The 228,236-nt window shown below is 70.6% G+C and carries 211 protein-coding genes (2 of these 211 cut by a window edge); 76 read left to right on the top strand and 135 right to left on the bottom strand.

Annotated elements, in window-relative coordinates; translation table 11 throughout:
• Positions 1-888 carry the 3' portion of a phospholipase D-like domain-containing protein gene (locus P5P86_RS10165; protein ID WP_280607320.1) on the top strand. The gene continues 366 nt to the left of window position 1, outside the view, so the window shows 888 of its 1,254 coding nt (coding positions 367-1,254); its start codon lies off the left edge, out of view; the stop codon is at positions 886-888.
• A gap of 13 nt (positions 889-901) precedes the next feature.
• Here the strand turns inward: P5P86_RS10165 and P5P86_RS10160 are convergent, their stop codons facing one another.
• Positions 902-1,813, bottom strand: coding sequence for a DNA-3-methyladenine glycosylase family protein (locus tag P5P86_RS10160; RefSeq protein WP_280607319.1), 912 nt, complete (start codon positions 1,811-1,813; stop codon positions 902-904).
• A 56-nt stretch (positions 1,814-1,869) separates the two neighbouring features.
• Between P5P86_RS10160 and P5P86_RS10155 the strand changes: the two genes are divergently transcribed.
• On the top strand, positions 1,870-3,372 hold the full coding sequence (locus P5P86_RS10155) for an ATP-dependent DNA ligase (protein WP_280607318.1): 1,503 nt from the start codon (positions 1,870-1,872) through the stop codon (positions 3,370-3,372).
• Between the two features lie 47 nt (positions 3,373-3,419).
• Positions 3,420-4,163, top strand: a complete 744-nt coding sequence (locus tag P5P86_RS10150; protein WP_280607317.1) for a TetR/AcrR family transcriptional regulator — start codon at positions 3,420-3,422, stop codon at positions 4,161-4,163.
• Between the two features lie 27 nt (positions 4,164-4,190).
• On the opposite strand, the gene P5P86_RS10145 is transcribed toward P5P86_RS10150, so the two are convergent.
• The 3 genes from P5P86_RS10145 to P5P86_RS10135 all read right to left on the bottom strand — a co-directional run bounded on the left by P5P86_RS10145 (position 4,191) and on the right by P5P86_RS10135 (position 7,204).
• Positions 4,191-4,385, bottom strand: a complete 195-nt coding sequence (locus P5P86_RS10145; protein ID WP_280607316.1) for a hypothetical protein — start codon at positions 4,383-4,385, stop codon at positions 4,191-4,193.
• Positions 4,386-4,467: 82 nt separating this feature from the next.
• On the bottom strand, positions 4,468-5,850 hold the full coding sequence (locus P5P86_RS10140; protein ID WP_280611245.1) for a serine/threonine-protein kinase: 1,383 nt from the start codon (positions 5,848-5,850) through the stop codon (positions 4,468-4,470).
• Between the two features lie 70 nt (positions 5,851-5,920).
• The gene (locus P5P86_RS10135) at positions 5,921-7,204 is read right to left on the bottom strand and encodes an acetyl-CoA C-acetyltransferase (RefSeq protein WP_280607315.1); all 1,284 of its coding nucleotides are present in this window, start codon (positions 7,202-7,204) and stop codon (positions 5,921-5,923) included.
• Positions 7,205-7,333: 129 nt separating this feature from the next.
• On the opposite strand from P5P86_RS10135, the gene P5P86_RS10130 reads away from it, so the two are divergent.
• Together P5P86_RS10130 and P5P86_RS10125 are read left to right on the top strand one after the other, a co-directional pair.
• Positions 7,334-8,668: a 3-oxoacyl-ACP reductase gene (locus P5P86_RS10130; RefSeq protein WP_280607314.1), complete on the top strand. Its 1,335-nt coding sequence runs from the start codon at positions 7,334-7,336 to the stop codon at positions 8,666-8,668.
• Positions 8,661-9,551, top strand: coding sequence for a MaoC/PaaZ C-terminal domain-containing protein (locus tag P5P86_RS10125; protein WP_280607313.1), 891 nt, complete (start codon positions 8,661-8,663; stop codon positions 9,549-9,551). Before P5P86_RS10130 ends, P5P86_RS10125 begins: the two co-directional genes overlap by 8 nt.
• Positions 9,552-9,577: 26 nt before the next feature.
• Here P5P86_RS10125 and P5P86_RS10120 read toward each other — a convergent pair whose 3' ends face one another.
• The 5 genes from P5P86_RS10120 to P5P86_RS10100 form a co-directional block, all read right to left on the bottom strand.
• Complete coding sequence (locus tag P5P86_RS10120; protein WP_348537897.1) at positions 9,578-10,516, bottom strand: acyl-CoA thioesterase; 939 nt, start codon at positions 10,514-10,516, stop codon at positions 9,578-9,580.
• On the bottom strand, positions 10,513-11,448 hold the full coding sequence (locus P5P86_RS10115; RefSeq protein ID WP_280607312.1) for a PAC2 family protein: 936 nt from the start codon (positions 11,446-11,448) through the stop codon (positions 10,513-10,515). Before P5P86_RS10115 ends, P5P86_RS10120 begins: the two co-directional genes overlap by 4 nt.
• Positions 11,449-11,593: 145 nt before the next feature.
• Positions 11,594-13,489 carry a 1-deoxy-D-xylulose-5-phosphate synthase gene (dxs, locus tag P5P86_RS10110; RefSeq protein ID WP_280607311.1) on the bottom strand — a complete coding sequence of 632 codons (1,896 nt, stop codon included), beginning with the start codon at positions 13,487-13,489 and terminating at the stop codon, positions 11,594-11,596.
• Positions 13,490-13,512: 23 nt separating this feature from the next.
• Complete coding sequence (locus tag P5P86_RS10105) at positions 13,513-14,445, bottom strand: SMP-30/gluconolactonase/LRE family protein (protein WP_280607310.1); 933 nt, start codon at positions 14,443-14,445, stop codon at positions 13,513-13,515.
• Positions 14,442-14,870 (bottom strand): NUDIX domain-containing protein, encoded by a 429-nt coding sequence (locus P5P86_RS10100; RefSeq protein ID WP_280607309.1) that lies wholly within the window; start codon positions 14,868-14,870, stop codon positions 14,442-14,444. The genes P5P86_RS10105 and P5P86_RS10100 overlap by 4 nt, the downstream gene beginning before the upstream one ends.
• Positions 14,871-14,923: 53 nt before the next feature.
• Here P5P86_RS10100 and P5P86_RS10095 point away from each other — a divergent pair, with 53 nt between their 5' ends.
• Positions 14,924-15,157 (top strand): hypothetical protein, encoded by a 234-nt coding sequence (locus P5P86_RS10095; RefSeq protein WP_280607308.1) that lies wholly within the window; start codon positions 14,924-14,926, stop codon positions 15,155-15,157.
• Here P5P86_RS10095 and P5P86_RS10090 read toward each other — a convergent pair.
• From P5P86_RS10090 to P5P86_RS10055, 8 genes are all read right to left on the bottom strand, one after another.
• Positions 15,141-15,542, bottom strand: a complete 402-nt coding sequence (locus P5P86_RS10090; protein WP_280607307.1) for a YjbQ family protein — start codon at positions 15,540-15,542, stop codon at positions 15,141-15,143. The genes P5P86_RS10095 and P5P86_RS10090 overlap by 17 nt on opposite strands.
• 100 nt (positions 15,543-15,642) lie before the next feature.
• Entirely contained in the window at positions 15,643-16,140 is a 498-nt protein-coding gene (locus tag P5P86_RS10085; protein WP_280607306.1) for a Calx-beta domain-containing protein, read from the bottom strand.
• 38 nt (positions 16,141-16,178) lie between these two features.
• Positions 16,179-16,490 carry a thiamine-binding protein gene (locus P5P86_RS10080; RefSeq protein ID WP_280607305.1) on the bottom strand — a complete coding sequence of 104 codons (312 nt, stop codon included), beginning with the start codon at positions 16,488-16,490 and terminating at the stop codon, positions 16,179-16,181.
• A 74-nt stretch (positions 16,491-16,564) separates the two neighbouring features.
• Positions 16,565-19,399: an aconitate hydratase gene (locus tag P5P86_RS10075; RefSeq protein ID WP_280611202.1), complete on the bottom strand. Its 2,835-nt coding sequence runs from the start codon at positions 19,397-19,399 to the stop codon at positions 16,565-16,567.
• 186 nt (positions 19,400-19,585) lie between these two features.
• Positions 19,586-20,455, bottom strand: coding sequence for an LLM class flavin-dependent oxidoreductase (locus tag P5P86_RS10070; RefSeq protein WP_280611201.1), 870 nt, complete (start codon positions 20,453-20,455; stop codon positions 19,586-19,588).
• Between the two features lie 107 nt (positions 20,456-20,562).
• Positions 20,563-21,648, bottom strand: coding sequence for an NAD(P)-dependent alcohol dehydrogenase (locus P5P86_RS10065; RefSeq protein ID WP_280611199.1), 1,086 nt, complete (start codon positions 21,646-21,648; stop codon positions 20,563-20,565).
• A gap of 36 nt (positions 21,649-21,684) precedes the next feature.
• Positions 21,685-22,485 (bottom strand): alpha/beta fold hydrolase, encoded by an 801-nt coding sequence (locus P5P86_RS10060; protein WP_280611198.1) that lies wholly within the window; start codon positions 22,483-22,485, stop codon positions 21,685-21,687.
• Positions 22,486-22,571: 86 nt separating this feature from the next.
• The gene (locus P5P86_RS10055; RefSeq protein WP_280611197.1) at positions 22,572-23,756 is read right to left on the bottom strand and encodes a cytochrome P450; all 1,185 of its coding nucleotides are present in this window, start codon (positions 23,754-23,756) and stop codon (positions 22,572-22,574) included.
• 152 nt (positions 23,757-23,908) lie between these two features.
• On the opposite strand from P5P86_RS10055, the gene P5P86_RS10050 reads away from it, so the two are divergent.
• Positions 23,909-25,072 carry an NAD(P)/FAD-dependent oxidoreductase gene (locus P5P86_RS10050; RefSeq protein ID WP_280611196.1) on the top strand — a complete coding sequence of 388 codons (1,164 nt, stop codon included), beginning with the start codon at positions 23,909-23,911 and terminating at the stop codon, positions 25,070-25,072.
• A 68-nt stretch (positions 25,073-25,140) separates the two neighbouring features.
• On the opposite strand, the gene P5P86_RS10045 is transcribed toward P5P86_RS10050, so the two are convergent.
• From P5P86_RS10045 to P5P86_RS10030, 4 genes are all read right to left on the bottom strand, one after another.
• Complete coding sequence (locus P5P86_RS10045) at positions 25,141-25,983, bottom strand: mycofactocin-coupled SDR family oxidoreductase (protein ID WP_280611195.1); 843 nt, start codon at positions 25,981-25,983, stop codon at positions 25,141-25,143.
• Positions 25,980-27,023: an ABC transporter permease gene (locus tag P5P86_RS10040; protein ID WP_280611194.1), complete on the bottom strand. Its 1,044-nt coding sequence runs from the start codon at positions 27,021-27,023 to the stop codon at positions 25,980-25,982. Before P5P86_RS10040 ends, P5P86_RS10045 begins: the two co-directional genes overlap by 4 nt.
• A complete protein-coding gene (locus P5P86_RS10035) occupies positions 27,020-28,603 on the bottom strand; it encodes a sugar ABC transporter ATP-binding protein (RefSeq protein ID WP_280611193.1) in 1,584 nt (527 codons plus the stop codon). The genes P5P86_RS10040 and P5P86_RS10035 overlap by 4 nt, the downstream gene beginning before the upstream one ends.
• A gap of 156 nt (positions 28,604-28,759) precedes the next feature.
• A complete protein-coding gene (locus tag P5P86_RS10030) occupies positions 28,760-29,911 on the bottom strand; it encodes a sugar ABC transporter substrate-binding protein (protein ID WP_280611192.1) in 1,152 nt (383 codons plus the stop codon).
• 300 nt (positions 29,912-30,211) lie between these two features.
• Here P5P86_RS10030 and P5P86_RS10025 point away from each other — a divergent pair, with 300 nt between their 5' ends.
• The 5 genes from P5P86_RS10025 to P5P86_RS10005 all read left to right on the top strand — a co-directional run bounded on the left by P5P86_RS10025 (position 30,212) and on the right by P5P86_RS10005 (position 34,855).
• Entirely contained in the window at positions 30,212-30,415 is a 204-nt protein-coding gene (locus tag P5P86_RS10025; RefSeq protein WP_280611191.1) for a ferredoxin, read from the top strand.
• A 4-nt stretch (positions 30,416-30,419) separates the two neighbouring features.
• Positions 30,420-31,922, top strand: coding sequence for a class I adenylate-forming enzyme family protein (locus tag P5P86_RS10020; protein WP_280611190.1), 1,503 nt, complete (start codon positions 30,420-30,422; stop codon positions 31,920-31,922).
• Position 31,923: 1 nt separating this feature from the next.
• Entirely contained in the window at positions 31,924-32,247 is a 324-nt protein-coding gene (locus P5P86_RS10015; protein ID WP_280611189.1) for a hypothetical protein, read from the top strand.
• A gap of 16 nt (positions 32,248-32,263) precedes the next feature.
• On the top strand, positions 32,264-33,004 hold the full coding sequence (fabG, locus tag P5P86_RS10010) for a 3-oxoacyl-ACP reductase FabG (protein WP_280611188.1): 741 nt from the start codon (positions 32,264-32,266) through the stop codon (positions 33,002-33,004).
• Between the two features lie 138 nt (positions 33,005-33,142).
• Positions 33,143-34,855, top strand: coding sequence for a 4Fe-4S binding protein (locus P5P86_RS10005; RefSeq protein WP_280611187.1), 1,713 nt, complete (start codon positions 33,143-33,145; stop codon positions 34,853-34,855).
• A 104-nt stretch (positions 34,856-34,959) separates the two neighbouring features.
• Here P5P86_RS10005 and P5P86_RS10000 read toward each other — a convergent pair whose 3' ends face one another.
• The 26 genes from P5P86_RS10000 to mftA form a co-directional block, all read right to left on the bottom strand.
• Entirely contained in the window at positions 34,960-35,526 is a 567-nt protein-coding gene (locus P5P86_RS10000; RefSeq protein ID WP_280611186.1) for a flavin reductase family protein, read from the bottom strand.
• A 33-nt stretch (positions 35,527-35,559) separates the two neighbouring features.
• Entirely contained in the window at positions 35,560-37,026 is a 1,467-nt protein-coding gene (locus P5P86_RS09995; RefSeq protein WP_280611185.1) for an aldehyde dehydrogenase family protein, read from the bottom strand.
• A gap of 2 nt (positions 37,027-37,028) precedes the next feature.
• Positions 37,029-37,478: an ankyrin repeat domain-containing protein gene (locus tag P5P86_RS09990; RefSeq protein ID WP_280611184.1), complete on the bottom strand. Its 450-nt coding sequence runs from the start codon at positions 37,476-37,478 to the stop codon at positions 37,029-37,031.
• Between the two features lie 2 nt (positions 37,479-37,480).
• The gene (locus P5P86_RS09985) at positions 37,481-38,419 is read right to left on the bottom strand and encodes a phytanoyl-CoA dioxygenase family protein (RefSeq protein ID WP_280611183.1); all 939 of its coding nucleotides are present in this window, start codon (positions 38,417-38,419) and stop codon (positions 37,481-37,483) included.
• 100 nt (positions 38,420-38,519) lie between these two features.
• Complete coding sequence (locus P5P86_RS09980) at positions 38,520-41,420, bottom strand: winged helix-turn-helix domain-containing protein (RefSeq protein WP_280611182.1); 2,901 nt, start codon at positions 41,418-41,420, stop codon at positions 38,520-38,522.
• A gap of 77 nt (positions 41,421-41,497) precedes the next feature.
• Complete coding sequence (locus tag P5P86_RS09975; protein ID WP_280611181.1) at positions 41,498-44,371, bottom strand: AfsR/SARP family transcriptional regulator; 2,874 nt, start codon at positions 44,369-44,371, stop codon at positions 41,498-41,500.
• A 21-nt stretch (positions 44,372-44,392) separates the two neighbouring features.
• Positions 44,393-45,649 (bottom strand): acyl-CoA dehydrogenase family protein, encoded by a 1,257-nt coding sequence (locus P5P86_RS09970; RefSeq protein ID WP_280611180.1) that lies wholly within the window; start codon positions 45,647-45,649, stop codon positions 44,393-44,395.
• 5 nt (positions 45,650-45,654) lie between these two features.
• Positions 45,655-46,848, bottom strand: a complete 1,194-nt coding sequence (locus P5P86_RS09965; protein WP_280611179.1) for an acyl-CoA dehydrogenase family protein — start codon at positions 46,846-46,848, stop codon at positions 45,655-45,657.
• Positions 46,764-47,696, bottom strand: coding sequence for an enoyl-CoA hydratase (locus tag P5P86_RS09960; RefSeq protein WP_280611177.1), 933 nt, complete (start codon positions 47,694-47,696; stop codon positions 46,764-46,766). The genes P5P86_RS09965 and P5P86_RS09960 overlap by 85 nt, the downstream gene beginning before the upstream one ends.
• 38 nt (positions 47,697-47,734) lie before the next feature.
• Entirely contained in the window at positions 47,735-48,964 is a 1,230-nt protein-coding gene (locus P5P86_RS09955; RefSeq protein ID WP_280611176.1) for a CaiB/BaiF CoA transferase family protein, read from the bottom strand.
• A complete protein-coding gene (locus P5P86_RS09950; protein ID WP_280611175.1) occupies positions 48,964-50,493 on the bottom strand; it encodes an AMP-binding protein in 1,530 nt (509 codons plus the stop codon). Before P5P86_RS09950 ends, P5P86_RS09955 begins: the two co-directional genes overlap by 1 nt.
• Positions 50,494-50,566: 73 nt before the next feature.
• Positions 50,567-51,772 (bottom strand): CaiB/BaiF CoA transferase family protein, encoded by a 1,206-nt coding sequence (locus tag P5P86_RS09945; RefSeq protein WP_280611174.1) that lies wholly within the window; start codon positions 51,770-51,772, stop codon positions 50,567-50,569.
• Positions 51,773-51,860: 88 nt separating this feature from the next.
• On the bottom strand, positions 51,861-52,328 hold the full coding sequence (locus tag P5P86_RS09940; RefSeq protein WP_280611173.1) for a Zn-ribbon domain-containing OB-fold protein: 468 nt from the start codon (positions 52,326-52,328) through the stop codon (positions 51,861-51,863).
• Positions 52,325-53,527, bottom strand: coding sequence for a thiolase C-terminal domain-containing protein (locus P5P86_RS09935; RefSeq protein WP_280611172.1), 1,203 nt, complete (start codon positions 53,525-53,527; stop codon positions 52,325-52,327). The genes P5P86_RS09940 and P5P86_RS09935 overlap by 4 nt, the downstream gene beginning before the upstream one ends.
• Position 53,528: 1 nt before the next feature.
• Positions 53,529-54,716, bottom strand: a complete 1,188-nt coding sequence (locus P5P86_RS09930; RefSeq protein WP_280611171.1) for an acyl-CoA dehydrogenase family protein — start codon at positions 54,714-54,716, stop codon at positions 53,529-53,531.
• 137 nt (positions 54,717-54,853) lie between these two features.
• Positions 54,854-55,633, bottom strand: a complete 780-nt coding sequence (locus P5P86_RS09925; protein ID WP_280611170.1) for an enoyl-CoA hydratase/isomerase family protein — start codon at positions 55,631-55,633, stop codon at positions 54,854-54,856.
• On the bottom strand, positions 55,626-56,771 hold the full coding sequence (locus P5P86_RS09920) for a hydroxymethylglutaryl-CoA lyase-like TIM-barrel protein (RefSeq protein ID WP_280611169.1): 1,146 nt from the start codon (positions 56,769-56,771) through the stop codon (positions 55,626-55,628). The genes P5P86_RS09925 and P5P86_RS09920 overlap by 8 nt, the downstream gene beginning before the upstream one ends.
• Positions 56,768-57,904, bottom strand: coding sequence for an NDMA-dependent alcohol dehydrogenase (locus tag P5P86_RS09915; RefSeq protein WP_280611168.1), 1,137 nt, complete (start codon positions 57,902-57,904; stop codon positions 56,768-56,770). Before P5P86_RS09915 ends, P5P86_RS09920 begins: the two co-directional genes overlap by 4 nt.
• Positions 57,905-57,947: 43 nt before the next feature.
• Entirely contained in the window at positions 57,948-59,405 is a 1,458-nt protein-coding gene (locus tag P5P86_RS09910) for an aldehyde dehydrogenase (RefSeq protein ID WP_280611166.1), read from the bottom strand.
• Positions 59,406-59,475: 70 nt separating this feature from the next.
• Complete coding sequence (gene mftF, locus P5P86_RS09905) at positions 59,476-61,011, bottom strand: mycofactocin biosynthesis glycosyltransferase MftF (protein WP_280611165.1); 1,536 nt, start codon at positions 61,009-61,011, stop codon at positions 59,476-59,478.
• Positions 61,008-61,844 carry a mycofactocin-coupled SDR family oxidoreductase gene (locus P5P86_RS09900; RefSeq protein WP_280611164.1) on the bottom strand — a complete coding sequence of 279 codons (837 nt, stop codon included), beginning with the start codon at positions 61,842-61,844 and terminating at the stop codon, positions 61,008-61,010. Before P5P86_RS09900 ends, mftF begins: the two co-directional genes overlap by 4 nt.
• Positions 61,844-62,542: a mycofactocin biosynthesis peptidyl-dipeptidase MftE gene (mftE, locus tag P5P86_RS09895; protein ID WP_280611163.1), complete on the bottom strand. Its 699-nt coding sequence runs from the start codon at positions 62,540-62,542 to the stop codon at positions 61,844-61,846. Before mftE ends, P5P86_RS09900 begins: the two co-directional genes overlap by 1 nt.
• The gene (mftD, locus tag P5P86_RS09890) at positions 62,539-63,804 is read right to left on the bottom strand and encodes a pre-mycofactocin synthase MftD (protein ID WP_280611162.1); all 1,266 of its coding nucleotides are present in this window, start codon (positions 63,802-63,804) and stop codon (positions 62,539-62,541) included. The genes mftE and mftD overlap by 4 nt, the downstream gene beginning before the upstream one ends.
• 35 nt (positions 63,805-63,839) lie before the next feature.
• A complete protein-coding gene (gene mftC / locus P5P86_RS09885) occupies positions 63,840-65,123 on the bottom strand; it encodes a mycofactocin radical SAM maturase (protein WP_280611161.1) in 1,284 nt (427 codons plus the stop codon).
• A complete protein-coding gene (mftB, locus tag P5P86_RS09880; protein WP_280611160.1) occupies positions 65,120-65,401 on the bottom strand; it encodes a mycofactocin biosynthesis chaperone MftB in 282 nt (93 codons plus the stop codon). The genes mftC and mftB overlap by 4 nt, the downstream gene beginning before the upstream one ends.
• A complete protein-coding gene (gene mftA, locus P5P86_RS09875) occupies positions 65,401-65,505 on the bottom strand; it encodes a mycofactocin precursor MftA (protein ID WP_280611159.1) in 105 nt (34 codons plus the stop codon). The genes mftB and mftA overlap by 1 nt, the downstream gene beginning before the upstream one ends.
• Before the next feature lie 119 nt (positions 65,506-65,624).
• Between mftA and P5P86_RS09870 the strand changes: the two genes are divergently transcribed.
• The 6 genes from P5P86_RS09870 to P5P86_RS09845 all read left to right on the top strand — a co-directional run bounded on the left by P5P86_RS09870 (position 65,625) and on the right by P5P86_RS09845 (position 70,833).
• Positions 65,625-66,230: an acyl-CoA-like ligand-binding transcription factor gene (locus P5P86_RS09870; RefSeq protein WP_280611158.1), complete on the top strand. Its 606-nt coding sequence runs from the start codon at positions 65,625-65,627 to the stop codon at positions 66,228-66,230.
• Between the two features lie 221 nt (positions 66,231-66,451).
• Positions 66,452-67,048, top strand: coding sequence for a TetR/AcrR family transcriptional regulator (locus P5P86_RS09865; protein ID WP_280611157.1), 597 nt, complete (start codon positions 66,452-66,454; stop codon positions 67,046-67,048).
• 30 nt (positions 67,049-67,078) lie between these two features.
• Entirely contained in the window at positions 67,079-67,909 is an 831-nt protein-coding gene (locus tag P5P86_RS09860) for a mycofactocin-coupled SDR family oxidoreductase (protein ID WP_280611156.1), read from the top strand.
• Positions 67,910-67,950: 41 nt separating this feature from the next.
• Complete coding sequence (locus P5P86_RS09855; protein ID WP_280611155.1) at positions 67,951-68,769, top strand: SDR family NAD(P)-dependent oxidoreductase; 819 nt, start codon at positions 67,951-67,953, stop codon at positions 68,767-68,769.
• Between the two features lie 277 nt (positions 68,770-69,046).
• Complete coding sequence (locus tag P5P86_RS09850; protein ID WP_280611154.1) at positions 69,047-69,811, top strand: enoyl-CoA hydratase; 765 nt, start codon at positions 69,047-69,049, stop codon at positions 69,809-69,811.
• The gene (locus tag P5P86_RS09845; RefSeq protein ID WP_280611153.1) at positions 69,808-70,833 is read left to right on the top strand and encodes an LLM class F420-dependent oxidoreductase; all 1,026 of its coding nucleotides are present in this window, start codon (positions 69,808-69,810) and stop codon (positions 70,831-70,833) included. Before P5P86_RS09850 ends, P5P86_RS09845 begins: the two co-directional genes overlap by 4 nt.
• A gap of 193 nt (positions 70,834-71,026) precedes the next feature.
• Here the strand turns inward: P5P86_RS09845 and P5P86_RS09840 are convergent, their stop codons facing one another.
• From P5P86_RS09840 to P5P86_RS09820, 5 genes are all read right to left on the bottom strand, one after another.
• Positions 71,027-72,541: an acyl-CoA synthetase gene (locus tag P5P86_RS09840; protein WP_280611152.1), complete on the bottom strand. Its 1,515-nt coding sequence runs from the start codon at positions 72,539-72,541 to the stop codon at positions 71,027-71,029.
• Complete coding sequence (locus P5P86_RS09835) at positions 72,541-73,686, bottom strand: CaiB/BaiF CoA transferase family protein (protein WP_280611151.1); 1,146 nt, start codon at positions 73,684-73,686, stop codon at positions 72,541-72,543. Before P5P86_RS09835 ends, P5P86_RS09840 begins: the two co-directional genes overlap by 1 nt.
• Positions 73,683-74,816 carry an NDMA-dependent alcohol dehydrogenase gene (locus P5P86_RS09830; RefSeq protein ID WP_280611150.1) on the bottom strand — a complete coding sequence of 378 codons (1,134 nt, stop codon included), beginning with the start codon at positions 74,814-74,816 and terminating at the stop codon, positions 73,683-73,685. The genes P5P86_RS09835 and P5P86_RS09830 overlap by 4 nt, the downstream gene beginning before the upstream one ends.
• Positions 74,817-74,830: 14 nt before the next feature.
• Positions 74,831-76,261 carry an aldehyde dehydrogenase gene (locus P5P86_RS09825; protein WP_280611149.1) on the bottom strand — a complete coding sequence of 477 codons (1,431 nt, stop codon included), beginning with the start codon at positions 76,259-76,261 and terminating at the stop codon, positions 74,831-74,833.
• 76 nt (positions 76,262-76,337) lie between these two features.
• The gene (locus P5P86_RS09820) at positions 76,338-77,378 is read right to left on the bottom strand and encodes a TIGR03857 family LLM class F420-dependent oxidoreductase (RefSeq protein WP_280611148.1); all 1,041 of its coding nucleotides are present in this window, start codon (positions 77,376-77,378) and stop codon (positions 76,338-76,340) included.
• A gap of 77 nt (positions 77,379-77,455) precedes the next feature.
• Between P5P86_RS09820 and P5P86_RS09815 the strand changes: the two genes are divergently transcribed.
• From P5P86_RS09815 to P5P86_RS09795, 5 genes are all read left to right on the top strand, one after another.
• Positions 77,456-78,577 carry a phosphotransferase family protein gene (locus P5P86_RS09815; protein WP_280611147.1) on the top strand — a complete coding sequence of 374 codons (1,122 nt, stop codon included), beginning with the start codon at positions 77,456-77,458 and terminating at the stop codon, positions 78,575-78,577.
• The gene (locus P5P86_RS09810) at positions 78,574-79,023 is read left to right on the top strand and encodes an FAS1-like dehydratase domain-containing protein (protein ID WP_280611145.1); all 450 of its coding nucleotides are present in this window, start codon (positions 78,574-78,576) and stop codon (positions 79,021-79,023) included. The genes P5P86_RS09815 and P5P86_RS09810 overlap by 4 nt, the downstream gene beginning before the upstream one ends.
• Positions 79,020-79,454 carry a MaoC/PaaZ C-terminal domain-containing protein gene (locus P5P86_RS09805; RefSeq protein WP_280611144.1) on the top strand — a complete coding sequence of 145 codons (435 nt, stop codon included), beginning with the start codon at positions 79,020-79,022 and terminating at the stop codon, positions 79,452-79,454. Before P5P86_RS09810 ends, P5P86_RS09805 begins: the two co-directional genes overlap by 4 nt.
• A 58-nt stretch (positions 79,455-79,512) precedes the next feature.
• A complete protein-coding gene (locus tag P5P86_RS09800) occupies positions 79,513-80,841 on the top strand; it encodes a TetR/AcrR family transcriptional regulator (RefSeq protein ID WP_280611143.1) in 1,329 nt (442 codons plus the stop codon).
• A 143-nt stretch (positions 80,842-80,984) separates the two neighbouring features.
• Positions 80,985-81,755, top strand: a complete 771-nt coding sequence (locus P5P86_RS09795; protein ID WP_280611142.1) for an SDR family NAD(P)-dependent oxidoreductase — start codon at positions 80,985-80,987, stop codon at positions 81,753-81,755.
• Positions 81,756-81,770: 15 nt separating this feature from the next.
• On the opposite strand, the gene P5P86_RS09790 is transcribed toward P5P86_RS09795, so the two are convergent.
• The 3 genes from P5P86_RS09790 to P5P86_RS09780 form a co-directional block, all read right to left on the bottom strand.
• A complete protein-coding gene (locus P5P86_RS09790) occupies positions 81,771-83,018 on the bottom strand; it encodes a CaiB/BaiF CoA transferase family protein (protein ID WP_280611141.1) in 1,248 nt (415 codons plus the stop codon).
• Positions 83,015-85,168, bottom strand: coding sequence for an acyl-CoA dehydrogenase family protein (locus P5P86_RS09785; protein WP_280611140.1), 2,154 nt, complete (start codon positions 85,166-85,168; stop codon positions 83,015-83,017). Before P5P86_RS09785 ends, P5P86_RS09790 begins: the two co-directional genes overlap by 4 nt.
• A gap of 66 nt (positions 85,169-85,234) precedes the next feature.
• Positions 85,235-86,083: an HpcH/HpaI aldolase/citrate lyase family protein gene (locus tag P5P86_RS09780; protein WP_280611139.1), complete on the bottom strand. Its 849-nt coding sequence runs from the start codon at positions 86,081-86,083 to the stop codon at positions 85,235-85,237.
• 214 nt (positions 86,084-86,297) lie between these two features.
• Between P5P86_RS09780 and P5P86_RS09775 the strand changes: the two genes are divergently transcribed.
• Genes P5P86_RS09775 through P5P86_RS09765 form a run of 3 tightly spaced genes read left to right on the top strand, consistent with a single transcriptional unit; the run spans position 86,298 to position 88,944 of the window.
• The gene (locus P5P86_RS09775; RefSeq protein WP_280611138.1) at positions 86,298-87,800 is read left to right on the top strand and encodes a class I adenylate-forming enzyme family protein; all 1,503 of its coding nucleotides are present in this window, start codon (positions 86,298-86,300) and stop codon (positions 87,798-87,800) included.
• 20 nt (positions 87,801-87,820) lie between these two features.
• Positions 87,821-88,126 carry a hypothetical protein gene (locus P5P86_RS09770; RefSeq protein ID WP_280611137.1) on the top strand — a complete coding sequence of 102 codons (306 nt, stop codon included), beginning with the start codon at positions 87,821-87,823 and terminating at the stop codon, positions 88,124-88,126.
• Between the two features lie 8 nt (positions 88,127-88,134).
• Entirely contained in the window at positions 88,135-88,944 is an 810-nt protein-coding gene (locus P5P86_RS09765) for a crotonase/enoyl-CoA hydratase family protein (protein ID WP_280611136.1), read from the top strand.
• A gap of 3 nt (positions 88,945-88,947) precedes the next feature.
• Here the strand turns inward: P5P86_RS09765 and P5P86_RS09760 are convergent, their stop codons facing one another.
• The gene (locus tag P5P86_RS09760) at positions 88,948-89,619 is read right to left on the bottom strand and encodes a nitroreductase family protein (RefSeq protein ID WP_280611135.1); all 672 of its coding nucleotides are present in this window, start codon (positions 89,617-89,619) and stop codon (positions 88,948-88,950) included.
• Positions 89,620-89,667: 48 nt separating this feature from the next.
• On the opposite strand from P5P86_RS09760, the gene P5P86_RS09755 reads away from it, so the two are divergent.
• Positions 89,668-90,300 (top strand): PaaI family thioesterase, encoded by a 633-nt coding sequence (locus tag P5P86_RS09755; protein WP_280611134.1) that lies wholly within the window; start codon positions 89,668-89,670, stop codon positions 90,298-90,300.
• Between the two features lie 12 nt (positions 90,301-90,312).
• Here the strand turns inward: P5P86_RS09755 and P5P86_RS09750 are convergent, their stop codons facing one another.
• On the bottom strand, positions 90,313-91,464 hold the full coding sequence (locus tag P5P86_RS09750) for an acyl-CoA dehydrogenase family protein (protein WP_280611133.1): 1,152 nt from the start codon (positions 91,462-91,464) through the stop codon (positions 90,313-90,315).
• 133 nt (positions 91,465-91,597) lie between these two features.
• Between P5P86_RS09750 and P5P86_RS09745 the strand changes: the two genes are divergently transcribed.
• From P5P86_RS09745 to P5P86_RS09730, 4 genes are all read left to right on the top strand, one after another.
• Positions 91,598-92,596, top strand: a complete 999-nt coding sequence (locus P5P86_RS09745) for a MaoC family dehydratase (RefSeq protein WP_280611132.1) — start codon at positions 91,598-91,600, stop codon at positions 92,594-92,596.
• 241 nt (positions 92,597-92,837) lie between these two features.
• Positions 92,838-94,136, top strand: coding sequence for an ABC transporter substrate-binding protein (locus P5P86_RS09740; RefSeq protein ID WP_280611131.1), 1,299 nt, complete (start codon positions 92,838-92,840; stop codon positions 94,134-94,136).
• Positions 94,137-94,328: 192 nt separating this feature from the next.
• The gene (locus P5P86_RS09735; RefSeq protein WP_280611130.1) at positions 94,329-95,216 is read left to right on the top strand and encodes a 3-carboxyethylcatechol 2,3-dioxygenase; all 888 of its coding nucleotides are present in this window, start codon (positions 94,329-94,331) and stop codon (positions 95,214-95,216) included.
• Between the two features lie 41 nt (positions 95,217-95,257).
• A complete protein-coding gene (locus P5P86_RS09730) occupies positions 95,258-96,793 on the top strand; it encodes an FAD-dependent oxidoreductase (protein ID WP_280611129.1) in 1,536 nt (511 codons plus the stop codon).
• 68 nt (positions 96,794-96,861) lie between these two features.
• On the opposite strand, the gene P5P86_RS09725 is transcribed toward P5P86_RS09730, so the two are convergent.
• From P5P86_RS09725 to P5P86_RS09650, 16 genes are all read right to left on the bottom strand, one after another.
• Positions 96,862-97,617 carry an SDR family NAD(P)-dependent oxidoreductase gene (locus P5P86_RS09725; RefSeq protein WP_280611128.1) on the bottom strand — a complete coding sequence of 252 codons (756 nt, stop codon included), beginning with the start codon at positions 97,615-97,617 and terminating at the stop codon, positions 96,862-96,864.
• Between the two features lie 7 nt (positions 97,618-97,624).
• The gene (locus P5P86_RS09720) at positions 97,625-98,374 is read right to left on the bottom strand and encodes an ABC transporter ATP-binding protein (protein ID WP_280611127.1); all 750 of its coding nucleotides are present in this window, start codon (positions 98,372-98,374) and stop codon (positions 97,625-97,627) included.
• Entirely contained in the window at positions 98,371-101,133 is a 2,763-nt protein-coding gene (locus P5P86_RS09715; protein ID WP_280611126.1) for an ABC transporter permease subunit, read from the bottom strand. Before P5P86_RS09715 ends, P5P86_RS09720 begins: the two co-directional genes overlap by 4 nt.
• Before the next feature lie 208 nt (positions 101,134-101,341).
• On the bottom strand, positions 101,342-102,250 hold the full coding sequence (locus tag P5P86_RS09710) for an LLM class F420-dependent oxidoreductase (RefSeq protein WP_280611125.1): 909 nt from the start codon (positions 102,248-102,250) through the stop codon (positions 101,342-101,344).
• A 48-nt stretch (positions 102,251-102,298) separates the two neighbouring features.
• Positions 102,299-103,474, bottom strand: a complete 1,176-nt coding sequence (locus P5P86_RS09705; protein ID WP_280611124.1) for an acyl-CoA dehydrogenase family protein — start codon at positions 103,472-103,474, stop codon at positions 102,299-102,301.
• Positions 103,474-104,058 carry a flavin reductase family protein gene (locus P5P86_RS09700; protein ID WP_280611123.1) on the bottom strand — a complete coding sequence of 195 codons (585 nt, stop codon included), beginning with the start codon at positions 104,056-104,058 and terminating at the stop codon, positions 103,474-103,476. Before P5P86_RS09700 ends, P5P86_RS09705 begins: the two co-directional genes overlap by 1 nt.
• A complete protein-coding gene (locus P5P86_RS09695) occupies positions 104,055-105,002 on the bottom strand; it encodes an alpha/beta fold hydrolase (protein WP_280611122.1) in 948 nt (315 codons plus the stop codon). Before P5P86_RS09695 ends, P5P86_RS09700 begins: the two co-directional genes overlap by 4 nt.
• A gap of 7 nt (positions 105,003-105,009) precedes the next feature.
• The gene (locus tag P5P86_RS09690; protein ID WP_280611121.1) at positions 105,010-106,215 is read right to left on the bottom strand and encodes a thiolase family protein; all 1,206 of its coding nucleotides are present in this window, start codon (positions 106,213-106,215) and stop codon (positions 105,010-105,012) included.
• 24 nt (positions 106,216-106,239) lie between these two features.
• A complete protein-coding gene (locus P5P86_RS09685; RefSeq protein ID WP_280611120.1) occupies positions 106,240-107,727 on the bottom strand; it encodes an aldehyde dehydrogenase in 1,488 nt (495 codons plus the stop codon).
• Between the two features lie 27 nt (positions 107,728-107,754).
• Positions 107,755-110,151: an AMP-binding protein gene (locus P5P86_RS09680; RefSeq protein ID WP_280611119.1), complete on the bottom strand. Its 2,397-nt coding sequence runs from the start codon at positions 110,149-110,151 to the stop codon at positions 107,755-107,757.
• Positions 110,152-110,153: 2 nt separating this feature from the next.
• A complete protein-coding gene (locus P5P86_RS09675; RefSeq protein ID WP_280611118.1) occupies positions 110,154-111,698 on the bottom strand; it encodes a class I adenylate-forming enzyme family protein in 1,545 nt (514 codons plus the stop codon).
• 60 nt (positions 111,699-111,758) lie between these two features.
• Complete coding sequence (locus P5P86_RS09670; protein ID WP_280611117.1) at positions 111,759-112,298, bottom strand: aromatic-ring-hydroxylating dioxygenase subunit beta; 540 nt, start codon at positions 112,296-112,298, stop codon at positions 111,759-111,761.
• Entirely contained in the window at positions 112,295-113,605 is a 1,311-nt protein-coding gene (locus P5P86_RS09665; RefSeq protein ID WP_280611116.1) for an aromatic ring-hydroxylating oxygenase subunit alpha, read from the bottom strand. Before P5P86_RS09665 ends, P5P86_RS09670 begins: the two co-directional genes overlap by 4 nt.
• Positions 113,602-114,066, bottom strand: a complete 465-nt coding sequence (locus tag P5P86_RS09660) for a Zn-ribbon domain-containing OB-fold protein (RefSeq protein WP_280611115.1) — start codon at positions 114,064-114,066, stop codon at positions 113,602-113,604. The genes P5P86_RS09665 and P5P86_RS09660 overlap by 4 nt, the downstream gene beginning before the upstream one ends.
• Positions 114,063-115,217 carry a thiolase family protein gene (locus tag P5P86_RS09655; protein WP_280611114.1) on the bottom strand — a complete coding sequence of 385 codons (1,155 nt, stop codon included), beginning with the start codon at positions 115,215-115,217 and terminating at the stop codon, positions 114,063-114,065. The genes P5P86_RS09660 and P5P86_RS09655 overlap by 4 nt, the downstream gene beginning before the upstream one ends.
• Positions 115,214-115,474 carry a hypothetical protein gene (locus P5P86_RS09650; RefSeq protein ID WP_280611113.1) on the bottom strand — a complete coding sequence of 87 codons (261 nt, stop codon included), beginning with the start codon at positions 115,472-115,474 and terminating at the stop codon, positions 115,214-115,216. Before P5P86_RS09650 ends, P5P86_RS09655 begins: the two co-directional genes overlap by 4 nt.
• Before the next feature lie 276 nt (positions 115,475-115,750).
• Here P5P86_RS09650 and P5P86_RS09645 point away from each other — a divergent pair, with 276 nt between their 5' ends.
• The 9 genes from P5P86_RS09645 to P5P86_RS09605 all read left to right on the top strand — a co-directional run bounded on the left by P5P86_RS09645 (position 115,751) and on the right by P5P86_RS09605 (position 124,395).
• Positions 115,751-116,665, top strand: a complete 915-nt coding sequence (locus P5P86_RS09645) for an alpha/beta fold hydrolase (RefSeq protein WP_280611112.1) — start codon at positions 115,751-115,753, stop codon at positions 116,663-116,665.
• Between the two features lie 6 nt (positions 116,666-116,671).
• On the top strand, positions 116,672-117,487 hold the full coding sequence (gene hpaH / locus P5P86_RS09640; protein ID WP_280611111.1) for a 2-oxo-hept-4-ene-1,7-dioate hydratase: 816 nt from the start codon (positions 116,672-116,674) through the stop codon (positions 117,485-117,487).
• A 41-nt stretch (positions 117,488-117,528) separates the two neighbouring features.
• Positions 117,529-118,269 carry an aldolase/citrate lyase family protein gene (locus P5P86_RS09635; RefSeq protein WP_280611243.1) on the top strand — a complete coding sequence of 247 codons (741 nt, stop codon included), beginning with the start codon at positions 117,529-117,531 and terminating at the stop codon, positions 118,267-118,269.
• Between the two features lie 96 nt (positions 118,270-118,365).
• A complete protein-coding gene (locus tag P5P86_RS09630) occupies positions 118,366-119,511 on the top strand; it encodes an acyl-CoA dehydrogenase family protein (RefSeq protein ID WP_280611110.1) in 1,146 nt (381 codons plus the stop codon).
• 24 nt (positions 119,512-119,535) lie between these two features.
• Positions 119,536-120,564, top strand: coding sequence for an acyl-CoA dehydrogenase family protein (locus tag P5P86_RS09625; RefSeq protein ID WP_280611109.1), 1,029 nt, complete (start codon positions 119,536-119,538; stop codon positions 120,562-120,564).
• On the top strand, positions 120,561-121,712 hold the full coding sequence (locus tag P5P86_RS09620) for an acetyl-CoA acetyltransferase (protein WP_280611108.1): 1,152 nt from the start codon (positions 120,561-120,563) through the stop codon (positions 121,710-121,712). The genes P5P86_RS09625 and P5P86_RS09620 overlap by 4 nt, the downstream gene beginning before the upstream one ends.
• Positions 121,709-123,268 (top strand): class I adenylate-forming enzyme family protein, encoded by a 1,560-nt coding sequence (locus P5P86_RS09615; RefSeq protein WP_280611107.1) that lies wholly within the window; start codon positions 121,709-121,711, stop codon positions 123,266-123,268. Before P5P86_RS09620 ends, P5P86_RS09615 begins: the two co-directional genes overlap by 4 nt.
• A gap of 42 nt (positions 123,269-123,310) precedes the next feature.
• Positions 123,311-123,505 carry a ferredoxin gene (locus P5P86_RS09610; protein WP_280611241.1) on the top strand — a complete coding sequence of 65 codons (195 nt, stop codon included), beginning with the start codon at positions 123,311-123,313 and terminating at the stop codon, positions 123,503-123,505.
• A complete protein-coding gene (locus P5P86_RS09605) occupies positions 123,505-124,395 on the top strand; it encodes an LLM class flavin-dependent oxidoreductase (protein WP_280611106.1) in 891 nt (296 codons plus the stop codon). Before P5P86_RS09610 ends, P5P86_RS09605 begins: the two co-directional genes overlap by 1 nt.
• A 76-nt stretch (positions 124,396-124,471) precedes the next feature.
• Here P5P86_RS09605 and P5P86_RS09600 read toward each other — a convergent pair whose 3' ends face one another.
• Genes P5P86_RS09600 through P5P86_RS09585 form a run of 4 tightly spaced genes read right to left on the bottom strand, consistent with a single transcriptional unit; the run spans position 124,472 to position 127,942 of the window.
• Positions 124,472-125,395 (bottom strand): SDR family NAD(P)-dependent oxidoreductase, encoded by a 924-nt coding sequence (locus tag P5P86_RS09600; RefSeq protein ID WP_280611105.1) that lies wholly within the window; start codon positions 125,393-125,395, stop codon positions 124,472-124,474.
• A 36-nt stretch (positions 125,396-125,431) separates the two neighbouring features.
• On the bottom strand, positions 125,432-125,860 hold the full coding sequence (locus P5P86_RS09595) for a Zn-ribbon domain-containing OB-fold protein (RefSeq protein WP_280611104.1): 429 nt from the start codon (positions 125,858-125,860) through the stop codon (positions 125,432-125,434).
• Positions 125,861-125,870: 10 nt separating this feature from the next.
• Entirely contained in the window at positions 125,871-126,689 is an 819-nt protein-coding gene (locus tag P5P86_RS09590) for an enoyl-CoA hydratase/isomerase family protein (protein ID WP_280611103.1), read from the bottom strand.
• 8 nt (positions 126,690-126,697) lie between these two features.
• Positions 126,698-127,942, bottom strand: a complete 1,245-nt coding sequence (locus P5P86_RS09585) for a cytochrome P450 (RefSeq protein ID WP_280611102.1) — start codon at positions 127,940-127,942, stop codon at positions 126,698-126,700.
• A 160-nt stretch (positions 127,943-128,102) separates the two neighbouring features.
• On the opposite strand from P5P86_RS09585, the gene P5P86_RS09580 reads away from it, so the two are divergent.
• Positions 128,103-128,723 (top strand): cysteine hydrolase family protein, encoded by a 621-nt coding sequence (locus P5P86_RS09580; RefSeq protein ID WP_280611101.1) that lies wholly within the window; start codon positions 128,103-128,105, stop codon positions 128,721-128,723.
• Here P5P86_RS09580 and P5P86_RS09575 read toward each other — a convergent pair.
• The 6 genes from P5P86_RS09575 to P5P86_RS09550 form a co-directional block, all read right to left on the bottom strand.
• On the bottom strand, positions 128,699-130,357 hold the full coding sequence (locus tag P5P86_RS09575; protein WP_280611100.1) for a bifunctional 3-(3-hydroxy-phenyl)propionate/3-hydroxycinnamic acid hydroxylase: 1,659 nt from the start codon (positions 130,355-130,357) through the stop codon (positions 128,699-128,701). The two genes, P5P86_RS09580 and P5P86_RS09575, sit on opposite strands and share 25 nt — an antisense overlap.
• 5 nt (positions 130,358-130,362) lie before the next feature.
• Complete coding sequence (locus tag P5P86_RS09570; protein ID WP_280611099.1) at positions 130,363-131,145, bottom strand: SDR family NAD(P)-dependent oxidoreductase; 783 nt, start codon at positions 131,143-131,145, stop codon at positions 130,363-130,365.
• A gap of 20 nt (positions 131,146-131,165) precedes the next feature.
• The gene (locus P5P86_RS09565) at positions 131,166-131,396 is read right to left on the bottom strand and encodes a hypothetical protein (protein WP_280611098.1); all 231 of its coding nucleotides are present in this window, start codon (positions 131,394-131,396) and stop codon (positions 131,166-131,168) included.
• 11 nt (positions 131,397-131,407) lie between these two features.
• Complete coding sequence (locus P5P86_RS09560) at positions 131,408-132,631, bottom strand: amidohydrolase family protein (protein WP_280611097.1); 1,224 nt, start codon at positions 132,629-132,631, stop codon at positions 131,408-131,410.
• A gap of 194 nt (positions 132,632-132,825) precedes the next feature.
• On the bottom strand, positions 132,826-133,629 hold the full coding sequence (locus P5P86_RS09555) for an SDR family NAD(P)-dependent oxidoreductase (protein ID WP_280611096.1): 804 nt from the start codon (positions 133,627-133,629) through the stop codon (positions 132,826-132,828).
• On the bottom strand, positions 133,626-134,246 hold the full coding sequence (locus P5P86_RS09550; RefSeq protein ID WP_280611095.1) for a TetR/AcrR family transcriptional regulator: 621 nt from the start codon (positions 134,244-134,246) through the stop codon (positions 133,626-133,628). Before P5P86_RS09550 ends, P5P86_RS09555 begins: the two co-directional genes overlap by 4 nt.
• Before the next feature lie 66 nt (positions 134,247-134,312).
• On the opposite strand from P5P86_RS09550, the gene P5P86_RS09545 reads away from it, so the two are divergent.
• Positions 134,313-135,122 carry an SDR family NAD(P)-dependent oxidoreductase gene (locus tag P5P86_RS09545; protein WP_280611094.1) on the top strand — a complete coding sequence of 270 codons (810 nt, stop codon included), beginning with the start codon at positions 134,313-134,315 and terminating at the stop codon, positions 135,120-135,122.
• A gap of 62 nt (positions 135,123-135,184) precedes the next feature.
• On the opposite strand, the gene P5P86_RS09540 is transcribed toward P5P86_RS09545, so the two are convergent.
• Genes P5P86_RS09540 through P5P86_RS09530 form a run of 3 tightly spaced genes read right to left on the bottom strand, consistent with a single transcriptional unit; the run spans position 135,185 to position 138,272 of the window.
• Complete coding sequence (locus P5P86_RS09540) at positions 135,185-135,955, bottom strand: SDR family NAD(P)-dependent oxidoreductase (RefSeq protein ID WP_280611093.1); 771 nt, start codon at positions 135,953-135,955, stop codon at positions 135,185-135,187.
• Positions 135,952-137,229: an acyl-CoA dehydrogenase family protein gene (locus tag P5P86_RS09535; RefSeq protein ID WP_280611092.1), complete on the bottom strand. Its 1,278-nt coding sequence runs from the start codon at positions 137,227-137,229 to the stop codon at positions 135,952-135,954. The genes P5P86_RS09540 and P5P86_RS09535 overlap by 4 nt, the downstream gene beginning before the upstream one ends.
• Positions 137,230-137,258: 29 nt before the next feature.
• Positions 137,259-138,272, bottom strand: coding sequence for a phosphotransferase family protein (locus P5P86_RS09530; RefSeq protein WP_280611090.1), 1,014 nt, complete (start codon positions 138,270-138,272; stop codon positions 137,259-137,261).
• A 62-nt stretch (positions 138,273-138,334) separates the two neighbouring features.
• On the opposite strand from P5P86_RS09530, the gene P5P86_RS09525 reads away from it, so the two are divergent.
• The gene (locus tag P5P86_RS09525) at positions 138,335-139,363 is read left to right on the top strand and encodes an NADPH:quinone oxidoreductase family protein (RefSeq protein ID WP_280611088.1); all 1,029 of its coding nucleotides are present in this window, start codon (positions 138,335-138,337) and stop codon (positions 139,361-139,363) included.
• 8 nt (positions 139,364-139,371) lie between these two features.
• Here the strand turns inward: P5P86_RS09525 and P5P86_RS09520 are convergent, their stop codons facing one another.
• Together P5P86_RS09520 and P5P86_RS09515 are read right to left on the bottom strand one after the other, a co-directional pair.
• Positions 139,372-140,556 (bottom strand): thiolase family protein, encoded by a 1,185-nt coding sequence (locus P5P86_RS09520; protein ID WP_280611087.1) that lies wholly within the window; start codon positions 140,554-140,556, stop codon positions 139,372-139,374.
• Positions 140,553-140,966: a Zn-ribbon domain-containing OB-fold protein gene (locus P5P86_RS09515; RefSeq protein ID WP_280611086.1), complete on the bottom strand. Its 414-nt coding sequence runs from the start codon at positions 140,964-140,966 to the stop codon at positions 140,553-140,555. Before P5P86_RS09515 ends, P5P86_RS09520 begins: the two co-directional genes overlap by 4 nt.
• Positions 140,967-141,198: 232 nt before the next feature.
• On the opposite strand from P5P86_RS09515, the gene P5P86_RS09510 reads away from it, so the two are divergent.
• Together P5P86_RS09510 and P5P86_RS09505 are read left to right on the top strand one after the other, a co-directional pair.
• Entirely contained in the window at positions 141,199-142,422 is a 1,224-nt protein-coding gene (locus P5P86_RS09510; protein ID WP_280611085.1) for a CaiB/BaiF CoA transferase family protein, read from the top strand.
• The gene (locus tag P5P86_RS09505) at positions 142,422-142,907 is read left to right on the top strand and encodes a DoxX family protein (RefSeq protein ID WP_280611084.1); all 486 of its coding nucleotides are present in this window, start codon (positions 142,422-142,424) and stop codon (positions 142,905-142,907) included. The genes P5P86_RS09510 and P5P86_RS09505 overlap by 1 nt, the downstream gene beginning before the upstream one ends.
• 59 nt (positions 142,908-142,966) lie before the next feature.
• On the opposite strand, the gene P5P86_RS09500 is transcribed toward P5P86_RS09505, so the two are convergent.
• Positions 142,967-143,608, bottom strand: coding sequence for a TetR/AcrR family transcriptional regulator (locus P5P86_RS09500; RefSeq protein WP_280611083.1), 642 nt, complete (start codon positions 143,606-143,608; stop codon positions 142,967-142,969).
• Between the two features lie 29 nt (positions 143,609-143,637).
• Positions 143,638-145,071, bottom strand: coding sequence for an MFS transporter (locus tag P5P86_RS09495; protein WP_280611082.1), 1,434 nt, complete (start codon positions 145,069-145,071; stop codon positions 143,638-143,640).
• Positions 145,072-145,346: 275 nt separating this feature from the next.
• On the opposite strand from P5P86_RS09495, the gene P5P86_RS09490 reads away from it, so the two are divergent.
• The 3 genes from P5P86_RS09490 to P5P86_RS09480 all read left to right on the top strand — a co-directional run bounded on the left by P5P86_RS09490 (position 145,347) and on the right by P5P86_RS09480 (position 150,208).
• Positions 145,347-146,618, top strand: a complete 1,272-nt coding sequence (locus P5P86_RS09490) for an ABC transporter substrate-binding protein (protein ID WP_280611081.1) — start codon at positions 145,347-145,349, stop codon at positions 146,616-146,618.
• An 87-nt stretch (positions 146,619-146,705) separates the two neighbouring features.
• Entirely contained in the window at positions 146,706-149,501 is a 2,796-nt protein-coding gene (locus tag P5P86_RS09485) for an ABC transporter permease subunit (RefSeq protein WP_280611080.1), read from the top strand.
• Positions 149,498-150,208, top strand: a complete 711-nt coding sequence (locus tag P5P86_RS09480) for an ABC transporter ATP-binding protein (RefSeq protein WP_280611079.1) — start codon at positions 149,498-149,500, stop codon at positions 150,206-150,208. Before P5P86_RS09485 ends, P5P86_RS09480 begins: the two co-directional genes overlap by 4 nt.
• A gap of 69 nt (positions 150,209-150,277) precedes the next feature.
• Here the strand turns inward: P5P86_RS09480 and P5P86_RS09475 are convergent, their stop codons facing one another.
• Positions 150,278-151,051 (bottom strand): enoyl-CoA hydratase/isomerase family protein, encoded by a 774-nt coding sequence (locus tag P5P86_RS09475; protein ID WP_280611078.1) that lies wholly within the window; start codon positions 151,049-151,051, stop codon positions 150,278-150,280.
• Entirely contained in the window at positions 151,048-152,037 is a 990-nt protein-coding gene (locus tag P5P86_RS09470) for an LLM class flavin-dependent oxidoreductase (protein WP_280611077.1), read from the bottom strand. Before P5P86_RS09470 ends, P5P86_RS09475 begins: the two co-directional genes overlap by 4 nt.
• Before the next feature lie 89 nt (positions 152,038-152,126).
• Here P5P86_RS09470 and P5P86_RS09465 point away from each other — a divergent pair, with 89 nt between their 5' ends.
• Together P5P86_RS09465 and P5P86_RS09460 are read left to right on the top strand one after the other, a co-directional pair.
• Positions 152,127-153,371, top strand: a complete 1,245-nt coding sequence (locus P5P86_RS09465) for an FAS1-like dehydratase domain-containing protein (protein WP_280611076.1) — start codon at positions 152,127-152,129, stop codon at positions 153,369-153,371.
• Entirely contained in the window at positions 153,368-154,168 is an 801-nt protein-coding gene (locus P5P86_RS09460) for an enoyl-CoA hydratase/isomerase family protein (protein ID WP_280611075.1), read from the top strand. The genes P5P86_RS09465 and P5P86_RS09460 overlap by 4 nt, the downstream gene beginning before the upstream one ends.
• Positions 154,169-154,241: 73 nt before the next feature.
• Here the strand turns inward: P5P86_RS09460 and P5P86_RS09455 are convergent, their stop codons facing one another.
• From P5P86_RS09455 to P5P86_RS09445, 3 genes are read right to left on the bottom strand one after another with little or no spacing between them, the layout of a single operon-like run.
• On the bottom strand, positions 154,242-155,297 hold the full coding sequence (locus tag P5P86_RS09455; protein WP_280611074.1) for an LLM class F420-dependent oxidoreductase: 1,056 nt from the start codon (positions 155,295-155,297) through the stop codon (positions 154,242-154,244).
• A gap of 24 nt (positions 155,298-155,321) precedes the next feature.
• The gene (locus P5P86_RS09450) at positions 155,322-156,095 is read right to left on the bottom strand and encodes an enoyl-CoA hydratase/isomerase family protein (protein WP_280611073.1); all 774 of its coding nucleotides are present in this window, start codon (positions 156,093-156,095) and stop codon (positions 155,322-155,324) included.
• Positions 156,092-157,252, bottom strand: a complete 1,161-nt coding sequence (locus tag P5P86_RS09445) for an acyl-CoA dehydrogenase family protein (RefSeq protein WP_280611072.1) — start codon at positions 157,250-157,252, stop codon at positions 156,092-156,094. The genes P5P86_RS09450 and P5P86_RS09445 overlap by 4 nt, the downstream gene beginning before the upstream one ends.
• Before the next feature lie 95 nt (positions 157,253-157,347).
• Between P5P86_RS09445 and P5P86_RS09440 the strand changes: the two genes are divergently transcribed.
• Entirely contained in the window at positions 157,348-158,331 is a 984-nt protein-coding gene (locus P5P86_RS09440) for an acyl-CoA dehydrogenase family protein (protein WP_280611071.1), read from the top strand.
• Between the two features lie 32 nt (positions 158,332-158,363).
• Positions 158,364-159,023 carry a tyrosine-protein phosphatase gene (locus tag P5P86_RS09435; RefSeq protein ID WP_280611070.1) on the top strand — a complete coding sequence of 220 codons (660 nt, stop codon included), beginning with the start codon at positions 158,364-158,366 and terminating at the stop codon, positions 159,021-159,023.
• A gap of 5 nt (positions 159,024-159,028) precedes the next feature.
• On the opposite strand, the gene P5P86_RS09430 is transcribed toward P5P86_RS09435, so the two are convergent.
• Positions 159,029-160,222 carry an acyl-CoA dehydrogenase family protein gene (locus P5P86_RS09430; RefSeq protein ID WP_280611069.1) on the bottom strand — a complete coding sequence of 398 codons (1,194 nt, stop codon included), beginning with the start codon at positions 160,220-160,222 and terminating at the stop codon, positions 159,029-159,031.
• 18 nt (positions 160,223-160,240) lie between these two features.
• Positions 160,241-161,350: an acyl-CoA dehydrogenase family protein gene (locus tag P5P86_RS09425; RefSeq protein WP_280611068.1), complete on the bottom strand. Its 1,110-nt coding sequence runs from the start codon at positions 161,348-161,350 to the stop codon at positions 160,241-160,243.
• Positions 161,351-161,427: 77 nt separating this feature from the next.
• On the opposite strand from P5P86_RS09425, the gene P5P86_RS09420 reads away from it, so the two are divergent.
• From P5P86_RS09420 to P5P86_RS09405, 4 genes are read left to right on the top strand one after another with little or no spacing between them, the layout of a single operon-like run.
• On the top strand, positions 161,428-162,438 hold the full coding sequence (locus P5P86_RS09420) for an enoyl-CoA hydratase/isomerase family protein (protein WP_280611067.1): 1,011 nt from the start codon (positions 161,428-161,430) through the stop codon (positions 162,436-162,438).
• Positions 162,425-163,564, top strand: coding sequence for a CoA transferase (locus P5P86_RS09415; RefSeq protein WP_280611066.1), 1,140 nt, complete (start codon positions 162,425-162,427; stop codon positions 163,562-163,564). The genes P5P86_RS09420 and P5P86_RS09415 overlap by 14 nt, the downstream gene beginning before the upstream one ends.
• Positions 163,561-164,835 carry an amidohydrolase family protein gene (locus tag P5P86_RS09410; RefSeq protein WP_280611065.1) on the top strand — a complete coding sequence of 425 codons (1,275 nt, stop codon included), beginning with the start codon at positions 163,561-163,563 and terminating at the stop codon, positions 164,833-164,835. The genes P5P86_RS09415 and P5P86_RS09410 overlap by 4 nt, the downstream gene beginning before the upstream one ends.
• Before the next feature lie 26 nt (positions 164,836-164,861).
• Entirely contained in the window at positions 164,862-165,617 is a 756-nt protein-coding gene (locus tag P5P86_RS09405) for an SDR family NAD(P)-dependent oxidoreductase (protein ID WP_280611064.1), read from the top strand.
• A gap of 35 nt (positions 165,618-165,652) precedes the next feature.
• On the opposite strand, the gene P5P86_RS09400 is transcribed toward P5P86_RS09405, so the two are convergent.
• The 4 genes from P5P86_RS09400 to P5P86_RS09385 form a co-directional block, all read right to left on the bottom strand.
• Positions 165,653-166,678 (bottom strand): aldo/keto reductase, encoded by a 1,026-nt coding sequence (locus tag P5P86_RS09400; RefSeq protein ID WP_280611063.1) that lies wholly within the window; start codon positions 166,676-166,678, stop codon positions 165,653-165,655.
• Positions 166,678-169,113, bottom strand: a complete 2,436-nt coding sequence (locus tag P5P86_RS09395) for a CaiB/BaiF CoA transferase family protein (protein WP_280611062.1) — start codon at positions 169,111-169,113, stop codon at positions 166,678-166,680. The genes P5P86_RS09400 and P5P86_RS09395 overlap by 1 nt, the downstream gene beginning before the upstream one ends.
• Positions 169,114-169,206: 93 nt before the next feature.
• Positions 169,207-170,697 carry an acyl-CoA synthetase gene (locus P5P86_RS09390; protein ID WP_280611061.1) on the bottom strand — a complete coding sequence of 497 codons (1,491 nt, stop codon included), beginning with the start codon at positions 170,695-170,697 and terminating at the stop codon, positions 169,207-169,209.
• Positions 170,698-170,699: 2 nt separating this feature from the next.
• Complete coding sequence (locus P5P86_RS09385) at positions 170,700-172,193, bottom strand: class I adenylate-forming enzyme family protein (RefSeq protein WP_280611060.1); 1,494 nt, start codon at positions 172,191-172,193, stop codon at positions 170,700-170,702.
• 121 nt (positions 172,194-172,314) lie between these two features.
• Here P5P86_RS09385 and P5P86_RS09380 point away from each other — a divergent pair, with 121 nt between their 5' ends.
• A complete protein-coding gene (locus P5P86_RS09380) occupies positions 172,315-173,073 on the top strand; it encodes an enoyl-CoA hydratase (protein WP_280611059.1) in 759 nt (252 codons plus the stop codon).
• A complete protein-coding gene (locus P5P86_RS09375) occupies positions 173,070-173,867 on the top strand; it encodes an acyl-CoA thioesterase (protein WP_280611058.1) in 798 nt (265 codons plus the stop codon). The genes P5P86_RS09380 and P5P86_RS09375 overlap by 4 nt, the downstream gene beginning before the upstream one ends.
• Positions 173,868-173,945: 78 nt before the next feature.
• Here the strand turns inward: P5P86_RS09375 and P5P86_RS09370 are convergent, their stop codons facing one another.
• Positions 173,946-174,764: a mycofactocin-coupled SDR family oxidoreductase gene (locus P5P86_RS09370; RefSeq protein WP_280611057.1), complete on the bottom strand. Its 819-nt coding sequence runs from the start codon at positions 174,762-174,764 to the stop codon at positions 173,946-173,948.
• Positions 174,765-174,809: 45 nt separating this feature from the next.
• Complete coding sequence (locus P5P86_RS09365) at positions 174,810-176,261, bottom strand: aldehyde dehydrogenase family protein (protein WP_280611056.1); 1,452 nt, start codon at positions 176,259-176,261, stop codon at positions 174,810-174,812.
• Positions 176,262-176,400: 139 nt separating this feature from the next.
• On the opposite strand from P5P86_RS09365, the gene P5P86_RS09360 reads away from it, so the two are divergent.
• On the top strand, positions 176,401-177,042 hold the full coding sequence (locus P5P86_RS09360; RefSeq protein ID WP_280611055.1) for a TetR/AcrR family transcriptional regulator: 642 nt from the start codon (positions 176,401-176,403) through the stop codon (positions 177,040-177,042).
• A 40-nt stretch (positions 177,043-177,082) separates the two neighbouring features.
• Here the strand turns inward: P5P86_RS09360 and P5P86_RS09355 are convergent, their stop codons facing one another.
• The 5 genes from P5P86_RS09355 to P5P86_RS09335 form a co-directional block, all read right to left on the bottom strand.
• Complete coding sequence (locus P5P86_RS09355; protein WP_280611054.1) at positions 177,083-177,553, bottom strand: nuclear transport factor 2 family protein; 471 nt, start codon at positions 177,551-177,553, stop codon at positions 177,083-177,085.
• Between the two features lie 2 nt (positions 177,554-177,555).
• Positions 177,556-177,861 (bottom strand): hypothetical protein, encoded by a 306-nt coding sequence (locus tag P5P86_RS09350; protein ID WP_280611053.1) that lies wholly within the window; start codon positions 177,859-177,861, stop codon positions 177,556-177,558.
• A gap of 70 nt (positions 177,862-177,931) precedes the next feature.
• A complete protein-coding gene (locus tag P5P86_RS09345) occupies positions 177,932-179,431 on the bottom strand; it encodes a class I adenylate-forming enzyme family protein (RefSeq protein ID WP_280611052.1) in 1,500 nt (499 codons plus the stop codon).
• 1 nt (position 179,432) lies between these two features.
• On the bottom strand, positions 179,433-180,203 hold the full coding sequence (locus P5P86_RS09340; protein ID WP_280611051.1) for a crotonase/enoyl-CoA hydratase family protein: 771 nt from the start codon (positions 180,201-180,203) through the stop codon (positions 179,433-179,435).
• A 30-nt stretch (positions 180,204-180,233) separates the two neighbouring features.
• Positions 180,234-181,382, bottom strand: coding sequence for a CaiB/BaiF CoA transferase family protein (locus P5P86_RS09335; RefSeq protein WP_280611050.1), 1,149 nt, complete (start codon positions 181,380-181,382; stop codon positions 180,234-180,236).
• Between the two features lie 85 nt (positions 181,383-181,467).
• Here P5P86_RS09335 and P5P86_RS09330 point away from each other — a divergent pair, with 85 nt between their 5' ends.
• Both P5P86_RS09330 and P5P86_RS09325 read left to right on the top strand, forming a co-directional pair.
• Entirely contained in the window at positions 181,468-182,610 is a 1,143-nt protein-coding gene (locus P5P86_RS09330) for an acyl-CoA dehydrogenase family protein (protein WP_280611049.1), read from the top strand.
• A 44-nt stretch (positions 182,611-182,654) separates the two neighbouring features.
• Entirely contained in the window at positions 182,655-183,416 is a 762-nt protein-coding gene (locus tag P5P86_RS09325; protein ID WP_280611048.1) for an SDR family NAD(P)-dependent oxidoreductase, read from the top strand.
• A gap of 97 nt (positions 183,417-183,513) precedes the next feature.
• Here P5P86_RS09325 and P5P86_RS09320 read toward each other — a convergent pair whose 3' ends face one another.
• Genes P5P86_RS09320 through P5P86_RS09310 form a run of 3 tightly spaced genes read right to left on the bottom strand, consistent with a single transcriptional unit; the run spans position 183,514 to position 190,117 of the window.
• Positions 183,514-185,880, bottom strand: a complete 2,367-nt coding sequence (locus tag P5P86_RS09320; RefSeq protein WP_280611047.1) for an acetyl-CoA acetyltransferase — start codon at positions 185,878-185,880, stop codon at positions 183,514-183,516.
• A complete protein-coding gene (locus P5P86_RS09315) occupies positions 185,877-188,015 on the bottom strand; it encodes an acetate--CoA ligase family protein (RefSeq protein WP_280611046.1) in 2,139 nt (712 codons plus the stop codon). The genes P5P86_RS09320 and P5P86_RS09315 overlap by 4 nt, the downstream gene beginning before the upstream one ends.
• Before the next feature lie 20 nt (positions 188,016-188,035).
• Complete coding sequence (locus tag P5P86_RS09310) at positions 188,036-190,117, bottom strand: acyl-CoA dehydrogenase family protein (protein ID WP_280611045.1); 2,082 nt, start codon at positions 190,115-190,117, stop codon at positions 188,036-188,038.
• A 104-nt stretch (positions 190,118-190,221) separates the two neighbouring features.
• Here P5P86_RS09310 and P5P86_RS09305 point away from each other — a divergent pair, with 104 nt between their 5' ends.
• Positions 190,222-190,857 carry a TetR/AcrR family transcriptional regulator gene (locus P5P86_RS09305; protein ID WP_280611044.1) on the top strand — a complete coding sequence of 212 codons (636 nt, stop codon included), beginning with the start codon at positions 190,222-190,224 and terminating at the stop codon, positions 190,855-190,857.
• On the opposite strand, the gene P5P86_RS09300 is transcribed toward P5P86_RS09305, so the two are convergent.
• Positions 190,823-191,830 carry a phosphotransferase family protein gene (locus P5P86_RS09300; protein WP_280611043.1) on the bottom strand — a complete coding sequence of 336 codons (1,008 nt, stop codon included), beginning with the start codon at positions 191,828-191,830 and terminating at the stop codon, positions 190,823-190,825. The two genes, P5P86_RS09305 and P5P86_RS09300, sit on opposite strands and share 35 nt — an antisense overlap.
• 76 nt (positions 191,831-191,906) lie before the next feature.
• On the opposite strand from P5P86_RS09300, the gene P5P86_RS09295 reads away from it, so the two are divergent.
• The 3 genes from P5P86_RS09295 to P5P86_RS09285 are packed head-to-tail and all read left to right on the top strand — an operon-like array spanning position 191,907 to position 194,841.
• A complete protein-coding gene (locus tag P5P86_RS09295) occupies positions 191,907-193,196 on the top strand; it encodes an acyl-CoA dehydrogenase family protein (protein WP_280611042.1) in 1,290 nt (429 codons plus the stop codon).
• On the top strand, positions 193,193-193,942 hold the full coding sequence (locus tag P5P86_RS09290) for an SDR family NAD(P)-dependent oxidoreductase (protein WP_280611041.1): 750 nt from the start codon (positions 193,193-193,195) through the stop codon (positions 193,940-193,942). Before P5P86_RS09295 ends, P5P86_RS09290 begins: the two co-directional genes overlap by 4 nt.
• A gap of 29 nt (positions 193,943-193,971) precedes the next feature.
• A complete protein-coding gene (locus P5P86_RS09285) occupies positions 193,972-194,841 on the top strand; it encodes an acyl-CoA thioesterase (protein WP_280611040.1) in 870 nt (289 codons plus the stop codon).
• A gap of 23 nt (positions 194,842-194,864) precedes the next feature.
• Here the strand turns inward: P5P86_RS09285 and P5P86_RS09280 are convergent, their stop codons facing one another.
• Both P5P86_RS09280 and P5P86_RS09275 read right to left on the bottom strand, forming a co-directional pair.
• Complete coding sequence (locus P5P86_RS09280) at positions 194,865-196,019, bottom strand: acyl-CoA dehydrogenase family protein (protein ID WP_280611039.1); 1,155 nt, start codon at positions 196,017-196,019, stop codon at positions 194,865-194,867.
• A 77-nt stretch (positions 196,020-196,096) separates the two neighbouring features.
• Positions 196,097-197,143, bottom strand: a complete 1,047-nt coding sequence (locus P5P86_RS09275) for a phosphotransferase family protein (RefSeq protein ID WP_280611038.1) — start codon at positions 197,141-197,143, stop codon at positions 196,097-196,099.
• A gap of 57 nt (positions 197,144-197,200) precedes the next feature.
• Between P5P86_RS09275 and P5P86_RS09270 the strand changes: the two genes are divergently transcribed.
• Positions 197,201-198,793: a class I adenylate-forming enzyme family protein gene (locus P5P86_RS09270; protein WP_280611036.1), complete on the top strand. Its 1,593-nt coding sequence runs from the start codon at positions 197,201-197,203 to the stop codon at positions 198,791-198,793.
• On the opposite strand, the gene P5P86_RS09265 is transcribed toward P5P86_RS09270, so the two are convergent.
• The 8 genes from P5P86_RS09265 to P5P86_RS09230 are packed head-to-tail and all read right to left on the bottom strand — an operon-like array spanning position 198,783 to position 205,424.
• On the bottom strand, positions 198,783-200,012 hold the full coding sequence (locus tag P5P86_RS09265; protein ID WP_280611035.1) for an acyl-CoA dehydrogenase family protein: 1,230 nt from the start codon (positions 200,010-200,012) through the stop codon (positions 198,783-198,785). The two genes, P5P86_RS09270 and P5P86_RS09265, sit on opposite strands and share 11 nt — an antisense overlap.
• Positions 200,012-200,719 carry an NADPH-dependent F420 reductase gene (gene npdG / locus P5P86_RS09260; RefSeq protein WP_280611034.1) on the bottom strand — a complete coding sequence of 236 codons (708 nt, stop codon included), beginning with the start codon at positions 200,717-200,719 and terminating at the stop codon, positions 200,012-200,014. The genes P5P86_RS09265 and npdG overlap by 1 nt, the downstream gene beginning before the upstream one ends.
• Entirely contained in the window at positions 200,716-201,768 is a 1,053-nt protein-coding gene (locus P5P86_RS09255) for an LLM class F420-dependent oxidoreductase (protein ID WP_280611033.1), read from the bottom strand. The genes npdG and P5P86_RS09255 overlap by 4 nt, the downstream gene beginning before the upstream one ends.
• Before the next feature lie 32 nt (positions 201,769-201,800).
• On the bottom strand, positions 201,801-202,427 hold the full coding sequence (locus P5P86_RS09250; RefSeq protein WP_280611032.1) for a PaaI family thioesterase: 627 nt from the start codon (positions 202,425-202,427) through the stop codon (positions 201,801-201,803).
• On the bottom strand, positions 202,424-202,642 hold the full coding sequence (locus tag P5P86_RS09245) for a hypothetical protein (RefSeq protein WP_280611031.1): 219 nt from the start codon (positions 202,640-202,642) through the stop codon (positions 202,424-202,426). The genes P5P86_RS09250 and P5P86_RS09245 overlap by 4 nt, the downstream gene beginning before the upstream one ends.
• A gap of 15 nt (positions 202,643-202,657) precedes the next feature.
• Entirely contained in the window at positions 202,658-203,080 is a 423-nt protein-coding gene (locus P5P86_RS09240) for a Zn-ribbon domain-containing OB-fold protein (RefSeq protein WP_280611030.1), read from the bottom strand.
• On the bottom strand, positions 203,080-204,291 hold the full coding sequence (locus tag P5P86_RS09235; RefSeq protein ID WP_280611028.1) for a thiolase C-terminal domain-containing protein: 1,212 nt from the start codon (positions 204,289-204,291) through the stop codon (positions 203,080-203,082). Before P5P86_RS09235 ends, P5P86_RS09240 begins: the two co-directional genes overlap by 1 nt.
• Entirely contained in the window at positions 204,288-205,424 is a 1,137-nt protein-coding gene (locus tag P5P86_RS09230; RefSeq protein ID WP_280611027.1) for an amidohydrolase family protein, read from the bottom strand. Before P5P86_RS09230 ends, P5P86_RS09235 begins: the two co-directional genes overlap by 4 nt.
• 137 nt (positions 205,425-205,561) lie before the next feature.
• On the opposite strand from P5P86_RS09230, the gene P5P86_RS09225 reads away from it, so the two are divergent.
• Positions 205,562-206,254 carry a TetR family transcriptional regulator gene (locus P5P86_RS09225; RefSeq protein ID WP_280611026.1) on the top strand — a complete coding sequence of 231 codons (693 nt, stop codon included), beginning with the start codon at positions 205,562-205,564 and terminating at the stop codon, positions 206,252-206,254.
• Between the two features lie 6 nt (positions 206,255-206,260).
• Here the strand turns inward: P5P86_RS09225 and P5P86_RS09220 are convergent, their stop codons facing one another.
• Genes P5P86_RS09220 through P5P86_RS09210 form a run of 3 tightly spaced genes read right to left on the bottom strand, consistent with a single transcriptional unit; the run spans position 206,261 to position 208,952 of the window.
• A complete protein-coding gene (locus P5P86_RS09220; RefSeq protein WP_280611025.1) occupies positions 206,261-207,430 on the bottom strand; it encodes a thiolase family protein in 1,170 nt (389 codons plus the stop codon).
• An 8-nt stretch (positions 207,431-207,438) separates the two neighbouring features.
• Positions 207,439-208,455, bottom strand: coding sequence for a DUF2889 domain-containing protein (locus tag P5P86_RS09215; RefSeq protein ID WP_280611024.1), 1,017 nt, complete (start codon positions 208,453-208,455; stop codon positions 207,439-207,441).
• Complete coding sequence (locus P5P86_RS09210; protein WP_280611023.1) at positions 208,452-208,952, bottom strand: DoxX family protein; 501 nt, start codon at positions 208,950-208,952, stop codon at positions 208,452-208,454. Before P5P86_RS09210 ends, P5P86_RS09215 begins: the two co-directional genes overlap by 4 nt.
• A 136-nt stretch (positions 208,953-209,088) precedes the next feature.
• On the opposite strand from P5P86_RS09210, the gene P5P86_RS09205 reads away from it, so the two are divergent.
• On the top strand, positions 209,089-209,901 hold the full coding sequence (locus P5P86_RS09205; RefSeq protein ID WP_280611022.1) for a FadR/GntR family transcriptional regulator: 813 nt from the start codon (positions 209,089-209,091) through the stop codon (positions 209,899-209,901).
• 27 nt (positions 209,902-209,928) lie between these two features.
• On the opposite strand, the gene P5P86_RS09200 is transcribed toward P5P86_RS09205, so the two are convergent.
• Genes P5P86_RS09200 through P5P86_RS09185 form a run of 4 tightly spaced genes read right to left on the bottom strand, consistent with a single transcriptional unit; the run spans position 209,929 to position 213,474 of the window.
• Positions 209,929-210,837, bottom strand: coding sequence for a TIGR03619 family F420-dependent LLM class oxidoreductase (locus tag P5P86_RS09200; RefSeq protein ID WP_280611021.1), 909 nt, complete (start codon positions 210,835-210,837; stop codon positions 209,929-209,931).
• Positions 210,834-211,499 (bottom strand): cysteine hydrolase family protein, encoded by a 666-nt coding sequence (locus tag P5P86_RS09195; RefSeq protein ID WP_280611020.1) that lies wholly within the window; start codon positions 211,497-211,499, stop codon positions 210,834-210,836. Before P5P86_RS09195 ends, P5P86_RS09200 begins: the two co-directional genes overlap by 4 nt.
• A complete protein-coding gene (locus P5P86_RS09190; protein ID WP_280611019.1) occupies positions 211,499-212,266 on the bottom strand; it encodes a 3-hydroxyacyl-CoA dehydrogenase in 768 nt (255 codons plus the stop codon). Before P5P86_RS09190 ends, P5P86_RS09195 begins: the two co-directional genes overlap by 1 nt.
• A gap of 29 nt (positions 212,267-212,295) precedes the next feature.
• Positions 212,296-213,474 carry a thiolase family protein gene (locus tag P5P86_RS09185; protein ID WP_280611018.1) on the bottom strand — a complete coding sequence of 393 codons (1,179 nt, stop codon included), beginning with the start codon at positions 213,472-213,474 and terminating at the stop codon, positions 212,296-212,298.
• Between the two features lie 83 nt (positions 213,475-213,557).
• On the opposite strand from P5P86_RS09185, the gene P5P86_RS09180 reads away from it, so the two are divergent.
• On the top strand, positions 213,558-214,712 hold the full coding sequence (locus P5P86_RS09180; RefSeq protein WP_280611017.1) for an acyl-CoA dehydrogenase family protein: 1,155 nt from the start codon (positions 213,558-213,560) through the stop codon (positions 214,710-214,712).
• 2 nt (positions 214,713-214,714) lie between these two features.
• Here the strand turns inward: P5P86_RS09180 and P5P86_RS09175 are convergent, their stop codons facing one another.
• The 4 genes from P5P86_RS09175 to P5P86_RS09160 form a co-directional block, all read right to left on the bottom strand.
• Positions 214,715-215,542, bottom strand: a complete 828-nt coding sequence (locus P5P86_RS09175; RefSeq protein WP_280611016.1) for an ABC transporter permease — start codon at positions 215,540-215,542, stop codon at positions 214,715-214,717.
• The gene (locus P5P86_RS09170) at positions 215,539-216,462 is read right to left on the bottom strand and encodes an ABC transporter ATP-binding protein (protein WP_280611014.1); all 924 of its coding nucleotides are present in this window, start codon (positions 216,460-216,462) and stop codon (positions 215,539-215,541) included. The genes P5P86_RS09175 and P5P86_RS09170 overlap by 4 nt, the downstream gene beginning before the upstream one ends.
• A 46-nt stretch (positions 216,463-216,508) precedes the next feature.
• Positions 216,509-217,477, bottom strand: a complete 969-nt coding sequence (locus P5P86_RS09165) for an alkaline phosphatase family protein (RefSeq protein ID WP_280611013.1) — start codon at positions 217,475-217,477, stop codon at positions 216,509-216,511.
• Between the two features lie 77 nt (positions 217,478-217,554).
• Entirely contained in the window at positions 217,555-218,505 is a 951-nt protein-coding gene (locus P5P86_RS09160) for a LysR family transcriptional regulator (protein WP_280611011.1), read from the bottom strand.
• Positions 218,506-218,708: 203 nt separating this feature from the next.
• On the opposite strand from P5P86_RS09160, the gene P5P86_RS09155 reads away from it, so the two are divergent.
• Genes P5P86_RS09155 through mgrA form a run of 7 tightly spaced genes read left to right on the top strand, consistent with a single transcriptional unit; the run spans position 218,709 to position 226,025 of the window.
• A complete protein-coding gene (locus P5P86_RS09155; protein WP_280611009.1) occupies positions 218,709-219,794 on the top strand; it encodes an ABC transporter substrate-binding protein in 1,086 nt (361 codons plus the stop codon).
• Positions 219,791-220,570 carry an ABC transporter ATP-binding protein gene (locus tag P5P86_RS09150; protein ID WP_280611008.1) on the top strand — a complete coding sequence of 260 codons (780 nt, stop codon included), beginning with the start codon at positions 219,791-219,793 and terminating at the stop codon, positions 220,568-220,570. Before P5P86_RS09155 ends, P5P86_RS09150 begins: the two co-directional genes overlap by 4 nt.
• On the top strand, positions 220,567-222,096 hold the full coding sequence (locus P5P86_RS09145) for an ABC transporter permease (RefSeq protein WP_280611007.1): 1,530 nt from the start codon (positions 220,567-220,569) through the stop codon (positions 222,094-222,096). Before P5P86_RS09150 ends, P5P86_RS09145 begins: the two co-directional genes overlap by 4 nt.
• Complete coding sequence (locus P5P86_RS09140) at positions 222,087-223,112, top strand: adenosine deaminase family protein (RefSeq protein WP_280611006.1); 1,026 nt, start codon at positions 222,087-222,089, stop codon at positions 223,110-223,112. The genes P5P86_RS09145 and P5P86_RS09140 overlap by 10 nt, the downstream gene beginning before the upstream one ends.
• Positions 223,109-224,470, top strand: a complete 1,362-nt coding sequence (locus P5P86_RS09135; protein ID WP_280611004.1) for an NtaA/DmoA family FMN-dependent monooxygenase — start codon at positions 223,109-223,111, stop codon at positions 224,468-224,470. The genes P5P86_RS09140 and P5P86_RS09135 overlap by 4 nt, the downstream gene beginning before the upstream one ends.
• Positions 224,467-225,000, top strand: coding sequence for a flavin reductase family protein (locus P5P86_RS09130; protein WP_280611003.1), 534 nt, complete (start codon positions 224,467-224,469; stop codon positions 224,998-225,000). The genes P5P86_RS09135 and P5P86_RS09130 overlap by 4 nt, the downstream gene beginning before the upstream one ends.
• Complete coding sequence (mgrA, locus tag P5P86_RS09125) at positions 224,997-226,025, top strand: L-glyceraldehyde 3-phosphate reductase (protein ID WP_280611002.1); 1,029 nt, start codon at positions 224,997-224,999, stop codon at positions 226,023-226,025. Before P5P86_RS09130 ends, mgrA begins: the two co-directional genes overlap by 4 nt.
• A gap of 141 nt (positions 226,026-226,166) precedes the next feature.
• On the opposite strand, the gene P5P86_RS09120 is transcribed toward mgrA, so the two are convergent.
• Together P5P86_RS09120 and P5P86_RS09115 are read right to left on the bottom strand one after the other, a co-directional pair.
• A complete protein-coding gene (locus P5P86_RS09120) occupies positions 226,167-227,408 on the bottom strand; it encodes a class I SAM-dependent RNA methyltransferase (protein WP_446724930.1) in 1,242 nt (413 codons plus the stop codon).
• A protein-coding gene (locus P5P86_RS09115; protein ID WP_280611239.1) for an APC family permease crosses the window boundary here: on the bottom strand, positions 227,405-228,236 show its final stretch. 1,199 nt of this gene lie beyond the right edge of the window; only the last 832 of its 2,031 coding nucleotides appear in the window; the start codon falls outside the window, past its right edge; the stop codon is at positions 227,405-227,407. Before P5P86_RS09115 ends, P5P86_RS09120 begins: the two co-directional genes overlap by 4 nt.

Genomic DNA, 228,236 nt, shown 5'->3' with positions numbered 1-228,236 from the left:
TTCGCCAACCTCGTCGTGCCGGCGCGGTTCAAGCGGATGCCGGCCGGGATCAAGGTGCTGCGCTACCCGATCTATCCCGCCGGCTGGCGGTTCTTCGACTTCCGGCGCTACGGCCGCGACCACCGCAAGATCCTCGTGGTCGACGAGGAGGCCGCCTTCATCGGCGGCTACAACGTCGGCACTGCCTACGCGACCGAGTGGCGCGACACGCACCTGCGCATCACCGGGCCGGGCGTCGTCGACCTCAAGCGCGCCTTCGCCGACTTCTGGAACCTCAACCGGCGCAAGCGGCTGGGCGCCTCGCAGCCACCGCTGCTGATCGAGGCGCCGAGCGCCTGGGAGGCGACGGTGCGGTTCCACCGGAACGTGCCGCGGCTGATGATGTTCCCGATCCGCGCGATGTACCTCGAGGCGATCAACAAGGCCTCCACCAACATCTGGCTGACCACTGCCTACTTCCTGCCCGACCAGGACTTCGTGGACGCCATCAAGATCGCCGCCCAGCGCGGCGTCGACGTTCGCATCCTGGTGCCGCTGAAGTCGAACCACGTCGTCACCGACTGGATCAGTCGCGGCTACTTCGCCCAGCTCCTCGAGGCCGGCGTACGGATCTTCCGGTTCCGCGACGCGATGATCCACGCCAAGACGGCGACGGTCGACGGCAGCTGGACGACCGTCGGTACGGCGAACATCGACCGGCTCAGCCTCTCGGGCAACTACGAGATCAACGTCGAGGTGATCGACCACGCCCTCGCCGAGTCGATGGAGGAGATCTTCACCACCGACTGCACCAACAGCCTCGAGCTGACCATGGCCGAGTGGCAGGCGCGCGACGTGCACCGCAAGTTCACCGAGTTCGTGCTCGCGCCGCTGCGGCCGTTCCTGTGAGGGCGCCGGGCGGTCACGGAAGGTGCGTCCGCGGCGCCATCCGGGGCCCGCGACGCGGGCGGCCGCCGCGCGCCCGGTAGAGCAGCCGCACCACGCGGCCACGATGCGGCCGGTACGGCGCCAGGAACGCGCGGAGCTGGTCGTCGTCCCACGGCTCGCCCGTCACCGCCCAGCCCATGTCCTTGGCGACGTGGTAGTCGCCGAAGCTGACGGCGTCCGGGTCGCCGTGCGCCCGCTGTCGCACCTCGGCGGCCGTCCACTCGCCGATGCCGGGCAGGCTGGTCAGGCGGCGCTCGACCTCCTCGCCGGGGAGACCGAGCGTGCGCTCCAGGCTCTCGGCGACCCGGACCGCCGTCACCAGGGCCCGGGAGCGCGCCGGGTCGACGTGCATCCGCAGCCACGACCAGCTGGGCACCTGGCGGATCACCGCCGCGCTCGGCTGGAGGCGTAGGCCGATCCCGGCGGCCGCGGGTCCCGGTGCCGGCTCGCCGTAGGTGGTGACCAGGCGGCGGTAGCCGGCGAACGCCTCCTGCCCGGTGACCTTCTGCTCCAGGATCGCCGGCACCAGGGCCTCCAGCACGAGACCGGTGCGCCCGATCCGGGGCACGCCGACGTGGCGGACCGCTGCTCGCAGCAGGTCGTCCTCCGGCTCGAAGCCGGCGGCGTCGTCCTCGCCGCCGAGCAGGCCGGGGAGGCTGTCGAGCGCCCACATGGCGCCCTCCCCCCAGGCGGTCGCCTCGACCTCCCCGCCACGCGCGCCGCGCGCCCGGACCGCCAGCGTCGCCGGCCCCTCGGGCGTGCGGATGCCACGCCAGTGCACGCCGTCGAGCAGGCGGTACGTCGGGTCGCCCGGCCCCCGCCGGTGGATCAGCAGGGCACCGAGGCCCACGTCGTACGGCGGGACCCACACCCGGGTCTGGCTCATGATCGACCACCCTACGCAGGCGTGGAATTGTCGGTGCTCTCGGCTTATATGGGTCCATGCGGCTCGCCACGCTCGTCGACACCTCCGCCGCCGTCGCGGCCACCCGGTCCCGCAAGGCGAAGGTCGCCGCGCTGGCCGATTGTCTGGCCCAGGCCGAGGGCGACGAGCTGCCGATCGTGGTGTCCTACCTGGGCGGCGCGCTGCTCCAGCGGCGGACCGGCCTGGGCTGGCGCTCGCTGGCGACGCTGCCCGATCCGGCACCCACACCGACGCTCGGGGTCCGGGAGGTGCACGAGTCGTTCGGCCGGATGGCCCTGCTGGCCGGAGCGGGATCCGGCGCGGCGCGATCGGCGGCGGTGGCCGACCTGTTCGGTCGCGCGACCGCCGCGGAACAGGCGTGGTTGCGCGGGGTCGTCACCGGGGAGGTGCGCCAGGGCGCCCTCGACTCGCTGGTCCAGGAGGCGCTCGCCGTGGCCGCCGGCGTTCCGCTCACAGCGGTGCGGCGGGCGGCGATGCTGGCCGGGTCGACCGTCGCCATCGCCGTGCTCGCGTTCGAGGGCGAGGGTGCCCTGGACGGCGTCGGCCTCGTCGTCGGTCGCCCGGTGCTGCCGATGCTCGCCGCCAGCGCTCCGTCAGTGGCCGAGGCGATGGCGAAGATCGCCGGGCCGGTCGCCGTCGACGCCAAGCTCGACGGCATCAGGATCCAGGTGCACCGCGACGGTGACGACGTCCTGATCGCGACCCGCACGCTCGACGACATCACGGCGCGGCTTCCCGAGGTGGTCGAGGTGGCCCGGTCGCTGCCGGTGCGGCGCTGCGTCCTGGACGGCGAGGCGATGACGCTCGACGACGCGGGCCGGCCGCGGCCGTTCCAGGAGACCGCCTCCCGTACCGCCACCCGGGGCGCGGCGAGCGCCCGGGTCGCGCCGTACTTCTTCGACGTGATGCATGTCGACGGCCGCGACCTGCTCGACCTGCCGTTGCGCGAGCGGCTCGAGGTGCTGGACGCGATCGTGCCCGTCGAGCACCGGGTGGAGCGGTTGACCACCGACGACGCCGAGGCCGCCGAGACGTTCGCCGCCGCGACGCTGCGGGCCGGCCACGAGGGCGTGGTGATCAAGTCCCTGGAGGCCGCCTGGGAGGCCGGCCGGCGTGGGTCCGGCTGGATCAAGGTCAAGCCGGTGCACACCCTCGACCTGGTGGTCGTCGCCGTCGAGTGGGGCTCGGGGCGGCGCCACGGCTGGCTCTCCAACATCCACCTGGCCGCGCGCGACCCGGACACCGACGGCTGGGTGATGCTGGGTAAGACCTTCAAGGGGATGACCGACCAGATGCTGGCCTGGCAGACCGAGCGCTTCCTCGCCCTGGAGACCCACCGCGAGGGACACGTCGTCCACGTCCGGCCCGAGCAGGTCGTCGAGATAGCCTTCGACGGCCTGCAGCGCTCCACCCGCTATCCCGGCGGTCTCGCGCTCCGGTTCGCGCGGGTGGTGCGCTATCGCGACGACAAGCGGCCCGAGGAGGCCGATCCGATCGATGCTGTGCGCGCTCTGGCCTGAGCCGGCACTGGTGCAACTCCGGGTTGCACAGCCCGTACAGTGGACCCATGCCCCCCCAGACCGATCCGGCGGATCCCACCGAGGCGTCGGCCCAGGCACCTGTGCAGGGTGTCGCCGGCGAGACGGCGCCGGACGGCCGCCGGTCGGCCGCCGCGGCCAGGCGCCGGGCGCGCGAGGCCGAGATCATCCGGGCGACCCGTGACCTCTTCGACCAGCGCGGGGTGCGCGACGCGCAGATCGAGGACATCGCGCGCGCGGTGGGCATCAATCGGGCGATCGTCTACCGGCACTTCACCGGCAAGGAGGAGATCTTCGCCCTCACGTTGGTCGACTACCTCGAGGAGCTCCGCGCCGCTCTGGTCGCCGCCGACCCGACCCAGGCCGACGCCACCGAGCGGCTGCGGGCCGTCGTGAGCGCCTTCGTCGCGTACGGCGTGCGCCACCCCGCCTTCGTCGACTGCGCCCACGCGCTGATGCGCCGGCGCGGGCCGGAGCTGTTCGACGAGATCTCCGAGAGTGCGATGTTCCGACTCGGGCGAGCGATGGCGGGCGCCATGGGACCGGTGCGCCAACTCCTGGAGGACGGCACCGCCGCCGGCGCGTTCGCGGTGGAGGACTCCACCCTGCTCGCCAACATGCTCTACGGCATCGGGCTCGGCGCGCTGCAGCTGGCCCATGTCGGGGTGCTGGTAGCGGAGACCTCCCCCGGCGTACCGACCGTCGGAACCGTCTCTCCCGACCAGGTCCGCGACCACCTCGTCACCGCCGCACTCGCTCTCGCCAAGGGCTGAGGGCCCACCTCCGGATCGGGCAGCGGGTCACATGCCCGGGTGGTGCACAGCGGCGGGCGCTGTCGGCGTCGCCTGCTCGTCGGCCTTCTGCACCAGCAGCACGGCGGCGACCAGGGCCAGCAGCAGCGCCAGCATGGCGGCGATCACGTGCCGGCGCCGGACGGAACGCACCTGGCGCTCTCCCCCGGGCACGTCGGCACCGATCTCTCGCAACGACTGCATGCGCCGGAGGTAACCTCGGGCCCCAGAAGGATGCACCCGACCTCGCCAACGGTCCCCACTGGTCTGGACCGGTCTCGGTCGGTCAGCGGGTGCGCTTGCCCTTCGGCGGGTGCGGCGCCTTCGCCTTGCCCTTCGCCTTGCCCTTCGCTTTGCCCTTCGCCGGGTGGTGCGCCTTCTTCGCCTCGGCCTTCGCCGGGTGCGACGCCTTCGTGGACCGGCCCGAGCTCTTCGCGTGCGGCTTGGGGGCCACCTGGACCGGATGGTGCACGACCACCTTGGTGGAGCGTGGTGTCGCGTCCGCGACCGCTCGCGCCGTGGATCCCGACGCCACCGTCGTCGGAACCGACGCGGTGGACGACGTCGCGCCGGCCGTGGCTGGTGTCGGGGCGCCGGCTCCCACCGCACCTGCGACACCTGCTGCCGCCGGTGCACCGGACTCGCCGGCCTCGCCGAACACGACGAACGCACCGGTACCGACGAGCACTGCCGCACCCGCGATCAGGAGCGCCGGCCGCCGACCCCGCCGACCCCGCCAACCCTGCCGACGACCTTCGGCGCGGCCAGGCTCGACCGGAGAGTCGGGCGCGCGGCGACCCGGCACTGCGACGACCCGAGTGGCCGACTCCTCGCGCAGCAGGGCGCGCGCACGCGCGGCGACCGTCGCGGCACTCGGCCGGACGGACGGGTCGAGCGCGACCATCGCCTCGACGAGCTCACGCACCGCGGCGGGCACTGTCGGGGGCAGCGGAGGCACGGGGGCGACGGCGTGCGCCATCAGGGTGGACACCTGGGTGTCGCGACTCAGCGGCAGCACCCCCGTGAGGCACTCGTAGGCCACCGTCCCCAGGGCGTAGAGATCGGAGGCACCGGTGGCCGAGGCGCCGGACGCCTGCTCGGGACTGATGTAGTCGACGGTGCCGATGATGGTCCCGGTCAGGGTCAGCGGCTCGCCATCGTGGTGGCGGGCGATGCCGAAGTCCAGCAGCACCGTCCGGCCGGACGGCGCCAGCATGATGTTGCCCGGCTTGAGATCGCGGTGCACGATGCCGGCCGCATGGACGACGGCGAGCGCCTCACCGAGCTGGGCCAGCATGCTCAGCACCCGCTCGACGCCCAGCCGCTCGCCCGACTTGACCAGGTCCCGCAGCGTGCGACCCTCGACGTACTCCATCACCAGGTAGGGGATCTCGCCGTCGACCCCTCGACTCTCGCCGATGTCGAGCAGCCGAGCGATCCCCGGATGGGTCAGCGCGGCGGCGATGCGGGCCTCGGCCCGCAGTCGGGCCCGGGCGACCTCGTCGCGGGCGGAGCGCAGCAGCTTGATCGCGACGTCGCGGCACAGCACGGTGTCGCGCGCGAGGTAGACCGCGCCGGACCCGCCCGTCCCGAGCAGCCGGCCGAGCTCGTAGCGCCCTGCGAACAGCTGCCGACCGGTCACGTCGGCGCTCGGCTCACCCCACGGCATCACGGACGGGAGGTACCCCCGCCCGTGATGCCGGATGCCTCCCCCCTCGACCGAGTCGAGGAGGATCTCCTCAGGGCCGCTCGATGATGGCCGTCACGCCCTGACCGCCGGCGGCGCACACCGAGATGACGCCGCGTCCCGAGCCCTTCTCGTCGAGCAGCTTGGCCAGGTTGTTGATGATCCGACCGCCGGTCGCCGCGAACGGGTGTCCCGCGGCCAGCGAGGATCCGTTGACGTTGAGCTTCTCCCGCGGCACCGAGCCGAGCGGGGCGTCCAGACCGAGCCGCTCCTTGCAGAAGATCGGGTCCTCCCACGCCTTCAGCGTGGCCAGCACCTGGGAGGCGAAGGCCTCGTGGATCTCGAAGAAGTCGAAGTCGTCGAAGGTCAGCCCGTTGCGGGCCAGCATCCGCGGCATCGCGTACGCCGGCGCCATCAGCAGCCCCTCGCCCCCGTGCACGTAGTCGACGGCGGCGACCTCCGCGTCGACGAAGTAGGCCAGGATCGGCAGGCCGCGCTCCTGCGCCCACTCCTCCGAGGCGAGCAGCACGGTCGAGGCACCGTCGGTCAGCGGCGTGGAGTTGCCGGCCGTCATGGTGGCGGCCTCGCCCCGGCCGAAGACCGGCTTGAGCTTGGCCAGCTTCTCCGCGGTCGAGTCGGCACGCAGGTTGTTGTCACGCTCCAGCCCACGGAACGGTGTGATCTGGTCGTCGAACCAGCCCCGCTCGTACGCCGCGGCCAGCTTCTGGTGCGAGGCGGCCGCCAACGCGTCCTGGTCCTCCCGGGTGATCTGCCACTCCAGCGCGGTCAGCGCCGCGTGCTCACCCATCGAGAGCCGGGTGCGCGGCTCCACGTTGGCCGGGATGTTCGGCACGATGTCGCCCGGACGGATCCTCAGCAGGGCCTTGAGCCGCGCCGAGGTCGTCTTGGCACGGTTGGCCTCCAGCAGGATCTTGCGGAGGTTCTCACCGAGCGCGATCGGGGCGTCGGAGGTGGTGTCGGTGCCGCCCGCGATGCCCGACTCGAGCTGTCCGAGCGCGATCTTGTTGGCGATGTACGTCGCCGCCTGCAGGCCGGTCCCGCACGCCTGCTGGAGGTCGACGGCTGCGGTCTCGGGCGCGAGCTTCGAGCCGAGCACCGACTCGCGCGTCAGGTTGAAGTCGCGGCTGTGCTTCAGCACGGCGCCCGCTGCCACCTCGCCGATGCGCTCGCCGGCCAGGCCGAACCGGTCCACCAGGCCGTCGATGGCCGCGGTGAGCATCTCCTGGTTGGACGCGGTGGCATAGGCGCCGTTGGAGCGGGCGAACGGGATGCGGTTGCCGCCGATGATCGCGACGCGGCGGGTGGTCTTGGTCATGGGTACATCCTTGCCTCGAGGTCTCTTGCAGAGAAGGGTATGAGAGCGACACCACGAAATGTGGACACTGAGTTACACCTCTAGTTACATCTGTACCGTCCAACGCGTCCGCCACCAAGGAAGCCGAGCATGAGCGACAAGTACCAGGCCTTCACCCAGACCCCGATCGGCAAGCTGCTGGTCAAGAACCTCGGCCTGCCCCAGCCGACGAAGCTCGAGCGGTACACCGCCGGCGACCCGTTGGTCCGGGGCACGATCCTGGTCGGCGGCAGCGGCCGGCTGGCCGACGAGCTGCCGGGGCTCCTCGACGTCCTGGGCGTGACCACGACGACCGAGCAGACGGCGGGCCAGAAGTACAAGGGGCTCGTCTTCGATGCCACCGGGCTCACCTCGATCGAGGAGCTCGTGGCGCTCCAGGAGTTCTTCACGCCGGTGCTGCGCAGCCTGCAGACCTGCCCTCGTGTCGTCGTGATCGGGACCCCGCCCGAGCTCCTCGAGGGTGGCGAGCGGGTGGCTCAGCGCGCTCTGGAGGGCTTCACCCGCAGCCTCGGCAAGGAGATCGGCCGGGGCGGGACGGTCCAGCTCGTCTACGTCGCCGAGGGCTACGAGGACTCCCTGCTCAGCACGATCGGCTTCCTGCTCAGCCCGAAGTCGGCGTACGTGTCGGGCCAGGTGGTGCGGATCGGCGCCCACGGCGAGCAGAAGGCCGCCGAGGTCGCCGACTGGACCCGGCCGCTGGAGGGCAAGGTCGCGTTCGTGACCGGCGCCGGCCGCGGCATCGGCGAGGAGATCGCCCGGGTGCTGCACCGCGACGGCGCCACCATCGTCGGCCTCGACGTGCCCGCATCGGCCAGCGAGCTCCAGCACCTGATGAAGGAGCTCGACGGCGACTGGCTGACGCTCGACATCACCGCCAAGGACGCCCCGCAGCGCATCGCCCAGCAGCTCCAGGAGAAGCACGGCGGCGTGGACATCGTGGTGCACAACGCGGGCATCACCCTGGACAAGAAGCTCGCCAACCAGACCCCCGAGCGCTTCGGCAAGGTGCTCGCGGTCAACATCGAGGCGCCCGAGCGGATCACTGCCGAGCTGTTGAAGCAGGGCGTGATCAACCCGAACGGGCGCATCATCGGGGTGGCCTCGATCGCCGGCATCGCCGGCAACCTGGGCCAGACCAGCTACGCCGCCTCCAAGGCCGGCGTGATCGGCTTCGTCGACGCGCTGACCCGCGAGCTGGCCGACGGCATCACCATCAACGCCGTCGCACCCGGCTTCATCGTCACCCAGATGACCGCCGCCGTACCGTTCGCGACGCGCGAGGTCGGCCAGCGGCTCAACGCGATGGCGCAGGGCGGCCTCCCGGTCGACGTCGCCGAGACGATCGCGTGGTACGCCTCGCCCGCCTCCACCGGCGTCAACGGCAACGTGGTCCGGGTCTGCGGCCAGATGATGCTCGGTGCCTGAGGTGGCGACGCAGAGCGAGGCCACCCTGGTCTCCGGCGAGGGCGGACCGGCGGCGCTGCTGCGCGCCGCGCTGCCGGCGCTGCCCCTGGTGGGGCAGCTGCCGGGCATCAGGAAGGACCGGGACGCCACCGCCGGCTTCGCTGTGACGCGGCCGCCGGTGACGGTGGAGCGCGCCCCGGTCGAGAGGTACGCGGCGCTCTGCGGCTTCCCGATCAAGGACACCGTGCCGCTGACCTATCCCCACATGCTCGCGCAGCCGCTGCACCTGGCGATCCTCACCGACCCTCGGTTCCCGGTCCCCGCCATGGGCCTGGTGCACGTGGAGAACTCGATCTCCCAGCACCGGCGGATCCCGATCGGCGAGAGGCTCACGGTGCGAGTCGAGGTGGGCAGCCCGATCCCGCATCCGGTCGGTACCGCCTGGCAGCTCACCAGCACTGTCGCCGCCGACGGCGAGACGGCCTGGGAATCGGTGTCGACGTACCTGCGCCGCGGACGACGCAACCCGGATGCGGCGTGGCCCGACGAGCTCCTCGACGTACCTCCGAGCGGACCCGTCTTCCCGCTCAAGGCGGACCTCGGCCGCCGGTACGCCGCTGTCTCGGGCGACTACAACCCGATCCACCTGACCGCTCTGACGGCCAAGGCGCTCGGCTTCCCCCGGCAGATCGCGCACGGCATGTGGACCAAGGCCCGCTGCGTGGCGATGCTGGAGAACCGGCTGCCCGATGCGGTGCGCGTCGACGTCGCCTTCAAGAAGCCGGTCTTCCTGCCGAGCTCGGTCGCCTACGGCAGCCGGCCGACCGAGGGCGGCCATGCGTTCTCACTGCACAAGCGCGGCAGCGACACCCTGCACCTGCTGGGACGCACGTCCGCACTCTGAGCGGCCGGGTCCGCGCCCGCCGACGGTCACGTCCGTGGCGGCCGGATGATCCCCTGCTGGGCCACCGTCGCGACCAGTCGCCCGTCGGCCGAGAAGACCCGACCCAGGGAGAGCCCGCGGCCGTTCTCGGCCGACGGCGACTCCTGGTCGTAGAGCCACCACTCATCGGCGCGGAACGGACGGTGGAACCAGATGGTGTGGTCGAGCGAGGCCATCTGCACCCGCGAGGTGTCCAGCGTGTGCGCCGCCAGGGACGCACTGAGCAGGCTGATGTCGGAGGCCCAGGTGAAGGCGCCGAGGTGCACGGTGGGGTCCGCGGGCAGCTCCGCGGCGATCTTGAACCACATCCGCTGCTGCGAGGGTCGCGCCGGATCCGGCTCCAGACCCATCATCGAGTTGCCCACGATCCGCGCATCCACGGCCGCCCACTCGCGCGCCAGTGCCTCGCCCTCCCGGTTGCGTCCCTTGCTCATCAGGGCGCGCATGTCGATGCCCTCCTCGGCCGGCAGCGCGGCAGGCATCGCGTCCTGGTGCTCGAAGCCCTCCTCGTGCAGCTGGAAGTTCGCCGTGAGATAGAAGATCTCGCGCCCGTGCTGCCGGGCGGCGACGCGCCGCGTCTGGAACGACCGCCCGTCGCGGATGCGCTGCACGTCGTAGACGATCGGTTCCATCGGGTCGCCGGGGAGCAGGAAGTAGGAGTGCATCGAGTGCACCGTGAAACCCTCGCCGGCGGTCCGGATCGCCGCCATCAGCGTCTGGGCCGCCACGTGTCCGCCGAAGGCCCGGCCGCGGTCGTTGGGCGCCGGTGCCCCGCGGAAGAGGTCGTCGTCGATCGTCTCCAGCTCCAGGACCGCGAGCAGGTCGGCCACCGCCTCGGCCGGGCTGCGGTCCGCGATCACCGAGTGACCGGGAGAGGCGGCGTCGGCGACCTCGGTCGCCGCCGTCACATCGGTCACCTCGGTCACTTCTCCCCCTCGCCCTTGTCCGGGTCCTCGAGGTCGGCGAGGAACCGCTCGAACTCCCGGCCCAACTCGTCCCCAGTCGGCAGCGGCTGGTTCTCCGCGAGCAGCGAGGAACCGCGCTCCTCGGCACGGGCGAACGCGTCGTACTGCTGCTCCAGGGCGCGCACGACCTGGGCCGTCTCCTCGTTCTCGGCGAGGTAGCGGGCGATCTCCTCGGCCCGCGCCTCGGCCTCGAGCCGCAGCTCGGTCAGATCGATGGTCAGCCGGCCTGCGAGCTCGGCCTTCTCCACCAGCTCCGCCGCCGCCTGCGGGTAGTCCAGCTGGGCGACGTAGTGCGGGATGTGCACCACGAACCCCTGGGCGTCGTGACCCCACTCGCCGAGCCGGACCTCCACCAGCGCCTGGGCGCTGGAGGGGACCCGGATCTCCCCGGTCCAGTGGCTCTCCTCGGGCACCAGGTCGGGGTTGTTCGCGTGGTGGGTGACCGTCAGCGGCCGCGTGTGCGGCACCGCCATCGGCACCGAGCCGAGCGAGATCACGTTGTCCACCTCGAAGCGCTCGACCACCTCGCGGACCGCCCTGGCGAAGGCCTCCCAGCGGTTGTCCGGCTCCGGACCGCTCAGCAGCAGGTACGGCGTACCGCCCGCGTCGTGCAGGAGCCGCACCACCAGGCGTGGGGCGTCATAGGACTCGTAGTGGTCGCGCACGAACGAGATCGCCGGCCGGCGGGCGCGGTAGTCGTGGAAGGCGTCGACGTCGAACGTCGCCACCACCGGCGCGGCGTCGGAGACCTCGACGAGATGCCGCACCGCCCGAGCGGCCGCGTTGCCCGCGTCCAGGAAGCCGTCCAGCACCTGGATCATGGTCAGCGGACCCTCGAACTCCTCGAGCTCCGCTACCTCGTCGACGATATGCACGAGCTTGGATCTCGACACGGCCTGCTCCTGGGACTTCCGGTTGACACTGTTCCGCTTCCACATGGCGTCGGGGCCAGCGTCGGCGCGTCCCACGATATTCCCAGACCGGAGACCGGCAGCGGGGACCCGTCCGCGTGAGGACCCCCACAGCGCTCCCGGGCGGCTAGGAGAGCGACGGCGCCGTGTCGGAGTCCACCAGCGCGCTGAGCCGGGTGATCGTGTCGAGGGCGACGGCCTGCGGAGTCAGGCCGATCCGCTCCAGGATGGCCGCCCGCTTGGCGTGGTCGAGGAACTCCTGCGGGATGCCGTGCAGTCGCACCGGCGTGCCGACACCAGCCTCGGCCAGCGTCTGCAGCAGCACCGAGCCGACGCCACCGACGACACCGTTGTCCTCGATGCTCACGACCAGCCGGTGGGCGGCCGCCAGCTCGACCAGGGCCGGGTCGACCGGCTTGACCCAGCGCGGATCGACGACGGTCACGCCGATCCCCTGAGCGACCAGCCGCTCCCCCACCTCCACGGCGGTGGCGGCCATGGCGCCCACGCCGACGACCAGGACGTCCTTGGTCCCGTCGCGGAGCAGGACGTCGCAGCCGCCCGCCGTACCCACCGCCGGGATCTCCTGAGGCGGAGCACCCTTGGGGAAGCGCAGCACTGTCGGCGCGTCGTCGACGTCGACCGCCTCGTTGAGCAGCTCGCGCAACCGCGCCGTGTCGCGCGGCGCCGCCAGCCGCAGGCCCGGCACGACCTGCAGGATCGACATGTCCCACATGCCGTTGTGCGAGGCTCCGTCGTCGCCTGTCACGCCTGCTCGGTCGAGCACGAACGTGACGCCCGTGCGATGCAGCGCGCAGTCCATCAGGACCTGGTCGAAGGCGCGGTTGAGGAACGTCGCGTACACCGCCACCACCGGGTGGAGGCCGCCGAGTGCGAGCCCGGCCGCCGAGGTGGCGGCGTGCTGCTCGGCGATGCCGACGTCGAAGGTGCGCTCGGGGAAGCGCGCCTGGAAGCCGTGCAGGCCCACCGGGTGCATCATGGCCGCCGTGATGGCCACGACGTCACGCCGGCGCTCGCCGATCGCGACGATCTCATCGGCGAACGCGTCGGTCCAGATGCTGCCCTTGGGTGTCTCGGCACCGGTGGCGACGTCGAACGGGCCGGGGCTGTGGAACTGGTCGGCCTCGTGCTTCTCGGCGGCGTCGTAGCCGAAGCCCTTGCGCGTCATCGCATGCACGATCACCGGGCCACCGAAGCCCTTGGCGTGCCGCAGCGCCTGCTCCATCGCCTCGCGGTCGTGGCCGTCGACGGGGCCGACGTACTTCAGACCCAGGTCCTCGAACAGACCCTGGGGGGCGAGCGCGTCCTTGAGACCCTTCTTCATCGCGTGCAGCACGTCGTAGGCGGTGCCGCCGACGCCCGGGACCGCGTTGAGCCGACGCTTGACCAGGTCGAGCACCTTCTCGTAGCGCGGGTTGGTCCGCAACGACGTGAGGGCAGTGGTCAGGCCACCGACCGTCGGGGTGTAGCTGCGCCCGTTGTCGTTGACCACGATGACCAGCCGGCTGTCCTTGGCCACGGCGATGTTGTTGAGCGCCTCCCAGGCCATCCCGCCGGTGAGCGCCCCGTCGCCGATGACGGCGACGGTGTGCCGGGCATCGCCGCGGATGCGGTAGGCCTTGGCCAGTCCGTCCGCATAGGAGAGCGCCGTGGAGGCGTGCGAGTTCTCCACGATGTCGTGCTCGGACTCGGTCCGGCTCGGATAGCCCGAGAGGCCGCCCTCCTGCCGTAGGCCGCCGAAGTCACCGGCGCGGCCGGTGAGCATCTTGTGCACGTAGGCCTGGTGACCGGTGTCGAAGACGATCCGGTCCACCGGCGAGTCGAAGACGCGGTGGATCGCCATCGTCAGCTCGACCACCCCGAGGTTGGGACCGAGATGACCGCCGATCTTCGCGCAGGTCTCGACGAGCAGGTCGCGGATCTCGCTGGCGAGAAGGGCCAGCTCGTCGTCGGAGAGCTCGTGCAGATCGCGGGGCGAGGACAACGACGCGAGGACACCCATGCCCGGCAGTCTACGACGACGCCTCAGGAGAGGCCGACGACCCGGGCCACGGCCGGCTGCTCCAGGCTTCCGAGCCACACCGTCCCGTCGTGCTCACGCACCCCGGTCACCATCGCGTAGCGGTCAGCCGGCAGCCGGAGGTCGTGCACCACGCGACCGGTCACGTCGTACGCCTGGACGCGGCAGCTCGGCTCGACCTTGGGCTGGAGCCACTCCGGCACCCGGGTGGCTCCGCGCTGGAGCCAGGACGGCGCTCGCTGCAGCCGGGCGAGGGCGGCGTTGACCGGGCTGGCGATCGTCACCCAGATCAATCCGTCCGACCCGGTGGCGATGTTGTCCGGATGCCCCGGCAGGTCGGCGACGAGCAGGTCGCGGGTGCCGGCCCGCTCCCCGGTGAGCCACTGCCGTACGACGGTGCACGCGCCCGTCTCGGCCACTGCCACGAACGAGCCGTCCGGCGCCAGCGCGACGCCGTTGGCGAAGGCGAGGCCGTCGAGCACGACCCGGACGTCCCCGGACGGCTCCAGCCGCAGCAGCCGGCCGGTGCGGGTGTTCTGCACGAGGTCGTCCTTCCACTGCGACTGGCCGAACCGGGTGGAGGAGTCGGAGAACCACACCGTGCCGTCGGCGGCGACGGCGGCGTTGTTGCAGAACCGCATCGGCCGACCGTCGACCTCGGCGAGGCGTCGCTCCACCGCCCCGCTGCGCGGGTCGATCAGGAGCACGCCGAGGGAGGAGTCGCAGACCAGCAGCCGGCCGTCGGGATGCAGCTCGATGCCGAGCGGGCGACCGCCCGTCTCGGCGATCCGGTCGACGCGGCCGCCGTCGTACCGGATCCGCCACACGGCGCCGTCGGCGGTGCCGGTGTAGACGCAGCCCTCGTCGGGGCCGGACGTCGCGACGACGACGTCCTCGCAGCCGTGGGCGGGCACGGGCACCACCTCGAGGCCGGTCATGACCGCAGCGTGGCATAGAGCTCGGAGGCGAGGAACCCCGGCAGGACCGCGCGGGCGGAGTCGCTCAACGGCAGGTCCAGGATCTGTTCGGGGTCGACGAAGACGATCCTGCGGCCCTCACCGAGCACGATGTCCGCATCCGTCGCCGTGGTGGAGGCCGCGTACAGCGCCATCCGATCGTCGCTGGCACGCTCCACATGGTGGATGTCGTACACGCCGACCAGCTGCAGCTCCTCGGGGGCGAGGACCAGGCCGGTCTCCTCGTGCAGCTCGCGCACCGCCGCCTCCAGGAACGACTCCCCCGGCTCGACGTGGCCCCCACTGGCCGCCCAACGCTCGGGCGCGATCGGCGCGTGCTCGTCGCGCTCCTGCAGCAGCACCCAGCCACGGCTGTCGACGAGCAGGACACAGGCGAAGTCCGTCATGCCGCAACGGTAGCCAGGCAACCCTCGCTGGCTCGGGGTGGCAGACTCGCGCCATGGCTCTCGACAGCACCCAGAAGGCCCGTCTCACCGTCGCCGCCGTTGCGGTCCAGGCAGCCGTGGCGGCGGTCACCCTGCGCGACATCAACCGTCGCCCCAAGGCCGGCGTCCGCGGCCCGAAGGCGATTTGGCGCCTGCTCGGCAGCGTCAACACCCTGGGCTCGATCGCCTACTGGGTCCTCGGCCGCAAGCGCACCGCGCCGGCGGTGCTGGTCAGCCGAGAAAGCTGAACCGCACCTCGCGCACGTCGTTGTCGACGTTGAGGTCGACCAGGCAGATGCTCTGCCAGGTGCCGAGCGTCAGTCGGCCACCGAGCACCGGCACGGTCGCGTACGGCGGGATCAGCGCCGGCATCACGTGCGAGCGGCCGTGCCCCCGGGAGCCGTGGCGATGCTGCCAGCGGTCGTCGCGCGGCAGCAGGTCATCCAGCGCCGCCAACAGGTCGTCGTCACTTCCGGCCCCCGTCTCGAGGATGGCGATGCCGGCCGTGGCGTGCGGCACGAACAGGTGCAGCAGCCCGTCACCGCGAGCAGCGGCGTACTCCCGGGCATCGGCGGTGATGTCGAGCACCACCTCGCTGTCGCCGGTGCGGTAGGACCTGGTCTCGGACTCCATGGCCCCAGCCTAGGAGTGTGCCCGGTCGGACCGGAACGACCGGCCCCGGAGGAGTCCGGGGCCGGTCGGGGCGGTCGAGGGTCGGGGTTCGGGTCGAAGGTCAGGGCACCTGGGGCGCCGGGCTGAGGGTGGTGGTCACCGTGCCCGTCGGCGAGGCGCTCGCCGAGCCGCTGACCGACGTACTGTCGTTGTCGGTGATGGAGACCATCACCCGCTTCTTGTCGAGCTTGATGCCCTTGCCGGAGAACTTCACCCAGAAGGACTCCGTGGACTCCACCTTGGTGTCGTCGCGCGTCTTCACTGCCACGGTCGCGGCGATCTGCCCCCGCGAGAACACCAGGTGGGCGGCCTTGACCTTCTTGAAGTCCTTGCCGGTCGCGGTCCCGTTGACGGTCTTCCAGGTCAGTCTGAGCGTCTTGGTGGCCGGCTTGCGCAGGGTGACGGTGACGGTGGCCCAGCCACCCTCCGTGACCGTCACCCCGGTGGAGGTGCTGCCCTTGGGCGCGGCGTCGGACGAGGTCTGGATGACCGCGACGGTCCCGCCGGCGAGGAGCGCTGTCGTTGCCGTGATGGCTGCTGCCCGAGTCAATGTGGTCATAGATCCCCGTTGCACAGCCCGCCGGGCGGCAAACCTTCTCAGGCCGGATTTTGCTCGCCGAGGATCCGGTCCACGCGCTCGACCTTCGCCCGGAGCTGACCGGTGAACCCCGGCCGGATGTCGGCCTTGATCACCAACGAGACCCGGGGGGCGACGGCTACCACCGCCTCGGTGGCGCGCCGCACCACCTCGAAGCACTCCTCCCACTCCCCCTCGATGGTGGTGAACATCGAGGTGGTCTCGTGCGGGAGTCCCGACGCGCGCACCACCCGTACGGCGGCGGCGACGGCCTCGGCGACACCCCCACTCTCGTCACCGGTGGTGGGCGCGACACTGAAGGCGAGGAGCATGGCGCCACCCTAGACCGCAGCGGCCCGCCCCCGGAGTCCGGGAGCGGGCCGCGCGGGCGATCAGCCGATCACCTTCAGTTGCTGGTGACCAGGTTGCGCAGCACGTACTGCAGGATGCCGCCGTTGCGGTAGTAGTTCGCCTCGCCGGGGGTGTCGATCCGGACCACCGCGTCGAACTCCACACCCTCCCCGCCGTCAGGCGCCGTGGCGGTCACCTTGACGGTCTTCGGCGTCGTGCCCTCGTTGAGGGCGGTGATGCCGGAGATGGAGAAGGTCTCCTCGCCGCTCAGACCGAGCGACTCGGCGTTCTGACCGGCCGGGAACTGCAGCGGGATGACACCCATGCCGATCAGGTTCGAGCGGTGGATGCGCTCGTAGCTCTCGGCGATGACGGCCTTGACCCCGAGCAGCGAGGTGCCCTTCGCAGCCCAGTCGCGGGACGAGCCCGAGCCGTACTCCTTGCCCGCCAGGACGACCAGCGGGACACCGGCGGCCTGGTAGTTCACCGAGGCGTCGTACACGGCGACGACGGGCGCGTCGGACTGGGTGAAGTCGCGGGTGACGCCACCCTCGGTCCCCGGGGCGAGCTGGTTCTTGATCCGGATGTTGGCGAACGTGCCCCGGATCATCACCTCGTGGTTGCCGCGGCGCGAGCCGTAGGAGTTGAAGTCGCGCTGCGCCACGCCGTGCTCGGCGAGGTAGCGGCCGGCCGGCGAGTCGGACTTGATGTTGCCGGCAGGGCTGATGTGGTCGGTGGTGACCGAGTCGCCGAGCTTGAGCAGGACGCGGGCGCCCTCGATGTCGGTGACCGGCGAGGCGGTCAGGGACATGCCGTCGAAGTACGGCGCCTTGCGGACGTAGGTCGAGTCCTCGGCCCAGGTGAACGTGTCACCGGTGGGCGTCGGCAGGTTCTGCCAGGTCTCGTCGCCGGCGAAGACGTCGGCGTAGTCCTTGGTGAACATCTCCGAGGTGATCGAGGAGGCGATGACGTCCTCGACCTCGGTCGGCGTGGGCCAGATGTCCTTGAGGAAGACGTCGTTGCCGTCCGTGTCCTGCCCGATGGCGTCGTGGAACAGGTCGATGTCCATCGTCCCGGCGATCGCGTAGGCGATGACCAGCGGCGGGGACGCGAGGTAGTTCATCTTCACGTCCGGGTTGATCCGGCCCTCGAAGTTGCGGTTGCCGGACAGGACGGAGACGACGGCCAGGTCGTTCTCCTGCACAGCGGCCGAGACCTCGGGGATGAGCGGACCCGAGTTGCCGATGCAGGTCACGCAGCCGTAGCCCACCAGGTTGAAGCCGAGCTTCTCCAGGTACGGCGTCAGGCCGGACTTGTCGTAGTAGTCCGAGACGACCTTCGAGCCCGGGGCCAGCGTGGTCTTGACCCACGGCTTGCGGACCAGGCCCTTCTCGACCGCCTTCTTGGCCAGCAGGGCGGCGCCCAGCATGACCGAGGGGTTGGAGGTGTTCGTGCACGACGTGATCGAGGCGATCGTGACAGCGCCGTGGTCGAGCACGAACCTCGAGCCGTCCTCCAGGGTGACCTCGACCGGGTTGCTCGCGCGGCCACCGTCCTTCGGTGCGGCCGAGAGGTGGTTGTCGGGCGCCGGGGAACGGCCGTTGCCGGCGCTGTAGGACGGCGCGTCCGAGCCGGGGAAGGTCTCCTCGACCGCCTCGTCGTACCCCTTGGTGTCCTGCACGTCGCCGGCGTAGTCGACCAGCGCCCCACGGAAGGAGGTCTTGGCGTCGGTCAGCTGGACGCGGTCCTGCGGCCGCTTGGGGCCGGCGATCGAGGGGACGACCGTCGACAGGTCCAGCTCGAGCTTCTCGGAGAAGCGCGGCTCGGCGGCGGGGTCCAGCCAGAGGCCCTGCTCCTTGGCGTAGGCCTCGACCAGCTTGAGCTGCTCCTCGCTGCGGCCGGTGAGCTTGAGGTAGTTGATGGTCTCCTCGTCGACCGGGAAGATGGCGATGGTCGAGCCGAACTCCGGCGACATGTTGCCGATGGTGGCGCGGTTGGCCAGCGGCAGCGCGGACACGCCGGCGCCGTAGAACTCGACGAACTTGCCGACCACGCCGTGCTTGCGGAGCATCTCGGTGATGGTGAGCACCAGGTCGGTCGCGGTGGAGCCCTCCGGCAGGTCACCGGTGAGCTTGAAGCCGACGACTCGCGGGATCAGCATCGAGACCGGCTGGCCCAGCAGCGCGGCCTCGGCCTCGATGCCGCCCACGCCGAAGCCCAGCACGCCGAGCCCGTTGACCATGGTGGTGTGCGAGTCCGTGCCGACGCAGGTGTCGGGGTAGGCCTGCAGGACGCCGTCGACCTCACGGGTGAAGATCGTGCGGGCGAGGTGCTCGATGTTGACCTGGTGGACGATGCCGGTGCCCGGCGGGACCACCTTGAAGTCGTCGAACGCGGTCTGGCCCCAGCGCAGGAACTGGTAGCGCTCCTTGTTGCGGTCGTACTCGATCTCGACGTTCTTCGCGAAGGCCTCCGGCGTACCGAACGCCTCGGCGATCACGGAGTGGTCGATGACCATCTCGGCCGGGCTGAGCGGGTTGATCTTGGTCGGGTCGCCGCCGAGGTCGGCAGCTGCCTCACGCAGGGTGGCCAGGTCGACGATGCAGGGGACGCCGGTGAAGTCCTGCATGATCACGCGCGCCGGCGTGAACTGGATCTCCTTGTCCGGGTCCGCGTCCTTGTCCCAGCCGGCGAGCGCCTTGATGTCATCGGCGGTGATGTCGGCACCGTCCTCGGTGCGGAGCAGGTTCTCCAGGAGGACCTTGAGGGAGAACGGGAGCGAGGCGACGTCGAGGCCCTCACCCTTGACCGCATCGAGGCGGAAGATCTCGTAGGACTTGCCGTCCACGTCCAGGGTGCCCTTGGCACCGAAGCTGTCCTGACTGGCCAACGCTCACATCTCCTAGGTTCAAGCGACGGGCTGTGAAGTCTTCGACGCCATCCTGCCGCCTGCTGTCACGGGCGGAAAAGTAAGGCTCCCCTTGCTTCGGGACGACCACCCAGGAATAACGTCTTGATATCAAGATACACGAGATCGAGCGATTATTCAGATCCCGTGACGACGTGGCACCCGCCCTCAGCGCCCAGCCAGCACCTCCGCGTGCACCTCCAGGTCGGAGGCGGTGTCGGCAGCCGGCAGCGCGAACGGCCCGTAGACCACCAGCTCGTCGAAGCCGAGCTCGCCGGCGCGACCGATCGCATCCTGGTAGGCCGCCACCGAGGAGGTCGGTCGCACCGTGCCGAAGCCGAGCAGCAGCGAGCGGCGCAGGGTCCCCGGGTCGCGGCCGGCCCGCTCGCAGGCATCACCGAGGCGCTCGCACTGCTCGCGCACCAGGGCCCAGTAGGCCGCCGGATCGAGCCGGCTGGCCTCCCAGCCGCCGTAGGTGTTCCAGCCGTCGGCGTAGCGAGCCGTCAGGGCCAGCGCCCGGGGGCCATGGGCGGCCAGCAGCAGGAACGGCCTCGCCGCCCCCGCCGGCAGCGGGCGCGTCTGCAGGCCCTCGAAGGAACGGCCGCTGCCCTGCCACGCGGTCGCGCCGCCCCAGACGGCGTCCAGGCCGGTGACCAGGTCGGCGAAGCGCTCGCTCATCTCGCGGGTCGTCACCGGCGTGCCGGTATCCGCCAGCGGCTCGCGCGGGGAGCCCGCTCCCACGCCGAGGATCAACCGTCCGCCGGAGACGTCCTGCACCGTGGCCGCCCGCCGTGCCAGCGAGACCGGCGAGTGCAGCATCGCCGAGGCCACCAGCGGGCCCAACTCGATCCGGTCGGTGACGGAGGCGGCAGCGGCCAGGGTCGCGAAGCCGTCGGCCAACCAGCCGCCCGCGGCCGTCGGGTGGGTGAGATGGTCATAGACGTACGCCGCGTCGTACCCGATCTCCTCCATCAGCCGGAAGTCGCCCGCAAGCTGGCGCCACGGCCGGGTCTGGACGATGACGACACCGAGTCTCATGCGCAGATCGTAGGGCGCCACGCGTGCGATCGGCGACGGCCACCCGGCCACCCGGCCACCGGCTCCGCCCTGCGATGCGACGCCGCACGAGCCGGTCGCTCACCGCCTCAGAAGGTCAGGACCGCCTTGCACGCCGTGCCGTCCAGGGAGTCGGAGACCGCCTGGTTGATCTCGGCGAACCGGTAGGTCCGGATCAGCTCGTCGACCGGGAAGAGCCCGTCCTGCCAGAGCTGGATGAGGCGCGGGATGAACAGCTTCGGCACCGAGTTCCCCTCGGTGACGCCGAACACCGACCGTCCCATGATCAGGTCGTAGTGCCCCAGGGTGAGCTCGCCGGCGGTGTCGGCGATCCCGACGAGCGCCACCGAGCCGCCCTCGGGAACCGACGTCACGGCGGTGCGGACGACGGAGGGAACCCCGCTCGTCTCCACCACGTAGTCCGCTCCACCGCCCGTGATCTCGCGGATCTGCTCGGCGACATCCGCGTCGCGACCGTCGATGACGTGGGTCGCGCCGAGCTTGCGAGCGAGCTCGAGCCGGGCGGGAACGACATCGACGGCGATCAGGGTTCCGACCCGGGACACGACAGCGCCGAGCAGAGCACTCAGGCCGACCGCGCCGACCCCGGTGACGACCAGCGAGGAGCCGGCCTCCGGGCGCAGCGCGTTGAGGACCGTCCCCGCGCCCGTGATGACACCGCAGCCCAGCGGTGCCAACACCTCCAGGGGCAGTGCAGGGTCGACCTTGACGGCGTTGCGCTCCGTGGTGAGACAGTGCGTGGCGAAGGAGGACTGGCCGAAGAAGTTGCCGCCGACCGGCGCGCCACCCACGTGGATCGCGTGCGAGCCGTCGGGCCGCACGCCGCCGAAGTTCATCGGGGCGAAGTTCAGACAGCGGTACGGCCGACCCTGCAGGCATGGCTTGCAGTGGCCACAGTTGTCGAAGCTCATCACGACGTGGTCACCGACCTGCAGGCTCGTGACCGCCGATCCGACGGCCTCCACCACACCCGCCCCCTCATGCCCGAGCACCGCGCCGTCGGGGAAGATCCCCCGCGCGCTCAGGTCGCTGTGGCACAGTCCGACCGCCACCGTGCGTACCAGCACTTCGTCGGGACGGGGCTCGTCGAGCTCGACCTCCTGGATCTCGAAGCTGGAGTCGGCACCCTGGGTTATCGCTGCACTGATCCGCATGCCCCCGAAGTTACGAAGGTCACGTTATCCACCGCGTTACCGTCGCACCCTCAGGCGGTTGACCACCGACTCCACCTCGTCGGCGCAGTCGACCGGCCTGTCCAGGGGCACGTGGTGGTAGGCGCCGGGAACGACCCCCCGCTCGATGCGACGCCCCTGGACCTCCTCGAGCCACGCCAGGGAGTCCGGGCCACCCATGGTGCTGCGGTCGCCGTAGACGTAGCCGATGGGTGCCGAGACCGCGGCGAGGTCGCGGCGCACCCTGTCGGTGGTGAAGCGGTGCCGTGCTCGCGGGTGGTGGCGCCAGCGCCAGCCACCGGCGGTCTCGCCGAGGCCTGCTCGCGCGACGGCGTCGAGGAGTCGCGGCTCCGCGCTGGTCTCGGCCGGCAACAGCCGGAAGCGCGCGAGGGCCTCCTCCGGCGAGGCGAAGAGCCGGACCGGCGCTGACAGCGGAGGCAGCCCCGGCGGTCGTCGCAGCGGCAGGCGGGTATCGACGATGACCAGCCCGGCGACCGCTTCAGGGGTCCGTGCCGCCGTCGCGATGGCGACCAGGCCGCCCATGCTGTGGCCGACGAGCACGGCGCTCCCGCCTGCGGTCCGGTCGACGACCGCTGCCACCTCGGCGGCCCAGACGTCACCGTCGTACCACGACCGATGGTCACTGGCCCCATGACCGCTCAGGTCGAGCGTCACCACGGGCCGGCGCTCCGCAAGGATCGGAGCGACCCCGCTCCACCACCCGCTGTGCGCCGCGGCGCCATGGATGAGGACGAGGGTCTCGCGAGAACCGGGTCTCCCCGGTCGCGGCGCCGGCGAGGGCCACCGCGTCCACCTCACGGTGGCTCCCTGGACCTCCACGCTTCCGGCCGAGGGACGACCGACCGGTGGTCGGGCGTCTCGGACCGACCCGACCGCCGGCACGGCTACCAAGCGAGCCGGAGCTCTTCGACGCCGGCGACCTGGTTCATGTGACGGGTCGGGGTGAACCCCTCGGCGAGCCGGTACGTCGGGATCCGGCGGTGGAACTCCTCGAGGACCACCTGCATCTCGAGCCGGGCCAGGTGCGAGCCCACGCACCGGTGGGGGCCGAGGCCGAAGGTGACGTGCCGGTTGGCCTCCCGGTCGAGCTGCACCTCATCCGCGTCCGCGAACTGGGCGCCGTCGCGGTTGGCCGCGATGGTGTTGACCAGGATGCGGTCGCCCGCCTTCATCTGCTGTCCACCGACCTCGACGTCCTCCCGGGCCACCCGCCCGATCAGAATGACGGCATCGCGGCGCAGGAACTCCTCGATGGCGGTCGGGATGAGATCGGGATCCTTGACCAGCCGGTCGCGGTCGTCGGGGTGCGTGGCGAGGTAGGTGAAGGTCAGGCTCAAGGCTGCGGTGACGGTGTCCAGGCCACCCAGGAAGAGCAGGAAGGCCATCCGCACCAGCTCCTCCTCGGTGATGCTCTCGCCGGCACCCTCCGCCTGGACGATCTGCGTGGCGATGTCGTCCTGCGGGTTCACCCGGCGTTCGTCGAGGATCTGCTTCAGGTATGCCATCACCTCGCCCGTCGCCCTGGCCGCCGACTCGTAGTCCTCGTCGGTCCGCGACTCGTGCAGGATGACGTTCTTCCAGGCATAGAACCGCGGAGCGTCCTCGATCGGAAGCCCCATGATCTGGGTGAAGATCCCGGTCGGGAGCGGGGCGGCGAGATCCTCCACGAAGTCGCAGGAGCCCGACGCCTCGAACGCGTCGATCAGGTCGTTGGTCAGCGCCCGGATCCTGGGCTCCAACGCGTTGATGCTGCGCGGCGAGAACGCCGGGGCCAGGATGCTGCGGAACTTGCTGTGCAGCGGCGGGTCCATCTCGATCGGCGGAAGCGGCGGGGTGTCCTCGCCCCTCGGCACCCGAACGCCCTCCTCGCTGGTGAAGACCTTCGCGTCCTGGAGGACCCGCTTGGAGCTCTCGTAGTCCGATACGACCCAGAAGCCACCGTGCTTGTCGCTGTAGGCCACCGGCGCCCGCTCCAGGAGCGCCTCGCACACCTCGTCCGGATCGGCCCCGAGGCGCGGGTCGTGGTGGTCGAAGTGCTCGACGAAGTGGTCGATGAGCTGCTGGTCCATGTCTTGCCTCTCGAAATCATTCGACTGCTGTCACCGCTCAGCGCGCCCACGAATCGGCGACCGAAGCATGATGAGCGTCACACCGGCGGCGTTATCAGCGTCGTTATTCACGTCACGCGCGCGGTAACGCCGGGTGCGACACCATCACCCGCATGACTGACCAGCCGAAGTCCATCATCGTCGTCGGGAGCGGTCTGGCGGGACTCACCGTGGCGGAACGGCTGCGAGCTCGCGGCTACACGGGTGCCCTCACGCTCCTCGGCGACGAAGCCGTCGCGCCGTACGACCGCCCTCCGCTCTCCAAGGGGGTGCTGCTCGGAGAGGAGGTGTCGAGCGATCTCCGCTCGCAGACCGAGCTGTCGGCGTTGCAGGCCAACCTGCTCTTCGACGAGGCGGCGCTCTCGCTCGACGCCGCACACCGTGTCGTCACGACAGCGCGAGGCGCCCACCGAGCCGACGTCGTCGTGCTGGCGACCGGGTCCGTTCCTCGCCGGATCGCCGGCATCGACGGACACCTCCTGCGGACCCGTGCGGACGCCGTAGCACTGCGAAGCGCACTGGTCGGCGCCCGCTCCGTCGCCGTCATCGGCGCAGGGCTGATCGGCTGCGAGGTCGCTGCCAGCGCTCGCACACTGGGACTCCCCGTCGAGCTGCACGACGTGCTCGACGGGCCAATGATCCGGGTCGTGGGCGTCACCACCTCCGCGGTGGTGGCCGACCTGCACCGGTCCGCGGGTGTCGACCTGCACACGGGTGTGAGGATCAGTCGTGACACCGACGGAGGACTGCGCGCGGGCGAGCACCGCATCGAGGCCGACGTGGTGGTCGAGGCGGTCGGCGGCGTACCGAACGTCGGATGGCTCGCCGGAAGCGGACTGACCCTGCTCGACGGGGTCGTCTGCGACGCCGACGGCCGGGCCGCGGACGGAGTCTTCGCCGTCGGTGACGTCGCCCGCTGGGACGGTCACCGCAGCGAGCACTGGACGGCGGCGACGGTGCAGGCCGACCACGTGGCGGCGCGCCTGCTGGCGCAGGAGGTGGAGCCCGCCACCGCGCCGTACTGGTGGAGCGATCAGTACGGCCTCAGGATCCAGGGCCTGGGCTCCCCCGCCCCCGACGACGAGACCCAGCTGCTCTCCTGGGGCCCCAAGGAGCGCACCGTGGCGGTGTACTCGCGCGAGGGCCGGCTGACCGGCGCGGTCGGGTTCGGCGCACCGGCGGCCGTCATGCGGCTGGGTGCCGACATCCAGCGCGGGACCGACATCGACGAGGTGCTCGAGCGGCTGGCGGCGCCGCGGGCGGCGCGGGTCTCCTGAGAGGAGATACGACGGAGGCGCCGACGATGATCGTCGGCGCCTCCGTCGGCGGGTCGGTCGGTGGGTGACTACTTCAGCAGTGCGCCCGCGTCGACCGGCAGCGCGACCCCGGTGATGTAGCGGGCATCGTCGGAGACGAGGAAGAGCACTGCCTTGCTGACGTCCGACGGCTCCACCCACGGCACCGGCAGCGCGTTGTTCCCGCCGAACGCCACCCGCACGTCCTCGAGGGTGGGCTCGTCGAGATCGGGCCGGAAGAGCTTCATCGTGACCTCGTTGAAGATCATCTCGGTCGCGACGGCCGTCGGGTGGATGGTGTTCACCCGGATCGAGCTCGGCGCATGCTCCAACGCCAAGGTCCGCATCATCCCGACCACCGCGTGCTTGGTCGCGGTGTAGTGCACCAGGTTGGGGATGCCCCTCAGCCCGCCGACCGAGCTGATCAGCACGAGCGATCCACCACGGCCGCCGGCCTCGATGTGCGGGATCGAGGCGTTGACCGTGTTCCACACGCCGGTCAGATTCACCCCGATCATGGTGTCCCAGGCATCGGGCGTCAGGGTGCCCACGCCGCCGTAGCCGGAGATGCCGGCGTTGGCCACCACGACGTCCAGACCTCCCAGGACGCGCACGCCCTCCTCGATCACCGAGCTCAGCGCGCCGGCATCGCGCACGTCGGCGATCCCGACGTGGATCCGTCGACCGAGGCTCTCGACGACGGCTGCCGTCTGCGCCAGGTCGCGCGCGTCGGGCATCGGGTAGGTCACGGTGTCGAGCTGGTGCGCCAGGTCGATCGCGATGATGTCCGCACCGGCGGCGGCGAGGTGCTCGCAGTGACTGCGTCCCTGACCCCTCGCGGCGCCGGTGACGAGGGCGACCTTGCCGGCGAGGGGCCCGCCTGCGCCGGTCATGCGTTCTTGGCGCGACGACGCGCCGACCGGGCGGCGAGCCCGACAGCGACGATCAGGACGAGGCCCTCGAAGAGATCGTTGAGCCACGGACGGCCCGGGTAGAGCAGCTCGAGTCCCTTGATGCCCACGGCGAGCAGGTAGATCGAGATCACCGTGCCGACCACGTTGAACCGTCCCGGTCGGATCTGGGTGGCACCCAGGAACGCGGCCGAGAAGGCCGGCAGGAGGAATGGGGCGCCGGCATCGAACGACGACGTGCCGAGCTGGGCGGTGAAGACGACGCCGGCGAAACTCGCCAGCACCGCCGAGACGATCAGGCCGAACCACTGCAGCCGCAGCACCTTCAGCCCGGCGAGACGCGAAGCGGTGGCGTTCGACCCCACGGCGTAGAGGTAGCGCCCGGTCGGGGTGTGGTTCAGCAGGTACCAGAGCACCACCGCGACGATGGCGAACATGTACGCCGGTGCCGGCACCGTCAGCCACTTGGCGTTGCCCAGGTCGGTGAACTGCTGGTCGATGCCGGTCGTCACCGATTGGCCGTTGGTCAGCCAGTACGTCGCCGCTGCGAGCACCGAGGAGACACCGAGGGTCCCGATCACGGCGTCGACGTGCATCTTCGTCACCACCACCGCATTGATCACCCCGATCAGGGCCCCGACCAGCACGGTGAGGATCACGGCGAGCACCCAGTTGACTCCGTGGGCCGACTGCAACCAGCCGACGAAGAGGATCGAGAAGCTCATGTTCGCCGCGACGGAGAGATCGAAGATGCCGCAGATGAGGGAGATCATCAGGCCGAGCGTGAGGATGCCGGTGATCGCCTGGCTGGCGAGGATGATCCGGAAGTTGTTGACGGTGAAGAAGGTGTCGGGCTTGAGCAGCGAGTACACCACGATCAACAGCAGCATCAGGTAGAGGCCGCTGAACCGGTCGACCCCCAGGCCGGCGAGCGGTCCTCGACCGCGTCGCTTCGGCTCCTGAGCAAAGCCGTCAGCGAGGGGAAGCTCGGGAACCTCGGTTCGGACATCGCTCTGCGTCATGCTCCTGCTCCGTTCTTCTGCGTGGGATGAGGGCCGGGATGAGGGCCGGGATGAGGGCCGGGATCGGCGATGCCGAGGCTCGCCCGGGTGATGGCGGCGCGCGTGATGGCGGCGCCGGTGAGTTCGGTGCTGACGCGGCCGTGGTCGAGGACCACCACGCGGGAGCAGAGGCGGACGAGCTCGACCTCGTCGGAGGAGCAGACGAGGATCGCCGTACCCTGTGCGGCTGCCTCGTCGATCAGGCGGTGCACGTCCGCCTTCGCCGCGACGTCGACTCCCTGGGTGGGCTCCTCGAGCAGGAGCGCTGACGGCCCTGTCTTCAGCCACTTCCCGAGGACGACCTTCTGCTGGTTCCCGCCCGACAACGACGTCATGGGTGCCTCGGGGCCGGCCGACTTCACGCCGAGCCTGCGGCTCCACGCGGTAGCGTCCGCACGCTCGTCACGCACGCGCAGCCGCAGCCTTCTCCAGAAGTCACTCAGGCTGGGCAGCGTCATGTTCTCCCGCACCGACATGTCCATCACGAGCCCGGCGGCGACACGGTCGGCCGGCACGTAGCCGACTCCGTTCGCGACGGCGAGATCGGGACGACCGTCGGGCAGCTCCACCCCGGAGCACCTGACGGTGCCCGAACGCGGCCTACCTCCGAAGACGGCCCCACCGACCTCATCGCGACCCGAGCCGTCGACCCCTGCCAGGCCGACGACCTCGCCGGCGTGGACCGTGAGGTCGAGGCCGGTCAGGACACGGCACGACAGCCCCGAGATCTCAAGCACCGGCCGGCCGGGCTCGCGCTGAGCCCGCTCGCCGACGTCGACGACCTCACCGGCCATGAGATCGGCCAGCTCCCGCGGATCGGTGTCGGCAACGTCGAGCGTGTCGATCAGACGGCCATCGCGCAGCACCGTGACACGGTCGGCGAGGGCAAAGACCTCGTCGAGGTGGTGGGAGACGTACAGCACGGACGCGCCCGAGGCTCGTACCCGGCGGACGATCTCGTAGACCATCTCGACGTCGCCGGCCGGCATGGTCGCGGTGGGCTCGTCCAGGACGAGCAGGGCGATCGACTCGGCCGATCCCTGCATCGCCCGCGCGATCGCGACGGCGGTCCGCTCGACGGCGGAGAGCTGCTCGACCGGACGGTCGATGTCGACCGGATGGCCCACAGTGTCCATCAGGTCCCTGGCACGTTGGCGCTGTGCCCGCCAACGGATCCGGCCCGCGCGCGAGGTCCGGTAGCCGCTGCCGAGCGCGAGGTTGTCGACCGTCGACTCGGTCAGCACGAGGCCCAGGTCCTGGTGGACGAACCGGAGCCCGACGTCGTGGGCCGCGGTGGCGTCGCCCAGATCGAGCGAGCGCGGGCCCACCGTCGCCGTGGACCCCGGGTCCGCCTCGTGGAAGCCGGCGAGGATCTTGATCAGGGTCGACTTTCCCGAGCCGTTCTGGCCCACCAGGGCGTGCACCTCGCCCGGCAGGACGTCGAGATCGACGTGGTCGAGCGCCTTGGTCCCGGGAAACGTCTTGGACACGGCGCGGAGCCGGACACCGGTCAGGTCGGGCGGGGTGTGGGTGATCGACATGATCAAGTCCCCTCGGGTCTCATGGTTGCGGACGTGGATGTGACACGCGTCTCATCCGATGGGTCCACCATCGGCGCGGATGCGTTTGCCGTGCCGTTACCGGGCGCCCGGAAGGGCTTCGCCCCGCCCGGTAACGGGCCTGCCTGCGGAGTCGGACTAGTTGGCGAGGAGCCAGAGCTTCTTGAACTGGTCCTGGTAGTCGGACGGGGAGACCGGGAGCTTGTCGGCCTGGTCATTGGTCTTGTCGTAGATGCGGAACGGCGTCACATCGTCGAGGACCGGAGCCTTGGTGTCGTAGTAACGAGCCACCAGGTCGGCCTCGAGCCAGCCCTGGATCTCGCTGGCGGTCGACAGCGTCATGACGGCCTTGCCGGACTTCAGGTCGGCGTAGGTGTTGTCCGAGGCGATGGCGGTGACCAGCTTCGGGCTGAGGTTCGCCGCCTTCAGCGCGGCCGGTACGCCGACCGACATGTCGCCGTACGGGAAGTACACGTAGTTGATGTCGGGCTCGGTCTGGAGGGTCGACACGACGGTGCCGGGCAGCGCCTTGCCGATGTCGGTGAGCTGGGTCTCGACCGTCTTCGTCTTGCAGGACGGGCACACCGACTTCAGCTCGTCGGTGAAGCCCTTCTCCTCGACCTGGAGGGTGGGGAAGCCGGCCAGGGTCACGATGGCGACATTCGCCTTGGCCCCGGAGTCCTTCAGGACCCAGTCGGCACTGGTCTTGCCCTCGGCCAGGAGGTACTGCTCGCCCAGCGACAGCCCGCTGAGGCCGCCCTGGTCCATCCCGGTCGGCTTCGCGGGCGCGCCACCGACGAAGACCGGGACACCCGCCGCGCCGGCCTTCTTCAGGGCGTTCGAGAACGAGCTCGGGTCAGCACCCGAGATGACGATCCCGTCGGGCTTCTCGCTCACCGCCTGGTCCACGGCAGTCGCCAGGGAAGCCGGGTCACCCGCGTAGTTCTCCATCTTCCCCGTCCACCCGAGCGTCTTGGCGGCCTCGAGGAAGAACCCACCGGTCGTGACGGTGGTGGGCGCCGCCGCATTGGCGAGGAAGATGACGTGCTTGCCGGTCGCCGGCTTCGCCGAGAGAGGCTTGAGGCCCAACTGGGCCTCGCCCCGGAACTGGTCGACGGTCGCCGAGACCTCGGACGGGACAGCAGCGGCCCCGTCGGCGCCGCCGGACTTGTCGGTGCTCGAGCCGGTGCTCGAATTGTCCGAACCGCAGGCGGCGGCGGTCGAGAGTGCGGCCAGTACCGCGAACGCGGCCACTCCGGTCCTGACTTGGCGCGGGAACGCAGACCTCATGAGATGCTCCTTTGAACTCGGGTAGTCCGTTGCGTGGGCCTGCCGCGTCGCGACGACGTGTCCTCGGTCACATCCGGCAGGTAGCGGCCAACGGTCCGCGAGGTCTCGTTAATCGGTCCGTTACGGATCGTGAGGTGGTCCCGACGGGGCAGCGGACGCCCGGCCGACCGCCGACGCCGTCCTCAGGCCGGTAATGCGATCCGTAACGCGACCGCGCCGAGGATGGCCGTGCTGCACCGGTCCCAGCGGTCGCTGGTGCCGGCCCAGCCATGCCCCCGTCTAGATCAAGGAGTGGAAGAGATGTCTCTTGGGATCGAGATCTCGGAGAAGTGTTCCGGCCACGGGCGTTGCTACGTGCTGGAGCCGGGCCTGTTCGAGCCCGATGACGAGGGGTACGCCGTCGCGCTGCGCACGGCCGTCACCGGCGAGGCGGACTGCGCCTCCGCTCGACGCGCAGCGACCGCCTGCCCGGAGGGTGCGATCCTTCTCACGGAAGTCGGCTGAGGACGTGGGCATCGAGGTCCTGCTGCAGCTCCCGGCCGCCATGTGCGGCGAGCGGTCGGCCCTGGTCGCGGAGCGCTACGAGGAGACGTTCGAGTCCTGGTCGCTGCACGCGCAGTGGGCCGGTGCGGGCCTGCGCGAGCGTCGACCACGCAGCGTCGCCTTCCTCGGTTTGAACGGGCCGGCCTTCAGCCTCGCCGTCTTCGCGTGCGCTTACGCCGGACTTCCGCTCACGCCCCTGAACTACCGTCTCGCCGACGAGCAGGTGCACGAGCTGATCGGCGCGCTCGACGCTCCGCTGGTGGTGACCGACCCCGACATGGCGGCACGCCTGCCCGCCGGCGTTGCGATGATGACCACCCCCGAGTTCCTGCAGATGGCCGGGACGGTGCACGACACCTCGGCTCACGCCGGGAATCCGAACCCGGCCGCGATCATGCTCTTCACCAGCGGTACGACGAGCGCCCCCAAGGGGGTGCTGCTCAAGCACGACCATCTGGCCTCCTACGTGCTGCAAACGGTGGAGCCCGCCACCGCGGGGCCCGAGGAGTGCGCGCTGGTCTGCGTGCCGCCGTACCACGTCGCCGGCGTCGCCTCCGTGCTCAGCAACGCCTACGCCGGTCGCCGGGTGGTGTTCCTGCCGAACTTCGACCCGGCCGAGTGGCTGGCCGTGGTGCGGCGCGAACGGGTCACCTCGGCGATGGTGGTGCCGACCATGCTCGCCCGGATCGTCGAGCACCTCGACGGATCCGCGGCCGACGTCCCCTCCCTGCGCACGATCTCCTACGGAGGCGCGCGCCTCGCCCCCGCCGTGCTCGAGCAGGCGCTCGCCGCCTTTCCCACCGCGGGATTCGTCAACGCCTACGGCCTGACCGAGACCTCCTCGACGATCACCGTGCTGGGCCCCGCCGATCATCGCGCCGCGTTCGACTCCGACGATCCCCTGGTCCGGATGCGCCTGGGATCGGCCGGACGCGCGGTGCCGGGCGTCGAGCTGCGGATCACCGACGAGGACGGCCTGCCGTGCGGCCCCGGCGTCGCCGGTGCGCTGTGGGTCCGCGGACCGCAGGTCTCCGGCGAGTACCTGGGCCACGGCAGCGCCCTGGACCCCGACGGATGGTTCGACACCCGTGACCGGGCCAGCATCGACGCCGACGGCTACGTCTACATCGAGGGCCGCACCGACGACACCATCATCCGAGGCGGTGAGAACATCGCGCCGAGCGAGATCGAGGCGGTCCTTCTCACCCACCCCGCCATCGCCGACGCCGCGGTGATCGGTCTCCCCGACGAGCAGTGGGGCCAGCGCATCGCCGCCGTCGTCGTCGCGCGCCCGCACCACGAGATCGACACCGAGGCCGTCGTCGCGTACGTGCGGAGTCGGCTCCGCGGGTCGAAGACCCCCGAGTCCATCACCGTGTGGGACGAGCTCCCCTACAACCCGCTGGGCAAGCTGATCCGCCGCGACGTGCTGGCGCAGCTGACCCAGGCGATCGAGACAGGAAACTGACATGACCCAGCTCTCCCCCGGCCAGCGCCTGCGCAGCCAGGTCTGCGCGACCGAGGTGGTCGTCGTGCGTGCCGGTGACGGTTCCGTGGAGCCGACCTGTGGCGGACTCCCACTCGTCGCGATCGACGCCGCGACCGGCGCCGGCTCGGTCGCTGCGGCCGCCGATGTGACGCTGATGAGCGGCAACGCGATCGGCAAGCGCTACACGTCCCCGACCGACCCCACCTTCGAGGTGCTCGTCACCAAGGCCGGCGCCGGAACCCTCGGCGACGGCCCGACCCCGCTGGAGCTCCGCGAAGCCAAGCCGCTGCCCGCCAGCGACTGATCGAGAGGACGAGAACATGAAGCTGCTCGAAGGCAGGCGCGCCATCGTCACCGGTGCCGCCCAGGGTCTCGGCGAGGCGATCGCCCGCGCGTTCGTCGACCAGGGGGCGCGGGTCGTGCTCGCCGACCTCGACGAAGACAGGGCAGCCGCCACCGCCGCCACCATCTCCGGCACCGAGGCGGCGATCGGTGTCGGGTGCGATGTCGCCGACCCGGTTGCGGTGGAGCAGCTGGTGGCCAGGACGGTCTCCGCCTTCGGCGGGCTGGACATCCTGGTCAACAACGCCGGCATCCTGCGCAACTGCGCCCTCGACGAGGCCACGCTGGCCGACTTCCGCGACCTGATCGACGTGCATCTGCAAGGTGCCTGGCTCGGGATCAAGTACGCCGCTCCGGCGCTGCGGGCAGCCGGAGGCGGCTCCATCGTCAACATGTCGAGCATCGGCGGCAAGGCCGGACTCGCGGGTCAGACCAACTACAGCGCGGCCAAGGCCGGCGTCATCGGCCTGACGAAGGCCGCGGCGAAGGAGCTCGCCGGTGACGGCATCCGGGTCAATGCGATCCTGCCGGGCATCATCGAGACGGCGATGGCGGCACAGCTCAGCCCGGACGACCTCGCCCGCCGGGCGGCGGACATCCCGCTGGGCCGCCTCGGCCGTCCGGCCGAGATCGCCGATGCTGCCGTCTACCTCGGGTCCTCGATGGCCAGCTACGTCACCGGAGCCACCCTCGAAGTCTCCGGGGGCCGCTTCATGTGACGAGCGGCGGTGCCTGCGGCGCCCGTCGCCGCGTAACGCCACCCGTAACCCCAGCTGCCCTAGCGTCACTCCATCGCGAGTACGCCGACAGCCGCTCGCCGGTGCCGTCGCTGACGAGGAGCGGAACTCGAGGTTCTCATGACCCACGTGATCACCCAGCAGTGCTGCAACGACGCGGCCTGCGTCCCGGTCTGCCCGGTGAACTGCATCCACCCGACTCCCGACGAGCCGGACTATCTGACCGCGGAGATGCTCTACATCGACCCGGAGGGGTGCATCGACTGCGGTGCCTGCGTGGTCGAGTGCCCGGTCAACGCGATCGAGCCCGACTACGACCTCCCGCCCGAGTCGATGCCGTTCGTCGAGCTCAACGCGGCGTACTTCGACGAACCCGGGCGCCGTGACTACGACCACGTCCCGCACCCCGGGCCCGTCCGCCGACAGTGGAGTGCCGAGGGATCGACGGGACCGCTGCGCGTCGCTGTCGTCGGAACCGGACCAGCGGCCAGCTACACCGTCCAGCACCTCCTGGCCCAGCGCGGTCTGGACGTGCGCATCGACGTGTTCGAGAAGCTGCTCACCCCGACCGGGCTCGTCCGCTTCGGAGTCGCCCCGGACCATCAGTCGACCAAGCAGGTCGCCGACACCTACCAGCGCGCCTGGCGCAACGACCGCGTTCGGATGTTCCTCGGGGTCGAGATCGGGCGCGACCTCGACCCCGACGAGCTCGCACGTCGCTACCACGCCGTGGTCTACGGCGTCGGCGCGCCGGCGGGGCGCCGACTCGGGATCGAGGGCGAGGACCTGCCCGGCAGCCACGCGGCGACAGACGTCGTCGCCTGGTACAACGGTCATCCCGAGCACGCCACGGCCGTGCCCGCCATCGATGCCGAGCGTGCCGTCGTCATCGGCAACGGCAACGTCGCTCTCGACATCGCCCGGCTGCTGGCCCTCGACGCCGGGGCGCGCGGTCGCACCGACATGGCCGATCACGCGGTCGACGTGCTGAGCGCGACGGCGCTGCGCGAGATCCGGGTGATGGGGCGGCGCGGAGCCGACATGGCCGCCTTCACCGTCGCGGAGCTGATCGGTCTGCGTGCGGCCCTCGGTGCGCGGTTGGTCCGTTCCGAGGAGCTCGGGCCGCTCACGGCGCAAGCCACGGCGATCGACTCCTACAAGCGCTCGCTGGTGGAGGCGCTGCCGACCGAGGCCCCCGCCGATGCCGGCCTCGTGGTGGTCCTCGACTTCTGCCGGACGCCGATCGCCGTCACCGGCACCGACCGGGTCGCGGGCCTGCGGTGGGCACGCACCGAGATCGACCCGACCTCGGGAGTCGCCAGGGCGTCGACGGCACCGGGCGATGTCGCGGAGCTGACGTGCGGTCTGGTGATCAGCGCGATCGGCTCCCGGTCGGTGCGCCTGGGCTCGCTGCCCTTCGACGAGGCCAGGGGGCTGGTCCCGAACACCGCCGGTCGCGTCCTGGACCCCGAGACGGGCGCCGTTCGCGGAGGCCTCTACGTCACCGGCTGGGCCAAGCGTGGCCCCCAGGGCACGATCGGCACCAACCGGCACTGCGCGACGGAGACGACCGACGCCCTCCTCGACGACTTCCTCGCGGGCGAGCTGCCGGCGCCGTCGCAGCCTGGCGACATCGCCGAGCTGCTCCCCGACACCATCACCGTCGCCGGCTGGACGGCGCTCGACGCACACGAGAAGAAGGCCGGCCGGGAGTCGGGCCGGCCGCGCGTCAAGGTGGTCGACACCGAGGCGCAGCGTGCGGTGATCACCGCAGCGCTCTGGCCCGAGCGGCTCGCCGGCGCGACGTCCGGATCGGGTGTCGACCACTCCTGAGCGGACCCCGCTGCGGGCATCGGCACCGACCCCGGCAGCGAGAGCGACCACCGCAAGCACCACGGCCCGACTCCGCAGGAGTCGGGCCGTGGTGCTTGCGTCGATCAGGAGAAGGGATCGAACTCCCAGCCCCAGCCGTTGCGCAGCGGAACGCGCTTGGTCCCGCGGCTCATGCCGTGGAAGCCGCTGCCGTGGAAGACCATCGGCGCCACGCCCTCGAAGCGGTCGAGCGACTCCACCTCGAGGACGACGATGTCGTGGTCGCCGACGGCGATGGCGTCGTGGATCGAGCAGCGCAGCCAGAGCGCAGAGTCGTGGATGAAGATCGCTCCGGCCTCGTCAGCGGACCACTCGACGTTCGCGAACTTCTCCTCGCCGCGCGCGGCGAGGCTCCGCGCGGTCTCACCGTGGTGCTCGGCGAGCACGCTGACGCCGATCCGCGGAGCCGCTGCCAGGAGCTTCCAGGTCGAGGAGGTATGGGCGACGCAGACGGACACGAGCGCCGGCTCCAGGGACACCGACGTGAACGAGCTCGCCGCCATCCCCATCGGCCGGCCGTCCACCATCGCGGCCACGGCGGTGACGCCGCTCGGGAAGGCAGCGAACGCGGTGCGCAGCACCTGCGGGGTGAGCTCGCCGGCTCCGGCGTGCCCGGTGGTCACGGTGTTCACCTGACACCACTCCTCATCATCGTCCGGTCCTCATCATCGTCCGGCCCTGAAGGCGACAGTCTTCGAGAGCGTGTACTCCATCAATCCGGGGATCCCGTGCTCGGTGCCGAGTCCGGAGGTCTTCCAGCCGGTCGTCGGCGCGTCGAGGTCGAGCGCCGTCCCGCCGCCGTTGATCCGGACGCCACCGGTGCGCAGCCGCTGCGCCATCCGCCAGGCCGCGCCGCCGTTGCCGCTGAAGATGGCGCTGGACAGGCCGTAGCGACTGTCGTTGGCGAGTCGGACGGCCTGGTGGTCGTCGTCGAAACGAAGAACGACCGCGACCGGCCCGAAGATCTCCTCCTGCACGCTTCGCGACGTGGCCGGCACGTCGCTGAGCACGACCGGCGGGACGAAGAAGCCGTCCGAGACCACATCGGAACCGCGAGCGGCGACGGTGCCTCCGTCGCCGACCCCCGCGTCGATGTAGCCGAGCACCTTCTCGCGCTGTGCGGCCGAGATCAGGGGACCCATGGTGGTGCTCGGGTCCTCGGGGTCGCCGACGACCGTCGCGCGCACGCGCCGGTCGAGCTCGGCCAGGAACTGGTCGGCGACCGCACGGTGGACCAGATGGCGGGTGAGGAGCACGCATCCCTGCCCGGCATGCAGCGTGAAGCTGCCGAACGCCGCGGCAGCGGCCGCCTCGACGTCGGCGTCCTCGCGCACGATCATCGCCGACTTGCCGCCGAGCTCGAGCACGACGCGCTTCAAGGTGCCACTGGCGCTGGCCATCACCCGGCTGCCCGTCGCCTCCGAGCCGGTGAAGCTGATCATGTCGACGCGCGGATCGGTGACCAGCGCGTCGCCCACGTCGCCTTCGCCGGTGACGACGTTGAGCACCCCGGGCGGCAGGTCGGCCTCGGCGGCGACGGCACCGAGGACGAGGCCCTCGAGCGGCGTCAGCGGCGACGGCTTGAGCACGACGGTGTTGCCCATCGCGAGGGCCGGCCCGAGCTTGGCGAGATTGAGGTAGAGCGGGAAGTTGAACGGCGTGATCGCTCCGACCACTCCGATCGGCTGGTGCAGCAGCGCGGAGGCGCCGAGCACGTCGCCGGGGCCGACCTGCAACGGCGTCACGGTGTCGAAGGAGGTGAGTGCCTTCTCGGCGGCGTAACGGAACCTGGCCAGTCCGATGCCGAAGTGAGTCGCCTCGATCAGCGACGGAAGCGCCCCGGACTCGAGCCGGATCACCGGCTCGACCACGTCGCGCCACGACTCCAGGACGTCGGCGAACCGCAGCAGAGCGGCGCTGCGCTCGCGCGCCGACATGGTCGGCCACGGGCCCTCGTCGAAGGCCCGCCGCGCCGCGGCGACGGCTGCCTCGACATCGGCGACGGCGCCCCGCGGGACACGACCGAACGCTGCACCGGTGGCGGGGTTGACCACCGCGGTGGCCTCCTCGCTGCGGCTCGGCGCCCAGCGACCGTCGATGAACAGCTCGTCATAGGAGGTGCGGGTGTCCATCCTCAATCCTTCTTCCTGGCATCCGTGGCCCCTGCTCCTCGCAGCATCCGCTCGAGGTCGGTGCGGCCGAAGGCGAGCGCTGTGGCGATCGCGTTGGGCGCCCCCCGGTACGGCGAGGCTCCGTGGCCGACCAGGACGCGCACGACCTGGTCGTGACCCTTGAAGACGGCGCCGGCGAGGGGCGAGCGACCCGCATCGTTGAGCAGATCGACATCGGCTCCGCGCCCCGCGAGAGCAGCGGTGGCCTCGGCATGCCCGTGGTACGCCGCCATCATCAGCAGCGAGTTGCCGGCGGCGTCACGCAGGTCGACCGGAACCCCCCGGTCGACCAGCGCGACCAGTGTCTCGGTGTCGCCGACCCGCGCGAGGCCGAAGATCTGCTCCCCGACAGCGAGGAGGTCGGCGTAGGACGGGGTGGTGGCCGGCCCGGCGGGCGGCGACACGTCGGCCATGGTCAGCCCTTCTGCGGGCGGATCAGAACAGCCCGACCGTCCTGGGCGCCGACCATCAGCGGGTCGCCGATGTGCAGCAGCGTCTCGATCTCCTCGTTCGGGAGTCGGGCACCGTCCTTGAGGCGCAGGTAGGTGTCCTCGTCGACCACGAGCCTGACCGCCCCCACGGAGGTGTCCAGCGTGATCGAGTCCCTGGTGACCTCGATCAGGTCGCCGATGACCGGTTGCGGGTCGTTGGCCGTCGAGAATCGCACGTCCATCGAGAGCCGGAACGCCTTGCCGAGGTTGGCCAGACCGCTGTGCGGGGTCTTGGTGCTGAACATGAGCACGTCGCCGGCCCGGTAGACCTTCGGGCGAGCCCACTCGTCGTCGGCGATGGCGCCTGCCGGGATCGGGAACTTCGGAGCATCGGAGGCGTCGTGCAGGTAGCCGCGCTTGTGCGCGCCCGGAGCGATGGCGAGGCCACCGATCTCCTCGTCGATGTCGGCGAACGGGATCCAGCAGATCCGGAAGTTGTAGCCGTTGTTGAAGAAGCCGTCCTGGTGACGCCCGGCCACCGGGTCCTCGGGCTTCTCGGCGACCGGCGGGTTCAGGCGATACTCGGTGCTCGGGATCCACGAGATGGGCTCACCGACGACGTCCTCGAAGAACCTGGTGATGGCCGGGTTGGCGACGAAGCGCTCGTAGGTGCCCGATCCGTAGACCTCGGGGACCTTCACCGGGAAGGAGCTGACGTCCTTGCCGTTCCAGATCGGCTGGTCCTGGCCGGGGTCGACCACGCCATAGTCGTCGACGAGCACCGAGAAGTACTTCGCACGGACCTCCTCGACGGCCTCCTTGTCCAAGACGTCGCGGAAGTAGAGGTAGCCCTCCTCCTCGAAGACCTTGTTGAGCGCCTCGGGGTCGCCCAGCAGATGGTTGTGCTCTTCGAGTTCCTTCATTGCATACGACATGCTCATAGCCCTTTCGCATCGTGGTCGCCAGCCGACGGCGAACGCCACGAGCATCTAATCCGGGCCGTTACGAGCGACGTTACCGCCGTCACACGCCCTGGGTGCCCTGTTCGGCCGACAACCGCTGGCCCAACCGACGCGCCAGCGCTCGGATCTCGCCCGACGGCTCCAGACCGAGGTCCTTCATGGCATGGACCGCACGGCGGTAGACGGCGCGCGCCCGCTGCGCGCTCCCCCGGTCGAGCTCGGCCTCGATCATCAGCCGATAGACGTCCTCGCTGTAGGGACTGAGCACCACCGCTCGCATGCCGTAGATGCGGACGATGTCGAGGTCGACGGAGCCGTCCGGGTCGCGCAGCAGCCGGAGCACGCCCTCCTCGAAGAGGAGGTTGAGCAGCTGACGCCTCTCGACCACCCAGCTCAGCTCGCTGGTCGAGAGGTAGGGCCCGGTCATCAGGTCCAACATGGCGCGGAGCGCTTCGGTGTCGACCCGGGCCTGGGTGAGCAGTCGGCGCAGTTGCGCCTCCACGACGAGGTCGGTGGCGTCGAGGGTTCCCCCCGCCGGCCAGCCGATCTCGTTGCGGGAGGGCCGGTCCAGCACCACGCCCGTCAGCTCGCGCAGCTTGAACAGCACCTGCCGGAAGTGGTTGCCGGCGCTGCGCTGCCCGACGTACGGGAACAGCCTCATCTGCAGCGCGGCCCGGTCGACCGAGCCACCGTGGACCGCGAGGTCAGCGATGAGCTCGGCGAGCTTGGTGCGCCCCAGCGGATGTCTGATGCCGTCGAGCTCGAGCGCGGCCGGTTGCTCGAACGTCGAGAGCCGACCCACCGGACCGCCCGGGAGGCCTACCGGCTCGGCGACGGCAGGCGCGCGCTCGCGTACGTCGGGACCGCTCGAGGTCTGCTCGCCGCCGTCGACGAGTCCGAGGCGTCGCAGCTCGCGCGCGTGCAGCAGCGCCTCGCGCTCCCAGTAGCTGCTGCCGACACCGGCCCGGGTGGTCAGGGCGGTGTCCAGCAGCCGACGCACGACCTGCGTCGGCGCACCGCCGCGCGCGGACGCCTCGGCGTACGCCAGCCGCGCGGCGGAGAGCAGCAGGAACCTCTCCGCCTGCTCCATCGCCGAGATCGCCGGCTCGAGGATCTGGGCGGCGGCGTCGTGACGATCCTGCTCGAGGTAGCCGAGAGCGAGGATGAACTGTGCCCACTCCCCGACGGCACGCCGACCGCTGGTCTGGTGCTGCGGCAACCGCGTCTCGAGATGCCGGATCGCCCGTCTGGTGTCGCCGGCCTTGAGCATGAGGCACGCCGCGAGCGTCTCGAAGGTCGGCGCCGCCTGCTGGCGCTGCGCCGCGGGCATGGCGGCGCTCAGCACGCGCAGGCCCCGCTGATGATCGCCGTCGTGGAGCGCCAGGGCGGCGGAGACGAACTGCGCCCAGGGGTAGCCGTCGGACTTCGGGATCCGGCGGTAGACCTCCTCGGCCAGTGCCGGCTGGTCGGACCAGAGGGCCGCCAGCGCCAGGCTCGACGTCGGCTCGGTGACGACACCGTCCTGCGTCATCGCGTCGATCGCCTCCTGCAGCCGACCCTGCCACAGCAGACCCCACAGGACGTGGATGGCCAGGTCGCCCCACTCGGCGCGGTCCGGTGGCTCGACCGGGCGGGTGCTGCCGGTGACGGCGACCGAGTAGGCGATCGACCCGAGCGAGTAGCTGCCCAGCGCCTGCGGCAACAGCCGGAGGGCGACCTCGGGCCGGTTGTGGAGGCAGTAGACGACGACGGGCCGCAGCTCGGGGTCGGCCTCCAGGATCGCCTGCATCCGGCCCTCGTCGATGAGCTGCTGACCCAGCAGCGCGGCCTGCTCGGTCTGGCCCCGGCGGTGGAGGACGCGGATCATCAGGCCGGCGGTCGCGTCACGCCCGACCAGCGCGTCGACGCCCAACGACTGCGCCCACCTGTCGAACGCCTGGTCGAGCAGCAGCGGGTCGAGGTCGAGGTCCGCGGCCTCGACGATCAGGTCAAGGGCCTGCGCCCGCGAGCCCCGATCCAGGTACCAGTCGATGACCTCGACGAGGGCTCCGTGCGCGCGAAGGTGCGACAGGTAGGCGGAGCGCAGCTGCTCGGCCGCACCGGGGTGGACCCGCGCCAGCTCGGAGCGCAGGTAGTCGCGCAGCGGAGGCCGCAGGGTGAGCCGACCGCCCTCGCTGATGACCATCGGGAGGTGCAGCCGTCCGATCCGCTCCCACGTCCGCCCGGCCTCCTCGCCGAGGAGCGCTGCGACAGTGGCCGGATCGGCGGAGTCGAGCACGGAGACCCGGATGATCAGGTCACGCTCGGCCTCGCCGAGGTCGGCCATCACCGAGGACTCGATGGCGTCGTCGAGGAGATCGACGGTCCGAGGGTTGTGGGCGTCCAGCTGGACAGCGGCCCCGACGCCGCGCGGCCACCCGCCCGTCAGACGCATCACCTCGGTGGCGGACAGCGGGTTGGCCGCCGCGGAGCGGGAGCGGAGCTCCTCGACCTCCCCCATCGACAGCCGCAGGTCCGAGGAGGTCAGCACCGCGATCCGGAGCTCGTCGGCCGCGCGTCGGAGCGTCCCTGGCAGTGCACCGTGGGTGAGCAGCAGGGCGGCCACGCCCGAGCCCGGGACGTCCTCGGCGGTCTCGGCGAGCCGTCGCAGCTGGCGTGCGAGCCCGTCGTGGTGCACCAGTTCCTCGGCGTCGACGACCACGATGAGCCCGGGCCCGCCGGCCACGCTCTCCTCCAGGCCGCCCTCGAGCAGCTCGGCACAGCGCACCCACCTGGCCGGTCCGCCGAACGACAGCGAGACGTCCTCGGCCAGCGTCGACTTGCCCCAGCCCCGGCCGGCCTGCACCACGACGACGCGATGGTGTCGCAGGAGGTCGACGACCCGGTCGCGCAGGTGGGACCGGCTCAGGCGATGGAGCCATCCCACCGGGCGCCGGGTGGCTTCCTCATCGAGCTGGAGCATCCGCTCAGGCTAGCAAGCATCCTGTGACGGCTGTCACTCGAACGGGATCTTCCCCGCGGCGAGAACGTGCGGGCTGCTCACCCGGAGGTCGCTCCCAGCCGTTGTGCCGCGTCGCGGAGCTCCTCGGACACCTCGATCCCGAGATCCTTCATCGACTCGTGCGCCGCGCGGAACATCGCCCGCCCGCGCGCGACGCTGCCCCAGTTCTGCTCAGCGCGGATCATCAGCAGGTAGAGATCCTCGGCGTAGGGATTGATGGCGATCGCCCGGGCGCCGTAGTCGCGGATCAGCTCGAGGTCGCCGGCGTCGTACGCCTTGTGCAGCTCGCTGACCACCGCCTTCTCGTAGAGCAGGCTCAGGTGGTTGCGTCGCTCGACGACCCACGGCAGCTCGCTCGCCGGGAGGTAGGGCGCCGCCGCGAGATCGAAGACGTCACGGACCTGACCGGCCTCGGCGTCCACACCCGGGATGGCCTCGATCCGTCGTTCGAAGTCGATGTCGACGGCGCGCAGCGGGATCTCCTCCGGCCACACGAGCAGGGCACCGTCGCGGTGCAGCGAGACGCCGATCAGCTCCCGGATCTTGAAGACGACCTGGCGGAAGTAGTTGCTCGCCCGGCGACGGTCGATGTCGGGGAACAGCCTGGCCTGGAGCAGATCGCGGTCCATCGCGCCGCCGTGCAGCGCGAGGTCGGCGATGAGCTCGACCAGTTTGGTCCTCCTCAACACGTTGCGGGTTTCCCCGATCTCGAGCACCGCCGGCTCCCCGAAGGAGTAGAGCACCGCTGAGGCCGGGTCTGCTGATCGCTCGGGGCGCGTCGCCGCGGCTGCCGGCACCGGCGCGCGCCGCTGGGCGAGCGTCGCCTCGACCAGGGGGGTGCGGGCGGCCACCTCCGCCTCCCAGAACCGACTGCCCACGTGGCCCGTCAGGCCGGCCGGGGCCTCGTCGGGGACGAGCTCGGCCACTGCTACATCGACCGCTGGGTCTACCGCTGCGCTGCCGCGGCGGAGCCGCACCTCCGCGAGCGCCCGTTCGGCCGCGGCAGCGAGCAGCAGCCGGCCGGCCGGCCGCATGCTCGCGAGCGCGTCGGTGAGGTACGACTGCGCTGCATCGAGGTCACCCGCCTCGAGATGCGCGATGCCGAGCACCATCCGAGCCCACTCCTCGATCGCCCGGTGCCCGGTCCCCCGCATCGTGGGCAGGCGGGGCGTCAGGTGCGGGATCGCTCGAGCCGCCTCTCCCCTCCGGATCAGCACGTAGGCGTACAGGACGTCGAAGGTGCTCTCCTGACCAGCGCGCTCGGCCGCGGCACGGTTGCGCGCGAGGACCTCGAGAGCCTCCTCCAGCCGGCCCTCGGCCAGGAGGAAGGCCGCACGAGCCAGCTGCGCCTGCGGTCGCTCGTTGCGGCCGGCCGGGATCCGTTCCCAGGCGCTCTTGGCAAGATCCAGGCGGCCGGTCCACAGCGCCGCGATCACGACGTTCGGATTGTCCTCGAACGCGGACTGGCTGTCGGTGGCGGAGTCGATCACCTCGTCCAGCCGGCCCTGCCAGATCAGGCCCCAGTGGACGAGGGCCGCGAGCTCGCCCCACGAGACCTGGACGGGAGCCTCGATGGGCTCGGTCCCGCCCAGCACCGACACCATGTAGGAGACGGCGTCGATCCGGTAGCTGCCGTACTCCTCACTGAGGTAGTTCAACGCGTCCTTGGGACGTTCGTGCAGGCACCAGAGCACCGTCGCATGCAGGTCGGGATTCGTCCGCAGGATGCGCTCGATGCGGTCGTCCTCGCTCAGCCGGCGGATGAGCGTCGTCGCCTCGTGAGTGCGCCGATCGGCGTGCAGACGTCGGATCGCCGCACCCGCGATCACGTCACTGGCGAGCGCCGTGTCGGGCCCGAGGAGCTGGAGCCACTCGCTGAGCTCCTCCTGGGCCGGGGTCCGGTTCGCCAGTCCGGCGACGACGCGCTCGACGACGTGGACGGCGCCCTGCCGATCGCCCTCGGCGACGCACCACTCGACCGCCTCCCGCATCCGGCCGGACGCCTGGAGGTGGTCGAGATGTCGACGGCTCAGGTCGTCGACGATCGTGCTGTCATCGGAGCTCAGGTCGGCCAGCAGCAGCTCGCGCAGGGGCCGCCGGTAGACGAGCGCGTCGCCGGTCGCGTGGACGAGAGGCAGCACGCGGCGCCTGACGCTGTGCACCAGGGCCTCGGCCTCCTCCCCGACCAGGGCTCGGGCGTCGCTCTGGGTGACGATCGGCAGGATCGCCGTGTGACTCAGGAACGCCCGCTCGGTGGGCGGCAGGCCCTCGAGGACGGCCGATCGGATGAGGCGGTGGAGGCGCACCGTGGCGTGCGGGTCGTGCCGGCCCTGGGCGAGCAGTACGGCGCCGGCGACCCACCCCCCGGTGTCCTTGAGGAGGTCGGCCACCGCGACGGCCGACGGCAGCCGCCGGGCGTCGCGCGCGGTGAACCGCAGGTCGCTCTCCGTCAGCAGTGGGTGATCGGTCCCGGCACCTGCCTGCTCGAGGGCGGCGCCGAGGTGCCGTGAGGAGCAGAGGAGCACGCGCGCCCCGCGGGGGCGCGCCGCGACCAGTCGGGTCAGTGCCGCGACCCCGTCCTCCCCCTCGTCGAGCAGCTGCTCGGCGGCGTCGAGGACGACGGTCAGATCGAGGCCGCCGCCCTGGTCCCACAGCTGCAGCAGCGGTTCGAGCGCCTTGCTTCCCGCACCCCCGTCGACCCAGGCCACGGGTCCGCCCACGGTCTGTGCGAACTGTGCCGCGACGGTTGTCTTGCCCCATCCCCTGCCGGCCAGGATCTCGACGTACGGACTGGCGTCGAAGGCTCGCCAGAGCCGGATCAGGAGTCGCTGGCGATCGACCGTGTCGGGAGAAGGGGTCGGAGCCTGGTCCAGGCCGCTTCCCCTCAAGATCTCGCCGGTGGAGTCGACCATGGCGTCACCGTACCGGCTGGCTCACCGCGTCCACTCGCGCGCACGTTCGGCGATCAGGCGGAACGGGATGTCGGTGTCGACCGCCGGCTCCCGCGGCAGGCCGAGCACCCGCTCGGCGACGCCGTTGCGCTGCATCTGCTCGGTGCCACCGGCGATCGAGGGAGCCTTGCTGGCGAGGAAGCCCTCCGCCTCCTGGCCGCCGTCGGACTCGGCGCGGGTCCAGGCGACCGCACCGAGGCCGCCGACCTCCATCAACGCCCGGCCACGACGCGCCGTCGCCGCGGCGACGGCGAGCTTGCCGTAGGAGGCGACCCCGGGACTCACGGTGCCGAGCCGGGTCATGACAGCGATCCGCGCCTTGAGCTGGCGCACCGCGTAGTCCTCGGCGTGGACCGATGCGATCGTCGAGAGTGCTGTCGCGTCGGCGAGACCGCCACCGCGGCGCGCGGCCGACACGAGATCGGCAGGAAGCGGTCCCGGATCGTCGGGCGCCTCGTCCCCGCCCGGACGGCCCGCGCCGCGCTCGAAGACGAGCAGGGTGTTCGTGACACCCCAGCCGCGGTCGATCTCGCCGATCCGCTCGCTGTCGGGCACGACCACCGCGTCGATGGTCTCCTCGCAGAACTCGCTCTCCCCGGTGATCTGTCGGATGCGCGAGACCGTCAGCCCCTCGGCGTCGGTCGGGATCGCGAACCACGTGAGTCCCTGGTGCTTGGGCACCTCGACGTCGGTGCGGGCCAGACACATCCCCCAGTCGGCGAGGTGGGCCATCGAGCTCCAGATCTTCGCTCCGTCGAGCACCCAGTCCTCGCCCTGGCGGCGCGCCCGGGTCCGGATCCCGGCCAGGTCGGAGCCTGCGGCCGGCTCGGAGAAGAACTGGCACCACAGCTCCTCCCCACGCAGGACCCGCGGCACGTGCCGGCGCAGGTACTCCGGCGTCGCGTGGGCGAGCATCGTGGGGACGCACGATCCGAACGTCGTGATGCTGAGCAACCCGAAGTCCGGGGTCACGAAGCCAGCGCCCTCCTCGTCGAAGACCCGCTGGTGGGCCGGGGTGAGTCCGGCCCCGCCGTACGCCGAGGGCCACGTGATGCCGGCGTACCCGCCGTCGAAGACGCGGCGCTGGATGGCGCGGTGCTCGCTGATGTGCTCCGGCGAGTGCTTCTGCGGCTGGGCCGTGGAGCCGCGTCGGTCGAGGTTCTGCGGCAGCCAGGCGCGCAGCGCGGCCCGGAACTCGTCGAGCTCGACCCTGCTGGGCTCGGTCGTGGGGCTGGACACCTGGATCACTCCTTCAACTCGGCAGCGTGGACGGCCAGGACCTGGCTCCGATGTGCCTCGACGGTTCCGAACAGCGCGGCGTTGGCGACGAGACGGCGCATGAAGAGGTGGAGGTCGTGCTCCCAGGCGAAGCCGATGCCGCCGAAGACCTGCTGGCACCCCTGCACGAAGCCGGCGACACGCTCGCCGATATAGATCTTCGCGAGGTGGGCCGCCTCGTCGTGGTGCCGGCCGTCGCCACGGGCCGCGCGCGCGGCGGCGCCGGCGACGGCGACCGACGACTCGACGGTCAGGCTGAGGTCGGCGAGCAGGTGCTTGATCGCCTGGAACGAGCCGATCGGGCGACCGAAGGCGACCCGGTCCATCGCGTAGTCACGGGTCAGCCCGAACAGGGCCTGCATCGCGCCGGCGGATTCGCACGCCGAGAGCGTCGCCGCGACGGCACTCGCGCGTTGCACCGTCTCCGCGGGTACGACGAAGGTGCGCTCGCGGGGGATCCGGACCTCGTCCAGCGACACGCGCGTCAGCGGTTGCGTCACGTCGAGGACGCCGGCCTCGTCGGTCGTGACGCCGGCCGCATCGAGGGGCACCAGAACGGCGCGGTGCTCTGGTCCGGCCACGAGCACCAGGACCGAGGCGACCTGCTCGCGGCCGGCGATCAGGACGGTCCCCCCGACCACCAGGTCGGTGCCGTCGGGTCGGGCCTCGACGGCGAGGCCCGCGACACCGGCGCGAGCGTCGACCGGTACGACGACGATCGCCTCCCCCGCCGCGTGCTCGGGCAGGACGTCGGCGGCGAGCTCCTCGGGTGCGGAGGTGAGCAGTACCGAGGCGGCGTTGGCGCCGATGAACGGCTCGGGCAGGAGTCCGGTGCCCCTGACCTCCGCCACCAACGCCGCATCGCCCATCGCATCGCCCGACACGCTCCCGCCGCCGAGCTCCTCGGGGACGAAGGGGGCCAGCCAGCCCAGCTCGGCGCACCGCACGATCAGCTTGGGATCCGCCGCGGCTCCCTCGGCCAGCTCGCGCACCCGGGACAGGGGGATGTGGTCGCCGATGAGCCGGCGCGACGCACCCAGCAGCGCCTCCTGCTCCGCTGTCAGCTCCAGCTCCATCAGACGGCGCTCCGCGGCGAGGACGCGAACAGCGAGCCGACGCTGTCGCGCGTCGCCGGCGTGACCGGCGGGGCGTCCTTCCACGGCGGGATGCCGTCCTCGGGCTTGGCCCGGGCGATCTCCTCGTGGTGGATCTCGCCCCAGTGCGAGTGGTTCAGCTGGTGCAGGGTGAAGCAGGCGTTGAGCGCGTTGTGGAACCCCATGATGTCCTGCGTCTGGTTGACCGACTCCTTGATCAACAGGGCGGTCATCGTCGGCAGCTCGGCGATCTGGGCGGCGAACGCGTCGGTGCGCTCGGCCAGCACCTCGCGCTTGAACAGCTTCGAGACCATCCCCAGCCGGTAGGCCTCCTCGGCGGTGATGCTGTCGCCGGTGAGCATCAGCTCCTTGGTCTTGCGCAGGCCGAACTCCCAGGGGTGCGCGAAGTACTCCACCCCGCACATGCCCATCCGGGTGCCGACCACGTCGGCGAACTCGGCGTTCTCCTCGGCGACGATGAGGTCGCAGGCCCACATCAGCATCAGACCAGCGGAGAACACCTTCCCGTGGACCTCGGCGACGGTGATCTTGCGCAGGTCGCGCCAGCGCCGGGTGGCCTCGAAGAACCACTGCCATTCCTGCAGCATCCGCTTCTCGGCACCCGCGCGGGTGCCACCGTTCACCTGGTGGCTCCAGTGCTGGTTCGGACCCGGCTCGCGCTCCTCGATCCGCACCGGAGTCCCCAGGTCGTGCCCCGACGAGAACATCGCGCCGTTGCCGCCGAGGACCACCACCCGGACCTGGTCGTCGGCCTCGGCGCGCAGGAAGGCGTCGTGGAGCTCGGTGAGCATGCCGCGGTTCTGCGCGTTGCGGGTCTCGGGCCGGTCGAGCATGATCCGGACCACGCGTCCGTCGGCGGACGGCGTGTAGGTGAGGTAGTCGTACTGCGTCATCGGGGGTTCCTTCCAGTGACCGACGGGCGTCGCCGCGGTCAGATCAGGCCGTCGGAGGCCATCTGCTCGAGCTGGTCCGGGGTGTATCCGAGGAGACGTCCGTAGACCTCGGAGTTGTGCTGGGCGTGGATCGGTGCCGGGCCGGCGAAGCCGGCCTCGTCCCGGGAGAACCGGATCGGCAGACCGCTGCCGATCAGCGCGCCGACCTCGCCGTGGGTGGGATGGGCCAGCGGCACCGTCTCGTGGCGGTCCAGCACGCGCGGGTCGCGGATCGCCTCGCGAGGCGTCCGCACCGGCGCCACCGGGATGTCGGCGGCGTTCAGGGTCTTGACGATCTCCTCGACGGTCCGCTCGGCGGTCCAGGCGCCGAGGATCGCGTGGATCGCCTCGGCGTTCGAGGCGCGCCTCGCCCGCCGCGCGAAGCGCTCGTCCTCGAGCAGCTCGGGCCTCCCGATCGCCGCCGGAACGCGGGCGAAGAACTTGTCGGTGGCGGCGCAGATGGCCACCCGTCCGTCGAGGCACTCGAAGAGTCCGAAGGGCGCGAGGCGATTGAGGAAGTTGCCCGTCCGGGGCTCCATCCCCACGGCCTCGTAGGCATCCCAGGGCTCGACGGCGACGAGGGCGGTCAGAGCGCCCAGCATGGAGACGTCGACGTGCTGACCCTCGCCCGTCTCCCGGGCGCGGATGATCGCGGCGAGCGATCCCATCACGGCGTACAGCGGCGCGATCAGATCCCCGGCCGGGATCCCGATCCGGGTGGGCTCGTCGCCCGGCATGCCGCTGGCCATGGTGACGCCGCTGAGAGCCTGGGTGATGAGGTCGTAGGCCTTGCCGTCGGAGGCGTCCGCGTCGGATCCGAAGCCGTTGATCGAGGCGTAGACGACCGCCGGGTTGATCTGCGCGGCGAAGGCGTAGCCGACGCCGAGCCGATCCGCCGTACCCGGGCTGAAGTTCTCCACGACGAGGTCGGCGTGACGGACCAGGTCCGCGAAGACCTCGCGTGCTCGCTCGTGCTTGAGGTTCAGCGTGACGCCGAGCTTGCCGCGATTGCGATCGAGGAACGGCACCGAGAGGTCGTCGTCGTGCTGCGGCTGGCGGTGGACGCCGTCGCGGCCGGCGTAGGGCACGTTGCCGCGGGCGACGTCGCCGAAGCCGAGCTCCTCCACCTTGATGACACGGGCGCCCATCCCGGCGAGGAGAAGGGTCGCGTACGGGCCGGAGAGGGCCCTGGTCAGATCGAGGACCGTGAGGTTCTGCAGCGGTCCCATCAGACCGCCTCCGCACCCAGCGACACGGCCTCGACCTGTCCGAAGCGCTGGCGCAGGTCGCGCCGGTTCAGCTTCCCCATCGAGGACCGCGGGATCTCCTCGACGAACAGCACCGAGCGCGGCGCCTTGAGTGAGGACAGCCCGGCACGCACGTAGGAGATCAGCTCGTCCTCGCTCGCGTGCGCCCCGTCGCGGAGGACGACCAAGGCACGCAGCTCCTCCCCCATCTCGGGGTGGTCGACGCCGATCACGGCCGTGTCGGCGACCGCCGGATGCTGGGAGAGCACCTGCTCGATCTCGGCGGGGTAGAGGTTGACCCCGCCCGAGACGACCTTGTCGCTGTCACGGTCGGTGAGGTAGAGGTAGCCCTCCGCGTCGATCCGGCCGACCTCGCCCAGGGTGAAGACGCCGGGACGCAGGTGTGCCCGAGCGGTCTTCTCCGCGTCGTTCTCGTAGCGGATGCCCCGCCCGGTGGAGTCCTCGAAGTAGATCTTCCCCTCGGCTCCGACCGGCAGCTCCTCGCCGTTCGCGTCCACGATGAGGATCCGGTACTGCGGCAACGCCCGTCCGACCGAGCCCCGGTGCGTGAGCCATTCGTCGCTCTCGATGAAGCAGACGCCACCGGACTCGGTGCCGCCGTACGTCTCGAGGAAGACCGGACCCCACCACTCGATCATCGCGAGCTTCACCTCGTCGGGACAGCCGGCACCGGTCTGGGTGACGTGCGTGATCGAGCTGACGTCGTAGGTCCGCTCCGCCTCGTCGCGCGCCCTGAGCAGCCGGATGAAGTGGGTCGGCACCATCAGCGTGGTGCCGATCCGCTCGCGCTCGATCGTCTCCAGGATCTCGACCGCGACGAACTTGCGCGGCGCCACGATCGGGACGCCCGCTGCCAGCAACCAGGTCGCCTGGAGCGGTCCCGAGTGGTACATCGGGCCGGCCACCAGGTGCGGGCCGTGACCGACGAACCGGCTGGTGCGCGCCCACGCGAGGAACTCGCGGCGGCTGACCCGACCCGGGAACAGGATGGGCGGCATCGACACGCGCTTCGGTCGACCGGTCGTGCCGGAGCTGAACAGCAGCGGGATCGCCACCGGCTTGTCGGGATCGAGTACGTCGGGCCCTGCCGGCAGGTCCTCGATCCGCAGCCGGTCCGGCCCGGGCTCCTCGCCCCAGGAGAGCACCCGCGGCGGAGGCGCCATCCCCTGCACCGCTGCCCGGACGATCGGGGCCTGGCTCGCGTCGGCGATGACGAGGCCGACAGTGCCGTCCTCGAGCATGCCGCGCAGCTCGCTCGGGCCCAGATGGACGTTGAGCGGGATGAACGTCGATCCGCTCAGCACCGTGGCCAGGAAGGCGATCAGCGTCTGACCGGAGTTGCGCGCGATCACCCCGACGGGTCGATCGTCGCCCGCCATCAGCGTCTCCACCTGACCGGCCAGGGCCGCCACCCGCCGCTCCACCTCGGGACGGCTGAGGTCGCCGTCCCACGAGCGGAGGGCGTACGGGGGCTCGTGGGTGTCGCTCATCTGGGTCCTCTTCTCGCTCTCGTCGCCTCGCTGGTCGCCTCGCTGGTCGCCTCGCTGGTCGCTCGTCGGGTGCTCAGGTGACAGCACCGTGCGCCTTGAGGTCTTCGATCTCCTCCCAGGCGACCCCGAACTCGAGCAGGACCACCTCGGTGTCCTCACCCAGCTCGTGGGCACGCGGAAGCGACTGCGGCACCTCCCCCACCGTGAAGGGCGCCCGGACGAGCTCCTCGCCGCTCCCGTCGTCGACAGCGAGCAGGAACGCGTTGGCCCGGACCTGCGGGTCCTGCGCCGCCTCGTGCACCGTCTGTACCGGGGCCCAGGGGCCGTCGAAGTCGGCGAAGACCTCCCGCCATCGGCTCAGCGGAGCGGCACCGATCCGGCCGGCGATCTCGGCGTGCAGCTCATCGGGATGACCGGCCCGTGCGGCGAAGTCGAGGAAGCGCGGGTCGACCGTCAGCTCCTCGGCTCCGATCGCCTTGCAGAAGTCGGACCAGTACCGCTCCGACTGCATCAGGTTGATCATCAGATGGCGGCCGTCCGAGCAGCGGTAGGACGTCGTCAACGGCGTCGCCGGCACGGTCGGCCGGGCCGCCTCCTTTGGCGCCTCGCCGGTCAGCATGTCGCTCGCTCCCACCCAGGCTGCGGCCGCCATCAGCGACGAGCTGACCTCGCCGCCGCGGCCGGTGCGCACCTTGCCGACCAGTGCGCCGAGGATCCCGGCCGCCAGACCGAGCGAGGCGATCCGGTCGCCGAAGGACGGCGGCTGCTTCGCGATCCTGGCGCTCTCGGGGTCGGTGACGAGCGCACCGATGCCACCGCGCGCCCAGAAGGCGGTGATGTCGTAGCCCGGTGCCGCCGAGTCGGGACCGAGCGGTCCGAAGGCGTCGCCGCGGGCGTAGACGATGCCCGGGTTGAGCGCCTCCACCTCCGCCTGGGTCAGGTTGAGTCGCTCCAGCGCTCCGGCGCGGAAGCTGGTCATGAAGACGTCGGCCGAGGCGATCAGACGGTGCGCCAGCGCCTTGCCCTCAGGGATCGAGAGATCGATCCCGATGCTGCGCTTGCCCCGGTTGACCTGGGCCGAGCGGATCGACATCGACCGGCCCGAGTTGCCGTACCCCGAGGTGGCGAGGGCGCGATAGGGATCGCCCTGGGTGGGGTGCTCGATCCGGACGACGTCCGCACCGAGCTCGGCGAGGATCGCGCTCGCGCTCGGCACGAAGACCCATTGAGCCAACTCGATGACGCGGATGCCGCTCAGCGGAAGGGAATCGATGCCCATGGTGAAGGCCTCTCCTACTGCAGGACTGCTGACTGCGATGAATGGTTGTCGGCGCCGCGTTATCGGCGGCGTTAGTGACGCGCGCGGCTCAGACCGCGCGCCAGTGCAGGAGCGTGTAGGGCCGGTCGACGTCGTCGTGGTCCTCGAAGACCGGCAGGACGCGCATGCCCGTCACGACCTCCTGCTGGGGATCACCGAGGAGGTTGCCGACCAGACGTACGCCGTCGGCGGCGTCGAGCTCGACGACGACGATGACGTACGGGACAGAGGCCTCCAGGCCCTCCCGCGCGGCGTGCCACACCCGGGTCCAGGTGTAGACCGCGCCCTCCAGCGAGGTCGGCTCCTCCCACACCATGTCGAAGCTGCGGCAGCGGTGGCAGAGCACCTCCGGCGGCCACTGCCACCCCTGGCACGACGCACAGCGCTGCAGCACCACCCGGTGCGCCCGCAGACCGTCGTGGAACGGCGTGTCGAGGCCGCTGTCCAGCGGCTGGGGAGCACCCAGCACCGGCGGCAGGTAGTACGGCGGCCGCGCCGCCGAGGTCGTCTCGCTCACAGGGTGCTCTCCGTTCCATAGATCACACCGCTGCACAAGGTCGTCATCGGACCGCCGGTCACGACGGAGATCTGTGCGTCGGCGACCTGGTTGGTCGAGGTGCCGCGCAGCTGGCGCACCGCCTCGAGGTGATGACCCATCCCGAGGATGTAGGCCTCGGCGAAGTTCCCACCGCTGGTGTTGAGCGGGAACCTCCCGGTCGGCGCGACGAGGTTGTCGAAGGTGAGCACCTCGTCGGCCTCGGCATAGGAACAGACGCCGAGCTCGACCATCGCCATCACGACGCCCGCGGTGAAGTTGTCGTAGACCTGGAAGGTGTCGATGTCGCCGACCTTGACGTCCGCGTCGCGGTAGAGCCGTGGCGCGAGCGCCCGGATCCCGCCGGTGGCATAGGTCGGAGCGTTCTCGCCGCCGGCGCCCGAGCGGTACTCCCCGCTCTGGCCGGCGGCCAGGATGTAGGCCGGCTTCGCCCTCAGGTCGCGGGCCCGCTCCGCCGTCGTCACGATGATCGCCGCGGCCGCGTCGCTCTCCTGGCAGCAGTCGTAGAGGTGGTAGGGCTCGCTGACCCACCGCGAGCTGTCGTAGATCTCGTCGGTCAGCTCGCGTCCGCGCATGACGGCGCTGGGGTTGTGCTGCGCATGGTGGTACGCGGCCCGCGCCACGGCACGCATCGTCGACTGCGAGACACCGTGCTCGGCGAGCATGCGCTGAGCCCGGAGCGCGTAGCGGTGCGGGGCGGCGAAGGCGCCGTACGGCCCCATCGCCGCGCCGCCGAGGTCGTAGCCGGAGACGTGGGCAGCGTTGCCGGACCCGCCGTACCCGACGCCGCGGCCGAACCGGCCGACCTCGCCCTGGCGGCATCCGCGGTAGGCGACGACGTAGTCGGCCAGCCCGGTGGCGACGGCGCTCGCGGCGATCGCCACGTGGCCGGCCGAGCCACCCCCGCCACCGCCGAACTGCATCGCGCCGAGCCGGAGCTCGCGGATGCCCAGCGCGGTGGCGAGGCGAAGCGGCTCGCTGCGATCGTTGGAGTAGGCGGTGAACCCGTCGATCTCCTCGACCGGGAGACCGGCGTCCTCGGCGGCGGCGAGGATCGCACGGCAGACCATCGCGAACTCGGACTCGGTCGAGCCTCCGTAACGGAAGAAGTCGCTCGCGCCGATGCCGACGACGGCGACCTCTCCCCGCAGGGACCCCACCTCAGGCCGTCGCGTAGGCGCCCAGGAGCGCCGAGGCGGCCGTGACCATCGTGGTCGAGTCGACGTACACGTGCTGCGTGGCGGCGTGCATGTCGCGCAGGCAGCGTCCCATCGCACTCGGCTCCCGCAGGCCCTTGCTGCCGGACCAGGTGTAGGCGAAGTTGACGGTGTCCATGCCCACCCGCGTCACCCAGGTGGAGGCCTGGCGGATGCGCTGGTACTGGAGCTCGGTGTAGGGATCGCCCTTGCTGACGGTCGCGAGAGCGTCGCCGAAGGCCTCCATCACGTAGGCGCGCGCCGACCTCAGGTTGGCTTCCACACCGGCGAAGTCGTGCAGGAAGAGCTGCTGCTCCAGCACCGGGATGGCGCCGGGGCGCACCCGTCCCTGGGCGAGGATGGCGTGCAGCTCCTCCAGGGCGCGACGCGCGAGGCCGAGCGCGACTCCGGCGTGACCGGCGGAGCCGAGGATCTGGAGACCGAGGTACTGGCTGGCCTGACCGCGCAGAGGGGTGCCCCCGTCGCGGCGGGTGGTGAACTCCGAGGCGACGAACTGCTCCGGGATCTCGTAGTCGTAGCTCCCGGTGCCGGCCAGCCCGAGCACGTCCCAGCCACCCTTGAAGACGACCTCGGAGCGCGGGACGAGGAAGATCAGGTCGTAGGGGCCGTTCTCGTCGACGGCCTTGGCTCCGCCGCCGATCCAGTCGGCGTGACCGCTGCCGCTGCCGAAGCTGTAGCTGCCTCGTGCCCGGTAGCCGCCGGCCACGGGCTCGATCTTCCCCATCGGGGCGAACATGCCGGCGATGATGGAGCGTCCGTTGCTGCGGTAGAGCGTGTCGACGGCGGCGTCGCTGGCGTGACCGCCCATGAAGCCCGTGACCGACATGTTGGCCATGACGCTCCAACCGGTGGAGCCGTCGGCGGCCGCGAGCTCCTCGGTGACCTGGAGGCCCTGTACGACGTCGGCGCCGAGACCACCCACCTCGGTCGGAGCGAGCGTCCAGAAGAGCTCGGCGCGCTTCACCAGGTCGACGATGTCGGGCGAGAGCGTCCCGTTGGACTCGGTGCGCTCCGCTGAGTCGCGGATGATCGGGGCGAGTGTGCGAGCGCGCTCCACCGGGTCGGCGATCTGGCCGAAGTCGATCGCGGTCGGGTCGTCCACGGCGCTCGGGGCGTCAACAGTACTGGTCATTTTTCCCTTGCCTCTCTGTGAGATGACTCATCGTGCTGAGAGGGCCATTACCGGCGGCATTACCGCGCGACCGGAAACGAGAGAGCGCCCCCGGCGGGGGCGCTCTCTCGGCTGGCGATGGTCGGTCTCCGCTGTTCTCAGCGGTTCCGCCACCGAGGTGCACGCTTCTCGCGGAAGGCACGATTGCCCTCGATGCGGTCCTGCGAGGTGTAGGGGTTCGGACCGACGTCCAGGCGCAGGTTGACCGCCACCGGGAGCTCCCAGCCCTTCAGCGCCATGTGCTTGTAGCGCTGCAGCGTGATCGGCGCCTTGCTGGTCAGCTCCGCCAGCCACGCGGCGACGCGGGTGTCGAGCTCCTCGGCCGGCCAGACGTGGTTGACCAGCCCCAGCCGGGCGAGCTCCTCCCCCGACATCCTGCGCGCGAAGTACAGCATCTCCAGGGCGATCGCTCGCGGGATGAGTCGCGGGAGGAGCACGGAGCCGAAGTTGGCGCCCATGCCGATGGTGGCCTCGGGCAGGCCGAAGCGGGCCCGATCCGAGCAGACCCGCAGGTCGCACGCGAGGGCCAGCTCGAAACCGCCGCCGAGCGCGTAGCCGTCGACGACGGCGATGGTCGGCTTCGGGATCTCGAGGACGACCTCGTACAGGTTGCGCTCCGCCTCCGACATCGGCGAGGTCATCGCTCGACCGCTGTCGTCGCGCGAGCCCATCTCCTTGAGGTCGCCGCCGACGGAGAACGCCCGTCCGCCCGCGCCGGACAGGACGACCACCCAGATCTCCGGGTCGACCGACGCGGCGTGTGCCGCCTCGATCAACGCGCGCTTCAGCTCGCGGTTGAGCGCGTTCATGGCCTCGGGACGGTTCAAGGTCAGGTGGGCGACATGGTCGCGGACCTCGACCTGCAGCACCTCAGCCACGGGTCGCTGCCTGCGCTCGGCGCACCCTGTCGAGCTGCGGGCTGGTGATGGGCTCGCGCCACGGCGTCCGCTGGCCGGCGTACACCTCGGGGCCGAGGCGGAAGTGGCTCGCCTCCTCGAGCGTCTCGACGAACGGCATGTCGGGCGGGTACAGCGCGGCACCCCGGGGCCGACGGCCGGCCAGTGCGGTCTTGCCGTAGAGCCGGTGGCCGAAGACGCGCTCGGCCAGGACGGCGGCCTCGATCACGGCGTCGCGGTCGACGCCGGTATCGATGCCCATCTCCTCCACCATGTCGACGAGGTCCTCGGTCGGCATCATGCCGGTGGCACGACCGTTGCCGCAGTAGGGGCAGCCGCCGACCCCGCCGATGGCGGCGTCGAGGACGAGCGTGTGCTGGGCTCGCAGCGCTCTGACGGCCGCGTACGCCGAGACCAGGGCCGCACCGCGCTGGTTGTGCAGGTGCAGGTGGAAGCGGTGGATGCCCGGCCAGCGCGCCTGGATCTCGGTGAGGAGCGTCTCCACCGCGAGGGGCGTGTTCCAGCCCATCGGGTCACCGAGCCAGACCGTTCGCACAGCGATCCCGGCCTCCTCCCAGCGCCCGATCATCGCCTCGAGGTGGGCGAGGACGTCGGCGGGGGCGATGTCGCCGACGAAGTTCGACCCGAAGGCCGCGTTGACCCGCACGGTGGCCTCCGTCGTACCGGCCTGGACGGCTCGGGTGACGACAGCGGGCCAGCTGCCGATCTCGTCGGCCTGGGAACGGTTGGTGTTGCGCCGGACGAAGACGTCGCAGGCGTGCACCTCGAGCCGCGGAGCGACCTCGACCGTGAGCGGCGGTACGAACCGAGCGCGCCGCTCGACCCCCTTGGCGTTGAGCGCGAGCGCCGTGTAGCGCACGCCCGGGACGACCTTCATCCGCTCGATCACCTCCTCGACCGAGGCCATCTGCGGCACCCAGTTGGCGCGGACGAACGACCCGACGACGATGGTGCCGAGGCCGGTGTCCGAGAGCGAGTCGAGCAGCTCGACCCGATCGGCGACCGGGATCGAGGCGTCCTCGATCTGCATCCCCTCGCGCATCCCCTCCTCGACGATCTCGACCCGGGGCAGCGCCGCCGCGTGGGTGGCCCGGGTCACGAAGCGGCGCCCATCCTGACGACGGCCCGGACGACGCGTCCCTGGGAGGTGTCGGCCAGGGCGGTGTTGATGTCGTCGAGCGGATAGGTGGTGATCATCGCGTCCAGATCCAGCAGGCCGTCACGGTAGAGGCCGAGGAGCTGGACCGGTGCCGAACGGGGGTTCATCCCGCCGAAGAGGCTGCCGCGGATCTCCTTGTGGAGCAGGGAGAACATGCCGATGTCGATCGGGACCGGCGTCTGTCCCAGCTCGCCCATCCCGACCGACACGCACACGCAGCCCTTGCCGGTGATGGAGAGTCCCTCGGCCAGGATCTCGCCGGTGACGACCGAGGGCGTCAGGACGACGACGTCCGCGCCCTGGCCGTTGGTGAGGTGGGCGATGTCCGGGCGGGCATCCTCGATCGAGGCGGCCACCCGGGTGGCACCGAGCTTCGCCGCGGAGTCACGTCGCGACTCGAACGGGTCGATCGCCACGATGTGGGCGGCACCGGCCAGCCGGGCACCCTGGACCGCGCTGATCCCGAGGCCGCCCAGGCCCACCACCGCCACGACATCGCCCGGCCGCACACCACCGCGGACCACGGCGGATCCCCAGCCGGTGGGGACGCCGCACGACACCAGGCAGGCCGCGTCGAGCGGGATGTCCGCGTCGATCCGGATCACCGAGTTCACCGAGACGGTGGTGCGCTCGGCGAAGGTTCCCAGCTTCGCCATCACGAAGAGGTCGCGGCCCCGCACGCGGTGCTTGATCGCCCCGTCGACGAGCTGCCCGGGTGCCATGAAGTCCCGGTTCGCGTCGCAGATCATCGCGCGACCGGACGTGCAGTACCGGCACTTGCCGCAGGTCGGGGCGAAGCTGGCCACGACATGGTCGCCCACCGCGAGCTCGGTGACCCCGGGTCCGACCTGGGAGACGATCCCCGCGCCCTCGTGACCGCCCAGCAGCGGGAACACCGTCTCCTCGATCTCGGCCGGGACCCTGTCACCGCTGCGGAAGTGCTCGTCGGAGTGGCACAGACCCGAAGCGGCCCACTCGACGAGCACCTCACCGGGCCCCGGCGGATCGACCTCGATCTCCTCGACCGTCCACGGCTCGCCGGGACCCCAGACGACTGCTGCCTTCGCCTTCATGCTGCTCTCCTTGCTCTCGCCTTGCACCGTCGCCGGGGTCTCCTCAGCCGAACGGGCCGAGGACCTTGGTGGCGAGGTAGCTCTCGACCGCCTCGGGGCCACCCTCGACCCCGATGCCCGACTGTTTCCAGCCGCCGAACGGCAGGTAGTAGTCGGTGAGGTGGGTGTTGCGGTTGACCGTGCCGGCGCGGACCCGGCGAGCGAGCCGGGCGAACCGGTCGTCGTCGGTGGTGAAAATGGCCGCGCCGAGTCCGTACTCGGTGTCGTTGGCGATCGCTATCGCCTCGTCCTCGGTGTCGTAGTCGATGATGCTCAACACCGGGCCGAAGACCTCGTCACGGGCGATGGTCATCCCCGGCTTGACGTCGGTGACCAGCGTCGGCGCGACGTACCAGCCGCGGTCCATGCCGCCGTCGCCGCCGCCGTACGCGATCGTCGCGCCCTCCGCGCGGGCGCCCTCCAGCAGACCCACCACCCGGTCCCGCTGGCGCTGCGCCACGAGGGGGCCCATGGTCGACGCCTCGTCGAACGGGTCGCCCAGGGTGACCTCGCCGAGGCCGGCCGCGATCGCCTCCACGATCTCGTCGCGGCGCGAGCGGGGCACGATCAGGCGGGAGTTCGAGACGCAGATCTGACCGTTGTTCTGGGTGAAGCCGAACAGGATGCCGGGCAGGGACGTCGCCAGGTCCGCGTCGTCGAGAACGATGGCGGGCGACTTGCCGCCGAGCTCCAGCGTGACGCGCTTCAGGTCGTGGGCGCAGTCGGCCATGATCGCCTTGCCGGCGGCGGTGGAGCCGGTGAAGGCGATCTTGTCGACGTCGGGGTGGAGCACCAGGTGTCGTCCGACCTCGCGGTCACCCGGCACGATGTTGAGCACGCCCGGCGGGAAGTCGGCCGCCTCGAGCGCCTCGGCGAGCAGGTACGCCGACAGCGGCGACTCGGGCGACGGCTTGAGCACGATCGTGCAGCCGGCGAGCAGGGCCGGAGCGATCTTGAACATCGCGAGGAAGATCGGACCGTTCCACGGCACGATGGCGCCGACGACGCCGATCGGCTCCTTGGTCACGGTCCAGGTCGCGTAGGCGCCGACCCGGCCCTCCTCGGGCTGGCCGACGGTGCCCGCGAGGCCGGCGTAGTACTCGAGCATGTCGATCGGCGCGGGGGCCTGACCAGCGCGGGTGTAGGAGATCACCGAGCCCATCTCCGAGGTGATGGCGGTCGCCGTCTCCTCCACCCGCGCACGCATCGCGGCTGCCAGATCGCGCATCTTCGCGGCGCGCTCCTGCTGCGTCATGAGGGGCCACGGCCCCCGGTCGAAGGCCTGCCGGGCGGCGGCCACCGCCGCGTCGATGTCGGCGGCCACGGCGGCGGGAACCGATCCCACCGGCTCCTCGGTCGCCGGTGAGACCACCACCAGACGCTCCGTCCCCGCAGGTTCGATCCATCGGCCACCGACGAAGAAGTGGTCTCGACGGTAGGCGGTGGTGCTCACGACAGACATGGGGCTCCCTGGTTTGACGGCGTCAGGCCGAGCGGAAGTCCAGCCTCGTGCGTGCCCGTTATCGGCGCCGTTACTGTCCTCGAGGACGCGTCGGTGACGCCGTGGCCGAGCGGACGAGCGTCGCTCGCAGTGCCCGGGTCGACCCACTGCGCGCCGCGCCGAGCCAGACGCCGGTGCCGTAGGCGAGGTCGTCGAGGCGTCTGCCGACGAGCGTGCCGAGCAGGCCCGCCGGTGGTAGGTCGGGCCGGTCGAGGGGCCGGTCGAGGGTGTGCGCGACGACAGCGTCGACGACGCAAGCGCTGAGAAGCATCCGCCGTGCCGACCCCGAGACGGCCCCGGCGAGGACGGCGGCCGGCCACCAGTGCCGTAGCAGGAGCGCCGACTCCTGCCGCACCGACCACCCCAGGCCGCGCAGCGCCAGACGGGTCGCCACCGCTGACTGGTCGTCGAACGGGGGCAGGGCCCGCCGCACCGATCGACGCGCCCACCATGTCGCCGCAACGCTCAGGGCCAGCGACCAGGGCCGGCGCAGCAGCACGCCCGCGCCGGCCGCGGCCATGAGCGGGGTGAGCCGGGCCACCGCGACCGCATCGCCGTGGCGGGCGGCGAGAGGGGCGCTGCCGGTGCCGTAGAGGACCTTGCGCCCGAGGATCGACCGCAGCGAGTCGCGGACGTCGTGGCGCACCTCGAAGGTGGGGTCGTACCGCACCCGCCAGCCGGCCTCGAGGAGCCGCCAGACGAGGTCGACGTCCTCCCCCACGCGCATGCTCGCGTCGAAGCCGCCGCCGGCGCCGCCCTGTGGTCCACCGAGATCGCGGAGGACGGCTGTCCGGGCGACGAGACAGGCGCTGGGCAGCCAGCCGACAGCGGCGCCGACGGCGACCGAACAGGCCCGTCGGCCCAGCGCCAGGGAGGACGCGGCGGCGTCGTACCGCTCGAACCAGCGCGGCCTGAGCGAGGCGATCGAGCCGCGCACCAACGGCCCGACGACGGCGAGCGCGGGGTCTGCGAAGTGAGCTGCCAACCCGCGCAGCGCAGCGGCGTCGGCGGTGACGTCGGAGTCGACGAACGCCACGAGAGGGGTGGTGACCTGACGAAGGCCGGCGTTGCGGGCGCCGGCGGGGCCGAGGTTCGTGGGCAGCGCGACGATCTGGGCCCGGTGGCGGCGGACCACGGCGTGCACGGCGTCCGGCTCGCGGGAGGCGTCGTCGACCACGACGACCCGCAGGCCGGCCAGTGCGGTCAGGCAGCGGTCGAGCTGCTCGGCGCGGTCTCGCACCGGTACGACGACTGTCACCTCGGCGGGATCGACGCCGTCGCCGAGCTCGGGGTCGGCGACGTTGGCATCGAGCAGCCGACGCGCCAGGACGCCGGACGCGGAGTCGGTCACGCCGAGGACGGGGCCCTCTAACATCGCTGCGGCGCGGGCACTGAGCTTGATGGATCGGGCGGGCGAGCCCCCGATCAGGATGCTCTCCCCCGGGGTCGCGCCCGGGTAGCGGGCGACGTCGTCACGCAGCCTGACCCGGAAGCCGCCCGGCAGCGGGCGCGAGCCTGGACCGCCGGTCGGGCGCACCGGCTCCGGCTGCGTGCGGGACGCCCTCATCCGCCGAACCCACCGTCGGCTGCGACGACCGATCCGTTGAGGACGGCACCTTCGCGCGAGCAGGCGAAGGCGATGGTGGCGGCGAGCTCTTCGGGTGCGAGCGGCCGCCGGACCAGCTGGTGCCGGGCGAGCTCGCCGGTGGTGACGCCGTAGAGGTCGGCGGTGGCCGCGAGCATGGCGGTGTCGGTGGAGCCGGGCGAGACGGAGCACGCGGTGACGCCGGTCCCGACCAGGTCGGCGGCCAGACCCTTGACCAGGCCGACGACGGCATGCTTCGCGGCGTTGTAGGCGGCCAGGTGGTAGAGCCCGCGGGAGCCGGCGGCCGAAGCGACGGCCACGAAGCGGCAGCGGGACGGGTCGGGGCCGGCGAGCATGCGCGGCACGCTGACGGCCGCGAGGTTCCAGACCCCGCGGGCGTCGACGTCCCACAGCAGCTGCAGCTGCTCGTCGGGTGTCTCCCAGAGGGCCTGGCCGCCGGCGATGATCCCGGCGGCGGCGACGGCGGCGTCCAGGCGCCCCCACCGGGCGATCGCCACGTCCACGGCGCCGGCCAGCGCCGGTCGGTCGCGCACGTCCGCCACCACCGGCACCACGTCGGGCAGGCCGTCGCACACGGCCGCGAGGTCGGCGGTGGTCGGCATCGGGTACGGCGCTGTGCCGGGGCCGGTGTCCGACCCCGCGCAGGCATCGACGGCGACGACCGCCCAGCCGTCCGCGGCGAGACGTCGCACCGTCGTGGCTCCGATACCACGTGCGGCGCCGGTGACCAGCGCGACGCCGGCAGGCGACCGGTCGGCGCCCGTCGGCGCGGGGTCCCTCGGCTCGCCGTCCATCAGACCGTGACGCCGTCGTCGTGGAGCACGGCGACGGCGAGCTCCTCCACCATGTCGGCGAGCAGCGCCGCACCCTCGTCCGCGTGCGCCCCGGCCGGATCGCCGAGCACGCCGTTCTCCGAGACCGCCGCGACCCCGCCCGCGATCATCGCGGGGAGGATCTCGGTCAGCGGGCGGGTGTCGCCCGCGACCGCACGGTCGCGCCGGACCGAGGACGGACGCAGGTGCAGCATGAGCGAGGTCTCGGTGCGCCCGGCGTGCAGGTCGACGCCCTCGGTGCGACACGGCAGCCAGGCCACATCGTGGCCCTCGGTCCGCAGCTTCTTCACCGCGCGCGTCAGGGCCTGAGCGTTGCCGCCGTGTGCGTTGACGAGGACCACCCGCTCCGTCCAGGTGCGGGCCGACCGGACGAGCTCGACGACCACGTCGTGCAGGACGTGGGTGCCGATGGAGACGGTGCCGGCGAAGGACTGGTGCTCACCGCTGGAGCCGTAGCCCAGCGGTGGCCCGACCCACACCTGGACGCCCGCGTCGCCCAGGCGCGCGGCGAGCCCGTCGGCGACGGCCTGCGCGATGCAGGTGTCGGTGTCGAGCGGCAGGTGCGGGCCGTGCTGCTCCAGGGACCCGACCGGCACCAGCAGGACGCCCCGGCCCCGGGCGTCCTCCCAGGTCGTCTGTGCCAGTCGGGACGTCGTCACCGGCCGACCTTGGCCGTCGTGCTCGCTGCGGCCGGGTCGGCGTCCGCACCGAGGGCACGATGGAAGCCTTCGGGGATCAGCAGGTGCTCGGGGGTCAGGTCGTGCACCGAGCCGAGCGCCAGGCCGCGCAGGCCCGAGTCGAGCCCGCTGCGCATGATGTCGAGGACGTTCTCCACCCCGGCCTGGCCGTTGGCGGCGAGGCCCCACAGGTAGGCGCGACCGATCATGACGGCCTTGGCGCCCAGGGCGAGGGCCTTGAGCACGTCCGAGCCCCGGCGGACGCCACCGTCCATCACGACGTCGATCTGGTCACCGACGCGGTCGGCGATCGGCTTGAGCATCTGGATCACGCCCGGCGTGCCGTCGAGGTTGTTCCCGCCATGGTTGGACACCGAGATGCCGGCCACGCCGGCGTCCACCGCACGCAGCGCGTCGTCGACGCGGGAGACGCCCTTGAGGATGAACGGCGTCCCGGAGATCTGGCGCCACTGCTTGGCCATCCAGGCGACGTCGTCCCAGGTGGGCGGCGGAGTGGTCATCCACTCGTAGTAGGCACCGAAGAACGTCGGCGCGGCGCCGCCGTTCGGCGGGGCCAGGTTGGGGGCGGTCAGGTCAGGGATCTCGCCGGTCCTGCCGAACTCCCACAGCCAGCGGACCTTGGTGGCGACCTGCGGCGCCATCCGCACCATGGTCTTGAAGTCGACCTTCTCCGGGATCTCCGGGCTGCCCCAGTCCCGGCCCATCGAGAACGACCAGTCCAGGGTGGCGATCAGGCCGTTGACACCGGCGGTGTGGGCGCGGGTCATCCGGTGGACCATGGTGTCGCGATCACCCGTCCAGTACATCTGGAAGAAGGTGTTGGCACCGGTCGCGGCGACCTCCTCCACGGACTTGGAGGCGAAGTTCGACAGGCCCATGATCGTGCCGCGGGCAGCGGCGGCACGGGCGACGGCCACCTCGCCGTCGGGGTGGACGGCCTGGACACCGGTCGGGCTGATGATCACCGGCAGCGAGATGTCCTGTCCGAACACCCGGGTCGTCAGGTCACGCTCCGGCGTCGCCCCGACGACGTGCGGGGAGAGCCCGATCGCAGCGAAGGCCGCCTCGTTGGCGTCGATGGTCTGACCGCGCTCGGAGCCGGCGACCAGCGCACCGTAGACCGGCTTGGGCAGGCGCTTCTTGGCACGCTGCTGGGCGATGGCGACGGACTCGAACCACGGATTCTGCTTCCAGGGATTCTCGAGCCAGGCGGGGCGTGGCATAGCGATGTCTCTTCTCTAGGGGTCGAAGGGGAGGGTCAGTTCGGGACGAAGCCCGCAAGCGGCGACTCCGCGCACGCGCTGGCGGGCGGAGCCTGCACCTGCGCACCGAGGTCGGTGCGGCGGCTCAGCTGCAGCAACACCGGCTGGTTGCGCGTCGGCACGGCACGGGAGTGGTCCTGGCTGGCGGCCGGGATGGCCCGATGGCCCGCTTGCGTCAGCTCACTCAGCGCGGCCTCGCCGTACCCCTGCACGCACTCGGGGTCAGGGCCGTCGAGCGGGAGTCCGGTGAAGAACTTCGCCGCCATGCAGCCGCCGCGGCAGGTGTCGAAGAACTGGCACGAGGAGCACGCCCCACCGGTCTGCGGCGAGCGCAGCTCGGCGAAGAGCGGCGAGTCGCGCCACACGTTGCCGAAGCCGCCCTCGGTGAGCAGGTTGCCGGCCAGGAAGTTGTCGTGGATGGCGAACGGACAGGCGTACACGTCGCCGATCGGGTCGATGAGGCAGACCACCCGTCCCGCTCCGCACAGGTTGAGCCCGGGCAGCGCTCCGCTGCCGTCGGCCGCGCCGAAGGCCGAGAGGTGGAAGAAGGAGTCGCCGGTCAGGACGTTCTCGCCGTGGGCGACCAGCCAGTCGTACAGCTCCCGCTGCTGGTGCGGCAGCGGGTGCAGCTCGTCCCACACGTCCGCACCGCGGCCCGAGGGACGCAACCGGGTCAGCCTGAGGGTCGCACCGTAGTGATCGGCGAGGGCCTTGAACGCGTCGAGCTGGCCGATGTTCTCGCGGGTGCAGACGACCGAGATCTTGGCGTCCTTGAACCCGGCCTCCTTGAGGTGCTCCAGCGCTCGCAGGGCGGTGTCGTAGGAGCCCGGCCCGCGGACGCGGTCGTTGACCTCGGCCGTCGCACCGTCGAGGGAGATCTGGACGTCGACGTAGCCCTTCATCGCCGGCGAGGCCAGCAGCCGGGCACGCTCGGGATCGATCCGCACACCGTTGGTGGAGAACTTCACCCCGACGTGGTGGGCGATCGCGTACTCCAGCAGCTCCCAGAAGTCGGGCCGGATGGTCGGCTCGCCGCCGCCGATGTTGACGTAGAAGACCTGCATCCGCTCCAGCTCGTCGATGACGGCCTTGGCCTGCTCGGTCGTGAGCTCGCGGGGATCGCGCCGGCCGCTGGAGGACAGGCAGTGCGCGCATTCCAGGTTGCAGGCGTAGGTCAGCTCCCATGTCAGGCAGATGGGAGCGTCGAGGCCGAGCTCGAACTGCTGGATCAGGGTGCCGCCCACGGGTCGTACCTGGGGCCGGTCGGGTGCGAGAGTCATGCCGCCTCCTGGCCGCGTGGTCGGATCATGTCGGTCGCGGCCAGGCCGCGCAGTGCGTCGGCGTACGCCGCGTGCTGGTGCTCGGGGACGCCGGCAGCGACGAGCGCTGAGCGGACGTCGGGATGCTCGACGAGCCCGCGGACCACCGTCACCAGCTCGGGCCGCTTGAGGAAGGTCAACTTGCGGTTGCCGAAGTGGTAGGCCAGCGCGCCGAAGGGCTCCGGCCGTAGAGCCACAGCGGGCGAGAGCGCCCAGGGCTCGTCGAGCATCGCGGCCATCAGTAGACGCCGCACATGCCGTCGATCGAAACCTCCTCGATCAGCGCCTCTGCCGTCAGGCCGTCGGCCGGGCTGGACTCGGCGGTGACGTTCTCGTGATCCATGGCAACACCTCTCCTGTAGAGGAGCCGGCCGGTCGACCGACCCCATGACGTGGCGTGGACCACAATATTGGCATCGATGGACAAAAGGGAAGGGCCCCGTCCTGATAAATTCCGGACCCGTGCGCTCCACCTCGCTCCGCGGCCGCCCAGCGGCGACGACCCATGCCGCGATCGAGGAGGCCGGCTTCGCCCTCTTCGCCGCCCAGGGCTTCGAAGCCACGACGCTCGACGCGATCGCCGCGGAGATCGGCGTCTCCCGCCGGACGGTGACGAGGTACTACGCCTCGAAGAACGACATCCCGTGGGGACAGTTCGACCGCACGCTGGACAGCTTCCGCCTGCTCCTGCGCGACACGCCCGCCGACCTGCCACTGTGGGACAGGGTCCACCGCGGCGTGGTCGCCTTCAACGACTTCCCCGCCAACGCCTCGCCCCCGCACCGCGAACGGATGCGCCTGATCCTCGGGACACCGGCGCTGCAGGCGCACGCGGTGCTGCGCTACCGGCAGTGGCGCTCGGTGATCGCGGAGTACGTCGCCGAGCAGACCGGCACGACGGTCGAGGCCTCCCTGCCGCAGCTGGTCGGCCACGTCAGCCTCGCACTCGCCATGCAGGCCTACGAACGGTGGCTGGCGGCCGAACCCCTGGAGCCCGTCGCCGACCGCGACGCGCTGCTCTCGATCCTCGACCAGACCCTGGGCGAGCTTCGGGCCTACCTCGCCTGACCCAGCGCCGCCCCCGGGACTGCCCTCGCCGAGGCGCCCGGACCGCCCTCGCCGACCCGTCACCTTTCGCGGGCCGAGAGGTCACTTTCGGCAGGTCGAGTGTCCCCGGCGGCCCGACGGAGGCGGGAACGCGCCCGCCCTCGCCAGCGGACGACATGCCTAGAGGACATGTGTCCTGTATCTATAGGACACGTGTCCTATAGAGGAGTAGGGTGCGTCACATGAGTCAGCGCGCGATGACGGGGAACAGCGATCCGCGCGCGGTGCGCTCGCGGCAGGCGCTGCGCGAGGCGTTCCTGCGTGCGGTGCAGAGCCAGTCGCCGAGCGAGATGACCGTCGCGGCGCTGGCGCGCGCCGCCGGCATCAGCCGCACGTCGTTCTACGAGCACTTCGGCTCCCCCGAGGAGCTTGCGGTCGACACCCTCGACGAGCTGTTCACCACCATCAGCGACATCGACATCACGCTGCGCCGCGCGGGGTCCACGACCAGCCCGCTGGAGGCAAGCCGGCTCGCTGTCCAGGCGCTGGTCGACTTCCTCGGCCCGCGACGCACGACGTACGCGCGGCTGCTCGGGCCGGGAGCGGCGCCGACCGTGTACGTCGCCGTCAGCGAGGCGTTCGTGCGACACGCGACCGACGCGCTGTCGCGCACGGCCTACCGCCCCGACGGGGTGGACGTGGCCCTGACCGCCCGGTTCCTGGCCGGCGGGGTGCTCAAGGTGCTCGGCATCTGGCTGGCCGAACCGGCACCGCGCCCCTCCGAGGAGGTCGTCGACGCCCTGATCGCCTGCTTCCCCGCTTGGCTCACCCGCACCTGACACCACCCGACACCAGTCAAAGGAGACATCATGGGACAGCTCGACGGACAGGTCGCCTTCATCACCGGAGCCGCCCGCGGCCAGGGTCGCTCGCACGCGGTCGCTCTCGCCGCCGAAGGCGCCGACATCATCGCCGTGGACCTCTGCGCCCAGGCCGAGACCGTGCCGTACCCGATGGCGACCCGCGAGGACCTGCAGCAGACGGTCAAGGAGGTCGAGGGACTCGGCCGCCGCATCGTCGCGCGTGAGGCCGACGTACGCGATCTGGCCGCCCTCACGTCGGCGGTCGAGGACGGCGTCGCCGAGCTGGGTCGCCTGGACATCGTGATCGCGAACGCCGGGATCTCCACGCCCGCCTCGACGCTCGAGATGTCGGAGGAGGTGTGGGACGAGATGATCGAGATCAACCTGACCGGCCAGTGGAAGACAGTGAAGGCCGCGGTCCCGCACATCCGGCAGGGCGGTCGCGGCGGTTCGGTGGTCATCACCAGCTCGCTCGCCGCGATCTACGCCAACCCCAACACCGCGCACTACTCCGCCGCCAAGGCCGGTCTGGTCATGTTCGCCAAGGTGTTGGCCAAGGAGCTCGGCCCGGAGAACATCCGCGTCAACACGCTGCACCCCACCACCGTGGCGACAGGGATGATCCTCAACGACGCCACGTACAGGCTCTTCCGGCCCGACCTCGAAGCTCCCACTCGCGCCGACTTCGAGGAGGCAGCGCTCACCCTCAACAAGCTGCCCATCCCGGCGCTCGAGCCCGTCGACATCTCCCGCGCGGTGCTCTACCTGGTCGGCGAGTCGGGCCGGTACGTCACCGGCACCACCCTCGTCCTCGATGCCGGCGGCCAGCTGGGCTGACCGAATCCCCTCCACCCCACCACCCCACAGAAGGAACACCCGTGCCCACATTCACCGACAAGGTCGCCATCGTCACCGGTGCGACGACCGTCGATCCCGGCGGCCTCAACATCGGCGGCGCGACGGCCGTCGAGCTCGCCGCCGGCGGCGCCAAGGTCGCCCTCGCCGACATCAACATCGCCGGGGCGCAGGCCCTGGCGGAGCTGCTCAACAGTTGTCACGGCACCGGCACCGCCATCGCCGTCGAGACCGATGTCCGCTCCGAGGAGCAGTTCGAACGGCTCGTTGCCACGACCGTCGAGCAGCTCGGCGAGCCGACCATCACGATCAACGTCGCGGGCATCTTCCCGCCCGACGACACCGAGATCGCCACCATGACCGTCGAGGCCTGGGACAACGTGATGGCGGTGAACCTGCGCAGCGTGATGCTGCTCAGCAAGCACACCCTGCCGTACCTGCGCAAGGCCGGCGGCACCATCGTGAGCACCGCCTCCACCCACGGCTCGGCCGGAGACACCAGCCTCAGCGGCTACGGCGCCTCCAAGGCCGGGGTGATCGCCCTGACGAAGTTCCTCGCCACCCAGTACGGCCTCGAGGGCGTCCGCTGCAACGCTGTCAGCCCCGGCACCACCCAGTCGCCGCCGGCCCAGCAGCTGCCGCAGCAGATCAAGGACATCTTCCAGCGACAGAACCTGAACCCCTCCATGCCGACCCCCGAGCAGCAGGCCAAGGTCTTCGCGTTCCTGGCCTCCGACGACTCGGCCGGGATCAACGGCCAGGAGGTCAAGGTCGATGCCGGGCTGCTGTCGCACCAGCCGATGGTCGCCGACATGCGAGCGCTCGGAGCCACGACAGTCTGACGCGCCGGCGGACGCGTGAAGCGGTCCCCGGCGACCGCTTCCGTCCACGGAGCACGAGCAAGGCACGAGCGAGGCGCGCCCCCGATGTCGCGGGGACGGGCCTCGCTCGTGCTTCGTCGAGGGGTCGGGAGTCGGCGGACGTCGCAGGTCGCCCTGCGCTCACCGGACCCACGGGGCGGAGAGCCACCGGCACATCGGAGCGCCCGAAGGTAACATCGCTGTCAGAAATGGTCGCCACCGTTCCGATGTCGACCTCCGCGCGCCCAGGAGGACCACCATGGATGCCAGCGACGTCGTCCGCATCGACCGCGATGGAGCCGTGGCCGTCATCACCCTGCAGCGCCCCGCCGCCCGCAACGCGATGAACGCCGAGCTGGCGAGCGCGACGTGTCAGGCGATCACTGACTGCCAGAACATGGGCGCCATCGTGCTCACCGGCGCCGATCCCGCCTTCTGCGCCGGACTCGACCTGCGCAACCCGGGAGTCGATCGGATCGTCGACATCCCGCCGTTCATCGCGACCACCGCGTCCTCCCGGGTGCCCATCATCGCTGCTGTCAACGGTGCGGCGGTCACCGGTGGCCTCGAGCTCGCGTTGGCGTGCGACTTCATCGTCGCCTCCGAGCGGGCACGGTTCGCCGACACGCACCTGCGCGTCGGCGTCTACCCCGGTCCGGTGGCCGTCCAGCTCCCGCGGCGGATCGGCTCGGCATGGGCACGCGAGCTCTCCCTGACCGGCAACTTCGTCGATGCCGAGACAGCGCTGCGGATCGGACTGGCCAACCACGTCGTCCCCCACAAGGAGCTGCTGGACTTCGCGATGACCTTGGCCTCGGCCATCGCGGAGCAGGACCGGGCGGTGGTCCACGCCCTGCGGGACGACTGGCGGGAGAACGACGGGCTCCCGGTCGACCAGGCACTGCAGCAGCACTACGCGCACGCCGCCCGCGGCGGCTTCGACGGGGCCAGCTCCACGACGATCACCTCACGCCGCGACCAGGTGATCGCCCGCGCCCGCACGATGGGATCGGAGGCCCGATGAAGCTCGGCTGGCACATCGGCTACTGGGGCGCGACACCTCGCCGCGACGTGCGCGAGACGCTGGCGGCCGTCGAGGCGTTGGGCTTCGACTCGGCCTGGACCTCCGAGGCCTACGGCTCCGACGCGCTCACTCCGCTGGCGTGGTACGGCAGTGCCACCACGAGGTTGCGGCTGGGCACCAGCATCGCCCAGATGTCGGCGCGCACGCCGACAGCGATGGCGATGGCGGCGATGACGCTGGACCACCTGACCGAGGGCCGCTTCGCCCTCGGCCTCGGCGTATCCGGGCCTCAGATCGTCGAGGGTTGGTACGGCGCACCCTTCCCCCGCCCGTTGGCGCGGACCCGTGAGTACGTCGATATCGTGCGTCAGACACTCGCCCGTGACCAGCCGGTGGCGAGCGCGGGGCCGCACTATCCGCTCCCCCACCCCGGCGGAGCGGGGCTCGGCAAGCCGCTGCGACTCATCACCCATCCTCGTCAGCCCGGCCCGCCGATCCTGCTGGCCGCGGAGGGGCCCCGCAACGTGGAGCTCGTCGCCGAGATCGGCGACGGCTGGCTCCCCATCCTGTTCTCCCCACGGCAGGCGGCCGACGCCCTCGCCGAGCTGAGCCGCGGCTGGTCGAAGCCCGGCGCGCGCCGTAGCGCCGAGGACTTCGAGATCCTTCCGATGGTGAGCGTCTCGATCGACGACGACATCGAGGCGGCAGCCGACCGTCTCCGTCCTGCCCTCGCGCTCTACGTCGGCGGCATGGGCGCCAAGAGCGCCAACTTCCACTTCGAGAAGTTCTGCCGGCTGGGCTACGAGCGCGAGGCAACCCGCGTCCAGGAGCTCTTCCTCGGCGGTCACCAGGAGGAGGCGATCGCCGCCGTCACCACCGCCATGGTCGAGGAGGTGTCCCTGATCGGGCCGAAGGAGAAGATCCGCGACGATCTCGAGGCATGGGAGGAGTCGCCGGCGACCACCCTCCTGATCGCGGGGGATCTGCCCTTGCTGCGGACGATGGCCGAGCTCGTCCTGTGATGGCGGGCGGGGCTCCTCCCGTGACTGCTCGACACCTCACCTCACCGCGCCGCGGATCGCGGCGGCGTGGACGGTGGTACGACGTGGAGCGCGGGCGGCCCGGCGGGGCCGCCGGGCGGCTGTGGCGCGATGACGCGACGTCGGTCTGCTGGCAGGCTCGACGGCAGGGTCATGCCGCCATGAGGACAGGCGGTCAGCCTGGGGTGGGCGTGCGGTAGCGGTCGGCGAGCACGCGCCGCAGGATCTTGCCGCTGGGCAGCCGCGGGACCTCCTCGAAGGCGTAGGACCGCGGCACCTTGAAGCCGGCGATCCGGCCGCGGAGGTGGCGGTCGAGGGCGGCCTCGAGCTCCGCTCCCGGCGCCACGCCGGGGGCCGGCGCGACGACGGCGTGCACCCGCTGCCCGAACTCCTCGTCGGGGAGGCCGACCACCGCGACATCGGCCACCGCCTCGTGGAGGATCAACGCGTCCTCGATCTCGCGGGGGTAGATGTTGACCCCGCCGGAGACGATCAGATCCGTCCGCCGGTCGGAGAGATAGAGGAAGCCCTCCTCGTCGACGTGGCCGAGATCGCCGAGCGTCGACCACCCACGCTCGTCGTAGGCGGCGCGCGTCTTCTCCCGGTCGCCGTGATAGGCGAAGGGCGGCATACCGTCGAACCACACCTCACCGATCTCCCCGGGTGGTAGCTCGCGGCCGCCGGGGTCGCAGATGTGGACGTGCCCCACCGCGGGCCGCCCGACCGAGCCGGGATGCACGAGCCACTCCGCGGAGTCGATCATGAAGAAGCAGTTGCCCTCGCTGCCGGAGTAGAACTCCGTCAGGATGGGCCCGACCCAGGCGATCATCGCTCGCTTGACCTCCACCGGACACGGTGCCGCGGCATGGATCACCAGGCGGAGGCTGGCGAGGTCGTAGCGGCCCCGCACCTCGGTGGGGAGCTTGAGCATCCGGACGAACATGGTCGGCACGAACTGCGCGTGTGTGACCCGGTGTCTCTCGACGAGAGCCAGCACCAACTCGGCATCGAAGCGGTCGGTGAACACCGTGGTGCCGCCGGCGCGGATCGCGCCCAAGCTCCACCCCAGCGGAGCGGCATGGTAAAGCGGCCCCGGGCTGAGGTAGATCGTCGAGGAGTCGAAGCCGAAGCTGTCCTGCATCAGGTGGTCGAAGCGCAACCCGGTGCCGAACGGCACCTCCTGCGTAGCCGGCAGGATGCCCTTGGGGCGCCCCGTCGTGCCCGAGCTGTAGAGCATCGGACTGCCCTCGGACTGCGCCTCGACCGGAGTCTCGGGCAAGCCGCTGACCGCCGGCTCCAGGGCATCGAATCCCGGCAGCGAACCACCGAAGCTGAGCCGGTGCGGAACGGCGGGCAGGTCGGCCGCGAGCTCGCGGAGGGTGGCGCTGACGAGGAGCACGGTCGCCTCGCAGTTCGTCACCACGTAGCTCGCCTCGTCGGCCGTCAGATGCCAGTTGACCATGGTGTAGAGGAGGCCCGTGCGCTGCGCGGCCCAGAGGATGGGGAAGAGGTCGAGCCGGTTCTCCGAGGCGATCGCGACGTGGTCGCCTCGGCGCAGGCCGAGCCGACGGAGATGGTGGGCGATCCGATTGGAGGCCGCCTCGAGCTCGGCGTAGGTCAGCCGGGCCCCGGTCTCGTCGACGACGGCCGCCTTGTCGGGCTGCTGCGCGGCCCAGACCGAGAGGTCCATCAGACTCCTGCCTCCTCGGTGACGGCGACGACGCCGGCGGCGATGAGCCGGCGCACCTCGTCCTCGGTGAATCCACCGCCTCGGAGCACGGCCACGGAGTCCTCCCCTGCCGCGTGGGTCGCACCCGGCGCGAGGCCGGGCGTACGGGAGAAGCGTGGCGCGATCCTGGGCAGGCGGCCCTCGGCGTACGGCACGAAGGTGCTGCGCTCGGCCAGCTGGGGGTGGTGCGGCGCTTCGGCGAGGCTGAGCACCGGCGCGACGCACGCGTCGACGCCTTCGAAGATCGCAGCCCATTCGTCACGTGTCCTGGTGAGGAACGTGCGCGTCAGGGCGGCGCGCATGGCAGGCCAGGCGGCACGGTCGTGCTGCACGAAGTCGAGGCGGGTGCGCCTCATCAGCTCGGCGAAGAACTGGGGCTCGATCGCACCGACCGCGACGAACCGGCCGTCCGCGCAGGCATAGGTGTCGTAGTAGGGCGTCCCGCCGTCGAGCAGGTTGGCCTCGCGGCGGTCCTCCCAGCGCCCGACGGCGTGGTTGCCGTAGACCATCGTCATCAGCGAGGAGACGCCGTCGACCATGGCCGCGTCGACGACCTGTCCCCGACCCGACCTGGTCCGCTCGTGGAGCGCCGCGAGGATGCCGGCCACGAGGAACATCGCGCCTCCCCCGAAGTCGGCGACGAGGTTGAGCGCGGTGCGCGGCTTCTCGGCGCCGCCGGTGGCATGCAGGGCGCCGGTCAGTGCGGCGTAGGTGATGTCGTGGCCCGCACGTGGGGCGAGCGGCCCCTCCTGCCCCCATCCCGTCATCCGGCCGTAGACGAGACCGGGGCTGACCGCCAGACACTCGTCGGGGCCGAGTCCGAGCCGCTCCATGACCCCCGGCCGGTTGCCCTCGACGACGACGTCGATGTCGCGCAGGAGTCGGAGCACGACGTCGCGGCCCGGAGCGGACTTGAGGTCGACAGCGAGGTGGGAGCGGCTGCGCCCCAGGACGGAGCGTGCGGGCGAGCCCACCGCGGCGGGCCGGTCGATCCGGATCACCTCTGCTCCCAGCTCCGCCAACATGAGGCAGGCGAAGGGACCCGGGCCGATGCCGGCGAACTCCAGCACCCGGAGGCCGGCCAGCGGGCCCGCCGCCGTGCTCACACGGAGGCCCTCTCAGCGGCCGGGTAGCGCAGCACGCCGCGGACGTTGCGGCTCGCGCGCATGTCGTCGTACCCGTCGTTGATGCCGGCGAGCGGATAGGTCCGCGTGACCATCGCGTCGAGGTCGACGTCGCCGGCGCTGGTGAGCTCGAGCAGGCGCGGGATGTCGTAGCGCGGATTGGCCGACCCGTAGAGCGTGCCGACGATCTGCTTCTCCATCAGGGTGAGATCCATCAGGCTCACCGAGATCGACTTCTCCGCCATCGGGTGGATGTTGGTCACCACCAGCCGGCCGAGCTTGGCCGTCATCGCCAGCGCCTTCGCGATCAGCTCCCCCTGTCCCACGCCGAGCGCGCAGATGAACTTGTCGGCGCCTCGATGCCAGGTGGCCTCGGCGACGACCTCCTGCGCCTCCTCCCACGAGCCCGCGACATGGGTCGCCCCCATCTTGAGGGCCTGCTCGCGCTTGAACTGCGAGGGATCGATCGCCGTGATCGTGCGGGCTCCGGCGAGCCGGGCACCCTGTACGGCGGCTGCTCCGATGCCCCCGACACCGGCGACGACGACGTTGTCGCCGGGGCGTACGTCGGCGGCATACACAGCCGAGCCCCAGCCGGTCACGAAGCCACAGCCGAGCAGGCACGCGCGATCGAGCGGGTGATGAGGCTCGATCTTGATGCAGCTGGCCTCGTGCACGACGGTGTGGTGGGAGAAGGAGCCGATGCCACAGGCGAGGGCGAGGTCCTGGCCCTTGACGTGATGGCGCGCGGTGTCGTCGTAGATCTGCCGGCCGGAGTAGATCTTCGCACCGAGGTCACACAGGCTCTGGTGCCCGCTGGCGCAGGCGGGACAGCGCCCGCACGACGGCATGAACCCGAAGACGACGTGGTCCCCCGGCTTGAGCCACGAGACGTGCTCCCCCACCTCGAGAACGACGCCGGCGCCCTCGTGCCCCCCGATGCAGGGCAGGCTGAACGGCATGTCACCGGTCACGATGTGCTCGTCGGAGTGGCACATGCCCGAGGCGTGCAGCTCGACGAGCACCTCCTCCGCCTTGGGCGGATCGAGCTCGATGGTCTCGACCGACCAGGGAGTGTTGCGCTCCCACAGGACTGCTGCCTGGGTCTGCATGTGATGTCTTCCTCTCAGCGGATGATGGTCTGGGGCTCCACGAAGGAGGCGATCGCCTCCGGTCCGCCCTCCCGGCCGGTGCCGGACTGCTTGAAGCCGCCGAACGGGCTGCCGAAGTCGAGCGGTGCCGAGGAGTTGACCGAGACCGAGCCCACCCGCAACTGCGCGGCCACCTCGTAGCCGCGGTCCGGGTCGGCGGACCAGACGGCCCCGGCCAGTCCGTAATCGGAGTCGTTGGCCATCGTGATCGCCTCCTCGACGGTGTCGTAGGCGATGACGGCGGCGACCGGCCCGAAGAGCTCCTGGCGGGCGAGCCGCATGTCGTTGTCGACGTCGGCGAGCACTGTCGGACGCACGTACCAACCCGGCCCGGGCTCGCCGCCCGTCGCCGTGACCACGCGAGCGCCTGCCTCGACGGCCTCGGCGATCTGGTCGGTGATCCGCGAGCGTGCCTCCGCGGAGATGACCGGCCCGACCTGGGTCGCGGGGTCCGACGGGTCGCCCACGACGAGCCGGTCCGCCGCCTGCGCGAGCTCCTCGACGATCTCGTCGTAGCGTGAGCGGGGCGCGAGGATCCGCGTCTGCGCGACGCAGACCTGCCCGTTGTTGGACATCACCCCGGCAAGCAGGCCCGAGACCGTGCGTCGGTCGAGCTTCACGTCGTCGAGCACGATCGCCGCGGACTTGCCACCCAGTTCGAGTGTCACCCGGCGGACGTCGGCCGCGCAGGTGGCGGCGATCCGCTTGCCGGCCGCTGTGGACCCGGTGAAGCTGATCTTGTCGACGCCCGGGTCGGCCACGAGCGCTTCGCCTGTCGCGACCGCTCCCGGCACGATGTTCACCACCCCTGGTGCAAGTCCGATCTCGTCGAAGAGCTCGCTCAGCATCGAGATGGCCAGGGGCGCCTCAGGCGAGGGCTTGAGCACCACGGTGCATCCGGCCGCGAGCGCGGGGGCCAGCTTGAGGGCGGCAGTGAAGAGCGGCGCGTTCCACGGAAGGATCGCGCCCACCACACCGACCGGGAGCTGGCGGACGACGACGTCGCCGCCCAGCGCGGAGCGACGGATCTCCTCGAAGCAGAAGTCGCCGGCCAGCCGTTCGTAGGTGCGCAGAACGCCCAGCGCTGTACCGACCTGGCCGAAGCTCGCCCAACTGCGCGGCGATCCCATCTCGGCCGAGACCAGGTCGCCGAACGCTGTGGCCCGCGCCTCGAGGGCATCCGCGAGTCGTCCGAGAAGCTCGCCGCGCTCGCGAGCGCTGGTGCCGGCCCACTCCTTGCTGCCGAGAGCCTCGCGAGCGGCCGCTACGGCCGCACCGACGTCGTCGGCGGTGCCGTCGACGACGTGACCGATCGTCTGCAGGGTCGCCGGAGAGACGACTTCGCGCACCTCGCCCGCGCTCGGCCGCCAGTGCCCGGCGACGTACACACCTGGGAAGTCGTGCATGGGTATCCTCTCGATCCGACCGCCTGCGACTCCGATCGCCTTCGGATTCTGGCAGTTGTGTCACCTTTGCACAAGGTCATTCACGCAGCTTCTCCAACCAGCCCAACTGGTCCGGCGTGCTGCCATGGAGCACCAGTTCGTCGGCTCCGGCGGCGCGATAGCGCTCGAAGGCGGCGGCGCACTCCTCGGGGCTTCCCAGCGCCGCGGCACCACGGGTCCACGCCTCGGGGATCGCCTCGGCCGCGCGGGTGAGCTCGTCCCGGGTGCGCACCGAGTCCGCCGCACCCGTGATGCCGGCCAGGGTCGGATGCGCGCGCAGTCGCTCCAGATCGCCCAGGTCCCAGCCGTTGACGGTCGCGAGCTGCTCGCCGAAGCCGGGTATCTGGTAGTACGTCACGGCACGGGCGCCCACCACAGCGGCCTCCTCCTCCGACGGCAGGTCGGAGGCGGTCACGACGGTGGCATAGATCCGGACCGCGGCGGGGTCGCGGTCGGCCTCCTCGGCAGCCCGGCGCACCGCGGCCGCTGATCGGGCGACCGCCTCGGGCGTCAGGAACGGATGCAGAAGCACCCCGTCGAAGTGCCTTCCTGCCAGCGCGAGTCCCTTCGGGCCGATCGCAGCGAAGACCACCGGCGGCACCGACTGGTCGGGGACGTCGGTGAGCCGCAGCGAGGGGAAGTCGCCCGCCGGACCGGAGTAGCGCACCTTCTCGCCCCGGCAGAGCCGACGGAAGATGTCCACCGCGTCGATGATCGACCGATTCGTCGCGGCAGGGAGGCCGACGGCCGCCCACATCGCATCGACCGAACGCCCGACCCCGAGCACGAGACGACCACCGGACAGCGCCTGCGCCGTCATGGCCATCGATGCGAGCATCGCGGGATGACGCGACTGGAGGTGGGTGACGCCTGCCGCGATGCGTATCCGGTCGGTGACCTGGCTGAAGGCGCCCGCCAGTACGCCGAAGTCCTTGGTCCCCCATCGCTCACTGAGCCACAACGTCTCGAGACCGAGCCGTTCAGCTTCCACCGCCTGAGCGATTCCCCGGCCGGGGTCGGGCACCCGCCCCGGCAGCGCATAGGCACCCAGTCGCACGCTTTCCCGTTGATCAGTCATGGCATTATTCTGACAGTCATGGTCAACTACGGGGAGTAGGTCCCCCGATCGGACCGACGAAGAGAGAAGGGACTCCGATGGCCGGACACGCTGACCGCGCGGCCCGCGAGACGCGCCTTCGCGACGCACTGCTCGCCTGGCTGCCCTCGCGTCTTGCTCCACTGGGTCATAGCGACTTCACGCTGTCGGACCTGACGGCCCCCGACGCCGGCTACTCCGGGACCACCGCGTTCTTCACCGCCTCCTGGACCGACGGCAGCAGCGGCACTGTCAGCCGCGAACTCGTGCTTCGCCTGCAGAGCGACGTCCACCAGGTCTTCGTGGCCCCCGACGCTCTGCGCCAGGCCGAGGTGATGCGTCGGCTGGGGCGGCACGCCGGCGTGCGGACGCCCGAGATCGTGGCGACCGAATCCGATCCTGCGGTGTTGGGAGCGCCGTTCTACCTCATGGACAGGGTCGCGGGCCGCGTTCCCTCCGACGTGCCCAGCTGGCACAAGCGGGGATGGACCACGAGCCTGTCGGCGCCCGAGAGAGCCCGGCTGTACGACCATGCACTCGAGTCGTTGGTCGCCGTCCACTCGATCGACGACCCCGGCGACCTCGCCTATCTCCGCGGTCCTGCCGACCCGGCGGGCACGACGGCCCTGGAGCGCTATCTCGACGGCGTCGTCGCCTGGCACGCGTGGTGCGCCGACGACCTCGCCGTCGGAACCGAGCTGATCCGGCAGGCCCTCGACCTCCTGGTCGACTCGCGGCCGGCCACCGCCGTCGAGGGTGTGGTCTGGGGCGACGCCCGGGTGGGCAACATCAGCTTCGCCGACGACCTCAGCGTCGCCGCACTCTTCGATTGGGAGGGTGCGACCACGGGACCGCCCGACATCGATGTCGGGTGGTGGCTGATGTTCGAGCGCTATCTGTGCGAGGCCCTCGGTTTCACCCGGCAGCCCGGCACGCCGGACGACGAGGGCATCATCCGGCGCTACGAGGAGCTCGGCGGCAAGCTGAGCGGTGACATCGGCTATTACCAACTGCTCGCGGCAGTCGTCCTGAGCCTCATCACCAATCGCCTCGCCGCCCTGTTGATCCGCGACGGACTCGACGCGGCGACCGCCCACAGCTATCCACGCACCGCCGTCGCGCTGATCGAGGACTACCTGGCGGCGTACCGGGCGCATCAGAGAGGAAGCACGATCCGATGACGACAACGAACCCCGAGGCCTCGCCGGTCGGGGCCGTCGGCACCCCGTTCGAGGTGTACGTCGAGCGCGGCAAGATCCGCGAGTTCGCAGCCGCGATGCAGTCCGACAATCCGGCCTATCAGGGGCCGGCGGCGATCATCCCGCCCACCTTCCTCACCACCGCGACGACATGGGCACCGCCCGGGAGCCGCGTGACGGTGGGCTTCGACCGGCGGCGTCTGCTCCACGGTGAGCAGGAATACCTCTTCCACGGAGCTCTCCCCCGCGCAGGCGACCGCCTGATCGCCCAGGAGCGCCTGGTCGACCGCTATGCCAAGCCGGGCAAGCGCGGCGGCGAGATGCACTTCGCGGTCGTCGTCACCGAATTCCGCAACGCCGCCGGCGACCTGGTCGCCGAAGCTCGCGCGACCTTCATCCAGACGGCCCCGAAAGGAGACGCCTCGTGACCGAGCAGATCGTGGACCTCGCACCGGGCACCACCGCCACGCCGCGTGACTTCGGTCCGCTGACCCGCCAGATGTTCGTCCGCTACTCGGGAGCGTCGGGCGATCTCAATCCGATGCACTACGACGACACGATGGCACGGGCCGCCGGCAACCCGTCGGTCTTCTCGCAGGGCATGCACCAGTCCGCTCTCGTGGCGACCTTCGCGACCGACTGGCTCGGAGCCGAGCACCTGCGCCGCTTCCAGGTCCGATTCCGCGAGCAGGTGTGGCCCGACGACGTCCTCACCTGCGAGGGCGTGATCGAGAAGGTCGTGCAGCAACCCGACGGCGGCCGTCTGATCACCGTCGCGCTCACCTGTAGGCGTCAGACTGGCGCCGTCGCCATCAGCGGCTCCGCTGACTTCCTCATCCCGGAGACTGCCGCTGCATGACGCGGGCCACACCGCGCTTCTGCGCGATCGGCGCAGACTGCGCCTATGCTGGTCAGCTATGTCAGATAACACGATCGTACGCCGCTCCAGCTACGGCCCGTCGAGCCCCGAGGTCGGCCGCCGTGGGGCCGATACGCGCCGTAAGATCGTCGACGTCTCGCTCCGGCTCTTCGCCGACCAGGGCTTCTTCAACACCTCGGTCGATGCGATCGCCAAGGCTGCCGACGTCTCCCGCGCCACGCTGTACCAGTACTTCCCCGGCAAGGACGAGATCTTCGTCGAGCTCCTCAACGAGTGCGCAGCGGCGTTGATCCGGGTCGCGCGCCGGATCGGCCAGCTGGGGCCCACCGACATCGGTCTGGACAATCTGCACTGGTGGCTCGGCGAGTGGAGCTGGGTCTTCGAGAAGTACAACACCATGTTCGTCCAATGGGCAGTCGTCGCGTCGGTCGACGACGAGGTCCGCCCCGAGGTCCTCGGGTTCATCACCGAGTACAACAAGCGACTGGCAGCGCGTCTGGAGGAGGCATCCGTCGACGGGATCGATCCCGTGACGGCCGCGACCATCGTGAGCGCTCTGGTCCACCGGCTCAATCTCTTCCAGCACACCGGTCGGATCTATGACGTCGACCCCGAGGTCATGATCTCCAATCTCTCCCTGTTCCTCCAGCAGCTCGTCTTCCCCCAGACGCCGGATCCCGTGCTCACCAGCCTCGCCCATCGCGCTGTCGGATCCAGTCCCATCGAGCCTCCCCCGGCGCCCTCGACCCAAGGGCTCTCGATCGAGGAACGCGGCCGCGGGCTGAGCAAGCGCGCCGCCACCACCGTGCGGAGTCTGGTCGACGCCGGCGCGGCGCAGTTCGCGAGCAAGGGCTACTTCCGTACCAGCGTGGACGACATCGTCGCCGCGGCCGGCTTCGCGCGCGGCACCTTCTACAAGTACTTCAGCGAGAAGCAGGATCTTCTCGTCGTCGTGACAGTGGAGGCGGCCGCCAAGGCACACGCGCTTGCCGACCGCATCCGGCAGATCGATCTGACCGCCGACGACGACGCCGACCTCCGCGCCTGGCTCCACGACTTCATGGCCTACATGGCGACCTACAGCGGATCCATCGACGTATGGACCGAGCGCACGACGGACGACGAACTCGTCATCGCCGTCGGCGCGCACGCCCAGGCGACCATGGACCTGGCACTCGAAGCGGCCCTCACGCCGGTGCAGCGCAGCTACCCGTTCGACCCGGTCTGTGGAGCGCTGATCTTCCGCGCGGTGATCACCCGACTGCCCGAGGCACTGCGCGAGATGGCACCGGACGCCACCGAGGAGGAGATCATCGACCTCCTCGTCGCATGCCTCAAGCGCGGGTTCTTCAGCCACGTCATCTGACACTTCGTTCTCCGCATGGATGAAGCGAGCTCCGTTCCCCCTTCGCATCATGCCCGGTTCTCTTGATTCAATCTGACGCCTGTGTCATGTTTACGTGCGGGCGGGGACACCCCCTCCCGACGGGATACGAGAGGACACAGGACATGGACATCAGCCAGGCATCGGCGGTCGTGACCGGAGGCGCAGGGGGCCTGGGCGAGGCCACCGTCCGCAAGCTGGCCGGCCTCGGCGCGGCGGTGGTGATCGCCGATCTGAACGACGACGGCGGTAAGGCGCTGGCAGCCGAGCTCGGTGGCGACGTGACCTACGTCCGCACCGACGTCTTGGACGAGGCGAGCGTCAAGGACGCTCTCCGGGCCGCATCCGAGCGGGCACCGCTGCGGGTCCTGGTCAACGCCCACGGCGGCGGCGCGGGCGCGTCCCGGGTGGTGGGCCGCGACGGCGAGCCCGCACCCTTCGACCAGTTCCAGTGGTACATCAACCTGTTCCTCAACGGCACGTTCAACGTGCTGCGGCTCGGTGCGGCCGAGATGGCGAAGAACGAGCCGGACGCCGGCGGCTGCCGAGGCGTCGTCATCAACACCGCCAGCATCGCCGCCTTCGAGGGCCAGATCGGGCAGACGGCCTACTCCGCGGCGAAGGGCGGGGTCGTCGGACTGACGGTCCCGGCAGCGCGCGACCTGTCCAAGCTCGGGATCCGGGTGATGGCGATCGCTCCCGGCACGTTCTTCACACCGGCGTTCAAGATGGAGCGCGAGGAGGCGGAGAAGTTCTGGGGCTCCGCCGTGCCGTTCCCGAACCGGATGGGCAGCCCGGCGGAGTATGCCGCGCTCGTCGCCCACATCGCCGAGAACGACTACCTCAACGGCGAGGTCATCCGCATCGACGGTGCGCTGCGCTTCCAGCCCAAGTGACCCGCGGGGCGGGGGTCAGATGACCCCCGCCTCCCGTAGCTCCGCGATCTCGGCCGGCGTCCGGCCCAACGCGGCGAGGATCGTCTCGCTGTGAGCGCCGGCGCTCGGCACCGCCGCCATCCTCGGCTCCACGCCGGACAGCGTCGCCGGCGGCAGCAACGCGTCGACCTCGCCGCCCGGCGTGTCCACCTCCCGCCACCGCTTGCGGCCGGCCAGGACGGGATGGGCCCACAGCTCGTCCATCGTGTTCATGCGCGCGTGGGCGATGCCTGCAGCCTCCAGCCGCTTCTCCAGCTCGTCGGCCGTGAACTCCGCCGTACGCGCGGCGATGATCGCCTCGAGTTCCTCACGATGGGCGACCCGGTCCGGATTGCGCGCGAAACGCGCTTCACCGGCGAGGTCGGCGACCTCGAGGACCTCGGCACACAGGCGCAGCCACTCCCGCTGGTTCTGGACGGCGAGCAGCACCGACTCCCCGTCACTCGCGGCGAAGGGTCCATAGGGTGCGATCGTGGCGTGCCGCGCGCCCGTGCGGCGCGGGCTGCTGCCGCCGTACCGCGTGTAGTAGGCGGGCGACCCCATCCACTCCACGAGGGCCTCGAAGAGCGAGACCGACACAGCCGGTGCGCGCCCCGTCGTCGTCCGCGTGTAGAGCGCCGCGAGGATGCCGGAGTAGGCGAAGCTGCCCGCCGCGATGTCCGCCACCGAGATGCCGGCCTTCGCGACCTCCTCCTCCGAACCGGTGACCGACAGCAGGCCGGCCTCCGCCTGCACCAGCAGGTCGTAGGCCTTGCGGTCCCGCCACGGGCCGTCGAGCCCGTAGCCGGAGATGTCACACACGATCAACCGCGGATGGGTCCGGGCCAGGTCCGCCGCCGCCAGGCCCATCCGGGCGGTGGCGCCCGGACCCAGGTTCTGGACGAAGACGTCAGCCTCGTCGAGCAGCTCCCGAAGGATCCGGCGGCCCTCCAGCGACTTCAGATCGAGGGACAACGACTCCTTCGACCGGTTGAGCCACACGAAGTAGCTCGACTCCCCATGCACCGTGTCGTCGTAGCCGCGCGCGAAGTCGCCTCCGTCGGGCCGCTCGATCTTGATCACGCGGGCACCGAGGTCGGCGAGCTGGCGGGTGGCGTACGGCGCAGCCACCGCCTGCTCGAGGCTGACGACGGTGAGCCCGGCGAGTGGCAGCGCGGCAGGCGCGGCAGCGGTCCCGGCGAGGCCCACGGCGCTCATCTCGCTCATCTCGCTCATCTCGCTCATCGGGCGAGCGGGTCGCGCGGAAGACCCAACAGCCGCTCGGCGATCGTGTTGCGCATGATCTCCGAGGTGCCGCCGGCGATCGTCAGGCACCGCGAGAACAGATACTCGTTCGTGACCTCGGGCCGGTGGCCGGTGACGGCGGCCGTGCCTGCCAGATGCATGGCCAGGTTGGTCAGCCGCTGGGAGTGCTCCGCCTTCACCAGCTTGGTGATGTTGGCCTCCGGGCCGCCGCGCACGCCCGCGAGGGCGCGCGAGGCCTGGCGCAGATTGAGCAGGCGGAGCGTGTGCGCCTCCACCAGCACGAGACCCACCTCGTGCTCGGCGTAGGCCGGCAGGCCTGCGGTCTTGTCGAGCAGCTCCATCAGATCATCGACCCGGTAGGCGATCGAGCCGCTGCCGCCGCCGATCGAGAAGCGCTCGTTGCCGAGGGTCGCCCGCGCGACCTTCCACCCGGCACCCTCATCGCCCACGACGTCGGCGTCGGGCACGAAGACGTCGGTGAGAAAGACCTCGTTGAAGAGCGCGTCGCCGTTGAGCTCGCGCAGCGGCCGGACCTCGACGCCGGGGTGGCCCATGTCGATCGCCATCATCGTGACGCCGGCGTGCTTGGCCGCCGTCGGGTCGGTGCGGACCGTGGCGAGCCCCCACTGGCAGCTGGCCGCCGTACTCGTCCAGACCTTCTGGCCGTTGACGATCCAGCCACCGTCGACGCGTCTGCCGGCCGTGCGGACCGCTGCCGCGTCCGAGCCGGCGTCCGGCTCGCTGAAGAGCTGGCACCAGTTGGTGCGACCTCGCAGGACGTCGTCGATCCAGCGCGCCTGCTGCTCCTCGGTGCCCTCCTGCGAGATGGTCAGGCTGATCCAGCCGGAGATGCCGGTGTCGGGGATGTCGATGCCCGCGAACTCTTCCTCGATCACGAGCTGCTCGACGACGCCGGCGCCACGCCCCCAGGGCGCGCGCCAGTGCGGGACCAGGTAACCACTGTCCACGAGGAAGCTCCGACGCTCCTCCTCGGCAAGGCTCCGGGCCTTCGCGGCAGCCACGCGCGCCTCGGCGCGGTACGACTCCGACTCCGCCGGAAGCTCGAACAGAGCGCCATGGTTCGTGCCGGTCCGGTGTGCCTCCACCACGTCGGCGACCGGGTCGCGCCCATCGCGCAGCAGCGCGGCGACCGTCTCGGCACGACGAAGGTACAGGTGCGCATCGTGCTCCCAGGTGAAGCCGATGCCGCCGTGGAGCTGAATGTTGAGCCGGGCGGTCTGCACCTGGGCACGGACGGTGTGGGTGGCCGCGACAGCGGCGGCGAACCAGGCCTCGTCGAGGTCGATGGAGCGGGCCGCATCCCAGGTGGCCGCGGCCGTCAGCTCGGCATCGACCAGCATGTTGGCCAGGTGGTGCTTCACGGCTTGGAAGGTGCCGATCGGGCGGCCGAACTGCTCGCGCACCTTGGCGTAGGAGGTAGCCGACTCGACACAGGCGAAGATGCTGCCGAGCCCCTCGGCGGCCATGAGGATGCGGAAGATCGTGACCGCGCGACGGGCCGCGCCCACCAGCACCCGGTCCTCCTCGACCGGGACCGAGTCGAGCACGACCGTCCCGATGCTGCGCGTGCTGTCGAGCCCTTCGTCGGGGCGCACGGCGACACCGGCGGTGTCCGTGTCGATCAGCACGACGTCCGCACCGACCACGAGGCCCAGCACGTGCGCATCCGGTGCCCCGAGCACGGCCCGGCTCTCGCCCGCCAGCCGCCCGTCCGCGGACAGGGTCAGACCGGGGGCTAGTCCGACGGCACCGACCCGTGTGCCGTCGGCGAGGCCGGGCAGCAGAGCCGCTCGGACGTCCACTGACGCTGCCGCGGCGACGAGCGCCGAACAGGCCACCGTCGGCAGGAAGGGGCCGGGGGCCAGCTCGTGTCCCAGGCCCTCGAGGACGACGGCCAGCTCGGCGAGGCCGTAGCCGGAACCGCCGTACTCCTCGCGGAGATGGAGGCCGAGCCAGCCCATCTGGGCGACGGTGGTCCACATGTCCGGGAGGCCGGATGCGCCCTGCTCCAGGGTGGCGCGCGCAGCGGCGCGTGCTTCGACGCGCTCGAGGTAGGACGTCGCGACCTGGGCGAGTGCCTCGTGGTCCTCAGTGATCGCCAATGCCATGGCGTGCAGCCTTTCGTCGGTGGCGGCGCGGTCGGCCGCCGGTGCTGGTACGTGGGTCCGGGATGCTCAGCGGGCCGAAGCGGCCTGAGCGAGGATGCGACGAGCCTGTCGGGCGACGGCCTCGTCGATCATGCGGCCGTCGGCGTCGACGGCGACCCCGGAGCCGCCGTCGAGGCGCCGCAGGATGTCCGCCGCCTTGGCGGCCTGTTCCGCGGTCGGGGTGAAGACGTCGTGGACGGCCCCTACCTGCGCCGGATGGATGCAGGCACGGCCGAAGAAGCCGAGCCGACGCAGCGCCCGGGTCGAGGCGGCGAAGGCCTCGAGGTCGCGGAACTGCGCCGAGACGGGGGCGACGGGGCTCTCGATGCCGGCGGCGCTGCAGGCGACGACTGCTTGACTGCGGGCGAAGAGGAGCTCGGTCTCGTCGGCGCCGGGCTCGAGGCCGAGATCGGCTGCGAGGTCGATCTCGCCCAGGTGCAGCGTCGTGACCCGCGGCCCCTGGGCGATGTCGAAGATGTTGGCCAGTCCCAGACCGGACTCGACCAGCGGCGCGACGGCGATGCGCCCCCTGGCGAGGCCGCATCGCGCCTCTGCTTGACCCAGGAGATCGTCGAGCCTCGAGACGTCGTGCCGGGTCGCGGTCTTCGCCGGGATGACGCCCGTCAGCGCAGGGCCCACCACGGCGTCGACGTCGCGGGCCATCAGCTCGTCCGCATTGAGTCGCACCCAGGCCTCCACCCCGGCGGGGCGACGGCCGGAGAGGTGCTCCGCGACCTGGGCGCGGGCCGCTTCCTTGGCGGCCGGGGTCACGGCGTCCTCGAGGTCGAACACGATCGCCGATGCACCCGAGGCCTCGGCCTTGGCGAAGCGAGCCGGAGTGTCGCCCGGCACGTAGAGGTAGCTGAGGGCACTCACGTGACCTCCTGGGGAACACTCGGCACAGCACACTCCTCGGGACGGCTACGGTTGTGACGCCGCTTACATCATAGATATCCTCAGTTGTCAGATACCACGGACCACAGCCTGGCACTTGCGCCTGATTGCGGCAAGCAACTCATAGACATAGCGTCAGAAATGCAATTACAGTCAGCGCCAAGCAACGACGAGTGCAGCGGGAGCCGCAGACACCATGACCATCTCTTTGATCCTCGACATGACCTCGTCGGCCCACGCCGATCGCGGTGCCCTGACCGTCGACGGACAGACCTACAGGTACGACGAGCTCGGCGCGCTCGTCGCCGCTGTCGGGAGCGAGCTCCAAGCAACGGAGGCCCGTCACGTGGTCTTCCTCGGCCACTCCGGACTGGGGTTGCCGGTGCTGCTCTTCGGCGCCGCGCACGCCGGCCTGCCCTTCACCCCGCTCAACTATCGTCTCGGCGCCCGTCAGCTCAGCGAGCTGATCAACCGGGTCGACGGTGCCATCGTCGTCGTCGACCCCGACGTCACCGCTCCGCTGACGGGCCTCACGGCACCCGTGATCGCGACGGACGAGCTCCTCGCCGCGGCCCGCGCCCGCACCGATGTGCTGCCGCCGGTCGAGGTCGATCCCGACGCACCAGCGGTCGTCCTCTTCACCAGTGGAACCACCTCCGCCCCCAAGGGCGTGATCCTGCGCCACAGCCACCTGCTCAGCTATGTGATGGGCACCGTCGACTTCGGTTCGGCGGAGGAGAGCGATGCCGCGCTGATCAGCGTGCCGCCCTACCACGTGGCCGGCGTGGGCACCATCCTCACCAACCTCTACGCCGGGCGCCGGATGGTCTACCTCCCTCACTTCGACGCCGCCGAGTGGCTCGCCCTGGCCCGCCGCGAGAGGGTCACCTCCGCGATGGTGGTCCCGACGATGCTCGAGCGCATCGTGCAGCTGCTGCGCGGTGCCTCCGCCGAGCTGCCGAGCCTGCGCTCGCTCTCCTACGGCGGCGCACGGATGCCCCGCCCGACACTCGAGGCGGCGTTGGTCTCCTTCGACAACGTCGGGTTCGTCAACGCCTACGGCCTGACCGAGACGAGCTCGACGATCGCCCTGCTGGGGCCCGAGGACCACCGCGAAGCGCTCACGAGCGCCGACCCCGAGGTCCGGGCGCGGCTGGGCTCCATCGGTCGGCCGGTGCCGGGCGTCGAGGCGGTCATCCGCTCTGCCGACGGCGAACCGGTGGGCGTCGGCGAGCACGGCGAGCTCTGGGTACGCGGCCCGCAGGTCTCCGGCGAGTACATGGGCTCCGGATCGGTGCTCGATCCCGAGGGCTGGTTCCCCACCCGCGACCTGGCTTACCAGGATCGCGACGGGTTCCTCTTCGTCGTCGGACGCAACGACGACACCATCATCCGCGGAGGCGAGAACATCGCTCCGGCCGAGATCGAGGACGTCCTCGTCCACCACCCCAGCGTGCGGTCGGTCGCGGTCGTCGGCGTCCCCGACGATCACTGGGGGCAGGCGATCGTCGCCACCGTCGTGCCGGAGCCCGGGAGCCGGCCCGACGCGGAGGATCTGCGCGAGTACGTGCGGGCCGCCCTGCGCAGCTCCCGCACCCCCGACGCGATCGTCTTCCTGGACGAGCTGCCCAGCACCACCACCGGCAAGATCCTGAGGAAGGAGATCGTGGCGAACATCGTCGCGAGCGCAACGTCATGACAGTCATGGAGGAACGACCGATGTTGAAGAACGGCGCACGCCTGCAGAGCCAGGTCTGCGACACCCAGGTGATCATCGTCAAGGCCGGCGCGACCGAGGGCACCCTGACGTGCGGCGGGGCCCCGATGATCGAGCTCGGCAGCACGCCCGCCGACGGTCTCGCGCTGGACGACGCCGCCGCCGGCGGGACAGTGCTCGGCAAGCGGTACGTCGATGCCGATGACACCATCGAGGCGCTCGTGACGAGGGCCGGCGCGGGCGCGCTCGCGCTCGACGGCGTGCTGCTCGAGATCAAGAGCGCCAAGCCGCTCCCCTCGAGCGACTGAGCACCTCGATGACCACTGTCTCCACCGACACCGCCCCGCCCGCGTTGACCGAGGTCCGCGGCAGCGTCATGATCATCACCCTCAACCGACCCGAGGCCCGCAACGCCGTCAACGAGGAGATGTGCCTCGTCGTCGGCGACGCGCTGACGCAAGCCGAGCAGGACCCGGCCGTGCGCGTCGTCGTCCTCACCGGCGCCGGCGACAAGGCCTTCTGCGCCGGCGCAGACCTCAAGGCGCTCAGCCGGGGTGAGCGCATCATCCCCGAGGGACGTGAGAAGTGGGGTCTGGCCGGCTACGTCGGCCATGCGATCAGCAAGCCCACCATCGCTGCCGTGAACGGCCCGGCTCTGGGCGGCGGCACCGAGCTCATGCTCGCGAGCGACCTGGTCGTGGCCGCAGACACGGCGACGTTCGGGCTACCCGAGGTCAAGCGTGGCCTCGTCGCCGGTGCGGGCGGTGCCTTCCGGCTGATGGCCAAGCTGCCCCCGACGGTCGCCATGGAGATGCTGCTGACCGGCGAGGCGATCGACGCCGACACGGCCCTCGCCCTGCACCTGGTCAACCGCGTGGTACCGGCCGGCCAGGTCCTCGAGGCCGCCCTCCAGCTCGCGACGTCGATCGCCGCCAACGCGCCTCTCGCCGTCCAGGCCCACAAGCAGATCGCACTCGGGCAGCTTCCCGACGGTGAGCGCCCCGACGAGCAGGCCGGCTGGGACCTGACCGCGGAGCTCCTGCCGATGATCGCCCGGTCCGCGGACGCCAAGGAGGGGCCCCGCGCCTTCGCCGAGAAGCGCCTTCCGGTGTGGCAGGGCCGCTGAGGCTCATACCCAGGTGACGACCTGATCCAGGGCCGCCCGCCCCACGCGGAAGCGGTTGGCCGGGTGCTCCTCGTCGGCGTACCCGAACGAGACAGCGCACACCACCAGCCGGGACTCGGGCAGCTCCAGGAATTCGCGTACGGCGTCGGAGACGGTGGCGATCGCCGCTTGCGCGATGGCCCCGAGCCCGAGGCTCTCGGCGGCCAGCAGCAGGGCGGCGACGTAGGCACCGCAGTCGACCGCACCATAGGTGCCAAGATCGCGATCGGTGGTGACGATCGCGGTGTGCGGAGCTCCGAAGAAGCGGAAGTTCTCCAGCGCCTGGCGGGTGCGCGCCTCACCGTCCGCGCGGTCGATGCCGAGTCCGGCATAGAGCCCGTGGCCCGCCTCGCGCCGCCGGTCCCGATAGATGCCCGTGTACGCCGCAGGCCTTGGCAGGTCGGAACGACGCTCGCCCGCGAGCGCCGCCGCGGTGAGGCGGTCCGCGAGCGCGGTCGTCGTAGGTCCACTGGTCACGGCCACCTGCCACGGCTGGGTGTTGCACCAGGACGCGGCGTGCTGGGCCAACGTCAGCATCCGCTCGATCTCGACGCGCGGCACGACGCGCCCCGTGAAGGCGCGGCAGCTGTGCCGCCTCGCGGCGAGGCGGAGCAGGTGGTCGTAGTCGGCTGGCATCGCGGGTCCTGTCTGAAAATTGACACTGCTGTCAGATATGATCCCACTATGACGGGACAACTCGACGACAGGGCGCTCGACACGGCCGAGATCACCCGACAGGAGGCCCTCTACGCGCCCCTCGCCAGAAGCGTCCGCCAACTGATCGATGCCGCCATCCGGACCCAGGTCGACGAGGCCACCATCGCCGAGGCGACGGTGGCCCTCGAACAGATCGCCGGTCGCCTGAGCGCCCGTCAGATCGAGGCGTCCTACGGCGTCCAGACCGCGATCACCGGCGTGCAGCGGGGCTGGGCCAGCCCCGTCACCGGCGTACGGAATCCGATCGCTCCCCCGATCGACCTACGACACCTGGCCGACTGCGAGGTCGCGGCCGACTTCGAGGTGGGCGCGGCCTACGAGGGGCCGCCGGGGCTGGTCCACGGCGGCGTCTCAGCGCTGATCCTCGACCACGTGCTGGGCGAGGCGGTCCACGCGGCCGGACACTGGGGCATGACCGGCACGCTGACTCTCCGCTATCGGCGCCCCACCCCCCTCGGTCGTCTGCACACCGCGGCCCGGATCGACCGGGCCGAGGGCCGCAAGGTCTTCGCTCAGGGCCACATCGCCGACGATGGCGGCGTCACCGTGGAGGCATCCGGCATCTTCATCCTGCCGGCATCGTCCGTCGAGGGCCTGTGACGCCGCTCGACCTCACAGCCCGCCGCGCGCCACCAACTGGTTGACGATCACGTTGCGCTGGATCTCGTTGGTGCCCTCGCCCACGATCATCAGGGGCGCGTCGCGGAAGTAGCGCTCGACGTCGTACTCGGTCGAGTAGCCGTAGCCGCCATGGATGCGCACCGCGTTCAGAGCGATCTCCATCGCCACCTCCGAGGCGAAGAGCTTCGCCATGCCGGCCTCCATGTCGCACCGCTCGCCGGCGTCCGCCCGCTCGGCGGCGTAGCGGGTGAGCTGCCGTGCAGCCGTCAGCTTGGTGGCCATGTCCGCGAGGTAGTTTCCGATGGACTGGTGCTGGTAGATCGGCTTGCCGAAGGTCTTCCGCTGCTGGGCGTAGTCGAGGGCGTCGTCGAGGGCCGCCGTCGCCACGCCGAGTGCGCGCGCTGCCACCTGAATGCGTCCGGTCTCCAGACCCTTCATCATCTGACCGAACCCGTGGCCCTCGACACCTCCGAGCACAGCCGAGGCCAGGATCCGGTAGTTGTCGAAGGCAATCTCGCAGGACTCCACGCCCTTGTAGCCGAGCTTCGGCAGGTCGCGCGAGACGGTGAGCCCGGGACCGTGCGTGACCAGCACGATCGAGATGCCCCTGTGCTTGGGCTCCGCGGTCGGATCGGTCTTGCAGAGCAGCGCGATCAGACCCGAGCGCCGGGCGTTGCTGATCCAGGTCTTCGCGCCGGAGATGACCAGGTCGTCGCCATCGTGGCGCGCAGTCGTGGTCATCGCCTGCAGGTCGGAGCCACCCCCGGGCTCGGTGAGGGCCATCGTGGCGCGCAGCTCACCGGTGGCCATCCGCGGCAGGTAGCGCTGCTTCTGCTCCTCGGTACCGAACAGCCCGATGAGCTTGGCGACGACGGTGTGACCGCCCATCGCTCCGGCCAGGCTCATCCAGCCACGGGCAAGCTCCTCGGTGACCTGCACGTAGCACGGCGTCGACACGGGGCTGCCGCCGTACTCCTCGCTGATCGCGAGCCCGTAGATCCCGAGCTGCTTCATCTGGTCGATCCACTTCTCGGGGTATGCGTTCTCGTGCTCGATCTCACGGACGGTCGGCTTCACGTCGCGGTTGACGAAGTCACGCACGGTGCGGACCAGATACGACTCTTCGGCGGTCAGGGTGCTCATTCTTTGATCGTGCTTGATCTGACACTCGTGGTCAAGCCGTGTAGGCTCAAAGATCGCGTCGGTTCGCAGTAATATGACAGCTATGTCCATATGATCTACCACCGCGCCATCCGCAGAGAGGGAGGGCCAGCAGATGTCGACAGCCGTAGGAGGACCGTACTTCGACGAGCTCGAGGTCGGCATGACCTTCGACACGGCTCCGGCGGTGACCTTGACCGACGGGCTCGCCGCCAGCCACCGCGCGATCCTCGGGGATCGCCTGCGTCTCCCCCTCGATCACGGGCTGTCGCGGCTGGTGACCGGTGCGCCGACTCCGCTCGCCAGCCCGAGCCTGGTCTGGGACCTCGCCATCGGGCAGTCGACGCTCGCCACGCATCACGTCAAGGCCAACCTGTTCTATCGGGGCCTGCGCTTCCGCAGGTTCCCCCATATCGGCGACACCCTGACGACGCGCACCACCGTCGAGGGCCTGCGAGACAACGCCCCGAAGCCTGGCCGCGCGGCCACCGGCCTCGCCGCCCTGCACATGACCACCTCCGATCAGCATGGCCGCACCGTGCTCGACTTCCATCGCTGCGCGATGTTGCCCGTCGGGCCCGACGCCGACCCGAGCCGCGGGCGGCGCGATCAGGATCTCACCGCGATCGGCGTCCCCACCGGGGAGCGAGCCGAGTGGGCCATGCCGCAGGAGTGGGACCTGGCGGCCTACCGCCGCAGCACCGCGAGTGCGACCCGAGCGGTCGATCTCGTCGGGCGTTCCTTCGCGACCTCGGGCGACGTCGTCTCCTCGGCCCCCGAGCTCGCGCGTCTGTCGCTGAACATCGCTGCCGTACATCACGACGAGCGGGTCGGCGGGTCGCGTCTCGTCTACGGCGGCCACACCATCGGCCTCGCCCTGGCCCAGACCACCCGAGCGCTGCCCGATCTCGTCACCATCCTCGGCTGGGAGTCCTGTGACCACACCGGCCCGGTACGCGAGAACGACACACTCACCAGCCACATCGAGGTGCTGGGTCACACGCCTCTTCGTCAGGGCAGCGCCCTCCACCTGCGTTGCCTCGTCGCGGCGCATCGTGCGGACACCGATCCCGCGCCGGTGCTCGACTGGCGCTACACCGCGCTCGTCGCCTGACCAACCCTGCGCGAAAGACATTTACTGACACTAGTGTCCGCCTCCGGGCGGGCCATCCCAGGCCCGAGGTCGGCTGCTACGCCCCTCGAGGCGCCCAGAAATCAGGGCGAGTGGAGTCAAAGTCGACCCAACCTGACTCACCCCCTTGCGGCGTGACGTACGTCATGTCAGGATCACCGGTATTACGTATCTGACACGGCTGTTCACTTTGCTCGGCCGGTCTTCCTCCCTAGGAGAAACCATGCACGTTTCCGGATCCGGCCGTCGGGCGCTGGGCATCGCGCTTCCGGCAGCCCTGGCTCTGACGCTGGCCGCATGCGGCTCGGGCAGCAACGACAGCAGCAACAGCAACACCGACAGCACGGCGCCCGCGAGCGCATCGCCGGCAGCGGACAGCGCCGCCTTCGGCACCCCGAAGAAGGCCACCGGCACGCCGATCACCATCGGGGTGATCAGCGACGGCCAGGGCGCAGCGATCGACGAGTCCGACGAGTACAAGGGCGCTCAAGCGGCAGCGGCGTACGCCAACGACTACCTGGGCGGCATTGCCGGCCACCCGATCACCGTCAAGGTCTGCCAGGCTCGGCAGGACCCGGCCGCTGCCACCGACTGCGCCAACCAGATGGTCACCGCTCACGCATCGGCCGTCATCGAGGGGACCCTGGCCGAGATCGACCAGACCGTCTCGGTGCTCTCCTCCGCGAAGATCCCCCTGGTCGCAGGCGCCGCCAGCACCCAGGCCGCGCTCAGCTCCCCCTACGTCTACTCGCTGTTCAACGGGCTGTCGTACTTCGGCGTGCCTGCCGCCGAAGGCAAGACGCTGGGCGCCACGACCGCCGACATGGTCGTCATCGCGGTCCCAGGTGCCGAGGGCCCCGCCAAGCAGGTCGGGACCACCCTCTACAAGAACGCCGGCATCAAGCTGACGGTGACGGCCGTCCCGCCGGGCACCGCCGACATGACGCCCCAGATCACCACGGCATCGGCCAACAAGCCGGGCCTCTACCACGTCTTCGGCAACGACAGCTTCTGCACCTCGGCCATTCAGGCGATCAAGACCGTCGACCCGAACACGCCGATCATCGCCCTGTCCCAGTGCCTGTCCCACGCGGGCGCACAGGCGATCCCGGGCGGCTACGCGGGCGTCAAGGTCGTCACCACCTCGGACCTGGATCCCACCAACCCCGAGACCAAGCTCTTCGACGCCGTGATCGCCAAGTACGGCCACGGCGGCGGTGCGACGATCGTCGGCGCCCAGGGCTACTCGCCCATGCTGGGCATGATCGAGGCGCTCAACGCGGCGAGCATCTCCGATGTCTCGGCAACCGGCGTCGCTGCCGGGCTCAAGTCCGCTCCCGCCACGACGTATCCGCTCGCGGCGGGCGCGAAGTTCCAGTGCAACGGCAAGCAGATGCCGATCTCCCCCAACGTCTGCAGCTCCAACGGCATCCTCGCCGAGGCCAAGGCCGACGGCACCCTGACGAACTACCGACTGATCCCCTCGGACCCGACGCTCTACTCACTGCCCGCCGCTGGCTGACCAGCGACCGCTCCGCGCGTCGGCCGTCGCCCCGTCGGGCGGCGGCCGACGTGCGTCGCTAGCAGCGGAGCCCCTCGCGAACTAAAGTGACTCATCTGTCAGATTCTCTTCCGATCATGCTCCGCGAACGATAGATTGGAACCCTGATCGGTCGGCCTGGAACGTAGCATCCATGTCAGAAAGTGCAGGACCATGTCTGAGAACCTCGATGGCGCGACGATGGTCGTCTGCGCCTCGCACAGTCCCGGGATGCTCCGCGACACCGAAGCCGCCTACGGCGCTACCTTCCGTGCCGGGATCGACGAGGCCCGGCGGCGGGTGACCGCCTTCGAGCCCGATCTTGTCGTCTTCTTCGGCAGCGACCATCGCCGCGCCTTCACCGACACCGTCCCTGCCATCGCCGTGATGCTCGCCGCCGACGGGCTCGGCGACCTCGGCTCGCCCACCGGCAGCTTCGACGTCCCCGCAGAGATCGCCGAGCCTCTCGCAGCCGCGCTGCTGCGGCGCGACTTCGACGTCACGGTGGTCCGCAAGGTGGCCCTCGACCATGGCTTCGGACAGACGTACTCGCACCTCATCGGCGACCTTCCGACGGTTCCCGTGATCCCCATCTATCTCAACTGCGCGACTCCGCCCCTCGCCGGACCGGCGCGCGCCCACGCCTTGGGCCGCCTCGTCGGCGAGGAGTTGGCAAGCCTGGGCAAGCGCATCCTGTACGTCGGCTCCGGCGGCCTCTCGCACTCGCCGCCAAGCCTCGAGGCCGCGGCCGCGGGCCTCTCCGACGCCGAGCGGCTGGCCGTCAACGAGGCCGGTCGTGCGGCAGCCCGGGACAAGATCGATCCGGCTTGGGACCAGCAGTTCCTCCAACGGGTCACCGACGATCCGGCGAGCTTCGCGGCGTTCACCGACGACGACATCATCCCTGCCGGGGTCGGCGCTCACGAGGTCCGCACCTGGATCGCAGCAGTAGCGGCCGGAGACACCCCGATGGAGATCGTGGCCTACGAGCCGGTCCCCGAGTGGATCACCGGCATGGGCGTGGTCACGACCCCACCCGGCGTCTCGCCGACACTCCCCTGACCCTTGCCGCCTCTGACCCGAAGTCGAACAGGTTTCTCACCATGACCCACGTCATCACCGGAAGTTGCTGCAACGACGCCGCCTGCGTGGTCGTCTGCCCGGTCAACTGCATCCACCCAGCCCCGGGCGAGCCCGGCTTCGGGACCGCCGAGATGCTCTACATCGACGACGCGAGCTGCATCGACTGCGGCGCGTGCGTCGACGCGTGTCCGGTGGACGCGATCGCACCCGACTACGACATGGATCCGATCGACGAGCCGTTCCTCGCCCTCAACAACGCCTGGTACGCGCTGCCCGAGCGGTCCTCGTACGCCGCGCCGCCGCGTGAAGCGGTCTTGGCAGCGACCCGTCCGGGCCCGCTCAAGGTGGCAGTGGTCGGCACCGGGCCGACCGGCGGCTACGTCGTGGATGCGCTGCTAGCGGTTCGTGGCGTCAAGGTCGAGGTCACGGTCCTCGACAAGATGCTCACGCCCGGAGGCCTCGTCCGCTACGGCGTGGCCCCCGACCATCTCGACACCAAGAACGCCGCCACGGTCATCGAGAAGACACTGAAGCGGCAGGAGGTGACGGTGCGCCTCGGCGTCGACGTCGGCACCGACATCTCGCTCGAGGAGCTCACCGCGAGCCACCATGCAGTGATCTTCGCGACCGGCTCCTCGGAGGGACGACGGCTCGGCATCCCCGGCGAGGACCTGCCCGGCTCTGCCTCCGCCGTCGACTTCGTGGGCTGGTACAACGGCCATCCCGACCAGGCCGATCTCGACTTCGACCTCACCGCTGACCGCGCCGTCGTCATCGGCAACGGCAACGTCGCCCTCGACGTGGCGCGCATCCTGCTCGCGACGCCCGAGGTGTTGGCGAAGAGCGATATCGCGACCCATGCTCTCGACGCGCTCGCCGACAGCAAGATCCGTGAGGTGGTGCTCGTCGGGCGCCGTGGCCCGGAGCACGCGGCTTTCACGGCCGGCGAGCTCATCGGGCTCATGCAGGTGCCCGGCCTCGGGCTCTCCGCCCGGGACGAGGAGATCGACGCCACCAGCGACGATCCGATCATCGCCCACAAGATCCAGCTGCTGAAGAGCCTCCCCGGCGGCGACGACGAGCGCCGGCTGGAGTTCCGCTTCGGCCTGCGCCCGAGCGAGTTGCTCGGCGACACGATGGTGCGCGGGGTCCGCTTCGACGACGGCGAGGAGATGGATGCCGGCCTCGTGCTCAGCGCGATCGGCTACCGCGGGCGCCCGGTTCCCGGTCTCCCGTTCGACGAGCTCACCGGGATCGTCCCCCACGAGGGCGGCCGGGTCGCCCCCGGGCTGTACGTCGCCGGGTGGATCAAGCGCGGCCCGTCAGGCGGCATCGGGGCCAACAAGTGGGATGCCCGCGAGACGGTCGCGGCGCTCGTCGCCGACTTCGATGCCGGTGTGCTCGGCGAGCCGACGGACAAGCTGCGTGACGTCGGATTCGGCATGGACGCCTGGTCACGCATCGACGCCGAGGAGAAGGCGCTGGGTCGCGCCGCGGGCCGGCCGCGCATCAAGCTCGTCGACCTCGTCGCTCAGCACTCGGCGATCGGCGGCTGACGGGCCCCAGCCCGACCGCTACGACGAAGGGCCCCGTCGAGGACGGGGCCCTTCGTCGTAGCGGTCGGTCAGCGGTTGATCAGGCCTCCGTCGACGCGGAAGTCGGCCCCCGTCGCGAAGCTGGCATCGTCGGAGGCGAGGAAGGCTGCGAACGCGGCGACGTCGTCGGGCTGCCCGAGACGAGGCACGAGTGAGCGTGCCATGAGCGCTTCCGTCACGCCCGGCTGGGCCAGCTGCGCTGAGGAACCCGGCGTCTCGATGACACCGGGGCTGATGCTGACCGCCCGGATGCCCAGTGGGGCGCCCTCGGCAGCCATGACGTGGGTCATCCCCCGGACACCCCACTTGGTGGCCGAATGTGCGATCCCGGCGACGCTGCCGCCGTGCGCGGCGACCGAGGCGGTGTTCATGATCAGACCACCGTCGGTCGCAAGCTGGGACCAGGCCGCCTTGGTCGCCAGGAAGACCAGCGTCAGCTCGTTGCGGATCGAGCGCTCCCAATCGGATGGCGTCATGGACTCGATCGTCGCGAAGACCCCGGAGGAGGCGTTGTTCCACAGGATGTCGATCCGTCCGTACGCCGCCAAGCCCTCCTCGATCCAGCGGCGACAGTCGCCGTAGTCACCCAGATCGACGGGCGCGACCGTCACCATGGTGCCGCCTGCGGCCGTCACGAGTGCTTGCGTCTGCGCCGCGCTCGAGACGTCGGCGTCGCAACCCACCACGCTGGCTCCCGCCGCGGCGAACCTGATCGCGCCGGCGCGTCCGATGCCGCCACCGGTGCCACTGATGAAGGCGACCTTGCCATCGAGCGAACCCGTCATGCGGCGCTCATACGGCGGCAACCGTCTCGCCGAGGTAGGCCGCCTGGAGGTGCTCGGGATGTGCTGCGAGGTCGGCGGCACTCCCCTGCAGGCGCACGTCGCCGTGCACGATCACCAGGGCGTCGTCGGCGACCTCCAGGGCGAGCTGCACATGCTGCTCGACCAGGACCACGACGGCGCCGGTGTCGTCGGCGATGCGGCGCACGATGGGGAGCAACTCCTCGACGATGACGGGAGCCAGACCCATGCTCATCTCGTCGATGAGCAGCACCTTGGGCCGCTGCACGAGCGCTCGAGCGACGGCGAGCATCTGCTGCTCGCCGCCGGACACCGCTCCGGCCGGCACCTTGAGCCGCTTCTTCAGCGCCGGGAACATCTCCATGACGGCGTCGAGGTCAGGACCACCCGAGCGCTGCGCGATCTGGATGTTCTCCCGGACCGTCAGCCCGGTGAAGAGGGCGCGATCGTCGGCGACGAGCACCAGCCCGGCCTTGTTGGCGGCGCCGGGACGGGCGCTCGGGATCGGCTTGCCGTCCACCAGCACCTCACCTGAGAGACGCGGCAGCATCCCGGCTAGTGTCGTCATGAGGGTCGTCTTACCGGCGCCGTTCGGGCCGAGCACCGCGAGCACCCGGCCCGGCTGGAGACTCAGGTCGAGGGCGCGTACGACGGTCACGGTGCCGTATCCGGCCGTCAGACCGCGGCACTCCAGCACGGGAACGGCCGGCTGCCCTTCGGACGTCGTTTCGAGGCTCATGCGGTGACCGCCTTCTGACCGTGGGTGCCGAGGTAGGCCTCGGCGACGCGGGGGTCGACGCGGATCTCGGCCGGGGTGCCCGACGCGATCACCTCGCCGAAGTTGAGGACAGTGATCTGGTCGCACAGGCCGAGCATCAGGCCCATGTCGTGGTCGACCACGATGATGGTGACGCCCGCCTCGCGGATGCGGCGGAGCCGCTCGCCCAACCACTGGCTCTCGGCGGTGTCGAGACCGCCGGCGGGCTCGTCGAGGAGGAGCACCCGCGGGTGCCCGGCCAGGGCACGAGCGATCGACACCAGCTGACGCTGACCCTGGGACAGCTCGCTGGCCGGCCGCTCCCGCACGTCGTTGAGGCCGAGCAGGCGCAGGGTCGCATCGAGTCGCTCGGCGTCGCCGAAGCTCGGCACCGTCCCGGTCTCGACGCGGTGTCCGGCCGCTGTCAGACCGACCTTCACGTTCTCCAGCACGCTGAGGTCGTCGTACAGCTCGATGGCCTGGAAGGTGCGCCCCAGCCCGGCGCGGATCCGCTCGTGCGGCACCTTGCCCTCGAGCGGGTCGCCGGCGAGGCGTACGGCTCCCGCATGCGTGGCGAAGCCGCTGATCGCGTCGATCAGGGTCGTCTTGCCGGCACCGTTGGGGCCGATCAGGCCGACGATCGCACCCTGCGGAACCTTGAGCGAGACACCGTTGACCGCGACGACGCCGCCGTAACGGACCGAGACGTCGCTCAGCTCGAGCTCGGTGCCGGCGTCGGGGTCGAAGGTGGCCGGGATCGGCTCGGTGAGCTCGGCCTCGGCACGCGCGACGACCGAGCCCATCGCGCTCGCATCCCCGCTCCGCCGCTTGGCGAGGAAGGAGTGAGCGGGACCGACGATGCCCTCGGGGTTGAGGATGACGGTGAAGACCAGCAGCACGGCTGCGACCACGGGATACCAGCCGCTGGCGGAGAAGACCTCGTCGATCAGGATGAAGAGGATGCCGTTGGTGGCAGAGACCCCCGCGAGCAGGCCGCCGGAGATGGACGTCGCGCCGCATAGGTAGACGGTGCCGAAGAGGGCCAGCCCTGCCATCGCCGAGAAGGAGGTCGCCGTGATGGTCTGCTGCTGGTAGGCGAGCAGGCACCCGCCCAGGCCTGCGATGAAGGCGGCGATGCCGAAGGCGAGGATCTTCACCCGCACCACGCTGACGCCCGCGGCAGCGGCCGATCGCTCGTTGGCCTTGACGGCCAACATCTGCGACCCGAGCTGGCTGCGCCGCAGGAGGGCCACCCCGATCGCGACGGCGAAGAGCACGACGAGGCACAGGATGCCGAACCGCACCCGTGGATAGCCCAGACCCGAGCCGATGCCGAGGTTCCAACCGAACAGGGAGGGGGTCGGCACGTGCACGCCCGCCTCCCCGACGAAGTCGCTGTTGCGGAACCAGAGGGCCTCCACGGCGAAGGCCATCGCCAGCGTGACCACCGCCACGGGTAGCCCCCGGATGCGGAGCGCCGGCAGTCCCACGAGCACGCCCAGCGCGGCGGCGCCGAGAGCGGCCAGGAGCGGGGCGAACGGGAAGGGTACGTGCAGGTGATCGCCGATCGGTCCCAGGATGAAGCCGCCCGTGCCGGCGATGGTGAGCTGGGCCAGGGAGACCTGACCCGCGTAGCCGGTGACGACCACCGTCGACAACGCGACGATCGCCATGATGAAGGTGACGATCAGGCCGTTGCGCCAGCGGTCGTGGAGGAGCACCAGCCCGAGCACCGACACCACGGCCATGACGACGCTGGTCGGGAGGAGCCGCTGCGGGCGCGGCGCCCGACCCAGCGACTGCAGGATGATCGACCCGCGGCCCGGCAGCGCACGGGCACGGATGACGAGCACCAGCATGATCAGGACGAGCGGGATCAGCTCGGGCAGTCCCGCCGAGGGAAGCTTCGAGTAGCGGGCCTCGAGGTGCTGCGCGTCGGACTGGAGCGCACCGATCACGATGCCGACCACGACCGCCCACACGACGTACTCGAACCGCGCGACGATGGCGGCAGCGAGCGCCGGCACGATGAAGAGCGTGTAGGCCTCCGGCACCAGCGGGACGATCGGCGCGATCAGGATGCCCGCGAGGCCGGCGACGGCCGAGCTCAGCATCCAGTTGTAGGCCGCGATGCGGTCCGGCGAGATGCCGCTGAGGTAGGCACCGCGCTCGGTCTCGGCAGCCGCGCGAGTGTGCAGGCCGAACCGGGTGAACCGAAGCACCGCCATCAGCACGACAGCCACGACGAGGATCGCAGCGGCGAAGTAGACGCGGTCGGAGGAGATGACCAACTGGTCGTGGCGCCAGACCTTGGCGGGGAAGATCGGCCGGACCGCCACCGGTGTCGTCCCGAGCTTGACGGCGACCAGGCTGCTGACGAGCAGCGAGACGCCCAGCGCGGCCACCGCCTTCGCGACGGGTGGCGCCGTGCGGAGGGGTCGGAAGATGAGCACGTAGAGCACCAGCCCTACCAGCGCGCTGACAGCGAGGGCGATCAGCAGAGCCGGCCAGAAGCCGAGCGGGGTGCCGAAGTCCCAGCTGTCCGGCAGCCCGGGGATCAGCAGGAGCAGCTTGCCCTGCCGGAGGAAGGCATAGATGTAGGCCGTGTAGAGGGCGATCGCCCCGCTGCCGAAGTTGACCACGCCGGAGCTGCGGTAGGTCAGCACGATGGCCAACGCCAGCGCGCCGAACACGGCTCCGTTGCCGAGGCCCAGCAGGAGGAAGACGAGATGCTGCGTCATCGACGGCAGTCCCTTCGGATCGTACGGGTTCAATTCGGTGACACTGACGTTAGATGAACCGCGTCACCACCGCTAGTGGATCGCCCGAGAAACTGTGTCCGGCGTCACTTTTCTGAGGATGGACGCGGCTTGGAACGCCGCGGCGCTCCTCCAGCCGCCGTCCCGGACGCGCGCGGGAAGCATGTAGCCATAGGTGTCAGTTCGAGACCTAACTGAGCTTCAACCGCTCGCTGATCTCGGCGACGTCGCGCTTGAACTCGGCGAAGGATCGGCTCGATGGCTCGACCGTGAGCCAGGTGATCCCCGCCTCGGCGTACGCCTCGACGCGAGGCGCGAGCGCGTCGGCGAAGGCCGTGGCGTCCTCGCGCAAGAGGCTCTTCTCGAACGGCACGAAGCTGACGTCGAGCGGACCGCGACCGAGCTCCGCCCGCCGCAGGGCCTGCTCGGCGATCAGCCTCCGCAGCGCGGGAAGGTCCTCCAGCGGCGGCGTCTTGGTGATCGCCGCCATCTGCGCGGATTGCGCGATCGGCATCCACCCGTCCGCCAGCTCGACGACGCGGCGACGGGCCGGGGCGCTGTTGCCGCCGATCCAGATCGGCGGACCGCCCGCCTGTGCGGGCGCCGGCAGGGCGACGTGGCCGTCGATCCCGAACTCCGGTCCGTGGTGGTCGACTCCGCTCCAGCTGGCCCGCATCGCCGCGATGCCCTCGTCGAGGAGCCTGCCCCGGCGCTGGAAGTCCGCGCCGAGGGCCGCGAACTCGGTCTCGAGATACCCGGCCCCCATCCCGAGCGTGAGTCGCCCGCCGGAGAGCAGATCGAGGCTGGCGGCCGCCTTGGCGGCCAGGTAGGGACTCCGGTAGCCGGCGACCATGACGTAGGTGATCACCCGAAGACTGTGGGTCGCCTCGGCGACCATGCCGAGCGAGACGAAGGGGTCGAAGGCGTGGTGCCCGCCGTTGGCCAGCCACGTCTTGTCCGGGTAGGGGTGCTCGCTCATGGAGAAGCCGTCGAAGCCGGCCTCCTCGACGAAGCGCGCCAGCTCCCCCAGGCTGCCGTCGCCGATCCATTGCGGGTAGTGCTTGACCGCCCGCATCGGGAACATCAGGTTCGTCTTCATAGCGGTCTCCACGCGGTCGGGTCACTTGGGGCGGGTCATTGAGATGGGTCAGCTGAGGAGGCCGCGGGCGATGACGACGCGCTGCACCTCGGTCGCGCCCTCGCCCAGGCGCTTGACCCTCAGATCACGGAGCCACCGCTCCAACGGCAGCTCGTCGGCCACGCCCAGGGCGCCATGGACCTGGATGCACCTGTCCACGACGCGGTACGCCGTCTCGGTGGCGTACATCTTCGCCACCGAGGCATCGACGCGGACGTCCTTGCCGAGATCGGCGTTCCACGCGGCCTGGTAGGTCAGCAACCGTGCGGCGCGGAGCTCGACCTCGCTGTCGACGAGCATCCACTGGATGCCCTGCTGGTCGGCGAGTCTGCCGCCGAACACCACGCGGTCCTTCGCCCAGGCGCACGCCATCCGCAGCGCCTCCTGGGCGATGCCGATCGGCCCGGCGGCGTACAGGATGCGGCCGTGGACGAGGGTCGAGCTCGCCTGCGCGAAGCCCCTCCCCTCCTCGCCGATGCGCTGGTCGACCGGGATGCGAACGTCGTCGAAGTGCAGCTCGTAGGGCGCGAAGGAGGCCATCACGTCGATACGACGGATGCTCAGCCCGGGGGTGTCCCTCTCCACCACGAAGCACGAGATCCCGTCGCGCCCCTGACCCGTGCGGGCATAGACGACGCCCCAGTCAGCGCCGTCCGCGTGGCTGGTCCACATCTTCGCGCCGTTGAGCACGTAGTGATCGCCGTCGCGGACCGCCTTGAGCTGGATGGCCCGGGCCGGGTCCGACCCGCCGCCGGGCTCACTGATCGCGGTGTAGGCCTTGGTGGCGGTGCCGTCCAGGATCGGCTGCGCGAAGCGAGCGAACTGATCAGGGGTGGCGCCGTACATGACGATCGGCGGGTTGCCGCCGAAGGCACCCAGGGCGGGAAAGAAGGCGCCCATCCGGCACTTTGCGGCTTCCTCCGCGACCACGACCTGACCGAGCACACTCAACCCGGCGCCGCCGTACGCCTCGGGCGTCTGCAGTGCCCAGAGACCGAGAGCGCGGGCCTTCGCCTGCAACGGCAGGAGACGCTCTCGCGAAAGGCCCGCGGCGTCGTGCGGCAGCCCTGCCTCGAGCGGACGGACCTCGGCATCCATGAACCGGCGGACCGTGTCACGCAGGGCGAGGAGCTCCTCGGGCAGCTCCCACGTGCCGGCGGGGCTCTGCTCCGACCGGGTGGACATCAGCCGGCATCGCCGAAGCGGCGCGACCGCGCGTTGGCCAGCTGCGGGCCGTGGTTGGCCTCGTACTGCTCGATCCAGGCGGGCGGCAGCTTGCTCCAGGCCTCGCCGATCTGGAGGCGGCGACCCGGATGCAGGACCTCTGCCGCGGCCACGTCGCCGACGAAGATCGAGCTCTCCTGGACGTCCAGGGTGCCGGTCACCCGAGCCTCGACATAGCTGTGGGCGCCGAGCAGCACCGGCGCACCGGTGACGCCCGTCTTCGTGCGGAGCTTGCCGACCTTGTCGCCGTCGCGCCCCGAGCTGCCGCCGAGGGTCATCAGGATCTCGAGCGACTCCTCGATCCGGTCGTCCTCGGCACTGAGCAGGTGCATGACGAACACCCCGGAGCGCACGACCATGTCATGGGTCAGGTTGTACTTCGTCAGGCTGATCGTGGCGCGCGGCGCCTCGGGGATGATGCTGGCGGCGCCTGCCGACAGCGACATCAGCCCGTTCGCGAAGCCGCCGTCGATCGTGGTGATGGCCACGGGGAACGGTCGCAGTCCGCTGAGGACCTTGCCTGCTGCCTCGGTGTCGATGGTCATCGGACCTCCTGGTCGTGATGGTCGTGATGGTCGTGCTCGAGCGTCCCGTCGAGATATCCGAGCAGGTTGGCCGTGAAGATGTCGTTGTCGTCGCCGGCCACCATGTGCCCCACACCGCGTACGTCGAGGACCGTCGCCTGCGGGATGAGCTCACGCATCTCCGCCACGCCTGCATCGGAGACGACGTCGGAGTGGGCGCCGCGCACGAGCAGCACCGGGTGACGCAGCGCCAGGGCCGCAGCCCGCGAGCGGGCGTAGATGGCGGCACTCATCGCGGAGTCCGCATGCTCGTCGTCCGGGCGGTCGAGTCGCATCATCGCCGGGTCCCAGTGCCAGTGCCAGCGTCCACCGCGCAGTCGCAGGTTCTTGCGGAGGCCCTCGAGGCTACCGCCGTGGCGGCGGTGCGGGTTGTAGCCCGAGATCGCCGCTGCCGCCTCCTCCAGCGAGCCGAAGCCCTCGGGCGCGCCGCGCATGAACTCCTTGACGCGACGGGCCCCGCTGCGCTCCACCGACACCGCGATGTCGACCAGCACCAGCGAGTCGGCCAGCGTCGGGTCCTCGCCGATCGCTATCAGCGCGACCTTGCCGCCCAGCGAGGCGCCGACCAGCGACACCGGCACGGCCGGCTCGACAGCCTTGATCCGGGCGATCGTCTCGCGGAGGTCGGCGATCATCACCGTCATGCCGTAGTCGCCGTCCGCGGCCCAGTCGCTGTCACCGTGACCGCGGAGGTCGACGGCGTACGCGATCCAGCCGTCCGCCGCGAGCCGTTCCCCTGTGCGACGCCAGGAATGTCGGGTCTGGCCCCCTCCATGCAGGAGGACGACGACACCCTTGGGTGTCCGATCGGCCGGCGGCGCCCATCGGTCCGCCGCCAGGTTCAGGCCGGCGCCGGGAAGCGTGATCGTCCGGGCCTGCGAGGGAGCGCCCCGCGCGCCGCTCACCGAAGACTCACTTTCCGGCAGCGGGAGCGGGGACCTGGATCACCAGCGCGCCTGCCTGACCGCCTCCGGCGCACATCGCCGCGACAGCGGTGCCACCACCGCGACGGCGCAGCTCGTTGATCAGGGTGATCACCATCCGTGTTCCCGACGCCGCGACGGGGTGGCCAAGGCTGCAGCCGCTGCCCGCCGTGTTGACGCGCTCCTCGTCGATGCCGAGCTTCTTGCAGGCCGCTACCGGCACGGCGGCGAAGGCCTCGTTGATCTCCCACAGATCGATGTCGGCGATGCCGAGCCCGGCTCGATCGAGCACCTTGGGGATCACATCGAGCGGGGCGAGGCCCATCCGGCCCGGTTCGGTGGCGGTCGAGGCCCAGGCCCTGACAACGGCCAGCGTCTCGAGACCCTCGGAGGCCGCGAGGTCGCTGGATACGACCATCACGGCCGCTGCAGCGTCGTTCATCCCGCTGGCGTTGCCGGCTGTGATCGAGAAGTCGGGAATCTCGGGATGGAGCGGGTTGAGCGAGGCGAGCTTCTCCATCGTGGTGCTGCGGCGCGGGTGCTCGTCGACCTCGAAGGTCACCGTCGTGCCGTCGGCCTGACGGGCCTGTACCGGGACGATCTCGTCCTTGAACGCGCCGGCGTCGATCGCCGCAACCGCCCGCTGGTGGGAGCGGAACGCCCAGGCGTCCATCTCCTCGCGGGTCAGGCCGACCTCCTTGGCGGTGTTCCAGCCGACGGAGATGGACATGTCCATGTTGGGCGCCTCGGGCGTGTCGGGGTGCGTGGGCGGCATCCATCGCTCGGTGTACTCGTCGACGGTGCCGGGGGTACGGAAGCGCTGAAGCGGCGCTGTCGAGGTCGACTGGGTGCCGCCGGCGATGATGGCCCGCTCGGCCCCGGAGACGATCTGGGCCGCCGCGTCGGCGATGGCCGTGAGTCCGCCGGCGCAGTGCCGGTTGACGGCCTGACCCGGCACGTGGGTCATGCCTGTCACGACGGCGGCGTGGCGGGCGACGTCGCCGCCGCCGTAGTTCGACTCGGCGAGGATGATGTCGTCGATCCGGGCGACGTCGAGCCCGGAGCGCCGATGCACCTCACGCACGACGACCTCGGCCAGCTCGAGCGCGGTCGTGTCACGCAGGGTGCCCTTGAAGGCGGTGCCGATCGCGGTGCGAGCACCGGCGACGATGACGGCTTCGATCTTCTCTGACATGGTGGTGGTCCTTCGTGTGGTGGGTCAGCCGAGGGTGAACGGATCGCGGGTCTCCCCGCTGAGCTCGACCCAGACGGCCTTGGTCTCGGTGAAGTCCTTGACGGCCTCGAGGCCGTTCTCGCGGCCCATGCCGCTCGCGCCCATGCCACCGAAAGGGACGCTCGGGGCGACCGCACGGTAGGCGTTGACCCACACGGTCCCGGCTCGGAGCCTGCCGGCGACGCGGTGGGCACGGTGCACGTCCTTGGTCCAGACCGAGCCGGCCAGGCCGAACTCGGTGCCGTTGGCGGCGGCGACGGCCTCGTCCTCATCACGGAACGTGGAGACCACCAGGACCGGGCCGAAGATCTCCTCGGTGACAGCACGCATCTTCGGCGTGACGTCGGTCAGCACGGTCGGGCGGACGAAGTAGCCCCCGAGCTCGGGGACCGGCTCGGCACCGTACGCGATCGTCGCACCCTGCTCCCGGGCCGAGGCGAAGTGGGAGAGCACCTTCTCGTACTGCGGGCCGTTGGAGACCGGTCCCATCTCGGTCGCCGGGTCGCGCGGGTCACCGAGCACGATGGTGGAGGCGCGGTCGACCACCTTGCCCACCAGCTCCTCGGCCACGCTCTCGTGCACCAACAGACGGGACCCGGCCAGACAGGTCTGGCCGGTCGCGGCGAAGATGCCCGCCACGATGCCGTTGGCCGCGGCCTCGAGGTCGGCATCGGGGAAGACGACCTGGGCCGACTTGCCGCCGAGCTCGAGGGTGAAGCGGGTCATGTTGGCGACGGCCGCCTGGCCGACCTTGATGCCGGTGCCGGTCGAGCCGGTGAAGGCGACCTTGTCGATACCCGGGTGGGCGGCCAACGCAGCGCCGGTCTCAGGACCCCAGCCGGTGACCACGTTGACGACCCCCGGGGGGAAGCCCGCGCTCTCGAAGAGCCGGCCGAAGGCGAGCGTCGACACCGGGGTGTAGTCGCTCGGCTTGATCACGAAGGTGCAGCCGGCCGCCAGACCCGCCGCGAGCTTCCAGGTGAGCAGGAGCAGCGGGGAGTTCCAGGGTGTGATGGCACCGACGACGCCGACCGGCTCGTGGGTGGTGTAGACGAGGTAGTTGGACTTGCCGGTCGGAACGACCGAGCCTTCGAGCTTGTCCGCCATGCCGGCGAAGTAACGGTAGTAGTCGGGGAGGCCCCTCATCTGACCCGACATCTCGCGCAGCAGCTTGCCGCCATCGCGCACCTCGAAGTCGGCGAGACGGTCGGCCTCCGACTCGATCACGTCGGCGAGCCGATACAGCAGCCGGCCGCGCTCGGTCGCGCTGAGACGGCCCCACGGCCCGTCGAGCGCCTCGCGCGCGGCAGCGACCGCCCGGTCGACGTCGGATGCGTCCCCGTCCGGGACCACCGCCCACGGTCGCCCCGTGTAGGGATCGATGCTCTCGTAGGTGCGGCCGGCGGCAGCCGCCGTCTCGGCACCTCCGATCACGAGGCTGAAGGTCAGCATCTCCTCGGTCTGGGTCGTCACGATCGTCTCCTCAGCGAGCTCGACTGGTCAGCGGAAGCGCGGTGCGCGCTTGTTGGTGCGTGAGTCGGTGCGGCCTGTGCCGGCGTTGCCGATCTGGGTGTAGGACAGTCCGTTGCGCAGGGCCGTGGTGGGGGTCATCTCGAGCGACTCCCAGATCGCACGCACCGTGCCCTGGATCGCCTCAGGGCGACGCCCGGCGATCTCGTCGGCGAGCTGCCGGGCGCGGTCACGCAACTCGGCCGCCGGGACCACCTCGGTCACCAGGCCGATGCGCAGCGCCGTCTCGGCGGTGATCCGCTCGTCGCTGCCGAGCAGAGCCCATCGCAGCACCTCCCCGAGCGGGATACCGCGGGCGAGCATCCCCATCGGCTCCAGCGCGGAGACGATCCCGCCGTTGGCGTGCGGGTCGAAGAAGGTGGCGTCCTCGGAGCAGATGACGATGTCGGACTGGTTGATGAAGTACATCGCACCACCGGCCGCCATGCCGTGGACGGCGCAGATGACCGGCTTCCACACCCGGTGATGACGCGGGCCGAGCAGGACCCCGGGGTCCTCCTGGTTCCAGGCGTTGAGGTGGGACCACCAGGCGCCCTCGCCGACGTCCATGCCGGTGCAGAAGGCGCGATCGCCGTTGGCGCGCAGCACCGCGACGCGGATGTCGTCGTCGTCGCGGACCCGCGCCCACGCATCGGCCATCTCCTCGGTCATCGTCTGGTTGAAGCTGTTGAGCCGATCCGGGCGATCGAGTGTGATCGTGGCGATGTGGTCGACGACCCGGAACTCGATCGTGGAGTAGAGGGTCTCGGTCATGTCGTCTCCCGTGTTCTGAGGGTCGTGACCGGCATCTGGCGCGAACCGGCTGCGCAGATCAGACTTGATGAGCTTGCCGAGCGAGTTGCGGGCGAGGGATGCGACGACCTCGACCTGCTCGGGGAACTTGCGGATGTTGAGCGAGGTGCTGCGCAGGTAGGCCTGCACCGAGGCGAGGTCAGGCGGCGACTGCGGGTCGGCGGGTACGACGACGGCGCACACGCGCTCGCCCGTCACCGGGTCCGGGAGGCCGATCACCGCCACGTCGGCGATGCCGGGCGCACCGATCAGCGCCGACTCGACCTCCTGTGCCGAGATGTTCTCCATCTTGCGGACGATGACGTCCTTGATCCGGCCGGTGACGGCGAGCCGCCCGTCGGGATCGAGGAAGCCCAGATCGCCACTGTGGAAGAAGCCGTCGGCATCGAAGGCGTCGGCGTCGAGGGACGCGTCGACGTAGCCGAGGAACAGCTGCGGACCGCGCACCCGGATCTCGCCGATCTCGCCGATCCCGAGCACGGTCCCGTCGTCCCCGACGATCCTGACCTCGCCGCCACCGGCCGGGATCCCCTCGCAGGAGGCGTGCTGCTCGTCGGTGTCGTGCGGCGTGCCCCAGGTGATGTAGGGGCACTCGGTCATGCCGTAGCCGGAGATGATGCCGACTCCGCCGAGCCGCTCGGCCGCCGCCCGGCTCAGGGTCTGCGGCCTGCCGGAGCCGCCGCCGAGCACCGCCCGCGATCGCGGGAACAGCGGCGCGACGCCGCGCTCCTTCGAGATCCGCAGATACTCGTTCGTGTAGGGGAGCCCCGAGCCGATCAGGGTCGCACCCTGCTCGATCAGGAGGTCGGCGTTGGCCTCGGGGGCGAAGACGGAGCTCACGATCAGGGCATGGCCGATGAGCAGCGCGTGGAGCAGGTGGGTGATGCCCCCGACGTGGGCGACCGGGACGAAGGCCGCACAACGGTCCTCAGGCGTCGCCTCGAGGTTGAGGACGAAGGTGCGCGAGGCGGCGATCAGACCCGAGTCACGGTGGCGGACGCCCTTCGGCGCGGCGGTGGTGCCCGAGGTGTAGAAGATCCAGGTGGCTGTCTCAGAGCCGGGCTCCGAGGGTTCGGGGAGCCGGTCAGGGTCGCCCACCGGCCATGCCTCGTCGATCACCAGCAGGTCGAGGCCGTCGACGCGGCGACGTACGTCCTCGGCCATCGCCGCGTGGTCGAAGCCGCGGTAGGACCGGGGCACGATGAGAAGGCGGGCCCCGACCTGTCGGGTGATGAACTCGACCTCGCCGGCGCGCAGCATCGGAATGATCGGGTTCTGGACGGCGCCGAGCCGCGCCAGGGCCACGGCGAGCGCCATCGACTCCACGCTCGTCGGCAGCTGCCACGAGACGACGTCCCCCGCCCGGACACCCCGCTCCGCCAGTCCGGCGGCGATGCCGAGGGCCAGGTCGCGGAAGGCGGCGAAGGTGACGTGTCGACCGTGCTCGTCGACAGCGAACTCGGCCTGCGGCGTCAGATCGGCACGGTCGGCGACGAGCCGCCACACGGTCGTGCTCGTGAGGCCGGCCTCATCGAGCCGGAGATCGGACCCCGGCGAGGACACGGACGTGGACATGATCAGTGACCGACCGCTACGCGGAACTGCTCCGCGATCTCGCGCTTGAGGATCTTGCCGGCCGGCCCGAGCGGGAACTCCTGGGCGAACTCGATGCGTCGTGGCTGCTTGTAGCCGGCCAGTTGCTCGCGGCACAGCGTCTGGATCTCACCGGCGAGCTCGTCCTGGTCGACCTCACCCCGGGGCACGATGACCGCGACCGGTGTCTCCCCCCACTCGGGATCCTGGACACCGACGACGGCGACCATCTCCACCGACGGATGGTGGCCGATGACCCGCTCGATCTCCCCCGGGTAGACGTTGAACCCGCCCGAGATGATCATGTCGGTCTTGCGACCGGTGATGTGCAGGTAGCGCTCCTCGTCGAGGTAGCCGAGGTCGCCCGACCACAGGCCGGTCGGGCGGAACGTCGCCGCTGTCGCTTCGGGCATGTTCCAATAGCCGATCGCCGCCGCATCGCTGACCATCACGACCTCACCGATCTCGCCTGCCGGCAACTCACCGCCGTCCTCGTCGACGATGCGGATCGAGCACATCGGAGTCTCCTGACCGCAGGAGGTGAGGATCGACGTCTTTCCCGCCACCATGTCGCGGTGGTCCTGGGGGGTCAGGATCGTGGCCTGTCCCCCACACTCGGTGAGGCCGTAGCGCTGCTGCATGTCGCAGCCGAGCAGACGCATCGCCTTCTCGGCGAGACCCGGCGGTACGGGCGCGGACCCGTAGCTGATCCGGCGCAGGCTCGACATGTCGCGCGGCGGACCCTCCTCGAGGATGCGGAGCGTGCGCTGCAGCATCGTCGGGATGAAGGTCGTGAAGGTGATGCCGCTTCGCTCGATCTCGTCGATCACTGCCTGGGGATCGAAGCGGTGGTGGATCACCATCGTCTGCCCCAGATAGGTCCACGAGAGCGTGCGCACCATGCCGCCGGCGGTGAAGAAGGGCGTGGTGGCCAGATAGACATCGGAGCGGTTGGCCTCGGTCACGATCGTGGTGTCGACCACTTGCGCGAGCATCCCGCGGTGCGTGTTGACGACGCCCTTGGGGCGGCCCGTCGTGCCGCTGGTGTAGAGGATGAACTGCGGGTCGTCGGGCACCAGCTCGGCCGGCGTCGGGTCGCTGGTCGCGGCGGCGGCCAGAGCGGCCTCGTAGTCGGTGCCCACGGCCTGGCCACCGATCTCCAGCACGACGTCGAGGCCCTTCAGCTCGGCGCCGAAGCGGTCGACCTGATCGGCGTGGACCACAGCCGCCCGAGCACCGGAGTCGTCGCGGGCGTAGGCCAGCTCGTCGGCGGCCAGCCGGATGTTGATCGGTACAGCGATCAAGCCCGCCTTGGCGAGCGCGAAGACGACCTCGGGCCACTCCACCGTGTTGCGGGCGACCACGAGGACGCGGTCGCCCTTCGCAAGACCGCCCGCGAGGAGGTGGTTGGCGAGCCGACGCGCACGCTCGTCCACGTCGGACCAGGTCAACGTGCGCCCGTCCACGACGATCGCCTTCTTCTGCGGGACGCGGCGAGCGTTGTTGGTCGAGATGTCACCGATAAGCACGAGCTACCTCACTTCGGGGGTCGTACGGGGAGCGGGCCGCGAGGCCCGGATCGGGCAGGCTCAGATCAGGAAGGCCAGGGTGTCGACCGGGCCGCCGGCGCTGATCAGGTGGACGGTCTTGTGGACCAGGCGCAGGCCGTCCGGCGTACGGCGGACCTGGTGGACGACGCGACCGGCCCAGACCCGTTGCGTATAGCGGTACTCGAAGAGTGCGAAGTTGGAGGCGACGGTCACCGTGCCGGCGGTGGCGTCGGTGTCAGTGACCTCCATGTTCGAGAGCAACCGGCGCATCACCGACGGCGGCGTCTGGGAGTGCCGGTTACCGGTGTTGAGCTGGGCGACGCGGCTCTTGATCCGGTTGCGGTTGTCGTAGATGTAGGAGAGCTTCTTGGCCGGGTCGTCATCGGGCCGCATCGGCACCCAGTAGAGGGCGTCGTCATCCCAGAGCTGCTCCCACTCGGAGTAGCGCGCCTCATCGGCGAGCCTGGCCTCGTAGTGCAGGAAGCTGACGATGTCGGCCTCGGGGACGGGCAGCGGACCGGGGGCGGCGCCGAGGTTGAGCGGCACGACGGGCTGATCCTGGGCGGCGATCATGGTCATGCGGGGATCTCCTGTCCTACGACGCTCGCCCACTGTCGGTAGAAGCCGCGCTGCGGGGTCTCGGCGCTCTTGTCGTGGTTGACGGTGCCGGTCTCGTCCTCGACGTCTGTCTCCAGACCGCGGGAGAGCTCGAGCCATTCGGGTCCGCGGGCGGCGAGACCGGCCTGGTTGCGCATGCCGATCTCGCCGTCGTCGGCGATGAGGAACCCCGCCGGACCCATGGCACCCTCCGAGCGCCGCATCGTGCGCTCGTTGAGCTTCTCCTGGCCGGGGATGATCACCGCCGCGGTGTAGGCGATCGTCTCGTCCGTGGCGACGGGTTCGACGTACATCACGTTCATCTCGGCGAGGAACAGGTTGGGCCAGATCAGGGTGTGCGAGGGGCCGATGACCAGTGCGTCGTGGGCCTTCTCCGGCCCGTGCGTCCTCTCGAGCGCCTCGACGTACTCGGGTAGCTTCGTGCGCGGGATCCGGCCGTACCAGACGAACTCCTCGTCGAGCTTGCGGTACTCGGCGGAATAGTCGATCTCGGAGTGACCGCCGCCCAGGTCACGCACCACTGTCTGGACCTTGGACGGGACGTGGGAGACCTTGGCCGGACGGATCGCGTCGTAGACCGACGCGTGGGTGAAGAGGGCGTGATAGCCGTCGACGTTGTTCTCGACGACCATCTTCCAGTTGGCGTGGTGCAGATGCTTCATCCAGCCGCGGCTGAGGTCGATCTTGCCGGTCGGCGACAGGTCGAGCACGCGGTCGATCGCGCCCATCGCGCCGCCCAGGTGCTCCTTGAGGGAGATGCCCTCCGGGGCGAGCGAGGCGAAGATGAACCCGCCGTAGCTGTCGACCCGGGGCGCCTCCACCATGCCGAGCGTGGCCCGGACCTTGGCGAACTCCTCGCCGTAGCCGTCGCGCATGGGGACAGCCGTCAGCGAGCCGTCGTTGCTGAACGTCCAGCCGTGGTAGGGGCAGCGGAACGACGCGGCGTTGCCGGACTCGGCGTTGCAGAGCCTGTTGGCCCGGTGGCTGCAGCGATTCTGCAGGACCCGGATCACGCCGTCCTTGCCGTGGGCGACGACGACCGGGTCGCGGCCGATGCGACGGGTGAGGTAGTCGCCCTGCTCGGCGACCTCGCTCTCGTGCGCGACGTAGACCCAGCCCGTGCGGAAGATCGTCTCCATCTCTCGTTGGAAGATCTCGGGTGAGGTGTAGACCGAGCCGTGGACGCGGTGGTTCTTGACGATGGTCGAGACGTCGAAGGTCCCGGTCGTCGGAACCGTCCCGGTGACGTCGTAGTCCGTCGTGGTCATGAGCAGACCTCCGTAGCTGAGGGAGTGGTGGGATCGAGGTCGGCGGACGGGATGAGAACCCCGCCCAACTCGCGGAAGGCGACCTTGACCCGATCGCCGATGCGGGGAAGGGAAGCCGGCGGGACACGGGTGGTCATCACGAGGCGGTGGCCGCCGTCGACCTCGACGTCGATGATCGGATAGGGCTCGTTCGCGACGACGAGGCCCGGCTCTCGCCGGTGCATCACGGTCAAGGAGTGGACGACGCCGAACGGCTCGACCGCCCGCCACACGATCTGCGCTGTGTCGCAGCCGTCGCAGACCTGCTGGTCGAGGTCGAGGGGCAGGGCGCAGGAGGCGCAGAACGGGAGCACGAGCTCGCCACGGGCGGCGCCCTCGTACAACGGAGCGAGCGCATCGCCCTCGACCTGCGGAGCGAGCGTGTCGGCGAGCAGCCAGTCGGCCGTGAGCACGGCGGTCATGCCGCACGCTCCAGGATCAGCGCCGCGTGGTGATCCAGGCGTCCTCCGATGCCACCCACCAGTGCCGTCGTCGCGGAGGCGACCTGGCGGTCGCCACCGTCTCCGCGCAGCTGGATGACGGCTTCGGCGAGCGGAGTCATGCCCTGGAGGTAGAAGCCGGAGAGCTGGCCGCCACCGGTGTTGGTGGGCAGTGACCCTGCCGGCCCGGTCTCGCCGGCTCGGACGAAGTCGCCCGCCGTCCGGCCACCGGTGAGCCCGTACTCCTCCAGCAGCATGAGGGTCACCACCGAGAACGGGTCGTAGAGCTCGGCGACATCGAGATCGCCGCGCGCCATGCCGGCCTCGGACAACGCCTCGTCCACGGCACGCCGGCCGCCACCGAACCAGGACTCCGCGCCGGCGCGGCGGTGCCGCACGGGATGCTCCCGCCCACTGCCCCGGACCCGGATCCGGGCGGGGTGGCCGATGTCGGTGTCACCGCTGACGATGACGGCGACGGCGCCGTTGACCGGGCGCGCGCAGTCGAGGCGTCGGAGTGGCTCGGCGATCAACGGAGAGGCGAGATAGCCCTCGGCGTCGAGCGGAGTGCGGACGACCGCCGCCGGATTGGCCACGGCCCACGCGCGCGTGGTCGTCGTCATCGCACACAGATCGTCGACCCCCGCTCCCGTCACATGCATCCAGCGCTGGGCGAGCAGGGCGTACGTCGGGACCGAGCCGAGCACGCCCGATGCGCGCTCCAGGCCACGGACGCCCGACTGGCCACCACTGTGGGCGTAGGTCGACCCGGCGCCCCTGCCTGCCACGATCGGCGCGTCGGCGAAGACGCAGACGACGGTGCGCGCGGCGCCCGCGGCGATCGCGAGCGTGGCCCGCTGGACCATCGCGAGCGTGGTCGCCCCCTTGATCTCGACGTGCTCGAGCAGGCGGAGGTCGCGGAAGCCGCCCTGAGCTGCGAAGGTGACACCGAGCCGATCGGGACGAACGCCTTGCGACGAGCCGACCAGCAGCCCGTCGAGGTCGGCGTGGCTGAGGCCTGCATCGGCGAGGGCGAGCCCGACCGCCTCCCGGGCAAGGTCCTGGGGCCCCCGGCCCGCCGTCAGGGACATCTCCGTCATCCCCAGACCGACGATCGCCACGTCGGTGGTCATGCCTCGCCGCCGGGCTGTCGCTCGTCACGGTAGGCACCGACCTTCATCCACTGGACCCGGTCCTCCGGCGTCGCCAGGCACAGGCAGGCGAGCTCGAGCGGCTCCAGGAAGATCTCGTCGCCGGTCTCGACGTCCTGCACGAGGAGACGCGGACCGTTGCCCGTCGTGTCCAGGGAGACGCGGACCACGGCGAACTCGTTGGCGAGGGTCACCAACTCGCGTCGGCTGACCGGGCGGATGCGCTCGTCCTCAGTCATTGCTCTCAAGACCTACTCACTGTCGATCGGGATCGGCCCACCTGGACCGCTACCGATGCGCTCGGCTCTCCGGGCGTCTCTTTTTATCGCATACTACTGTCAGAAACAAGCATCGCCCCGAGCCTTTTCGACACCCGGATCGCGACGGGACGCCGGTCGAATGCTGGTGCTCGCCGGGAAAGAACGGCACACTACGACGGTGACGCCAGATTTCGACGATAGCGTCAGATTGAGATCCATGCCACACGGCATGACGAGACAGGATGGGAAGGTCATATGAGCGAGACGACGACGTTGAGCCCCGGCCCCGGCGCGGGGGCTGCCCCCGATACCGCCGACTACCGCAGCATCTGGGGCTTCCTGCGAGAGCTGGAGTTCCGGCAGGGCTTCATCGAGGTCGGCGGCGTCCGCACCCGGTACGCCGAGGCGGGCTCTCCCGACCTCCCGACCGCCATCATGCTGCACGGCACGGGCGGCCATTGGGAGACCTTCGCCCCCAACCTGGGCGCCCTGAGCGAGCACTTCCACTGCATCGCCATCGACATGGTCGGCAACGGGTTCTCCGAGAAGCCCAACTACGACTACGAGATCCCCACGTACGTGCGGCAGGTGCTCGGCGTGCTCGACCACTTCGACGTCGAGAAGGCCCACCTCATCGGCATGTCGCTAGGCGCCTGGGTCTGCGCCGCCATGGCCGTCGACCACCCCGAGCGCGTCGACAAGGTGATCCTCATGTCCCCCGCCGGGCTCATTGCGACCGCCTCCAACATGGCCCGCATCCGGGCCGAGCGGACGGCGGCGGTCAACAACCCGAGCTGGGAGTCGATGCACAAGGTCTTCGCCCACCTCATCGCCGACGAGGCCAACCGGCTCCCCGACCTGATCGCGCTCCGCCAAGCCATCTACCGCCGCGACGACACCCGCGAGACGATCGACCACCTCCTGATCCTGCAGGACGCCGAGGTCCGCGACCGCAACCTCATTCCCGAGGAGAAGTGGGCCAGCATCCAAGCTCCGACCCTGGTCGTCGCCGCAGGCAAGGACCACAGCGAGTACATGAGCACCGCCCAGACCGTCGCGCGTCTGATCCCGCGCGCCGAGGTGCTGGAGATGCCGGGCGTGGCGCACTGGCCGCACTTCGAGGACGCCGCCACCTTCAACCCGGCCGCTATCGCGTTCCTCTCCCGGTGAAGCATCATGCTGACCGACACCGTCGCCGAGTGCGCCCGGCGGCTCTATGAGGCGGAGCGTTCCCGCACCCCGATCCGACAGCTCTCGCTCGACTTCCCCGACATGACCGTCGAGGACGCGTACGCCGTCCAGCGAGCCCTGGTCGATCTCAAGACCGCGGACGGCCGCAGCGTGCGCGGCCGCAAGATCGGCCTGACCTCCAAGGTCATGCAACGGGCCGTCTCGATCGATGAGCCCGACTACGGGGCGCTCTTCGACGACATGTTCTTCGATGACGGCGGCACAGTGCCGGCGGGTCGCTTCATCCGACCGCGGGTCGAGGTCGAGCTGGCCTTCATCCTGGGCGAGGACCTCAAGGGCCCGGGCGTCACGTTGTACGACGTGCTCCGCTCCACCGAGTACGTCACGCCCGCCCTGGAGATCCTCGACGCACGGGTGCAGATGAGCGACCCGGAGACCGGTCACCTGCGCACGATCGTCGACACGATCGCCGACAACGCGGCCGATGCGGGCATCGTGCTCGGCGGCCGCGTCGTCCGTCCGCATGACGTCGACCTGCGCTGGGTCTGCGCACTGCTGCTCCGCAACGCGGCCATCGAGGAGTCCGGGGTCGCCGCCGCCGTACTCAACCACCCCGCGAACGGCGTGGCCTGGCTTGCCAACCGGTTGGCGCCGCACGGAGTGCCGCTGCGTGCCGGCGAGGTGATCCTGGCCGGCTCCTTCACCAAGCCGGTCTTCGCACTGCCCGGCGACACGTTCGTCGCCGACTACGGCCCTCTGGGCACCGTGTCGTGCACCTTCGCCACCGAGGAGGCGTCGTGAACCCGTGGCTCGAACGCCTCCACGCGCGTCCCCAGATCGGGATGTGGATCGCCAGCGGGAGCGCCTACACCGCCGAGATCTGTGCTGGATCGGGTCTGGACTGGCTGATGCTCGACCAGGAGCACGTGCCCAACGACCTGCGCTCGACGCTGGCGCAGCTGCAGGCGGTCGCCGCCTACCCGATCGAGGTGCTGGTGAGGCCTGCGTCGGCCGACCCCGTCACCATCAAGCAGCTGCTCGACCTCGGGGTGACCAACCTGATCGTGCCGATGGTCGAGTCGGCCGACGAGGCGCGAGCCGTCGTGGCGGCGACCCGCTATCCACCCGAAGGCATCCGCGGTGTCGGCAGCGCCCTCGCGCGCGCGTCGCGATGGAACCGCAAGATCAACTATCTGACGGACGCGGCTACTACGCTCAGCGTCACGGTGCAGGTCGAGTCGGCTGCCGGCCTCGAGGCCCTTCCGGACATCCTCGCCCTCGACGGCATCGACGGCGTGTTCATCGGCCCCGCCGATCTCGCCGCCTCGCTGGGGCGTCTCGGCGAACCGGAGAGCCCGGAGATCGTCGCCATCATTGAGCGCACGATCGCCACGATCGCCGCCTCGGGCAAGGCGGCCGGCGTGAACGCCTTCAACGAGTCGATCGCGCGTCGATACCTGACCGCCGGCGCGCGCTTCGTCCTGGTCGGAGCGGACGTGACCCTACTGGCGCGTGGCTCCGAGGCCCTTGCGACGCGTCATCGGTCCGGTACCTGCGAAACCGGAGAAACCTCTTCTTTCTGACGATGATGTCACTTAGACTGCGGGTACGTCTCCGGGCTCGTCGGGTCCGCTGCCAGGAAGGTCTTCGGAATGGATTTGGACTTCACGGACGAACAGGTGGAGTTTCGCGAGCAGGTTCGCACCTGGCTCACCGAGCACAAGCCGCGCGAGCGACGCCCGCGTGACGACGCCGGCATCCGTGCCTACGACCTCGCCTGGCAGAGGACCCAGTGGGAAGGGGGGTGGGCCGGCATCGCCTGGCCGACCGAGTACGGCGGCGGCGGTCTGACGCTCCTCCAGCAGCTCATCTGGTACGAGGAGTACGCCGCCCAGGGACTTCCGGGCATCGACGCGTGCTTCGTGGGCCTCAGCCATGCCGGTCCGACCCTCATCCTGCGCGGCGACGAGGAGCAGAAGTCCTACCATCTGCCCCGCATCCTCAAGGGTGAGGTGATCTGGTGCCAGGGCTTCTCCGAGCCCGAGGCCGGCTCCGATCTCGCGTCTCTCCGCACGCGTGCCGTGATCGATGGCGACCACCTCGTGGTCAACGGGCAGAAGATCTGGACGAGCTCGGCCAACTGCGCCGACTACCAGGAGCTCCTCGTCCGCACCGACAACACCGGGTCGAAGCACGAGGGCATCACCTGGGTCATCTGCGACATGCACACGCCCGGTATCGACGTCCGACCGATCCGCACGATGGAGGGCGGCGCGGAGTTCTGCGAGGTCTTCTACGACGACGTGCGCATCCCGCTGTCCAACGTGGTCGGTGAGATCGACCAGGGCTGGAGCGTCGCCATGTCCACGCTCTCCTTCGAGCGCGGCACCGCCTTCACCGCCAACCAGGTGCGCCTGGCGAAGGTCGTCGAGGACCTCATCGACTTCTCCCGGGACCACACCGGCCCGGACGGACGTCGTCCGGCGATCGCCGACGACGAGATCGCCCGTCGGCTGGCCCGAGCGCGGGCCTCGGTCGCGTCCCTGCGGGCGATGACCTACGTCGGCATCTGCCACACGATGAAGTCGGACACGCCCGGACCGCGGGGCTCGATGCTCAAGCTCTACTACGCCGAACTGTGCAAGGAGGTTGCTGCACTCGCCATGGACGTCGTGGGCCCCGACGGCCTGCGCAACTCCTCTCGCTGGGAGCCCGGGGGCTGGGTGGGCAACTACTTCTACTCCTTCTCCCAGTCCATCGGCGGGGGCACCTCCGAGATCCAGCGCAACATCATCGGCGAGCGCGTCCTCGGGCTGCCGCGATGAGTCGACCCAGGAAAGAGAGCTGACATGGACCTCCTCCCCTCCGAGGAACAGCGCGACCTGATCGCCGCCGCCTCGGACTTCCTGACCTCGCGGATGCCTATCGAGGGCATCCGCACGCGCGACGGCATGCCATCGGCCGTCGACCTCGACGCCTGGCGTGAGGGCGCCGAGATGGGGCTGCTCACCCTCGGTCTCCCCGAGGAGTACGGCGGCTCCGGACGCTTCCTCGACGACGAGGTACTCCTCTTCGCGACGCTGGCCGAGCACCTCGCCACAGGTCCCTACCTCGCCTCGGCGCTCGCCGCCCGCGTCGCCGCGCAGTGTGGCGACGCCGACCTGACCGCTCGCATCGCCGACGGCTCGGCCCTGGTCGGGCTGGCCGAGCTGCGCGGCGACGGTTCGGCCGGCGCCGAGGGCGCCAAGGGCACCTTCGACCTCGTCGACTGCGTCGATGTGAGCCACGTCCTGCTCGTCAACGAGCTCGGAGCCGCGATCATCGGGATCGAGCAGTTCCCCGAGGTGGAGACGCTCGAGTCCTCCGACCCCGGCGTCCGGCTCGGCAGCGCCAGCATCGCAGCGGCCGACGTCCTGCACTGGCTCCCGAGCACGACCGATCCCATCTGGTTGCGCGCGACGGTGTTGACGGCCGCCGCCCTCTCGGGGCTGGCCGCGGCAGTGACGCGGATGGCCACCGAGCACGCGAAGCTCCGGGTGCAGTTCGGCCGGCCCATCGGCGTACATCAGGCGATCAAGCACGCCTGTGCCGACATGGCGGTCGCCTCCGACGCCGCGATGTCGCAGACCCTCTTCGCTGCGGTGTGCGTTCAATCCGGGCGCCGAGACGCGCTCTTCCACGCGCTCGCGGCGCGCACTGTCGCCTCCCGGGCGGCGATCGCCAACAGCGGCGCGACCATCCAGGTGCACGGCGGCATGGGCTACACCTACGAGCACAACGCTCACCTGTATCTCAAGCGCGCGCACGTCCTGAGTCACCTCTTCGGCGAGCCGACCCAGATCCTCGCCGACCTTCTCGAGCAGGGAGCACCTCAGTGAATCGCAGGGTAGCCATCGCCGGCATCGCACTCTCCGACGTCGGCCGGGTCGAGGACAAGAACGCCTACGAGCTGATGGCCCAGGCCAGCCGGCGCGCCCTGTCCGACGCCGGGCTCCGGCCCGATCAGGTCGACGGACTCGGCTCCACCAGCCAGGGCACCCTCCCGCCGACCGACGTCGCGGAGTATCTCGGTATCCGTCCCCGCTGGATCGACTCCACCTCGGTCGGGGGCGCCTCCTGGGAGGTGATGCTCTCCCACGCCGCCGATGCGATCGCGGCCGGCCACGCGGACGTCGTCCTGCTCACCTACGGCTCGACGGCCCGCGCCGACCTGCGCAAGGGTCTGCGCACGGCCAACATCAACTGGGGCTCGCGCGGTCCGCTGCAGTGGGAGGCGCCGTACGGCCACACCCTCATCTCGAAGTACGCGATGGCCGCGCGTCGTCACATGCACGAGTACGGCACGACCATCGAGCAGCTCGCGGAGGTCGCGGTCTCGGCGCGCTACAACGCCCAGGACAACCCGGAGGCGTTCTACCGCGAACCGATCACGATCGACGACGTGCTCTGCGGGCCGATGATCGCCGACCCGTTCACCAAGCTGCACTGCTGCATCCGCTCGGACGGTGGCGCCGCCGTCGTCCTCGTCGCCGAGGACCGGGTTCCCGACCTGAGCTCGACCCCGGTGTGGTTCCTCGGTGCCGGCGAGGCGACCTCCCACATGCTCACCAGCCAATGGGAGGACATGACCGTCGGCCCTGCCTCCGTCACGGGTCCGCTCGCGTTCCGGCGAGCCGGCCTGACGCCCGCGGACGTGGATGTCGCGGAGGTCTACGACGCCTTCACCTACATGCTGCTGCTCACGATGGAGGACCTGGGCTTCTGTGAGAAGGGCGAGGGCGGGACGTTCGTGGAGAAGGGCAGCCTCCGCCTGGGTGGCAGCCTCCCGACCAACACCGATGGCGGTGGCCTGTCCGCCTGCCACCCCGGACAGCGCGGGCTCTTCCTGATCGTCGAGGCCGCGCGACAGCTCCGCGGGGAGTGCGGGCCACGCCAGGTGCCGGACGCCTCGATCGCCTGTGTCAGCGGCACCGGTGGGTGGTTCTGTTCCAGCGGCACCGTCCTGCTGGGCTCCGAGCGGCCATGACCGGAGCGGCGGCGGAGCGTCTCGACGCCACATCGGCGCCGCTCGATGCGGAGGGCTTCGTCCACACCCGCGATCTCCTCGACGCCGCCGCGGCCGCCTACGGGGAACTCGACGCCTACGTCGAGCCCACCGGCGACCGGATCAGCTTCGCCGCATGGGCGGCGCGAGCACGCACGCTCGCCGCCGACCTCCACCTGCGGGGTGTGCGTAAGGGTGACGTCATCGCGCTGATGCTCCCTGCCGGGATCGACTATGCCGTCTGCTACGCGGCGTCAGCGATGATCGGCGCCGTCACCACCGGCCTCAACCCTCGTCTCGGACCGCGGGAGGTGGCGGCGATGCTCGGCATCGCGGCGCCCACCCTGGTCATCCGCGACGAACAGGCAGGGCTGGCGCCGGTGCCCCCCGGTCTCGCGGTGCTGCCCCGCACGGCACTGCCGACGGCCAGCACGCCCGGGGTGGCGCCGCCGACCGTCGAGCTCACCCGGGCGGACCCGGTGGCGATCATCTTCACCAGCGGCACGACCGGACTGCCGAAGGGCGCATGGTTCGACGGCGACAACCTCGCCGCGTTCGCCCGCTCGGCGGGCGTGATGAGCGCGCCCTACGACCGGCGTCTGACGGCGACCCCCTTCGCTCACGCCGGGTACATGGCCAAGCTCTGGGACCAGCTTGCGTGGGGCATCACCCTGGTCGCCTCACCGATCCCCTGGTCGGCCTCGAGGATGTACGACGTGTTGCGAGCCGAGCGGATCACGGTCGGCGGCGGCGTACCGACACAATGGGCCAAGCTCCTCGAGGAGCCCGGCGTCAGCCGCGCCACGCTTCCCCAGCTCCGGGTCGGCGTGGTGGCCACCGCGCCCGCCCCACCCGACCTGGTCGAGCGCACCGCGGACCTGCTCGGCGTGCCCCTGGTCGTGCGCTACGCGATGACCGAGTCGCCGACCATCTGCGGCACCGAGCCCGGCGACCCGCCCGACGTACTCTTCCGCACGGTCGGCCGGCCTCAGCACGGCATGGCCGTGCGCCTCACCGACGACGACGGCTACGCCGTGCCGCTCGGGCAGGTCGGCCGCGTGCGCGTGCGCGGCGACTGCGTGATGCGGGGCTACTGGCACGAGCCGGCGCTCACCGCTGCGGCCTTCGACTCCGACGGCTACTTCATCAGCGGCGACCTCGGCCGCTTCACCCCCGAGGGCGATCTGCAGCTCGTCGGTCGCGCCGGCGACCTCTATATCCGCGGCGGGTTCAACGTGCACCCGCTCGAGGTCGAGGCCGCGCTGTCCGAGCACCCGGGGATCCGCGCCGTGGCGGTGGTCGGCGAGCCCACTCCCGTGATCGGCGAGACGGGCGTCGCCTTCGTCGTGCCCACCGACCCCGCACGGCAGCCGACGCTGGCCGAGCTGCGCGAGTGGTGTCGAGCCAGGCTCGCCGACTACAAGGCGCCCGACCGTCTCGTCGTGCTCGACGAGCTGCCGCTCACGGCGATGCAGAAGACCGATCGCGCCGCGCTGCGTGCCTGGCTGGACGCCCACCCGGCACCGCCCCACCGCTGACCGACCCCGACATCGGGACCCGACGAGACAGGAGTGAGTCGTATGCACGTCCATATCGAGCTCGATCAATGCGAGGCCCACGGTCGTTGTGCCCTCACCGACCCCGACCTCTTCCAGCTCGACGACGACGGTTACGCCGCGCGCGCCGACGTCGACGTCCCGCCGGGGAACGAGCAGGCAGCGACGGCCGGCGCGGCGAGCTGTCCGATGAGCGCGATCCGCGTGACCGAAGCCTGATGTCGCTCCCCCGCTTCGGGATCTTCGTCCCCCAGTTCAAGACCGACGTCGCGGCGATGATCGAGCAGGCCCGTACGGCGGAGGCGGCCGGTTTCACCTCGTTATGGGTCATGGACCACCTCCTGGCGCCCGGCGCGGCACCCTGCGACACGCTCGAGAGCTGGACGCTCCTCACCGCCATCGCCGGCGCGACGACCACGCTCCGTCTCGGGCATCTCGTCGGCTGCGCTCCCTTCCGGCATCCGTCGCTGCTGGCCAAGATGGCGGCAACCTTCGACCAGATCAGCGGTGGCCGCCTCGAGCTGGGGCTCGGGTGGGGCTCGGTGGAATCGGAGCTCACGGCCTTCGGCTTCAAGCCGGGCAGCATGCGTCAACGCTCCGAGGCGCTGGCCGAGACACTCCAGATCCTGGGGCTGATGTTCACCGGGGACCCGTTCGACTTCGACGGTCGTCACTACCAGCTCCGGGGCGCCTTCGGCCTCCCCCGTCCGGTCCAGACACGCATCCCGGTGCACATCGGCGGCGGTGGGCGGCAGCTCACGCTGCCACTCGTGCGGGCGTACGCCGACTGGTGGAACTGTGTGGGCAATGCCCGCGACCGCTTCGACGAGCTGGCGCCGCTGCGCGGCGCGGCTCGCATCTCCGCTCAGTACGCCGTCGGTGTGGTGCACGAGGGCGACGATCCCGAAGCCGTCGCCGCGCGCACTGCTCGGCGGATGCCGGTGGCGGCGTGGGGAGAGCCGTTGGTGGGCACGCCGGCCGAGCTCGTCGACCTCTTCGCGGCCGAGCGGGCCCGTGGCGTCGAGCTCGCCATCGTGCGCTTCGACGACTTCGGTGCGCCGGACACGGTCAAGCGCTTCGGGAACGAGGTCATCGGCGCGCTGGCCTGACCGTCGAGAGCGCCGCTGCGCGACCGGTCAGCCTGTGACCGATCGCGCAGCGGCGTCGCAGCGGCGTCGCGGAGGCTCAGCCGCCCATCCGGAGGCCCGCTGCACGGGAGCCGAAGACATCGGTGCCCATGACCACACCGAGCTTGGTAGCGTCCCAACGCTTGCCGCCGTTGGAGACGGTCGCGACGGGAGCCCACGCCTTGAGGAGCTGGATGTTCTCCCCCAGCGCCTTGATGACCTGACCGCTGACGTGCCCGGCCTCGGGGCTGGCCAGCCAGGCGACGACCGGCGAGCCGAGCGAGGGGTCCTTCGGGTCGAAATCGTCCTCGTCGCGCTCGTCGGGCTCGATCGCCGGCGCGGCTCCGGGCATGCTGGCGGCCATGCGGGTGCGGCCCCCGGGGCTGATGGCGTTGACGGTGACGCCGATGGAAGCGAGCTCGAGACTCAGCGTCTGGGTCAGGCCCACGATCGCGGCCTTGGCTGCGCTGTAGTTGCTCTGGCCGAAGTGACCGAGAAGACCTGCGCCCGAGGTGGTGTTGATGATCCGGCCGTAGACCGGGCCGCCGGACGCCTTCGACTCCTCGCGCCAGCGCCTGGCGACCGCGCGGCTGGTCAGCCAACTGCCGCGTACGTGCACGCGCATGACCAGGTCGAAGTCCTCGGCGGACATGTTCCAGATCGCCTTGTCGCGGACGATCCCGGCGTTGTTGACCACGATGTCGAGGCGGCCGAGTTGCTCATAGGCACGGGCGACCAACGCCTCCACCTGTGCCTCGTCGCCGACGTCGCTGAAGTCGGGGACGGCACGACCGCCGCGCTGCTTGACGATCTCGACGACCTCGTCGGCCACCTTGCCGGTGCCCTGACCGTCGAGCGAGGTGCCGAGGTCGTTGATGATCACGGTGGCACCCTGCTTGGCCAGCTCCAGCGCGTGACCGCGACCGATGCCATGACCGGAGCCGGTGACCAGCGCGACCTTTCCTTCGAGCAGTCCGCTCATGTCTGTGTCTCTCCTTGAATCGTTCGGTCGGGGTGCTCAGCGCGTCGCTGCGGGCCGGAAGACGATGGCGTCGAACTCCTCGGTCAGGGGCCGGAAGTCGACCTCGACCGCCATCCCGACGCTGAGGTCGGCGGGGTCGCAGCCCTCGATGTTGGTCATCAGGCGCGGACCCTCCTCCAGCTCGACCATCGCCGCGATGTAGGGAAGCCGCTCCTTGAACGGGTGCAGGTCGTTCACGTAGACGGTCGAGTAGGTGTAGAGGGTGCCTCGGCCGCTGGCTTCGATCGCCTCGACCTCGTCGCTCCAGCAGCTCGGGCAGAACGGCCGCGGATAGTGGTGCACCTTCCCGCAGGCGCGGCACCGGGCGATCAGCAGCTTGCCAGCCTTGGCAGCGTCCCAATAGGCACGCGTGCCCGCTTCCACGGTGGGCAGGTCCGCCCGGGCTCTTGTCGGGGTCTCACTCATAGCAGCCTCCTCACCAGCCGACGAAGTCGGCTGGACGCTTCTCGACGAAGGCGCGCACGCCCTCCTTGGCATCCTCGGCATAGGACTGGATCTCCTGGGCCATCGCCTCGGCGACGAACGAGCCCGCGCGGTCGGTGTCGGGCGCGTCGTTGAGAAGTCGCTTGGTGAGACCGATCGCCGTCGTCGGTGCCGCCGCCAGCCGTCGCACGAGGTCGTCGGCGGCAGCGCCGATCTCGTCGGCCGGCACGCATCGATTGACCAGGCCGAGCCGGTGTGCCTCCGCCGCCGAGAGCTTGTCGCCGAGGAACGCCATCTCCTTCGCGGCCTGCATGCCGATGCGGCGCGGCAGCAGGTAGGCCCCGCCGCCGTCCATCACCAGGCCGCGCTTGACGAACGCCTCGGCGAAGTAGGCGTCCTCAGCGGCTACCACCAGGTCGGCGGCGTACGCCAGGTGCGCGCCGATGCCGGCGGCACCGCCTTGGACCACCGCGACGACCGGTTTGCTGCAGTCCAGGATCGAGGCGATCAGCTGCTGGGCACCCTGCATGATGGTGCGCATCGAGTCGGTGGCGCGCTTGACGGCCTTCGCATGCCCGGAGGCCAGACGCAGGACGTCGGCGCCCGAGCAGAAGTGGCGGCCGTTCGCGCGCAGCACGACGACCCGCACCTCGCGATCGCCGTCGGCCTCGCCGAAGAGCCGGATCAGGGTGTCGCGGTCCTCGGGGCGGAGCGCGTTCGCAGCCTCGGGGCGGTTGATCGTGATGGTCAGTACGCCGGCCTCGGTGCTGTGGAGCACCGCAGCGGCATGCTCGACGACGGTGTCGGTCATGATGCTCCTCAGCGAGGGGTGTAGGTGGCCTGCAGGTGCTTGACCCCGTGCAGGAAGTTGGATCGGAGCAGGTCGGGCTCGCCGGCCGCGGCGATGTCGGGCAACTCCTCGAAGAGCACCTTGAAGGCGACCTGCAGCTCGAGCCGCGCAAGGTGGGCGCCGAGGCAGAAGTGCGGTCCGGCGGCGCCGAAGGCGAGGTGGGGGTTGGGGTTGCGCGTGACGTCGAACGTGTAGGGATCGTCGAAGACGGTCTCGTCGCGGTTGGCCGAGTTGTACCAGAGGACGACCTTGTCGCCCCTGCGGAACTCCTGGTCCCCGAGCATCACGCCGTCGCGCGCGACGGTGCGCCGGAAGTGGATGACCGGGGTGGCCCACCGGAAGATCTCCTCGACCGCGGTGACCTGGTGCGCCTCGTAGTCCGAGCGCCACAGCTCGCGCTGCGCCGGGTGGGCGGTGAGCGCCAGGAGGCCGTGGGTGATGGCGTTGCGGGTCGTCTCGTTGCCGGCCCCGACGAGGAGGATGAAGAACTTCGCCATCTCGGCCGGGGTGAGGTTGTCGTCATCGGCTGCGACGAGCAGGCTGATCACATCGTCGCGCGGATCGGCGATCCGCTCCTCGGCGAGCTGCTCGAGCAACTCGATGAGAGCGACGCTGGCCGCGCTCACCGCCTTACCGATTCCGGCGCCCGTCTGGTCGGGGATGTATTCGGCGTCGCTCGCCCCGAGGATCACGTTGGTCGCGTCGAAGATGAACCGCTCGTGCTCGCGCGGCACGCCGAGCATGTTGCTGATGATCCGCAGCGGCAGCAGCGCGGCGAAGTCGGTGACGAAGTCGCAGCTCCCGTCCTTCGGCAGCTCGCCGATGATCTCCCGGACGGTGGCCTCGACGTCGGCGCGAAGTGCCTGCAACGACCGGACGGCGAATCCACGCGACACGATCTTGCGCAGGCGCGCATGCTCGGGGTTGTCCATGTCGATGATCGAGCCACGGTAGGCACGCAACTCCGCGGGCTGGTCGAAGATCTGCGTACCCTCGCCCGAGATGAAGTCCTCGGGGCGGCGGCTGACCTCGAGGATGTCCTCATGGCGCGTCAGCGCCCAGTACCCCGACTCGCTGCGTGCGCTCACGCGGACGAAGGGCCGGGGATGCTCGAGACGATGCCGCCGGAACGTGGCCTCGCGCTCGGCCGGGTCTGCGAGCCACCAGACCAGATCGTTGAGGGGACTCGACGCGAGCGACTCTGCTCCAGCCATGACACCACTCCTGCACGGGTTGAGGGGACGACGACCGGAAGTGACGGTCGCCACGATGAATTCTGGCAGTCGTGTCACTCAATGACAAGGCCCTTCCTCGGTCCTTCTCGCCGAAAGAGGTCGATGGCGGATTCACCTAACTGGCACTAATGTCACCTGGGTGAGCAGCTATGAAGCACCTGCCCTCGTGATCAGCGAGTGCCAGGAGGGCATCTTGGACGCGGAGCGCTCCGTCTCCTCCGGTCTGGCCGAGCAGGCAGCGTCTCGCAGCATCGTGGAGCGCATCGCACGGTTGGCTCGGGCGTTTCGCATCCGCGGCCTGCCGGTCGTGCACTGCATCATCGAGCACCGTCCCGACCAGGCCGGCATGCTGCCCAACTCCTATCTGGGTGCGATGGCGCTGCGATCGAGGAGCATGACCGCCGGTACGGCGGACGTGGCCATCCCCGCCCCACTCGGCCCGGAGCCCGCTGACATCGTCAGCAGTCGAGCGACGGGACTGACGGCGTTCTACGGCACCGACCTGGACGCCATGCTGCGGCATCACCGGGTGCGCACCGTCGTGCTCACCGGCGTCTCCACCAACGTCGCGCTCCCCGGCCTCGCGCTCGAGGCGGTCAACCGGGGATACGACGTCGTCCTGGCCGAGGACTGCACGGCGGGGTCATCCGCGCAGGCCCATGCGTTCTTCGTGCACCAGCAGCTCAAGCTGCTCGCACGCGTCGTCACCGCTGACGAGGTGGTCGCGCGGCTGCATCAGGAGAGCAGCGCCCGCAGCTGAGCGCTGACGGCGTCGAGCTCGTGCCGCGTGCAGATCGCAGCGAGGTACCCGTCCGGACGCAGCACGATGACCTCGTCCCCGGGTCGGCGCAGCATCCAGTCCCGGAAGCCTCCGTCGACGTCTTCGACCCGGATCGTCTCCGCAGCCGTCTCCGCAGCCGTCTCCGTAACCGTCTCCGCAGCGGGACGCGTACGCCGCTCCCCCGGCTCGGGCCCGGCGCCGCTTCGCGGCGCGGTGACGTGGACGAAGCGCGCCCCCAGGGTCCGCCACCACGTCCTCTCCGCCGCGCCGAGCGCCGCAGCCGGATCGACATGCAGCCCGAGCACGGCGAAGGACGTGCCGAGGACGGCGTCGAGCCTCACCCGAGCTCCAGCGGCCGTCTCGACCTCGGGCTGGCCGAACATCGTGCCGACCGGCGAGCCCGCGACGGGTCCCGTGTAGGGCAGCACCGCTCCGCGTCGGTAGCGCGGCATGGGCTTGTACTTCATCTGCAGGATGTAGTCGCGCGCACCGGGTATCCGCTGAGCAGCGCGGAAGGCCACGTCCCGCAGCCGCTCGGTCACGACGTTGCGCGGCGTGTAGAGCTCACCCATCCGCGTCGCGAACTGCACCATCGTGCGGGCATGCCCGCGTCGCTCCGCGTCGTAGCTGTCGAGCAGGGCGTCCCCCGCCTGGCCCCGCAGCACGAGGGCGAGCTTCCAGGCCAGGTTCGTCACGTCGCGGATGCCTGAATTCATCCCCTGGCCGAAGAACGGTGGCTGCAGATGTGCCGCATCGCCGGCGAGGAAGACCCGCCGGTCACGGAACCGCTCGGCGGTGCGGGAGTGGTGCCAGTAGACCGCGCTGCGCAGCACCCGCGGACGGGACGTGGCCGGATAGCGCGGCCGGATCAGCTCCCGGAGCGCCCGGTCGGGATCGGTCAGCGCCTCCTCGTCGTCTCCCGGGAGCAGCTTGAACTCGAAGCGACGATGGCCGTAGGGCAGCGGCACCACCAGGACCGGCCGCTCCGGGTCACAGTGGACGGCCGAGTACGGCGCGTCCAGGTCGTCGTCGGCGACGTCGACGACCAGCCACTTCTGGGGCGCGGTGGTGCCGATCAACTCGATGCCGGCGACCCGGCGCACCGTGCTGCGCCCACCGTCGGCACCTACCAGGTAGCGCGCGCCGATCACCGAACGGGTCCCGTCGGCCCCCTCCACGAGGGCCCGGACCCGATCGTCGCCCTGTTCGTAGTCGACGAGGGTGGCGCCCAGCCTCAGCTCGACGCTCTCGGCCTCCTCGAGACGATCCCTCAGGGTCGCCTCGAAGAGGGGCTGGAGGAAGGTGTTGCGTCGCGGCCAGCCGAACGGACGGACGCTCGGCTCGACGTGGGCCATCATCCGGCCCCACGAGGTGTAGTAGCGGATCGGGGTGTTCTGGAGCATGTCCTCCAGGAGACGATCCACGACACCGATCTTCTGGAACGTGCGCAGCGACTCGTCGTCGATGCCGACGGCCCGTGGATGCGGGTAGAGGTCGGGTTCCGCGTCGAGGACGACGGCACGAACACCCCACAGCGCGAGCAGGTTCGCCAGCGTGATGCCGCAGGGCCCGGCTCCCACGATGAGGATGTCGGTGGTCGATGCCTCAGGCATCAGGGTCATGAAGCCGCTTCAGCATCGGCCGCCGCGTCGCCGTTGATCGAGAACCCGCCGTCGACCGTCACCATGCTGCCGGTAGCGAAGGCCGCTTCGTCCGAGGCGAGCCACGTGGCGGCGAACGCGATGTCCATCGGATTCCCGATGCGCGTGAGTCGGCCGCCCCCCTTGTGCCCGCCGACATCTCCCTTGAGCGCGACGACCCGCCCGACCAGGATGCAGTTGGCACGGATGCCGTCCACACTGCCTTCGGCGGCCAGCGAGCGCGTCAGGCTGTTGATGCCTCCCTTCGCGGCGGCATAGGCGCTGAAGCCCTTGAAGCCGGCCACCGACTGGCCCGAGGAGATGTTGACGATGGAGGCACCGTCGGCGGCCGCTAGGTGCGGCCAGGCGTACTTGCTGGCCCAGAAGACGTTGCCCGTCAGCGTGCCGGTCAAGATCGCGTCCCACTCCTCGGTGGAGTAGTCGTGGAGCGGCTTGACGCTCGTCGCGACGGCTCCCGTCGGCGCCGCGTTGTTGACCAGCGTGCTGAGCGAGCCGAAGCGCGCCACGACGGCCTCGACGACGCTGCGGACGCTCTCCTCCGATGTCACGTCCAGCTCGAAGAACTCCGCGTCGCCGCCGGACTCGCGGATCCGTGCCACGACCTTCTCGCCGCGATCGATCGTGCGACCTGTGACCGCCACCTTGGCCCCCTCGGAGGCGAAGTGCTCGGCGATCGAGCGGCCGATCCCGCGCGTCGATCCGGAGATCAGCGCGACCTTGCCTTCCAATCTGCTACCCACGATGGTCCCTTCTCGGTTGCTCAGTTCACGGCCGTCTCGAGCAGCGCTCTGCGCGCCTGCTCCATGGCGACGAGCCTGCGGCGCACCATGCCGATGGCCGAGTCCGGGTCGGGCCCGGAGGGGGTCGCCTCGAGACGGGCGAGGCGCTCGCGGACGAGGATGATCTCCTCGTCGAGCCTCTCGGCGGCCTCGTCCCGGGTCAGCAGATCCTGGTCGATCCAGTCGGGAGCGTCGATGTCCTTCTCAGCCATGCCCGATCGCCTCAGACCCGCGGGAAGTTGTACAGCTTGCGGGCGTTGAGCTCGACGATCTTCTGTGCCTCGTCGTCGGGCACGTCGACGAGGAGCTTGGCGGCGTACTCGCGGCTGTTGGGCCAGTTCGAGTCCGAGTGCGGGTAATCGCACTCCCACAGGATGTTGTCGACGCCGATCTTGTGGCGGCGTGCGATGCCCTCGAAGTCGTCGATGTAGCAGCCGTAGATGTGATCGCGGAAGAGGTCGGAGGGACGCACCTCCTTGTTGACGTTCTGGTACCAGCGGTGGCGCTCCCAGGTGAGGTCGATGCGCTCGAGCAGGTACGGCATCCAGCCGATGCCCCCCTCGGACAGCGCGACCTTGAGGTTGGGGAACTTGTAGAACACCGGCGAGAACAGCAGGTCGGCGGTCGCATCCATCGAGTTGGTGCCGAAGAGCGCGATCATCACCGCCATCGGCGCCTCGGGCGAGGTGATCGGCGGCTTGCCGGACGAGCCGAAGTGCATGCACAGCGGCATCTGCGTCTCCTCCGCCGCCCGGAACACCGGGTCCCAGTGGTCGGTGTAGAACGAGGGCAGGCCGAGGCTCACCGTGTTCTCCGGGAAGGTGATCGCGCGAGCGCCCTTGGCGGCGCAGCGGTAGATCTCCTTCGCGGCCGCCTGCGGATCCCACAGCGGCAGCATGATCATCGGGATGATGCGTCCGGGCGCGTACGCCGCCCACTCGTCGAGGATGAAGTCGTTCCACGCCTGGACGCAGAGCAGTGCGAGCTCGGGGTCCTCGTGCTCGAGGAAGGCGGTGCCGGAGAAGCGCGGGAACGACGGGAAGCACATCGCGGCCTGGACGCCGTCGATGTCCATGTCGGCGATCCGGGCCTTGATGTCATAGCAGCCGGGCAGCATGTCGGAGTAGCGCGTGGGCTCCATGCCGTACTCCTGCGGCTTCTTGCCGGCCACGGCGTTGAGACCGATGTTGGGGTAGATGCGGCCTTCGTAGCTCCACACCTCCGCCAGGCGTGGCGCCTCGGGCGCCTCCCCCTCCTTGCCGTTGCGGGAGGCCGCGATGAGCGCCTTGGACAGGCCCTCGTCGCCCGTGCTCTCGCTCATGTTCTTCTCGATGATCCGCGGTCCGGCCTCGTGATACTTCTTCGGCAGCCGGTCCGTCCAGAGCGTCTTCGGCTCGATCACGTGGTCATCCACGGAGATCAGTTGCATGTGGTCCTGGAGCGGCATGACGCCTCCTAGGCGCGTAGGGGCTTGCCCGAGCGATCTGACGCGGATCTCCACGCAAGCAGGGCATTTCTGACGCTTCGTACATTAGTGATACCCCTCACACGGGTCAACAGTTCCCGAGGGAAATGTCGAGGATCACTCAGCCTGGAAGCCATGCCCCCGCTGATCGAAGGTCAGGCAGTCTGACAACTGCGTCAGCGATGAGATGGGGCAGCGGCGGCGAACGCCGCCTCGATCCGACGGTGCCGCGCCCGCACCGAGTCCACCGTCTCCGGATGCGTGACGACATAGAGGTCACGTCGCAGGATCGCCTCCACCGTGATCGCCGCGACGACATCGGCGTCCAGCACGTCCGCTCGATCGGGCACGCTGCGCGGCGCGGCGGCCGGCCGATGTGCACCCGGGCGATTGCGCTCGCTATCGGCGATATTGGTACGCACCATCGCCGGCAGCAGCACGCCGACCGCCAACGGCGACCGCCGGGCGCGCAGCTCCTGGTCGAGGGTCTCGGTCAGGGCGACCACGGCGAACTTCGAGGCAGCGTACGCCGCAAGGCCCGGGCCGTTGCGCACGCCTGCGATGGAGGCGGTGTTGAGCAGATATCCATCGGCCGACGTGCTCTCGAGCAGCGGCACGAACGTCCGCATGCCGTGGATGACTCCCCCGAGGTTCACACCGAGCACCCAGTCGAAGTCGGCCTGGCTGAGCTCGTCGAACGGCGCCACCCGCGCGACTCCGGCGTTGTTCACCACGAGGTCGACCCGGCCATGGAGCCGCATCACCTCGTCGGCCAGGTGCTCCACGTCGACAGCGCGACTGACGTCCGTGAGCACACCCGCGGCCCCCAGCTGGTCCGCGGCGCGATCCAGGGCACCCTGCTCGACGTCGGCGATCACCACGGCGGCCTCCTCCTGGCGGAGGAGCCGCGCGAGGGCGTATCCGATGCCGGAGGCACCGCCCGTGACGACCGCCACCTTGCCCGCGAACCGCCCGCTCAACGCGCGCTCCCCGCACCGAGGCCGCGAAGCACGAAGGCGCCGACATGGTCCACCTCGGCCCGGGTGGGGACCGTCTTCGTCCACAGGTGGCGGCGCATCGCCCCGAGCACCAGATCGGAGATGCAGGCGGCGTCGACCGCGTCGCCCCCCAGGGCAGCGACCGGCTCGAGCAGCAGCGCACTGATGGGAGCGAGCAGCTCGGCCTGGTTGGCGCCCTCGACGGCGCCGGTCTGGTGGAGATAGCCGAGGACCGATCGGCTGGTCTCGGCGGCGTCGACCACGCTCACCTGGCGCAGCACGGCGCGCACCCACGCCAGGATCTGCTCGCTGGGGTCGTCGACCTCCGCCATCCGGCCACGTGTCGTGTCGGCGACCCGGAGGACGCCGCGCTCCAGAACAGCGAGGATCAGCTCGTCCTTGTTGCCGAAGGTCCGGTAGAGCGTCTGATTGGAGATGCCTGCTGCCGCCACGATCTCCGAGACCGACGGCATCGCGGGCGCCGACCTCTCGATGAGCCCGAGGGTGATCGCCAGGATCCGGTCGACCTCCTCCGCCGCCGTACGGCGCTGGCTCTCCAGGCGCCGCTCGGTCGCGCGAGCAGCACGCTCTCCGGACACCGGTGGCCCAGACTGTGATATATCGTTCTTCATTGAGAGTAATCCGATTCTGTTCTGAGGAGAGCGATGACGTCGGAACGTAATGAGACCACAGCCCCGGAGACCGAGACCACAGCGACGTCCCCGTTCGACCTCTTCAGCCTCTCCGGGAAGACGGCCTTGGTCACGGGCGGCTCGCGGGGCCTCGGCAGGCAGATGAGTCTCGCCTTCGCCAGGGCCGGTGCCGACGTCGTCGTCACCAGCCGCAAGCTCGACGCCTGCGAGGAGGTCGTCGCCGAGATCGAGGAGACGACCGGTCGCTCCGGGCTCGCCGTGGGCTGTCACCTGGGCCGGTGGGACGAGATCGCGGGCCTGGTGGAGGCCGCCTACGCACGCTTCGGTCGGATCGATGTGCTGGTCAACAATGCCGGCATGTCGCCGCTGTACGAGAAGGTCACCGACGTGACCGAGAAGATGTACGACAGCGTGCTCAACCTCAACCTCAAGGGCCCCTTCCGGTTGACGCAGCTGGTCGGGACCCGGATGAAGGAGCGGGGGTCCGGCAGCATCATCAACGTGAGCAGCACCGGCTCGCTGCGCCCGATGGGCTCGATCATCCCGTATGCCGCCGCCAAGAACGGCCTCAATGCGATGACCGAGGGGTTCGCCGACCTGCTGGGTCCCGAGGTGCGGGTCAACACCCTCATGCCCGGTCAGTACCTCACCGACGTGGCGGCCTCCTGGGACATGGAGCACACCAACAAGATGTCGGAGCGGCTCCACCTCAAGCGGGTCGGCAACCCACCCGAGATCGTGGGCGCGGCGCTGTTCCTGGCCAGCGACGCGTCGAGCTACACGTCGGGCACGATCCTGCGCTCGGACGGTGGCATTCCGTAGGACGCGCACCCCGACAAGGGCGCCGCAGCTGAGCTGCGGCGCCCTTGTGTCTGCGTACGGCGTCAGCGCATCATCAGGGTGCCGCCGTCGACCGGGAAGACCTGACCGGTCATGAATCGCGAGCCCTCGCCCGCCAGGAAGGCGAGCACGGGCACGAAGTCCTGATCGACGTCCCCCAGCTTGCCGCCGAGGGGCACGGCGGTCGCCATGAAGGCATCGTGCGCGGCCAGCTGCTCCGGCGTCATCGCGGCGCGCGTCTTGTCGTACATCGGGGTCCAGATCGCGGGCGCGATGGCGTTGACAGTGATCGCGTAGGGCGCCCACTCCTGAGCGACGGTGCGCGTCCACGCCACCACGGCTCCCTTGCTCGCCGAGTACGCCGCCTTGCCCCTGAGACCCTGCACGCCGGCGGCCGAGGCGAAGTTGATGATCCGGCCCCCGTGCTCCCTCAGGTGGGCGAACGCCGCCTGGTTGGTGACGAACGTACCCGTGGCGTTGATCCGCATCACCCGTTCCCAGGTGGCGAGGTCGATCTCCTCGGCCGGCGCCCCGGGCGCGACGCCGGCGGCATGGATCAGGACATCGAGGCCGCCGAGACGGTCGACCGCGACGCCGAAGGCGTGCTCGACGGCCTCGGGGTCGGCGACGTCGCAGGCCACGAAGCCGGCACCGGCATCGCGCGCGATCGACTCCCCCGGGTCGACAGCCACGTCGACAGACACGACAGCGGCGTCGAGCCGTGGCAGCGCTCTCACCAGGCCCGCGCCCATGCCACTCGCTCCACCGGTGACGATGATGCGGCGCCCGTCGAGACTCCCGATCGCCCTCGTCATGCCACACCCAGCTTGGCCTGGGCCGCGGCCAGCTTCGTGGGGATGTGATCGGTCGGCCAGAGGCCGGCCGTAGCGTCGTGCTCCTTGAGCACGGCACGGGCCACCTGGCGCAGGTGCACCTCGGTCGGGCCGTCGACCAGGCCCATCACCGGAGCCGTGATCCACATCTTCGCCAGCGGCGTGTCCTGGGTGACGCCGAGGGCACCATGCACCTGGATCGACCGCTGGACGATGTCGTGCAGCACCTTGGGCGTGAGGAACTTGATCGCGCTGATGTCCTTGCGGCACTGCGCGTAGTCCTGGGTCTTGTCGATGAGCCACGCGGTGCGCAGCACGAAGAGACGGAACTGCGCGAGCTGGGCGTAGGACTCGGCGATGTAGCTCTGCACGGTCTCGCGCTCCGCGAGCGACCGCCCGCGGGTGACGCGACTCAGGGCCCGCTCGCACATCATGTCGAGCGCGCGCTGGGCCAGGCCGACGGTGCGCATCGCGTGATGCACCCGGCCACCGCCCAGGCGTACCTGCGCGACCTGGAAGGCCTTGCCCTCCTCGCCGAGCAGCGCGGTCGAGGGCACCCGCACGTCCTCGTAGCGGATGTAGGCCTCGGAGCCCTCCTCGGCCGGCTCGTGGATGAGAGCGAGGTTGCGCTCGATGGTGATGCCCGGCGTGTCGGCAGGCACCAGGAACATCGACATGCCGTCGTGGGGTCCGGCCTCCTTGTCGGTGTAGGCCATCACGATGAAGAAGGTCGCGTAGCGGGCGTTGGAGGAGAAGAACTTCGATCCGTTGATGACCCAGTCATCGCCGTCGCGCACCGCCGTGGTCTCGAACCCGGACACGTCCGCGCCGCCCTGGGGCTCGGTCATCGAGTACGTCGAGAAGATCTCGCCCTCCAGCAGCGGCTGGAGATAGGTCGCCTTCTGCTCGGGGGTGCCGAAGTGGGCGATGATCTCCGCGTTGCCGGTGTCGGGTGCCTGGGTCCCGAAGATGACCGGGGCCCAGGTCGAGCGGCCGAGGATCTCGTTGAGCAGCGCGAGCTTGAGCTGGCCGTAGCCCTGACCGCCGAGCGTGGGCTCGAGGTGACAGGCCCACAGTCCCTGGTCGCGGACCTGCTGCTTGAGCGGGTCGACGATCCGGCGGTGTTCGTCGTCGAGCGGCTTGTAGTTGTCGTGCGGCCAGACCAGGTCGAGCGGCTCGACCTCGTGGCGGACGAACTCGTCCACCCAGTCGAGCTTCTTCTGGAATACCGGGTCGGTCTCGAAGTCCCAGGACATGGGGTCTCCTCCTGTTTGAGAGCGGGTGGTCAGCGGAGCGTGGTCGAGCGGGACAGCGAGGCGGCGAACTCCATGAGCTCCAGCACGATCGGGCCGAAGCGCGCCACCCGGTCGTCCCCTTCTCCCCTGACGTGGCGTGCGACGCTCGCCTCGAGCACGATCGCGAGCTTGAAGCGGGCCAGGATCACGTAGTAGTCAACCTGCGAGACGTCGCGGCCACTGACCTTGGCGTAGTGCTCGAGCATGTCCTCGCGCGAGGGCATGCCGTCGTAGTCGAGGTAGCGAGCGTGCTGCATCGCATCACCCTCGGGCGGCCAGCCCACCAGCACCCACCCCAGGTCGAGCAGCGGGTCGCCGATGGTGGCCATCTCCCAGTCGATGATCGCGGCGAGCTCGGCGGGAGCGCCGTGCCGATACATCACGTTCGCGAACTGGTAGTCCCCGTGCATGATGCCCGGCTCGAACGTCTTCGGCAGGTGGGCGCGCAGCCACGCGGCCGTCTCCTCCAGCCCCGGGATCTCGCGGAACTGGTACGTCGCCAGGTGGCTGAGCCACCGGTCGACCTGGCGTTCGAGGAAACCCTCGGGCTTGCCGAAGCCCTCGAGCCCCTGCGCCTTCCAGTCGACCCGGGCCATCTTGGCGGCACCGTCGGCCAGCTGGATCGCCAGGCCGCCGCGAGCCTCCAGATCGGTGTCGAACGGCGGCGCCCATCCCCCGCCCATCGGGCTCCAGCCATCGACCAGGTCCATGACGTAGAACGGGGCGCCGATCACGTCGAGATCCGTGGTGGCGCCGCGGAAGGCCGCGTGCGGCACGTCGGTGCCGCTCAGGGCCTTGAGCAGCCGCGCCTCGCGCATCAGCACCTTCGCGCCACTCTCGACGGCGTGGGCCGGCGGTCGGCGCAGCGCCATCCGGGCGCCACCCCGGGTCACCGCATAGAGCTCGTTCTGCGAGCCGCCGGAGAGCGGCGTGACCTCGGCCAGCTCACCCCCGCCGGGAAGACCCTCGTCATCCATCCATCTGCTGAGCGCTTCGACATCCATGTCCAGGAATGTAGTTACCGTTATGGCAGAATGCAATTACTCTCAACGGCAGGAGACACTCGATGAGCACGACGACGGGCACCGAGGCGACGATGGTCGCCGCCCGGGTGCATCAACTCGGCGCGCCCGAATCGGTCGTGCTGGAGAGCATCGCCCGGCCGCGGCCGGCGCCGGGTGAGCTGCTCGTCGCCGTGCACGCGGCTGCGGTGAACTTCTCGGACACGCTCATGATCGAGGGGCGTTATCAGACCACGACGCCGCTGCCGTTCGTTCCCGGCTACGAGTACGCCGGCAGGGTCGTCGGGATCGGTGCCGACGTGGAGGGCTGGGCGGTCGGCGACCGGATCGCCGCGGTCGCGCCGGGCGCATTCGCCGAGTACGTCGTCGTACCGGCGAGATCCGCGGTGCGCGTCCCCGACGGCATGAGTCTCGCCTCCGCCGCCGCGGCCTGGGTGTGCCACCTCACGGCGTACGACGCCCTCCGATGGGTCGCCCGGGTCGAGCCGGGCGACATCGTGCTGGTGCTCGGCGCCGGCGGCGGGCTGGGTCTGGCCGCGGTCGAGCTGGCCGCTGCCCTCGGAGCACGGGTCGTCGCCGCGGCGTCGACGTACGAGAAGCGATCGGCGGCAAGCGCCCAGGGCGCGGCGCACACCGTGGACCCCTCCGGCGGCCAGCTCCGCGCCGCCCTGCGGGCACAGATCGGCCCAGGAGCCGTCGACGTCGTGTTCGATCCGGTCGGCGGGAGCCTCGCCGAGGACGCCCTGCGTGAGATGCGGTGGGGCGGTCGGTTCGTGACGCTCGGCTATGCCAGCGGCGACATCCCGCGGATCCCCCTCAACCTCGTGCTGCTGAAGGGCGTGACCGTCGCGGGCTTCGAGATGCGCACCTTCGCCGAGCACGATCCGACGAGCGCCGCACAGGGTCGGGCCGACTTCGCCGAGCTCTGGTCGAGTGGACGGATCCGGCCGCTGGTGGGTGCGAGGTTCCCCCTCTCGGAGGCCGGAGAGGCACTCGCGCACGTCGCCGGACGCCGGGCCGTCGGCAAGACCGTCATCGTCGTGCGGGACGACGACGTCGCCCCGCACGACTGAGAGCAGCGTCAGTCGGTCAGGTGAAGCAGCATGCAGCCGGCCTCAGGGCCGCCACCGACCCCGACCGCAGCCAGCTCGACGTCCTTCGCGATCTGCCGCTCGCCTGCCTCGCGCCACAACTGGACACACGCCTCGTGCAGGAAGCCGTAGCCGTGCAGGCGGCCGGCCGAGAGCTGGCCACCGTGGGGATTGATCGGCAGCCGGCCGTCGAGGCGGTAGTTGTCCTCGTCGTCGAGGAACTGTCCGACCTTGCCGTGCTCGGCGAAGCCGAGGGCCTCGATCCACTGGGTCGTCAGGTAGCTGAAGCCGTCGTAGAGCGTCGCGAAGTCGACGTCGGCGGCGGTGAACCTCGTGGTCTTCCACATCGAGGCCGCCACGTCATGGGAGGCCATCGTGGTCAGGTCGGTCCGCTGGTCCCAGGTATGGCGCTCGTAGAGCGCCGCACCTGCCCCCTCGATGGTGATCGGCGGCCTGGCCAGGCCACTGGTCGCCTCGCGCCGCGACACGATCACCGCGGTGGCACCGTCGGCAGGGATGTCGCAGTCGAAGAGACCGAAGGGCCACGACACCATCCGCGCGTTGAGGTAGTCCTCCATGGTCATCGGGTCGCGGTAGATGGCGTTCGGGTTGAGCGCTGCGTTGGTCCGCGAGTTGATGACGAGCTTGCCGATCTGCTCACGCGTGAGCCCGAACTCGTGCATGTACCGCTGGGCGTACATGGCGATCCAGTTGGCCGGAGAGGCTGCCCCGAACGGCATCCGGAACTCGGAGTGGCCCGACGCGCGCGACATCTTGCTGGTCAAGGCCGCCGCCCGGCCGGCCGCCTGGGCGGTGGCCTCCCAGACCGAGCGGAAGCAGAGCACATGGGTGGCACGTCCCGAGGCGACAGCCGCAGCCGCATCGAGCAGCGTGCCGATCTGACCTGAGGTCTCGACCCCGCTGACGTGCCACGTCGTGCGCAGCCCGAAGGCGTCGCGCACGTCGTGAGTGGCGGCTCCCACGAAACCCGCCTCTGCTGCCACAGGCCCGGGATAGCTGGCGACGCCGTCGATGTCGTCGAAGCTGAGGCCCGCGTGCGCGACGGCCCGCTCGGCGGCCTCGAGCGCGAGGTCGATGCCGGTACGGCCGATGCGCCGGCCGATCTGGGACTGTCCGACGCCGCTGATGACGGCGCGGTTCTCCACGAACGTCACGCGGCCACCGCCCGGAAGAGCGGAAGCGCGACGTCGTCCTGCACGTCGAAGACCACCTCGACCGCCATACCGACCTCGACCGCGTCGATGTCGACGTCGACCAGACAGGTCGTCAGGCGCAGTCCCGGCTGCTCCTCCAACTCCACCAGCGCGACGACGTACGGCGGCGGGAAGGCCGGGAACCAGGGGTGCTGATTGATCGTGTAGGCAGCGATCGTGCCGCGACCCGACGCCACCTCGGGCGCCACATCGCGACTCCGGCACTTCCAGCAGGCGCCCACCGGCGGATGGATCCACTGACGACACGCCTGACACCGGTTGATGCGCAGCTCCCCGTCGAAACCTCCCGTCCAGAACGCCCGCGAGTCTGGGGTGACCTCGGGGAGCATCCGCCCCTCCGCTTGTGCCATGGGATTCCTCCGCCTGTCGTTGCCGATCTCAGCATTAAGTGACTATACCGTCAGATATCTGACCCGACGAGAGTGTCGCACCGAGGGTTTCCTCGATCTGATGTCACAGAATCCTGTGACTGGCGCCACACTATCGCCTGCTGTATATGTACACTCAGTCAGAAATCGACGCCAGTAGGCGCGAGTAGCGGATCTGCCGCCCGCAGCCAGGCGTCCTCACAGGCGTTGAAAGGTGAGCATCGTGGTCGGTGTGATGAGCGGGATCCGGGTCGTCGAGGTCGCAGCGTGGACCTATGTGCCGGTGGCCGGGGCCCTGATGACCGAGTGGGGCGCCGACGTGCTCAAGATCGAGCACCCGGAGGTCGGCGACCCGCAGCGTGGTCTGGTGACGTCCGGACTCGTTCCGGCCGGCGGGGTGGCCCACATGTTCGAGCTGCCCAACCGGGGCAAGCGCAGCGTGGCCCTCGACCTCAAGTCGCCGGAGGGCCATGAGCTGCTCATGAAGCTGGTCGCCACGGCCGACGTCTTCTTGACGAACTTCCGCCCGTCGGCGCGCAAGAAGCTGGGCATCGATGTCGACGACGTACGCGCGGTCAATCCGAAGATCATCTACGCCCGTGGCTCCGCGGCCGGTCAGGAAGGCCCGGAGGGAGAGCGCGGCGGCTACGACCTCACGTCCTTCTGGGCGCGTGCCGGCATCGCCTCCAACGTGAGCCCCGACAGTCTGGGCTACACCGTGACGATGCCGGGCCCTGCCTTCGGCGACGTCCTCGGCGGCCTCGCGCTGGCCGGTGCCGTGAGCACGGCGCTCTTCCACCGCGAGCGCACCGGCGAAGCCCTGACGGTCGACGGCTCGCTGCTCGCGACGGGTGCCTGGGCCATGGGCGGCACCATCGCCGGCGCCTACGCCTTCAACCAGAAGGTCTACCCGAAGCACACTCCGGACCGAGCTCCCAACCCGCTCGTCAACAGCTACCGCACGGCCGACGACCGCTTCGTCACCCTCGTGATGTTGGAGTCGGACCGCTTCTGGCCCGAGCTGACCACGGCGTTGGGTGTCCCGGAGCTGATCACCGACGAGCGCTTCGACACCCACGCGAAGCGTGCGAAGAACAACGTCGAGGCCATCGCCGCGCTCTCGGCGGCCTTCGCGAAGAAGACCTACACCGAGTGGGAGCCGATCCTCGAGACACTCAGCGGCGCGTGGGCGAAGGTCCAGCACCCGCTGGAGGTCGTCGAGGATCAGCAGGTCGTCGCCAACAAGTACATCGCCGACCTCGAGGACCACAACGGCACGCCGTTCAAGCTCGTCTCCGCGCCCGTGCAGTTCGACGAGGCGCCCGGCGAGGTCCGCCGCTCCCCCGAGCACGGCGAACACACCGACGAGGTGCTCGAGGAGCTCGGCCTCTCGATGGAGGAGATCATCGACCTCAAGGTCAGCGGCGCCATCCTCTGATGGACCTCGACCTCGGGCTCCTCATCCTCCGTCTCGCCCTCGGCCCGATGCTGGTCGCCCATGGGTGGAACAAGGCGCGCGGTGCCGGCGGCTTCGCCGGCACCGCGGCATGGTTCGAGGGGCTCGGCCTGCGGCCGGGCTGGCTGCACGCGCGCCTGGCCGCGGCCACGGAGCTCGGCGCCGGAGCCCTGATGACGCTCGGCCTGCTCACCGGACTGGCGGCCACGGCCTTCGTCGGCCTCATGCTGGTCGCCGCGCTGACCGACCACCGCGGCAAGGGCTACTTCGTCTTCAAGGGCGGCTGCGAGTACACCGCACTGATAGCGATCAGCGCGGTCGGCATCGCCGCCACCGGCCCCGGCGCGTGGTCGGCGGACCACGCGGCGTCCCTGACCGTCTCCGGTGGGGCGTGGGCGCTGATCGCCGTCCTCGGCGGTGGCATCTGCGCGCTGCTCCTGCTCGCCGTGGCCCGGCGGCCTGCGTGACGTCGCCGGGGCCGTCGTCGCGATCTCCGCGACCTCGGCCGAGGGCCCACGACGCGGGGTCAGCCCCGGCTCATCTGCCTCTGGCCGGTCGAGATCCGTCGCATCTGCTCGGGGCTGATCGCCGACACCGCGCTGAGGCGGCCGGTACCTCTCAGGCCCGCGAGGTGGATCTCGAGGTGGCGGCGCCAGGCGCCCGGCGCCACCTCCTCGGTGGTCTCGATCAGCGACCGCATGCTCCACACCAGGGCCATCACGTCGCCCACCTCCGCCTCGGCGCTGAGCTCACCGGCGGCGACAGCCCGCCGGGTGAGCTCGGCCAGGTCGAGACGGACCCGTTCCGCGCTGGCCTCATCACCTCGGTCCAACAGCAGGGCGGCGTAGCGGCGGTGCGTCGCGAACGACCTGCCCAGCGCCAGCAGGAAGACCCGTAGACCGGTGCCGTCCGGTGCGCCGAGAGCGAGATCCGCGGCCTCGCCGAGCTCGCTCATCACCTGCGCGATCAGCGCATCGATCAACGCGTCCTTGCTCGCGAAGCGGCGGTAGATCGTGCCCACCCCCACCCCGGCGCGGGTAGCGATCTCCTCCATGGAGGCCTGGGTGCCGCATTCGGCGAGCACCTCACTGGCAGCCTGCAGGACCCGCGCGTCGTTCCGAACCGCGTCACGGCGCGGCGTACGGGAGGAGACGGATGCGTCAGGCACGAGACTGATGGTACGGGCCGGCGTACGGGTCACTCACTCGTGTCGCCCACGAGGGTCCCGCCCGCGACCAGACCCAGCTCCGCGTGCGGGGCGTCGGTGTCGTCATGGGAGGGACGGGTCCGCAGGTGCGGGATCAGGAGTCCGGCCAGCGCCGCGAGGATCAGACCGCCGCCCAGCATCGCGAAGCCCGCGGAATAGCCCGACTCCTTCGGCATGCCACTGGCAGCGATGTGGGAGGTGACGATGCTGGCCATCAGCGCAGAGCCGACGCTGCCACCGATCGTACGGATGTTGGCGTTCATCCCGGACGCGACGCCGGTCTGCTCGGGCGGGACCGCGGCGACGATGAGGCCCGACATCGCCGAGAAGGCAAGCCCGAAGCCGACGCCCATGATTGCTGTGGCCACGTAGATCTCCCACTGCTGGCCGTGCGCGAAGGCCAGCATCGCCATCGCGACCACGCCGATGGCGCATCCGACCACGACGAGCACCTTGCCGCCGACCTTCGCCGCCATCCGGCCGGCGAACATCGCCACCGCGAACATCGTGATCGAGGAGGGCAGCAGCATCAGACCCGACTCGGTGATACTCGCGCCGAAGCCGTACCCGGCCACCTTCGGCGTCTGCACGAACTCGGGCAGGAACGCGAACGTGGCGTACATGCCGACACCGATCAGAAGCGCCACGAGGTTGTTGGTCCACACCGCCGTCAGACGCATCATCCGCATGTCGATCAGCGGCGTGGCGGCGCGCTGCTCGGAGGCCACCCAGCCCACGGCGAGCACGACGGCGGCCACCAGGAGGCCGATCACCCGACCCGAGCCCCAGCCCCAGTCCGGCGCCTCGCTCAGTGCTACCAGCAGTGCCACCAGCCAAGCCGACAGCAGCAGAGCGGGCACCCACGAGATGCGACCGGGCGTGCGCACGGGCGACTCCGGGATGAAGACCACCGCGGCGACGGCCGCGGCAGCGGTCAGGATCATCGGGATCCAGAACAGCCAGTGCCAGTCCAGCGCGTTGACGATCGGGCCGGCCAGCACGATGCCCAGCCCCGCTCCCACCGCACTCAACGAAGCGATGGCACCGACAGCGCCCGTGACCTTCTCCCGGGGGAACTCGTCGCGGATGATCCCGAAGGCGAGCGGCAGCACACCGCCGCCGATGCCCTGGATCACGCGAGCCACGATCATCAGGCCGATCGAGGTCGACACGGCGGCCAGTACGGATCCGGCCGTGAGCGCGACCAGCGTCGCGACGAAGACGCGCTCCTTGCCGATCATGTCGCCCAGGCGTCCCATGATCGGCGTGAAGATCGAGGCGGAGAGCAGGTACGCCGTCAGCACCCACGTCACCGCACTCTGCGTGGTGTGCAACTCGCTCTGGACGGTGGTCAGGACCGGCGTCACCAGGGACTGGAGCAGGGCATACGCCCCGACGCCGGCCGCCAGGACGGCGAAGGTCACTTGATAGTGGGCTCGTTGACGGGCCAGGGCCATGACGCTCCTCGATTCGGAATCGATCTTCCGGATCAGGATAGAACAAACGGAACCGATATTCCGCATTCGGGGCGAGGCATGGAACGAAGCAGTGCGACCGAGGCGCTCATCATCTGAATCAGGTAGATCATTGACATGTATGAGCGAGGTCACCTAATTTCATTCCCACAGAGTGGCTCACGTCACATCGGGAGACGGGCCAGCCAGCCGGGGAGACCCGCCCAGCGTCCAGAGGAACTCACATGTTCACCATCCAGCGCGTGACCGCCCGCACAGCAGGGATCGCCGCAGCCGCGACCTTGGTGCTCGCCACCGCCACCGCTTGCGGGAGCAGCGGCTCATCCGCCGACTCGTCCAAGTCGGCCACCACCGCCACCACGGCGTCCGCGGACGCTCCGGCCGGGACCTTCGCCGGGAAGGCCGCCAGCGGCAGTCCCGTGAAGGTCGGGCTGATGAACCCCGAGGGGGGCGCGGCGGTCAACCAGCCCGAGGCGAGGGTCGCTGCCCAAGCGGCGGTCGACTACGCCAACGCGAACCTCGGCGGCCTGGGCGGTCACAAGATCGAGCTCGACATCTGCAAGACCAAGGAGGAGGACCCCTCCTCGCTGACCAACTGCGCCAACCAGATGGTGCAGGACAAGGTCGTGGGCGTCGTCGAGGCGAACACCGGGAACGGCTCGCTCGTCGTCCCGATCATCACCGGCGCGGGCATCGCCTACACCAGCTACCAGGGCACCTCTCCGCAGGAGATCGCCACTCCCGGCTCGTTCCTGTGGACCGGCGGCGTGCCGGCCAATGCGATCGCCATGGCGAAGACGGCCGCAGGCTCCGGCGTCAAGACGTTCACGCTGTACGTGACCCAGACCGGGAACGTCGTGGAGTCGGTCAAGGCACTCGCCGACCCCGTGTTCAAGCAGGCCGGGATCGGCCTCACGGTCACCGGCATCCCCTTGGGGAGCCCTGACGTCTCCGCCCAGGTGCAGGCGGGCCTGAAGAGCAAGCCCGGTGCGGTCGGCATCATCGGCGACGCGACCGTGTGCACCTCCACCCTCAAGGGCCTCGACACCGTCAGCTCGAAGGCGCCGCGCTACGTCATCCAACCCTGCATGGACCCCAGCGTCTACAAGGCCGACCCCAGCGGACTGGACGGCGCGACGCTGATGACCACCAGCGACTCGACCGGCAGCGACGACGAGGCGAAGATCTTCCGCGCGGTGATGGCCACCTACGCGCCTGCCAACGCCGACCTCGGCGGTGCCGCACCGACCGGCTACCAGTCGATGCTCGGATTCATCCGCAACGTCGATGCGGGCATCGGCTCCAACGACGTCACCGCAGCCACCGTGATCAGCGCCATCAAGGCGGCCAAGGACGTTCCGCTCCCGGCCGGCGGCGGCATCACGATGACGTGCGACGGCAAGCAGCTGCCGCAGCTTCCCGCGTTCTGCTCGGGCGGTGCGCTGGTCGGCCAGATCAAGGGCGGCACGGTCGCCGCCTTCCAAGTTCTTAAGTGAGAACCGGCTGGGGTCGGCCGCTGGTCGGCCCCAGCCACCCCAGCCGTCGCACCGGCTGGGTCGCAGACGCGCGAAAGAGAGCCCAGCATGGCCACGCACCTCACCTTCCTCCTCCTCGGCCTCGGCAACGGCGCCGTGTACGCCGCTATGGCGATCGCGTTGGTCACGACGTTCCGTAGCTCCGGCGTGGTCAACTTCAGCACGGGCGCGATCGCGCTGTACGTCGCCTACACCTACGGGTTCCTGCGCCAGGGTCAGCTGATCGACCCGATCCCCTGGACGCCGGTGACGGTCGATCTGGGGGGTCCGCTCGGTACCGCTCCAGCACTGATCGCGGCACTCGTCGTCGCGGCGCTGATCGGCCTCATCCTGTACGCGCTGGTCTTCAGGCCGCTGCGCAACGCCTCCCCGGTCGCGAAGGCCGTCGCCAGCATCGGCCTCATGCTGATGGTGCAGAGCCTCCTCGCCGCCCGCGTGGGGACCAGTCCGGTGGCCGTCGCACCCTTCCTGCCGACCGGGACGGTGAAGCTGGGCGGCGCCTCGATCGCGGCGGACCGGCTGTGGTTCGCCGGCATCATCGTCCTCGTCGCACTCGTACTCGGCGCCCTGATCAGGTACACCCGGTTCGGTCTCGCCACCCGTGCGGTAGCAGAGTCGGAGCGGGCCGCCTTGGTGAGCGGCCTCTCGCCCGACCGCATCGCGGCCATCAACTGGGCGCTGTCCTGCGTGGTCGCCGGCCTCTCCGGCATCCTCATCGCCCCGATCGTGCCGCTTGTCCCGAGCTCCTACGCGCTGTTCATCGTGCCGGCGCTGGCCGCCGCCCTGGTCGGCGGCTTCAGCCGTCTCGGCCCGGCCGTCGCGGCCGGACTCGGCATCGGCATGCTCCAGTCGGAGGCGACCTACCTGCAGAGCTCGGCGGCCCACTTCCCGAAGGCCGGCGTCGACTCGATGATCCCCCTGGTGGTGATCCTGCTCGTGCTCCTCGTGCGCAACGGCGGCATCCCACAGCGGGCGACCGTGGCACAACGATCCCTGGGCCGCGCGCCGGTGCCTCGCCATCCGGCGCTCGCCCTCGCCATCGGAGCGGTGGTCGGCATCGCTGCCCTGGCCCTCACCAGCGGCAACTGGCGCGCAGCGGTGATCACGACCATGATCCTGGCCGTCCTCGCGCTCTCCTACGTCGTCGTCACCGGCTACGCCGGTCAGATCTCGCTGGCCCAGCTGGCCCTGGCCGGTGGGTCGGCGTTCCTCCTGGCCCGCCTCACCACGCACGCTGGAGTCCCCTTCCCGCTCGCACCGATCCTCTCCGCGCTCGCCGTCACCGTCCTCGGCGTCATCGTCGGGCTGCCGGCGCTGCGACTGCGCGGCCTGCCGGTGGCGGTCCTCACGCTCGCGTTCTCGTTCGCTGTCGAGCAGTTCTGGTTCAACAACCCGCAGCTCAACGGGGGCATGGGCGGCGCGCCCATCAAGAAGCCGACGCTCTTCGGTCTCGACCTCGGCATCGGCGCCGGAGCCGGCTATCCGCGGATGGGCTTCGGCCTGCTGTGCCTCGTCGTCCTCCTGCTCACCGGCCTCGGGGTCGCCCTGCTGCGCCGCAGCCGGCTCGGAGCGTCGATGCTCGCGGTGCGGGCCAACGAGCGCTCGGCCGCCGCGTCGGGCATCGACGTCAACCGCGTCAAGATCGCCGCGTTCGCGATCGGAGCCTTCGTCGCCGGTATCGGAGGTGCCCTGATGGGCTACCAGCAGCAGCTGGCCGCAGCCAACAGCTACTCCACGCTGGCCGGCGTCGCGATCTTCGCGACCGTCTACCTCGCAGGCGTCTCCTCGGTGCTGGGCGGCGTGACCGCCGGGGCGATCGGCAGCGGCGGCGTCGTGTTCTTCGCCCTGAACAAGTGGATCAGCCTCGACAGCTACTTCGCTGTCATCAGCGGGCTGTTGCTGGTGCTCACCGTCATCCGCTACCCGGAGGGCGTCACCGGCCCCCTGCACGAGGCGATGCGGCGCTGGCGGACTCGCCGCCAGGAACCGGTCGCCTCCGGCGCACTGATGGCGGCCGCCTCCGAGATGGCCGAGCACTCCCCCCGCGAGCTCGGCGGGACGATCCTGCAGGTCGACGCCGTCGGCGTCCGGTACGGCGGAGTGGTGGCTCTGGACGAGGTCAGCTTCGAGGTGCGCGACGGTGAGATCCTCGGTCTGATCGGCCCCAACGGCGCCGGCAAGACGACGCTCCTCGACGCGCTCAGCGGCTTCGCCCCGCACGCCACCGGCCAGATCGCGCTGGAGGGCAACGCCGTCCACGGCGCCCGGCCGCACCGGCGGGTCCGCGCCGGCCTGGGCCGGACGTTCCAGGGCATCGAGCTCTACGAGGACCTGACGGTCGAGGAGAACGTCCGGGTCGGCACCAGCGGCACCGCTGCTCGAACGCGACTCAGCGCCCCGGAGCTCGATCGGCTCTTCGAGGTGCTGGGGCTGGCTCCCTTCGTCGACCGTCCGGTCGCCGAGCTGTCCCACGGCCAGCGTCAGCTCGTCTCGGTGGCGCGCGCGCTGGCTGGACGCCCCAGGGTCGTCCTCCTCGACGAGCCGGCGGCCGGCCTGGACAGCAACGAGTCGTTGTGGCTCGGCGAGCGCCTCAAGGCCGTGCGCGATGCGGGAACCACCATCGTGATGATCGATCACGACATGGGACTCGTGCTCGAGACCTGCGACCGGATCGTCGTCCTGGACCTGGGCCGCAAGATCGCCGATGCGGTTCCCGAGCAGATCCGCACCGACCCCACGGTCGTGGCCGCCTATCTGGGCTCCGTCCATGACGAGCCACCCCACCCCGAACCGACCCACCCCGAGCCGACCCGGCACCATGACCCCGACGAGGTGATCGCGTGAGCACCGTTCTGGATGTGAAGGACCTGGCTGCCGGTTATGCGGGCAGCACCGTCGTTCGCGACTTCTCCCTCGCCCTCGACCGCGGCCAGGTGCTGGCGCTGTTGGGGCCCAACGGCGCCGGCAAGACGACCACCCTGGTGGCCATCGCCGGCCTGCTGGGCCGCTCCGCAGGCACGGTGACGGTCGACGGCACAGCTGTCGCAGCCGGGCGCCCCCGTGCGACGGCGCGCGCCGGCCTGGCGTTCGTCCCGGACGACCGGGCGCTCTTCCGGACCCTGACCGTTGCGGAGAACCTCAGGCTCGCGGCGACCGGCAAGGGACGCATCGACGAGGTGCTCGACCTCTTCCCGCGGCTCAGGGAGCGGCTCAACGTCGCGTCCGGACTCCTCTCGGGTGGCGAGCAGCAGCAGCTCGCGATCGGCCGGGCCCTGGCCCAGGACCCGAAGGTGCTGCTCATCGACGAGCTCTCGATGGGCCTCGCGCCGGTGATCGTCGAGCAGCTCCTGCCGGTCCTGCGCCGCGTTGCCGACGAGACCGGTACGGCGGTGGTCCTGGTCGAGCAGCACGTCCGACCGGCGCTCGCGATCTCCGACTTCGCCGTCGTCCTCGCCCACGGCACCGAGGTGCTGCGCGGGAGCGCAGCGGAGCTGCTGGCCCATCCCGAGCGGATCGAGGCGGCGTACCTGGGCGAGGCACCCGCGGCATGAGAGACCGATGGGCGGCCCTCCACATGGAGGGCCGCCCATCGGTCGAGCCGATGCCCGGCGTCGGATCGCTCAACGCTGCCCGAAGGCCGGCCTCCGCTTCTCCAGGAAGGCACTGACGCCCTCCCGGGCCTCCGCTGTGGCACCGAGGGAACGAATGCCCAGGGCCTCCTGGCGCAGGGCCGCCTCCGGCGCTGCCTCGGCGCGGTCGCGGATCAGGTGCTTGGTCACGGCCTGGGCTCCTGCGGACAGCGCGAGCAGGGTGGCGACGACCTCCTCGGTGGCGCCACGGAGCTGATGGTCGGGAACGACGCGCGCGACGAGTCCGGCCGCGAGCGCCTCCTGTGCGCTCAACGAGTCACCGAGGAGGGCCAGCCGGAGCGTGGTGTGCAACCCGAGCGTGTTGACCAGCAGGCTGGTGCCTCCGTCGACGCTCAGCCCCACCTTGCCGTAGCCCAGGCGGAAGCTCGCCGACTCGGCCGCCACGACGATGTCGGCGGCGGCCGCCAGCGGGAAGCCGGCACCCGCCGCGGGCCCCTGGACCGCACACACGACGACCGCGTCGGCGCGGATGAGCTCCGAGACGACGCGATGCAGGGAGTCGGCGACGTCGTCGAGGTAGAGGGCCATGTCATCGGCACCGGCGAAGGACCCGAGGTCGCCACCGACGGAGAAGAACCTGCCCACCGCCGAGAGCAGGATGACCCTGGCGTGGTCCTGGCGCGCACGCCGGACGGCCCCGAAGAGCTCGTGGACGGACTCCAGGTGGATCGCGTTGCCGTGCTCGGCGTCGGCCAGCGTGATGCGCACGAGGCCGGCCTCGTGCTCGTAGGTCACGTAGCTCATCCCAGCGCCTCCCGGACCAGGGTCAGGCTGTTGCGCGCGTACACCGCACGGCGGCGATCGCTGGTCAGGAACGACGGCGGTGCCAGGTAGGTGAGGTCGCGGGCGAGCGATCCCTCGGTCGCCCGCTTCTCGAACTGGGCCATGGCCTCGGCCGTGGTGCCGCAGACGGCGACCGCCGCCAGCATCTCATCGCTGACGGCGCTGGCCATGCCGTCCATGTCCCGCTTGGCGAAGGCATCCCGCACGCGGGCCACCTCCTCGGTCCAGCCGTGGTGCTCCACGTATCCGTCGTACGTCTTGACCGTGAGATAGAACCCGACCATCCGGCGCGCCTCCAGGACCGCCCGGGCGGGGTCCGCGTCGTCGATCGCCGTGATCAGCCACCCGTGCTCGAGCCACTCCTCGCCGGCTCCCGCCGCCGCGGGCCGGACGACCTCGTCCCACCAGCGGGCGGTGAAGAGGCCGTGCCCGATGACGCCGTCGGCGTGCTTGGCCGCCGCGGCCACCATGCCCTTGTTGAACCCGGCGAAGAGGAGGGGCACGTCGAGGCGCCCGAGCACCGGCGCCTGGACCTTCGCGTCGACGCGATAGTAGGGACCCTCGTAGGTGACGCGATCGCCGTTCTCGGCCCGGAGCCACGCACGCACCGCGCCCGCCAGGTCGCTCATCCGCGCGACGGGCCTGTCCGCTTCGACGCCGAACCAGTCGCGATTGATCGAGTAGGCGCCCGAACCGAGGCCCAGGAACAGGCGGCCCGGCGCCTTCTTGTGCAGCGTGCGCAGCGCGGCCGCGTGCGCGTACGGCGTGCGGGCGAAGGCGTAGGCGATGCTCGTCCCCACCTTGGCCGTCGCCGAATGCTGCGCCATGTCGGCGAGCACCTCGTAGGCGTCGTTGTCGACGAAGTCGCCGGTGCAGAACGCGGCGACGCCGGCATCCTCGGCCTCCTGCGCCACCTCGGCACCCGGCCACGGCAATCCGAACTGCATCTAGCTCTCCTTCGCCTTATCAGTTATCTATTTATACTATATGCTTTCGCTTGAGCAGTCGATGAGAGCACGAACCCGAGGAGTGGACCGTGACCGAGCAGAGCGCACCGACGTTCGGCGTACTGACCGACGAGGCCTTCGAGAAGTCGCGCCAGCGCATCGGGATCCCGGAGCGCCCGCTGACACCGCACAATCTCGAGGTCACGCCGGACGGCACCCGCCACTTCGCCTACGGGTACGGCGACGACAACCCGCTCTGGGCCGACCCGGAGTACGGCAAGAACACGCGCTGGGGCACCCTCATCGCTCCTCCCACCTTCCTGTACACGATGGGCGAGAACGTCGCGGGTCCTCTGACCCCCGAGCAGAAGCAGCTGATGAAGGGCGACCCGTTCGCCGGCCTCGGCTCCTACCAGGCGGTCATGGAGTACGAGTGGTTCCAGCCCCTCCGCCTCGGCGACCGCTGCCAGATCCTCCGCTCGCAGGTCGGCGTGCAGGAGAAGCCGTCCAGCTTCGGCGGGCGCACCGCCCACGTCACCCACGACTTCCTGTTCGCCAACGGCGCCGGTGAGGTCGTCGCCGTGCAGCGGGGCACCTGGATCAACGCCGAGCGCCACGCCACCAAGGAGAAGGCGAAGGACAAGGCCCCGGTGGACGTCACCACGCCGTACACCGACGAGCAGCTGGCCGAGATCGACGCCGCGTACGACGCGGAGGTTCGCCGCGGCGCCGAGCCACGCTACTGGGAGGACGTCCGGATCGGGGACGAGCTGCAGCCGCGGGTGAAGGGGCCGCTCACCGTCACCGACGTCGTCGTCTGGCACGTCGGCTGGGGCATGCAGCTCACGCCGCCGGGCGCCTTCGGGATCTCCCGGCAGATCCGGCGCAAGGTGCCGGGCCTCTACCCGCCGAACAACCGCAACATCCCCGACACCGTTCAGCGGCTGCACTGGGAGCCGGAGCGCGCCCGCGAGCTGGGCCTGCCGATGACCTACGACTACGGCGCCATGCGCGAGACCTGGCTGACCCACGCCATCACCGACTGGATGGGCGACGACGCCTGGCTGTGGAAGCTGTCGTGCCAGCACCGGAAGTTCAACTACATCGGCGACACCTCCTGGGTGCGCGGCAAGGTCGTCGACAAGCAGCAGACCGCCGCCGGCCACGAGGTCCACCTCGACGTCTGGGTGGAGAACCAGCGCGGCGAGACGACCACACCCGGGACCGCCGTCGTGCTCCTGCCCACCCGCGAGGCGGCGGTGGAGCTGCCGCAGTCCCCCGCCGACACGCTCCAGGGGATGCTGGCCTACGACATCGGGCGTCTCGCGGAGTGAGTGTCAGCCTCGCCGCGCCGCGGCCGGGCGTCGCCCTGGTCACGTTGGACCGTCCCGAGGCGCTCAACGCCCTGGATGCCGCCGTCGTCGCGGAGCTTCACGCCGTCCTCGACGAGGTCACGCACGACGAGAGCACCCGAGTGGTCGTGCTGACAGGGGCGGGCCGTGCCTTCTGCGCCGGCCTCGACCTGAACGGGTACGACGACGGCGAGCGCCTCACCCGTCGGGGACGAGCTCTGGGGCAGCTCACCATGCAGCGTGAGATCGCCGGCCTGGCCCAACGCCTGCACGCGCTCCCCCAGCCGGTGATCGCCGCCGTCAACGGTGCCGCCGCCGGCGCTGGGCTCGCGCTGGTGTGCGCCTCCGACGTCCGCATCGCCGCGGAGCCGGCCGTCTTCGCCGTCTCGTTCATCCGCGCCGGCTACTCCGCATGCGACCTCGGGGTCTCGTGGCTGCTCCCGCGGATCGTCGGCGCCGGCCGCGCTCACGAGCTCATGCTGACCGGCCGCCGCTTCGGCTCCGCCCAGGCGCTGGCCTACGGGCTGGTGACCGACGTGACCGGTCCCGCCGACCTGCTGGAGGCCGCCTACCGGACGGCCGAGGAGATCATGCTCAACCCGCCGATCTCGGTCGAGCTGACCAAGCAGGGCATGTGGCTCGCCCTGGAGACGCCCTCGTTCGACGCCGCCGTGGAGTTCGAGAACCGCCAGCAGGTGCTCACGGCGTTCACCGAGGACCAGCCGGAGGCGACCCGCGCGTTCCTCGAGAAGCGGTCGCCGGTCTATCGGCGCCGCTAGGGACTCGTTCCATCCGACGAGCGACGGGCGACGACCTCGTGCCATCGCTCGACCGCCGCCGGGACGGCGCGGGTCACCCGACCAGCTCCGCCATCAGGCGCAGCGTCGGCGCATCGGCGCTGATGACGAGCGTGGTGACCGGGGACTCGACCCAGGCGGCCAGGTCGTCGCGGATCTTCTCCTTCGGGCCGATCAGAGCGATCTTCTCGACCAGCGACGTCGGTACCAGGGCTGCGGCCTCGGCCTTGCGGCCCTCGAGGTAGAGGTCCTGGATCCTGGCGCACTCGGCCTCGTAGCCCATCCTGGCGACGGCCTCGTAGTGGAAGTTCGCGCCGCGGGCTCCCATCCCGCCGACGTAGAGTGCGATGAACGGCCGGACGCGATCGGCGGCGCGCTCCACGTCGTCGTCGAGGTGCACCTCGACCGAGCAGGCGATCTCGAAGTCGTCGGGAGTGCACCGCGCCGCAGGCCGCGCGAATCCCTCCGCCAGCGCCGCGTCGTAGAACCGCGAGCCGTGCGGCGAGTAGAACAGCGGGATCCAGCCGTCCGCGATCTCGGCCGCCATCGCGACGTTCTTCGGGCCCTCGGCCGCGAGCAGGATCGGAATGCTCTCCCGCACGGGGTGCAGCGTCGAGCGCAGCGGCTTGCCCAGGCCCGAGGACGGGAGGCCGAGGCCGGCGTCGTAGGGCAGGCGATAGAACGCGCCGTGGTGGGTGACGACGTCGCGGGCGAACGTCCGCCGCAGGATGTCGACATACTCGCGCGTGCGCGCGAGCGGCTTCGGATACGGCTGCCCGTACCAGCCCTCGACGACCTGGGGACCGCTCGCGCCGATGCCGAGGACCATCCGACCATCGGAGAGATGGTCGATCGTCATGGCCGCCATGGCCGTCGCGGTGGGCGTCCGGGCCGAGAGCTGGACGATGCCGGTACAGAGCTTGAGCCTGGTGGTCGCCGCGCCGAGCCAGGCTAGCGGCGTGAGGGCATCGGAGCCGTAGGCCTCTGCCGTCCACACCGAGTCGTAGCCGAGCTCCTCCGCGAGCGCGACCAGCTGCGGCTGGCCCTCCGGCTGGCGGGCGCCCCAGTACCCGAGCGCCAGACCCAGCTTCATCCCCGCCGTCGCTGTCATCGCGTCGCTGTCATCGCGTCGCTGTCATCGCAGCGTCCACTCCGGCTTCACGAAGCCGTCGCGCGCGACCTGGGCGGTGCCGGACGGGTTGCCGCGCATCGGGTAGTTCCACCCGACCGCCTGCGCGGCCGCACGGTCCATCCCGAGCGTCTCCCAGACGGCCTTCACCGTGCCCTGGACGGCCACGGCGGGCTTCGCCGCGATCCTTCGCGCGATCGCGTCGACGTGCTCCCACAGCCGGGCCTGGGGCACCAGCTCGGAGACGAGGCCGATCTGATGGGCGCGCTGCGCCGACATCCGCTCGTCGAGTCCGACGAGCGCCCAACGCATCACCTCGCCGATCGGGATCCGCCGAGCCAGACCGATCGGCTCCAGCGCCGAGGTCATGCCGTAGGAGACGTGCGGATCGAAGAACGTGGCGTCGTCGGCGGCGACGATGAAGTCGACGTCGTTGAGCCAGTAGAACGCCCCACCCGCGACCATCCCCTGGACGGCCGCGATGACCGGCTTCCAGACCCGGTTCGCCCGCGGGGAGAGGCCCAGGCCGGGGTCCTCCTCGGACCACATGTTCTCCGGCATCACCAGGCCGCTCGCGACGTCGACGCCGGTGCAGAACGCCCGCTCGCCGGCGGCGCGCAGCACGACGACGTGGACGTCGTCGTCCTCGCGCACGCGTGCCCAGAGGTCGGCGAACTCGTCGATCATCTGTTGGTTGAAGCTGTTGAGCGCCTGGGGGCGGTTGAGCGTGACGGTCGCGACGTGGTCCGCGACGTCGTACAGGACTGTCTCGTAGGTCATCGGGGCTCCCTCGGCATCTTCAGCGCGCGCTCGGCGACGACGTTCTTCAGGACCTCGGTGGCACCGCCGGCGATGGTGTAGGCCCGGGCGTAGAGATAGGCGTCCTGCCACCAACCCTCGGCGACAGCGTCCTCGTCCCCTTCGGTGACGATGCCGCCGACGCCCTGCAGGTCCATGCCGAGCTCGGCGAGCGCGAGGTTCGTCTCGCTGAAGTAGATCTTGACCAGCGCCGCGTCGGCCGCGTCGTCGGTGGCGGCGAGCATGTGCGACTGCACCGCCTTGCTCATCGCGTCGCTGACGAGCACCCGGGTGGCGATCGCGCCCACGCGCTGCCGCGTCGCGGCGTCGTCGGAGGCGAGGCCGCGCAGGTCGTCGAGGTGGCGGATCAGCTCGGCGGAGCTCGCGGCCACGCCGCTGCGCTCGTGGGCGAGGCTGGAGTTGGCGACCCGCCAGCCGTCGTTCACCCGACCGATCACCCGGTCGGCCGGGATCCGGACGCCGTCGAGGAAGACCTCGTTGAAGTCGCTCGTTCCGGTGATCTCCCGCAGCGGGCGCACCTCGATACCCGGACTGGTCATGTCGAGGATGAAGGCGGTGATGCCGGCATGCTTGGCCGCCGAGGGATCGGTGCGCGCCAGCAGGTAGCCGATGTCGGCGTGGTGACCGTTGGTCGTCCAGACCTTCTGACCGTCGACCACCCAGTGGTCGCCGTCGAGACGCGCCTTGGTCTGCAGGCCCGCGAGGTCGCTGCCGGCGCCGGGCTCGCTGAAGAGCTGGCACCACAGGTGCTCGGCGCTCCGGATCCTCGGCAGGTACTCGGCCTGCTGCTCCGGGGTGCCGAACTCGATGAGGGCAGCCGCCCCGAGATTGGTGGCAGCACCGATCGGCGCCCAGGTACCGGCTCGCGCGATCTCCTCGGCCACGATGAAGGCCTCGGCCGGGTCGTAGTCCGCCCGGCCGCCGTACGCGAGCGGCCAGTCGGCCCCGAAATAGCCGGCGTCGAAGAGCTTCGCCGTGAACGCACGGATCGCCGGCACGAGCTCCCTGTCGGGGGCGCGTACGCCGGTGTGATGCTTGGCGCCGGGCTGGTGCTCGGCGAGGAATGCCTGGACACCGGCACGGAACCGCTCGAGCTGGACGTCCGCGTCTATGCGCATCCTGGCCTCCAGAAGTAGTTAACTGATTTGCCTGTTCAATTGATACCATAGCCGGTGACGGGCATCACTGTGTCACGAGAGGGAAGGTCGGCGCCGTGGACTTCGAGCTCAGCGAGGAGCAGCAGATGCTCCGGGAGGTGTCGCGCAGCATGCTCGCCTCCACGTGTCCCCCCGCACTGGTGCGGACGACGTCCGAGGCCGGTGCCGACCTCGACGAGAAGCTGTGGCAGAAGGGGGCCGAGCTGGGCTGGGCCTCGCTCGCGGTGCCGGAGGAGGAGGGCGGCGCGGGCCAGGGGCTGGTCGAGCTGTGTCTCGTCGCCGAGGAGCTCGGCCGCGCGGCCGCCCCCGGCCCCTTCATCGAGACCGCGCTGGTCGCCGCCGTGGCCGCCCGGGGCGGCGCGCCCGGCGAGATCGTCGCGGCCCTCGCCGAGGGCACGGCGGTCGCCTCCGTGGTCGACGACCCGTCGATCGTGCACGCCGGCGGGACCGCCGCCCATCTGCTCGTCCTCACTGCGGGCGACGCCCCGGCGGCACGCCTCGCCGGCGTGAACGGCGGGCGACGGCGCACCACGCTGGACCTCTCGCGCGGGTGGTGGGCGGTCGAGCCGGTCGACGGCATCGACCTCGACGTCGACCCCGCCTGGTGCCGAGCGGCGATGACGGTCCTGACCGCGGCCGATGCGCTCGGCGTCGGGGAGCGCCTGCTGGCGATGACCGTCGCCTACACCTCCGTGCGCGAGCAGTTCGGCCGCCCGATCGGCTCCTTCCAGGCGGTCAAGCACAAGGCCGCCGAGATGCTGATGACCCTCAAGGGGGTGCGCGCGGCGACCTACCGTGCCGCTATGTCACTCGACGCCCACACCGCCGATGCGGAGCTCTGGGCGAGCGTGGCGAAGGCCCATGCCTCGGCCGGCATCGCCGAGCTCGCCGGCACCGCTCTGCAGCTCCACGGCGGCATCGGCTTCACCTGGGAGCACGACCTCCATCTGTTCCTGCGGCGCGCCAAGGTCGACGAGGCGATCTGGGGCGGCGCCAGCCATCACCACGCGCGCGTGGCAGACCTCCTGCCGGCGACGTGAGCCCGCTCCCCCGGCTCGCGAACCTCCGGGATGTGGCGAGCGCGAGCCCGCTGTTGGCGCCCGGCGTGCTGCTGCGCAGCGACGCACCGCTCTCCGGGGACGACCACACGGCGTACGACGTGGCCTGGCCTCCCCGCACGGTCGTCGACCTGCGCCGGCCCAAGGAGCTCACCGAGGAGCACCCGCTCGCCGGGGCCGCGACACTGGTGAGCCGCCCGATCGGCGGCCGCACGGCGTACGAGGCGGTCGGTCCGGTCACCAGTCTCGCCGACCTCTACCTCGCGATGCTGCAACCTCCCCTGGCCGCGGTGCTGGCATCGGCGGTCAGCGCCGTCGCCGCCGGCGAGGCACCCGTCCTGGTGCACTGCACGGCCGGCAAGGACCGTACCGGCGCCACCATCGCGCTGGTGCTGCGGCTGATCGGCATCGGCCACGACGCAGTGATCGCCGACTACGCCCGCACCGCCGAGGCGATGGCCGAGGTGCGCCGCAGGATGTCCGCCACGCTCAGCGTGCCGGCCCAAGCCGTGGTCAGCAGCCCTCTCGATGACCTGTTCGAGGCGCCCGCCGCCGCGATGGCGACCTTCCTGGGCGCCCTCGACTCCCACGACGGTGGAGTGCTGGGCTGGTTCCTCGCCCACGGCGGCCAGGAGTCGGACGTCGCGAGACTGCGCGAGCGCCTGCTCGCCTGAGGCTGTCAGCGCGGCGGCATCGCCGGGTCGAAGGGCAGCCGCAGGACCTGCTCGGCGATGGTGTTGCGCTGGATCTCGGCGGTGCCGGCTCCGATCGTCGAGGCCCGCGTCATCAGGAACCCCTGCAGCCATCGCCCGCGCTGGACCGCCTGGTCGGAGCCCTTGGTCACGATGCCGTCCGGACCGAGCATGTCGACGGCGAACTCGTGGAGGTCCTGCTCGAACGCGGTGATCATCAGCCGCGAGACCGAGGAGGTCGGCCCGGGCTCGCCCTTGGTGAGGATCCCGGAGATGATCCGTTCGGCGTTGTAGCGGATCAGCCGCACCCGGATCTCGAAGTCGGTCAGCCGCTCGCGCACGAGCGGATCCGTGGCGATGCCTCGCTCCCGCGCGAGGTCGACCAGCTCGGTGAGGATGCGCCGGTAGGACGCCGCCTGGTTCATCGCCCCGGCGGCACGCTCGTGCCCGAGCGAGGTGCGCACGAGGGGCCAGCCGCCGTCCTCCTCCCCGATCCGGTCGCGCACGGGGACCCGCACGTCGTCGAAGAAGACCTCCGCGAAGACCGAGCCGCCGGCCAGGTCCTTCAGCGGCCGGACGGTCACGCCCGGGGCGTGGCGATCGATGATCAGGTAGGTGATGCCCTTCTGCCGCGCCTCCTGCGTGCCGGTGCGGACGAGGGTGAAGAACACGTCGGCGATGGCACCCGAGGAGCACCAGACCTTCTGACCGTTGACGACATACTCCTCACCCTCGCGACGGGCTGTCGTCCGCAGCGCCGGGAGGTCGGAGCCCGCCTCGGGCTCGGAGTAGCCCTGGCACCACACGAGATCCCCGCGCAGCATCGGCCGCAGCCAGCGCTCCTTCTGCTCGGGCGTGCCGTAGCGGATGATCGTCGGTGCGACGATGCCCAGGCCGGTGCCGAGCGGACCCGGCACCTTCGCCCGCGCGATCTCCTCCTGGTAGATCACCTGCCGACTGAAGGGCAGGTCCATGCCGCCGTACTCCCGCGGCCAGGACGGACCGGCGTAGCCGTTGTCCACCAGGGTGGCGTGCCAGGCCTTGGTCCAGGCGATCTTCTCCCGGGGATCCTTGGGACGCGGTCCGGGCGCGTTGCCTGCGAGGAACGCCCGCAGCCGAGCCCGGAACTCCTCGTCGGTCTCGGCGTCGAGCGCATGCTGGGTCTGGGTCGCGGCAGTCATCACAGGGCCTCTCTCGTCTCAGATCCCGACCAGGTCCGCGACGCGGGCACGGTGGCGGGCGGGGGTGCCGAGCAGCAGCTCGGAGGTCTTGGCGCGCTTGAGGAAGAAGTGCGCATCGTGCTCCCAGGTGAAGCCGATGCCGCCGTGGAACTGGATGTTCTCCTTCGCCGCATGGGTGTACGCCGTCGCGCACCACGCAGCCGCCAGCGCGGCCGCGACGGGGCCTTCGGCATCGTCCTGCGCGAGCAGCGAGGCGGCGGCGAAGGCGGCGTTGCGCGCCGACTCCACCTCCAGGAGCAGATCGGCGCAGCGGTGCTTGATGGCCTGGAAGGATCCGATCGGGCGACCGAACTGCACCCGGATCCGCGCGTACTCGACCGCCATCTCCAGCGCCGCCGCCGCGCCCCCGGCCTGCTCGGCGGCCAGGGCTGCGGCCGAGAGGTCGGCGACGCGCGCGAGGACCGCCTCGGCGTCGTCCTCGATGCGCACGGCCGGGGCATCCTCGAACGTCACGGTGGCGAGTTGCCGGGTCGCGTCGACCGTCGCCAGCAGCTCCCGGCGCAGGCCCGCAGCATCGCCCTCGACGGTGAAGAGTGCGAGGTCGTCGTCCACCGTGGCCGCGACGATGATCAGATCGGCGGTGGCACCGTCGATGACGAACCTCTTGGTGCCGGCGAGCCGCCAGCCGTCCTCCGCCCGCGTCGCGGTCGTCTCCACGCCTGCGGGATCGATCTCGCCCGTCCGGTCGGCCACGGCCAGCGTGGCCGTGAGGGCGCCCGCGGCGATACCGGGCAGCCACGCGGAGCGCGCCTGCTCGTCGCGGCAGGCGGTGAGGGTCTGGCCGGCGAGCGCTACCGTCGAGAAGTACGGCGCGACCACGAGCGCGCGACCCATCTCCTCCAGCACGACACCGAGCTCGACCGGGCCGAAGCCGGCGCCGCCGTACTCCTCGGGGATCGCGATGCCCTGCAGCATCAGCTGCTCGGCCATCTGCGCCCAGACGGCGTCGTCGCGGGTGGCACCCGCCTCGGCGAGCTGTCGCACCTGGGCGAGTGAGGACTTGTCGGCGAGGAACCGGCGGGTGAGCTCCCGCAGTTCCTCGTGCTCCTGGGTCGGCCCGGAGATCATCGGGGCTCCTATCCTGCTGGTTGCAGCGCACGTACGTGCGCTCATCATATAACTGATTTGCCTATTAAGGGAGAGCCGTGGACGTTCTCAGCGTGGAGGATCTCGCCGACGGGGCCGGCCGCCTCACCGGCGCGCCCGAGCAGGCAGCGCTGGTGATCGTCGATCTCGCCACGGCGACGCCGCGCTCGGCGGCACGAGCGGCGGCGACGCTGACGGATCGCTGCGTCGCGATCGTGGGGATCGCCGACAGGCCGCTGCCCGCTTCGCTGACTCCCCTGCTCGACAAGCTCACCTGCACCCTGGCGCCCGGAGGGCCGGGGCGGTCGTGGGTCGCCGCCGACGACGCTGCGATCGACCGGATCGCGGCCACCGCCTCCCAGGCGCCGGGCGCCACGCTGGTCCTCACCCAGCTGCTTCCCCTGGCCGCACGCGCGACGGTGTACGACGGCCTGCAGGCCGAGTCGCTCGCGTACTCGATGCTGCTGGCCGGCCCGGAGTTCGCCGCGTGGCGGGCGGGCACGCCGGCCGGCCCTCCCCCCGAGGACGACGACCCTGTCCTGATCGACCGCACTGGCGACGTCCTGACCCTCACGCTGAACCGCCCGGAGCGTCACAACGCGTTCGGGCGCGGCGTGCGCGACGCCCTCATCGACGCCCTCGAGATCGCCCGCCTGGACGATTCGGTCCACGAGGTGGTGCTTCGCGGTGCGGGGCGCTCGTTCTGCTCCGGCGGCGACCTCGACGAGTTCGGGACCGCCGCGGACCCGGTCGCCGCGCATGCGGTCCGACTGGGCCGGAGCGCCGGCTGGGCGGTCCATCGGATCCGCGAGCGGGTACGGGCCCGACTCCACGGCGCCTGCATCGGGGCCGGCATCGAGGTCCCCGCCTTCGCCGCCCGCGTGGACGCCGCGGACGGGACGTGGTTCCGGCTGCCCGAGCTGTCGATGGGCCTGGTGCCGGGAGCGGGTGGCACGGTGTCGATGACCCACCGGATCGGGCCTCACCGGACCGCGTTCATGGCCCTGACCGGGGATCGGATCGACCTCGAGACGGCCCTGGAGTGGGGGCTGGTCGATGGCCGTGCCTGAGGCACACGATCCGGTCGACGACTGGGCCCGGTCGGGCGCGATGGCGCTGACCGGACGGCCGGACGGGCCTCCGCTGCTGCCGCCGGGCCGAGCCGCGTCGTTCCTCCGCGAGCAACTCGCCGCCCTCGGGCTCGCGCTCCCGGGCCTGCTCGGCGAGCGCGCCGCCTACGCCGGATTCACCCGCAACGCCCCGTGGTCGTGTGGCGGTGCCTTCCGGATCCTGACCACGTGCGACGGTCATGTGGGCCTCTCGCTGGCCCGCCCCTCCGATGTCGAGCTGGTGCCCGCCCTGGTCGAGGCCGACGCTGCCGAGCCGTGGGCGGCGGTCGCGGCCTGGGCCGAGACGGTCCCCACCGCCGTCGCCGCGGAGCGCATCCGCTTGCTCGGGCTTCCCGGCGGCGCGGTGCCGGCCGAGCCCACCGGGCCCGACGAGCCCGACGCGAGGTCAGGCGTCGTGGCGACGACCCTCGGGCGGCGTACGCCGAGCGGGCCACCTCTCGTCGTCGACCTCACCAGCCTGTGGGCCGGCCCGCTGTGCGCGCACCTGCTCGGCCTGCGCGGCGCCCGCGTGGTGAAGGTGGAGACGCCGACACGTCCCGACGGCGCCCGCCGGGGGCCGGCGGCGTTCTTCGAGCTTCTCCACGCCGGGCACGACCAGATCTCGCTCGAGCTGGGGTCGGGCGAGTTGCGGCGCCTGCTGGAGCGGGCCGACCTGGTCCTCGAGGCGAGCAGGCCTCGGGCACTGCGCCAGGCAGGCATCGTGGCGGAGGAGTACGTCGCCCGCGGAACCTCCTGGCTCTCGATCACCGCGCGGGGCAGGGCCAGCGATGCGGTCGGGTTCGGCGACGACGTGGCTGCGTCGGCCGGGCTGGTGGTCGCGTCGGAGGGCGAGCTGCTCCCGGCGGGGGACGCGATGGCGGATCCACTGGCCGGGGTGGCCGCAGCCGTCGCCGCCACGGAGGCACTGGGCTCCGAGGAGGCGCGACTCATCGACGTCTCGATGCTGCATGTCGCCGCCTCCACCGCGGGCCGAACGCCCGACCACCAGGTGGTGCGCCGGGGCGCGCAGTGGTGGGTGGAGTACGACGGCGGGGCGTCGCGCGTGCTGCCGGCGAGGACGCGATGAGCCTGCTGATCCGCCGTGCCGAGATCCGGGGCGCGATCCGCGACGTGCACGTGGCGCGTGGCCGGGTCACGGCGATCGGGGACGGCCTCCCACCCGCGGAGCAGGTCATCGACGCGGCGGGGGGCGCCCTGCTTCCCGGACTGCACGACCACCATCTCCACGTCCTCGCCCTCACCGCCGCATGGGAGTCGGTCGACTGCTCCGCCGGCCTGAGCGGGCTGACCCGGGTGCCGGGCGAGGGCTGGATCCGCGGGGTGAACTGCGCCGAGAGCCTCGATCGGCATGCGCTCGACCGGCTCGTGCCGACCCGGCCTGTCCGGGTGCAGCACCGGAGCGGCGCCCTGTGGATGCTGAACTCCGCGGCGCTCGAGCAGGTCTCCTCGGCCCTCGACGACTCGGCCGACGTGGAGCGCGACGAGCACGGCGAGCCGACCGGACGCCTGTGGCGCTACGACGCGCGGCTACGCGGCGCCCTCCCGTCGAGCGATCCCGACGTCGCCGAGACCGGCCGACGGTTGGCCGGCCTGGGCATCACCGGCCTTACCGATGCCACCCCCGACCTGGACCCCCGGGGCGTGGAGCTGCTGCGCCGGGTGCCGCAGCGGCTGACGCTGCTGGGCGACCCGGCAGGGACAGCGCCGCGCAAGCTCCACCTGCGCGACCACGACCTTCCCTCCTACGACCAGCTGGTGGACATGATCGCCCGCACGCACGCCGCCGGACGCGCGGTGGCGGTCCACTGCGTCACGCGCGCGTCCCTGGTGCTGACCCTCGCCGTCCTGGAGGACGTGGGCACGCTCCGGGGCGACCGGATCGAGCACGCGGCGGTGGTGCCGGAATCCACCGCTGCATGGATGGCCCGTCTCGGCCTCGTCGTGGTGACCCAGCCGGACTTCCTCCGCACGCGGGGGGACAGCTATCGACGCGAGGTGGCACCCGACGACCTGCCCTGCCTGTACCCGTACGCCAGCCTGATCGCCGCCGGTGTGCCCACCTGCGCGTCCAGCGATGCTCCCTACGGGGAGGTCGACCCCTGGAGGGTGATGGCGAGCGCGGCGGACCGGGCGATCAATCCGGCGGAGGCGGTCCCGGTCGAGACGGCCCTGGCCGGCTACCTCTCGCCGCCGCAGGACCCCGGCGGCCCCCCACGCCGCGTCGCCGTGGGCGAGCCGGCCGATCTCGTCCTCCTCGACGTCCCTGTGGACGTGGCCCTCCGCGATCCGGACGCCCGGCATGTGCGCCTCACCCTCATTGCGGGTAGTATCATCTAACTGATTTTACCCTTTCAGGAGGTCTCGTGTCCGATCCGTTCTCCGTCCGCGACCGCGTCGTCATCGTGACGGGAGCCTCGAGCGGCCTCGGCGCCCAGTTCGCGCGCGCCCTGCACCGCTCCGGCGCGCAGGTGGTGGCCATCGCCCGCCGCAAGGACCGTCTCGACGAGCTCGCCGCCGAATGCCCGGGCCTGGAGGGCCGCGCGCTCGACGTCACCGACGACGAGGGGTGCGCCGCCCTGGTGGCAGACGTCCTCGCGGCGCACGGACGCGTCGACGGCCTGGTCAACAACGCCGGGATGGGTCATCCGACGCCGGCGATCAGCGAGTCGCTGGAGGAGTTCCGCCGGGTGCTGGACGTGAACCTCACCTCGGTCTTCCACCTCGCTCGTCTCGTCGCTCCGAGCATGATCGAGAGGCGGCACGGATCGATCGTGAACATCGCCTCGATCTACGGCTTGGGCTCGACCTACCCGATCGGGGACGCGAGCTACACCTCCTCCAAGGCGGCAGTGGTCAACCTCACCCGGGACCTCGCGGGGCAGTGGGGCAAGCACGGCGTGCGCGTCAATGCCATCGCGCCCGGGTTCTTCCGATCGGAGATGGCCGAGGAGCTGTTCACCAACGACAAGGTGCACCAGCGGATCACCCTGGCGACGCCGATGCGGCGCACCGGAGAGCCCGGTGAGCTCGACGGCGCGCTGCTGTTCCTGCTCAGCGACGCCTCCTCCTTCGTGACCGGACAGACGATCGCGGTCGACGGCGGCTGGACCACTCACTGACGCGGCACCGGGCCGCGGCCGGCCGGCGCGGTGGTTCAGCGCCGGCGCTGGACGAGGTGACGCAGGGCCTGCGGCTCGAAGGCGAGGTCGCCCCGGTCGATCGTCGTACCCGGGGCGACGACCGCGTCGATGGCGTCGAGCACCTCGGATGACAGCGTGACCTCGGCGGCACTGAGCTGCGACTCGAGCTGGGCGAGCGTCCTCGGGCCGATGATCGTCGAGGTCACCGCGGGATGGGCCTGGGTGAAGGCGAGGGCCAGCTCGATCAGCGTCACCCCGGCGTCGGCGGCGATCTTCTCCAGCGCGGGCAGAAGGTCGAACTTGGTCGACGCGCCCGGCGTCGAGGTGCTCCAGGCACCGCTGCGCAGACGCTGGAAGCGCGAATCGGCGGGGACGTGCTCGCCGGTGCGGTACTTGCCGGTGAGCCAGCCACCGTTGAGGGGGCTCCAGACGATGACGCCCATGCCGTGCCGGACGGCGGTCGGGAACACGTCGCGCTCCGCACCGCGCACGAACAGCGAGTACGGCGGTTGCTCGCAGCGCGGCCGCACATGCCCGCCGCTGACGGCCGCCCACTGGGACTCCACCATCCATTCGGCGGGCCAGGTGGAGGTGCCGATCATGCGCACCTTGCCGGCACGAACCAGGTCCGAGAGTGCCGACAGCGTCTCGTCGAGGTCGGTGTTCTCGTCGAGTCGGTGAACCTGGTAGAGGTCGATGTAGTCGGTGCCGAGCCTGCGCAGCGAGTCCTCGCACGCCCGGAGGATCCAGCGACGGGAGGCGCCGCGGTGGTTGGGTTCGCGCGACATGGGGTTGTAGAGCTTCGTGGCCAGCACGACGTCGTCGCGCCGTCTCCCCAGGGCCTGGCCGACGATCTCCTCCGACTCGCCGCGTGAGTACACGTCGGCGGTGTCGATGAACGTGATGCCGGCCTCCAGCGACCGGTCGATGATCTGCCGGCATTCGGCTCGGTCGGCGTTGCCGACCGAGCCGAACATCATCGCCCCCAGGCAGTACGACGAGACGCGAACGCCGGTCCTGCCCAGCAGGCGCTGCTCCATCAGCCGACGACCTTGGCCTCGCGCAACGCGGCGATCCGGTCGCCGAAGCCGAACTCGGTGAGGATCGTGTCGGTGTGCTGTCCGATCGTGCAGCCGGCCGGCGCCTGGGTCAGCGATCGCGAGAAGCGCACCATGGGCGCGAGCCGGCGGTGCTCGTCGAAGATCGGGCTGACCGCGTCGACCGCGAAGCCGGCCTCGTAGAAGTCGTCGCCCTGCAGGACCTTCTCGGAGTTCGCCTCCACGACCGCGACGAGACCGACGTCCTGCTTGGTCAGCTCGGCCTCCCAATCGGCCTTGGCGCGGCTCGCGAAGACGCCGCCCAGCACCTCGGCGAGCTCGGCGTCGTGCTGCTGACGCGAGGCGGCCGTCGCGAACCGGGAGTCGGCGGTGAGGTCGACGTACGGCTTCAGCGCGGTCACCAGGTCATCCCATTCGGGCTCGCGCGGCGCCGCCAGGAAGACGAAGCCGTCCTGCGCCGGGTAGAGCCGGTAGAGCGCGCTGAGTCCGAAGAACTCGGCGTCCACCTGGGGCATCTCCACACGGTCGTCGTAGACGTTGTTGATGTAGTTGAGACAGTTGAGCGCCGAGCCCATCATCGTCGTCGTCATGGCGTCCATCCGGACCCCGCGATCGCGGGCGTAGAGCCCCAGCATGATGGTCGAGGCGACGCCGACAGCGCTGATGCCGTCGGCCTGGGCGGCCGGGACGGCGTGAGCCGAGTGCAGGGTCACCGAGCCCTCGCGGAGCTCCTGCTCGCTCTGCGGAGGCATCGTCTTGCCGCGGCTGTCGATGTCGGCGATGCCGCTCGAGGAGCCGATCGAGGGCGCGTACGCCGGGCGCTTGGCGAACGGGCCGTCGTGGCCGTAGCCGAAGGAGTTGACGTAGACGATGTCCGGGTTGAGCGCACGCGCCGACTCCTCGTCGACCCCGAGCCGCTCGGCGGCACCCGAGCGCATGCACTGCAGGACCACGTCGGCCTTCGCCACGATCGCGGAGATGATCTCGCGACCCTCCGGCGATCCGGCATCGATGGCGAGGCTCTCCTTGCCCTGCAGCACCTTCGCGCCGCCCGCCTCCGGGAACGGGACGAGCATCCGGATGTTGTCGCCGCCCAGCTCCTCGACCTTGATCACGCGCGCGCCGTGGTCGGTCAGCAGGGTAGCGCCGTACGGACCCGCGAACATGGTGCCGAACTCCACGATCGTCACGTCCTGGAGCGGCAGCCGCACCGGCGCCTCGTCCGGTACCTCGGCGGCCGGGGCGGCCTGCGCCGCCAGCGCTCGCAGCTCGGCGTCGTGCTCGCCCACCGCCGGGGCAGGGCGCACGTCGGTGACCGGGTGCCCGGCGACGTAGACCTGCGGCGCGGGCATGACGACCTTGCCCACACCGGGCTGGTCCACCTCGATCGCACGACCCTCGAAGACGACCTGCGGGTGCTGGAAGGCGCCCTCGGGCGTCCGGAAGATCTCGGCGCTGACGTCCGGGTTGCGCTCGAAGGTCTCCTGCCACTCGGCCAGCGTGCGCTGACCCACGCGCTTGATCATCTCCATCCACAGCTCCTCGCGGGCCTCGACGGTCTCGATGACCGGGAAGCCCTTGAAGCGCTCCTCCTGCAGGAGGGGTCCGATGCCGAGCTCGGCGATCCAGGCCATCATCAGCCGCGGCGCCGTCTGGGCGAACTGCAACCAGACACCGTCCTTGGTCGGCGCGATCAGGAGCGCGTACAGCAGGGGCGCCGAGGGACGCAGGTCCTCGTCGTAGGCCAGGTCGGCCGGCTCGTAGGCGCCGGGGTAGCGATCGATGATCATCTCGTAGAACCAGTTGTAGGTGTCCATCGACCCGATGCCCTGGACGAGGTTCGTCTCGATGACCTGGCCGCGTCCGGACTGCTCGCGCTCGTGCAACGCGGCCAGGGTGCCGTGCAGGGCGTTGTGGGCAGCGGCCCAGGAGGCGTAAGGGACGGAGACGTAGGCGGGACCCTTGCGCCGGGTGAGCTGGCGCTTGTTGTGCATGACGCCGGTCTTGGCCAGGACCAGGGCCTCGTAGCCCTTGTACTCACTCCAGGGGCCGTCGCTGCCGAAGCCGGTGATGTGCGCGGCGACGAGCCGCGGGTAGGACGCCGTGAGGGTGTCGCGGTCGAGGCCGAACTCTCGGGCGGCGTGCGGCCGCAGTCCGTGCACGAGGACGTCGGACTGGGCCAGCAGCCCCCGCAAGACGTCCAGGTCCGCGGCCTCGCGCAGGTCGAGCACGATCGAACGGCGACCGCGGAGCAGTCCGGGCCAGCCCGGCAGCTCGCGGACCGGGCTGCCGCCGGGAGGCTCGACGGTGATCACGTCGGCACCGGCGTCGGCCAAGAACTGTGCGTACATCGCCCCCGGGAGAGTGGTCGTGATGTCGACGATGCGAAGCCCGTGGAGGGGTCCCTGATCGGTCATGATGGCCTCGTTTCTCGGCAGGTGTGACGTGCAGCACAAGCGTCGCAGGGGCGACCCGGCGCGTCAATCATTTCGTGTAATTAGTTATCTGATTCAGTCGATCAGGTGGCGCCGGAGGATCTTGCCGCTCGGCAGCCTCGGGATCGGACCGAAGGCGATCGTGCGCGGCACCTTGAAGCCCGCGATCCGCTCCCGGAGGTAGCCGGTCAGACGCTCGGCCAGGTCGGCGCCCGCCGCCACGCCCACGGCGGGCGTCACCACGGCGTGCACGCGCTGACCGAAGTCCTCGTCGGGAAGGCCGACGACGGCGACGTCGGCCACCTCCGGATGCATGATGAGGGCGTCCTCGACCTCGCGCGGGTAGATGTTCACCCCGCCCGACACGATCAGGTCGGTACGCCGATCGGAGAGGTAGAGGAAGCCGTCCTGGTCGACATGGCCCAGGTCGCCCAGCGTCGTCCACCCGCGATGGTCGTACGCCGTCGCGGTCTTCTCGGCGTCGTGGTGGTAGGCGAAGGGTGGGACGTCACCGAACCACACCTGGCCGACCTCCCCCGCCGGCAGCTCGTGCCCCTCGTCGTCGGTGATGTGGACGGTGCCGAGCACGGAGCGCCCCACCGAGCCCGGGCGTTCCAGCCAGGTCGCGGTGTCGATCATGAAGAAGCACACGCCTTCGCTGCCCGAGTAGAACTCCACCAGGATGGGGCCGAGCCAGTCGATCATCCGGCGCTTGACGTCGACCGGGCACGGAGCCGCCGCATGGATGACCAGGCGCAGGCTCCCCAGGTCGTACGTCGACCGCACCTCGGGCTCCAGCTTGAGCATCCGGACGAACATCGTCGGGACGAACTGAGCATGGGTCACCCGGTGCGCCTCGATCAGACGCAGGGCGGACTCGGCGTCGAAGCGGTCCATCAGCACGACGGTGCCGCCGCTGCGCATCGTCCCGAGGCTCCAGCCCAGCGGAGCCGCGTGATAGAGCGGCCCCGGACTGAGGTAGACGCTCTCGGCGTCGAAGCCGAAGTGATCGGCCATCAGGTGGTCGACCGAGAGGCCGGTCCCGAACGGCGCCGCGGACAACGACGGCAGGATGCCCTTGGGTCGACCGGTGGTGCCGGAGCTGTAGAGCATGTAGTAGCCCTCGACCTGGTCCTCGACCGGCGTCTCCGGCTGATCGGCCAACAGCGGCTCGAGGGCGTCGTAGCCGGGGACCGGCGCGCCGAAGGAGAGCCGACGCTCGACCGCCGGGAGGCGGGCGGCCAGCTCCGCCAGCCGGCCGCTCGCGATCAGCACCCGAGCGTCGCAGTTCTCGACGATGTACGCCGCCTCGTCGGCGGTCAGGTGCCAGTTGACCAGGGTGTACAGCAGCCCCGTCCGCTGTGCCGCCCACACGATCGGGAAGAGGTCGACCGTGTTCTCGCTGAGAACGGCGAGGTGGTCCCCCGCCGACAACCCGAGGCGTCGCAGCAGGTGGGCGATCCGGTTGGACCGAGCCTCGAGCTGCCCGTAGGTGAGCGCCGTCCCGGAAGCGTCGACGACGGCCACCTTCTCCGGCTGCCGTGCGGCCCATGCGGTGAGATCCACGCTCAGCCCACGTGCTGCTGCTCGAACCGGGCGACGACCTGCCGACGTACCAGCTTGCCGGTCTCCGTGCGCGGCATCTCGGTCCAGAACACGATCTCGTCCGGCGTCTTGCTGCTGCGCAAGGTGCCGCGGACGAACTCGCGCAGCTCCTCGGAGTCGACCTGCTGGCCGTCGCGCTGGACGGCCACGGCGACGATGCGCTGACCCCACTCCTCGTCGGGGACACCGATCACGGCGACGTCCGCGATCGCGGGGTGCCGGAACAGCACCTCCTCGATCTCGGCCGGTGCGATGTTCTCCGCCCCGCGGATGATGGTGTCGTCGCGGCGGCCCCCGACGAAGACATAGCCCTCCTCGTCGACGAAGCCCTCATCGCGGGTGTCGAACCACCCGTCGGCGTCCACGAGCCGCCCGATCCCGGCGTACTCCGCGGAGACCTGGGCGCCGCGGACGCAGATCCGACCCTTCTCCCCCGGCGCCAGGACGCGATCCTCGGCGTCGCGGATCTGGATCTCGACACCGGGCACGGGGCGCCCGACCGAGGAGAGCCGCTCCCGGACCGAGGGGTGGGAGGAGGCCATCGCCTCTCGGTGGTCCTCGGGAGTGAGCACCGCGACGGTGGAACTGGTCTCGGTCAGTCCGTAGGCGTTGACGAAGTCGACCTCGGGCCACGACTCGAGCGCACGGTGGATGACGTTCGCAGGCATCGGCGCGCCGCCGTAGGCCAGGCTGCGCAGCGACGGCACGCTCTTGTCGGCCTCACAGTCGACGATGCGGGCGAGCATCGTGGGCACGACCAGGGCGTTGGTGACCTTCTCGCGACGCACGATCTCCAGCCACTCGGCCGGCTCGAAGCGCTCGAGCACGATGGAGCGGCGCCCGGCGTACAGGTTCGTGATGACGTTGGCGACGGCCGCGATGTGGTAGGGCGGCACGCTGACGAGCGCGGCCTGACCGGCGTCGGCGGACATGAAGTCGACCGATCCGACCACGTAGCTGGTCAGGTTGTCGTGGCGCAGCAGCACGCCCTTGGGAGCCGACGTCGTCCCGGAGGTGTAGATGATCACGGCCGGCGCCTCGGACTCGACGAACCTGTCCGCGGGCGCCGGGCCCTCGGTGGTCAGCTCGAGCCATCTCTCGGTGGTGAAGGCGCGCATCCGGTGCTTGCCCAGGATCGAGTGGGCGGCGGCGTCGCCGATCGCCAGCGCACCCGGGTGCTGGGCCAGCAGGCTGTCGAGCTGCTCGGCGCCGAGTCGGAAGTTGAGCGGCACGAGCGGCACCCCGGCGTACGCGGCCGCGAACATGGCGACCGGGAACGCCGGTCCGTTGATCGCGAGGTAGACGACCGCGTCGGCCCCCGTGGCCTCGATCTGCTCCGCGCCCCGCAGGGCTGCGCTCTTCAGCTCAGCCGCTGTCAGCCCGCTTCCGCTCCGGCCGACGACCACCCGGTCGCCGAAGCCGTCTGCGGCCATCTCGAGCAGCATCGTCAGGTTCATGCACGAACTCCCTCGGTACGTCGACGACGACGGGTCGTGGCCCGCGTCACAGAAACCATAGACCAATGCGGCATGATTGGGTATATCAGTTACATGATTCATCTCAAACCGAGGAGACCACGTGAGCGACGTCCGGCTTGACCGTCCCGCACCAGGCGTCGCCGTGCTGACGCTGGACCGACCGGCGAAGTACAACGCCCTGACTCCTGGCCTCCTGGCGGCGCTGGGTGGCCAGCTGCGCGACCTCGCCGAGGACCCCGAGGTGCGGGCGATCGTGCTCACCGGTGCGGGCGCGGCGTTCTGCGCCGGCCTGGATCTGGACGCGCTCGGGGGCGGGGCCGACTTCGGGCCCGACGACATCGCTCCGCTCATCGGTTCGCCGCATCCGATCATCGCGGCGATCAACGGGGTCGCCGTGACGGGCGGTCTCGAGCTCGCCCTCGCGTGCGACTTCCGGATCGCCTCGACGAACGCCCGCTTCGCCGACACGCACGCGCGCGTCGGCGTCATCCCCGGCTGGGGGCTGACGGCCCGGCTCCCCCAGGCGGTCGGCCAGGCCTGGGCGCGGCGGATGTCCTTCACCGGCGACTACGTCGACGCGACGACCGCTCACCGGATCGGCCTGGTGAGCGAGGTGACCGATCCCGACGACCTGCTTCCGCGCGCGATCTCCCTGGCATCGTCCATCGCCACGACCGAGCCCACCACGCTGCGCACCATCCGCTCGGTCTACGACGAGGTCCGCGACGGCACCGGGGCCGATGGGCTGAACCGCGAGGCCGCCTATGCCAGCGGCGGCTTCACCATGGCGGACGCCGACTCCTTCGCGGCCCGCCGCGAGGCCCTGCTCGCCCGTGCCCGAGGAGGCCGGGCCCAGTGATCGATCTGGCCGAGCTGCTGACCCTCGAGACCATCGACGCGGACATCTACCGCGCCAACGCGGTCTTCGACGAGCGCTACGACCTCTACGGTGGGCAGGTGGCGGCCCAGGCCCTGCTCGCGGCCGGCATGACGGCTCCGGACGGACGGCTGCCGCACTCGCTGCACGGCTACTTCCTCCGGGCCGGCAGCGCCGGAAGGCCCACGGTGTTCAAGGTCGTCAACGATCGCGACGGCCGCTCGTTCTCCGCCCGGCGCGTCGTAGCGCTTCAACGCGGCGAGGTGATCTTCAACGCCGCCGTCTCGTTCCAGGCGCCGCCGACGTCGGCGATGGAGGAGCAGCTCGACCCCGCGCCCGCCGTCCCGAGCGCCGAGGACTGCGGCCCGCTGGAGCTGCATCGGCTCCTGAGCTTCGAGGGCCGGCGGGTGCCGCAGCCTGAATACCACGCGCGCAGCGACGGCAGCTTCTGGCCGACCCGGTTCTGGGCGCGCTGCACCGATCCCGGGCTGTCGAACGATCCGCTCGTGGACGCAGCCGTGCTGACGTACCTGTCCGACATCTACTCGGGCCTGAGCCCCTTCGCCAAGAACGGCTGGATCCCGGGGTCGAGCCTGGACCACGCGATCTGGTTCCACCGTCCGCAGGTCACCGGCGACTGGCTGCTCTCGGAATACCGGCCGATCGGTGTCGCCGGCGGCAGAGGCCTCTACACCGGGTGCCTCTACGACACGTCGGGCCGCGTCGTGGCCTCGATCGCCCAGGAGACGCTGTTCCGGCGCAAGCGTGAGGCATGAACAGGCCGTCCGGCACCGGCTCCTCGCGGGGGCCGGTGCCGGACGGACGGTCATCGTCGGAGTGGCAGTGCTCCCCCGTCAGCGGATCGAGAAGCCGGCGTCGAGCGCCCATTGCGTGCCGGTGATGAACCTCGCCTCGTCGCTGACGAGGTAGGCCACGGCGTTGGCGATGTCCTCCGGCTGCAGGATCGGGATCGGCAGCAGGTTCTGCATCGCCGCGATGTTGGTGTTCGGGTCCGCGGCCATCTTCTGCATGGCCGGGTTCATCGTCATCCCGGAGACGACGCCGGTCGGATGGACCGTGTTGACCCGGATCATCTGCCCGGCGTACTGCTGGGCGAGGACCTGCATGTAGCCGACCAGGCCGCGCTTGGCAGCGGTGTAGGCCTGCGCGGACGGGGCGTCGCTGCCGGTGCCCTTGAGCCCGGCGCTGGAGCTGACCAGCACGACCGAGCCGCCGTTGCCGCCCTCGACGAGCCTGCCGATGCTGGCCTGCATCGTGTTGAAGGCGCCGGTGAGGATGACGTCCAGGGTGTCCTGCCACTCCTGGGCCGGGTTCTCCGGCGCGCCGTAGCGGATCATGCCGGCATTGGCGATCACGATGTCGATCCGGCCCAGCTGGGCGAAGCCGTCGTCGAAGACCCTCTTCACCGCCGCGCCGTCGCGGACATCGGCTTTCCCGATGACCATCCGGCGGCCCTCCTTCTCGACCAGGGCAGCGGTCTCCTGCAGCTCCTCCCACGTCCCGCACGAGTAGTCGAAGCTGGCGATGTCGGCGCAGACGTCGAGGCCGATGATGTCGACGCCCTCCTGTGCGAGTCGAACGGCGTGGGCGCGGCCCTGACCGCGTGCGGCACCGGTGATGAAGGCGACGCGGCCCTCGAGCTTTCCTGTCATGAGTGGATCTCCTGATCGCTGGATGGATGTGCGTGCCGCGTTCGGTCAGACGGCGATGCCGACGCTGCGGACACGGAGGAACTCCTCGATGCCGTGGCGGCCGCCCTCCTTGCCGAGTCCCGACAGACCGAAGCCGCCGAACGGCCGGCCGACCTGCAGGTTCATCGCACCGTTGATCAGCGTCTCCCCGGCCTCGAGCTCGGCGGCGACGCGGATGGCGCGCTTGAGGTCCTTGGTCTGGACGTAGGAGGAGAGCCCGTAGCGGGTGCCGTTCGCGAGGGCGATCGCCTCCTCCTCGGTCGAGAACCTGAAGAGGCACAGCACCGGCCCGAAGACCTCGGTCTGAGCGATCTCGCTGGCCGGGTCGACGTCGACCAGGACGGTCGGCTCGAGGTAGAAGCCGGGTCGTTCGATACGCCGACCGCCGGCGAGCACGGTGGCGCCCTGCTCCTTGGCGCGCTCGATCATCCCCAGGATGCGGTCGACGGCAGCCTCGTTCACCACCGGTCCGGAGGCGATCGCAGGGTCGAAGGGGTCGCCGATCGGGATGTTCTCCGCGATCGCCTTCACCGTCGCGGCGACCTGGTCGTAGACGGTGTCCTGGATGATCATCCGGGTGGCGAAGGCACAGCCCTGTCCCGACAGCGCGATGAGGGAGAACGTCGTGCCCAGCTGACACGCCGCCTCCAGGTCGGCGTCCTCGAAGACGATGTTGGCCGACTTGCCGCCCAGCTCGAGCACGGCCGGCTTCATGTCCGGGGCACACGCCTCCAAGATCCTGGTGGCCGTGGCGGGACCGCCGGTGAAGGTGACCTTCTTGACCAGGGGATGGCTGACGAGCTGGGCACCGGCCTCAGCGGTCCCGGGAAGCACGTTGATGACGCCGGGCGGGAAGCCAGCCTCCTCGACGAGGTCCATGAAGAGCTCCCCCGAGAAGGGCGTGAGCTCGCTGGGCTTGACGACGACGGTGTTGCCTGCGGCCACGGCGGGCGGGATCTTCATCGCCAGCGAGATCAGCGGACCGTTCCAGGTGATGATGATCCCGACGACTCCATAGGGCTGGGCGAGCGTGTAGCCGAGCTCGCCGAGATCCTGCGGGTTCCCGGTGAGCTCACCTGTCAGCTTGTCGGCCCATCCGGCGTAGTAGCGCGTCCACTCCGTCGCCAGCCGCGGGAAGGCGGCGCCGGCGGCCAGCGGCGTGCCGTTGTCCAGCGCACCCCGGCGGGCGAACTCCTCGGCGCGGAGCTCGATGAGGTCGGCCAGCTTGAGCAGCAGCTGGCGTCGGACGGCAGGCGGTGTCCGCTTCCAGGACTGGAACGCCTCGTGGGCCTTGGTGACGGCGAGGTCGACCTCCTCCTTGTCGGCCAGGGGGATCTGGGCATCGACCTCGCCCGTGGCGGGGTTGACGTGGCCGTACCGCCCGCCGGACCCGGAGTCGAATTTCTCGCCGTTGATCCGCAGATGGACCGTCGGCGGAGTCCGGTCGACGTCAGACATGCTCACTCCCAGGGTTGAATCATTTAACTGATTGCCCCATCGAACGACGGCAGCCGACCCATGTCAAGGTTTCGGACGAAAATGTCCGAAGATGTGTCGGGAAGCGAGCGCGTGCCGAGAAAGGTGCTGTAATCGCGGTGTGAGCCAGGCACGCCGGTACGTCGACGAGCCCGCGACCCCTGCGCCGCAGCGCCCTCGTTCGCCCGGCCGCCCCAGGGATCCTCAAGCGGAAAGGCGGATCCTCGACGCCGCGATCGAGGAGTACATCGAGCGCGGTGCGGCGGGATTCACCATGGACCGTGTCGCGCGTCGCGCTGGGGTCGGCAAGTCGACCATGTACCTGCGCTGGTCGGACAAGGACGCCCTCCTCGTCGACAGCGTCATGGCGCGGTCGGGGTCGATCGAGCAGGTCGACACCGGGAGCCTTCGCGGGGATCTGATCCTGCTCAGCAGCAACCTGTTCAGGTTCCTGCTCGATCCGGTGGGCTTCGCGACCTTCCGGATCACCGTCGACTCGGTCGGCAACGACGCGCGCCGCCTCGTCGCCGCCGACCTCGCCGAACGGCACCGGGCGTCGGCGGCTCTCGTCTTCCAGCGCGCGCACGAGCGGGGCGACCACTTCGATCCGGACGCGGCTCCGCTGGTCGTCGAATGCCTCTACGGAGCGATCAGCATGCGGGTGCTGGCCGCCGGCTTCGGTAGCCGCCCGACCGACGAGCTGATCACCGCCGCGTGCGAGCAGATCGTGGACCTGCTGCTGTCGGCCCTGCTGCCCGACTGACCACCGTGGACCCGCGACGCGGCGAGGCGGACGACGGCGCTCACAGGCCGGCGTACCACCCCTCGGGGACCGCCACGTCGACGCTGACCTGCCGGTGCCGGAACAGCCAGCGGTCCCCCACCGGGACCAGCACGTCGCGGTAGCGACCCCAGTGATCGACGCCGCGATACTCGCCCTGGGCCACGAGGACCTGGAAGTACGCCGTCGACTCGACCCGGGTCGGCGTCACCGAGGTGAAGAGCAGGTTGGCGACGAAGTGCCGGACGAGCGGCGGTTCCCGCCGCTTCGCCGCGCCGCCGTCGCCGCCGTCGTCGCCGTCACGATCGCCGCCCGAGAGCATCGCGATGATCGCCGCGCGACCGGTGGCCGTCGCACCCCCCTTGACCTCGAGGGTGCCGTCTTCGGCGAAGCAATCGGCCAGGGTGGACAGCTGGAAGCGGTCGCCCGCGTGGGCATAGGTGGCGTAGGTGTCCCGCACGCGCTCCCGGAGCCGCAGTTCCTCGAGGTCCACGATCAGTCCGAGCTGGGCAGCGCCTTGGCATCGGCGGTGACCAGCAGCTTCCCGGCCAGGGCGAGTGAGGCGTCGCCGCCCTTGGTGCACAGCACCTCGAGCGTGCCATCCTCTGCGACGTATCGCTTGCCGAGCAACGAGCCGTGCATGAAGGCGGGATCGGCCGACGTCGGCGGCGCCTCGGTGCCCTTGGGGATCATCGGGACGCCACCGCAGGTGAGGTCGACCTCGCCCTCGGGGACCTTGGTGACGATGATGGTGGTCGTGTCGACGGCGCTCGCAAGGGCCAGTCCTACACGTAGCTGCATGGTGCTCTCCTCCAACGAGCCGCCGGTCCGGCGGCTGATCTGTCGCGTGAAGTGTGCCTGATGGACTGCGTCAGGCGGAGACGCCGAGGCCTATCTCGGCTCGGATCCTCTCGAGGAGCTCGACCCGGGAGACCTTGGACGACGGCGTCCGCGGAAGCACGTCGAGGACCACGACGTGGGCCGGCACCTCATAGGGCAGGAGCACGTCGCGGACGAAGGCCCGAAGCTCCTCGCCGGTCGGCACCGCCGCGCCCTCCTCGAGCTCGACCGCAGCCACCGGAACGGCGCCGAGGCGCTCGTCGGGAAGTGGCGCGACAGCCGCCTCACGCACGGCCGGATGCCGTTCGAGCGCTTCCTTGACCGTCTCCGGCTGGACCTTGAACCCGCCGCGGATGATGGCGTCGTCGGCACGCCCACGGATCCACAAGAAGCCGTCCTCGTCGACGGCGGCGAGGTCCGCGGTGCGCTGCCAGGCGTCGGACCCGACCGGCGACTGAGCCGACCGGACCTCGAGGAAGCCGGTGTCTCCCGGCAGCAGCTCGGCACCGTCCTCACCCACGACCCGGAGCGTCACGCCCGGCATCGGACGGCCCGCGGCGCCCGACTTCGTCGCCCACCACTTCTCGTGGAGCGAGAGCGTCCATGTCGCGATCGCACCGGCGAACTCGGTGGCGCCGTACGTCGGCAGCACGCGGATCCCGTAGCGCTCGAGGAAGGCGTCGATCAGGTCGGAGGGGCAGAACGTCGTACCACTGGTCACCACGTCGAGGCTGGCGAGCTTGTCGGCGGGCACCTCGGCGGCGAGGATCGCGCGCAGCGCCGCCGGCACCAGCCCGGCGGCACGCGGCCGGTGGGTCGCGACCGCCTCGACCCACGGCTCGAGCGCGAACTTCGGGAACAGCACGATCGATCGCCCGGTGTACAACGGCGCGAGGGCACCCCAGAAGCCGCCGATGTGCACCAGCGGGGTGCACACGATCGACACACCGCTGCGGAACAGGCCCTCCTTCGGCGGCGGCGGGACACTCGTGGCCAGAGCGGTGTCGAACTGTCGCTCGCGCAGCGTGACCCGCTTCGGCGGCCCCGTGGTGCCCGAGGTGAGCATCTCGATGGCCACCCCCGGCGCGGTGTCGGTGGAGAGCGGGACACGTTCGGTCACCGGCCCCACCGGCCGCACGCCGTCGGCCCCGAGCTCCAGCACCAACGCCTCGCCAGCGGCCTCCCGGACCCCCGGCTGAGCCAGCGCCTGCCGGGTTCCGATCACGACGGGCAGATCCGAGCGGCCGATGTCGGCGGACAGCCGCGCGGGCGGCTGGAGGCTGGAGAGTGTGACGACCGTGCGATCACTGCCGAGCACCTTGACGATGACGGCCACATGCTCGGGCCGGTTCTCCAGGATGAGGCCGACGCGGGTGGCAGCTCCCAGGCCCGCCTCGGTCAGCAGGCGCTCGAGGCCGTCGCCGACCGCCCGGAGCGTCCCCCATGTCGTCCACTCGCCCTCGAACTCGATCGCTGGCGCATCGGCTGGTGCCGTCGCGAGGAGGTCGCGGAAGCGAGCGCGGGTGCTCACCTCAGCGGCCCTTCCACACAGGAGGCCGCTTCTCGGCGAAGGCCGTTGCTCCCTCGCGCGCATCCTCGGAGGTGAAGACAGGCTCCATGATCTCGGTCTGCCGCTTCCAGCCCTCCGCCATCGTCCAGTCGGAGGACGAGCGGGCGATCTCCTTCGAGGCGGCCACCGCGAGCGGGCCGTTCGCGGCGATGACCTGCGCCAGCGCGATCGCACCCTCGAGGGCACCACCGGCGGGGGTCAGTCGGTTGACCAGGCCGAGCTCGTAGGCGCGTGCGGCAGTGATCGGGTCGCCTGTCAGCAGGAGCTCCAGCGCGATCGGCAGCGGCACGCGTCGCGGCAGCAGCATCGCGGCGCCGGCACCGGCGACCAGGGACCGCTTCGTCTCGGGGACGCCGAACCTGGACTCCTCCGAGGCGACGACCATGTCGCAGGCGAGCAGGATCTCGAATCCGCCGGCGAGTGCCCAGCCCTCGACGGCGGCGATGAGCGGCTTGCGCGGTGGCGCCAGGGTCAGGCCCGCGAAGCCACGGCCCTCGACCACCGGGCTCTCGCCGCGGAGGAAGCCCTTGAGATCCATGCCCGCGCAGAAGGTGCCACCGGCGCCGGTGAGCACCGCGACCCGCAGGTCGTCGCTGGCCTCGAGCTCGTCGAGGGCTGCTGCGATCCCCTTCGCCACCCCCTCGGTGACGGCGTTCTTCGCCTCGGGGCGGTTGATGGTGATGACCAGGACGCCGTCGCGGCGCTCGGTCAGGACCTCGGGTGCCTCAGTCATGCCTTCTCTCTCCTCTCGAGCAACAGATGCTCACGACTGCCGGACCGTCCCGGCCGCGATGAGCGCATCGATCTCCTCGGCCGACAGGCCGACGCTCACGAGCACGGCACGGCTGTCCTCCCCCGGCACGTGCTTGTCCCCCGGACGGAGCGCCGGCGTGCGGGAGAACACCGGAGCGACCCGGGGCTGATAGCCGCCGGCGTACGGGACGAAGACCTCGCGGGCCGCGACATGGGGATGCAGCGGCGCCTCCTCGAGGCCGAGCACCGGCGCCACGCAGGCGTCGGTGCCTTCGAAGACGGCTGCCCACTCGTCCCGGTCGCGCTCGGCGAACCGCTTCGCCATCGCCGCGCGCATCCGGGGCCAGCCCGCGACGTCGTCCTGGTCGAAGTCGAGTTCGAGCTGCTTCATCAGCTCGGCGAAGAACTGGGGTTCCAGCGCACCCACTGCCACGAATCGTCCGTCCCGGCAGCGGTAGGTGTCGTAGAAGGGCGTGCCGCCGTCGAGCAGGTTCGCCTCCCGCTCGTCGCGCCAGCTGCCCACGGCGTGCATGCCGAACATCATGGTCATCAGCGACGCCGCACCATCGACCATCGCGGCGTCGACCACCTGGCCTCGCCCGCTGCGCGTCCGCTCGTGCAGCGCGGAGAGGATGCCGAGGAGCAGGAACATGGTCCCGCCCCCGAAGTCGCCGATCAGGTTCAGCGCGTTGCGGGGCTTGTCGGACCCGCCGGTCGCATGGAGCGCGCCGGTGAGTGCGGCGTAGGTGATGTCGTGACCGGCGGTGTGCGAGAGCGGGCCGTCCTGGCCCCAGCCGGTCATCCGGCCGTAGATCAGCCGATCGTTGACGTCCGCGCAGTGCTCGGGCCCCAGGCCGAGCCGTTCCATGACACCGGGACGCAGCCCCTCGATGAGGACGTCGGCCCCGCGCACCATCCGCAGGACCAGGTCGCGGCCGTCGGGCTGCTTGAGGTCGATCGCGACGCTCGGGCGGCTCCGGTTCAGCGCGTCGCTCGGCTCGGGCGCGGCACCGACGGCTGCCGGCCGGTCGATCCTGACGACGTCGGCACCGAGCTCGGCCAGCAGCAGGCTGGCGTAGGGTGCCGGCCCGATGCCCGCGATCTCGAGGACCCGCAGGCCCGCGAGCGGCCCGACAGATCGCTGACCCGAAGAAGTCATGGCCGAGACGCTATCACAGAATCGGTTAACTGATTACACTGAAAGTGTTGTTAGTGTTGGTCCCCCCTGAGGAAGTAGGCAGCAGATGACGCGCACCGTGTTCGCCGAGGAGCACGAGGAGTTCCGATCCCTCGTCAAGGAGTTCTTGGCCCGCGAGGTCACCCCCCACGCCGAGGAGTGGGAGGCGGCGGGGATCGTGGACAAGACCGTCTACAAGGCAGCCGCACAGGCCGGCGTCCTCGGCTTCTCGGTGCCGACCGAGTACGGCGGCATGGGCATCGACGACTTCCGCTACAACGCGATCGTCGCCGAGGAGCTCGCGCGCGGCGGCAGCAGCGGCGTCGCGCTGACCCTTCTCAACGACATCGTGGCGCCGTACCTGCTTCGCCTGACCGACGAGGACCAGCGGCAGCGCTGGCTGACAGCGCTCGCGGCCGGTGACATGACCTTCGCGATCGCGATGAGCGAGCCGGGCGCCGGCTCCGACCTGGCCGGGATCCGCACCTCGGCGCGACGCGAGGGCGACGCCTGGGTCATCAACGGGCAGAAGACCTTCATCTCCAACGGCATCCTCTCCGATGCCGTCATCGTCGTCTGCCGCACCGACCCCGAGGCCGGGCACAAGGGCTTCAGCCTGATCGTGGTCGAGGACGGCACCCCCGGCTTCGAGCGCGGCCGCAAGCTGAAGAAGATGGGGCACCACGCCCAGGACACCGCCGAGCTGTTCTTCTCCGACTGCCGCGTTCCCGCGAGCAACCTCCTCGGCACCGAGGGGCGGGGCTTCTTCCACCTGATGGAGAACCTGCCCTCCGAGAGGTTGTCCATCGCGATCTCAGCGATCGCCGGCGCCGAGAAGACCTTCGCCGAGACGATGACCTACGCCAAGGAACGCACCGCGTTCGGGCAGTCGATCGGATCCTTCCAGGCCAACCGCTTCACCATCGCCGAGATGGCCACCGAGCTCGACATCGCGCGGATCTACGTCGACGCCTGCATCGGCCGCGTCGTCGACGGCTCGCTGACAGCTGTCGACGCCGCCAAGGCGAAGTGGTGGTGCACCGAGCTGCACAAGAAGGTCGTCGACCAGTGCCTGCAGCTCCACGGCGGATACGGCTACATGCTCGAGTACCCCGTCGCGCGCGCCTACCAGGACGTCCGCATCTCCACGATCCTCGGTGGGACCACCGAGATCATGAAGGAGATCATCGGCCGCGATCTCGGCTTCTGAGCACCCTCTGACACCGCCATCACAACAGGAAGAGACACACAGCCATGGACATCCAGGGCAAGAACGCCGTGATCGTCGGCGGCGCCTCCGGCATGGGCCGCGCGAGTGCGCAGATGCTGGCCGCACGGGGCGCCCAGGTCGCGATCCTCGACCGCCCCGGCGGTGAGGGCGAGAAGGTCGCCGCCGAGATCGGCGGACGCTTCTACGAGGGCGACATCACCGACCACGCCGGGATCGAGGCCGTCCTCGCGGAGGCCGTCGCGGAGCTCGGCGGCCTGCACGTCGCCGTCAACACGGCGGGTGGTGGCATCGCCAAGCGAACGCTGACCAAGGGGGGACCGCACGACCTCGAGTCGTTCGTCTCCGTGGTCAACCTCAACCTGGTCTCCACCTTCAACCTCAACCGGCTGCAGGCCTGGCACATGAGCCAGGGCGAGCCCGACGAGGACGGCGAGCGTGGCGTGATCGTGAACACCGCCTCGATCGCGGCGTTCGAGGGGCAGATCGGTCAGGTCGCCTACTCGGCCTCCAAGGCCGGCATCGCCGGGATGGCGCTGACCATGGCCCGCGACCTGGGCAACGTCGGCGTCCGCGTCCTGGCGATCGCGCCCTCGCTCTTCGAGACGGGTGCGGTGGCCGGGCTTCCCCCCGAGATGATCCCGCCGCTGGTCGAGGGCAACGCCTTCCCCAAGCGGATGGGTCGCCCCGAGGAGTACGCCAAGCTCGCCTGCGCGATCGTCGAGAACGGGATGCTCAACGGGCAGTGTCTGCGCCTGGACGCAGGCATGCGCTTCGCTCCGCGCTGAGCACACGAACCGACGAGCCGCCGGGCCCTCTCGAAGGGCCCGGCGGCTCGTGTGCGTCACTCCCCCGGCGAGCCGACGGGACCGCCATCGATGTCGGCTATCGATTGACCCACCGAGGCGACCGCTTCTGGGCGAAGGCGGTCATCCCCTCGACGGCGTCCTCGCTCATCAGGAGCGCGTCCACCGCGGCCGAAGGTGCGTTGACGGCAGCCGTCACGTCGGGCTCGGCAGCGGTGTCGGTCATGAGGCGCAGCGTGGTGCGCACCGACGTCGGGGAGCCCTCCAGGATCTCCGCGGCGAGCGCCCGCGCACCCTGTAGGGCGGTCCCCCGGGGCACGACGCGGTTGACCAGTCCGTACGACGCCGCCTCGGCGGCACCCATCCGTCGCCCGGTCAGGAGCAGCTCGGTGGCGATCTTCGGGGCCAGTTGACGCGGCAGCCGTACGGCGCCGCCGGCGCCCGCCACGAGCCCGACCCGGACCTCGGTGAGTCCGAACTGCGCGGCCTCGTCCGCGACGACGAGGTGGCACGCCAGCGCCATCTCGAAGCCACCGCCGAAGGCGTACCCGTTGACCGCGGCGATGACCGGCTTGTCCATCGGCGCGCGGTGGGTGAGGCCGCCGAAGCCGGTGCGGGGCAGGTAGCGCGGCTTGCCGGTGGCCGCGTAGGACAGGTCGTTGCCCGCGGAGAAGGCGTCGACGCCCGCACCCGTGAGGATCGCCACCCACAGTTCGTCGTCGGCGAGATAGGCGTCCCAGATCTCGGCGAGCTCGTCGTTGGCCGGGGGCGTGAGCGAGTTGCGCTTGTCCGGACGGTTGATGGTGACCTCGAGCAGGTGCCCGTCGCGACGCACCTCGACGTACTCGTAGGACGCGCGGAACCCGATCGGCCGGACCGGGAGGAGCTCGTCCATCCGGGCCCTCGAGGTGCTGACCCGGTTGCCCGGACCGATGTTGCGCACGAACACCGAGGCGCCGATCGGCTGGTCGGTGTGCAGCAGCTCCAGCAGCTCATCGTCGCCGGGGAGCCCCATCGCGATGAAGCGCTGATCGCTCGCCTCCAGCCGACCGATCACGATCGGGGTGAGTCCGTCGCGACCGTGACGGATCGTCCAGCTCTCGATCGTGGCCGGCCCGTCGGCACGCTCGGCGACGGGCACGTCGGGCACGGCGTCGAGCCGGGCCTGGAGTGCGGCGCTGGTGCCGGGGCGCCAGGGCGCGGGGGTCGTGGAGTAGACCCCGACGGAGTACTTCGAGAGCGAGCCGCCGTTCGCGCCGACCAGGCCGACGCTCGCCGGGCGGGCACGGCACGCGGCGACGGTCTCGGCGATCGCGTGCATCGAGTAGTTGTTGCCGGCCCCGCCGAAGAACGGCAGGCCCCCGGTGAGCGTGAATCCGCGCGGGTCCTCGGCACGCAGCCCGAGGCCGTCGAGGACGTTCTCCACCGCGATGGGGAAGCAGGAGTAGAGGTCGAAGGTGTCGACGTCCGCGAGGTCGATGCCGGCCACCGACAGTGCCTCCTGCACGGCGGCCGGGGCCGAGGGAGCGCGGGAGAGGTCGGCGCGCTTGAGGAGCTCGCGCTCGTAGGCGTCGGCGTGGCCGTGGAGGTAGACCCACCTGTCCTCGGGGATGCCGAGCCGGCGGGCGGCGGCGACCGAGACGACGAGGACAGCGGCTCCCTGGTTGACCTGGTCGCGGGAGACGAGGAACCGCGGATACGGGTCGCTGATCATGCGGTTGCGGTCGGTGACGGTGGCCAGCTCGGCCGCGGTGCGCTCCACCGGCGCCGCGGCGTAGGGATTCTTGGCGGCCACGGAGGTGAAGGGCTCGAAGAGCCGCCCCATCGCGAGGGCGTACTCCTCGCGTCCGCCTCCCAGCCGCGCTCGGCGAGCGTTCTCGCACACGGCGTACGTCGACGGCGCGTCGACCATGCCGTGGTTGGCCCGGTGCCGGCTCGACACCCCCGCCAGGCCGTAGCCGCGGTCCTCCAGCTGGCCTCCGACGGTCTCGGAGAAGTCCGGCTTGTCGGGGGCGGCGGCGAAGTGCCGCACCGTCGAGATCGCCTCGGAGCCGAACAGGAGGGCGACCTCGCTGCGCCCTGCGGCGATCTCGCCGGCCAGCTCGGTCAGCAGATGCTGCGGCCCCTGGCCACCGGCCACCTCCAGGATCGCCCGGGCCGGGTCGGCGCCGATCCGGCCGGAGACGGACCGGGGATAGTTGTCCGAGCGGCCGAGCGGTGCCTGCATGCCCGGACCCGAGATCTCGAACTGCCGGATGCCGCCCACGGTGTCGATGGCGCGGGCCAGTGCCGCCACGTCCGCGCCGGTGTCGGCGAGCGCCCGCTCCGCGGCGCGGGCCGCCAGGCCGACGCCCGAGAGCCCCTCGTAGTCGGAGTCGCCGATGTTCTCGGCGTACTGCCCCACCCCGACGACGACCGGAGTGGTGTCGGGGACGGCGGTGCTCATGCGTTCCGCCACTCGACGACGGCGTCGAGCGCCTCGATCTGGTCACCGTCGACCCGGAGCGGATTGACCTCCAAGGAGACGAGGTCGTCGCCGAGCGCGGAGGCGAGGTCGCCGATGCGTGCGATCACGCCGGCGAGCGCGGTGCGGTCCGCCGCCGTGCGTCCGCGGACACCGTCGAGCACGGCGGCGCCCCGCAGCCGGCCCAGGGCCTGCTCGATGCGTTCGGGTGTCGCGGGAAGCGGGACGAGCACCGAGTCGTCGAGCACCTCGACGAGGATGCCACCGAGCGCGATGGCCAGGATCGGGCCCCAGGAGGGGTCGCGCACGACGCCGACGAGGAGCTCGGTGGCCGGCTGCCGCATCGGCGAGACCAGGACGCCCTCCACCTTCGCGTCCGGGACGGACTCCGCCGCAGCGACGACGGCGTCGTACGCCGCTCGGACCGCGTCGGCGCCGCTGACGCCGAGCCGCACGCCCCCGATGTCGGACTTGTGCAGGATCTGCGGCGAGACGACCTTGAGGACCACCGGCCCCTCCAACGCCTCGGCGGCGGCGACCGCCGCGTCGGCGGAGGTCACCAGATCGGCGGGTACCACCGGGATGCCCGCGTCGGCGAGCAGTCCGCGCGCGGCCTCCTCGGACCACTGGCCGGTCCGCCGGTCGGCGGCGGGGAGTGTCAGGTCGGCCGGAGCGGCCGGGCGGGCCTCGCGCAGGGTCCGCAGACGCTCCGACCAGCGCCCCAGGCCGCCGAAGGCGACCATCGCCTGGTCGAGCCCTGGCAGCACCCAGCCCATCCCGATCTCGTCCATCACCTCGCTGACGGCCTCCGAGGGCGGCACCTGGACCTGGTTGACCCAGACCACCGGGCAGGAGGCTCGGGCCGCACCCTCGCCGATCGCCTTCGCCTGGGCGATGCCGCGCCAGGGCGCCCGGTCGTTCACCCCGGGCAGCGCGCTCACCACGGCCACGGCACCGATGTTGGGATCCTGGGAGGCCTGCTCGATCGCATGGGTGAAGAGCTCGGTCCTGATCATGGCGGCGCCGGTCACGTCGAGCGGATTCTGGACGGTCCCGAAGCTGGAAAACTGCTCGCTGATCGCGGCGGTGGTCTCCTCGGTGAAGGCCGGCAAGGGCACACCGCGCACCTCGGCGCGGTCGGCCAGGATGTCGCACGCGCCGCCCGAGAAGGACACCACCGCGATCCCGGGTCGTTCCAGCGGCCCGAGCCTGGCGGCGGCGCCCGCGGTGATGATCATGTCCTCGATGGTGTCGACCCGGATGACGCCGAGGTCGTGCAGGATCGCGTCGATCACGCGGTCGTCCCCGACCAGGGCGCCGGTGTGCGCGGAGGCGGCCCGGGCGGCGAGCTCGCTGCGACCGACCTTGAGCACGACGATGGCCTTGCCGGCCTCGGCCGCACGCAGCGCCGCGGCGCGGAAGGTCTCAGGGTCGCGGATCGTCTCCAGGAAGAGAGCGATCGCCTTGGTGGTCTCGTCCTCCACGAGGAAGTCGATGACGTGGCCGGCGGTGATCATGGCCTCGTTGCCGAGCGTCACCAGGTAGGACAGGCCGGTTCCGGACAAGGTCGCGAACTCCGTCATGGCCGCCGAGCTGGCACCGCTCTGGGAGAGCAGCGCGATCGGACCAGCCGGCCGCACCGGAACGCTTCCGGGGATGACCGCGAGCCCGTCGACGAAGTTGGCGAAGCCGAGCATGTTAGGCCCGAGCACCGCGATGTCGAGCTCGTGGCAGCGCCGGACCAGCTCCTCCTCGGCGGCCCTGCCCTCCGGACCGGTCTCGGCGTACCCCGAGGACATGATCACGGCGTTGCGGACCCCGGCCGCGGCGGCCTCGGTCAGCGCGTCGAGCGTCACGGCCTGCGGGACCATCATGTGGGCGAGGTCGACCGGACCGCCGATGGCGTCGACGACCCCGGCACACGAGGTGTACGTCGGCCGCCCGTGCACCTCCTCCCCGCGGGCGTTGACGAGGTAGGTGCGATCGCCGAAGCCGAAGTTCACCAGGTTGCCGAAGGCACCCAGCGAGAAGGCCGACTTGTTCGACGCACCGACGAGCGCGACGTTGCGCGGCCGGAAGAGCGACCGCAGCCGGTCGGGGGTGATGTCCACGGTCATCAGATGTTCCCTTCGCCGCGTCAGCGCGGCAGTCCGAGGGCGCGGGCGATCATGCCCCGCTGGATGTCGTTGGTGCCTCCGCCGACGACGTACATGACGCTCATCCGCAGGCCGGTCTCGAAGTCGCCCCCACCGGGGACGTCGCCGGCCAGGGCGGCGATCGGTCCCAGCAGGTCGGGCATCGCCTCGCCCCAGTCCTCGGCCAGCTCGCCGCCGAGGACGCCGGCCATCGGGGCGGCGAGCTTGGCCGCGTCGCTCTGGGCGCTGATGGCGGTGGCGACGAGCGCGCGCAGGGCCTGGAGCCGCGCGACGAGCGAGGTGAGGGTCGCGCGGGCGGCCGAGCCGCGCGGTCCGAGGAGGTCGGTGCCTCGCACATGGTCGAGGAGGTCGTCGAGCTGACGTTGCAGCTGCGAGGCGATCCCGCCCATCACGACGCGCTCGCCGGCCAGGGCCGTGGTGATGACACCCCAGCCGCCGTTGACCTCGCCGACGCGGCAGGAGTCGGGCACGCGGACGTCGTCGTAGAAGACGGTGCAGGAGATCTCGCTGCCGAGCGAGGTCATCGGGTGGATCGTGATCCCCGGCGTGTCCAGCGGGACGAGGAACATCGTGATCCCGGCGTGGCGCGGCTGGGCGTCGGGGTCGGTCCGGGTGGCCAGCCAGACGTAGTCGGCCATCTGGGCGCGCGTCGTCCAGACCTTCTGGCCGTTGATGACCCACTCGTCGCCCTCGCGGACGGCCTTGGTCTTCAGCGAGGCGAGGTCGGAGCCGACGTCGGGCTCGCTGTAGCCGAGGCAGTGGCGCAACTCGCCGCGCCGGATCATCGGCAGGTAGTGGGCCTTCTGCTCCTCGGTGCCGAAGCGCATGATGGCGGCACCGATCAGCATCACCGAGGAGAGCTGCCACTTCGCCGGCACCCGGGAGTAGGCCATCTCGTCGTGCAGGACGACCTGCTCGGAGAGCGAGGCCCGCCTGCCGCCGTACTCCTCGGGCCAGCCGAAGCCGTACCAACCCTTGTCCACGAACGCCGCGACAGCCGCGTCCGCGTCGAAGTCGTCGCGGCCGCCCGGCCCGCGCAGCCCGTCGATGACGGTGCGGACCTCGCTGCGGAAGGCCTCGGCCGTCGCGTCGAGGGCGAACTCGGGCAGACCGCCCTCACCCTCCACGAGTCGGTCGCCGACCGTCCCCGCCGCCGGGGCGAAGAGCGGGATCCGGAAGAGGTCGGCGTGGACGCGGCGGAACAGCCAGGGCCCGAGGTGCTCCTCGAAGTAGCCGATCGCTGCCAGCGTGTGGTGCGAACCGAGCTGGATCCGCCGCGCGGCCTGGAGGATGTACGCCGTAGCGAGCTCAGCCGACAGCAGACGATCGGCAGCACGATGCTGATGGGCCAGCACGGCCCGCTGGAGCAGCTCACGCGCTCCGGCGACGTCGATGGCGACGCTGGCCGTGCGCTGCTGGACGGCGCCGAAGGAGCCGATGGGCTTGCCGAACTGGATCCGCGTCTTCGCGTGCTCGACGGCCAGCTCATGGGTGAGCTCGGCGGCTGCGGCGGCGCGCGCGGCGAGTGCGAGCCGCAGCACCACCTTGGCCTCCTCCGTCTGCTCGGCGGAGAGCTCCACGACCTCCTCGTCCGGTCCGAGCGTGACGGTGCTCCAGGAGGGCCGCGCCAGGCCCTCGGTCTCGACCCGGGCCAGGACCGGTCGCAGTCGGGCCGGGCCGGCATCCTCGGGAAGGACTAGGACGTGGGTGAGCGTGCCCGCGCACTCGACGTAGGGCACGGTGTCGTCGGTCGAGGTCTGACCGACAGCGACGCGCAGGTCACCGGCGCCGATCCGCGAGGCCCACTTCTCGTCGAGTCGCGCGGCGACGTAGCCGTCGGCGAGCGGCAGGTCCGCGGCGTACCGTCCGAGCTGGCCCATGGCGGCCAGCAGGCCGGCGAGCTCGTCGCCGGCCCCCAGATCGAACCAGCCGCCCTCGACCGCCGCGGCCCACAGCCGCGGCTCGACGGCCGCCGAGCCGCCCGCTGGAGCATCCTGCCCGCACACGTCCCGCAGGACTGCGGCGATGCTGGCCTCGAAGTCGCGAACCTGGTCGACGTCCATAGCATCAGCAACACTCATAACAACAGTTGTATCAGTTAACTGTTTGCGACGCCACCGCACAGAACGAGATTCTGACCACGCGGAGTCTCGACTAGGATCCCGCCATGAGCACGCCCGCTGCCGCCCGCACCAGGGACGCCGTCCGGCGCGGCATCAAGCGTCGCGAGGAGGCCGCGAGCGCCGACGTCAGCCGCCTCGTCGAGGCCGGGCGCCACCTGCTGGCCGGAGACGGCCCCACCCGGGTCGCGGACATCGTGCGCGAGGCGGGCGTCTCGATCGAGGCCTTCTATCGATACTTCGGCAGCAAGGACGAGTTCGTCGCCGCCGTCGCCGAGGACGGCGGACTGCGGGTCGCCGCCTACGTCGAGCGCCGGATGGGCGAGGCCACCACGCCTGAGGAGAGGATGCGCGCCATCGTCGCCGGCATGCTCAAGCAGGCCGATGGCCCGCAGCTGCGCACGAGCACGCGCAACATCCTGGGTCGCCGCGGCTCGGAGGAGAGCCACCGCAGCCGCAACGACTTCGCCCACACCATGGCCGCTCTCCTCCTTCCGGTCGTGCGCGACCTGGGCTCCCCCGACCCGGAGCGCGATGCCATCGCCGCCACGGGGACCCTGGTCGCCGCGATGGAGAGCTTCGTCTGGTCCGAGCACTCCCCCACACCGCAGGACGTCGACCACCTGACCGCCTTCCTCATCGCCGCGGTCACCCGAGCCGACGGATCACGTCCTCGACCATGAGGGTGATGGCGCCCGCCATCCGCGCCATCGGCGCCGGCAGCGCGCCACCGCTCCGGGCCCGCTTGAGGAGCAGTGCCGTCGCCGCAGCCTCCTTGTACGTCGCCAACGTGTCGAACCAGTCCATGTCCGCGAGCGCATGGCCCGCGGCCGCGCTGTACGCCGCGATCAGGTCGCTGCGCGACGGAGTCCCCACCGGACCGTCCGGGGACGCCGCCGGATGGGCCGCCTCGTCGGTGAAGTACGTCAGCCAGGTGACATCGAGGCGCGGATCGCCCAGTGACCAGATCTCCCAGTCGATGATCGCCGTCACCACTCCCTCGGAGCACAGGGTGTTGCCGAGTCGGTAGTCCCCGTGCGTGATCGCCGGAGCCATCGCCGCGGGGACCGACGCACGCAGCGCTGCGGCTGCTGCGAGGTTCCTGCCCTGGAGGTCGGCCGGAACCGTCTCGAACGCCCTGGCCCAGCGATCGATCTCCTCCTCCAGGGTCACGACCGGCTCGTCGGACAGTCCGATCGTCTGCGGGTCGACGGCATGGAGGACGGCGAGCTCCGCGGCGGCCGACAGCGCGCGCCGTCGTACGTCGGCAGCCGGCGGCCGCTCGTCCGCGGCGACCAGGACCGGCTCGACGCATTCGCCCTCGACCCAGTCCATCGCGAAGTAGGGCGGGACGGCGGGCGGCTCGCCGGCATCGGCGAAGAGGGCGCGCGGGACCTTGACCGCCGTCCCCTCGAGCGCCTCGAGAAGTCGCGCCTGGCGGAGCACGTCCCGGTTGCGGACCGGCGGCAGCCCGGCCGGGGCGACCTTGAGCACCACCGGAGCGCTGTCCGCCAGGCGCACCCGGTAGGTCAGGCTCGATGCCCCGCCGGTCAGGGGCGACACCTCGAGGAGACGCTCCTCGGGGTGCCAGCGCGCCACACTGCGCGCCACCCGCTCGGCCAGCATCGCCTCCGACTCACCATGCTCGATCCTCATGCCGCCTCCATATCCGCCTCTTGTCATGATCAGAATGCCATTCTAGATTACGAGAACGCAATGACAGGAGCAGGACATGTGGGACTTCAGCACCGATCCAGACTTCCAGGAGCAGCTCGACTGGGTCGCCGAGTTCGTGCGGACCGAGTGCGAGACGCTCGACGTGCTCTATCCGCACGGAGGTGATCCGTACGACGTCGGCAACGAGGAGGCGCGCTCGCTCCTGCGACCGTTGCAGGAGCAGGTCAAGGCCCGCGGCCTCTGGGCCTGCCATCTGGGGCCCGAGCTCGGCGGTCCGGGCTACGGCCAGCTGCGCCTGGCGCTGATGAACGAGATCCTGGGTCGGTCCTACTGGGCCCCCACCGTGTTCGGCACGGCCGCCCCCGACACCGGGAACGCCGAGATCCTCGCCATGTACGGGACAGCGGAGCAGAAGGAGCGCTATCTCCAGCCCCTCCTCGACGGCGAGATCGTCTCCTGCTTCTCGATGACCGAGCCGCAGGCGGGAGCCGACCCCAAGGAGTTCACCTGTCGCGCCTGGCGGGACGGGGACGAGTGGGTGATCGACGGCGAGAAGTGGTTCTCCTCCAACGCGCGCTTCGCGTCGTTCCTCATCGTCATGGCCGTCACCGACCCGGACGCCCCGGCCTACCAGCGGATGTCGATGTTCGTGGTGCCCGCCGAGACACCTGGCATCGAGATCCTGCGCAACGTAGCGACCTTCGGCGAGCGGGACGACCTGGACGAGGGCATCCACGCCTACATCCGCTACCAGCACGTGCGGGTGCCTCTGGACGCGATGCTCGGCGGCCCCGGCGAGGGATTCAAGGTCGCCCAGTCACGCCTCGGCGGGGGCCGGGTCCATCACGCGATGCGAACGGTCGGCGTGTGTCGCCGGGCCTTCGACATGATGGCCGAACGAGCGCTCTCGCGTCGCACGCAGGGCGAGCGGCTCGCAGACAAGCAGGCGGTCCAGAGCATGATCGCCGACTCCTGGATCCAGCTGGAGCAGTTCCGCCTGCTGGTGCTGCAGACGGCCTGGAAGATCGACAACCTCCCGCATGGCGCCGCGCGCCTCGACATCGCCATGTGCAAGGTCGAGATGGCCCGGGTGATGCACGACATCGTGGAGCGGGCGATCCATCTGCACGGCTCGCTGGGGACGACGCTGGAGACCCCGCTCGCCCACTGGTGGGCCGCGGTCCCGCAGATCGCCCTGGCCGACGGCCCGACGGAGGTGCACCAGGGCACGATCGCCAAGCAGCTGCTGCGTGGCTACAGCCCCCACGAGGGACTGTTCCCCTCCGAGCACTCCCCCAGCCGCCGAGCCGCCGCCCTCGCTCGCCGCGCGAAGGAGCAGGAGTGACCACGACCGACCTCTTCGACCTCACCGGCAAGGTCGCACTCGTGACGGGCGGGAGCCGGGGCCTCGGTCGCGAGATCGCCCTGGCCTTCGCCGATCACGGCGCGGACGTCGTCGTGACGAGTCGCAAGCTCGCCGCCTGCGAGCAGGTGGCGGAGCAGATCCAGGCCCGCGGCCGCCGAGCCCTCGCGGTGGCGTGCCATGTCGGGCGCTGGTCGGAGATCGACGCGCTCGTCGAGGCGGCCTACCAGCGCTTCGGCCGCGTCGACGTGCTGGTGAACAATGCCGGGATGTCCCCGGTGGCGCCGTCCTCGAGCGAGACCAGCGAGGAGCTCTTCGACAAGGTCGTCGCCGTGAACTTCAAGGGCCCGTTCCGGCTGGGCGCGCAGGTCGGCGCTCGGATGGCGGCGGGCCACGGAGGCTCCATCATCAACGTGTCGTCCTCGGGCGCGCTGTTCCCGGCGCCGCTCTTCGGGCCGTACGCCGGCTCGAAGGCGGCGCTGAACACCCTCGCCGGGGTGTTCGGACGGGAGTACGGACCCTCGGTCCGGGTGAACACGATCTCCGCAGGACCGTTCCTGACCGACATCGCCGACGCCTGGCCCGAGGAGGCCCGGCAGCACAGCCGCAGCGCCGCGGGGCGGCCCGGCGACCCGTCCGAGATCGTGACGACCGCCCTCTACCTCGCCAGCCCGGCCTCGTCGTACACGACCGGGGCGCTGATCCGGGTGGACGGCGGTCTGTACTGATAATCGGGTAACTCATTAGACTGATTCGCATGACAGCGGAGACCACCGAGACCGGCTCGATCCTCGACACGATCGCCCTGGAGGAGCTGGGCGCGGGACACTTCCGCGGCAGGGCCCACCCCGGCGCACGGACGCGGACCTACGGCGGCGAGGTGGCGGGCCAGGCGGTGCTCGCGGCGAGCAGGACCGTCGCGGCGGACCGGCACATCCACGCGGCCCACACCTACTTCCTCCTGCCCGGCGACACGACCGTCGCCACGGAGTTCCTCGTGGAGGAGGTGCGTGACGGCGGCTCGTTCAGCGTCCGCAGGGTCGACGCCCGCCAGAACGAGCGCGTCATCTTCACGATGCTGGCCTCCTTCCAGGCCGACGAGCCGGGCCTGTCCCACCAGCCTCCACGTCCCACGGTGCCGGAGCCGGAGGGCCTGGTGCCCGCCGAGGAGCTCTTCGTCGGCGACGACGACAACCTCGGGTGGCTGCGCCGGCTGAGCAGCGCCGCCGGGGTCGACATCCGCTTCCCCGAGCCCCCGGGACGCGTGCTCGGCGCCCGCGGCGAGGCGACCGAGCCACGGCAGCGCGCCTGGCTGCGGTCGCACAGCCCGGTGCCGTCCGGACGCGCCGAGGAGGCCGCCGCGATGACCTACCTCAGCGACCTGTTCCTGCTGGCCACGGTGCTCAACCCGCACGGGGTCACCATCCAGGATCCGAACCTGCAGAACGCCACGATCAACCATTCCGTCTGGTTCCACGCACCGCTGCGCGTCGACGAGTGGTTCCTCTACGAGCAGGAGAGCCGGTGGGCCGGCGGGGCGCGCGGACTGGCCCACGGCGAGATCTACGACGCAGCCGGCACGCTGTGCGCCACCACCATGCAGGAGGGGCTGGTCCGGCTGCGCTGAGGCGGCCGGACCAGCCGCCTGGGTCAGGCGAGCAGCTGGCGGGCGATGGCGTACTTGTGGACCTCCGTCGGGCCGTCGTAGAGCCGGAAGGCCCGGATGTCCCGGAAGATCGCGCCGACGGGCGTCTCGTCGGAGATGCCGATCCCGCCGAAGACCTGCACGCAACGGTCGGCGACCTTGAAGAGCTCCTCGGAGACCATCGCCTTCACCATCGAGGACTCGTGCCGACCCTGCCGACCCTGGTCGAGCAGCGAGCAGGCCCACCAGATCATCAGGCGGCACTGCTGGAGCGCGATCTCGTTGTCGGCGAGCATGAAGCCGACGCCCTGGTGCTGGCCGATCGGCTTCCCGAAGGCCGTACGCCGCTTCGCATAGTCGACCGCCAGCGCCTGCGCACGCGACGCCGCCCCGAGCCAGCGCATGCAGTGGGTGAGGCGCGCCGGCGCGAGCCGGAGCTGGGCGTGCGCGAGGGCACGACCCGGCTCGCCCAGCACGGAGTCGGCCGGCAGACGCAGGTCGGTGAGGCGCACCACGCCGTGGCCCTCGACGTAGTTGCGGTCCATGGTGTCCATCGTCCGCTCGATCACGAGGCCGGCTACGCCGTCCTCGCACAGGAACAGCGTGGGTCCGACCCCCTCGAGGTCGGCCATGATGATCCAGGTCCGCGCGCCGGTGGCGCCGGTGATGAGCCACTTGGCGCCGTTGATCACGAACTCGTCGCCGTCGCGCACGGCGGTGGTGCTCAGCTGCCGGGGGTCCGATCCCGCACCGTCGGGCTCCGTCATCGCGAACGCCGAGCGACGCTCACCCGCGACCATCGGCTTGAGGTGGGTCTCGATCTGCGCAGGAGAGGCGATCTTGGACAGCAGGAACATGTTCCCCTCGTCCGGCGCCGCGCAGTTCATCGCGACCGGTCCGAGCGTCGACCAGCCCGCCGCCTCGAAGATGATCGCCTGCTCGACGTGACTGGGGCCCAGACCGCCCAGCTCGCTGGGCGCCTGGATCGTCAGCAGTCCGGCCTCCCGCGCGAGGCCCACCAGCTCGGTGCGCAGTTCCTCGGTCGGCCCGTGCGCGGTGACGCGCGCGTCGCTCTCATAGGGGACGATCTTCTCCTCCACGAAGGAGCGGACGCGGTCGCGCAGCTCGGCGAGCTCCGTCGGCACCTCGAAATCGATCATCGGTCGGTTTCCTCTTCTCTCGTCATCGGGAACTTCAGGGCGGCACGGGCGACCGGCGCCGCCGGGTCGGGAAACGGTCAGCCGTCGATGACGGACTGGGCGCGCTCGAGGAGACGGACGGCCGCGTCGTGGAGTCGATCTCCGACCTCGACGGGCGCCAGCCCCGCGCAGGCGCGCGCATGAGTGCCCTCGAGGATGATCCCCAGCTTGAGACAGGCCAGGACGACGTACCAGTCCATCCGGTCGAGATCGCGGCGCGCTCCGCCGGCCGCGGCGTACGCCTCGACCAGCTCCGACTGCGTCGCGACGCCGCCGGCCTCCATGAGCCTGCCGCCGAAGTCGGCGCTCCCGCCGGGCAGGTCCCAGGTCGCGAGCAGCCAGCCCAGGTCGAGGAGCGGATCGCCGATCGTGGACATCTCCCAGTCGACGATGGCGGCGACCTCGGGGCCCGTGCGGGCGAACATGACGTTGGACGCGTGGTAGTCGCCGTGCAGGATGCCGGGAGCGAAGCGCGCGGGACGACGTTCGTCGAGCCAGCGCGCCAGCCCCTGGACGTCGCCGATCTCCGGCCCGGGATATCCCTCGAGGTCGTCGTACGTCGCCAGCTCGCCGAGCCACCGACCGACCTGACGCTCGAGGAAGCCGTCGGGCTTGCCGAAGCCGGCCAGGCCGACCGCCTCGTGGTCGACCTCGGCGAGTGCGGCCAGCGAGCGTGCCATCTCCAGGCCCATCCGGTGCCGCAGGCTCGGCTCGTCCGCGTGCGGTGAGGGCAGCTCGACGCCGGCGTTGAAGCCCTCGACCGGCTCCATCAGATAGAACACGGCGCCGGCGAGGACCGAGGGGTCCTCGCACGCCGCGATGAAGGACGGGTGCGGGACCGGCGTACCGCCCAGCCCCGCCAGGACGCGGCACTCGCGCATGATCGAGGCGTTGCTGTGCTTGCGCAGGTGCTCCGGTCCGCGCCGGAGGACGTAGGGACGGTCCGCCCGGCGGAAGCGCAGCATGATGTTCTGCGTGCCGCCGGTCATCGCCGCGATCTGCTCGAGCGGGCCCTCCCCGAGGCCGCGCGCGTCCATCCAGCGGCGCACCGCCGCAAGGTCGACGACCGACTGGTCCGGTGCCACAACGCCTCCAGAAGTAGTTAACTCATTTATTCATATCATGAGCTACGGTAGGCGGCGATGACCTGCTCAGAACTCTCCGCACCCGGCCACACCCTCCCCGCGGCGCTGACCGCTGCCGCGCTCCGCTTCGCCGACGGCACCGTCCACGTGCACTCCCCCGGCCGAGGTATCACCGCGACCGTCGGCGAGCTGTACGACGAGGCCCGCAGGGTCGCGGGTCGGCTCCAGGCCGGCGGCATCGGCCCCGGTGACGTCGTAGCCGTCCAGCTGCCCAACTGCCGGGAGGCGATCGTCGCCTACGAGGCGGTCCTGTTGACCGGTGCGACGCTCCTCCCGATCGTGCACATCTACGGCCCGCGCGAGGTGGAGTTCGTCCTGGCCGAGAGCGGTGCTCGGGCCATCGTGATGGTCGACCGGTGGGGCAGCACCGACTACGCCGCGCGGGTGCCGTCGCTGCGTCGCCAGGTCGAGACGGTCGAGACGGTCGTGATGATCGGCGGCGCCGTCCCCGACACGGTCGCGTGGTCCGATGCCATGGGCGATCCCGTCAGCGGCGCCGTCCTGGAGCCCGTCGAGCCGGACGAGGGCGCGGTCGCCGTCCTCAGCTACACCTCGGGCACGACGTCAGCGCCCAAGGGCGTCCAGCACAGCCATGCGGGCCTGCTCGCGGAGATCCGGAGTCAGCCGGCGATCCTGGGGCAGGGCGAGGATGCCGTCGCCCTGATCTCGTTCCCCTTCGGCCACGTCGCGGGCCTGGTCTCGATCCTGCGCCCCCTCCTGCTCGGCACCCCGACGGTCGTGATGGACGGCTGGAAGCCGGACGTGGCGATCGACCTCATCGCCTCGCAAGCTGTCACGATGACCTCGGGCACGCCCCTCCACCTCGCGACGCTGCTCGACGCCCTGGAGGCCGGCGCGCCGCTCGGCAGTCTCGACGAGTACCTGGTGGGGGCGGCGACGGTTCCCTCCGAGCTGGTCGCCCGCGCCGACCGGCTCGGGATCCGGGCCTTCCGCTGCTACGGCTCGACCGAGCAGCCGACCATCTCCTCCGGCACGGCGCGCGACCCGCTCGAGAAGCGCCAGTTCACCGACGGTCTGCCGACGCCGGGCACCCAGGTCCGGATCGTCGACGAGCGGATGCGCGACGTGCCGCGGGGCGTCGACGGCGAGGTTCTCACCCGCGGCCCCGAGCTCTTCCTCGGTTACCGGGATCCGAGCCTGGACGCGGAGACGTTCCTCGAGGACCAGGACGGCCGCTGGCTGCGGACCGGCGACATCGGCCACCTCGACAGCGAGGGCTATCTCACGATCACCGATCGGGCCAAGGACGTGATCATCCGCGCCGGCGAGACGATCTCGTCCCGCGAGGTGGAGGACGTGCTGCTCGGCTGTCCCGGCGTGATCGACGCCGCGGCCGTCGCCGTACCCGATCCGTACTACGGCGAGAAGGTGGGCGCCATCGTCGTCGCCGCACCCGGCCATGCTCCGACGCTCGAGACGATCCAGGCCCATTTCGCCCAGGCCGGCCTCGCCCGTCAGAAGACCCCCGAGTACGTCGAGGTCCGCGACGCCCTCCCCCGCACACCGATCGGCAAGGTCCGCAAGGCGGAGCTCCGCGCGGAGGTCCGCGCGGCTCTCCTCAGACCTTGAACAACGGCTCCTTACCGAGCTCGTGGCGTGCCAGTGTCGCGAGGTGCACCTCGTCGGGACCGTCGAAGATCCGCATCGCGCGGTGCCAGCCGTAGAGGGCTGCGAGCGGGGTCGCGTCCGAGATGCCCGCCCCGCCGTGGACCTGGATCGCCCGGTCGATGACGTTGAGGACGGCTCGAGGCACCGCGACCTTGGCCGCGGAGATGAGCTGGCGGGCAGCCTTGTTGCCCGCGGAGTCGACCGCGTACGCCGCACGATGACACAGCGCCCTCGCCTGCTCGAGCTCGATGCGGCTCTCGGCGATCCGCTCCTGGATGGCGCCCTGCTCGGCGAGCGGCTTGCCGAACGCCACCCGCTGCTGCACGCGCTCGACCATCAGGGACAGCGCCCGCTCACCCGCGCCGAGAGCGCGCATGACGTGATGGATGCGTCCGGGGCCGAGTCTCATCTGCGCGGCGGCGAAGCCGCCGCCCTCCTCGCCGAGGATGTTCGCGATCGGCACGCGCACGTCGGTGAAGGAGATGGCGCAGTGTCCGTGCTGGTCCTGGCGCCCGAAGACGGGATAGGACCTCTCGATCACGACGCCGGGCGTGGCGGTCGGGACGATGACCATCGACTGCTGGCGGTGGGTGGGGGCCGTCGGGTCGGTCTTGCCCATCACGATCAGCACCTCGCACCGCGGATCCGCCGCGCCGGTGATCCACCACTTGCGTCCGTTGATCACGTAGGTGTCGCCGTCGCGCTCGATCCGGGTCTCGATGTTGGTGGCGTCGGAGGAGGCGACCGCGGGCTCGGTCATCGCGAACGCGGATCGGATCCGGCCCTCGAGCAGCGGCTGCAGCCACCGCTGCTTCTGCTCCTCCGTCCCGACGAGGTGGAGGAGCTCCATGTTGCCGGTGTCGGGGGCCTGGCAGTTGATCGCCTCCGGAGCGAGGTCGGGCGACCAACCCGACAGCTCCGCGATCGCGGCGTACTCCAGCTGCGTCAGGCCCGAGACCGCAGGCAGGAACAGGTTCCACAGGCCTCGGGCCCGCGCCTTCTCCTTCAGCTCCTCGACCACCGGCGGCAGGGTGTGGTCCTCGGGGCCGACCGCCTCGCGATAGGCCTCGTACGTCGCCTCGGCGGGCAGGACCTCGCCCTGCATGAAGTCGATCATCTCGGCGTACAGGCGCTCCGCCTTCGCCGACGGCGCCGGGAACTGCGGATACATCGTCGTCATCAGATGTCCGTGACCCGAATGCCGGCGTGCGCCTTGTAGCGACGGTTCATGCTGATCAGGTTGGCGGTGAACGCCTCGACCTGGTGGGCGTTGAACTGCCGGCCCGCGAAGATGCCGCGGACACCCGGGATCGTCGCGGCGAGGTCCTGGACGAGGTCGGTCGCCTCACGCACGTCCCCCACCACCAGCACGTCGGTGTCGATCCGACCCTGCTCCGGGTCGTTGAGCAGAACGGCGCTGATGGTGTTGAACGCGCCGACCACGACGGAGTCGGGAAGGAGCATCTGAGCCTGCTCGACCGCCGAACCCTCCTCCACGAGGATCGGCGAGCACCCGTGCTTGCCGAACGACAGCGGGTTGACGCAGTCGACGACCACCTTCCCCGCCAGGACGTGCGCGAGCTCCTTGACCAGTCGCGCATGACCGTCCCACGGCACCACCAGGAGGACGATGTCGGCACCCGCAGCGACGGCTGCGTTCTCGCCACCGCCGACCGGCCCGCCGATCTCGGCGGTGAGCTCCTCGGCCATCGCCACCGCGCGCTCGCCGTCCCTGCTCCCGATCACCACCTCCAGGCCCGCGAGCGCGAAGCGCCGAGCCAGCCCCCGTCCCTGCGGGCCCGTGCCGCCGAGCACCGCCACGCGCTTGCCCGCGAGGGATGCCGGGACGGTGACCGCTACCGGGTCGTCGTGGATGGTCATGTTCATGCGACGTACTCCTTCAGCCGGGCGATGTCCTTGACCCGACGCTCGTGGGTGGTGGCGATGGGTGTGGCGTTGAGGGTGGTGACACCCGCGGCGACGAAGGCCGCCGCGCGCTCGGCGACGTGCCCCGGCGAGCCGAGGAGCGTCACGCCGTGCACGAGTCCGTCCGGCACCGCCGCCGCGGCCTCGGCCTTGCGACCCGACAGGAACAGGTCCTGGATGGTCTCGGCGGCCTCGCCGTAGCCGTAGCGGCCGGCGAGCTCGGTGTAGAAGTTCTTGCCCCTGGCGCCCATCCCCCCGATGTAGAGCGCGAGGTGCTGCCGCACGGCCTGGACGCCGGCGGCGAGCTCGTCGGCGTCCTCGGTGATCAGCACCTTGGTGTCGGCGCAGATCTCCAGCGGCGGGAGATCGGCGGACCGCTTCGCGCGCCCGGCCGCCAACGCCTCGCCGAATGCCGACTCAGCGCGCTCGGGCAGATAGAAGATCGGCTCCCAGCCCTCGCAGAGCTCGGCTGCCTGCTGCACGTTCTTGGGGCCGAGGGCCGCGAGCACGATGGGGATGCGCGAGCGAACCGGATGGTTGATCAGCTTGAGCGGCTTCCCCAGACCGCCCCCGCCGTACTCCGGGGTCAGGGGCAGGTGGTAGTACCGGCCGTCGTGCTCGACCGGCTCCCGGCGCCACACCGAGCGGCAGATCTCGACGACCTCTCGGGTACGACCCAGCGGGGCGTCGTACTTGATGCCGTGGAAGCCCTCCACCACCTGCGGCCCGGAGGCCCCGATCCCCAGGACGAAGCGCCCGCCGGAGATGTAGTCGATCCCGGCCGCCGTCATGGCCAGCAGCGTGGGCGTCCGGGAGTAGATGTTGAGGATGCTGGTCGCGATCTGGACCCGCTCGGTACGGGCGGCGATGAAGCCGATCTGGCTGACGGAGTCGAACGAGTACGCCTCGGGCAGCAGGACCACGTCGAGGCCCACGTCCTCGAACTCGCGCAACTCCTCGACGGTTTCGGCGAACCCACCGGCGTAGTTCAGCGGCATGCCAATCTTCATGCCGATAGACTAAATGAGTTAACTGATTTAGTCTATGGTTGCCCTGGCTTGAGTTCGACGAACAGCGCGTCCGCCTCGGCGCACAGCACCTCGCCGTGGTGCAGCGTGGCGCGCAGGAACCGCTTGCGGCCCTCCTCGCGCTCGAACCAGGCCCGGACCCGTAGGACCGGCCCGATCGGGGTGATCGACCGGAAGTCGGTCTTGAGGTACGCGGTGCGACAGGGCGCCCGGCCGCCGGACTGGGCGAGCCGGCCGAGCACCTCGTCGAAGAGCAGCGGGATGGCGCCCCCGTGGACAGCCATGTTGCCGCCCAGGAAGTAGTCGCCGAAGGAGACCGTGCCGGCGACCTCCTGATCGTCCTCGCCGGTCACCATGAACTGGGGCACCATCGTCTGGCCGCGCCCCGGCAGCTCGACGCGCCGGCCGAACACGCGCTCGCCCTCGGGCACCTCCAGCGGCTTGAGCCGGTCGGACCAGTAGGCGAGCTCCGCACCCAGTTGCGCGAGGGTCTCCTCGTCGGGCTGGGCAGCCGCCAGGTGGTCGAGGAACCCCCGCATCTGGTCGATCATGCGGCCGTACGCCGCGCCGTACTCCGGACCGCCCCCGGGCCAGCGTCGGGCCCAGGGGCGGTCCGGCCAGTCGGCGACCTCGCCGCTCAAGCGGGGATGCTTCCGGTGTGGACGCGCGCAGCGCGCAGGCCCTCCTCGGTGGACCCGGCCCGGATCGCCCAGTTCCCGCACGAGCACCAGCACTTGTAGTCGTCCCCGTCGGGGATGATCGCCTGGCCATCGCACCAGCCACCGCTGTTCGCGATGTTCTGCAGGAACTCCAGCGGGAGCTCGTGGAGGCTGTTGTCCTCGTCGAGTTCGCTCATGTCGTCCCTCTCCTCTCAGTCGGCCCTGCGGAAGACCGGAAGCAACCAGCCGTCCGCGATGGGATGGAAGTCGACGCTCAGCTGCATGCCGATCGTGACCTCTGTCGGATCGATATCGATGATGTTGCTGACCAGCCGTGCGCCCGGTGCGTCCGGCAGGTCGACGACCACCGGGACCAGCGTCACGTCGGGCATGCCGGGGAACCCGTGCACGACGGCGAACGAGTAGACCTCCGCCCGGCCGGAGAGCTCCGTCCACGTCACCTCGTTCGAGGAGCACTCGGGACAGTACGGCGTCGGCGGAAGCCGGAACTGACCGCACGCGGAGCACTGCGGGGCTACCAGACGCCGCTCCTTGGCCGCCGCCCAGAAGGGCTCGGTGATGGGATTGGGGGTGATGTGCACATGCTCGCTCGGCAGTGCTGTGGCGAGGACCATCAGTCGTCCCTTCCGAGGATCAGCCCGGACACCGGCAGGCTGGCGGGGCCACCGGTGACGAGGGCATGCTGGGCGCCCTGGACCTGGTTGATCGCAGTCCCGCGCATCTGCTCCACGCCCTCCATGATGTGCGTCATGCCGATGATGTACGCCTCGGAGAGCTGGCCGCCATGGGTGTTGACCGGGATCTGCCCCGGACGGGGGCTCGGGCTGTACCGGATGCTCCCGTCGAGCACGAAGTCGTTGCCCTCGCCGCGCCCGCAGAAGCCGTAGTCCTCGAGCTGCATCAACACCATCGGCGTGAAGTGATCGTAGAGCAGGGCCACGTCGATGTCGTCGGGGGTCAGGCCGGACTGCTTGTAGATCCGGTCGGCGATCGGCTTGTTGCCGGCCGAGGCGAAGTACTCGTCGGGCATCCCCATCCAGGCGAAGGCACGGCCCCACTTCCGGCTGCCGCCGTGAGCCACGGCGACGACAGGAACCGGCTTCTGCTTCAGGTCGCGGGCCCGATCGGCGCTCGTGGTGATCACGGCGACCGCCCCGTCGGTCTCCTGACAGAAGTCGTAGAGGCACAGCGGCTCGGCGATCATCCGCGCGTTGAAGTAGTCCTCGCGGGTCAGCGGCGTCCCGCGGAACCGTGCCTTGGGGCGTGTCTGGGCGTTCTCCCGCTCGGTGAGCGCGATCTCGCAGAAGGCGTCGCGGGTGGTGCCGTACAGGTGCATGTGACGGCGCGCCAGGACCGACATCAGATGGCCCGGACCGGCCAGCCCGCTCGGCTGGAGGAAGGAGTTGGTCGGATCCGGCGCGACGGCGGCGAAGACGGTTCCGAGTCGCTGCTTGGCCTGCTGGAGCGCCATCACCGTGACGACGACGGTGGCATCCCCTGCGACGATCGCGGCGCGAGCGAGGCCGATCGAGCCGGCCGCACCTCCGCCGCCCGACGTGAGGGACGCCGTGAAGGTGACCTCGTCGATGCCGAGGGTCTCCATGAAGTCAGCGGTGTCCATCTTCTCGCCGTATCCGGCTCCCGCGCCGGAGTAGTAGGCGAAGCCGTCGATGTCCTTGACCGAGATGCCCGCGTCCGCGCACGCGTTCAGGATGGCTTCACAGGCCAGCTCCGTCGTCGTCCGCGGCCAGGACTCGCCCCGCTTGTAGTAATCGGTCGCACCGATCCCGACGATCGCTACGTCTCGTAGCCCGTTGGTGCTCATGCCTGGATGCAGTCAGTGCTCTCCGGCACCGGCGGCACGTGCGGGAACAGCTCATAGAACGCACCCTGCGTGATCCGCTGCGTGGTCTCCGGGCGCGCGTCGGCGAACAGGCCCTCGAGCGTCTTCTGGGTGTGGCCGAAGGTGCCCTCCATGTGGGGGTAGTCCGAGCCGAACATCACGTTCTTGTAGCCCATCGCCTCGTTGGCGGCGACAGCTGTCTCGTCGTGCTGGAAGGAGGCGTAGACCTGCGTCATGAGGATCTCCTTCGGGTCGCGCGACAGCTTCGGGCGCACGGCCATGTGGTGCTGGCGGTAGCCCTCGAGGAGACGGTCGCCGAGGAACGGGATCCAGGTCGCACCGCCCTCGGAGATGAGGATCTTCAGGTCGGGGTGGCGGTCGAGCGCTCCCGACGCCACCAGCTTCATCGCGGCACGCTGACCGGAGAAGGTGGTCTCGGTGTAGTTCATGACAGCGCCACCCGGGCCGCGGTACACCACGCCGGCGCCGCCGGCGGTCATGTCGACCGGGTCGGTCCCGATGTGGAAGGCCGGGACGATGCCGGCCCGGTCGCAGATGTCCCAGAACGGCTCCCAGTCGTCACGGTGCCAGTCCGGCGCGCTGGGGTGCGGGGTCGTGGGCAGGAAGACCGTCTTGAAGTTGTTCTCGGCGAGCCACTCGATCTCGGAGACCGCATCCTCGACGCGCAGCGTGGAGACCTGCCCGGTGACGACGTAGCGGTCCGAGACCGGCACGAGCTCCTCGAGCGCGTACTCGTTGCTCGCACGCATGCACGCCTTGAGCAGCTCGGGCGTCCGGAACGTCGAGGCCCACATGCCCAGGCTGGGGAAGATGACCTCGCCCCACACGCCCTCCTTGTCGAGGTCCTTGAGGCGGGCGACGGGATCGCGCACGCCCTGCGGCTTGTGGCTCTCCTCGACGAACTTCACCACGGCCGAGGTCGGGAGCTTGCGCCGGAACGTCTGGCCGTCGACGGAGACGGTCTCCCACTCACCGTCGGGATCCTTCTCGGACTTGGGGGTCAGGTCCGCGAGCGCCTTCGGGAGGCGAGCGGTCCAGACGTCTTCGGGCTCGAGGAAGTGCGAGTCTCCGGAGTTGGTCCACATCTTGGCCATGGGTCTGCTCCACAACGATCGGAAGGTGAAGTTAATGCCAGGGCATTAACTAGTACGCTCCACATGTTGCCACCGCGACCCGAGCGTGTCCATACTTTCTAAGAACAAATCATTATCTTTTGGTCTGGAGGACCACCGTGCCCGAGCCCGAGCCCGTGGACGCCACGACGTCGCCGCGACGTCGGCACGCCAGCGGCGAGGCGACGCGCGTCCTGCTGCTCGAGGCGGCCGAGCGCCTGTTCGCGATCCGCGGCATCGACGCGGTGACCTTGCGCGAGATCCAGATCGCGGCCGGACAGTCGAACTCCTCGGTGATCACCTACCACTTCGGCTCCAAGGCCGGGCTGGTGCGAGCCCTCGTCGCGCATCGACAGGCCGTCCTGGATGCCGAGCTGCATCGCGGTGCCCAGCAGCTCGAGCGGGGGGTAGCCGAGCGACCCGACGGCATCGCCACCGCGCGCGAGCTCGTCGGCCTCGTCGTCGGTCCGCTGGTCTCCAGCATCAGGCGCGGCGAGATGTACGTGCCCTTCCTCGCGAGGCTCTCCGAGGACCCGCTCGCCCGCTCGGAGTACTGGCCGCCCGACATCGACGATCGCAGGTACTCCGAGGAGACCGAGCAGCTCGTGGGCGTCCTCCTCGGCGGGCTCCCGGAGCGGGCGCGGCGCGCCCGCAACCATCAGTTCTTCACCTCCATGCTGCACGTCCTCGGCGATCACGCCCGCAACGGCACCGGGCTCGGGCCGGCCCGGGTGTCGAGCTATGTCGACGGCTGGGCGGCGCTCCTGGTCGCCAAGGTGTCGCCGGAGACGGCGGCCCTCCTCGAGAGCTGAGCCCGATCAGACAGCCTCGATGACGACCGCCCCGCCCTGACCGCCGGCCGCGCACATCGAGGCCACCGCGACGCCGCCACCGCGACGCCGCAGCTCGTGCGCCAGCGTGGTGAGCATCCGTGCGCCCGACGCAGCGATCGGGTGCCCGAGACTGCAGCCGGAGCCGAAGACGTTCACTCGCTCCTCGGCGATGCCGAGGATGCGGCACGCCGCGATCGGCACGGGGGCGAAGGCCTCGTTGATCTCCCACAGATCCACGTCGGACACCGTGAGCCCGGCACGGCGCAGCACCAGCGGGATCGCCTCGACCCCGGCCATGCCGGTGCGATACGGGGCGACGCCGATCGCGCCCCACGCCCTGACCCTAGCGATCGGGGTCAGGCCCTGGTCGTCCGCCAGCTCCGAGGACACCAGCATGAGCGCGGCCGCGGCGTCGTTCATGCCCGACGCGTTGCCCGCGGTGATCGAGAACCCCTCGATCTCCGGATGGAGCGGCTTGAGGGAGCCGAGCTTCTCCAGGGTGGAGCCGCGCCGCGGGTGCTCGTCCACGGCGAACTCCTCGACGGCGCCGTCGGCCTGGGTGATCTTGACCGGAACGATCTCCTCGTCGAAGACGCCGGCGTCGATCGCTGCGATCGCCCGCTCATGCGATCGCAGCGCCCAGCGGTCGAGGTCGTCCCGGCTGAGTCCGACCTCCAGGCAGGTGTTCCAGCCCACCGAGATCGTGACGTCGTCCGTCGCCCGATCGTCGTAGGGGAAGGTCGGCGCCATGCCGACCCGAGGCTCCTCGCGCCCGGGCACCCGCCAGCTCTGCTGGGGTGCCATCGAGAAGGAGTGGGCTCCGCCCGCGATGACCGCCCGCTCCATGCCGGCGATGATTCCGGCAGCGGCGTTCCCGACCGCCGTCAAGGACCCGGCGCAGTGGCGGTTCACCGCTTGGCCCGGGACACCCGTCAGCCCGGCGGCGACCGCTGCATAGCGGGCGAGGTCGCCGCCGCCGTACTGGCTCTCGGCCAGGATGACGTCGTCGACGAGCCCGGGGTCCACCCCGGAGCGGGCCAGTGCCTCGCCGACCACGAGCGTGGCCAGCTCCTCGGCCGGGGTGTCGCGCAGGGTGCCCTTGAAGGACGTGGCGATCGGGGTGCGCACAGCGCTGACGATGAGGGCGTCGCTCATGGGATCACTCAGTTCTGTTGGAGAAGCTCGACAAGGTGCGGCACATCCGCGAGGGCGCGGAGGGCGTCGTTCAGATGGGTGCAGCCGGCGGTTCCCTTGAGCCGGTCGAGAACGACGGCGCGCAGGTCACGGAGGTGGACACCGAGCAGTTGGTCGACCTGGCGGACGGCGAGCGGGCACTCGGCGTACGGGAGGACGCGCGCGACCGGCTCGACGCGGGTCAGCTCGAGGGTCCTCACACTGGCCTCGGCCTCCAGGGTGTACTCGTGCACGGCCTCGCGGCCGCCGTCCGGGGTGGTCGAGGAGTCCTGGAACATGGCGTCGATCCGGATGACGTCGCCCTCGAGCCAGACGTCGATCCGCCGCATCCGTCGCATCGCCGTCTCCGTGATCTCGGGGACCTCGTGCCAGGCCAGCGGGTCCGCGTCCTCGGCGAGCTGCCTGACCGCCCGCGTCCGGTGGTTCCACCGGGAGGTGCCATCGGGGGCGAGCCCGCTCGACCCCGGCATGAAACCGGTGCAGATGCCCTCCATCCGGCGCACCTGTCCCTTCGCCCGCGCGGCCTCGAGGAGCAGGGGCAGCTCCTTCCACCTGCTGAAGGCGAAGCCGCTGATCAGGGTGGCGCCAGGCGTGTCGTCCACGAGCAGCGAGGACGGCGCGTGGGCTTCGACGACGCCCGGCGCCACCTCCCCCAGCGCCGTGCGGAATCCGCCCATCGCACTGACGCCGACGAGCTGCGGCACCTCCTCCACCGCGCCGCTGCCGACGTCGGTGATCACCAGGGACTCGACGCGCCGCTCCGGGCTGACGAGCACCTCCACCCTCTGCTCGGCGAGCACCTCGGCGTCTCCCCCGAGGTCGGTCTGCAGATCACGTCCGCGACCCGACAGGGTGAGCGTCGTGCCGAGGCCGTCGGCCCAGGTCATGTCGATCGTCGTCGTGCGCCGCAGCGATCCCGGCCGGCGTGGCGGCGTGGCGTCCACCGGCCCGAGCGGAGCGAGCTCCTCAGGTACGTCGATGCTCACGGGGCCGGCACCTCCTGGGGACGCCGGAAGGCCGCTAGGAGCGCGCCGGCAGCCAGCACGCCGCCGACCGCGGCCGCGACGGCCCACCCGGTGCCGGCGAGATCGAGTGCGAGCGCGTGGTCGAGGGACCATGCGCCCGGGCCGGTCGCCGCGAGTCCGATCGCCACCAGCGCGACGAGGACGACGTACTCGGCCCCGCCCTTGAAGACGAAGTAGCCCTTGCCCCGGTGGTCGGTCAGAGCCGCCACCACCATCAGTCCCACGTAGGCGAGGGCGTCGAGCCCGGTCAGCAGTCCGAGCGTCAGCAGGGTGCCGGCGCCGATCTCGGTGGAGGCGGCCAGCCGGGCGTGGAGCCGACCCGGCCGGAGACCGAGGCTCTCGAACCAGGCGGCGGTCCCGCGCAGGCCCCCGCCGCCGAAGACCTTGTTCCACCCGTGGAGCACCAGCATCGGACCGAGCGCGACGCGGATGACCGCGAGGCCGAGATCCATCTCCATGAGCATGCTCCCTTGCATCGGATCGGTTGAATCATATTACTGTTAATGTCGTACAACAACGACAAGGGCCTCGCCACCACGGCGCAACCGGCGTCGTGCGGCTCGAGGAGCCGTTCGACGGAATAGGATCAGTGATATGAGCGAACTGGTGGGAGTCCCGAGCGGCGTGCAGCAGGTGGGCACCGTCATGCGCGCACCGAAGACGGCCGAGCTGATCGCGTCGCACCTTCGTCGCCAGATCGTGAAGGGCGAGCTGACCCCCGGGGAGACCCTGCCCCCCGAGGTACACCTCATGGAGCAGTTCGGCGTCTCGCGTCCCACGTTGCGCGAAGCCTTCCGGATCCTCGAGGCCGAGTCGCTCATCGGCGTCCGGCGCGGCTCGCGCGGTGGTGCCCAGGTGCTGGAGCCCGACCCCCACGTCGCGGCGCGTCACGTCGGCCTGCTCCTGCAGCTGCAGGGCACGACGATCCAGGACGTCTACGAGGCGCGTATGGTCACCGAGCCCGTGTGCGCCGCGATGCTCGCCTCCCGCAGGACCGAGGAGGACCTGCAGGATCTCCGCACCGTGGTGGCCCACCTGCGCGAGATGCTCAAGGCGGGCTTCGAGGCGATCACCGACCTCGCGACGTGGTCGCGCTCGACCTACCGCTTCCACGAGCTGATCATGCAGCGCTGCGGCAACAAGACCCTCGCGGTGCAGGGCGCGGTGCTGGCCGACATCGTCGACGTCCACCTCCAGCAGTCCCTGGCCAAGGGGCTGGGCGAGGACGAGGACGTCTCCGACCGCTATCAGACGACGGTCCGCTCCTACGAACGACTCATCCGCTATGTCGACGCGAAGGACTCCGAGGCCGCGGAGAAGCACTGGCGCAAGCACATGGAGGTCGCGGCCCAGTACGTCTTCCTGCACGACGCCAAGAACACGCCTGTCGTCGACCTGTTCGGCTGAGCCCCGCCCCGTCGCTCCTGCCACCGATCAGAAGTACGCCGCCGCGTAGCGTTCGAGGCCGTCGACCGCCGCGCCCACCGACGTGCACGGCAGGTGGAGGACGAAGCAGTCGACTCCGATCTCGCCGAGTCGACCGAGCAGATCGCGGTGCTCCTCCTCGCTCGCGCCGCCGCGGAGCACGTCGGTGTGCAGGCCCTGCACCTGGATCGTGATGGCGGCCTCCTCACCCCTCGCCTCGGCGGCCATCGCGCGCACCTCACCGATCCTGGCGGGCAGCTTCTCCAGGGTCAGCACGGCGGTCCGGGAGGTCTGCGCCACCATCTCCGGGACGAGCAGCGGACTCCAGCCCTGGTTCAGCGCGGCGCGGCGCCGAGACAGCGCCGAGTTGCCGCCGATCAGGATCGGCGGGCCGCCCGGCTGCACCGGCCCGGGAACATGTGCGACGCCGATGCCGGGAAAGAACCGACCCTCGAACGTGGTCGGCTCCGTGCCGGCGCTCCAGAGGGTCTTCATCACCTGGAGTGCCTCGTCGAAGCGCTCGTTCCTGGTCTCGAAGTCGACCCCGAGCGCCAGGAACTCCGAGCGCAGGTAGCCGGTGCCGGCCACCACCGTGAGCCGGCCGTCCGACAGCAGATCGACTGTCGTCAGCGCCTTCGCCGCGGCGTACGCGTTGTGGTAGGGCAACACGAGGAGGTGCGTCATCAGCCGGATGCGCTCGGTGACGGCTGCGCAGAAGGCGAGGGCCGAGGTCAGGTCGAGCGTGTCGTGGCCGCCGTTCTGCAGCCACTTCAGGGAGGGCGCCGGGTGCTCGGTGAAGGCGATGGCGTCGAAGCCGAGCTTGTCAGCGGCTCCGGCGACGGCGCTGACCCCCGACCGGCCCAGGAGCGCACGGTCGTGCTGAGGACCGCCGACCGGGTACTCCACGGTGAACCTCATGCCGTCGCCTCCATGGTCGCGGTGGTGGTGGCCCGTACCGCCTCGATCACGGCCGCGGTGTCGCTGACGGTCGCGAGGAGTCGCAGCTGGTGGGCGAGGAGGAACTCGTGTGTCTCGGCGGAGCTTCCGGCGGTACAGTCCTCGGCCACGACGACAGCGAAGCCGCGATTGACCGCCTCCAGCACCGCACCGGGAATCCCGACGTCGGTCGAGACGCCGCCGATGATCAGCGTCTGCACGTCGAGCTGACGCAGGTACGCCTCGAGCTCGGTGAGGTGGAACGGCGTCAGCCCGTGGACGCGGCGGATCCAGATGTCAGCGGCGCTGGTCTCCAGGCCGGGATGCAGAGCCGCGAGGTCGTTGCCCGCCGCCAGGGCGCCGCGGTGCAGGCCCGCGAGGAGCAGGCAGTTCCCCGCCGTCCCGACGCGGTCCGAACGCGGCTCGATCGTCGACCAGAACACCTGGATGCCGGCGGCGCGAGCCGCTGCCGTGAGGTCGTTGATGTGCAGCGTGGCGTGTCGGGACTCGGCGTGCTCGGCCAGACCGGGAAGGGTGGTCAGCGCCGGATCCACCGTGCCACGCTGCCATTCGTGGATGAGCACCGCCGCCCGGCGGCCGGGCTCGAGGCCACGGACCGCCGGGCGGTCGGGGGCGGCGGTCATCAGCGGGGCGCCATCCGGATGGCGCCGTCGAGACGGATGACCTCGCCGTTGAGCATGACGTTGTCGACGATGTGCGCCACCAGCTTGGCGTACTCCTCGGGGTTGCCGAGCCGGGAGGGGTGCGGCACCTGGGCGCCCAGCGAGGCGATCGCGGGCTCGGGCAGCGTCTGGAAGAGCGGGGTGAGGAAGAGCCCCGGCGCGATCGTGTTGACGCGGATCTTGTGCTGGGCCAGGTCACGGGCGATCGGCAACGTCATGCCGACGACGCCTCCCTTCGAGGCCGAGTACGCCGTCTGGCCGATCTGACCTTCGAACGCCGCGACCGAGGCGGTGCTCACGATGACGCCGCGCTCCTCACCGTCGACCGGCGTGTGGGCGACCATCGCGGCCGCCGCGAGGCGGGTGACGTTGAACGTGCCGATCAGATTGACGTTGACGACCTTGGTGAAGTCGGCGAGCGGGAACGGAGTGCCGTCCTTGGCCACGACGCGCACCGCGTTCCCGATGCCGGCGCAGTTGACAGCGACGGCGAGGGGACCGTTGGCCACCGCCAGGTCGACGGCGGCCTGCACCTGCTCCTCGTCGGTGACGTCGGCGGGCGCGAACGCGGCGCGCTCCCCCAGGTCGTCGACGACCTTCTTCCCGTCGCTGGACGGAAGGTCGATGATGACGACGTACGCGCCCAGCTCGTGCAGCCGCCGAGCGGTCGCGAGGCCGAGGCCGGAGGCGCCGCCGGTGACGAGGGCGGACTTGCCAGCGATATCCATGGGTGTCTCTCTTCGTGGGGTGGACGTGGTCAGAGGCGCTCGATGACGGTGGCGTTGGCCATGCCGCCGCCCTCGCACATGGTCTGCAGACCGAAGCGGCCGCCGGTGGACTCGAGGTGGTTGAGCAGGGTGCTCAGCAGACGGGTGCCGGAGCCGCCGAGCGGGTGACCGAGTGCGATCGCGCCGCCGCGCGGGTTGAGCTTCGCCGGGTCGGCGTTGAACTCGTGGGCCCAGGCGAGCGGGACCGGTGCGAACGCCTCGTTGACCTCGTAGGCGTCGATGTCCTCGATCGTGAGACCGCTCCGCGCGAGCACCTTGTGCGTCGCCGGGATCGGACCGGTCAGCATCACCTCCGGGTCGGAGCCTGCGACGGCGAAGGAGTGGAAGCGGGCACGCGGCGTCAGGCCGAGCGCGGCCGCCTTCTCCTCGCTCATGATCAGGGCCGCCGAGGCGCCGTCGGTCAGCGGCGAGGAGTTGCCAGGAGTGATCGACCAGGTGATCTCGGGGTACTTCGCCGCCATCTCCTCGGTGTAGAAGGAGGGCTTGAGGCCGGCGAGGCCCTCGGCCGTGGTCGACGCCCGGACGGTCTCGTCGACGGTGTGGAGCGAGCCGTCGGAGAGCCGCACCGGCACGATGTCCTTGTCGAACCCGCCGGCAGCGGCGTACTCGGCCGCACGCTGGTGGGACCGGGCGGAGTACTCGTCGAGGGCGTCGCGGTCGAACTTCCAGCGAGCCGCGATGAGCTCGGCGCCGATGCCCTGGTTGGGCAGGCTCGGGAACCGGGCGGCGAGCGGACCGTGCGGGTCGCCTCCTGCGGCCACGGCGGCCCCCATCGGCACCCGGCTCATCGACTCCACGCCACACGCGATCGCGATGTCGTAGGCACCGGCGATGACGCCCTGCGCGGCGAAGTGGGCGGCCTGCTGGCTCGAGCCGCACTGCCGATCGATGGTGGTTCCGGGGACGCTCTCGGGGAAGCCGGCGGTCAGAAGCGCCGTGCGAGCGATGTTCAATCCCTGGTCGCCCACCTGGCCGACGCAGCCGGCGATCACGTCGTCGACCAGTGCCGGGTCGAGGTTGTTGCGCTCGGCGAGAGCACGCAGCACGGTGGCGAGCAGCTCGGCGGGATGGACGCCTGAGAGGGCCCCACCCGGCTTGCCCTTCCCCGAGGCGGTGCGGACGATGTCGACGATCACAGCGCTGGTCATGGCGATCCTTTGAAGAGGGACTATCAGTTAGATGATTTAGTCGTTACGATAGGACGGTCGTCACGAGCACGCAAGGAGCAAACATGGAACGCGGCCTGTACACCGAGGACCACGAGCAGTACCGAGAGGTCGTGCGGGAGTTCGTCGCCCGGGAGGTGGCGCCGCACCTCGAGGAGTGGGACGAGCAGCAGGCAACGGGGCGAGAGGTGTGGCTCGCTGCGGGCAAGCAGGGGATCATCGGCCTGACGACGCCCGAGGAGTACGGCGGCCCCGGTCTCGACGACTGGCGCTACCGCAACGTCGTCTACGAGGAGCTCTTCCGAGCCGGCGCCGCGTCGCTGGCCTCCAGCTTCAGCCTGCAGGACGACATCCTGGGTCCGTACGTGACGGCGATGGGCAACCCCGAACAGAAGCGGCGCTGGCTCCCCGGCATGGCCGCAGGCGAGACGATCATGGCCGTCGCGATGACCGAGCCTGGCACGGGCAGCGACCTCAAGGGAGTGCGCACGCACGCGGAGAAGGTGTCGGGAGGCTGGCGGCTCAACGGGGCGAAGACGTTCATCTCCAGCGGCCAGCAGGCCGACCTGGTGTGCGTCGTCGCCAAGACCGAGCCTGCCGGCGGCACCGACGCGTTCTCTCTGCTGGTGGTCGAGGCGGGCATGGCAGGGTTCGAGCGGGGGCGCAATCTGAAGAAGGTCGGTCTCTGGGCGCAGGACACCTCGGAGCTGTCGTTCACCGATGTGTTCGTGCCGGACGAGAACCTGCTGGGCGTCGCGGGCGGCGGCTTCCGCCAGCTCATGCAGCACCTTCCGCTCGAGCGGCTCGCGATCGCCGCCGGCGCCGTCGCCTCGGCCACCGCTGCACTCGACTGGACCATCACCTACGTCAAGGAACGGCAGGCCTTCGGCCAGTCACTGGCCGGCTTCCAGAACACCCAGTTCGTCCTGGCGGACATGGCCACGGAGCTCGAGGCCGCGCGATCGCTGCTGGACCGCTGCATCCTCGCCTACAACGACGGCACGTTCACGGCCGTCGATGCGGCCAAGGTGAAGCTCTTCACGACGGAGGTCCAGGCCCGCGTCGTCGACAAGTGCGTCCAACTCCACGGGGGCTACGGCTACATGGTCGAGTACCCGATCGCGAAGGCCTACCTCGATGCCCGCGTGCAGCGCATCTACGGTGGGACCAACGAGATCCAGCGCCAGATCATCGGACGTGCCCTCACCGGCATGCGGTGACCTCAGACGTCTCTCCGCTCGAGCACGACGGCGGCGACGACACCCGCCGCGATGACCCAGGCGACCAGGACGACCAGGCCCGTCCAGGGCGTCAGGGTGTCGGCGGCGTGCACCGACGAGACGAACGAGCTTCCGGCGTTGCTCGGGAAGAACCTGCTCACCGACTTCGCCCACGTCCCCGGGACGACCTCGAAGAGCACCGGAAGGACGAGGATGAGACCGAGCAGCGTGGAGATCCCGCCTGCCGTGTTCCGCACGATCCAGCCGACCGCGCCGCCGAGCAGGCCGATGAGAGCCAGGTAGACCCCGGTGCCGATCACGACCCGCAGGTTCCCCGGGTCGCCCAGGGACGCCCCGTGGCCGAAGTGCGACCGGAACGCCATGGCACCGAGGAAGGTCACGATGCAGGTGGGCACCATGGCGATCACGGCGATCAGGCCGAAGACGAGCGCCTTCGCGGCGAGCACCGGCAGCCTCCGCGGTACGGCGGTGGCGGTCGAGCGGATCATGCCGGTCGCGTACTCCCCGGTCACGAACAGGACGCCGAGAACGCCGATGAGCAACTGGCCGAGGTAGTAGCCCTGCATCACGCCGGACGGCGCGGCATCCTCAGGTGCCAGGTTCGAGAAGCTCTTGCCGGTGTTGTAGCCGATGAGCTGGCCGATCACGATGACTCCGACCACCGCAGCCAGCAGGACCAGCCAGCTCGACCTCAAGGTGCGGAACTTGATCCACTCCGAGGACACGGTCCGCCCGAAGGTGACCGGCTGGGCGATCCTGACGGCAGCGTCGCCGGTGGGCCGCTTGCGGGGATCGGTCACCGTGCTCATGCTGCACTCTCCTCGGCGGTGTGCGTGCGGTACTCCACGGCCTCGCCGGTGAGTTCCATGAAGGCTTCTTCGAGGGACGCCTGGACCGGCGTCAGCTCATGGAGGGTCAGCCCGGACTCGGCTGCCGTCGTACCGATCTCATCGCTGGTCAGGCCCACGACATCGAGCACGTTGCGTGCCGAGCCGGTGACCTTGGCGCCCTTGCCGAGGAGGATCTCCCGCAGCTCGGTGGCCTGCGGAGACCGGACCCGGACCGATTCGGACGACGCGCTGGCGATGAAGTCGCTCACCGACATGTCGCGGATGAGACGGCCACGTCCCACCACGATGAGGTGATCCGCCGTCAGCGCCATCTCCGACATCAGGTGTGAGGAGACGAAGACGGTGCGGCCCTCCTCGGCAAGTCCACGCAGCAGGTGCCGGACCCACCGCACGCCCTCGGGGTCGAGACCGTTGACCGGCTCGTCGAGCATGATCGTCTGCGGGTCGCCCAGCAGGGCCGCAGCGATACCGAGGCGCTGTCCCATGCCCAGCGAGAACGCTCCGACCCGTTTGCGAGCCACGTCCTGGAGGCCGACCAGCTCGATCACCTCCTGGACCCGACGCCGGGAGATCCCGGCGGTCGCTGCCATGGCCAGCAGGTGGTTCTCCGCCGAGCGGCCGGTGTGCACCGCCCGTGCCTCCAGCAGGACTCCCACCTCGTGGAGCGGCGAGGCGTGCTCGGCGTACGGCTTCCCGTTCACGGTGACGGAGCCGGAGGTCGGCGCATCGAGCCCGACGATCATCCGCATGGTCGTGGACTTCCCCGCCCCGTTGGGGCCCAGGAAGCCTGTGACGATCCCCGGCCGGACCGTGAAGGTGACCCCCTCCACGGCGGTCTTCTCGCCGTACTTCTTCGTCAGCTCAAGCGCTTCGATCACTGTCTCTCCTCAGCTCTCCTCAGGTGGTACTCGGTGTTCGGAGTCGCTAGGCGGCCGCGAGGCCGAACGCTTCCAGCAGATCCGGCGCTTCGGCGGCATGACGAAGCGGAGCGACGCGCGCGACGGCGGCGTAGGCCCGCGAGAGTGCATCGTGACTCAGCGGCCTCGAGACCACCACGTGATGCAGCGCGGGATGTGCGACGACGGTCAGGATCCGGTTCCCGTGATGGTTGTCGTCCTCGTCGGCGGTGATGACGATCGCGAGGTGGCCGCTCGCCCAATCGGGACCGCTCATCGCCCTCCCCACGGCGGAGCGCAGCCAGGCGTCAGCACGGGACAACGCGCAGTCGTGGGCGTCGTCGCACAGGTCCGGAACGACCATACCGATCTCCGGAAGATCACCGCGGGCGACGTCGGAGCCGAAGGAGCTGAAGGAGACGTCATCGCGCCGGCACAGCGCTGTCTCCTCGGCGAAGTAGGCCCAAGGGTTGTGTTTCACGGCGTAGTCGCCCGCTGGGACCGTTTGGCAGGGTCGGCCCATCGACTCGGCATAGAGACGAGCCGTGCCGCCATGCCGCAGTGCTCTCCCGAAGATGCTGGCTCCGCCGAGCGGATGCGCGGCCGGAGAGCCGTCGTCGCGGATGCCGAAGGTGTCACCGCCGGCGATCGCCAGATAGTTCGGCAGCGAGGGATGGGTGATCGCCTCGTAGTGGTCGGCGTAGCCGTACCGCTCGGCCAGCCCACGGGTGAAGGGCATGGCGGAGCGCATCTGGTCGAGTGAGTGGTTCTCGACGACGAAGACGAGCAGCTTGGTCACCGTCGCCACGGCTGGCGAGCTGGAGGCCGGGCCTGCGGACGGGAGCGGGACCTGCGACCGCCGGCGCTGCCCGGGCGTCGCCGCCGCCGTCGCCGGCGAGGAGGAGCGCGGGTGGGCCGACGTCGTGGGACGAGCACCGCACCCGGACACGCCGAGAAGCCCGACGAGGACCCCGACGACCGCGGTGGCGGCACGCACGGAGTGTCGCTCGAGCATTGCTGTTCACCCCAAGTCTGCGCGGCCGGTGCCCCCAGGTTCGCGCGCGGGATCTGCCATCAACCTGACCGGCCTCGACGAGCCGGATCCTCGGGTGACTGTCCGGCAGGGCACAGGCGGTCGAACACCGCCCGCACCGCTTCGCGTCGCTCGTTGCGCAGGCGCGCGATGCCGACCGCGACGGGGCCGAGATCCTCGACCTGGAGGAAGCACAGGTCCGGGCGGGCGTAATGGGAGGCGACCGTCTCCGAGGTGATCGCCAGCCCCCGGCCCGAGGCCACGTAAGCGCACATCTCCTCCACCGTGCGCGCGATCAGCTGGATGACGAACGGGCCCGCTCCGGTGTGGGGTCGGGGCTCGGCCAGCCAGAAGTCGCGGTACATCTCCGGCACATCGGGAAAGCCGGGATCGAGCAGCCCCTCCTCCGCGATGTCGGCGAGGACGAGCGGGCGGCCGAGGGATGCCAGGCGATGGCCCGCGGGGGCGACCAGGACCCGGGCATGGTGCAGCAAGGTACGGCGGCGCACCTCTCCTCCGGACGACGCGCCGGGTGGGTACTGGAGGAACACCACATCGACGCGACCGTCCTCGAGCGCGGCATGCTCCTCGCCCCAGGTCAGGTGCACGGGAGATATCTCGATGCCCGGCAGCAGCCGCGGCATGGCAAGCGCCGCGCTGACCAGCTCGGAGGGCGTCGCCGAGGCGATGCCGACCGTCACCGTGGTGGTCGCCTGGTCCTCGCTCACCCGGCTCAGCCGGCGCTCGGCCCGGGCCACCCGAGCCAGGATCAGGACCGCCTCGCCGAACAGGGTCTCGCCTGCCACCGTCAGCCGCAGACCGGCCGACGGGTCGCGGCGGTTGCGGACGAACAGGCGACGGCCGAGCTCGTCCTCGAGGCGCCCGATGCTCTGGCTCAGCGCCGGCTGGGAGATGCCGAGGTCGGCGGCGGCGGCGGTGAAGCTCCCGGCCTCGGCCGTCGCCACGAAGTGGCGCAGCGGGCGCAGCTCCATCAGCGGTCCTTGCGTGTTTCGGGCATGTGAATTATCTGCGGGGCCGGACGCGGACGCACCCCGTCCCACCTGGGCACATTGATAGTGCTTATGACCTCAAAGGTACGGCTTCTTTGCCGGAACAGCCAGTCCTTCCTACGGTCGGGGCACCCAGGCCGATGACGTCCCGGGAATGGTCACGACGTCTCTGGGAGAGATCACCTATGCAGTCCGTGTCGCGCGTCCCACGCAAGAGCCACCGCTTCGCCCGTCATCTGTCCCTCGTCGTGGCCGGGCTTCTGCTCGGCACCACGCTCACAGCCTGCGGCGGCTCGTCGAGCAAAGCCACGGGAGACGCCTCGGCAGACGCCTCCCGAAGCGCCGGTGCCCCCGCGACGACGATCTCCTTCCAGCTCGACTGGGTCAAGAACAGCCAGTACTCCGGCTTCTACGAAGCGGACAACAAGGGCTACTACGCGGCCGACGGCCTGAAGGTCAACATCCTCGACGGCGGCAACGTCTCCTCGACCGCCAGTGTCATCGCCGGCGGGGGCGCTCAGCTCGGGATCGTCTCCAACATGGCGCGCCTCTACGACGCCAACAAGGCAGGGGCCGGCTTGGTCGCGGTGGGCGCGATCTACCAGACGTCCCCGGCAGGGATCATGACCCTGCCGAGCCGGAAGATCACCGACATCGACCAGCTCAAGGGTCTGCGGATCGGCACCGACGCGGGTGGCAAGGCGGATATCAACGCGCTCTTCGCCGCCAACGGGCAGTCGCCCGACTGGACCTTCGTTCCCGTCGGCTACGACGCCGCTCCCCTGTTCAAGGGCCAGATCGACGCCTACTACTGCTACGTCAACAGCCAGCCGGTCACCTACGACCTCAAGGGCGAGAAGTCCAACGCCGTGACGTTCGCCGACCTCGGCTTCCAGTCCTACGCGGGCCTGATCGTCACGACCAAGAGCTATCTCGACAGCCACCGACAGGTCGTCGCCGACTTCCTCGCCGACTCCCAGAAGGGCTGGGCCGACGCCCTCGCCGATCCGGCCGGCGCCGTCGCCCTGACCATCGGCCACTACGGCAAGGGTCTCGGCCTGGAGCAGGACTCCGAGCTCGGCACGCTGAAGGCACAGGTCCCGCTGATGGAGAGCACCTACACCAAGAGCCACGGCCTCCTGGCCATGGACCCGAGCGCGATCACCGGCGCCATGGCGGACGCACTGAAGGCCACCGGCCGGACCAACATCGCCGGCCTTCCCGCGAGCTACAACGCCACCCTGCTCCCCTCATCCCAGGCATCGCAGTGAGCGGAGCCCGAGGCCTGCGGTTCGAGAACGTCGACAAGAGCTACACCGGTCGCCAGGGCAGCGTCGCGGCGCTCGACGACTTCACGCTGGAGATCGCCGAGGGTGAGTTCGTGGCGGTCCTGGGGCCCTCGGGCTGCGGCAAGTCCACGGCACTGCGAATCGCCGCGGGTCTCGAGGAGCCCGACCGTGGGTCGATCACCATCGACGGCGCCTCGCCCGCACAGGTCGTCGGCCGGCGGCAGATGGGCGTCGCGTTCCAGGACAATGCTCTGCTGCCGTGGCTGACGGTGCGCGCGAACGTCGAGCTGCCGTTCAAGCTGGCCCGGCAACGCGTCGACCGCGAGCGGGTGTCCTGGCTGCTGGAGCTGGTGGGCCTCGCGGAGTTCGCGCGGCATCGTCCGGGCCAGCTCTCGGGCGGCATGCGTCAGCGCGTCTCCATCGCGCGCTCGCTCGCGCTGCGCCCCCAGGTGCTGCTGCTCGACGAGCCGTTCGGCGCACTGGACGCGGTCACGCGGCATCGGCTCAACGTGGAGATGGCCCGGGTGCTCTCGGCCCAGCGCACCACGACGCTGCTGGTGACCCACTCGGTCGACGAGGCGGTCTTCCTGGCCGACCGGGTCGTCGTCATGACCGGCCGGCCGGGCCGGGTCAAGCGAGTCGTGGACGTGCCGTTCGGACCCGGCCGCGACAGCGAGACGCAACGCCTGCCGGCCTTCCAGTCCCTCGTCGCCGAGCTCACGCTCATGCTCGATGGGCCCGCCGGGGAGGCGTCGTGAGGGCAGGAGGCGCACCTCGACCGGCTCGGGTGCTGCCCTTCGTCGGCCTGGTGGTCTTCTGCGCCGCCTGGGAGCTGATCGGCCACCGCGGCGCGTTCGGCGGCTCGATCCCGAGCCTCACCGCCGTGGTCCGGGAGATCTCCTCCGACCACCAGGTGATCCTGACGGCGACCCGGGCATCGATGGCCCGCGCCGCGGTAGGGGGCGTTATCGGCCTGGCCCTCGGCGTCCTCGTAGCTGTCCTGACCGCGCTGGTGCCGCGCAGCACGAGTCACGTGGTGCGCGCGGTCGTGCTCGTCAACGCGCTCCCCGTGGTCGCCCTGGGCCCCATCCTGATGAGTCTCCCGGTGCGGCCCGCCACGCCGCAGGTGTTCGCCGCGCTCTCGGTGCTCTTCTCGACCGTGGTGACGGTCAGCGACGGGTTCCGTTCGGCCGCCTCATCGAGTCGGGACGTCTTCGCGACGTACGGCGCTGGGCGCACCCAACAGCTGATCCGACTCCAGCTCCCCGCGGCGGTGCCGTTCATCGCCGACGCACTGCGTCTCGCTGTGCCCGCCGCGCTGCTCGGCGCCATCCTCGGCGAGTGGTTCGGCGCCGACACCGGCCTGGGCGTCCTCATGGTCTCGGCCATGCGCAACGTGCAGTACGAGCTGCTGTGGGGCGCCACCGTGATGGCCGTCCTCGTCTCGGCGGCCGGCTACGCACTGGCCACGTGGGCCGAGCGGATCTCCGCCGTCCGCTTCGGCCGGCCGACGGTGGTTCGTGACGACGCCGACAGCGGGAGCCGTCGCGTCGACGTCGCGACGGGAGTCGCGATACCGGTGGTGCTCGTCGCGTGTTGGCAGTGGTGGATCTCCGCCCAGCACGTCCCGACAGTGGTGGCTCCCTCGCCGCACCGCGTGCTGACCTCCCTGGTCGACGACTGGCACGGCTACCTCCACGCCGCGGGCCTCACCCTGCTCTCGGCCGCGGGCGGTCTGGCCTGCGGGCTCGTCCTGGGCGTGGGGCTGGCGCTCCTCGCGACGCTCATGCCACCGGTGCGCGCGTTCTTCTCGCCGCTCGCGCTCCTCGTCCCGACCATCCCGATCGTGGTCTTCGTCCCCATCCTGGGAGCCGTCATCGGCTACGGGATGGGAACGGTGCTCGCCAGCTGCGTGCTGATGGCGTTCTTCCCGGTGTACGTCATCGTGCTCTCCGGCCTGGGCGCACGGCCGGCCGGCAGCGACGACGTCTTCCGGATCTACGGCGCCGACCGGTTCGCGGTCCTCCGCCGCCTCGCGCTGCCGGCCGCGCTGCCCTCGCTCTTCATCGCCGTGCGGCTCGCGGCCGCCAACTGCGTGCTCATCGCGATCTCAGCCGAGTGGCTCATGGACCGCGGCGGTCTGGGCCGGATCTTCGCCGACGAGCAGGTCACCCTCGACACCGGCGCGGCCTGGGGCTCGGTCGTCGTGGCGATGGTGCTCTCGGTCCTCGCCTACCGCAGCGCCGCCGCCGCGGAGAAGTGGGCAGGCCGACGGTGGAGCTGAACGCCTGCGCGCCGACCTCGGCCGATGATCTGGACGCCCTGCCCAAGGTCCACGTCCACGCCCACCTCGACGGCTCCTACCCGCGTGAGGCCGTCCGCGAGCTGGCACGCAGGCGCGGGTCGGCCTTCGCGGCCCCTCGCTCCTTCGCCGACGTCCACGACTTCTTCGAGGCCTACGGCGAGGTGCCCGCACTGGTGACCTCGCTGGAGGATCTCGCCTTCCTCTGCACCCGGCTCGTGGAAGCCGAGACGGCTCGGGGGGTCGTCTTCCTGGAACCGGCGATCGAGCCCCAGCTGTACGCCCCCCGCCTGGGCACCCTCGACGAGGTCACGGCGACGATCGTGGGCGCCCTCCAGGCCGCGGGCGAGGCCTGCGGCATCGACGTCGGCGCCAACCTCACCATCAACACCGATCAGGACGACCCGGTCGCGATGGCCCTGGCCGAGCTCGCCGTGGCCTATGCCGGCCGCGGCGTCACGGCGCTCGGTACGGCCGGGTTCATCGAGCCGGCGGGGCTCGGCCGATATCGCGAGCTCGCCGAGGCCGCCACCGCGGCCGGCCTGCAGGTGGTATCGCACGCCGGTCAGGTAGGTGGGCCCGACAGCATCTTCGAGGCCATCGACGAGCTGGGCGCCGGCCGCATCTCCCACGGCGTCCAGGCCGTGCGGAGCCAGGCGCTGCTCGCTCGCCTGGCGACCGACCGGATCGTCTGCGACGTCTGTCCGGTGTCGAACGTCCGGCTGGGTGTGAGCCCGTCGCTGGCCGAGCATCAGGCGCCCGACCTGGTCGCAGCCGGCGTCCCGGTGACGCTCAACGCCGACGACGAGCTCTGGTTCGGCCAGTCCGTCACCGACCAGTACCGCATCGCGCGAGACGTCTGGGGTTGGAGCCGCGAGCAGCTCGCCGCCATCGCCGGATCAGGAGCCCTCATCCCCGGCGCGCGGCGCGGGACCCGTCTCGCACTCGAGACACAGACCGGCCTGTGGGCCAGGACCAGCAACGAAGGAGTGTCGTGAAGCCGATCATTCTCGGAGCGTTCGAGATCAACCAAGTCAATCTGACCAGCCAGGGAATGTGGGCGCATCCGGAGCAGACGACGCACCGCTACACCGATCTCGACCACTGGGTCGACCTGGCGGTACTCCTCGAACGCGGCGGGTTCGACTTCATGTTCGTCGCCGACTCCTACGGCTACCCGCACATGAACGGCATCACCCGTCCGGTGGTGATCGAGCAGGCGGTCGAGGTGCCGAACAACGACCCCATGATGCTGGTGTCGGCGATGGCCGCCGTCACCGAGCGGCTCGCGTTCGTAGTGACCGCCTCCACCACCCACGAGCACCCCTATGCCAATGCCCGCAGGTTCGCCACCCTCGACCACCTCACCAAGGGTCGCGCGGGATGGAACATGGTGACCACCAGCATGGAGGTGGTCTCGGAGCTGTTCGGCACGACCCCGGTCCCCCACGACGAGCGCTACGCACGCGCTCAGGACTTCGTCGACCTCAGCTACAAGCTGCTCGAAGGCTCGTGGGACGACGACGCCGTCCTCGTCGACAAGCAGCGGCGCATCTACGCCGACCCGGCCAAGGTGCGAGAGGTGCACCATGAGGGGCCGTACTTCACCTGCCATGGGTACTTCGACTCCGAGCCGTCACGTCAACGCACCCCGGTGCTGTTCCAGGCGGGCGCGTCCGAGACCGGCCGCTCCTTCGGCGCCCGCAACGCGGAGGTCGTCTTCCTGCACGGTCGCAATGCGCAGATGCTGCGCGAGCAGGTCGACGACGTTCGTGTCCGAACGGTGCGGGAGGGCCGCGGTGAGGGTTCGGTCCGCACGGTCGCGGGACTCTCCGTTCTGACGGCGTCCTCACGCGCCGAGGCGGAGCGTCGACTCGATGCCTATCTCGACTATGTCGACCCCGCAGCCGCGCGGGCGTACTTCGGCGCCATGACCGGCATCGACCTCGAGGAGCTCGATCCCGACATGGCGATGGCCGACCTGACCACCGACGGTTCGCAGACGCAGGTCCACCGCTACCGGCACGAGAAGGTCCGTGAGGCGACGGCGGACTTCATCCGGCACGGCATGCGGGAGCTCATCCTCCTCGGGACGCCGACCCAGGTCGCCGACCAGATGGGCGAGCTGGTCGAGAGCACGGGGCTCGACGGCTTCCTCTACACCCCGTTCGTGACGCCGGGGTCCTACCAGGAGTTCGCCGACGACGTGGCACCCGCCTTGCGGGCGGCCGGCCTGCTCGAGCATCGGCAGGCGCCCACGTTCCGGCAGGCGCTGTTCCCGGACGGCGGCCCCCACCTGCCGGCGTCGCACCCGGCCGACCGGGTACGCCACGTCCCCTCGGGGACCACCCGGTGATCCCGCTCGCATCCCTGCCGGCCTACGACGACGACACGACCCACCTGCGCCGGATCTTCTCGTACTTCCCCTCGGGCGTCGTCGTCCTCGCTGCGGACGTGGAGGGCGAGGTCGAGGGCATGGTCGCGTCCAGCTTCACCGTCGGCGTATCGCTGGATCCCCCGCTGGTGCTGTGCGCCATCCAGCGAACCTCCTCGACCTGGCCGCGCCTGCGCGCGGCGACCACGCTCGGCGTCTCGGTACTGGCCGAGGACCATGGCGGCATCGGGCAGCAGGTCGCGTCCCGAGAGCGGAGCGAGCGGTTCGCCGGCGTTCCGCTGCGCAGCACCGGAGGCACGGCCCGCTTCATTGCCGGCGCACCGGTCTGGTTCGAGTGCACGGTGCATGCCGAGCACGAGGCCGGCGACCACCTCGTGGTGCTGCTCGAGGTCGGCGCCCTGGGCGCCGATCCCAACCTCAAGCCACTGGTCTTCCACGCCTCGACCTTCCGCCGTCTCGTCCACCCGACCTCTGAGGAGACACCATCATGAGTCGCTACGCACCGGCGCCGGACCGCTACGCGACGATGGCCTACCGCCGCGTCGGCCGCAGCGGCCTCGTCCTTCCCGCCGTCTCGCTGGGCCTGTGGCAGAACTTCGGCGACACCGTCGCGTTGCAGACCCAGCGCGAGATCATCACCGCCGCGTTCGACCATGGGGTGACGCACTTCGACCTGGCCAACAACTACGGCCCACCCTACGGTTCCGCCGAGATCAACTTCGGCCGTGTGCTCGCCACCGACCTGCGCGACCACCGTGACGAGCTCGTCATCTCCACCAAGGCCGGCTACGACATGTGGCCAGGACCCTACGGGGAGTGGGGCTCCCGGAAGCACCTCACGGCCAGTCTCGACCAGTCGCTCAGCCGCCTGGGCGTCGACTACGTCGACGTCTTCTACTCGCATCGCTTCGACCCGCAGACGCCGTTGGAGGAGACCATGGGTGCCCTGCACGCCGCGGTCCAGGCGGGCAAGGCGCTCTACGTCGGCGTCTCGAGCTACTCGCCACGCCGGACCCGTGAGGCGGCGGCCATCCTGGAGAGCCTGGGAACCCCGCTCCTGATCCACCAGCCGTCGTACTCGATGTTCAACCGGTGGATCGAGGACGGCCTGACCGAGGCCGCCAGCGACCTCGGCATCGGCATCATCGCCTTCTCGCCACTTGCCCAGGGTCTCCTCACCAACAGGTATCTCCGCGGCGTCCCGGCGGACTCGCGTGCGGCGCAAGGCGGGTCCCTGCGGCCACAGCACCTGGCGCCGGACACCCTCGCTGCGGTGGCCGAGCTCGACCGGATCGCCCGCGACCGCGGTCAGACCCTGGCCCAACTCGCCATCGCCTGGGCGCTGCGCTCGCCCGCCGTCACCTCGGTGCTGCTCGGTGCCTCCAGCATCGCGCAGCTGGAGGACAACCTCGCGGCGCTCGGCCACCTCGACTTCACGCCCGAGGAGCTCACCGAGATCGATCGCTACGCGATCAACCGCGACATCAACCTCTGGGCGTCCTCGAGCGCCGACTGAGCCGAGTGCCCCGTGATCGTCCCATGAGCGTGCGACGACTCAGGCGCGAGCGCCCGACATCGTCGCGCTGCGGTGGGCCGCTGTACATCCGGTGAGCCGGAGCCGGTCTGAGCTACGCGGCCCACATCGCGTCACCGCAGGTCAGTCGCTTTTCGTCAGCACCGCGACGCATTCGACATGGTGGGTCATCGGGAACAGGTCGAAGGCCCGCAGCCCGGTCAGCCGGTAGCCGTGCTCGGCGAAGATCGCCACGTCGCGCGCCAGCGCGGCAGGGTCGCAGGCGACGTACGCGACCGCCCGAGGCCGGCGCGCGACGACCGCCTCCACCACCGGGCGACGGGCGCCCTCGCGCGGCGGGTCGAGCACGACCAGGTCGAAGGTCCCGAGATAGGACTCCAGCACGGCGGAGACGTCCCCGGCGGCGACCTCGGCGCCGGGCACGTTGGTGCGCGCGTACGCCGAGGCCGCCGGGTCGCCCTCGATCGCCACGAGCCGGGCGGCCGCACCCACCCGGTCGGCGAGGAAGGCGGCGAAGAGGCCGACCCCGGCGTACAGGTCCAGCACCGACTCCCCCGGCTGCGGCTCCAGCGCTTCGAGCACGGCCTCGACCAGGGCGGTCGGGGCGCCGGGGTGGACCTGCCAGAAGCCGTCCGCGGCGACGGCGAAGGCGTGCCGCGCCCCGCCGGCCTCGACCACCTCGGTCACCGTGCCCGGCGCCGGCTCGCGGGCGTCGAGCCGCGCGATCCGGCAGTCGTCGACGGGGATCACCTCGTGCGAGCGGTACTTGCGCATCCCCTTCCCGGGGCCGACGTAGCGCTGGCGGGTGCGCCAGCGCAGCCCGTCGACGTCGCCGGGCACCGCCTCGACCTCGAGCGCGGCCAGGAGCGGATCGGCTGCCTCGAGCCTGGCCAGCCGGACCAGCTGCTCGCGGACGACGGCCGCCTTCAGATCGCGCTGGGCCGGCACCGCGACATGCTGGAAGTCGCAGCCGCCGCACCGGCCCGGACCGGAGAACGGGCACGGTGGCTGCACCCGGTCCGGTGACGCCTCGAGTACGTCGACCGCGTCGGCGCGCCAGAACCTGTCACCGTCCCCGCCCTCGGTGATCTCGACGGTGACCCGCTCGCCGGGCAGGGCATGGCGGACGAAGACCACCCGTGTCTGCGCCTCGGCTACCTCGGCTGCCTCGGCTGCCTCGGTGGGATCGGCGTCCGGCGTCGCGGCCTCGATGGCGAGCCGCGCGACGACGTGTCCACCGTGGGCCACCGGGCCCACGACCACCTCGAAGCGCTCGCCGACGCGCGATCGACCGCGTGATTGCCGGGCACGGGGCTGCCGGCCGCGATGACGCTGTGCGCGGCGCTCGCCGCGGGGCGTGCTCACTTGCCGATCTGCCGGTTGTGCGTGTCGACCGCGCGACCGGCGCGCAGGTCGCTGGGCGCCACCCAGATCTCCTCGCGCAGCTCACGGGCACGCTGAGCCGAGGAGCGCAGCTGGTAGGGCACGGAGATGACCATGACGCCGGGGGTGAACAGCAGCCGACCCTTGAGCCGCAGCGCTGTCTGGTTGTGCAACAGCTGCTCCCACCACCGGCCGACGACGTACTCCGGGATGTAGACGGCGACCACGCCGCGGGGGTTGGCCTTCTTGATCGCCGTGGCGTAGTCGACCACGGGCCGGATCAGCTCTCGGTAGGGCGAGTGCAGCACCTTCAGCGGCAGCGCGAGATGGCGCTCGTCCCACTCCTCCAGCAGCCCGGCGGTGCTCTCGTCGTCGATCGAGACGGTGACGGCCTCCAAGACGTTGGGCCGACTCGCCTGCGCGAAGGCCAGCGCCCGCAGGGTCGGCTTGTGCAGCTTGGAGACCAACACGATGGCGTGGACGCGGGTCGGCATGACCTTGTCCTCCTCGTCCGCCGCCAGCTCGGCCGCCACCTTGTCGTAGTGACCGCGGATGCCGCGCATGATCAGGAAGAAGAAGCACATCGCCAGGATGGTGATCCACGCGCCGGCGAGGAACTTCGTGATCAGGACGACCACGAGGACCACGGCCGTGAAGCAGAGCCCGACGGTGTTGATGACGCGCGAGCGCACCATCCGCCGGCGGGTGGCCGGATCCACGACCCGCTTGAGCTCGCGGGTCCAGTGCCGGATCATGCCGAGCTGGCTGAGGTTGAACGAGACGAAGACACCCACGATGTAGAGCTGGATC

The organism is Nocardioides sp. BP30 (genome assembly GCF_029873215.1).
Taxonomy (GTDB): domain Bacteria; phylum Actinomycetota; class Actinomycetes; order Propionibacteriales; family Nocardioidaceae; genus Nocardioides.
Note: the sequence above shows the minus strand (reverse complement) of the source record. Positions and strands in the feature narration are given on the sequence as shown.

Coding starts and splice junctions, on each gene's coding strand:
- P5P86_RS10160 (WP_280607319.1), bottom strand. CDS start 1,813: ATGAGCCAGACCCGGGTGTGGGTCCCGCCGTACGACGTGGGCCTCGGT.
- P5P86_RS10155 (WP_280607318.1), top strand. CDS start 1,870: ATGCGGCTCGCCACGCTCGTCGACACCTCCGCCGCCGTCGCGGCCACC.
- P5P86_RS10150 (WP_280607317.1), top strand. CDS start 3,420: ATGCCCCCCCAGACCGATCCGGCGGATCCCACCGAGGCGTCGGCCCAG.
- P5P86_RS10145 (WP_280607316.1), bottom strand. CDS start 4,385: ATGCAGTCGTTGCGAGAGATCGGTGCCGACGTGCCCGGGGGAGAGCGC.
- P5P86_RS10140 (WP_280611245.1), bottom strand. CDS start 5,850: ATGCCGTGGGGTGAGCCGAGCGCCGACGTGACCGGTCGGCAGCTGTTC.
- P5P86_RS10135 (WP_280607315.1), bottom strand. CDS start 7,204: ATGACCAAGACCACCCGCCGCGTCGCGATCATCGGCGGCAACCGCATC.
- P5P86_RS10130 (WP_280607314.1), top strand. CDS start 7,334: ATGAGCGACAAGTACCAGGCCTTCACCCAGACCCCGATCGGCAAGCTG.
- dxs (WP_280607311.1), bottom strand. CDS start 13,489: ATGGGTGTCCTCGCGTCGTTGTCCTCGCCCCGCGATCTGCACGAGCTC.
- P5P86_RS10105 (WP_280607310.1), bottom strand. CDS start 14,445: ATGACCGGCCTCGAGGTGGTGCCCGTGCCCGCCCACGGCTGCGAGGAC.
- P5P86_RS10100 (WP_280607309.1), bottom strand. CDS start 14,870: ATGACGGACTTCGCCTGTGTCCTGCTCGTCGACAGCCGTGGCTGGGTG.
- P5P86_RS10095 (WP_280607308.1), top strand. CDS start 14,924: ATGGCTCTCGACAGCACCCAGAAGGCCCGTCTCACCGTCGCCGCCGTT.
- P5P86_RS10090 (WP_280607307.1), bottom strand. CDS start 15,542: ATGGAGTCCGAGACCAGGTCCTACCGCACCGGCGACAGCGAGGTGGTG.
- P5P86_RS10085 (WP_280607306.1), bottom strand. CDS start 16,140: ATGACCACATTGACTCGGGCAGCAGCCATCACGGCAACGACAGCGCTC.
- P5P86_RS10080 (WP_280607305.1), bottom strand. CDS start 16,490: ATGCTCCTCGCCTTCAGTGTCGCGCCCACCACCGGTGACGAGAGTGGG.
- P5P86_RS10070 (WP_280611201.1), bottom strand. CDS start 20,455: ATGAGACTCGGTGTCGTCATCGTCCAGACCCGGCCGTGGCGCCAGCTT.
- P5P86_RS10065 (WP_280611199.1), bottom strand. CDS start 21,648: ATGCGGATCAGTGCAGCGATAACCCAGGGTGCCGACTCCAGCTTCGAG.
- P5P86_RS10055 (WP_280611197.1), bottom strand. CDS start 23,756: ATGGACCAGCAGCTCATCGACCACTTCGTCGAGCACTTCGACCACCAC.
- P5P86_RS10050 (WP_280611196.1), top strand. CDS start 23,909: ATGACTGACCAGCCGAAGTCCATCATCGTCGTCGGGAGCGGTCTGGCG.
- P5P86_RS10045 (WP_280611195.1), bottom strand. CDS start 25,983: ATGACCGGCGCAGGCGGGCCCCTCGCCGGCAAGGTCGCCCTCGTCACC.
- P5P86_RS10040 (WP_280611194.1), bottom strand. CDS start 27,023: ATGACGCAGAGCGATGTCCGAACCGAGGTTCCCGAGCTTCCCCTCGCT.
- P5P86_RS10035 (WP_280611193.1), bottom strand. CDS start 28,603: ATGTCGATCACCCACACCCCGCCCGACCTGACCGGTGTCCGGCTCCGC.
- P5P86_RS10030 (WP_280611192.1), bottom strand. CDS start 29,911: ATGAGGTCTGCGTTCCCGCGCCAAGTCAGGACCGGAGTGGCCGCGTTC.
- P5P86_RS10025 (WP_280611191.1), top strand. CDS start 30,212: ATGTCTCTTGGGATCGAGATCTCGGAGAAGTGTTCCGGCCACGGGCGT.
- P5P86_RS10015 (WP_280611189.1), top strand. CDS start 31,924: ATGACCCAGCTCTCCCCCGGCCAGCGCCTGCGCAGCCAGGTCTGCGCG.
- fabG (WP_280611188.1), top strand. CDS start 32,264: ATGAAGCTGCTCGAAGGCAGGCGCGCCATCGTCACCGGTGCCGCCCAG.
- P5P86_RS10005 (WP_280611187.1), top strand. CDS start 33,143: ATGACCCACGTGATCACCCAGCAGTGCTGCAACGACGCGGCCTGCGTC.
- P5P86_RS09995 (WP_280611185.1), bottom strand. CDS start 37,026: ATGGACACCCGCACCTCCTATGACGAGCTGTTCATCGACGGTCGCTGG.
- P5P86_RS09990 (WP_280611184.1), bottom strand. CDS start 37,478: ATGGCCGACGTGTCGCCGCCCGCCGGGCCGGCCACCACCCCGTCCTAC.
- P5P86_RS09985 (WP_280611183.1), bottom strand. CDS start 38,419: ATGAAGGAACTCGAAGAGCACAACCATCTGCTGGGCGACCCCGAGGCG.
- P5P86_RS09980 (WP_280611182.1), bottom strand. CDS start 41,420: ATGCTCCAGCTCGATGAGGAAGCCACCCGGCGCCCGGTGGGATGGCTC.
- P5P86_RS09975 (WP_280611181.1), bottom strand. CDS start 44,371: ATGGTCGACTCCACCGGCGAGATCTTGAGGGGAAGCGGCCTGGACCAG.
- P5P86_RS09960 (WP_280611177.1), bottom strand. CDS start 47,696: ATGACGCAGTACGACTACCTCACCTACACGCCGTCCGCCGACGGACGC.
- P5P86_RS09955 (WP_280611176.1), bottom strand. CDS start 48,964: ATGGGACCGCTGCAGAACCTCACGGTCCTCGATCTGACCAGGGCCCTC.
- P5P86_RS09950 (WP_280611175.1), bottom strand. CDS start 50,493: ATGAGCGACACCCACGAGCCCCCGTACGCCCTCCGCTCGTGGGACGGC.
- P5P86_RS09945 (WP_280611174.1), bottom strand. CDS start 51,772: ATGGGCATCGATTCCCTTCCGCTGAGCGGCATCCGCGTCATCGAGTTG.
- P5P86_RS09930 (WP_280611171.1), bottom strand. CDS start 54,716: ATGACCAGTACTGTTGACGCCCCGAGCGCCGTGGACGACCCGACCGCG.
- P5P86_RS09915 (WP_280611168.1), bottom strand. CDS start 57,904: ATGAAGGCGAAGGCAGCAGTCGTCTGGGGTCCCGGCGAGCCGTGGACG.
- P5P86_RS09910 (WP_280611166.1), bottom strand. CDS start 59,405: ATGTCTGTCGTGAGCACCACCGCCTACCGTCGAGACCACTTCTTCGTC.
- mftF (WP_280611165.1), bottom strand. CDS start 61,011: ATGAGGGCGTCCCGCACGCAGCCGGAGCCGGTGCGCCCGACCGGCGGT.
- P5P86_RS09900 (WP_280611164.1), bottom strand. CDS start 61,844: ATGGACGGCGAGCCGAGGGACCCCGCGCCGACGGGCGCCGACCGGTCG.
- mftD (WP_280611162.1), bottom strand. CDS start 63,804: ATGCCACGCCCCGCCTGGCTCGAGAATCCCTGGAAGCAGAATCCGTGG.
- mftC (WP_280611161.1), bottom strand. CDS start 65,123: ATGACTCTCGCACCCGACCGGCCCCAGGTACGACCCGTGGGCGGCACC.
- mftB (WP_280611160.1), bottom strand. CDS start 65,401: ATGGCCGCGATGCTCGACGAGCCCTGGGCGCTCTCGCCCGCTGTGGCT.
- mftA (WP_280611159.1), bottom strand. CDS start 65,505: ATGGATCACGAGAACGTCACCGCCGAGTCCAGCCCGGCCGACGGCCTG.
- P5P86_RS09865 (WP_280611157.1), top strand. CDS start 66,452: ATGAGTCAGCGCGCGATGACGGGGAACAGCGATCCGCGCGCGGTGCGC.
- P5P86_RS09860 (WP_280611156.1), top strand. CDS start 67,079: ATGGGACAGCTCGACGGACAGGTCGCCTTCATCACCGGAGCCGCCCGC.
- P5P86_RS09850 (WP_280611154.1), top strand. CDS start 69,047: ATGGATGCCAGCGACGTCGTCCGCATCGACCGCGATGGAGCCGTGGCC.
- P5P86_RS09845 (WP_280611153.1), top strand. CDS start 69,808: ATGAAGCTCGGCTGGCACATCGGCTACTGGGGCGCGACACCTCGCCGC.
- P5P86_RS09840 (WP_280611152.1), bottom strand. CDS start 72,541: ATGGACCTCTCGGTCTGGGCCGCGCAGCAGCCCGACAAGGCGGCCGTC.
- P5P86_RS09830 (WP_280611150.1), bottom strand. CDS start 74,816: ATGCAGACCCAGGCAGCAGTCCTGTGGGAGCGCAACACTCCCTGGTCG.
- P5P86_RS09825 (WP_280611149.1), bottom strand. CDS start 76,261: ATGCACGACTTCCCAGGTGTGTACGTCGCCGGGCACTGGCGGCCGAGC.
- P5P86_RS09820 (WP_280611148.1), bottom strand. CDS start 77,378: ATGACTGATCAACGGGAAAGCGTGCGACTGGGTGCCTATGCGCTGCCG.
- P5P86_RS09815 (WP_280611147.1), top strand. CDS start 77,456: ATGGCCGGACACGCTGACCGCGCGGCCCGCGAGACGCGCCTTCGCGAC.
- P5P86_RS09810 (WP_280611145.1), top strand. CDS start 78,574: ATGACGACAACGAACCCCGAGGCCTCGCCGGTCGGGGCCGTCGGCACC.
- P5P86_RS09800 (WP_280611143.1), top strand. CDS start 79,513: ATGTCAGATAACACGATCGTACGCCGCTCCAGCTACGGCCCGTCGAGC.
- P5P86_RS09795 (WP_280611142.1), top strand. CDS start 80,985: ATGGACATCAGCCAGGCATCGGCGGTCGTGACCGGAGGCGCAGGGGGC.
- P5P86_RS09790 (WP_280611141.1), bottom strand. CDS start 83,018: ATGAGCGAGATGAGCGAGATGAGCGAGATGAGCGCCGTGGGCCTCGCC.
- P5P86_RS09785 (WP_280611140.1), bottom strand. CDS start 85,168: ATGGCATTGGCGATCACTGAGGACCACGAGGCACTCGCCCAGGTCGCG.
- P5P86_RS09775 (WP_280611138.1), top strand. CDS start 86,298: ATGACCATCTCTTTGATCCTCGACATGACCTCGTCGGCCCACGCCGAT.
- P5P86_RS09770 (WP_280611137.1), top strand. CDS start 87,821: ATGTTGAAGAACGGCGCACGCCTGCAGAGCCAGGTCTGCGACACCCAG.
- P5P86_RS09765 (WP_280611136.1), top strand. CDS start 88,135: ATGACCACTGTCTCCACCGACACCGCCCCGCCCGCGTTGACCGAGGTC.
- P5P86_RS09760 (WP_280611135.1), bottom strand. CDS start 89,619: ATGCCAGCCGACTACGACCACCTGCTCCGCCTCGCCGCGAGGCGGCAC.
- P5P86_RS09755 (WP_280611134.1), top strand. CDS start 89,668: ATGACGGGACAACTCGACGACAGGGCGCTCGACACGGCCGAGATCACC.
- P5P86_RS09750 (WP_280611133.1), bottom strand. CDS start 91,464: ATGAGCACCCTGACCGCCGAAGAGTCGTATCTGGTCCGCACCGTGCGT.
- P5P86_RS09745 (WP_280611132.1), top strand. CDS start 91,598: ATGTCGACAGCCGTAGGAGGACCGTACTTCGACGAGCTCGAGGTCGGC.
- P5P86_RS09740 (WP_280611131.1), top strand. CDS start 92,838: ATGCACGTTTCCGGATCCGGCCGTCGGGCGCTGGGCATCGCGCTTCCG.
- P5P86_RS09735 (WP_280611130.1), top strand. CDS start 94,329: ATGTCTGAGAACCTCGATGGCGCGACGATGGTCGTCTGCGCCTCGCAC.
- P5P86_RS09730 (WP_280611129.1), top strand. CDS start 95,258: ATGACCCACGTCATCACCGGAAGTTGCTGCAACGACGCCGCCTGCGTG.
- P5P86_RS09725 (WP_280611128.1), bottom strand. CDS start 97,617: ATGACGGGTTCGCTCGATGGCAAGGTCGCCTTCATCAGTGGCACCGGT.
- P5P86_RS09720 (WP_280611127.1), bottom strand. CDS start 98,374: ATGAGCCTCGAAACGACGTCCGAAGGGCAGCCGGCCGTTCCCGTGCTG.
- P5P86_RS09715 (WP_280611126.1), bottom strand. CDS start 101,133: ATGACGCAGCATCTCGTCTTCCTCCTGCTGGGCCTCGGCAACGGAGCC.
- P5P86_RS09710 (WP_280611125.1), bottom strand. CDS start 102,250: ATGAAGACGAACCTGATGTTCCCGATGCGGGCGGTCAAGCACTACCCG.
- P5P86_RS09705 (WP_280611124.1), bottom strand. CDS start 103,474: ATGTCCACCCGGTCGGAGCAGAGCCCCGCCGGCACGTGGGAGCTGCCC.
- P5P86_RS09700 (WP_280611123.1), bottom strand. CDS start 104,058: ATGACCATCGACACCGAGGCAGCAGGCAAGGTCCTCAGCGGACTGCGA.
- P5P86_RS09690 (WP_280611121.1), bottom strand. CDS start 106,215: ATGTCAGAGAAGATCGAAGCCGTCATCGTCGCCGGTGCTCGCACCGCG.
- P5P86_RS09680 (WP_280611119.1), bottom strand. CDS start 110,151: ATGTCCACGTCCGTGTCCTCGCCGGGGTCCGATCTCCGGCTCGATGAG.
- P5P86_RS09670 (WP_280611117.1), bottom strand. CDS start 112,298: ATGACCATGATCGCCGCCCAGGATCAGCCCGTCGTGCCGCTCAACCTC.
- P5P86_RS09665 (WP_280611116.1), bottom strand. CDS start 113,605: ATGACCACGACGGACTACGACGTCACCGGGACGGTTCCGACGACCGGG.
- P5P86_RS09660 (WP_280611115.1), bottom strand. CDS start 114,066: ATGACCGCCGTGCTCACGGCCGACTGGCTGCTCGCCGACACGCTCGCT.
- P5P86_RS09655 (WP_280611114.1), bottom strand. CDS start 115,217: ATGACCACCGACGTGGCGATCGTCGGTCTGGGGATGACGGAGATGTCC.
- P5P86_RS09650 (WP_280611113.1), bottom strand. CDS start 115,474: ATGACTGAGGACGAGCGCATCCGCCCGGTCAGCCGACGCGAGTTGGTG.
- P5P86_RS09645 (WP_280611112.1), top strand. CDS start 115,751: ATGAGCGAGACGACGACGTTGAGCCCCGGCCCCGGCGCGGGGGCTGCC.
- hpaH (WP_280611111.1), top strand. CDS start 116,672: ATGCTGACCGACACCGTCGCCGAGTGCGCCCGGCGGCTCTATGAGGCG.
- P5P86_RS09635 (WP_280611243.1), top strand. CDS start 117,529: ATGTGGATCGCCAGCGGGAGCGCCTACACCGCCGAGATCTGTGCTGGA.
- P5P86_RS09625 (WP_280611109.1), top strand. CDS start 119,536: ATGGACCTCCTCCCCTCCGAGGAACAGCGCGACCTGATCGCCGCCGCC.
- P5P86_RS09615 (WP_280611107.1), top strand. CDS start 121,709: ATGACCGGAGCGGCGGCGGAGCGTCTCGACGCCACATCGGCGCCGCTC.
- P5P86_RS09610 (WP_280611241.1), top strand. CDS start 123,311: ATGCACGTCCATATCGAGCTCGATCAATGCGAGGCCCACGGTCGTTGT.
- P5P86_RS09605 (WP_280611106.1), top strand. CDS start 123,505: ATGTCGCTCCCCCGCTTCGGGATCTTCGTCCCCCAGTTCAAGACCGAC.
- P5P86_RS09600 (WP_280611105.1), bottom strand. CDS start 125,395: ATGAGCGGACTGCTCGAAGGAAAGGTCGCGCTGGTCACCGGCTCCGGT.
- P5P86_RS09595 (WP_280611104.1), bottom strand. CDS start 125,860: ATGAGTGAGACCCCGACAAGAGCCCGGGCGGACCTGCCCACCGTGGAA.
- P5P86_RS09590 (WP_280611103.1), bottom strand. CDS start 126,689: ATGACCGACACCGTCGTCGAGCATGCCGCTGCGGTGCTCCACAGCACC.
- P5P86_RS09585 (WP_280611102.1), bottom strand. CDS start 127,942: ATGGCTGGAGCAGAGTCGCTCGCGTCGAGTCCCCTCAACGATCTGGTC.
- P5P86_RS09575 (WP_280611100.1), bottom strand. CDS start 130,357: ATGCCTGAGGCATCGACCACCGACATCCTCATCGTGGGAGCCGGGCCC.
- P5P86_RS09565 (WP_280611098.1), bottom strand. CDS start 131,396: ATGGCTGAGAAGGACATCGACGCTCCCGACTGGATCGACCAGGATCTG.
- P5P86_RS09560 (WP_280611097.1), bottom strand. CDS start 132,631: ATGCCGCTCCAGGACCACATGCAACTGATCTCCGTGGATGACCACGTG.
- P5P86_RS09545 (WP_280611094.1), top strand. CDS start 134,313: ATGACGTCGGAACGTAATGAGACCACAGCCCCGGAGACCGAGACCACA.
- P5P86_RS09540 (WP_280611093.1), bottom strand. CDS start 135,955: ATGACGAGGGCGATCGGGAGTCTCGACGGGCGCCGCATCATCGTCACC.
- P5P86_RS09535 (WP_280611092.1), bottom strand. CDS start 137,229: ATGTCCTGGGACTTCGAGACCGACCCGGTATTCCAGAAGAAGCTCGAC.
- P5P86_RS09530 (WP_280611090.1), bottom strand. CDS start 138,272: ATGGATGTCGAAGCGCTCAGCAGATGGATGGATGACGAGGGTCTTCCC.
- P5P86_RS09525 (WP_280611088.1), top strand. CDS start 138,335: ATGAGCACGACGACGGGCACCGAGGCGACGATGGTCGCCGCCCGGGTG.
- P5P86_RS09515 (WP_280611086.1), bottom strand. CDS start 140,966: ATGGCACAAGCGGAGGGGCGGATGCTCCCCGAGGTCACCCCAGACTCG.
- P5P86_RS09505 (WP_280611084.1), top strand. CDS start 142,422: ATGGACCTCGACCTCGGGCTCCTCATCCTCCGTCTCGCCCTCGGCCCG.
- P5P86_RS09490 (WP_280611081.1), top strand. CDS start 145,347: ATGTTCACCATCCAGCGCGTGACCGCCCGCACAGCAGGGATCGCCGCA.
- P5P86_RS09485 (WP_280611080.1), top strand. CDS start 146,706: ATGGCCACGCACCTCACCTTCCTCCTCCTCGGCCTCGGCAACGGCGCC.
- P5P86_RS09475 (WP_280611078.1), bottom strand. CDS start 151,051: ATGAGCTACGTGACCTACGAGCACGAGGCCGGCCTCGTGCGCATCACG.
- P5P86_RS09470 (WP_280611077.1), bottom strand. CDS start 152,037: ATGCAGTTCGGATTGCCGTGGCCGGGTGCCGAGGTGGCGCAGGAGGCC.
- P5P86_RS09455 (WP_280611074.1), bottom strand. CDS start 155,297: ATGACAGCGACGGCGGGGATGAAGCTGGGTCTGGCGCTCGGGTACTGG.
- P5P86_RS09450 (WP_280611073.1), bottom strand. CDS start 156,095: ATGACCTACGAGACAGTCCTGTACGACGTCGCGGACCACGTCGCGACC.
- P5P86_RS09445 (WP_280611072.1), bottom strand. CDS start 157,252: ATGCGCATAGACGCGGACGTCCAGCTCGAGCGGTTCCGTGCCGGTGTC.
- P5P86_RS09430 (WP_280611069.1), bottom strand. CDS start 160,222: ATGACTGCCGCGACCCAGACCCAGCATGCGCTCGACGCCGAGACCGAC.
- P5P86_RS09425 (WP_280611068.1), bottom strand. CDS start 161,350: ATGATCTCCGGGCCGACCCAGGAGCACGAGGAACTGCGGGAGCTCACC.
- P5P86_RS09415 (WP_280611066.1), top strand. CDS start 162,425: ATGGCCGTGCCTGAGGCACACGATCCGGTCGACGACTGGGCCCGGTCG.
- P5P86_RS09410 (WP_280611065.1), top strand. CDS start 163,561: ATGAGCCTGCTGATCCGCCGTGCCGAGATCCGGGGCGCGATCCGCGAC.
- P5P86_RS09400 (WP_280611063.1), bottom strand. CDS start 166,678: ATGGAGCAGCGCCTGCTGGGCAGGACCGGCGTTCGCGTCTCGTCGTAC.
- P5P86_RS09395 (WP_280611062.1), bottom strand. CDS start 169,113: ATGACCGATCAGGGACCCCTCCACGGGCTTCGCATCGTCGACATCACG.
- P5P86_RS09385 (WP_280611060.1), bottom strand. CDS start 172,193: ATGAACCTGACGATGCTGCTCGAGATGGCCGCAGACGGCTTCGGCGAC.
- P5P86_RS09370 (WP_280611057.1), bottom strand. CDS start 174,764: ATGACAGGAAAGCTCGAGGGCCGCGTCGCCTTCATCACCGGTGCCGCA.
- P5P86_RS09365 (WP_280611056.1), bottom strand. CDS start 176,261: ATGTCTGACGTCGACCGGACTCCGCCGACGGTCCATCTGCGGATCAAC.
- P5P86_RS09350 (WP_280611053.1), bottom strand. CDS start 177,861: ATGCAGCTACGTGTAGGACTGGCCCTTGCGAGCGCCGTCGACACGACC.
- P5P86_RS09340 (WP_280611051.1), bottom strand. CDS start 180,203: ATGACTGAGGCACCCGAGGTCCTGACCGAGCGCCGCGACGGCGTCCTG.
- P5P86_RS09335 (WP_280611050.1), bottom strand. CDS start 181,382: ATGACTTCTTCGGGTCAGCGATCTGTCGGGCCGCTCGCGGGCCTGCGG.
- P5P86_RS09330 (WP_280611049.1), top strand. CDS start 181,468: ATGACGCGCACCGTGTTCGCCGAGGAGCACGAGGAGTTCCGATCCCTC.
- P5P86_RS09325 (WP_280611048.1), top strand. CDS start 182,655: ATGGACATCCAGGGCAAGAACGCCGTGATCGTCGGCGGCGCCTCCGGC.
- P5P86_RS09320 (WP_280611047.1), bottom strand. CDS start 185,880: ATGAGCACCGCCGTCCCCGACACCACTCCGGTCGTCGTCGGGGTGGGG.
- P5P86_RS09315 (WP_280611046.1), bottom strand. CDS start 188,015: ATGACCGTGGACATCACCCCCGACCGGCTGCGGTCGCTCTTCCGGCCG.
- P5P86_RS09310 (WP_280611045.1), bottom strand. CDS start 190,117: ATGGACGTCGACCAGGTTCGCGACTTCGAGGCCAGCATCGCCGCAGTC.
- P5P86_RS09305 (WP_280611044.1), top strand. CDS start 190,222: ATGAGCACGCCCGCTGCCGCCCGCACCAGGGACGCCGTCCGGCGCGGC.
- P5P86_RS09300 (WP_280611043.1), bottom strand. CDS start 191,830: ATGAGGATCGAGCATGGTGAGTCGGAGGCGATGCTGGCCGAGCGGGTG.
- P5P86_RS09295 (WP_280611042.1), top strand. CDS start 191,907: ATGTGGGACTTCAGCACCGATCCAGACTTCCAGGAGCAGCTCGACTGG.
- P5P86_RS09285 (WP_280611040.1), top strand. CDS start 193,972: ATGACAGCGGAGACCACCGAGACCGGCTCGATCCTCGACACGATCGCC.
- P5P86_RS09280 (WP_280611039.1), bottom strand. CDS start 196,019: ATGATCGATTTCGAGGTGCCGACGGAGCTCGCCGAGCTGCGCGACCGC.
- P5P86_RS09270 (WP_280611036.1), top strand. CDS start 197,201: ATGACCTGCTCAGAACTCTCCGCACCCGGCCACACCCTCCCCGCGGCG.
- P5P86_RS09265 (WP_280611035.1), bottom strand. CDS start 200,012: ATGACGACGATGTATCCGCAGTTCCCGGCGCCGTCGGCGAAGGCGGAG.
- npdG (WP_280611034.1), bottom strand. CDS start 200,719: ATGAACATGACCATCCACGACGACCCGGTAGCGGTCACCGTCCCGGCA.
- P5P86_RS09255 (WP_280611033.1), bottom strand. CDS start 201,768: ATGAAGATTGGCATGCCGCTGAACTACGCCGGTGGGTTCGCCGAAACC.
- P5P86_RS09245 (WP_280611031.1), bottom strand. CDS start 202,642: ATGAGCGAACTCGACGAGGACAACAGCCTCCACGAGCTCCCGCTGGAG.
- P5P86_RS09240 (WP_280611030.1), bottom strand. CDS start 203,080: ATGGTCCTCGCCACAGCACTGCCGAGCGAGCATGTGCACATCACCCCC.
- P5P86_RS09235 (WP_280611028.1), bottom strand. CDS start 204,291: ATGAGCACCAACGGGCTACGAGACGTAGCGATCGTCGGGATCGGTGCG.
- P5P86_RS09230 (WP_280611027.1), bottom strand. CDS start 205,424: ATGGCCAAGATGTGGACCAACTCCGGAGACTCGCACTTCCTCGAGCCC.
- P5P86_RS09220 (WP_280611025.1), bottom strand. CDS start 207,430: ATGAGCGACGCCCTCATCGTCAGCGCTGTGCGCACCCCGATCGCCACG.
- P5P86_RS09210 (WP_280611023.1), bottom strand. CDS start 208,952: ATGGAGATGGATCTCGGCCTCGCGGTCATCCGCGTCGCGCTCGGTCCG.
- P5P86_RS09205 (WP_280611022.1), top strand. CDS start 209,089: ATGAGCGAACTGGTGGGAGTCCCGAGCGGCGTGCAGCAGGTGGGCACC.
- P5P86_RS09200 (WP_280611021.1), bottom strand. CDS start 210,837: ATGAGGTTCACCGTGGAGTACCCGGTCGGCGGTCCTCAGCACGACCGT.
- P5P86_RS09195 (WP_280611020.1), bottom strand. CDS start 211,499: ATGACCGCCGCCCCCGACCGCCCGGCGGTCCGTGGCCTCGAGCCCGGC.
- P5P86_RS09190 (WP_280611019.1), bottom strand. CDS start 212,266: ATGGATATCGCTGGCAAGTCCGCCCTCGTCACCGGCGGCGCCTCCGGC.
- P5P86_RS09185 (WP_280611018.1), bottom strand. CDS start 213,474: ATGACCAGCGCTGTGATCGTCGACATCGTCCGCACCGCCTCGGGGAAG.
- P5P86_RS09180 (WP_280611017.1), top strand. CDS start 213,558: ATGGAACGCGGCCTGTACACCGAGGACCACGAGCAGTACCGAGAGGTC.
- P5P86_RS09175 (WP_280611016.1), bottom strand. CDS start 215,542: ATGAGCACGGTGACCGATCCCCGCAAGCGGCCCACCGGCGACGCTGCC.
- P5P86_RS09160 (WP_280611011.1), bottom strand. CDS start 218,505: ATGGAGCTGCGCCCGCTGCGCCACTTCGTGGCGACGGCCGAGGCCGGG.
- P5P86_RS09155 (WP_280611009.1), top strand. CDS start 218,709: ATGCAGTCCGTGTCGCGCGTCCCACGCAAGAGCCACCGCTTCGCCCGT.
- mgrA (WP_280611002.1), top strand. CDS start 224,997: ATGAGTCGCTACGCACCGGCGCCGGACCGCTACGCGACGATGGCCTAC.